General features: G+C 70.5%; 173 protein-coding genes, 3 tRNA genes and 1 other RNA gene (1 of these 177 only partly in view). 85 read left to right on the forward strand and 92 right to left on the reverse strand.

Features of this window, described 5'->3' with window-relative positions:
- The 13 genes from JOL79_RS11935 to JOL79_RS11995 all read right to left on the reverse strand — a co-directional run.
- Positions 1 to 855: the 5' portion of a V-type ATP synthase subunit B gene (locus JOL79_RS11935; protein WP_210155822.1), read on the reverse strand. 513 nt of this gene lie to the left of the window's left edge; 855 of the gene's 1,368 nt are visible here — the first part of the coding sequence; the start codon lies at positions 853 to 855; its stop codon lies off the left edge, out of view.
- The gene (locus tag JOL79_RS11940) at positions 852 to 2,537 is read right to left on the reverse strand and encodes a V-type ATP synthase subunit A (protein ID WP_210155823.1); all 1,686 of its coding nucleotides are present in this window, start codon (positions 2,535 to 2,537) and stop codon (positions 852 to 854) included. The genes JOL79_RS11935 and JOL79_RS11940 overlap by 4 nt, the downstream gene beginning before the upstream one ends.
- The gene (locus JOL79_RS11945) at positions 2,525 to 3,037 is read right to left on the reverse strand and encodes a V-type ATP synthase subunit E family protein (protein ID WP_210155824.1); all 513 of its coding nucleotides are present in this window, start codon (positions 3,035 to 3,037) and stop codon (positions 2,525 to 2,527) included. Before JOL79_RS11945 ends, JOL79_RS11940 begins: the two co-directional genes overlap by 13 nt.
- A complete protein-coding gene (locus JOL79_RS11950) occupies positions 3,034 to 3,270 on the reverse strand; it encodes a hypothetical protein (protein ID WP_210155825.1) in 237 nt (78 codons plus the stop codon). Before JOL79_RS11950 ends, JOL79_RS11945 begins: the two co-directional genes overlap by 4 nt.
- Positions 3,267 to 3,629, reverse strand: coding sequence for an ATP synthase subunit C (locus JOL79_RS11955; RefSeq protein ID WP_210155826.1), 363 nt, complete (start codon positions 3,627 to 3,629; stop codon positions 3,267 to 3,269). Before JOL79_RS11955 ends, JOL79_RS11950 begins: the two co-directional genes overlap by 4 nt.
- Positions 3,593 to 4,933, reverse strand: a complete 1,341-nt coding sequence (locus JOL79_RS11960; protein WP_210155827.1) for a V-type ATPase 116kDa subunit family protein — start codon at positions 4,931 to 4,933, stop codon at positions 3,593 to 3,595. The genes JOL79_RS11955 and JOL79_RS11960 overlap by 37 nt, the downstream gene beginning before the upstream one ends.
- Positions 4,920 to 5,834 (reverse strand): hypothetical protein, encoded by a 915-nt coding sequence (locus JOL79_RS11965; RefSeq protein ID WP_210155828.1) that lies wholly within the window; start codon positions 5,832 to 5,834, stop codon positions 4,920 to 4,922. The genes JOL79_RS11960 and JOL79_RS11965 overlap by 14 nt, the downstream gene beginning before the upstream one ends.
- Positions 5,831 to 6,262 carry a hypothetical protein gene (locus JOL79_RS11970; RefSeq protein ID WP_210155829.1) on the reverse strand — a complete coding sequence of 144 codons (432 nt, stop codon included), beginning with the start codon at positions 6,260 to 6,262 and terminating at the stop codon, positions 5,831 to 5,833. The genes JOL79_RS11965 and JOL79_RS11970 overlap by 4 nt, the downstream gene beginning before the upstream one ends.
- 109 nt (positions 6,263 to 6,371) lie before the next feature.
- Positions 6,372 to 10,526, reverse strand: coding sequence for an FxSxx-COOH system tetratricopeptide repeat protein (gene fxsT / locus JOL79_RS11975; protein WP_269143788.1), 4,155 nt, complete (start codon positions 10,524 to 10,526; stop codon positions 6,372 to 6,374).
- A complete protein-coding gene (locus JOL79_RS11980) occupies positions 10,516 to 11,487 on the reverse strand; it encodes an AAA family ATPase (protein WP_210155830.1) in 972 nt (323 codons plus the stop codon). The genes fxsT and JOL79_RS11980 overlap by 11 nt, the downstream gene beginning before the upstream one ends.
- Before the next feature lies 1 nt (position 11,488).
- Positions 11,489 to 13,171 (reverse strand): VMAP-C domain-containing protein, encoded by a 1,683-nt coding sequence (locus JOL79_RS11985; protein ID WP_210155831.1) that lies wholly within the window; start codon positions 13,169 to 13,171, stop codon positions 11,489 to 11,491.
- 4 nt (positions 13,172 to 13,175) lie between these two features.
- The gene (locus JOL79_RS11990) at positions 13,176 to 13,532 is read right to left on the reverse strand and encodes a CU044_2847 family protein (RefSeq protein ID WP_230984639.1); all 357 of its coding nucleotides are present in this window, start codon (positions 13,530 to 13,532) and stop codon (positions 13,176 to 13,178) included.
- Positions 13,533 to 13,713: 181 nt separating this feature from the next.
- Positions 13,714 to 15,189: an arabinofuranosidase catalytic domain-containing protein gene (locus JOL79_RS11995; protein WP_210155832.1), complete on the reverse strand. Its 1,476-nt coding sequence runs from the start codon at positions 15,187 to 15,189 to the stop codon at positions 13,714 to 13,716.
- A gap of 394 nt (positions 15,190 to 15,583) precedes the next feature.
- On the opposite strand from JOL79_RS11995, the gene JOL79_RS12000 reads away from it, so the two are divergent.
- Positions 15,584 to 16,270, forward strand: a complete 687-nt coding sequence (locus JOL79_RS12000) for an SAM-dependent methyltransferase (RefSeq protein ID WP_210155833.1) — start codon at positions 15,584 to 15,586, stop codon at positions 16,268 to 16,270.
- Positions 16,271 to 16,297: 27 nt separating this feature from the next.
- Here the strand turns inward: JOL79_RS12000 and JOL79_RS12005 are convergent, their stop codons facing one another.
- On the reverse strand, positions 16,298 to 17,011 hold the full coding sequence (locus JOL79_RS12005) for a ferritin-like domain-containing protein (protein ID WP_230984640.1): 714 nt from the start codon (positions 17,009 to 17,011) through the stop codon (positions 16,298 to 16,300).
- A 128-nt stretch (positions 17,012 to 17,139) separates the two neighbouring features.
- Between JOL79_RS12005 and JOL79_RS12010 the strand changes: the two genes are divergently transcribed.
- Positions 17,140 to 17,865, forward strand: a complete 726-nt coding sequence (locus JOL79_RS12010) for a class I SAM-dependent methyltransferase (RefSeq protein ID WP_307848493.1) — start codon at positions 17,140 to 17,142, stop codon at positions 17,863 to 17,865.
- 44 nt (positions 17,866 to 17,909) lie between these two features.
- Here the strand turns inward: JOL79_RS12010 and JOL79_RS12015 are convergent, their stop codons facing one another.
- A complete protein-coding gene (locus JOL79_RS12015; RefSeq protein WP_210155834.1) occupies positions 17,910 to 18,404 on the reverse strand; it encodes a hypothetical protein in 495 nt (164 codons plus the stop codon).
- A gap of 384 nt (positions 18,405 to 18,788) precedes the next feature.
- On the opposite strand from JOL79_RS12015, the gene JOL79_RS12020 reads away from it, so the two are divergent.
- Positions 18,789 to 19,262 carry an ester cyclase gene (locus JOL79_RS12020; protein ID WP_210155835.1) on the forward strand — a complete coding sequence of 158 codons (474 nt, stop codon included), beginning with the start codon at positions 18,789 to 18,791 and terminating at the stop codon, positions 19,260 to 19,262.
- 203 nt (positions 19,263 to 19,465) lie between these two features.
- Positions 19,466 to 19,843: an STAS domain-containing protein gene (locus JOL79_RS12025; protein ID WP_210155836.1), complete on the forward strand. Its 378-nt coding sequence runs from the start codon at positions 19,466 to 19,468 to the stop codon at positions 19,841 to 19,843.
- 162 nt (positions 19,844 to 20,005) lie between these two features.
- Here the strand turns inward: JOL79_RS12025 and JOL79_RS12030 are convergent, their stop codons facing one another.
- Positions 20,006 to 21,199: a carboxylate-amine ligase gene (locus tag JOL79_RS12030; protein WP_210155837.1), complete on the reverse strand. Its 1,194-nt coding sequence runs from the start codon at positions 21,197 to 21,199 to the stop codon at positions 20,006 to 20,008.
- Between the two features lie 223 nt (positions 21,200 to 21,422).
- Between JOL79_RS12030 and JOL79_RS12035 the strand changes: the two genes are divergently transcribed.
- Complete coding sequence (locus JOL79_RS12035) at positions 21,423 to 21,869, forward strand: STAS domain-containing protein (RefSeq protein WP_230984641.1); 447 nt, start codon at positions 21,423 to 21,425, stop codon at positions 21,867 to 21,869.
- A 31-nt stretch (positions 21,870 to 21,900) separates the two neighbouring features.
- On the forward strand, positions 21,901 to 22,326 hold the full coding sequence (locus JOL79_RS12040) for an ATP-binding protein (RefSeq protein WP_210155839.1): 426 nt from the start codon (positions 21,901 to 21,903) through the stop codon (positions 22,324 to 22,326).
- A 151-nt stretch (positions 22,327 to 22,477) separates the two neighbouring features.
- Here JOL79_RS12040 and JOL79_RS12045 read toward each other — a convergent pair whose 3' ends face one another.
- Entirely contained in the window at positions 22,478 to 22,669 is a 192-nt protein-coding gene (locus JOL79_RS12045) for a hypothetical protein (RefSeq protein ID WP_210155840.1), read from the reverse strand.
- A gap of 607 nt (positions 22,670 to 23,276) precedes the next feature.
- Here JOL79_RS12045 and JOL79_RS12050 point away from each other — a divergent pair.
- On the forward strand, positions 23,277 to 25,007 hold the full coding sequence (locus JOL79_RS12050; protein WP_210155841.1) for a PHP domain-containing protein: 1,731 nt from the start codon (positions 23,277 to 23,279) through the stop codon (positions 25,005 to 25,007).
- Positions 25,004 to 25,585 (forward strand): hypothetical protein, encoded by a 582-nt coding sequence (locus tag JOL79_RS12055; RefSeq protein ID WP_210155842.1) that lies wholly within the window; start codon positions 25,004 to 25,006, stop codon positions 25,583 to 25,585. Before JOL79_RS12050 ends, JOL79_RS12055 begins: the two co-directional genes overlap by 4 nt.
- Positions 25,586 to 25,613: 28 nt before the next feature.
- Here JOL79_RS12055 and JOL79_RS12060 read toward each other — a convergent pair whose 3' ends face one another.
- Entirely contained in the window at positions 25,614 to 26,651 is a 1,038-nt protein-coding gene (locus JOL79_RS12060) for an NAD-dependent epimerase/dehydratase family protein (protein ID WP_307848494.1), read from the reverse strand.
- Positions 26,652 to 26,964: 313 nt separating this feature from the next.
- Here JOL79_RS12060 and mads6 point away from each other — a divergent pair, with 313 nt between their 5' ends.
- A complete protein-coding gene (gene mads6, locus JOL79_RS12065) occupies positions 26,965 to 28,386 on the forward strand; it encodes a methylation-associated defense system protein kinase MAD6 (RefSeq protein WP_210155844.1) in 1,422 nt (473 codons plus the stop codon).
- A gap of 95 nt (positions 28,387 to 28,481) precedes the next feature.
- Here the strand turns inward: mads6 and JOL79_RS12070 are convergent, their stop codons facing one another.
- Positions 28,482 to 30,797, reverse strand: a complete 2,316-nt coding sequence (locus JOL79_RS12070) for a phosphoketolase family protein (protein WP_210155845.1) — start codon at positions 30,795 to 30,797, stop codon at positions 28,482 to 28,484.
- Between the two features lie 86 nt (positions 30,798 to 30,883).
- On the opposite strand from JOL79_RS12070, the gene JOL79_RS12075 reads away from it, so the two are divergent.
- The 3 genes from JOL79_RS12075 to JOL79_RS12085 are packed head-to-tail and all read left to right on the forward strand — an operon-like array spanning position 30,884 to position 32,627.
- Entirely contained in the window at positions 30,884 to 31,525 is a 642-nt protein-coding gene (locus JOL79_RS12075; protein WP_210155846.1) for a response regulator, read from the forward strand.
- A gap of 51 nt (positions 31,526 to 31,576) precedes the next feature.
- Positions 31,577 to 31,984 carry a pyridoxamine 5'-phosphate oxidase family protein gene (locus JOL79_RS12080; protein WP_210155847.1) on the forward strand — a complete coding sequence of 136 codons (408 nt, stop codon included), beginning with the start codon at positions 31,577 to 31,579 and terminating at the stop codon, positions 31,982 to 31,984.
- 13 nt (positions 31,985 to 31,997) lie between these two features.
- Entirely contained in the window at positions 31,998 to 32,627 is a 630-nt protein-coding gene (locus JOL79_RS12085) for a nucleoside/nucleotide kinase family protein (protein ID WP_210155848.1), read from the forward strand.
- 158 nt (positions 32,628 to 32,785) lie between these two features.
- On the opposite strand, the gene JOL79_RS12090 is transcribed toward JOL79_RS12085, so the two are convergent.
- The 5 genes from JOL79_RS12090 to JOL79_RS12110 all read right to left on the reverse strand — a co-directional run bounded on the left by JOL79_RS12090 (position 32,786) and on the right by JOL79_RS12110 (position 39,130).
- The gene (locus tag JOL79_RS12090; protein WP_210155849.1) at positions 32,786 to 34,195 is read right to left on the reverse strand and encodes a dihydrolipoyl dehydrogenase family protein; all 1,410 of its coding nucleotides are present in this window, start codon (positions 34,193 to 34,195) and stop codon (positions 32,786 to 32,788) included.
- A gap of 271 nt (positions 34,196 to 34,466) precedes the next feature.
- Positions 34,467 to 35,552 carry a hypothetical protein gene (locus JOL79_RS12095; RefSeq protein ID WP_210155850.1) on the reverse strand — a complete coding sequence of 362 codons (1,086 nt, stop codon included), beginning with the start codon at positions 35,550 to 35,552 and terminating at the stop codon, positions 34,467 to 34,469.
- Positions 35,553 to 35,871: 319 nt separating this feature from the next.
- A complete protein-coding gene (locus JOL79_RS12100) occupies positions 35,872 to 37,113 on the reverse strand; it encodes an ABC transporter permease (protein WP_307848495.1) in 1,242 nt (413 codons plus the stop codon).
- On the reverse strand, positions 37,110 to 37,919 hold the full coding sequence (locus JOL79_RS12105; RefSeq protein ID WP_210155851.1) for an ABC transporter ATP-binding protein: 810 nt from the start codon (positions 37,917 to 37,919) through the stop codon (positions 37,110 to 37,112). Before JOL79_RS12105 ends, JOL79_RS12100 begins: the two co-directional genes overlap by 4 nt.
- A complete protein-coding gene (locus JOL79_RS12110) occupies positions 37,916 to 39,130 on the reverse strand; it encodes an efflux RND transporter periplasmic adaptor subunit (RefSeq protein WP_210155852.1) in 1,215 nt (404 codons plus the stop codon). The genes JOL79_RS12105 and JOL79_RS12110 overlap by 4 nt, the downstream gene beginning before the upstream one ends.
- Positions 39,131 to 39,326: 196 nt before the next feature.
- On the opposite strand from JOL79_RS12110, the gene JOL79_RS12115 reads away from it, so the two are divergent.
- From JOL79_RS12115 to JOL79_RS12130, 4 genes are all read left to right on the forward strand, one after another.
- Positions 39,327 to 40,055, forward strand: a complete 729-nt coding sequence (locus JOL79_RS12115; protein WP_210155853.1) for a response regulator transcription factor — start codon at positions 39,327 to 39,329, stop codon at positions 40,053 to 40,055.
- A complete protein-coding gene (locus JOL79_RS12120) occupies positions 40,045 to 41,826 on the forward strand; it encodes a sensor histidine kinase (RefSeq protein WP_210155854.1) in 1,782 nt (593 codons plus the stop codon). Before JOL79_RS12115 ends, JOL79_RS12120 begins: the two co-directional genes overlap by 11 nt.
- A 160-nt stretch (positions 41,827 to 41,986) precedes the next feature.
- Positions 41,987 to 42,706: a hypothetical protein gene (locus JOL79_RS12125; protein ID WP_210155855.1), complete on the forward strand. Its 720-nt coding sequence runs from the start codon at positions 41,987 to 41,989 to the stop codon at positions 42,704 to 42,706.
- 259 nt (positions 42,707 to 42,965) lie between these two features.
- Positions 42,966 to 43,682, forward strand: a complete 717-nt coding sequence (locus JOL79_RS12130; RefSeq protein WP_210155856.1) for a maleylpyruvate isomerase family mycothiol-dependent enzyme — start codon at positions 42,966 to 42,968, stop codon at positions 43,680 to 43,682.
- 779 nt (positions 43,683 to 44,461) lie between these two features.
- Here JOL79_RS12130 and JOL79_RS12135 read toward each other — a convergent pair.
- The 6 genes from JOL79_RS12135 to JOL79_RS12155 all read right to left on the reverse strand — a co-directional run bounded on the left by JOL79_RS12135 (position 44,462) and on the right by JOL79_RS12155 (position 52,221).
- On the reverse strand, positions 44,462 to 45,163 hold the full coding sequence (locus JOL79_RS12135; protein WP_307848496.1) for a CPBP family intramembrane glutamic endopeptidase: 702 nt from the start codon (positions 45,161 to 45,163) through the stop codon (positions 44,462 to 44,464).
- Between the two features lie 41 nt (positions 45,164 to 45,204).
- Positions 45,205 to 45,342, reverse strand: coding sequence for a hypothetical protein (locus tag JOL79_RS33950; RefSeq protein ID WP_230984719.1), 138 nt, complete (start codon positions 45,340 to 45,342; stop codon positions 45,205 to 45,207).
- 137 nt (positions 45,343 to 45,479) lie between these two features.
- A complete protein-coding gene (locus JOL79_RS12140; protein ID WP_210155857.1) occupies positions 45,480 to 46,532 on the reverse strand; it encodes a polysaccharide deacetylase family protein in 1,053 nt (350 codons plus the stop codon).
- A gap of 163 nt (positions 46,533 to 46,695) precedes the next feature.
- Positions 46,696 to 47,790 carry a mannose-6-phosphate isomerase, class I gene (manA, locus tag JOL79_RS12145; protein WP_210155858.1) on the reverse strand — a complete coding sequence of 365 codons (1,095 nt, stop codon included), beginning with the start codon at positions 47,788 to 47,790 and terminating at the stop codon, positions 46,696 to 46,698.
- 193 nt (positions 47,791 to 47,983) lie between these two features.
- Entirely contained in the window at positions 47,984 to 50,404 is a 2,421-nt protein-coding gene (locus JOL79_RS12150) for a glycoside hydrolase family 2 protein (protein WP_210155859.1), read from the reverse strand.
- 65 nt (positions 50,405 to 50,469) lie between these two features.
- A complete protein-coding gene (locus JOL79_RS12155) occupies positions 50,470 to 52,221 on the reverse strand; it encodes an ABC transporter substrate-binding protein (RefSeq protein ID WP_210155860.1) in 1,752 nt (583 codons plus the stop codon).
- A gap of 297 nt (positions 52,222 to 52,518) precedes the next feature.
- On the opposite strand from JOL79_RS12155, the gene JOL79_RS12160 reads away from it, so the two are divergent.
- Positions 52,519 to 53,532: a LacI family DNA-binding transcriptional regulator gene (locus JOL79_RS12160; protein WP_210155861.1), complete on the forward strand. Its 1,014-nt coding sequence runs from the start codon at positions 52,519 to 52,521 to the stop codon at positions 53,530 to 53,532.
- 26 nt (positions 53,533 to 53,558) lie between these two features.
- Here the strand turns inward: JOL79_RS12160 and JOL79_RS12165 are convergent, their stop codons facing one another.
- Both JOL79_RS12165 and JOL79_RS12170 read right to left on the reverse strand, forming a co-directional pair.
- On the reverse strand, positions 53,559 to 54,161 hold the full coding sequence (locus tag JOL79_RS12165) for a hypothetical protein (protein WP_210155862.1): 603 nt from the start codon (positions 54,159 to 54,161) through the stop codon (positions 53,559 to 53,561).
- 230 nt (positions 54,162 to 54,391) lie between these two features.
- Positions 54,392 to 54,892, reverse strand: a complete 501-nt coding sequence (locus tag JOL79_RS12170; RefSeq protein ID WP_210155863.1) for a hypothetical protein — start codon at positions 54,890 to 54,892, stop codon at positions 54,392 to 54,394.
- A gap of 190 nt (positions 54,893 to 55,082) precedes the next feature.
- On the opposite strand from JOL79_RS12170, the gene JOL79_RS12175 reads away from it, so the two are divergent.
- Complete coding sequence (locus JOL79_RS12175; protein ID WP_210155864.1) at positions 55,083 to 56,489, forward strand: LCP family protein; 1,407 nt, start codon at positions 55,083 to 55,085, stop codon at positions 56,487 to 56,489.
- A 57-nt stretch (positions 56,490 to 56,546) separates the two neighbouring features.
- Here the strand turns inward: JOL79_RS12175 and JOL79_RS12180 are convergent, their stop codons facing one another.
- On the reverse strand, positions 56,547 to 58,559 hold the full coding sequence (locus tag JOL79_RS12180) for an HNH endonuclease signature motif containing protein (protein ID WP_210155865.1): 2,013 nt from the start codon (positions 58,557 to 58,559) through the stop codon (positions 56,547 to 56,549).
- Positions 58,560 to 59,020: 461 nt separating this feature from the next.
- On the reverse strand, positions 59,021 to 60,241 hold the full coding sequence (locus JOL79_RS12185) for a hypothetical protein (protein ID WP_210155866.1): 1,221 nt from the start codon (positions 60,239 to 60,241) through the stop codon (positions 59,021 to 59,023).
- A 222-nt stretch (positions 60,242 to 60,463) separates the two neighbouring features.
- On the opposite strand from JOL79_RS12185, the gene JOL79_RS12190 reads away from it, so the two are divergent.
- The 8 genes from JOL79_RS12190 (at position 60,464) to JOL79_RS12225 (ending at position 67,649) form a co-directional block, all read left to right on the forward strand.
- Positions 60,464 to 61,471: a sulfate ABC transporter substrate-binding protein gene (locus tag JOL79_RS12190; RefSeq protein WP_210155867.1), complete on the forward strand. Its 1,008-nt coding sequence runs from the start codon at positions 60,464 to 60,466 to the stop codon at positions 61,469 to 61,471.
- A 10-nt stretch (positions 61,472 to 61,481) separates the two neighbouring features.
- Positions 61,482 to 62,336 (forward strand): sulfate ABC transporter permease subunit CysT, encoded by an 855-nt coding sequence (gene cysT / locus JOL79_RS12195; protein ID WP_210155868.1) that lies wholly within the window; start codon positions 61,482 to 61,484, stop codon positions 62,334 to 62,336.
- 4 nt (positions 62,337 to 62,340) lie between these two features.
- The gene (locus JOL79_RS12200; RefSeq protein WP_210155869.1) at positions 62,341 to 63,123 is read left to right on the forward strand and encodes a sulfate ABC transporter permease subunit; all 783 of its coding nucleotides are present in this window, start codon (positions 62,341 to 62,343) and stop codon (positions 63,121 to 63,123) included.
- Positions 63,124 to 63,128: 5 nt separating this feature from the next.
- On the forward strand, positions 63,129 to 64,103 hold the full coding sequence (locus tag JOL79_RS12205) for a sulfate/molybdate ABC transporter ATP-binding protein (RefSeq protein WP_210155870.1): 975 nt from the start codon (positions 63,129 to 63,131) through the stop codon (positions 64,101 to 64,103).
- Between the two features lie 3 nt (positions 64,104 to 64,106).
- Positions 64,107 to 64,499, forward strand: a complete 393-nt coding sequence (locus tag JOL79_RS12210; protein ID WP_210155871.1) for an RrF2 family transcriptional regulator — start codon at positions 64,107 to 64,109, stop codon at positions 64,497 to 64,499.
- A 53-nt stretch (positions 64,500 to 64,552) separates the two neighbouring features.
- Positions 64,553 to 66,103: a serine/threonine-protein kinase gene (locus tag JOL79_RS12215; protein ID WP_210155872.1), complete on the forward strand. Its 1,551-nt coding sequence runs from the start codon at positions 64,553 to 64,555 to the stop codon at positions 66,101 to 66,103.
- Positions 66,104 to 66,206: 103 nt separating this feature from the next.
- Positions 66,207 to 67,142, forward strand: coding sequence for an ATP-binding protein (locus tag JOL79_RS12220; protein ID WP_210155873.1), 936 nt, complete (start codon positions 66,207 to 66,209; stop codon positions 67,140 to 67,142).
- A 120-nt stretch (positions 67,143 to 67,262) separates the two neighbouring features.
- On the forward strand, positions 67,263 to 67,649 hold the full coding sequence (locus tag JOL79_RS12225) for an SCO5389 family protein (RefSeq protein WP_210155874.1): 387 nt from the start codon (positions 67,263 to 67,265) through the stop codon (positions 67,647 to 67,649).
- 133 nt (positions 67,650 to 67,782) lie between these two features.
- Here the strand turns inward: JOL79_RS12225 and JOL79_RS12230 are convergent, their stop codons facing one another.
- Both JOL79_RS12230 and JOL79_RS12235 read right to left on the reverse strand, forming a co-directional pair.
- On the reverse strand, positions 67,783 to 68,823 hold the full coding sequence (locus JOL79_RS12230) for an LLM class flavin-dependent oxidoreductase (protein ID WP_372446755.1): 1,041 nt from the start codon (positions 68,821 to 68,823) through the stop codon (positions 67,783 to 67,785).
- 49 nt (positions 68,824 to 68,872) lie between these two features.
- Positions 68,873 to 69,553 (reverse strand): TetR/AcrR family transcriptional regulator, encoded by a 681-nt coding sequence (locus JOL79_RS12235; RefSeq protein WP_210155875.1) that lies wholly within the window; start codon positions 69,551 to 69,553, stop codon positions 68,873 to 68,875.
- Positions 69,554 to 69,626: 73 nt separating this feature from the next.
- On the opposite strand from JOL79_RS12235, the gene JOL79_RS12240 reads away from it, so the two are divergent.
- Positions 69,627 to 71,177, forward strand: coding sequence for an FAD-dependent monooxygenase (locus JOL79_RS12240; RefSeq protein WP_210155876.1), 1,551 nt, complete (start codon positions 69,627 to 69,629; stop codon positions 71,175 to 71,177).
- A gap of 33 nt (positions 71,178 to 71,210) precedes the next feature.
- On the opposite strand, the gene JOL79_RS12245 is transcribed toward JOL79_RS12240, so the two are convergent.
- Positions 71,211 to 73,991 carry a helix-turn-helix transcriptional regulator gene (locus tag JOL79_RS12245; protein ID WP_210155877.1) on the reverse strand — a complete coding sequence of 927 codons (2,781 nt, stop codon included), beginning with the start codon at positions 73,989 to 73,991 and terminating at the stop codon, positions 71,211 to 71,213.
- A 406-nt stretch (positions 73,992 to 74,397) separates the two neighbouring features.
- Between JOL79_RS12245 and JOL79_RS12250 the strand changes: the two genes are divergently transcribed.
- From JOL79_RS12250 to JOL79_RS12260, 3 genes are all read left to right on the forward strand, one after another.
- Positions 74,398 to 75,585, forward strand: a complete 1,188-nt coding sequence (locus JOL79_RS12250) for a sensor histidine kinase (RefSeq protein ID WP_210155878.1) — start codon at positions 74,398 to 74,400, stop codon at positions 75,583 to 75,585.
- Positions 75,586 to 75,587: 2 nt separating this feature from the next.
- Positions 75,588 to 76,961 carry a sensor histidine kinase gene (locus JOL79_RS12255; RefSeq protein ID WP_210155879.1) on the forward strand — a complete coding sequence of 458 codons (1,374 nt, stop codon included), beginning with the start codon at positions 75,588 to 75,590 and terminating at the stop codon, positions 76,959 to 76,961.
- Between the two features lie 213 nt (positions 76,962 to 77,174).
- Positions 77,175 to 77,819 (forward strand): GNAT family N-acetyltransferase, encoded by a 645-nt coding sequence (locus JOL79_RS12260; protein WP_210155880.1) that lies wholly within the window; start codon positions 77,175 to 77,177, stop codon positions 77,817 to 77,819.
- A 162-nt stretch (positions 77,820 to 77,981) separates the two neighbouring features.
- Here JOL79_RS12260 and JOL79_RS12265 read toward each other — a convergent pair whose 3' ends face one another.
- Positions 77,982 to 78,578 carry a hypothetical protein gene (locus tag JOL79_RS12265; protein WP_210155881.1) on the reverse strand — a complete coding sequence of 199 codons (597 nt, stop codon included), beginning with the start codon at positions 78,576 to 78,578 and terminating at the stop codon, positions 77,982 to 77,984.
- A gap of 264 nt (positions 78,579 to 78,842) precedes the next feature.
- On the opposite strand from JOL79_RS12265, the gene JOL79_RS12270 reads away from it, so the two are divergent.
- Positions 78,843 to 81,854: an AfsR/SARP family transcriptional regulator gene (locus JOL79_RS12270; protein ID WP_210155882.1), complete on the forward strand. Its 3,012-nt coding sequence runs from the start codon at positions 78,843 to 78,845 to the stop codon at positions 81,852 to 81,854.
- Positions 81,855 to 82,136: 282 nt separating this feature from the next.
- Here JOL79_RS12270 and JOL79_RS12275 read toward each other — a convergent pair whose 3' ends face one another.
- Both JOL79_RS12275 and JOL79_RS12280 read right to left on the reverse strand, forming a co-directional pair.
- Positions 82,137 to 83,618, reverse strand: a complete 1,482-nt coding sequence (locus JOL79_RS12275; protein ID WP_210155883.1) for a DUF7059 domain-containing protein — start codon at positions 83,616 to 83,618, stop codon at positions 82,137 to 82,139.
- Positions 83,619 to 83,658: 40 nt separating this feature from the next.
- Positions 83,659 to 84,261, reverse strand: coding sequence for a TetR/AcrR family transcriptional regulator (locus tag JOL79_RS12280; RefSeq protein ID WP_210155884.1), 603 nt, complete (start codon positions 84,259 to 84,261; stop codon positions 83,659 to 83,661).
- A gap of 100 nt (positions 84,262 to 84,361) precedes the next feature.
- Between JOL79_RS12280 and JOL79_RS12285 the strand changes: the two genes are divergently transcribed.
- On the forward strand, positions 84,362 to 85,186 hold the full coding sequence (locus JOL79_RS12285) for an SURF1 family cytochrome oxidase biogenesis protein (protein WP_210155885.1): 825 nt from the start codon (positions 84,362 to 84,364) through the stop codon (positions 85,184 to 85,186).
- A gap of 126 nt (positions 85,187 to 85,312) precedes the next feature.
- The gene (locus JOL79_RS12290; protein ID WP_210155886.1) at positions 85,313 to 86,509 is read left to right on the forward strand and encodes an amidohydrolase family protein; all 1,197 of its coding nucleotides are present in this window, start codon (positions 85,313 to 85,315) and stop codon (positions 86,507 to 86,509) included.
- Positions 86,510 to 86,545: 36 nt separating this feature from the next.
- On the opposite strand, the gene JOL79_RS12295 is transcribed toward JOL79_RS12290, so the two are convergent.
- From JOL79_RS12295 to JOL79_RS12305, 3 genes are all read right to left on the reverse strand, one after another.
- A complete protein-coding gene (locus JOL79_RS12295; RefSeq protein WP_210155887.1) occupies positions 86,546 to 87,271 on the reverse strand; it encodes a DUF1684 domain-containing protein in 726 nt (241 codons plus the stop codon).
- A gap of 52 nt (positions 87,272 to 87,323) precedes the next feature.
- Complete coding sequence (locus JOL79_RS12300; RefSeq protein ID WP_210155888.1) at positions 87,324 to 87,704, reverse strand: YkvA family protein; 381 nt, start codon at positions 87,702 to 87,704, stop codon at positions 87,324 to 87,326.
- A gap of 118 nt (positions 87,705 to 87,822) precedes the next feature.
- A complete protein-coding gene (locus tag JOL79_RS12305; protein WP_210155889.1) occupies positions 87,823 to 88,506 on the reverse strand; it encodes a TetR/AcrR family transcriptional regulator in 684 nt (227 codons plus the stop codon).
- A gap of 177 nt (positions 88,507 to 88,683) precedes the next feature.
- On the opposite strand from JOL79_RS12305, the gene JOL79_RS12310 reads away from it, so the two are divergent.
- Positions 88,684 to 89,565 (forward strand): hypothetical protein, encoded by an 882-nt coding sequence (locus JOL79_RS12310; protein ID WP_210155890.1) that lies wholly within the window; start codon positions 88,684 to 88,686, stop codon positions 89,563 to 89,565.
- A gap of 60 nt (positions 89,566 to 89,625) precedes the next feature.
- Here JOL79_RS12310 and JOL79_RS12315 read toward each other — a convergent pair whose 3' ends face one another.
- The 5 genes from JOL79_RS12315 to JOL79_RS12335 form a co-directional block, all read right to left on the reverse strand.
- On the reverse strand, positions 89,626 to 90,693 hold the full coding sequence (locus JOL79_RS12315; RefSeq protein ID WP_210155891.1) for an aspartate-semialdehyde dehydrogenase: 1,068 nt from the start codon (positions 90,691 to 90,693) through the stop codon (positions 89,626 to 89,628).
- On the reverse strand, positions 90,690 to 91,964 hold the full coding sequence (locus JOL79_RS12320) for an aspartate kinase (RefSeq protein ID WP_210155892.1): 1,275 nt from the start codon (positions 91,962 to 91,964) through the stop codon (positions 90,690 to 90,692). Before JOL79_RS12320 ends, JOL79_RS12315 begins: the two co-directional genes overlap by 4 nt.
- An 87-nt stretch (positions 91,965 to 92,051) precedes the next feature.
- Positions 92,052 to 92,582 (reverse strand): DUF5063 domain-containing protein, encoded by a 531-nt coding sequence (locus JOL79_RS12325; protein ID WP_210155893.1) that lies wholly within the window; start codon positions 92,580 to 92,582, stop codon positions 92,052 to 92,054.
- Positions 92,575 to 93,174: a recombination mediator RecR gene (recR, locus tag JOL79_RS12330; protein ID WP_210155894.1), complete on the reverse strand. Its 600-nt coding sequence runs from the start codon at positions 93,172 to 93,174 to the stop codon at positions 92,575 to 92,577. The genes JOL79_RS12325 and recR overlap by 8 nt, the downstream gene beginning before the upstream one ends.
- A gap of 5 nt (positions 93,175 to 93,179) precedes the next feature.
- Entirely contained in the window at positions 93,180 to 93,527 is a 348-nt protein-coding gene (locus JOL79_RS12335) for a YbaB/EbfC family nucleoid-associated protein (protein ID WP_210155895.1), read from the reverse strand.
- A gap of 450 nt (positions 93,528 to 93,977) precedes the next feature.
- Between JOL79_RS12335 and JOL79_RS12340 the strand changes: the two genes are divergently transcribed.
- The gene (locus JOL79_RS12340; RefSeq protein WP_210155896.1) at positions 93,978 to 95,351 is read left to right on the forward strand and encodes a helix-turn-helix domain-containing protein; all 1,374 of its coding nucleotides are present in this window, start codon (positions 93,978 to 93,980) and stop codon (positions 95,349 to 95,351) included.
- Between the two features lie 26 nt (positions 95,352 to 95,377).
- Here JOL79_RS12340 and JOL79_RS12345 read toward each other — a convergent pair whose 3' ends face one another.
- Positions 95,378 to 97,750, reverse strand: coding sequence for a DNA polymerase III subunit gamma and tau (locus JOL79_RS12345; protein WP_210155897.1), 2,373 nt, complete (start codon positions 97,748 to 97,750; stop codon positions 95,378 to 95,380).
- Positions 97,751 to 97,792: 42 nt separating this feature from the next.
- Positions 97,793 to 97,888: signal recognition particle sRNA small type (gene ffs, locus JOL79_RS12350), an RNA gene on the reverse strand.
- 86 nt (positions 97,889 to 97,974) lie between these two features.
- Between ffs and JOL79_RS12355 the strand changes: the two genes are divergently transcribed.
- A tRNA-Ser gene (locus JOL79_RS12355) sits at positions 97,975 to 98,060 on the forward strand.
- A 118-nt stretch (positions 98,061 to 98,178) separates the two neighbouring features.
- Here JOL79_RS12355 and JOL79_RS12360 read toward each other — a convergent pair.
- Entirely contained in the window at positions 98,179 to 99,108 is a 930-nt protein-coding gene (locus JOL79_RS12360) for an oxidoreductase (RefSeq protein ID WP_210155898.1), read from the reverse strand.
- Between the two features lie 173 nt (positions 99,109 to 99,281).
- On the opposite strand from JOL79_RS12360, the gene JOL79_RS12365 reads away from it, so the two are divergent.
- Positions 99,282 to 100,760 (forward strand): aldehyde dehydrogenase family protein, encoded by a 1,479-nt coding sequence (locus JOL79_RS12365; protein ID WP_210155899.1) that lies wholly within the window; start codon positions 99,282 to 99,284, stop codon positions 100,758 to 100,760.
- Between the two features lie 71 nt (positions 100,761 to 100,831).
- On the opposite strand, the gene JOL79_RS12370 is transcribed toward JOL79_RS12365, so the two are convergent.
- Entirely contained in the window at positions 100,832 to 101,518 is a 687-nt protein-coding gene (locus JOL79_RS12370; RefSeq protein ID WP_210155900.1) for a hemerythrin domain-containing protein, read from the reverse strand.
- 292 nt (positions 101,519 to 101,810) lie between these two features.
- Here JOL79_RS12370 and ypfJ point away from each other — a divergent pair, with 292 nt between their 5' ends.
- The 3 genes from ypfJ to JOL79_RS12385 all read left to right on the forward strand — a co-directional run bounded on the left by ypfJ (position 101,811) and on the right by JOL79_RS12385 (position 103,822).
- The gene (gene ypfJ / locus JOL79_RS12375; RefSeq protein WP_210155901.1) at positions 101,811 to 102,677 is read left to right on the forward strand and encodes a KPN_02809 family neutral zinc metallopeptidase; all 867 of its coding nucleotides are present in this window, start codon (positions 101,811 to 101,813) and stop codon (positions 102,675 to 102,677) included.
- Between the two features lie 60 nt (positions 102,678 to 102,737).
- A complete protein-coding gene (locus JOL79_RS12380) occupies positions 102,738 to 103,034 on the forward strand; it encodes a type II toxin-antitoxin system VapB family antitoxin (RefSeq protein ID WP_210155902.1) in 297 nt (98 codons plus the stop codon).
- A 176-nt stretch (positions 103,035 to 103,210) separates the two neighbouring features.
- Positions 103,211 to 103,822 (forward strand): YHS domain protein, encoded by a 612-nt coding sequence (locus tag JOL79_RS12385; RefSeq protein WP_210155903.1) that lies wholly within the window; start codon positions 103,211 to 103,213, stop codon positions 103,820 to 103,822.
- Between the two features lie 26 nt (positions 103,823 to 103,848).
- Here JOL79_RS12385 and JOL79_RS12390 read toward each other — a convergent pair whose 3' ends face one another.
- Both JOL79_RS12390 and JOL79_RS12395 read right to left on the reverse strand, forming a co-directional pair.
- Positions 103,849 to 104,097, reverse strand: a complete 249-nt coding sequence (locus JOL79_RS12390; protein ID WP_210155904.1) for a hypothetical protein — start codon at positions 104,095 to 104,097, stop codon at positions 103,849 to 103,851.
- Positions 104,097 to 104,504 (reverse strand): hypothetical protein, encoded by a 408-nt coding sequence (locus JOL79_RS12395; protein WP_210155905.1) that lies wholly within the window; start codon positions 104,502 to 104,504, stop codon positions 104,097 to 104,099. The genes JOL79_RS12390 and JOL79_RS12395 overlap by 1 nt, the downstream gene beginning before the upstream one ends.
- A gap of 247 nt (positions 104,505 to 104,751) precedes the next feature.
- On the opposite strand from JOL79_RS12395, the gene JOL79_RS12400 reads away from it, so the two are divergent.
- Positions 104,752 to 105,540, forward strand: coding sequence for a GntR family transcriptional regulator (locus JOL79_RS12400; RefSeq protein WP_230984647.1), 789 nt, complete (start codon positions 104,752 to 104,754; stop codon positions 105,538 to 105,540).
- Positions 105,541 to 105,617: 77 nt separating this feature from the next.
- Here JOL79_RS12400 and JOL79_RS12405 read toward each other — a convergent pair.
- The 4 genes from JOL79_RS12405 to JOL79_RS12420 form a co-directional block, all read right to left on the reverse strand.
- A tRNA-Ser gene (locus JOL79_RS12405) sits at positions 105,618 to 105,705 on the reverse strand.
- A gap of 56 nt (positions 105,706 to 105,761) precedes the next feature.
- Positions 105,762 to 106,235: a tRNA adenosine(34) deaminase TadA gene (gene tadA, locus JOL79_RS12410; RefSeq protein WP_210156003.1), complete on the reverse strand. Its 474-nt coding sequence runs from the start codon at positions 106,233 to 106,235 to the stop codon at positions 105,762 to 105,764.
- Positions 106,236 to 106,267: 32 nt separating this feature from the next.
- Positions 106,268 to 106,750, reverse strand: a complete 483-nt coding sequence (locus JOL79_RS12415) for a tRNA adenosine deaminase-associated protein (protein WP_210155906.1) — start codon at positions 106,748 to 106,750, stop codon at positions 106,268 to 106,270.
- A 23-nt stretch (positions 106,751 to 106,773) separates the two neighbouring features.
- Complete coding sequence (locus tag JOL79_RS12420) at positions 106,774 to 107,262, reverse strand: tRNA adenosine deaminase-associated protein (protein WP_210155907.1); 489 nt, start codon at positions 107,260 to 107,262, stop codon at positions 106,774 to 106,776.
- A 141-nt stretch (positions 107,263 to 107,403) separates the two neighbouring features.
- Here JOL79_RS12420 and upp point away from each other — a divergent pair, with 141 nt between their 5' ends.
- The 6 genes from upp (at position 107,404) to JOL79_RS12450 (ending at position 111,427) form a co-directional block, all read left to right on the forward strand.
- Positions 107,404 to 108,042, forward strand: coding sequence for a uracil phosphoribosyltransferase (gene upp / locus JOL79_RS12425; protein ID WP_210155908.1), 639 nt, complete (start codon positions 107,404 to 107,406; stop codon positions 108,040 to 108,042).
- Positions 108,043 to 108,153: 111 nt separating this feature from the next.
- Entirely contained in the window at positions 108,154 to 108,372 is a 219-nt protein-coding gene (locus JOL79_RS12430; protein ID WP_210155909.1) for a hypothetical protein, read from the forward strand.
- A 76-nt stretch (positions 108,373 to 108,448) separates the two neighbouring features.
- The gene (locus tag JOL79_RS12435; protein WP_210155910.1) at positions 108,449 to 108,625 is read left to right on the forward strand and encodes a hypothetical protein; all 177 of its coding nucleotides are present in this window, start codon (positions 108,449 to 108,451) and stop codon (positions 108,623 to 108,625) included.
- Positions 108,622 to 109,152 carry a PH domain-containing protein gene (locus tag JOL79_RS12440; RefSeq protein WP_210155911.1) on the forward strand — a complete coding sequence of 177 codons (531 nt, stop codon included), beginning with the start codon at positions 108,622 to 108,624 and terminating at the stop codon, positions 109,150 to 109,152. Before JOL79_RS12435 ends, JOL79_RS12440 begins: the two co-directional genes overlap by 4 nt.
- Positions 109,153 to 109,354: 202 nt before the next feature.
- Positions 109,355 to 110,638: a helix-turn-helix domain-containing protein gene (locus JOL79_RS12445; protein WP_230984648.1), complete on the forward strand. Its 1,284-nt coding sequence runs from the start codon at positions 109,355 to 109,357 to the stop codon at positions 110,636 to 110,638.
- Positions 110,639 to 110,737: 99 nt separating this feature from the next.
- Positions 110,738 to 111,427, forward strand: coding sequence for a FadR/GntR family transcriptional regulator (locus JOL79_RS12450; protein WP_210155913.1), 690 nt, complete (start codon positions 110,738 to 110,740; stop codon positions 111,425 to 111,427).
- A 153-nt stretch (positions 111,428 to 111,580) separates the two neighbouring features.
- Here the strand turns inward: JOL79_RS12450 and dnaN (JOL79_RS12455) are convergent, their stop codons facing one another.
- The 3 genes from dnaN (JOL79_RS12455) to JOL79_RS12465 form a co-directional block, all read right to left on the reverse strand.
- Entirely contained in the window at positions 111,581 to 112,672 is a 1,092-nt protein-coding gene (gene dnaN / locus JOL79_RS12455) for a DNA polymerase III subunit beta (RefSeq protein WP_210155914.1), read from the reverse strand.
- Between the two features lie 113 nt (positions 112,673 to 112,785).
- Positions 112,786 to 113,433 carry a response regulator gene (locus tag JOL79_RS12460; protein WP_210155915.1) on the reverse strand — a complete coding sequence of 216 codons (648 nt, stop codon included), beginning with the start codon at positions 113,431 to 113,433 and terminating at the stop codon, positions 112,786 to 112,788.
- A complete protein-coding gene (locus JOL79_RS12465; protein ID WP_210155916.1) occupies positions 113,430 to 114,923 on the reverse strand; it encodes a sensor histidine kinase in 1,494 nt (497 codons plus the stop codon). The genes JOL79_RS12460 and JOL79_RS12465 overlap by 4 nt, the downstream gene beginning before the upstream one ends.
- Positions 114,924 to 115,056: 133 nt before the next feature.
- On the opposite strand from JOL79_RS12465, the gene JOL79_RS12470 reads away from it, so the two are divergent.
- The 4 genes from JOL79_RS12470 (at position 115,057) to JOL79_RS12485 (ending at position 117,873) form a co-directional block, all read left to right on the forward strand.
- Positions 115,057 to 115,761 (forward strand): ABC transporter ATP-binding protein, encoded by a 705-nt coding sequence (locus JOL79_RS12470; RefSeq protein WP_210155917.1) that lies wholly within the window; start codon positions 115,057 to 115,059, stop codon positions 115,759 to 115,761.
- A gap of 10 nt (positions 115,762 to 115,771) precedes the next feature.
- The gene (locus JOL79_RS12475; RefSeq protein ID WP_210155918.1) at positions 115,772 to 116,536 is read left to right on the forward strand and encodes an ABC transporter permease; all 765 of its coding nucleotides are present in this window, start codon (positions 115,772 to 115,774) and stop codon (positions 116,534 to 116,536) included.
- A 91-nt stretch (positions 116,537 to 116,627) separates the two neighbouring features.
- On the forward strand, positions 116,628 to 117,074 hold the full coding sequence (locus JOL79_RS12480) for an SRPBCC family protein (protein WP_210155919.1): 447 nt from the start codon (positions 116,628 to 116,630) through the stop codon (positions 117,072 to 117,074).
- Positions 117,075 to 117,138: 64 nt separating this feature from the next.
- Entirely contained in the window at positions 117,139 to 117,873 is a 735-nt protein-coding gene (locus JOL79_RS12485; protein WP_210155920.1) for a metallophosphoesterase, read from the forward strand.
- A gap of 25 nt (positions 117,874 to 117,898) precedes the next feature.
- On the opposite strand, the gene JOL79_RS12490 is transcribed toward JOL79_RS12485, so the two are convergent.
- Positions 117,899 to 119,014: a hypothetical protein gene (locus tag JOL79_RS12490; RefSeq protein ID WP_210155921.1), complete on the reverse strand. Its 1,116-nt coding sequence runs from the start codon at positions 119,012 to 119,014 to the stop codon at positions 117,899 to 117,901.
- 88 nt (positions 119,015 to 119,102) lie between these two features.
- Complete coding sequence (locus JOL79_RS12495; protein WP_210155922.1) at positions 119,103 to 119,666, reverse strand: GNAT family N-acetyltransferase; 564 nt, start codon at positions 119,664 to 119,666, stop codon at positions 119,103 to 119,105.
- 177 nt (positions 119,667 to 119,843) lie between these two features.
- Here JOL79_RS12495 and JOL79_RS12500 point away from each other — a divergent pair, with 177 nt between their 5' ends.
- Complete coding sequence (locus JOL79_RS12500) at positions 119,844 to 121,253, forward strand: WGR domain-containing protein (RefSeq protein WP_210155923.1); 1,410 nt, start codon at positions 119,844 to 119,846, stop codon at positions 121,251 to 121,253.
- Between the two features lie 31 nt (positions 121,254 to 121,284).
- Here JOL79_RS12500 and JOL79_RS12505 read toward each other — a convergent pair whose 3' ends face one another.
- Both JOL79_RS12505 and JOL79_RS12510 read right to left on the reverse strand, forming a co-directional pair.
- Positions 121,285 to 121,803, reverse strand: a complete 519-nt coding sequence (locus tag JOL79_RS12505) for a hypothetical protein (protein WP_210155924.1) — start codon at positions 121,801 to 121,803, stop codon at positions 121,285 to 121,287.
- Between the two features lie 34 nt (positions 121,804 to 121,837).
- Positions 121,838 to 124,483 (reverse strand): replicative DNA helicase, encoded by a 2,646-nt coding sequence (locus tag JOL79_RS12510; protein ID WP_210155925.1) that lies wholly within the window; start codon positions 124,481 to 124,483, stop codon positions 121,838 to 121,840.
- Between the two features lie 290 nt (positions 124,484 to 124,773).
- Between JOL79_RS12510 and JOL79_RS12515 the strand changes: the two genes are divergently transcribed.
- Complete coding sequence (locus JOL79_RS12515; RefSeq protein ID WP_307848497.1) at positions 124,774 to 126,099, forward strand: MATE family efflux transporter; 1,326 nt, start codon at positions 124,774 to 124,776, stop codon at positions 126,097 to 126,099.
- 21 nt (positions 126,100 to 126,120) lie between these two features.
- Here the strand turns inward: JOL79_RS12515 and JOL79_RS12520 are convergent, their stop codons facing one another.
- From JOL79_RS12520 to rpsF, 7 genes are all read right to left on the reverse strand, one after another.
- Positions 126,121 to 126,867: an amino acid ABC transporter ATP-binding protein gene (locus JOL79_RS12520; protein WP_307848498.1), complete on the reverse strand. Its 747-nt coding sequence runs from the start codon at positions 126,865 to 126,867 to the stop codon at positions 126,121 to 126,123.
- Positions 126,864 to 127,832: an amino acid ABC transporter permease gene (locus tag JOL79_RS12525; protein ID WP_210155926.1), complete on the reverse strand. Its 969-nt coding sequence runs from the start codon at positions 127,830 to 127,832 to the stop codon at positions 126,864 to 126,866. The genes JOL79_RS12520 and JOL79_RS12525 overlap by 4 nt, the downstream gene beginning before the upstream one ends.
- Before the next feature lie 24 nt (positions 127,833 to 127,856).
- Entirely contained in the window at positions 127,857 to 128,732 is an 876-nt protein-coding gene (locus JOL79_RS12530) for an ABC transporter substrate-binding protein (protein ID WP_210155927.1), read from the reverse strand.
- Positions 128,733 to 128,895: 163 nt separating this feature from the next.
- Positions 128,896 to 129,342: a 50S ribosomal protein L9 gene (rplI, locus tag JOL79_RS12535; RefSeq protein ID WP_210155928.1), complete on the reverse strand. Its 447-nt coding sequence runs from the start codon at positions 129,340 to 129,342 to the stop codon at positions 128,896 to 128,898.
- Positions 129,343 to 129,359: 17 nt separating this feature from the next.
- Complete coding sequence (rpsR, locus tag JOL79_RS12540) at positions 129,360 to 129,596, reverse strand: 30S ribosomal protein S18 (protein WP_210155929.1); 237 nt, start codon at positions 129,594 to 129,596, stop codon at positions 129,360 to 129,362.
- 81 nt (positions 129,597 to 129,677) lie between these two features.
- The gene (locus JOL79_RS12545; protein ID WP_210155930.1) at positions 129,678 to 130,217 is read right to left on the reverse strand and encodes a single-stranded DNA-binding protein; all 540 of its coding nucleotides are present in this window, start codon (positions 130,215 to 130,217) and stop codon (positions 129,678 to 129,680) included.
- Positions 130,218 to 130,311: 94 nt separating this feature from the next.
- A complete protein-coding gene (rpsF, locus tag JOL79_RS12550) occupies positions 130,312 to 130,602 on the reverse strand; it encodes a 30S ribosomal protein S6 (RefSeq protein WP_210155931.1) in 291 nt (96 codons plus the stop codon).
- Positions 130,603 to 130,786: 184 nt separating this feature from the next.
- On the opposite strand from rpsF, the gene JOL79_RS12555 reads away from it, so the two are divergent.
- Entirely contained in the window at positions 130,787 to 131,101 is a 315-nt protein-coding gene (locus tag JOL79_RS12555; protein WP_230984649.1) for a hypothetical protein, read from the forward strand.
- A gap of 124 nt (positions 131,102 to 131,225) precedes the next feature.
- Here JOL79_RS12555 and JOL79_RS12560 read toward each other — a convergent pair whose 3' ends face one another.
- Positions 131,226 to 131,402 carry a hypothetical protein gene (locus tag JOL79_RS12560; RefSeq protein ID WP_210155932.1) on the reverse strand — a complete coding sequence of 59 codons (177 nt, stop codon included), beginning with the start codon at positions 131,400 to 131,402 and terminating at the stop codon, positions 131,226 to 131,228.
- A gap of 173 nt (positions 131,403 to 131,575) precedes the next feature.
- On the opposite strand from JOL79_RS12560, the gene JOL79_RS12565 reads away from it, so the two are divergent.
- Positions 131,576 to 132,370, forward strand: coding sequence for a deoxyribonuclease IV (locus JOL79_RS12565; protein ID WP_210155933.1), 795 nt, complete (start codon positions 131,576 to 131,578; stop codon positions 132,368 to 132,370).
- A 109-nt stretch (positions 132,371 to 132,479) separates the two neighbouring features.
- Here the strand turns inward: JOL79_RS12565 and JOL79_RS12570 are convergent, their stop codons facing one another.
- The 4 genes from JOL79_RS12570 to JOL79_RS12585 all read right to left on the reverse strand — a co-directional run bounded on the left by JOL79_RS12570 (position 132,480) and on the right by JOL79_RS12585 (position 138,990).
- Complete coding sequence (locus JOL79_RS12570) at positions 132,480 to 133,721, reverse strand: glycosyltransferase family 87 protein (protein WP_210155934.1); 1,242 nt, start codon at positions 133,719 to 133,721, stop codon at positions 132,480 to 132,482.
- Positions 133,722 to 133,880: 159 nt separating this feature from the next.
- A complete protein-coding gene (locus JOL79_RS12575; RefSeq protein ID WP_210155935.1) occupies positions 133,881 to 135,233 on the reverse strand; it encodes a glycosyltransferase family 87 protein in 1,353 nt (450 codons plus the stop codon).
- A gap of 172 nt (positions 135,234 to 135,405) precedes the next feature.
- Positions 135,406 to 137,955: a transglycosylase domain-containing protein gene (locus JOL79_RS12580; protein ID WP_210155936.1), complete on the reverse strand. Its 2,550-nt coding sequence runs from the start codon at positions 137,953 to 137,955 to the stop codon at positions 135,406 to 135,408.
- Between the two features lie 651 nt (positions 137,956 to 138,606).
- On the reverse strand, positions 138,607 to 138,990 hold the full coding sequence (locus JOL79_RS12585; RefSeq protein WP_210155937.1) for a DUF5318 family protein: 384 nt from the start codon (positions 138,988 to 138,990) through the stop codon (positions 138,607 to 138,609).
- Positions 138,991 to 139,115: 125 nt separating this feature from the next.
- Here JOL79_RS12585 and JOL79_RS12590 point away from each other — a divergent pair, with 125 nt between their 5' ends.
- Together JOL79_RS12590 and JOL79_RS12595 are read left to right on the forward strand one after the other, a co-directional pair.
- Positions 139,116 to 139,778: a PadR family transcriptional regulator gene (locus JOL79_RS12590; RefSeq protein ID WP_307848499.1), complete on the forward strand. Its 663-nt coding sequence runs from the start codon at positions 139,116 to 139,118 to the stop codon at positions 139,776 to 139,778.
- A 10-nt stretch (positions 139,779 to 139,788) separates the two neighbouring features.
- A complete protein-coding gene (locus JOL79_RS12595) occupies positions 139,789 to 140,868 on the forward strand; it encodes an inositol-3-phosphate synthase (RefSeq protein ID WP_210155938.1) in 1,080 nt (359 codons plus the stop codon).
- A gap of 67 nt (positions 140,869 to 140,935) precedes the next feature.
- Here JOL79_RS12595 and idi read toward each other — a convergent pair whose 3' ends face one another.
- Positions 140,936 to 141,538, reverse strand: a complete 603-nt coding sequence (gene idi / locus JOL79_RS12600) for an isopentenyl-diphosphate Delta-isomerase (RefSeq protein WP_210155939.1) — start codon at positions 141,536 to 141,538, stop codon at positions 140,936 to 140,938.
- A gap of 107 nt (positions 141,539 to 141,645) precedes the next feature.
- Here idi and JOL79_RS12605 point away from each other — a divergent pair, with 107 nt between their 5' ends.
- From JOL79_RS12605 to JOL79_RS12615, 3 genes are all read left to right on the forward strand, one after another.
- A complete protein-coding gene (locus tag JOL79_RS12605; RefSeq protein ID WP_210155940.1) occupies positions 141,646 to 142,944 on the forward strand; it encodes an MFS transporter in 1,299 nt (432 codons plus the stop codon).
- A 130-nt stretch (positions 142,945 to 143,074) separates the two neighbouring features.
- Positions 143,075 to 145,141: a vWA domain-containing protein gene (locus tag JOL79_RS12610; protein WP_210155941.1), complete on the forward strand. Its 2,067-nt coding sequence runs from the start codon at positions 143,075 to 143,077 to the stop codon at positions 145,139 to 145,141.
- Positions 145,141 to 146,619 carry an extracellular solute-binding protein gene (locus JOL79_RS12615; RefSeq protein WP_210155942.1) on the forward strand — a complete coding sequence of 493 codons (1,479 nt, stop codon included), beginning with the start codon at positions 145,141 to 145,143 and terminating at the stop codon, positions 146,617 to 146,619. The genes JOL79_RS12610 and JOL79_RS12615 overlap by 1 nt, the downstream gene beginning before the upstream one ends.
- 35 nt (positions 146,620 to 146,654) lie before the next feature.
- Here JOL79_RS12615 and JOL79_RS12620 read toward each other — a convergent pair whose 3' ends face one another.
- Positions 146,655 to 148,091: a CCA tRNA nucleotidyltransferase gene (locus tag JOL79_RS12620; RefSeq protein ID WP_210155943.1), complete on the reverse strand. Its 1,437-nt coding sequence runs from the start codon at positions 148,089 to 148,091 to the stop codon at positions 146,655 to 146,657.
- A 133-nt stretch (positions 148,092 to 148,224) separates the two neighbouring features.
- Between JOL79_RS12620 and JOL79_RS12625 the strand changes: the two genes are divergently transcribed.
- From JOL79_RS12625 to trxA, 8 genes are all read left to right on the forward strand, one after another.
- Positions 148,225 to 148,761, forward strand: a complete 537-nt coding sequence (locus tag JOL79_RS12625; RefSeq protein ID WP_210155944.1) for an aminoacyl-tRNA deacylase — start codon at positions 148,225 to 148,227, stop codon at positions 148,759 to 148,761.
- Positions 148,762 to 148,807: 46 nt separating this feature from the next.
- The gene (locus JOL79_RS12630) at positions 148,808 to 151,084 is read left to right on the forward strand and encodes a hypothetical protein (RefSeq protein WP_210155945.1); all 2,277 of its coding nucleotides are present in this window, start codon (positions 148,808 to 148,810) and stop codon (positions 151,082 to 151,084) included.
- Positions 151,085 to 151,153: 69 nt separating this feature from the next.
- Positions 151,154 to 152,752: a murein biosynthesis integral membrane protein MurJ gene (murJ, locus tag JOL79_RS12635; protein WP_210155946.1), complete on the forward strand. Its 1,599-nt coding sequence runs from the start codon at positions 151,154 to 151,156 to the stop codon at positions 152,750 to 152,752.
- A 379-nt stretch (positions 152,753 to 153,131) separates the two neighbouring features.
- Entirely contained in the window at positions 153,132 to 154,625 is a 1,494-nt protein-coding gene (locus JOL79_RS12640; RefSeq protein ID WP_210155947.1) for a protein kinase family protein, read from the forward strand.
- 11 nt (positions 154,626 to 154,636) lie between these two features.
- Entirely contained in the window at positions 154,637 to 155,281 is a 645-nt protein-coding gene (gene sigM / locus JOL79_RS12645) for an RNA polymerase sigma factor SigM (protein ID WP_210155948.1), read from the forward strand.
- Positions 155,271 to 156,248 carry an anti-sigma factor family protein gene (locus JOL79_RS12650; protein ID WP_210155949.1) on the forward strand — a complete coding sequence of 326 codons (978 nt, stop codon included), beginning with the start codon at positions 155,271 to 155,273 and terminating at the stop codon, positions 156,246 to 156,248. Before sigM ends, JOL79_RS12650 begins: the two co-directional genes overlap by 11 nt.
- Positions 156,249 to 156,406: 158 nt before the next feature.
- The gene (gene trxB / locus JOL79_RS12655; protein WP_210155950.1) at positions 156,407 to 157,336 is read left to right on the forward strand and encodes a thioredoxin-disulfide reductase; all 930 of its coding nucleotides are present in this window, start codon (positions 156,407 to 156,409) and stop codon (positions 157,334 to 157,336) included.
- A gap of 65 nt (positions 157,337 to 157,401) precedes the next feature.
- A complete protein-coding gene (gene trxA, locus JOL79_RS12660) occupies positions 157,402 to 157,725 on the forward strand; it encodes a thioredoxin (RefSeq protein WP_210155951.1) in 324 nt (107 codons plus the stop codon).
- A gap of 254 nt (positions 157,726 to 157,979) precedes the next feature.
- Here the strand turns inward: trxA and JOL79_RS12665 are convergent, their stop codons facing one another.
- Positions 157,980 to 158,597, reverse strand: a complete 618-nt coding sequence (locus tag JOL79_RS12665) for a GNAT family N-acetyltransferase (protein WP_210155952.1) — start codon at positions 158,595 to 158,597, stop codon at positions 157,980 to 157,982.
- 368 nt (positions 158,598 to 158,965) lie between these two features.
- Between JOL79_RS12665 and JOL79_RS12670 the strand changes: the two genes are divergently transcribed.
- Positions 158,966 to 160,198, forward strand: coding sequence for an aminotransferase-like domain-containing protein (locus JOL79_RS12670; protein WP_210156008.1), 1,233 nt, complete (start codon positions 158,966 to 158,968; stop codon positions 160,196 to 160,198).
- A gap of 247 nt (positions 160,199 to 160,445) precedes the next feature.
- A complete protein-coding gene (locus tag JOL79_RS12675; protein ID WP_210155953.1) occupies positions 160,446 to 161,396 on the forward strand; it encodes a D-alanine--D-alanine ligase family protein in 951 nt (316 codons plus the stop codon).
- A gap of 329 nt (positions 161,397 to 161,725) precedes the next feature.
- Here JOL79_RS12675 and JOL79_RS12680 read toward each other — a convergent pair whose 3' ends face one another.
- The 9 genes from JOL79_RS12680 to rpmH form a co-directional block, all read right to left on the reverse strand.
- Complete coding sequence (locus JOL79_RS12680; RefSeq protein ID WP_210155954.1) at positions 161,726 to 162,685, reverse strand: ParB/RepB/Spo0J family partition protein; 960 nt, start codon at positions 162,683 to 162,685, stop codon at positions 161,726 to 161,728.
- A gap of 207 nt (positions 162,686 to 162,892) precedes the next feature.
- Positions 162,893 to 163,318, reverse strand: coding sequence for a putative type II toxin-antitoxin system PemK/MazF family toxin (locus tag JOL79_RS12685; RefSeq protein ID WP_210155955.1), 426 nt, complete (start codon positions 163,316 to 163,318; stop codon positions 162,893 to 162,895).
- A 187-nt stretch (positions 163,319 to 163,505) separates the two neighbouring features.
- Positions 163,506 to 164,279, reverse strand: coding sequence for a ParA family protein (locus JOL79_RS12690; protein ID WP_210155956.1), 774 nt, complete (start codon positions 164,277 to 164,279; stop codon positions 163,506 to 163,508).
- Positions 164,280 to 164,584: 305 nt separating this feature from the next.
- A complete protein-coding gene (rsmG, locus tag JOL79_RS12695) occupies positions 164,585 to 165,265 on the reverse strand; it encodes a 16S rRNA (guanine(527)-N(7))-methyltransferase RsmG (RefSeq protein ID WP_210155957.1) in 681 nt (226 codons plus the stop codon).
- A gap of 209 nt (positions 165,266 to 165,474) precedes the next feature.
- Positions 165,475 to 165,969 (reverse strand): Jag family protein, encoded by a 495-nt coding sequence (locus JOL79_RS12700; protein WP_210155958.1) that lies wholly within the window; start codon positions 165,967 to 165,969, stop codon positions 165,475 to 165,477.
- Positions 165,970 to 165,987: 18 nt separating this feature from the next.
- Entirely contained in the window at positions 165,988 to 166,941 is a 954-nt protein-coding gene (gene yidC / locus JOL79_RS12705; RefSeq protein ID WP_210155959.1) for a membrane protein insertase YidC, read from the reverse strand.
- Between the two features lie 4 nt (positions 166,942 to 166,945).
- Positions 166,946 to 167,263, reverse strand: coding sequence for a membrane protein insertion efficiency factor YidD (gene yidD, locus JOL79_RS12710; protein ID WP_210155960.1), 318 nt, complete (start codon positions 167,261 to 167,263; stop codon positions 166,946 to 166,948).
- Positions 167,260 to 167,640, reverse strand: coding sequence for a ribonuclease P protein component (gene rnpA, locus JOL79_RS12715; RefSeq protein ID WP_210155961.1), 381 nt, complete (start codon positions 167,638 to 167,640; stop codon positions 167,260 to 167,262). The genes yidD and rnpA overlap by 4 nt, the downstream gene beginning before the upstream one ends.
- A gap of 68 nt (positions 167,641 to 167,708) precedes the next feature.
- The gene (gene rpmH, locus JOL79_RS12720) at positions 167,709 to 167,846 is read right to left on the reverse strand and encodes a 50S ribosomal protein L34 (RefSeq protein ID WP_155353559.1); all 138 of its coding nucleotides are present in this window, start codon (positions 167,844 to 167,846) and stop codon (positions 167,709 to 167,711) included.
- Positions 167,847 to 168,321: 475 nt separating this feature from the next.
- On the opposite strand from rpmH, the gene dnaA reads away from it, so the two are divergent.
- From dnaA to JOL79_RS12765, 9 genes are all read left to right on the forward strand, one after another.
- Positions 168,322 to 169,842 (forward strand): chromosomal replication initiator protein DnaA, encoded by a 1,521-nt coding sequence (dnaA, locus tag JOL79_RS12725; protein WP_230984712.1) that lies wholly within the window; start codon positions 168,322 to 168,324, stop codon positions 169,840 to 169,842.
- Between the two features lie 524 nt (positions 169,843 to 170,366).
- Entirely contained in the window at positions 170,367 to 171,506 is a 1,140-nt protein-coding gene (gene dnaN, locus JOL79_RS12730) for a DNA polymerase III subunit beta (RefSeq protein ID WP_210155963.1), read from the forward strand.
- A gap of 104 nt (positions 171,507 to 171,610) precedes the next feature.
- On the forward strand, positions 171,611 to 172,555 hold the full coding sequence (gnd, locus tag JOL79_RS12735) for a phosphogluconate dehydrogenase (NAD(+)-dependent, decarboxylating) (RefSeq protein WP_210155964.1): 945 nt from the start codon (positions 171,611 to 171,613) through the stop codon (positions 172,553 to 172,555).
- 194 nt (positions 172,556 to 172,749) lie between these two features.
- A complete protein-coding gene (gene recF / locus JOL79_RS12740) occupies positions 172,750 to 173,946 on the forward strand; it encodes a DNA replication/repair protein RecF (RefSeq protein WP_210155965.1) in 1,197 nt (398 codons plus the stop codon).
- The gene (locus JOL79_RS12745; RefSeq protein ID WP_210155966.1) at positions 173,936 to 174,466 is read left to right on the forward strand and encodes a DciA family protein; all 531 of its coding nucleotides are present in this window, start codon (positions 173,936 to 173,938) and stop codon (positions 174,464 to 174,466) included. The genes recF and JOL79_RS12745 overlap by 11 nt, the downstream gene beginning before the upstream one ends.
- 405 nt (positions 174,467 to 174,871) lie before the next feature.
- Positions 174,872 to 176,815: a DNA topoisomerase (ATP-hydrolyzing) subunit B gene (gyrB, locus tag JOL79_RS12750; protein ID WP_443674003.1), complete on the forward strand. Its 1,944-nt coding sequence runs from the start codon at positions 174,872 to 174,874 to the stop codon at positions 176,813 to 176,815.
- Positions 176,816 to 176,841: 26 nt separating this feature from the next.
- On the forward strand, positions 176,842 to 179,355 hold the full coding sequence (gyrA, locus tag JOL79_RS12755) for a DNA gyrase subunit A (protein WP_210155968.1): 2,514 nt from the start codon (positions 176,842 to 176,844) through the stop codon (positions 179,353 to 179,355).
- A 125-nt stretch (positions 179,356 to 179,480) separates the two neighbouring features.
- On the forward strand, positions 179,481 to 180,389 hold the full coding sequence (locus JOL79_RS34995; protein ID WP_307848501.1) for a DUF3566 domain-containing protein: 909 nt from the start codon (positions 179,481 to 179,483) through the stop codon (positions 180,387 to 180,389).
- A 171-nt stretch (positions 180,390 to 180,560) separates the two neighbouring features.
- A tRNA-Ile gene (locus JOL79_RS12765) sits at positions 180,561 to 180,637 on the forward strand.
- Positions 180,638 to 180,822: 185 nt separating this feature from the next.
- On the opposite strand, the gene JOL79_RS12770 is transcribed toward JOL79_RS12765, so the two are convergent.
- A complete protein-coding gene (locus tag JOL79_RS12770) occupies positions 180,823 to 181,038 on the reverse strand; it encodes a hypothetical protein (RefSeq protein WP_210155969.1) in 216 nt (71 codons plus the stop codon).
- Between the two features lie 448 nt (positions 181,039 to 181,486).
- Between JOL79_RS12770 and JOL79_RS12775 the strand changes: the two genes are divergently transcribed.
- Entirely contained in the window at positions 181,487 to 183,409 is a 1,923-nt protein-coding gene (locus JOL79_RS12775) for an AAA family ATPase (protein WP_210155970.1), read from the forward strand.
- 483 nt (positions 183,410 to 183,892) lie between these two features.
- On the opposite strand, the gene JOL79_RS12780 is transcribed toward JOL79_RS12775, so the two are convergent.
- Both JOL79_RS12780 and JOL79_RS12785 read right to left on the reverse strand, forming a co-directional pair.
- Positions 183,893 to 184,099, reverse strand: a complete 207-nt coding sequence (locus JOL79_RS12780) for a helix-turn-helix domain-containing protein (protein ID WP_210155971.1) — start codon at positions 184,097 to 184,099, stop codon at positions 183,893 to 183,895.
- Positions 184,096 to 185,100, reverse strand: coding sequence for a DNA-methyltransferase (locus JOL79_RS12785; RefSeq protein ID WP_210155972.1), 1,005 nt, complete (start codon positions 185,098 to 185,100; stop codon positions 184,096 to 184,098). The genes JOL79_RS12780 and JOL79_RS12785 overlap by 4 nt, the downstream gene beginning before the upstream one ends.
- 360 nt (positions 185,101 to 185,460) lie before the next feature.
- Between JOL79_RS12785 and JOL79_RS33965 the strand changes: the two genes are divergently transcribed.
- The 5 genes from JOL79_RS33965 to JOL79_RS12810 all read left to right on the forward strand — a co-directional run bounded on the left by JOL79_RS33965 (position 185,461) and on the right by JOL79_RS12810 (position 194,678).
- Entirely contained in the window at positions 185,461 to 186,747 is a 1,287-nt protein-coding gene (locus tag JOL79_RS33965; protein ID WP_230984653.1) for a pilin, read from the forward strand.
- Between the two features lie 5 nt (positions 186,748 to 186,752).
- A complete protein-coding gene (locus tag JOL79_RS12795) occupies positions 186,753 to 188,327 on the forward strand; it encodes a TrbL/VirB6 family protein (RefSeq protein WP_372446763.1) in 1,575 nt (524 codons plus the stop codon).
- Entirely contained in the window at positions 188,324 to 189,262 is a 939-nt protein-coding gene (locus tag JOL79_RS12800; RefSeq protein ID WP_210155974.1) for a PrgI family protein, read from the forward strand. Before JOL79_RS12795 ends, JOL79_RS12800 begins: the two co-directional genes overlap by 4 nt.
- A gap of 324 nt (positions 189,263 to 189,586) precedes the next feature.
- The gene (locus JOL79_RS12805) at positions 189,587 to 193,840 is read left to right on the forward strand and encodes an RHS repeat protein (protein WP_210155975.1); all 4,254 of its coding nucleotides are present in this window, start codon (positions 189,587 to 189,589) and stop codon (positions 193,838 to 193,840) included.
- A 274-nt stretch (positions 193,841 to 194,114) separates the two neighbouring features.
- On the forward strand, positions 194,115 to 194,678 hold the full coding sequence (locus JOL79_RS12810; RefSeq protein ID WP_210155976.1) for a hypothetical protein: 564 nt from the start codon (positions 194,115 to 194,117) through the stop codon (positions 194,676 to 194,678).
- The last annotated feature ends 132 nt before the right edge of the window (positions 194,679 to 194,810 follow it).

Below are 194,810 nucleotides of genomic sequence, written 5' to 3' on the forward strand. Positions count from 1 at the left end.
GTACAGGGACGCGAGGTCGCTGTAGAGATAGCCGGGGTACGCCCGCCGGGCGGGGACCTCGCCGCGCGCCGCGGACACCTCCCGCAGCGCCTCGCAGTAACTGGTCATGTCGGCCAGGACCACCAGGACGTGGCGCCCCATGGCGAAGGCGAGGTGCTCGGCGACGGTCAGCGCGATGCGCGGGGTGAGCATCCGCTCGATCACGGGGTCGTCGGCTAGGTTCAGCAGCAGCGTCAGCTCGCCGGCGGCGGAGCGCTCCTCCAGCGTGTCCCGAACGGCCGCCGCGTCGGCGTGGGTCAGCCCGACAGCGCCGAACACGATGGCGAACGGCTCGCCGCCGGCCCCGGCCTGGGCGGCGATCTGGGCGGCCAGCTCCAGGTGGGGCAGGCCGCCGGAGGAGAACACCGCGATCTTCTGGCCGCGCACCAGCGTGGTGAGCAGGTCGATCGCGGAGACGCCGGTCAGCACGGGATCCGACGGCGGTTCGCGCAGCGTGGGATTGAGGGGAAGCCCGGCCACCGCGGCGTCGTCCGCCCCGAAGACCGGCGGCCCCCCGTCGATCGGCCGTCCGCGCCCGTCGCAGACACGCCCCTGCCACCCGGGGCCGACCGGGATGCGCATCGGCCGCCCGGCGAACGCCACCCGGGTGCCCTCGGCCCGGATCCCGGCGGTCCCCTCGAACACCTGGACCACGGCGAGGTCGCGATCGGCCTCCAGGACGAGACCGTGCCGGAGCTCGCCGGACTCCAGCTCGATCGACGCGTACTCGTCCCAGCCGACCCCCCGCACGCCGCGGACGACGACCAGCGGACCGCGGAGCTCGGCCACGTCGGTGTACTCCACCGGTACGGTCATCGCGGTCCGGCCAGCCCGTCAAGCGCGTTCAGCACCGCGTCGCGCCGCGCCGGGACCTCGTTCTCCGGCGTCTCCCCGGCCCGCAGCATCGGGGAGAAGTCCTGCTGTTCGATCCGCGCGACCGGCACCCCGCGCTCGACCAGGTCCTGGCAGCGGTCGACGACCGCGAGCAGCGCGTCGGCGATCAGGGCGGTGCGCTCCGGCCGGCAGTAGGCGTCGCCGGGGCTGAGCGCGCTCTGCCGCAGGAAGCCCTCGCGGATCAACCGCCCGGCGAGCAGCACCACCCGCTCGTGCGGGGGAAGCGTCGCCGAGCCGACCAGCTCGGCCAGGGCCGCCAGCCGGCCGGCCTCCGTGAGCAGCGCGCCCACCCGGGCACGCCGCCGCACACCGCCTGGCGCCCGCGCCGCCAGCGCGTCGGCGTCGCGGGCGAACGACCCCTCCCACGACACGGCCGGGTAGTGGCGCGCGTACGCGAGGTCGCGGTCCAGCGCCCACACGGACCGGACGAAGCGCTGGGTGTGGACGGTGACCGGTTCTGTCATGTCGCCACCGGGCGGGGACACCGCGCCGATGATCGTGACCGATCCCGTGGCGCCGCCGGCCGTGGTGACCCGTCCCGATCTCTCGTAGAAGGCCGCGAGAGCGGAGGCGAGGTCGGCGGGGTAGCCCTCCTCGGCGGGCAGCGCCCCGCTGCGGGAGCCCAGCTCGCGCAGCGCCTCGGCCCAGCGGGAGGTCGAGTCGGCGATGACCACGGCGTCGTAGCCCATGTCGCGGAAGTGCTCGGCGACCGTGACGCCGGTGTAGACGCTGGCCTCCCTGGCCATCATCGGCATGTTGGAGGTGTTGGCTATGACCACGGTCCGGTCGGCGAGCCGCCCGCCGGTGCGGGGGTCGGTCAGGCGGCCCAGATCGGCGACCACGTCGGCCATCTCGTTGCCGCGCTCACCGCATCCGACGTACACCACGACGTCGGCGTCGCACCACTTGGCGATCTGTTGCAGGAGCACGGTCTTGCCGGTGCCGAAGCCGCCGGGCACGGCCACCGTCCCGCCCAGGGACACGGGGAAAAGCAGGTCGACGACCCGCTGCCCGGTCGTCAGGGGGAGGGCGTCCTCCAGCCGCGCCGCGTACGGCAGGGCCTGCCGCACCGGCTGCTCCCGCTCCAGGGTGATCTCGACGCCGCCGACGACCGCGACGGGCGTCCCGGCGGCGCAGGGGCCCGGCGGCCGGATCCCGGACACCTCTCCGCCGGGCGACAGCAGCAGGTAGGGCGGCGAGACCCCGTTCACGACGCTCCCAACGGCCGTCCCGCGTGGCGCCGGCCGCCCCTCCGCCACGAGCGGTTCGAACCGCCAGGATCGGGCGGCGTGCGCGGGCGGCGGCGCGGCCGGGTCGAGCCACATGCCCGCGCCGCCGAGCGGGCGGAGCAGACCGTCGAACACCCCGCCGAGCAGGTGCGGGCCGAGCGACGCGGACAGCGGCCTGCCCTGTCGTACGGCGGGGTGACCGGGGGCGAGCCCGCCGGTGTACTCGTACGCCTGGACGGTCGCCCGGTCGCCGCGCAGGGCGATGACCTCGCCGGGCAGGCGGTGATGCCCGAGGGCGACCAGTTCGAACATCGCCGCCCCGGCCAGCCCCACGACCTCGACCAGCGGGCCGTTGACCCGGGTCACGGTGCCCACAGCCGCTCCACCTCCGCTCCGAGCGCCTCGACGGCCCGGGCGGCGAGCGTGCCGAGCGAGCAGTCGACCCGACGGCCCCGCCCCTCGGCCACGACCCCGCCGCCTGGGTGCTCCCGCGTCACCAGGTCGTCGCCGCCCGAGTCACGGGCCAGCTCGCTCAGCCGCTTCATCAGCCGGGGATAGCAGGGGTCGTCCCGCAGCTTCCGGACCTCCGTGACCGCCCTTTCCCGCAGGTCGTCCCAGACCTCGCGCCGGGCGGTCAGCTCAACCGTCCGGGCCCGCCGGCGGGCCCGCGCCCGTTCGGCCGCGGCGCGCGCCCGGGCCTCCGCCTCCCCCTGCTCGCGGGCCTCGGCGACCAGGTCCCGGGCCCGGCGCCGGGCCGCCGCGACCGTCTCGGCGGCCTCGCGCTCCGCCGCCGCCGTGGTCGCGCGGGCGTCGAGCCGCGCCTGCCGCAGCAGGGCCTCGGCCACCGGCGTCAGCGCCGCCCGCGTGTCGATCACTGCGGCATCACCACCGCCGGCGGCCCACCGGGAGTCTCCGGGGTCTCCTCGGCGGCGAGGGACCGCGCCGCCGCCGGGGTGAGGATCACCACCGCCACCTCGGGGCCGAGCGTCCGCCACGCCTCGCGGGCCGCCTCCGCATCCTCCGCGGGCAGCACCAGGGCGCCCGCCGTCGCGTAGACCGCCACCCGTACGGACTCCCCGATGACCGCCACGACGCCCATGGCCGTCACGCGCGCCCGATGAGGATGACGCCGACGACGAGCCCGTAGATCGCGATGCCTTCGGCCAGTCCGACGATGACGATGGCCCGTCCGAACAGCTCGGGCCGCTCGCTCATCGCGGCGAGGGCGGCCGCTCCGGTGTAGGCGACGGCGATGCCCGCCCCGATCGCCGAACCCGCCACGGCGATCGCCGCGCCGAGCAGCGCCGTCCCGTTGACGGACGCCGGGGCGCCGGGGGCCGCCTGGGTCGCTCCCGTGGCGGCGGCCGGGGCGCCGCGTGTGGTCAGGACGCTGACGAGGAGGGCGAGGGCGGCCAGCGCGACGACCGCGTTCACCGCGTGCAGGCTTCGCCTGATCCAGACGGACATGACGGGGCCTCCCTGGATGTCGGTGGCGGGCGCCAGGGCCGGAACGGGCGCCCCTCGGCCTGGAAGAGCCGGGAGAACAGCTCGTAGTACTCCAGGCGCAGCGCCTGGATGCCGACCACGAGTCCCTCGATCGCGAGCGCGACCACGTTGCCCACGACGAAGACGACCGCCGCGATGACGGGCCGGCCCGGCCACAGCGCACTGGCGCCGCCCCAGACGACCGCGCCGATCGCGGCGTGGGTAAGGCCGAACGCGGCCAGCCGCGCGAACGACACGACGTTGGCGCCGAGCCGGACGACCACGTCGAACAGCCGCATGACGGCCTGCGCCGTCCCGCTCGCGCCGCCGCCCGCCTCGGCCAGGAAACCGGCGAAGGCGAGCGTGAGGCCCACAGCGGCGATCAGGCCTCCCGCCACGGCGACCACGTCCAGCCCCGCGTACCAGCCGGCGACCGCGAGACCGGCCCCGAGGAACACCGCCGCCCCGGCGATGCCCGCCGAGGAGTAGAGCGCGACCGGCCAGCCGCCCTCGCGCCAGCGGTTCACGATGCCGAGCAGATGGGCGCAGCCGAGCAGCAGGGCGCCCACGCCGAGCGCGGCGAGGAGAAGCTGGATGGGATGGGTCAGCGGCTCCAGCCACAGCACCGGCACCACGCCCGTCGGGCCGAAGCACTCGCCGTACAGCAGGCCGAACAGCACGCTCGTCAGCCCGGCGCCCGCGGCGAACGGCCAGGCCCGCCGGAAGCGGGCCAGCCCTCGCGGGCGGCCGAGACGCAGCCCGGCCGCGGCGAGGAGCAGCAGCAGCCCGTGGCCGACGTCGCCGAACATCATGCCGAACATCACCATGTAGGCGCCGGCCGCCAGAGGCGTGGGGTCGATGTCCCGGTACGGCACGGTGCCGTACGTCGCGACGAGCGCGGACAGCGGCCCGCGAAGGCCGTCCGACCGCAGCAGGGACGGCGCCTCGACGCCTCTCGGCCGGGGGATCGGGACGACCGCGCCGCCGTGCGGCGCCAGACGGGCCGACAGTTCGGCGACCAGCGCGGCGGGCGTCCAGCCGGCGATCGCCGCGACGTCGTCGCGGACCACGGCCGACGTCGTGACGGTCTCCAGAGAGGCGTCCGCGGGTGCGGCCAGCTCGACCATGCCCGCCTCCCCCATCTCGGTGAACACGGTCGCCGTGGATCTCGCGGGAGCGACGATCGCGACCCGTTGCATGCGTACCGGCCGCAGGGCGGCACGCCAGGTCGCCTTCCCGGGCGGGGGCCGGACCGGCTCAGATGAGGACGGCTCAGATGAGGACATCTCCGCCGCCTCCCCTCGCGGCCAGTTCGAGCGCGGCGCGCACTCTGTGGGCGTCCACGGCGAGCACGGCCACCGCCCCCACCACAGGGTCGGACGAGAAGCCGGAACCCGCCAGCAGCGCGCGGCCGTCCTCGTCCACCCGCCGCCACCACCGCCGTTCGGCCGCCCACAGCTCCCCGGGATCGGACACATCCCGCAGCGCCCACCGGGCGGCGGCGGGCAGCCGCCCCGCCATCGCCGGGAGCGACGGCGCCGCGACGGCACCACGGCCCAGCAGCACCTCGCAGCGGTCGCGCGCGCCCGGGGGAAGGTCGCGCCCCTCGGCGTGCCGTTCCCGGGCCACCAGCAGCGCGGTCGCGCCCGCCACCCACGTGCGCGCGGCCGGTGGCACGGCGTCGGCGAGCCGCTCGGCCCAGGCCAGCCGCATGCCGAGCTGGATCTCGCGGCGGCCCGCCCCGCCCGGGTCGCCCCACGGGGAGGCGGCCAGCGTCGCCCGGATCTCGCCGGGCGTCCCGCACCGCCGCAACCGCGGCCACGCCGTACCGAGCGAGCCGAGCACGAACTCGGGATCGGGCGGCCCACCGGCGAGCCGGCACAGCGACTCGTCCACGTTGGCGATCTCGAACCAGCGGGCGAGGACCCGGACCAACTGCCCGCCTTCGCGCGGCAGCCATCCGGCGAGGACACGCAGGTGCCACAGGAGGGTGGCCAGGACCGCCCACTGCGCCTCCGGCACGCTCTGACCGGGCCGCACGTCGTGGCAGTAGGGAGTGGCGGCCAGCGCCGCCACCGCCTCGGCGGCGGACCCGCGGGCGGCCAGCCGCCTGGCCTCCGGCAGGCCGAGCCCCCGCCGGACCAGCCCTCTCGCCCGGGTCGAGCCGGCGACCCAGGCGGCCGTCACGGCGGATCACCGGCCAGGGACCGCACCTCCGCGACTACCCGCGCCACCTCCCGCGGTATCAGGGTCTCCGCCCTCCGGCGGACGTCGGCGGCCGCCTGGGCGGCGGCACGCATCAGGGCCTCGTTCTCCTCCTCCGACCTGCGGAGAACGGACGAGGCGGCGCTCGCCCGTTCCGCCTCCGCCGCCAGCCGGGCCGACGCGACGAGGGCGGCGGCCTCGGCGTGGCCCCGTTCGCGGATCTCCCGGGCGGCGCGCTCCGCGGTGTCGATCTCGCGGGCACACCTGTCCCGCACCTCGCCGAGGGCCGAGAAGACCGCCTCCAGCTCGGCGGCCTCGTCGGCCGCCTCGGCCGGGACCCCGGCGGGCGCCGCGGCCCCCGGCACCCCCGCCGGCCGGAATCGTTCGAGGAAGTCACGCAACCGGGCCATCGCTCACCACCCCTCAGAGGTGGTGATGCCCCGTAGGAGCCACGCCGTGCAGATCTCCGCAGGTCAAAGCGCCGTCAAGGGCCGCGAGCAGGCGTCGCGTCGAGCCGGGTCAGAGCGGCACGGGGTCGAAGTCGCAGTCGACCCGCCGGCCCTCCCTGGCCGCGACGGCGTCCGGCCGGTTCGCCGGTGCCGTACGGCGATAGGCATCGATCGTCTCCTCGTGCAGGCGCGTCCCCTCCTCCTCCAGCCCGGCGGCCCGGAGATCCTGAGCCAGATTGGCCCCGCAGGCGAGTGTGCGGACGTGATCGTCTCCTAACACCATCCGCAGCCGCTGGTAGGTGTTTTCACCCAGGTGACGGGCCCCGGAGAGGTCTCCGAGCGCGGCCAGGTCGCTCTGCAGGTTGACCGCGCACGACAGCGTGTAATCGTGGTCACGGCCCATGTCGCCGGTCAGGGCCTCCAGGGTGTGCAGATCCAGGTCCCGGGCCGTGGCGGGATCACCGCGCCGCCGGTACAGCAGGGCCAGGTTCAGCCTGCAGCCGCCGACGAACGGATGGCCGTCGCCATAGACAGCGGGACAGCGGTCGACCGCGCCTCGCGCGAGCTCGTAGGCGTCACCGAGAGCTCCGGCAGAGCGCAGCGCGTTGGAGAGCGTGACCATGGCGGCCAGGGTGTCGGGGTGGTCGTCACCCCAAACACGGATGAGCCGGTCGTACGCGTCCCTTGCCAGTTCGAGGGCGGTGTCGTGCTCTCCGCTCTGGCGCATGGCGATGGACAGCTCCACGGCCGTCCGCAAAGAGGCGGGATGGTCGTACCCCAGTTCCCGCCGCGCGTACGCCAGCGCCTCACTTCCCAGGTCGATCGCCGCCCCGTAATCGCCGCACAGCCGGACCGCGCCGGCGAGACCGGCCCACGACGCGGTCAGGTCGTGGGCCGCGCCGCCCGCCAGGCCACTCAGCTCCATGAAGCTCCGCTGGTGCGTTTCCAGGGCCGCGGCGTAGTCGCCGGTGAGCATGCGATCGATCCCGAGGTGGCGCAGCGCGCGCAGCGTGCGCCGGTCCGCGATGCCGAAGACTCTCTCGTGCGCCTCCAATGACTCGGTGTCGACTTCCCATGCTCTGGAGAACGCCCCCACGGCACGCGTCGAGGCGCCCAGGGAGTCCGTCGCGAAGAGAGTGTCCGCGTGCTCCGCGCCGAGCGTGTCTCGCATCGCGCTCACCGTGCTGGATCCCAGCTCGTACGCCTCGGCGTACCGGCCGAGGCTCCTGAGTGCGTCGGCCAGGTGCCCGCGCGCCACCAAGACGTCCGCATGGCTGGGACCGCTCATGTCCGACCACGTCTGAACGAGCGTCGTCGCCATGCTCCGCGCCGAATGGTAATCACCGATGAGGCAGAGATAGCGCACGACGTCGAGCGCGAACCGGCGAACGGACGATTCGGCGCACTCCGCGAGGCTTGAGGGACCGACGTGCGGCACCAGTTGTGCGAAGCGCGGCCATCCGCCCGTGTCCTCGGGATCCGGCGGCGCCCCGTTGGCCAGCAGGAGGTGCACCTGGTGGCGGAACTCGCCGCGCGTCTCCTCCGTCAGCGCGTCGCGGAGCAATTCCTGGATCAGACGGTGCACCTGGACGGTGCCCGCCGTCCCGTCGATCTTCACAAGCGCGAGCCGGCTCATCTCCCCGAGCGCCTTGGTGAACAGGATCGGATCCGCCAGGATGGGGCGCGACCGCGGCCCCGCGACGGCGGCGCCCCGGCGGAACACATCACGCGGGATGGGTTCGGGCCCGAAGAAGGCGCAACAGCGCAGGAGTTCCAGCGCTCCGGGCATCCGATCTTCCAGCGCGGCGACCGACAGCGCCCAGGCCTCCGTCATCGACCTCGGATATTCGGCCCGGCCGTCCTCGATCGATCCGGTGGCGCGCGAGTCGAGAGCGCCGAGGTGATCCTCGATCGACATGCCCGTCGCGCGCTGAAGCGCCGCGGCGTGCCCGAGCGCCAGCGGAAGGTCGCCCAGCGCCTCCGCCAGCCGGGCGGCGTCGGCGTCCGGAACGTCGGCGCCCAGCCGCCGCCTGACGAAACTCACGCTCTCTTCGCGGGAGAAGACGTCGACTTCGCCGACCACGCAGTGCTCGGCCCATCCCGGGTGACGGGAGGTGATCAGGACATGACCGTGACCGTACGGGACCAGGTCCGCGATGATCTCCGGGTCGTCGGCGCCGTCGAGAATCAGCAGCCAGCGTGCGTACGGCTCACCGCGTGCGAGGGTCTGGCGCACCATCTGGGCCGCCTCCCAGGTGCCCACCTCAGAGGCGGGAGGGAGCCCGAGCCGAGGCGCCATGGCGGCGAGGGCTGACGGCACCAGGTCGGGGTAATCCGCCGCGATCCACCAGACGAGGTCATAGGTTTCGCGGTAGCGCCAGGCGTACTCCAGGGCCGTCTGGGTCTTGCCGACTCCCCCGGGTCCGAGCAGGCCCTGTGCCTGCGGCGGCGCGGTCAGGAAGTTCTCCCGTAGCCTGCGGAGCAGGGACTCGCGGCCGGTGAAATACGGGTTCCTCAGCGGGACGTGCTCCCAGACCTCCGGGTCTCCCCCGCCCGTTCCCGCGTGGGAGACGCCCGGCCGCGGGTCGCCGGGCCGCCCCGGTGCCAGGGGCCGCGCGGCGCCGTCGTCCGGGCCCTTCCCCGTGTCCGGGGGTTCGGAGCCGTCGTGCGCCGTCAGGAGGGGAATCGCGAGCTGGTCCAGGATGCGCACGGCGTCCGGGCTGACCAGCGCGAAGGGCTGTCCCTCCGGCTCCGCGCCCAGGGTGCCGGAGCCGGGCCGCACGCGGAGCAGCGCCGTGAAGGTCTCCGCCGCCGTGCCCGCGCGCCGCTCGATGTCCGCGGACACCCGGCGCAGCACGGCGACGGCACGCCATGACTCCGAGCGCGGCAACGTGGCGAGCAGCGCCTCCCTCGCCCCGTCGACGAACGCGTACCGCTCGCCTCCCAGTGGCCGCAGCAGACCGCTGAGGAGGACCTCCGCCAGGTGGTCCGGCCGGGAACGGGGGAGCATCCGCTGCTGGATGAGCCGTATCACGGGCAGCGACGCGGCCGACGTGGCGGTGTAGGCGGCGAGGGCCGCGGCCTCGGGCGAGGCCACCATACGGAAGCGGCGCACCTTCTCCGTGGCGGTCAGCTCGCTCTCCCGGCCGATCCGTCGTTCGCCCGACCGGATCGCGGGGCCCACCCGGGCCACCGACATGGGCGCGCCCTCACCCGCCGACCCCGCGACCAGTCGTGCCCAGTTGCCCAGCGACGCCGGGGCGAGCCCGAGAACGGGGACCGGGATCCCGGCGGGCTCTCCGCGTCCCTCGCGCGCGACGAAACGGAGCCCGGTGTTGGCCCCACCGGGCTGGACGGACCGGGCGATGCCGGGAACCGGCGGCAGCGCCGTCCGGCGCCACATGCGTTCGGGAAGCGGCTGGACGACGGCCGTCGGCCCGGCTTTCGCCCACCGGTGCAGCATCGTGGCCGCCCGGCCGTCCCACCAGTGCCGGCCCGAGCAGTCGCTCAGGACGAGTACGACGCGCCGTCCTGAGGGATCGACCAGGATCTCGGCCGGTGCGGCCGGGCCCCCGGGCCGCTGCGCCACCCCGTCGCCCAGCAATCTGTGCATGCGTACGTCGCGGAAGGCGCCGAGCTGGACGAGCGCGTCACGGAGTTCCCGCATCAGGGGCATCCACATCGACATGGAGGGTCCGGTGTCGGCGACGAGCGCGAGGTCGAGCCACCGTTCCAGGGAGCCCGTCATGACGGGGACCCAGTGCCCGCTGTCGGCGATCCGTTCCGCCGTCGCCCGCTCGTCGAGCACGTGCGACCGGCGTGCCGGGACGCGTCGCTTGATCGGCCGCAGCGCCCGCTGGACCGTCAGCGCGTCGCCCAGCGCCGACGCCGCGGGCACCCGCACCGTCCGGCCCTCCATGCCTCCGTCGCCGTCCGCTGCGCCGCCGGCCGGGTGCAGGGATCCCCGCGCGGCGTCACGTGCGGTGTCGCCGGCCTGGCCGGGCCGCGTGGGCCGGATGCCGGCGCCGTCCGGCCCCGGCGTCGGGACCCGCGGGTCGACCGGCTCAGCGGGCGGCCCGGACTTCTGGTCCTCGGCGTCCGCGGGCGTGAGGTGGCAGGCCAGCCAGAGGATGTCCGCGAGATCGCGCGTCGTGACGGCCGGGTCGAGCGCCCGGAGCATCGCGCGCAGCTCTGCCAGGGCGCCGGCCCTCGGGTCAGCCGTCATCCGACGGGCCGCCGCTCAGGAACGGCATGATCCGTTCGGCCAGCGCCAGCCGGTCGACGACACCCTTCTTGGCCGCTTCGCTGGTCAGGTAGACGGCGTGCAGGAGCTGGTCGGTGGCGAGCTGCCCCTGGTTCTTGCGGTTGAGGAAGAACTGGATGAGGTCGTCGCTCTGTCCGGCCAGCTCCGCCATGTGCGCGTCGATGATCTCCCTGAGCTTGTCGGCGTCGGGTTCCCTCAGTTCGAGCTGGATGCAGCGGCGCAGGAAGGCGGGCGGAAACTCGCGTTCCCGGTTGCTCGTCATGATCACCAACGGGAAGGCCCGGCAGCGGACGGTGCCCGCCTCGATCGTGATCCGCTCGTTGTCGGCGCTGGTCACCGTGCTCGACGCAGTCCCTCCGCGGGACAGTTCGGTGATCTCGTACTCGCCCTTCTCGAATACGGTGAGGAGATCGTTGGGCAGATCGATGTCGCTTTTGTCGATCTCGTCGATGAGCAGGACTCGCGGGTATTCGTACGGCAGGAGCGCGGTTCCCAGCGGCCCGAGCCGGATGTACCGCCCGGCGTCGTCCGCGTCGTCCTCGTTCCTGCTCGCCGCGGCGAGGCGGGTCAGCGGGTCGTACTGGTAGAGGCCGTCCCGCAGGGTGGCCCGGCTCGTGATCGGCCAGTAGAGCACGGGGCCGAGGCCGAGCTCGCGGGCCACCGCGTAGGCCAGGGTCGACTTCCCGGTGCCCGGCCGTCCGGTCACGAGCAGGGGACGGCGCAGGTAGAGCGCGGCGTTCACCTGCTCGACCGTGGGCGGGTCAGGGCGGTAGCTCAGCGCCTGGTGATCATTCGCCTGATCGCGACGGGGGCGCTCCAGAAGGGGCCCGCCCTGGAAGTTCCGCCATTTGGGCGGATCAGGCAGCCGCTTGATCTGACTGGCCGCTCCGGGAACTCCGGTATAAATGTACCAATCCGCCATATTAAGCCTCGCCAATAGCAGAATCAGGCATATAGGTAGGAGGGTCAGGCATTCTGCTGGGATCGTCCCAGAGCAGCGTCAATCCCCGGCCGCAGTGTGGCTCCTCCGGTTTTCTCAGCTTCTGCGCGGCGGCCTGAAGCCGGAGCGTGCGCACGAGTTCAGGGAGGTCGTCGGGGTGCGTGTCGCTTATCCGGGGAACCAGATGGTCGTCGAACAGGCGGCGGGCCGTACAGGCGTCATGGTCACTCTCCCCACAGGGGTCACGGGGCCAGACCACGACCGGAAGGCCCGCCTTGAGCTCGCTCGCGACAAGGTCCTCGTGGGGCCGGGACGCGTGGACCAGTACGCACGCCTGCTTCGTCAGCAGCAGTTGCAGGTAGAGGTGCTCGGGATCCTCACCGTGGCAGCCGATCCGTTCAGGGGTCGCCCGGGGCTCTCTGCGCAGATTGTCCGATCGGGCGACCCAGTCACTCCACTCGTCCACATCGGTGAGCCTGTCGACGTACCGGGTGATCACACGTCGGCCGATCAGCGGTCTGCCCTTCGCGAAGTCCCATTCGTCGACCGGTTCCAGCATCATCGACTGCGGCAGGATGAACTCGAAGAGCGGATCGGTGCCCGCCACCTTTCTCCTGACCGACTCGAATCCGGCTTCGACCCTGGTGCGCAGGTCATCCCTGTCGATGAGGGCCGGCCCCGCACCGTGATCCGGCTCACCGTCGATCATGGCGGATACGGTGAGATGGTAGCCGTCGCTCAAGGAGTCGACCCGGACGACGACCGCCGTCTCGCGCGGCCGCACCGTCTCCGCGGCGGGCAGGTAGCGGCGGGTCCACGCGTCCAGTTCCTGCCGTTTCCGGCGATGAGTCAGCGTCCTGGCCAGCCGGGGAACGAATCGGGCCAGGCGGTCCTCGCCCGGCAGTTCCTCTCCGACATAGCGGATCGCGTCCCAGACGGAACCGAAGTCGCGGTGGCCGCCGAAGCCGGGGAACACCTGGGTTACCAGATCACGCAGGTCCATCTCGCTGGAGGCGCCGTGCACGATGGCGCGCAGCTCCCGCCGCCGCGCGGCCGGAAGCCAGGAGAGATCGAGCAGATCGTCCAGTTCCTCCCAGTAGCGGCGGATACTCCGCACCGGCAACACCCTGCCGGTCAGCCGCCGCGGGTTCGCGGAGTAATCGGTGATCATGCCGATCACGGCACCGGTCGTCTCGTCGTACACCGCGGCGCCGCTGAACCCGCCCCTCGGCTCCTCCGCGTACGGCGTGGCCGTCTCGACGTGCAGCCACTCGCCCACCAGGTCGGCGGAGGTGAGGTTGAGCCGGAGCGGTGCCCCCGCCTCGCCTTCGTCCCAGGGAAAGCCGTGGGCCAGTTGCCCGGTCGTGGTCGCCGGCGTGGTGAGCAGAAACGGCCGCTCCAGGTCGACCCGCCTCTGCAGTCGCAGCACGGCCACGTCGCCGCGATCGCCGGCACGTTCCCAGGGGCCCGTGGCGTGCACCGTCGCGGGAATGCCGATCAGGTCACGCCGTTCCGCCTGGGTGAAGCTCACCCGCAGATCACGCTTGCCCTGGACCACGTGCGCACACGTCAGGACGAACTCGGGGGCGACGAGGAATCCCGCCCCCAGCGTCGCCTCGGCGCCTTCCCATGTGCCGTCGATCCGGGCCCGCCACAGGTTCCGCATGAGGCTACTCGGCCGGCTTCCCCGACCACTTCAGTTTGACCGTCAGATGACCTTCAAGCGCAGCCCTGGCGATCACCGCCCCCGCCGCTGTTCCCAGCTTCACGCCGAACTCGATCTCCACGGAGTCCGGTCCGATCAAACCCGCCGAGTCCGGCTCCGCCGGAGCCTCCCGGAATGTCCGCAAGGCACTGATCGCGGCGTCTCGCACGCTCACGAGGGCGTCCTCGAAGCGGACCGTCGCCTCACGTATGACACCGCCCCGGAAGGGAGTGGCGGGAGCCCATCCGCCGATTTCGTCATCCGGCGTTTCGACGAAAACCGAGCCGCCGTCGATATCCCATCGCACCACTTGGTACGCCATAGATTCGTGCCCTGTCGTCCCGTGAGCCGGCTGAGGAATCCCCGAATATCACCAAAGTAGCGACTATTGGCGTTCCTCGACAGGCATTCGAAACGGGAACGGCGCCGGCCCCGGTGGTCCACTCCCACCGGGGCCGGCGACCGAGCGCTGCCGCGAGCAGCCGGTTATCGCAGCGGACCGTTTACCGGTAGCCGGCGGCGATGATGTTGGCCTGGATCGCGTTCTCCGTGGCGTCGGAGGGATAACCCGAGACCATCGCTCCTTCGTAGAAGGTGCCCTGGCTCAGGTTGGTGTTGCCGAGACAGCAGTCGCCGCCGCTGCCCAGGATGATGGCGCCCTGCTTCTTCATCGGGTTGTAGCCGCGGGGCAGCGCGCCGTCCCACAGGGTGGTGACGCCGCCGGACTGGGCGTTGGCGCCCTTGATGGCGAAGCGGGTGGTGCCGTTGTTCTTCAGCATCGCGGTGACGAACTTGCTGGTGAACGCCCGCTGGTTGGGGTTCCACGACTGGCTGCCGCCGGGGTAGAGGCCGTACTCGAGGTCGGCCTGCACCCACGGGCCGGAGCCGGAGCACCCGCCGAACCAGCAGCTCGTGCCGAAGTAGATGGCGTCCATCGCGCCCGCGCCGTCGGCCTTGCGGGTGGTCTCGCTGTTGCCGTAGTCGAAGCAGCAGCCGCTGTTGACGTGGGTACCGCTGGTGACCATGTACATGCCCTCGGGGGCACTGCCCGTGGGAATGCCGGTGGTGTGGCCGTCGCGCCAGTAGCTGTTGCCCGGACGGATGTACAGCGAGTACGCCTTGCCGCCGCCGACGGTCAGGGACTCCGAGGTCGCGTTCGCCGGGGTGTCCGAGCCGCCCGCTCCGCCCGATCCCTGGTAGGCCACGTTGTTGCCGTGCCCGGACTGGTCGTACACGATCGTGATGACGCAGGAGGTGCCGGCGCAGAAGGAGTCCTGGGTCGCGGCGTTGGCGGTGCCGCCCGTGGTCAGCACGCCGATGTTCCTGGTCGTGTTGTCCGACGAACGCCGCACCTGGTAGAGGTTCCCGCTGTAGGAGCGGAACAGCGCCCGCGTCGTGCTGTGGGCCGCGACACAGGGCGTGCCGCCGGCGGCGTAGATGTCACACGGCAGGTTCGACGGGGACGCCGACGGCGAGACGGACGGCGAGGGCGAGGGGCTGGCCGAAGGCGAAACCGACGGGGAGGACGACGGCGAAGCCGAGGGCGAGGACGACGGTGAGGTGGTGACGCCGCCGGTGCAGGTCGTGCCGTTGAGGGCGAAGCTCGCCGGGACGGGGTTGGTGCCGTTCCAGGAGCCGTTGAAGCCGAAGGACGTGTTTCCGCCGGTGCCGATGCTGGCGTTGTATCCGGCGTCGGTGACGGTGACCTGTGACCCGGACTGGGAGACGGTGCCGTTCCACAGCTGGGTGATGGTCTGTCCGGCGGTGAACGACCAGGTCAGCCGCCAGCCGTTGACGGGGTCGCCGAGGTTGGTGATGGTGACGTTGGCGCCGAAGCCGCCTGGCCAGGAGTTGTTCACCGTGTAGTCGACCCGGCATCCGGCCGCGGCCTGGGCGGCGGTCGTGGTCAGCGTGCCGGTGAGGCCGGCCACCGCGGCGACCCCGGCGGCGAGCCAGAGCCGTAGGCGAGGAATCTTCATGAGTACTCCCGGGGGTGACTCGTCGCAGGACGGCGGTGCGTTGTTATCGCTAACATTTCCGGTGCCGGGACCCCGCCGTTCCGTGTCGGGATATCGGTGCTGGTGGGCGGAGCAAATACGCCGCCGCCATGCCCCGTCAAGCGTGATCGCGGTGCCTCCGCCCGCCGCACCGGGCCCGATCTGCGCTTACCCGAGCCCGTCCGCACGGCCCGGGGATCGCCGTGGTGAAACCTTCATCACCCCACCGGCCCGTCCGAGGGACGGGCGCGGATGTGCATGCGCTCGCCCTGCGGTTACGCCCGCAGGCCGGTGAGGCTGCGGGGGACATGGCGTCAATTTGCCGTCTTCGCAAGAAGGTTTGTCAGGCGGCCCGGCGAGGCGCACCATCTCACGCATGGAGAACCAGCACACACCTCCGCATGATCACCACCATCACGCCGCCGGCGGCGGCCCGGACGCGGAGCACCTGACCGGCGAGGAGTTCTGGGACGCCCGTTATGCCCAGAGCGACCGGATCTGGAGTGGGAATCCCAACATGATCCTGGTGCGGGAGGTGTCCGGCCTGACCCCCGGACGGGCCCTCGACCTGGGCTGCGGCGAGGGGGCCGACGCCATCTGGCTGGCCGGGAGGGGCTGGCGGGTCACCGCCGTCGACATCTCGGCGGTGGCGCTTGAGCGGGCGGCGCGCGAGGCCCGTACGGCGGGCGTGGCGGACCTCGTCGACTGGCAGCGCCTCGATCTCGGCACGTCCTTCCCCGACGGGGTCTTCGACCTCGTCTCCGCCCAGTTCCTGCACTCCGAGCACGGCCTGCCCAGGGAGAAGGTCCTGCGCACCGCGGCGGCGGCCGTCGCCCCCGGCGGGGTCCTGCTGATCGTGGGCCACGCCCATCCTGCGCCGTGGAACCACGACCACGCCTCCCTGCGGCTTCCCTCGGCGGACGAGGTCCTGAGCGACCTCGATCTCGACCTCGGCGGCGAGTGGGAGGTGGTGCTCCAGGAGGAGTACGAGCGGACGCAGCAGGGCCCGGACGGCCTGCCCTTCACCCGTACCGACAACGCCGTCATGCTCCGGCGCCGCTGAGGCCGTGAAGGGGAGGGGGAAGACGGATCAGGCGGCGCCCATGACGTCCGCGACGATGCCGCGGAAGCCGGTCAGGACGTCACGGACGAAGGCGGCCCGGGAGACGCCGAGGTGACGCAGCGCCTGACCGTGGTCGAGCACGACCACGGTCACCGCGCCCGCGAGCAGCGCCCACCAGCCGGCCGCGGCCAGCATCCGCACCGGCGACGGGGACGCGCGGAAGCCCCGGCGCAACCGTTCGCAGTGGAACGGCACGTGCCGCAGCTCGTCGGCGAGGATCCTGCCGCCCACCTCGGCAGTGAGGAGATCGGCGCAGCCCTCCGACAGGGCGCGGTAGTAGCGGAGCGCGACGACCTCGGCGAGCATCAGCACCATCAGTTCGGTGCGCAGCCCGAGCGACCGCCTCACGCGTACGAACACGGCGTCGGTCCAGTGCCCCGGGATCGTCGGCGCCCCGGCGGCCTCCAGCAGGCGGGCCAGCAGCCGGGCGTGGTTGCGCTCCTCGGCCACGAAGAGGCGGATCGCCTCCGCGTAATCGGGGTCTCCCGCCCTGTCGGCCTTGCCGATCAGCGCGCGACCGTCGCCGTTCTCACCCGTCTGGAAGCGCTGGAGGCTGCGGACCAGCTCGGGGGCGAGGCGCGCACCCTCGCTCCAGTCGGGATCGCCCCACATCTCGCGCAGCAGCGACGCAGCCTGGAAGTCGCGGATCCATCTGGTGAACTCACCGGTGTCGGTCCTCATGACCGGCGAATCTACGGATTCGATATGCAGATTCGGTGGGTTGGTTTGTGAAGGTTCGTCGCCGTGCTCGCGACGGCGATCCGGGTTCTCGCTGTACGCGAGGAGGCCCGAGCCGGTAGAAACTGAGCGTGTCGGTTCAGCGTGGGAAATACGGTGTGGACGCCCCCGCGGTGCTCGCCGGAATGGCGGCCGGCGGCGTCGCCGAGATCGCCCTGGCGTTCGTGCTGTTCGCGGTCGGCTGGCCCATCCCGGCGGTCGTCCTTCTCATCGGCGGAGCGGTGCTGGCGGTCAGCGCCGTGATCTACGCTCACACCACTCTGCGCGGGAAGTTCCGGGTGTGGGACGGCGAACTGGACAGGCTCGGCCTCCGGGGCGACGAGCACGTCCTCGATCTCGGCTGTGGGCGGGGACTCGTCCTGCTCAAGGCCGCGGCGCGGCTGCCGGACGGCAGGGTCACCGGTCTCGACCTGTGGACCGGCGACCAGTCGGGCAACAGCCAGGAGGCCACCCGGGCGAACGCCCGGGCCGAGGGCGTCGCCGACCGCGTGGAGCTGGAAACCGGCGACATGCGGGCGCTGCCGTTCCCGGACGCGTCCTTCGACCTCATCGTGTCGAGCCTCGCCATCCACAACATCCCGGACGCCGCCGACCGGGCGACAGCCGTGCGTGAGGCGTACCGCGTGCTGCGGCCGGGGGGCCGGCTGCGCGTCGCCGACTTCCGCCACGCCCGCGACTACGCCGAGGTGCTCCGCGAGTGCGGGGCGGTGGACATCGAGGTGCGCGACCTCGGCTGGCGCTTCTGGTACGGCGGCCCGCACGCGAAGACGGCCATGCTCGCCGCCACCCGCCCCTGACCCGCCGCCCGGCTCAGGCGGGCCGGACGGCGTGGGCGGACAGGTCAGAAGGAGTGGCGGTAGTAGGAGCCCCAGTCGAGGTCGCGGGTGGTGCCTTCGCCGAGGTGGACGCGGAAGCCGTCGAAGCCGCCGCCCCGGCCGTAGGAGAAGCGCCACTCGCCCGTGCCGCGGGTGGTGAAGCGGTGACCCAGGTGCCAGCCCCGGTCGTCGTGGTACCAGAAGTCCACGTAGGTCGACTGGCCGTCGCGGTCACGGTCCCAGGCCGTGATGTCGAAGTAGTAGCGGCCGCCGGAGAAGTACCAGTAGCCCTTGTAGAACGACCGCTCCCCACGGGACTCGCCCCGCCCGAAGGAGGAGTAGCCGGAGAACCAGTGCTTGACGTACTGCGCGGACTGCGCGGACTGCGCGGACGACGCCGACGCCGCGCTCGCGGTGCTCGTGGCGCTCGCGGTGGCCGCCTGGGCCGGGGCCGCCGCGGCGCCGGCCGCCAGGGCGCCGGCGAGGACCGTACCGGCGAGAACGCTGCTGAGCTTGCGCATGAGGGTGAACTTCCTTCGTGTGAAACCACTCGGCCCCCACGGGCCGACCTGTCGTCCGGGGCGTTTGACGGTGCCGTCCGCTCCGGACGACGATCACACTAGGAAGACCCGCTCCGCCGTTCTGCGCACAAATCCACACAACAGCCCGAACGTGCACAACGACACAGAACAGCGATAGGCGTCCTCGGCCTCCCTCACCCCAGGTGAGCCGGTTCGGCTCGGCCTCGAGGACACGAAGAACATCTCGCCGGCGAGACCCGGCGGGCCGGGCACCTGCAAGATCATCAAGCTGCGCTATGGTCGGGAGTTGCCGGGGTGCGCCGATCGGCCCCGGATCGCGGCTACCCCCCTCGCGGTGCTCGCTTCCAGAAGGGGCCGCTCCCCATGTCCGACCTTCTCCTCGCCCTGGACAACCTCCGGAAGGCCTACAACCACCACGACCTCGACGCGCTGGCGAGATGCTTCGCCCCGGGGGCCATACTGGTGGCCCCCGACGGCATCGGGGACGGACGGGAGGAGACCGCCTCCTACTACGCCCAGTTCATCGAGGCGTTCCCCGACACCCGGGTCACCGTGCAGACGCTGGTGGAGACCGGCGACATCCTGGTCTCGGAATACACGATCAGCGGCACCCACATGGGCCCCTACCTGATCCCGGGCGGAGGGCTGCTCCAACCCAGCGGGCGCCGGATCATCGTCCGGGCGTGCTGCCTGTCCCAGGTGCAGGACGGGCTGATCAGCAGCCACCGGATCTACTACGACCAGGCCGAGCTGGCCGCGCAACTCGGCGGCTCCCTCTGCTTCGACGAGGACCTGGACGGGGACCCGGACGGGGACCCGGCCGAGAACCGGGTCTGAGGCGGCGACCGGCGCCGGATCATCGCTCATCCGGAAAGATCGGTAGATGTCGCCCATCTTTACCTATTTGCCGTTTCCGGTGGCCGCGATGGCATTGGCCGCCGGACGAGCGCGGCATTGACCGGCTGGCATTACTGGGACCTGACATTCCGCCGGGTAGCGTCGTTCAGGACAGTACGCCCGAAAAGGATGAAGGCGCGTATATGACGATGCAGCTTGAGATTGCCGTCAGTGACCACCGGCCGGTCACCATCGTGACCGTGACCGGGGAGCTCGACATCGCGACCGGAGACCTCTTCCGCGACGCGATCAGGGATCTCCTTCTTCAAGGACGTACCCGAATCGTGATCGACACGTCCGAACTGGGATTCTGCGACTCCTCGGGCCTGGAGGCCCTGCTCGACGCCAGGGACGCGACGATGTTCACCGGCGGCGCGATGCGCCTCGCCGGCGTGCACGGCGTGCTATCCGTCGTGCTCGACGCGACCCGTTTGACGGACGTCTTCGTGATCGACGCCACACCTGTGGAGTCCGAGGCGGCCCTGCTGCTCGCCAGCCCTCAGGACGTCTCGATGGTCTGAGGCCCCCGGGGAGAACCACCTCCCCGTACCAAGCCTGCGCACGCCTGCGGCCCCCGTCCCCTCCCCGATCGGGAGGAGGACGGGGGCCGTTGTCACGCGGTATCACACAGCGTCACACGGCGTCACACGGCGTCACGGCGGGCCGCCGGCGGCCGGGCCGGGTCAGGGGAACGACGGGCAGGACAGGTCCTCGGTCTGCCGGACAAGCAGGTCGGCGACGTCGGGCAGATGGACGCGCCGCAGGTAGGCGGCCCGCTGCCGGGCCGCGCCCGACCCGATACGGCGGAGCCGGCGCAGGCTCTCCGTCACCGGCCGCCAGTCGCCGCTGTCCTCCAGGGCGGCGCGCACGTGGTTGACCAGCCGCCCGACCAGGCGCCACGCGGGCATCAACCGGCCGGAGAACAGGTCGAGCCCAGCGCCCTCCACGCCGTCCCTGGCTGCCCGCCAGTAGGCCGCCCGGAGCAGGCAGTCGTCCACGGCCGGAGCCGGGATCCCCGCCCGGAGGTCCCGCAGCGCGGTCGCCACCAGGGCGCGGACCAGACCGGCGATCGTCACGGTCTCCTCCGCCGTGGCGCAGGTGTCGGCCGTACGGAACTCGACCGTCGGCACGTGATCGGAGAGCCGGACGTACCAGTAGATCATCCCGCGGTCCATCAGCGCGCCGCTCGCCAGCATCGCGTCGACGAGCCGCTCGTAGTGTCCCAGCGAACGGAAGTACGGCGGGGGCTCCGCGCTGGGCCACCGTCCGAGTACGACCGACCGCCAGCTGGCGTATCCGGTGTCGACGCCGTCGGCGAAGGGCGAGTTGCCGGCCAGCGACTGCAGCACGGAGAGCCAGGGCCGGGCGTGGTTGCTGACCTGGAGCGCCTCCTCCCGGTCGGGCACTCCCACGTGCACGTGGCAGCCGCACACGCCCTGGCCCTGGAGCAGGCCGCGGAACTCCCGCGCCATGGCCAGATAGCGGGGGCAGACCGTCAGCGGGGGTATGCCGGGGTTGCCGAGCAGGGCCGTGCCGGAGGCGGCCACCCCCACGCCGACCGCCCGGGCCGCCGCGGCCAGCGCCGTACGGGTCTCCAGCAGGTCGCCGAGCAGCGCCCGCAGGTCGGTGTGGACGGCACTGTTGGTCTCGAGTTGAAACCGGGTCAGCTCGTGGACGAGACGGGGGGCCACCCGGTCGGGCACGCGGCGGAGCACCTCCTCCGCGGCCGGGACCACGCGCCCGCTGACCGGGTCGATGAGCAGGAACTCCTCCTCGACCCCGATGGTGAGCGGCGCCGTGGAGACGCGGGACGACCGGGGCGCGACCAGGACCGCCAGCCGATCGGCCCCTCGCGCTTCCCGTGTCACGTCATGCATGAGCGGTCTTTCATCCACATCTCCTTCGGGAAATCACCAGGTCGGTCCCCCGAGGCAGTGGACAAAAACCGCGCATGCCCTTTCTTGCCGGACCCTTGGCGACGGTCAAGGAATCACCTTTCCCAGGGCGCACGCCGGGCCCAGGGATCACTCCAGGCCACGTTCGGGCCGCTCGATGGAGACGACCCCGATGCCGGTAGGATGGGGCGGTCATTTTCGGCCCTTGACGAGGGGAACCGTGACCGACGCCGTCGTACTGTCTCCGGCCGAGGTGCCCGGCGAACCGCCCGGCGACCTGGTCGCCGTCGCGTTGGCCGGTTCTCTGGACTTCACCAACGCCGACCGCTTCGGTGCCGACCTGCGTGCCGCCGCCGACCGCGGATGCCGGACGCTGATCCTCGACATGAGCGGTCTCGACTTCTGCGACTCCACGGGGCTCCGGGTGCTGCTCAAGGCACGCACACGGCTGGAGCAGCAGGGCACGGAACTGGTACTCGCCGAGCTGAACGCCCGGCTGACCAGGATCTTCACGGTCACCGGCCTCGTCCGCGCGTTCACCGTCGCGCCGACCTTCGGGGCCGCCCTCGGCGCGACGCGACCCCGGTCGTCGTCGGACGGAACGGATCGGTACGGGGGTGACCCGGGCGAACGACACGACGGGCGCGGATGATCGCGGAGGACGGACAGGTCGAGGAGGACAGGTGGTGGATCACCACCGGCAGTGGCCGATCACGGATGACCTCGCCACGCTGCGCGAGCACGTGCAGACCTACGCGCGGCGGGCCGGGCTGAGCGGCGCACGCCTGGACGATCTCGTCATCGCCGCCAACGAGGCCGCCATCAACGTGCTCGAACACGGCGGCGGCACCGGCGTGCTCGCCATCTCCCACGACGACGACGCGCTGGCCGTCGAGGTGACGGACAACGTCGGCGTCCTCCAGCCGAGCGCCCTGCCCGCCGACCGGCCCACGGCGCGCGCGGACCGCGGATACGGCCTGTGGCTGATGGGCGAGCTCTGCGACACCGTCAGCATCGAGCAGGCACGGGGCGGGTCGCTGGTCCGCCTGTCCATGCGGCTGGCCGGCTCCGGCGTGGACCCCGATCCCGATCCCGACCCGGGACCCTGAGACCCCGGCCCGGCCCTCCCCGCGCGGACCCAGGCCGTGCATTGGAGTTGGCCCTTGTTATCGTCCCGATCCCGTAAATCGGGCCGATCAGACCAGCCCCTCGGCATAACCTGGGTCCGCGACCAGGGACGTCCTCAATCGCTCTCCATCGCTACTTGAGGTACGCCCACGACGCGGCTGCCACCGCGATCAGGACGCAGAGGCGGATGGTCCGGGGGGTGCTGTCGACGACGTCCCGGACCGCTCTCGCCACCTCTCCGACCCACGAACCGAACTCCGGGTCCTGAAAGCGCTCCCCCTGACGGCGTCCCCCGCTTCCGCGGGGCCGGATGGTAGTAGTCATCGTGTCCCCCTCCCCATATGTTCCAGACAGCTGTTCCCGGGCCGGATCGCCGCGCCCCCTCCGCCGCCGGTGCGCCGCGTCCGATCGCTCTCCGATCAGCCTGCGCCGCTCCGGCCCGGTGGGAAGGTCCTCCGGACCCGTTGAATGCATGGTCACAGGTGACACACCGCGACGCAACGAATGCGAGCGGCATTCGGCTTCACCTACGAAGAGTGACGGCGGCATCACGGGTCGCTATGCACTTTGGACCGCATATGTCCACCAATAGGCGATTCTCTGTCTGATTTGTCCGGTGCCCTTTCCGGAAATTTGGCACGCCACGCGACACGCCGCGATTTTTCTGAGCCCGTCGTACACGGACTGTCATCACGGCACCGAAGTGCCGGAAGCACCCGCGAACACCGCCCGTCACCGGGGGCGGGCGAGCAGCCACCCCATATGTAGTCACTCCATATGCAGCCACTCCATATGACGAGCCGTACGGAAGACGAGCCGTACAGAGAGCCGACCTTCTCCCGGCCCCTGGAATTCATACGCGGTTCAGTCCGCCTCGCCAAGGTGCGTCCGTGCCGGAACGATCTCTCCGGCCGGATGAAGGGCTACCAGCATGACTCAGGGCCACGGACACCCGCACCCCCATCCCCACGATCATCACCAGGGCGAGTCGCTCGACCAGAGCGAGATGGCGCCGGTCGTCGACATGTCGGTCGCGGACGAGGAGCTCTCCCCGGCCCAGTTGTCGCGCCGCCAGATGTTCCGGCGGGCCGGGCTGCTCGGCGCCGGCCTCACCGCCGCGGGGGTGATGGGCGCCCCCGGAGTGGCCGCCGCCGACTCCGACGCCGCGCGCCACCACGTCGACCACGGCGGCGAACGCGAGCCGAGGGACGGCTACCTCTGGCTGGCCGGTGACCACCACATCCACACCCAGCACAGCAGCGACGGCATGTACCGCGTGATCGACCACGTGCGGCACGCCAACGCGTACGGCCTGGACTGGATGGTCATCACCGACCACGGCAGCGTGGCGCACGCGAAGATCGGCGTGGAGAAGGTCAACCCCGACATCGTCGCCGCCCGCGCCGCGATCAAGGACACCCTGGTCTTCCAGGGCCTGGAGTGGAACATCCCGGCCGCCGAGCACGGCACCGTGTTCGTCGCCCCCGGCCGCAACGAGGTCGCCACGCTCAAGGAGTTCGAGAACTCCTTCGACGGCTCGGTCAAGGGCGCGGGCGCGAGCACCCCGCAGAACGAGGCGCTCGCCATCGCCGGGCTGAACTTCCTGGCCGACGCCGTGCGCCGGCGCCGGGTGGACGACGCGCTGTTCTTCGCCAACCACCCCGCCCGCAAGGGCATCGACTCCCCGCACGAGATCCGCGGCTGGCGCGACGCGCAGCCCACGATCGCGGTCGGCATGGAGGGCGCGCCCGGCCACCAGGCGGCCGGCATCGCCAAGCCGAACGGCCCCGGCAGCGGCCGCGGCTACTACGACAACAGCCCCGGCGCCGACTCCTTCCCCGGCTACCCGCCGGAGAGCTACAAGACATTCGGCGGCTTCGACTGGATGACCTCGACCGTCGGCGGCCTGTGGGACAGCCTCCTGGCCGAGGGCAAGGCGTGGTGGATCACCGCCAACTCCGACTCGCACACGGTCTTCATGGACACCAGCGACCGCGGCCCGGGCAGCGACTTCGACGCCAACGGCCGGTACAACGACCCGGTCTACGCGGGCGTCGCCAACCTCTCCAACGGAGACTTCTGGCCCGGCTTCTACAGCCGCACCCACGTCGGATCCACCGGATTCTCCTACGGCGCCGTGATGGACGGCCTGCGGCACGGGCGGATCTGGGTCGACCACGGCGGCCTGATCAGCGGCCTGGTCGTCCGGGCCCGCGCGGCCGGCCAGCCCGGGGTGACCCTGGGCGACACGCTCCAGGTCCGCAGGGGCGCCCAGGTCGAGGTGAGCATCGAGATCACGCTGGCCAACCGGCCCAACTGGGCGCAGTTCGTGCCCACCCTGGCCCGCGTCGACGTGATCCAGGGCGACGTCACCGGCCCGGTCTCCGACAAGGACGCCTTCACGACCCCGGCGACCAAGGTCGTCCAGTCGTTCGAGGTGGGCAAGAACTCCGGCACCGTGAGCTTCACCTACAAGCTGGGCGCCGTCGACCGGCCGGTCTACGTCCGCCTGCGCGGCACGGACGGCAACCGGACCGCTCCCGGCCTGATGGGCGCGTCGGTCGACCCGCACGGCCCGCAGATCGACGTCTTCGGCGACGCCGACCCGTGGAAGGACCTGTGGTTCTACAGCAACCCGATCTGGATCCTGCCCCGCCGATGATCCTCGGCGTCGACGCCGGATCGCGTACGGTCCCCGAGGCCGAGCACCTTCTCCACGCCGTGGTGGAGGCGCTCGGCCTGCCGGACGACGTGATCGGCTGCACCCACTTCGTCCGCACCGGCACGCCCCACGTCGCGTGCTCGGTCGCCGTCCCCGGGCCGGTCGATCTCGCCGGGCTCACCATCACACTCACCACCACGCTCACCACCGCACTCCCCGCCGGGGTGTCGGCCGCGCTCGCGGACGCCCGTACCGGCCCGGACTCCGAGGGAGCCGCGCTGGCCGCGGCGGAGCACGCGGGACGGACGTCGGGCCGGATCGCGCTGTTCCCCGGCCGGAGCGCCCTCGTGGGCACCTTGACCGTCGGCGACCTGCTGGCGCGGTCGGCCGTCGAGCGGGTGCTGGTCCTGGCACAGCCGGATCCGCCTGCTCCCGGCGCGGCGGTGGACACGAGAGATCACGTCCGCCCGGTCTGGCGCGACACCGTGATGACCCTGCTCACCATGCCGGCCGCGGGCGGCCTGCTGGTGCCCGCGGAGGTGCCCGACCCCACCCCCTGCTGCGCCGACCACGCCTGAGGCCGTCCCGCGCGTTCCAGGCGGGCTCTCAGGGACGCGTGCCGATCCCGCGGACCAGGTCTCTGATGCGGCCTCCGACCCCCTCGTCGGGCGCCAGCGGTGGCGTGCCCCCGCTGGCGCCGCGGCGCATGCCCTCAAGCGCCTCGCGCAGGGCGTCGATCCCGCTGCGCCGCGGCTGCCAGCCGAGCTCCTCGCGCGCCCGGGTGACATCCATGATCGGGGTCCGCAGGAGCAGTTCCAGCAGGCCGGGAGGAGCCGGGATCAGCCGCAGGTGCCATCCGGCGGCCACGGCCGTCCGCAGGAGCGCGGGCGGCACCGACACGCGCCTGGCCTGCAGCACGTCAGACAGCACGGCCGCGTCGATGACCGGGTCCGCGGCCAGGTTGAACGCGCCGGCCACCGGCTTGATCAGCGCCAGCCGGAAGGCCTCCGCCGCGTCGGCCGCGTGCACCGCCTGGAACCGCAGGCCCGGCATGTCCGGGACCATCGGGATCGTGCCCGGCCGGATGACCCGTTTCGACAGGAGCGGGCCACCGAACAACCGCCGCTGCTCGGTGGCCGCCTCCGCCTTGAAGATGAAGCCGGGTCGCATGCGGACCGTACGGATGCCGGGGTGATCCCGCTCGAAGGTGTCGAGTACCCGTTCGACGTAGGACTTCTCCCGCGAGTAGGCGGCGTTGGGCCAGCCGTGCGTCGGCCAGCCCTCGTCGACCGGCCGGTCCTTGGGGCCTGGCGAGTAGGCGCCCACGGACGAGGCGTGGACCAGGACGGACACGCCCGCCCGAGCGGCGGCCCGGAAGACCCGGATGCTGCCGATCACATTGGTGTTCCAGGTCGCGACGGCATCGTGGGTTGGCTGGAACAACCACGCGAGATGCACGACGGCGTCGGCGCCGGAGAAGATCTCACCGAGGTCGCTGCGGCTGACGTCGGCGGTCAGCCACTCGGTCTTCCCCGGCCGCCGCTCGGGCATCCGGCGTGCCACCCCGACGATCGAGCTCACGCCCGGTTCGGACTCGAGCGCCGCCAGCACGCTCGTCCCGACGTTTCCGCTGGCACCCAGCACGACGACTCGCATAATCCACGCGATTCCCGGCAAATCGCCCAGCAAACTACATATCGGGCACCGGCGACCCGCGGAGCGGGGCCAGTCGGGCTCCGCCGCCCGGCGGACCGTCCGGGCGGCCGCGGCCCAGAAGAGCGGCGCGGGCGGGGTTTCCGCCGGGCCGATGGCCGTCCGATGGCCCCGCCGCAGCCCCCCGAGCCTGTGACCCCAGATTTCCCTTTGGCCATAGACGGGAAATTCAGTGGTGGCGCGGGAATACCGATACCTAGGAGGATAAGTAGCTCATTCTGGTCAGAGAGGCGGAACAGGGGAGATGGCTCAGATCGTCGGTGGCGGACGCCCCGTCAATGACGCCGAACGACGGGTCATCGCCCATCTCAGGGACAACGCGCCCGACGACTGGCTGCTCCTCCACAACATCGAGGTGCCGCGCGGGGCCGACCTGTTCGAGGTCGACGTCGTCGTGCTCACCGGTCACTCCCTGATCGTCATCGACGTGAAGGGGGCCCGGGGCCGGTTCGAGGTCGTGGGCACCCGCTGGTTCCCGCAGCACCGCGAGGCGTTCGGATCACCGGTGGCCAAGCTCCGCGGCACGGCCCGGGCACTGAAGGGCCTGCTCATCGATGAGCACCGCGAGCTGGAGCGTCTGTATGTCGACAACGTCGTGGTGCTCACCGCGCCCGGAGCGGTCCTCGTGGACCCCGGCGGCCGGGACGCGCGGCACGTCACCACCATCCCCGGGCTGATCGGCATGCTCAGCGACGTGTCCCGGGTGCGGCACGGGTGCAGCAGGGACGCCGGGCCGTACCGGACGGCGATTCTGGAGGCGCTCAACGGCACCGTCCGCCGCTCGACCGCCCCGCCGCGCTTCGGCAACTGGGAGGTCGAGGAGCAACTCGGCGGCGACAGCCGGGTCACCGAATATCGCGCGGTCAACGCGACGGCTCCGACGAGCGAGACCGTGCTGCTGCGCGTCTACCGGGCCGACCCCATGGCCGAGCAGCAGCGCCGGGTGGCCGAGCAGCGGCGGATCGCCAACGCCTACCAGTCGCTCGCCAAGATCCCGCCGCACCCGTGCGTCGTACGCTCGCGCGACTTCTTCGCCATCGACGACGAGAGCCGGTTCGTCCTGGTGCTCGACGACGTCCACGGGCAGGCCCTGCACCTCCACCTGACCGGACGCCCGCTGAGCACCGACGCCAAGCTCGACGTGCTGGAGGACATGCTCGCCGGGCTCGCGCACGTCCACGCCAACAACGTGATCCACCGGGCGCTCACCCCCGCCTGCGTGCTGGTCGCGGACAACGGGCACGCCATGCTGACCGGCTTCGACTACGCCAAGCCGGGGCCGCGCAAGCACACGGTGGCCAACGAGCTGCCCAACATCCTCGACGTCCATTACGTCTCCCCAGAGTGCCGGGCCAGGCCCGACCGCATGTCGCCCGCCTCTGATGTCTACTCGGCGGGCGTCATCGCGTTCCAGCTCCTGACCGGTGAGCTGCCGGTGCCCGGGGCGGACGCCGAGCCGGGGGCGGGCGGCGTCTCGCCGGAGGTCATGGACCTCGTACGGCGGATGCGCGACCCCACGCCCGCCAAGCGTCCCGACGCCGCCTCTGCCCTGGTCGAGCTGCATGAGGCGCGGCACGCCGAGCCCCGCGAGCGCGAGGGGACGCTGCGGCGGCTCCGGGACGCGCTGCGGCTGCGGAGCCCGCTCCGCCGTACGCCCCGCGACTGAACGGCGGGGCGGCCCCGGCGGAGCGGTCTGCCCGGTGGTGCGGTGGCGCGGCCCCCCGGTGGTGCGGTGGTGCGGTGGGGCGGCGGTCGCCGGGGTCAGCAGGGCCAGGTCCAGTCGCGGATCTCGGCGGGGTCCTCGCCGTACTCGCGGGTGTGGGCGCGGGCGCGCAGCCGTGCGTCGGCCATCTGCTGACGCAGGTGGGCGGCGGTGGTGGCCAGTCCGGGGACACGGTCGATCACGTCCATCACCAGGTGATAGCGGTCGATGTCGTTGAGCATGGCCATGTCGAACGGGGTGGTGGTCGTGCCCTCCTCCTTGTATCCCCGCACGTGCAGGTTGTCGTGCCCGTTGCGGCGGTAGGTGAGGCGGTGGATCAGCCACGGATAGCCGTGGAAGTTGAAGATCACCGGACGGTCGGCGGTGAAGAGCGCGTCGAACTCGGTGTCGTCCAGGCCGTGGGGATGCTCGGACCGGGGCTGCAACCGCATCAGGTCGACCACGTTGACCACCCGTACCCGCAGCTCCGGCAGGTGTTCGCGCAGCAGCGCGGTCGCGGCCAGCGTCTCCAGCGTGGGCACGTCGCCCGCGCAGGCCAGCACCACGTCAGGCTCGGCGCCCGCGTCGGTCGAGGCCCACTCCAGGATGCCCAGCCCCCGGGTGCAGTGGGCGATCGCCTCGTCCATGCCCATCAGGTCGAGCACCGGCTGCTTACCCGCCACGATCACGTTGACGTAGTCACGCGAACGCAGGCAGTGATCGGCGACCGACAGCAGCGTGTTGGTGTCCGGCGGTAGATACACCCGCACGACCTCGGCCTTCTTGTTCACCACCACGTCGAGGAACCCGGGATCCTGGTGGCTGAACCCGTTGTGGTCCTGCCGCCACACATGGGACGACAGCAGGTAGTTCAACGAGGCCACGGGCCGCCGCCAGCCGATCTGCTTGGCCGACTCCAGCCACTTGGCGTGCTGGTTGAACATCGCGTCGACGATGTGGATGAACGCCTCATAGCAGGAGAACAGCCCGTGCCGGCCGGTCAGCAGGTAGCCCTCCAGCCAGCCCTGGCACAGATGCTCGCTGAGCACCTCCATCACCCGGCCGCCGGGCGCCAGATGATCGTCGGTCGGCAGCCTGGCCGCCTCCCAGGCCCGGTCGGTCACCTCGAACACCGCCTGCAACCGGTTGGAGGCCGTCTCGTCCGGTCCCATCAACCGGAAGTCGGCCGGGTTGGCCGCGATCACATCGCGCAGGAGCCGGCCCAGCACCCGCGTCGGCTCGGTGAACGCCGACCCCGGAGACTTCACCTCCACCGCGTAATCGCGGAAGTCGGGCAGCACCAGGGGGCGCAGCAGCTCCCCGCCGTTGGCGTGCGGGTTGGCGCTCATCCGCCGGCCGCCCACCGGGACCGTACGGGTGATCTCCGGAACCGGCCGTCCGTCCTGGTGGAACAGCTCCCTGGGCCGGTAGGACCACATCCACTCCCACAGCAGCTCCAGGTGGTCCGGCCGCGACCGCACCTCTGTCAACGGCACCTGGTGCGACCGCCAGGTCCCCTCCACCGGGAGCCCGTCCACCTCCCGCGGTCCCGTCCATCCCTTGGGGGTCCGCAGCACGATCATCGGGAGGTGGGGCGCCCGCCCGGCGGTGAAGTCGGCGATCTCGTCGAAGACCACATCCAGCGTTTCGGCCATCAGCCGGTGCATCCGGGCCGGGTCCTCACCCGCGACCACGTGCGGGCGGTAGCCGTACCCCTCAAGCAGCTTGATGAGCTCGTCTTCGGGGATCCGGGCGAGCACGGTGGGGTTGGCGATCTTGTAGCCGTTGAGATGGAGGATGGGGAGCACGACCCCGTCGCGGCCGGGGTTGAGGAACTTGTTGGAGTGCCACCCCGCGGCCAGCGGGCCCGTCTCGGCCTCGCCGTCGCCGATCACGCACGCCACGACCAGGCCCGGATTGTCGAAGGCCGCCCCGTAGGCGTGCGCGAGGGAGTATCCCAGCTCGCCGCCCTCGTGGATCGAACCCGGCGTCGCCGCGGCGGCGTGGCTCGGCACGCCGCCGGGGAACGAGAACTGGCGGAACAGCCGCCGCATCCCCTCGGTGTCCCTGGTCACATGGGGGAACCGCTCGGTGTAGGTGCCCTCCAGCCACGCGTGGGCCACCACGGCGGGGCCGCCGTGCCCCGGCCCGCAGATGTAGATCATGTCCTGGTCGCGCTCCCGGATGATCCGGTTCAGGTGCGCGAAGCAGAAGTTGAGGCCGGGAGTGGTGCCCCAGTGACCGAGGAGGCGCGGCTTGACGTGCTCAGGCGTCAGCGGCTCGTCCAGCAGCGGGTTGTCGAGCAGATAGATCTGCCCGACCGACAGGTAGTTGGCGGCACGCCAGTAGGCGTCGATTCGCTCGAGTTCGTCCATGGCAAGAGCGTTCCCCGTGCGACGCGATCAGTTAAGGGACCTTCGTCACTACCCCGGCGGGCGAAAGGTCGGCTAACTTCGAAACCATGATTCGCGTGTTCCTGGTGGACGACCACGAGGTCGTACGGCGCGGAGTGGCCGCGCTGCTCGACTCCGAGGACGACATCGAGGTCGTGGGCGAAGCCGGCACCGCCGAGTCCGCCGTCGCGCGGATACCCGCGTTGAAGCCGGACGTCGCCGTGCTCGACGTGCGCCTGCCCGACGGCGACGGCGTGGACGTCTGCCGTGAGGTCCGGTCGAAGCTCCCCGGGCTCGCCTGCCTCATGCTCACGTCCTACGCGGACGACGAGGCACTGTTCAACGCCGTGATGGCGGGGGCGTCGGGCTACGTGCTCAAGCAGATCCACGGCTCCGACCTCGTCGGCGCGGTCCGCACGGTCGCCGCGGGGCAGTCGCTGCTCGACCCGCAGACCACGGCGAGCATGCTCCAGCGCCTGCGCGACCAGGCGGCCAGGAAGGACCCGCTGGCCGCGCTGACCGACCAGGAGCGGCAGATCCTCGAACTGATCGGCGAGGGTCTGACCAACCGCCAGATCGGCGAGCGCCTCTTCCTCGCCGAGAAGACCGTCAAGAACTACGTGTCCAACCTGCTCGGCAAGCTGAGCATGCAGCGCCGCACGCAGGCCGCCGCGCTGGCCGCGCGGCTCAAGGCCGATCGACGGCAATGACGGGACCTTCGCCCCTAATGTCCCCCACGCCGTCCGAGCAGGCTTGACCATATGAAGCTCGATTCCGCCGGTCTGGAGATCCTCGCCCGCAGCGCATGCCTCGACCTGCTGGCGTCCACTCCCATTGGGCGGATCGTCTTCACCGATCACGCTCTCCCCGCCGTGCAACCGGTCAACTTCAGCCTGCTGGACGGCGAGATCGTCATCCGTACGGGCATCGGCTCCAAACTGGCCGCCGCCGTCGCCAACTCGATCGTGGCGTTCGAGGCCGACGAGTTCGACCCGGTGCGGCGCACGGGCTGGTCCGTGGCCGCGGTGGGACACGCCCGGGTCGCGTCGGACCCCGGCGAGATCGACCGGCTGTCCCGGCTGCCGCTCACGCCCTGGGCTCCCGGCACCCGCGACCACTTCATCGTGATGGCCCCCGAGCAGCTCTCCGGCCGCCGGATCACCTCCTAGCCTCTGGATCCCCGTGCGCGCCCGGCCCCTCTCCCCGTCGCTGCTCGTCGAGGAACTCGCCGACCGGATCGCCGCGACTCCGGCCCCCTGGGTGCGCGTCGCCGTCGACGGCGCACCGCCGGCCGCGACTGATCGCCTCGCCGACGAACTCCTGGCCCCGCTGCGTCTGCGCGGCCGCGAGGCGCTGCGCGTGCCCGCCGCCGGGTTCCTGCGCCCCGCCTCGCTGCGCTTCGAGTTCGGCAGGACCGACCCTGACGCCTTCTACGACGACTGGCTCGACGTGGGCGGCCTCGTCCGCGAGGTGCTGGCGCCGCTGGAGCCGGGTGCCACGGGCCGCGTGCTGCCCTCGCTGTGGGACAGCGAACGCGACCGGGCGACCCGGGCCGCCCACGTCACACTGCCGCCAGGCGGGGTCGTGCTCGTGGACGGCCCGCTGCTGCTCGGCCGCGGCCTGCCGTTCGACCTGACCGTGCACCTGTCGATGTCGCCCGCCGCGCTCGCCCGCCGCACCGATGAGGACGACCGGTGGACGCTGCCCGCCTATGAACGGTACGAGCGGGAGGTCGACCCGGTGCGCACGGCCGACGTGGCCGTGCGCGTGGAGGACGTCCGGCGTCCCGCCCTGGTCACCGACGCGGGCTGAGCACAGGCGCGCGCCGGCCTCTCCGCGAGCGTGCCCGGCCCCCTTCATGATCGTTCACGGAGGGGCCGCTTTCGTTATGACCGACGACCGGTACGAGCGGTTGGAGACCGGTCGAGGCGGAGGAGTTCTGCGCGGGACGGCTTCCCCGGGCCGTCACGTCACAGGCCGTACTCCTCCAGCAGCCGCAGCCAGACCTCGCTCACGGTCGGGAAGGACGGCACCGCGTGCCACAGGTCGTCGAGGGTGACCCCGGCGGTCACCGCGATCGTCGCGGCGTGCAGCAGGTCGGCGGCCCCGGGCCCGACGAACGTCACCCCGAGCAGCACCCGCCGCCGCTCGTCGACCACCGCCTTGGCCCGGCCCCGGTAGCCGTCGCCGAGCAGATAACCGCCCGCCACCTTGCCCATGTCGTACTCGACCGTGCGGACGTCGAAGCCATCGGCACGGGCCTGCGCCTCCGTCAGGCCCACGGCGCACACCTGCGGATCGGTGAAGATCACCTGGGGGGCGCCCATGCCGTCGGCCCGGTCACGCATCGACGGCAGGTCGTCGGCCGTGCCCCTGGCCCGGGCCACGATCACGTCACCGCACAGCCGGGCCTGATACTTGCCCATGTGGGTCAGCAGGGTGATGCCGTTCACGTCGCCCACGGCGTAGAGCCAGCCGCCGTCCACACCGGTCGCCCGCATGCTGTCGTCGACCCGGACCGGACCGTCCTCCAGCCCGACGGACGACAGGCCGAGCCCGCGCGTCGCGGCGCGGCGCCCGGTGGCCACCAGGATCTCGTCGGCCGTGATCGTCCGGCCGCCGGAGAGGTGCACGGTCACCTCGCCCCCCGGCTCGGGCCGCTCGATCCGCTCGGCGCTCTCGTTCAGCAGGATCTCGATCCCCTGCTCCTTGAGCGACTCCGCGACCATCTCTCCCGCGTACGGCTCGACGCGCTCCAGCAGCCCGCCGCCGCGCACGACCATCGTGGTCTCGCGCGCGCCCAGGCCATGCAGGGCCTGGCTCATCTCGCAGGCGACCACGCCGCCGCCGATGACCACCAGGCGACGCGGTACGGCCCGGACCCCGGTGGCGTCCCTGTTGGTCCACGGGCGGGCCTCCGCCAGCCCCGGCACGGGCGGGACGACGGCCTCGCTGCCGGTGGCCAGCACGACGGCGTGCCGGGCCGTGAGTGACCGGACGCTCCCGTCTGGTCCGACGACCTCCACCTGCCGCGGCCCGGCCAGGCGCCCGCCGCCCCGGACCAGCGTGGCGCCGACCGAGTCGAGCCAGCCGACCTGTCCCTCGTCGCTGTAGCCGGAGACCATGGAGTCACGCCAGGCGAGGACGGCCTTGGGATCCACCGGGCCGGCCTCCAGGCCGGGCACCCTGCGCACCTCGCCCGCCAGGTCGAGCGGCCGCAGCAACGCCTTGCTGGGGATGCAGGCCCAGTAGGAGCACTCCCCGCCCACGAGTTCCTTCTCGACGATCGCGACGGTCAGGCCACCGGTCGTCACCCGGTCGGCGACGTTCTCCCCCGCAGGGCCCGCCCCGATGACGATCACGTCGAAAACGTCAGCCATGGAGACCTCCAACTGGTGCGGCCCGCCACGCGGCGCGGCAGGCGGTTCTCCCGTCCCAGACTGTCACGGCCGTCTCGCCGCGCGGGTGACCAGCCCCCGCCACGTTCGCCATGACGACCAGTCACGCCTGGTCACGGGCACCGAGCGCGGCGGCTGATCGGGTCCGGGGCGAGCCACGTTCCACGTGAAACATGGACGAGCCCGGGGCGACCGGCAGGCCGATCGTCCCGGGCTCGGTTCACCGTTCCTGGCGGACGGCGTCACGCCCTTGTCAGGGCGAGACCGATCCCGTGCCGGCCGGAGCCGCGAGGGCCGTCGGCGCACCCGCCGGGGTGGCACGCAGGCCCAGGCCGAGACCGACGAGCAGACCGAGGCCGCTCGGCGGGCACGGCGTCGCGGCGGTCGCCGTCGGGACCGCAGCCGTGCCGGTCGTGCCGCGGTTCAACAGGCGGGAGCCGAGACCGAGACCGACGTGCGCGTGCAGCCCGATGCCCCTGGTCCTGGGCCACATCGTCACGTTCGGCGTGGTGGCCGTGGTCGCCGTGGTGGCCGCCGCGACGGTCGGGACCGCGCTGGGCGTGACGGTCGGAACGGCCGTCGGCGCGACCGTCGGGACCGCGCTGGGCGTGATGGTCGGAACGGCCGTCGGCGTGACGGTCGGCTCAGGGGTGGGCGCCGGAGTGGCGGTGCCGTTCCCACCGAGCGAGACCCCGACCCCGAGCAGGAGGCTGAGGAGCGGAGCGCACGGCTCAGCCGCCGGGTCAGCCGCCGGGTCAGCCAGCGTGGTCGTCGCGGCCGGCGGCGCGGCGGCCGGCTGAACGATCGGCGCCGCGGCGGGCGCGACGGCGGGCGGGACGGGGGGCGTGATCGGAGCGGTGCCGCCGAACTCGACGAGATCCGACGGGGACGGCGAGGGCGACGGCGACGTGATCGTGATGACGGGCCGGTGATCGACGCTCTGCACCTGCCTGTCGCGCGCGGTCGTCTCGGTCGTGGTGCCCTGATTGTTATCGGGACGGATGCGAGAGTCCGAATTCTGCCAGTTGTACGGCAGCGCCGCGGCGCCGTTCTCGCCCTTCTGGAACGGCGTGATGACGAGCGTGAAGTCACGCAGCAGGAACTGCCGCTGCTTCTGGTGCTGGCGATCGTGCTGCCACTGCTTGTTCTTGGCCCGGCCCTTGTGGCGACCGTGTCCATAGCCGTAGGCATGACGCTGCATCGCCACACGGACGGGCCCTCCGCCGTTCACGTGCGTTACGCCACTGGTCGAGGCCACGACGGCCGGAGCCCCCAGCACCACGGCGCCACCGGCCACAACGGCACCGATCGCGAGGAGCCTGACAACATCGTTCCGCATGGGCATTTCACTTTCCCCCTTGAACGTACTTCTGGCCCGGCATATCCGGAAGGTGGCGGTAATTTCCGATTCGAGGAGACCAGCAGATCCGGCTGCCGGTGTTCTTGCTTTCCTGCCACCGGGCCAACAAACGGGGGTCACCACCTCTTTCCCTACACCTATCTCTTTATTAATGGCGTGCGGTGAATAGATATTGAATGTGCCTTATCGACACTGCACCCAGATTTCCGTCGCCAAATCGGCAGATCGTAGGATTATCTGGATATTCGAGGTAAGCCGGGAGATCGGGGCAGGCGCGCCCGGGCCGGACCAGCGCCGGTCACGAGGCGGCCAGCGCCTCGGTCGGCATGAGACGCGACGCGCGGACCGACGGGTACACCCCGGCCACCATGCCGACCAGCAGCGCCCCGCCGATGCCGCCCGCCGCGGCCGACGTGGGGATGACGGGTGGCCACCCCTGCGAGAGGGCGTAGGCGACCGTGGCGACCACCCCGATCAGCGTGCCGGCCACGCCGCCGAGGCCCGACAGGGCCACCGACTCCGTCAGGAACTGGACCCGTACGTGTCCCCGGGTCGCGCCGAGCGCACGTCTCAGGCCGATCTCACGACGCCGTTCGAGGACGGAGACCACCATCGTGTTCGCCACGCCGACGCCGCCCACCAGCAGGGCGACGCCCGCGAGGCCGAGGAACAGCGCGGAGAAGGCGCTCTCGGTGACCCGCTTGGCGGCCAGGGCGTCCGACGGCCTGCTGACCTGGACCAGGTCAGGCACCTGCGGATCGACCGTCGCGGCGAGCACGTCGCGGACGTCCTCCACCGCGTTCTCCTCGGCCTGGACGTAGACCACGGTCGGATGGCCGTCGAACCTGAGTAGCCGCCGGGCGGGATCCCAGCCCACCAGGACGGACTGGTCGAGTTCCGGCGCGAGGGGCAGCGGATCGAGGATGCCGACGACGGAGAACCACTGCCGCCCCACGTAGATCAGCGGCCAGTCCGCGCCGGGGGCAGGCCGGTCGACGCCCAGCCGTACGGCGGCCTCCCGGCCGAGGACCGCGACCGGGAACCGGTCGAGACCGGGGCTGAGGAACCGCCCCGCCGCGACCCGGCCGTGGACCACCTCCAGCAGGTTGGTCCGGGCGGCGAGCACGCTGATGCCGGCCGCGTCGCCCTCGTCGGCCCGGTCGGAGCGGGCCAGGACGGCGTGGGTGTTGGCCACCGCGCTCGCGGACAGCACCGGGCCGATGCGGGCCGCCATCCGGTCGGCCGACTCGGGCAGCAGCACGGGCGGGTCCTGGTTGGGTATCGGCTCGGCCCGCAGCATGCCGGTGCCGAGCGTGGCCAACTGGTCGATCACGGCCCGCTGGCCGGAGGCCGGAATGCCGGTGACGATGATCAGGGTGGCGATGCCGATGGAGACGCCGAGGGCCGACAGGGCCGCCCGCATCCTGCGGGTGCGGATGCCGAGCAGCCCGAGGCGCAGCACGTCGGCGGGGGTCAGCCGGACCGGGCGGCTGCCCGCGTCCCCCGCCCCCGGAAGGGACGGCCCCTCCACGCCGTTCACGTGGCGCTCCCCGGCGCCGCACTCTCCGACACAGCGCTCCCCGACACGGCGCTCGCCGATTCCGCACGCTCCGATTCCGCACGCTCCAATTCCGCACGCTCCGACGTCGCACCGGGTGTCGTGCTGCCCGAGTCGGCCACCACGCGGCCGTCGAGGATCTCCACCCGTCGCGGCGCCCGGGCCGCGAGGTCGCGGTCGTGCGTGACGATCGCGATCGTCGTGCCCTCGCCGTTCAGCCGTACGAGCAGGTCGAGCACGGCCTGGCCGTTGGCGGTGTCCAGGGCCCCCGTCGGCTCGTCGGCGAGGACCAGCGCGGGCCCGTTGACGAGGGCGCGGGCGATGGCCACGCGCTGCCGCTCGCCGCCGGAGAGCTGGTGGGGCCGATGGTCCACCCGGTGGGCCAGCCCCACCCGGTCGAGCGCCTCAAGCGCCCGCGGCCGCCGGTGCCGGTGCGCCACGCCCGCGTAGAGCAGCCCCGTCGTGACGTTCTCCAGCGCGGTCAGCCCCTCGGCGAGGTGGAACTGCTGGAAGACGAACCCGAGGCTGCGGCCGCGCAGCGCGGACAGCCGGCGGTCGCCGAGGGCGGTGACGTCCCGCCCGGCGATCTCGACGGTCCCCCGGGTGGGCCGGTCGAGGGTACCGATGAGGTTGAGCAGGGTCGACTTGCCGGAACCGGACGGCCCGACGATCGCGAGGAGCTCACCGCGTTCGATGACCAGTGAGACGTCGTCCAGGGCGGTGACCCCGCCCGGGTGGATCTTGCTCGCCCGGTGCACCCGCACGACGGGCGTGTCCGCCGGGCTCACGAGCTCGTCACCACCGTCAGGCCGGCGACGATGCCCGGCCCGCTGACCTCCACCATCCCCCTCGCGTACATGCCGGTCGTCGCGGCGATCAGCGCGCCGCTCCGCGCCTGCAGGGCATAGCCCCCCTCCCGCAGGGCGAGCAGCGCCGACACGGGCACCGCCAGGACGTTCTTGTGGACCCTGGTGGTGAAGACGACGTCGACCGGGGCGGAGTCGAGCGCCTTGACCGCCGAGCTCCTGACGGGCGTCACGGTGACGCTCACCTGAGGTTCGTTCTGGTCCGAGGAGTCGGAGGACTCCTGGACGGTCTTGCCCATCGCGGTCACCTTCGCGGCGATCTTCTTGTCGTCGGGGAGGACCATCGTCACCCGTTCTCCCTTGCGGACGATCCCGGCGTCGGAGGCGTTCAGGGAAATCGTGGCGACCTTGGCGGTGCCGGTCACGGTGAGGATGTCCCCGGCGACCGGATCTCCCTGCTGCGCCTTCACCGCGTCCACACGGGCCCGGCCGGGGAAGACGACGATCTGGCCGACGTCGAGGGTCCCTGTGGGGGGCAGGCCGCTGTCGGCCTGCCAGCGCCGCAGCGCGGACTTGAGCGAAGCGGTGAAGACGTCGCCCGGCGGCCGGTAGGCGATTCCCCCTTCCCGGCTCGCGGCGTCACCGGTGGCGGTCCGCTCCGGAGCCGTGGCGCCCGCCCACGCCCCTGCAGTCGCGCCCGGCCCCCCCTCTGTCGCGCCCACTGACGCGCCCGTCGTACGGCTGCCCACGTCGTAGCCGAGCGCGGTGAGGTTGTCCGCCACCAGCGTCACATCGCGGCCGATCATCCCCACCTGGCCGAGCTTGCGGAAGAGCGGGGTCGACCCGTAAAACGCGACGACAGGCCGGTCGTTCACCCAGTAGAGCGGCCGGCCCCGCGTGACCGGCGAGCCCGGCGCGGGCAACCGGGTGAGCGTGCCCGTCCCCGCGCCCCGGACCGGACGGGCCGCGCCGAAGCCCAGCCTGCCGGAGAGGTTGATCGAGTTCGACAGGTCGGTCCTGGTCACGGTGGTCGTCGCCACCGGGATCGCGGGGGCGCCCGGCGCGGGCTCCGTACCGTCCTGGCTGAGGGCGACCGCGCCCGCGCCGGCCGCGCCGACGGCAGCCAGCGCGATCAGGGCGACGGCGACGCGCCGCCCATGCCTTCGCTGCCTTCCTTGGGGTTCGGCCGTCACGACCGATCGACCTTCATCCGGGGCTCCTTCACGAGTTCCGACGCCCGGGGCCACTCGGCGTGCGACGGCCGTCCCCCCGGCAGAGCGACGAGCGTCGCGGGAGGATGTCAGGAAGGTGTCAGGAAGGCTTAGCCCTTCCGTGAGGGCGCTCCCAGCCGGTACGGAGCCGCGGCGTGGCCCACCTAAGCTCGGCGCTATGTGCGCATATGTCCTGATCGCAGAGGACGACGTCAAGCAGGCGGAGCTGGTCCGCCGCTACCTGGAGCACGAGGGCCACACCGTCTCCACCGTGCCCGACGGCCGGGCCGCGCTCGACGAGATACGGCGACGGACGCCGGACCTGCTCATTCTCGACGTCATGATGCCCAAAGTGGACGGCCTCGACGTATGCCGGATCGTGCGCGCCGAGTCGGGCCTGCCGGTGCTCATGCTCACCGCCCGGTCGACCGAGGACGACCTGCTGCTCGGGCTCGACCTGGGCGCCGACGACTACATGACCAAGCCGTACAGCCCCCGCGAGCTGATGGCACGGGTGCGCGCCCTGCTGCGCCGCTCCAGGGTTGCCGCGGCCGCGCCGGAGCCGGTGCTCCGGGTGGGCGGCCTGACCGTCGACCCGGTCCGGCACGAGGTCGCGGTCGACGGCGAGCGGATCGAGTGCACACCTGGGGAGTTCCAGATCCTGGAGCTGATGGCCGCGCAGCCTGGCCGCGTGTTCACCCGTGAGCAGATCCTGCTGCACCTGCACGGCTTCGACCGGTACATCACCTCGCGGGCCGTCGACGTGCACGTGATGAACCTGCGCAAGAAGATCGAACCGACCCCCCGCAGGCCCGTCCGCCTGGTCACCGTGCACGGCGTGGGCTACAAGCTCAACGACGAGGTCACCGCCGGGCCCGGCCGCCGGAGCGCGACCGATGCGGAGTGACTCGCTGCTGGTCCGGCTGCTCGCGGTCTCGGCGCTCGTCTCCGTGTGCTCCATCGGGGCGACCGCCTGGCTGACCGTGCGCAGCACCACCGTGGCGATCAAACAGGAGGAGGGTCAGGCGCTCGCCGACGACGCCCAGGCGTATCGGACCCTGCTCGGCTGGGCCGCGACGCACACCTCGTGGAACGGCGCGCAGGACACGGTGACCAGGCTCGCCCGCCAGATCGGCCACCGGATCACTCTGACGACCGAGGACCGGCGCGTCGTCCTCGACTCCGACCGGGGCTCGGTGACGCTGCCCGCGAAGCCCACCGCGGTCATCGAGCCGCTGGCCGTGGACACCGCCCTGGCCGGTGGCTCGTCCGCCGACCGGATCGATCCCCGGGCGGTCGGCCCGTTCCGCCTGCCCCGCTCCGAGCGCACCCGGCTGCGGGCCGTCGCCGAACAGCACGCCGACTGCCTGCGGACCAGCTTCGGCGCCGCCGCCCGCGTCGTGGACGGCCCGAGCGGCCGCCCGTACGTCGACGCCCCCACGGTCGACACCACGTTGATGGCGCGGTGCGGCGGCACGGCGCTCGACACACCGACCCCCACAGAGGCGAAGGCGCTCCGGCAGCTCAACGACCTAGTCAACACCTGTATGGCGCACCGGGGTGCACCGGAGGTGCAGGTCGGGCTGGACTTCACCTGGGCCCCGCTGCCTTCGGCCGCCGACCCCCGGGGGACCGCCGACCTCGTCTCCAGCGCGCCCGCCTGTCTGTCCAGCGGCCGGCACGAGCAACTCGCCCCCTATGTCGCACCGTCGGCGCTGTTGTTCGTGAGCAGCCGCGGCGGCGGAGCCTCGACCATCTTCGACCTGTCCCCCGGCAACCAGATCCGCATCGCCGGGGTCGCCGCCCTGGTACTGCTCATCACCGTCACGGCCACCGTCGCGGCGGGGGTCCGGCTGGTCCGGCCGCTGCGCGCGCTGACCTCCGCCGTACGGCGCATGGAGGCGGGAGACGGCACGGCCAGGGTCGACGTGCGCGGCCGCGACGAGATCGGCCGGCTCGCCGCCGCCTTCAACGCGATGTCGAGCCGCCGCGCGCAACTGGAGGACCTGCGCAAGAGCATGGTCAGCGACGTCGCGCACGAGCTGCGCACTCCGCTCAGCAACATCAGGGGCTGGCTGGAGGCCACACAGGACGGCATCGTCGCGCCCGACCCCGCGCTGGTCGCCTCGCTCCTCGAGGAGGCGGCGCTGCTCCAGCACATCATCGACGACCTGCAGGATCTCGCCGTCGCCGACGCGGGCGAGCTGGCGCTGCACAAGGAGCCCGTCCACGTTCCCGACGTGCTCGACCAGGTGACCACCGCACAGCGGAGCAACGCCGACGCCGCGGGCGTACGCCTCACCGCCGGTTTCGATGGGGAGCCGGAGGCGTACGCGGACCCGATGCGGCTGCGCCAGGCGATCGGCAACATCGTGTCCAACGCGGTGCGCCACACCCCGCCGGGCGGCGAGGTGAGCCTGCGGGCCCGGATGACGGACGGCGAGCTGGTGATCGAGGTCGCCGACACCGGTGTCGGCATCGCCCCCGAGCATCTGCCATTGGTCTTCGAACGGTTCTGGCGCGTGGACAAGTCCAGGACCCGCAGAACGGGCGGCAGCGGGCTCGGGCTGCCCATCGTGCGCAAGCTGGTCGAGGCGCACGGCGGCTCGGTGTCCGCCACGAGCACGCCCGGCCAAGGCTCGGTCTTCACCCTGCGGATTCCCACGACCGGGCCGTGAAACCGGGCCGTAAAACCAGGCCGTGAAACCAGGCCGGCATGTCCGGCCTGAGCGGGCGCCTGACACCCTCGGCACGGGCGTCCTCCACCGGGGCCGAGGACTACCGGACCCTCACCCGCGCCTGACGGTTTCCTGACATCCGCGCCCCATTCTCGTCCGCATGACCCGCATGACTCTCATGACTTGCCCGACTCGTACCAATCGCGCGACTTCGTTGGCCGCGCTGGGCGCCGCCGCCCTCAGCCTCATCGCTCTCACCGCCTGTGGCGGCGGCTCCGGCACCGCCTCGGCATCCGGGCGGACCGGCCAGGTCGCGTCGCTGGTCACCGCTTCACCCGCAGGCTCGACGTCCGGCAACACATCCGGCACCACGTCGGCCACCACAGCCACCGGCACCTCCAGCACCACCGCGGCCGCCTCGGGCGGAGACACGGCCTCCCAGGGGCAGTCGTCGGACGAGGAGAAGCGGCCCCAGCTGCGCCTGGACAGCACCCCCGAGGAGATCACGAAGCTGCGGATGGCCTACGCCACCTGCCTGAAGGACCACGGAGCGCCCGACCACGTGGCCAGGACCGACGCGGACGAGAAGGCCGAGACGGCTGCCCGCAAGGCGTGCGAGAACAAGATGCCCCTGCTACCGCCCGAGATGGATCCCCAGCGGAACCCGCACTACGCCGACGCGGTGCGCAAGCAGGTGAAGTGCATGAAGGACCGCGGGCTCAAGGTCAGCCTGGTGCCCTCCACCACCTCCGACCCGAACAACATCTCCTGGAGGCTCGACTCCATGCCCGGCGAAGATGTGCCCCTGCAGGACATCCAGGACGACTGCCGGATCGCGGGGTTCGGCGGCGGCCGGGCCCTCGCCCCCGGCCCCGCCTGACCCGGAATGCCTGATCTGTACGGCCAGAACAGGCAGCCTGATCCGGGCTGTCTGAACCGGGCTGCCTGAACCGGGCTGCCTGAACCGGGCTGCCTGAACCGGGCTGCCTGAACCGGGCTGCCTGAACCGGGCTGCCTGAACCGGGCTGCCTGAACCGGGCTGCCTGAACCGGGCTGCCTGATCCGAGACCGCCTTGCCCCGGAGCCGGTCCGGGGCCCGGGGAGGTGACGGAGGCCCCTCCCCGGGTACCGGACCAGGCATGACGTCTCGACCGGACCAGCTCGCGAGCCTCGACCCGTTCGACATCCTCGACGCCGAGGCGGCGCGCCTCGACCGCCACTTCTCATCGCTGGACGGCGACGCCTGGAACCGGCAGTCCCGCTGCGCCGGGTGGACGGTGCGCGACGTGCTCGCCCACCTCGCGGGCGAGGAGCTCTACAACCACGCCTGCCTCGACCGGGACGTCGACGGCTTCTACGAGATGCTGGAACACGAGGGCGTACGCGGCGGATACGAGGAGTTCAACGAGTGGTGTGTGCGCAGGCGGCGCCGCCTGCCGGTGGAACAGGTGCTCGACGAGTGGCGCGGCAAGAACGCCCAGACCCGGTCGCGGATGCGCGAGCTCGGCCGGGACGGCTCCCTCGCCACCGCCGTCGGGCCCTACCCGGCCGGACTGCAGGCGTTCCACTACAGCTCGGAGTTCGCCACGCACGCCGACGACGTCGGGGTGCCGGTCACGGACGATGAGGCGTCCGGCCGGCTCGGCTGGCGGACGCGGGTCGGCCTGTTCGCGCTGGACGAGCGGGGATCCCAGGCCACCGTGGAGCCGGCGGACAACGGCGGCCTGCGAGTGTGGGTGGACGGCCGCAGCACCGTCCTCTCCCCACAGGACTTCGTGGACGCGACGGTCGGCAGACTGCCCGCCGGGCACCCGATCGATCCCCGGGTCAGCGGCGCGCTGCGCTGCCTCGCCTGAGCGCCCAGCCTGAGCGCCCAGCAGCCGCCCGGCCCGGCCCGGGGCCGGCCCGGGGCCGGCCGGGCCACGGTAATAACCCGCGGGCCGCGACGGGAGCGGGCTCGGCGCCACGCGCGGGTCCGCGCACGAGGGGTGCCCCGCCTGCGGCGGTCTCCGGCCTCGGCGAAAGCCCCCGTGGCCGTACGGCTGACGACTGGGTGACCGGAACCTGTGCGATAGCAGTTTGTTGGGCCGGAGATTGTGCGCCCTGAGCTTCTGCGCCCGGGGACTGTGCGGCCGGGGCTGTCGCGGTGCCTGTCGCGGTGCCTGTCGCGGTACGGCCCGGTCGCGGGCTGATCCGGAGCCACGGCCCGGCGGGACGCCGGAGCGGACGGACGCCGGGACGCGCCCCGGCTCGCGGAGCGGCCGGCCTCCTGCGCCGGTCGTCTCCGTCCGCGCCTCTGCGCGCCCGGAATATCACGCGCGTCGACGCGCGCGGCGATAACGGTCTCATGAACGGTGTCATGCGAAGTCCCCACGTGAAGACGGCCTGATAAGGCCGTTATGCCGGGGGGATCCAGACGTGTCGCTCATCTCGTCGTGCAGGCGATTGGCGACGGCACGTCAACCATGCACCGGGATGGACCACAATCGCAATCAGCCGCGCCGAAGAGAAACGGTTTGCCCACCTCGATCCGCCATACCGGGAGATGGGCGGCGCACCCGGACGGCGTGGCCGTCGGGGGGCACGGGCGGGCGCCGGGGGGGCGCCGGGGGCACGAGCCCGCGTGGACACGGGGTCAGGGCAGCCAGGAGACCCGTCCGCGCAGCACGCCGTACCCGACGAAGGCCACGACGTCGATGAGCGTGTGGGCGACGATGAGAGGCATCGCCCGGCCCCAGCGCCGGTAGAGCCAGCCGAAGACGACGCCCATCACCACGTTGCCGACGAACCCGCCGAAGCCCTGGTAGAGGTGGTAGGAGCCGCGCAGCACCGACGAAAGCCCCACCGAACGCCACGGCGTCCACCCCAGTTGGCCGAGCCGGTGGAGCAGATATCCGCTGACCAGCACCTCCTCGAGCACGCCGTTCTGGGCGGCGTCGAGCACCAGCACAGGGATCCGCCACCACACGTCCGGCAGGTTGTCCGGCACCACGTTCAGGTTGCCGCCCGCGGCGTAGACGACCAGATAGAAGGCCAGGCCGGAGCCGCCGATCCCGGCTGCGAGCAGGACTCCGCGCAGCAGGTCACGGCCCCGCTCCCGGGTGTCCACCCCGATGGTCCGCAGCGACTCGCCGGATCGGGCGAGCAGGTAGGCGACGAGCCCCACGGGCGCGACGTTCACCGCCATCTGCGCGAGGTGAAGTGACAGGTCAAGCCAGGGACGCCCGGGCGCGTACGAACCGTTGAGCACGGCGTGCTGACCGCTCAGCGCCTTCGGCGCGGTGAGCGCGCCGATCAGCTGGATCAGCGAGATGAGCCCACTCGCGCCGAGCGACACCGCGAAGACGGCTGTGATTTCCGGCCCGATGAGCCGCGGCGTCAGGCCGCGGAGATCGCCCGGCTGAGCTTCTCCCGGCTGAGCATCTCCCGGCTGACCTGCTGCCTGCTGAACTCCTGCCGGCTCGTCTGCTCCCTGGCGATCGTCACCTGACCGACCATCACCTGGCCGACCGTCACCTGGCCGACCGTCACCCGTCATGCCGGCCGCTGCGGCGGACGGCCGCCGCAGTGCCGTTTCGTCGTCCATGCCCGCAGGTTAGCGCCCCATCCTGGTCCGGAAGGGACCAGCGGGAATCAGCGCGGATCAGTACGGATCAGTACGGCAGGGTGCGGGAGACGAAGGGCTTCGCGACGAAGGCCGCCTTGAACTTCGGGAACGCCACCGTGGCCGCGTTGCCGTCCGAGGTGTACCGCTCGGCGGGGTTGCTCTTGAGCCAGTCGAGCCACGCCATCGAGCAGAACTTCTTGCAGTCGCCGACCTTCTCCTTCGACCGGATGCGCGGGATGCCGATCGGGTCGAAGTCCTTCGTGAACGGCGACGGGGCCGGCGTGTATCCGGCCAGGAACACACCGCGGTAGTTGTAGCTGACGCCCTTGGCCGACCCGTGCAGCGCCCACTCCTTCTTGCTCGGCTGGTTGCCGTACGGCAGGGCGAGCGTCACCGGCGGGGTCTTGATCAGCGACGTGATCAGGTTCTGACCGGCGACGATCTGCCCCTCCACCTCCTCCTTGGACTTGCCGAGGAGGTTGATGTGGTCATGGGTGTGGTTGCCCAGGTCGAAGCCGTTGTCCTTCAGCCACTGCAGGACCTGGAGCTGCTCCTCCTGCCGCGCCTTGCCGAACATGTCCTTGATGACATAGAAGGTCGCGACCGGACGGAAGCCCGGGTGCTTGCTCGCCACGTCCATCAGAATGCCGACGGCCGAGTCGGGCATCGGCTTGCCCGTGCCGTCGAGCGCGACCTGCGACGGCGACGAGTCGTCGAACGTCAGCACGACGGGGTGCTTACCGGCCGGGATGTCCATCTTCCCGGTCACGTATTCGGCCGCGGTGACCGGAACGTAGTCTTCGGCCGCGAGCCGCTCCAGCTCCGCGCGGAAATCCTGCGGCGAACGGTCGTCGCCGGGCGGCGGGTTCTTCACGATCCGGTGATACATGATCACCGGCACCTGGCCCAGCTCATTGGCCTGGACCCGGGCGGCCTCCCGCATCTCCGCTTTTCTGGCCGACGCCTCCGCGGCCATCTTGTTCTGCTTCGTACCGTGCGAATCCGCCTGCTTGGCCGATCCGCCCTGCGATCCGCACGCGGACAGCGCGACGGCACTCAACGACGCCACTGCCAGGCCGGCAACCCGGAAGCGTCCCATGGATCCCCCTCAGCGGGCCGCGGTTGACGATGAGCGACTCCTACCCCGCCCATCAGATGTTCTCACGGAGAGTAGAACAAACAGCACGCTGCGTGTATCTCCGAAAGAATTACCGCGCCCCACGTGTCCCGCGCCGGGAGCCGCCGGGAGCCGCCGTGTCCCGTCAGACCTGCGGCTCCGCGCAGAAGGCGACGCCCTCGCCGGCCAGTTCGACCGGCCCGTCCGCGGCCGGCACGAAGACCGACTCCCCGGCCCGCAACTCCGTGCCGCCGACGCGTACGGAACCCTCCGTACACAGGACGATCCTGGGCAGCGCGCCGTCGAGGACCTGTCCGGCCCCGGGCGTGATCCGGCGCAGCAGGAAGTCGGGCACCGGGGGCGCGTAGGCCCCGTCGACGGCCGGGACGGGCAGCGGCTGCGCGTCCGGCTCGGTGATGCGCAGCAACTCGTCCACGTCGATCCGCTTGCCGGTGAGCCCGGCCCGCAGCACGTTGTCGGACGAGGACATGATCTCCACGGCGAAGCCCTCGAGATAGCAGTGCAGCACCCCCGCGCCCAGGTAGAGCGCCTCTCCGGGGGCGAGCTCGTGGCGGCGCATCAGCAGCGGCGCGAGGACGGCCGGGTCGTCGGGATAGCGCCGGGCCAGCCGCCCGACCAGGGCGTAGTCGGGCTGGTGGACGCAGGAGGCCGCCCACACGACCTGGTCGACCAGCTTGCGCCGCGTGTCCGGCCATTCCAGCAGCGTCCGCAGCGCGCCGAGCATGTCGCCCTGCTCCAGCGACTCGACGACCGGCGTCAGCGCCTCCACCTGGAGCCGGTCGACGAGCATCGCGGCCTGCTCGGTGGACCGGAAGCCGGCCAGCCCCCGGAACGGCGTGAGCGCGCAGACCATCTCCGGCTTGTGCCAGGAGTCCGCGTAGTTCTCATCACCCCGGGCGTGTCCCGCCGCGGCCTGGGCGGCGTCCGGATGCACCTGGAGCGACAGCGGCCGGCCGACCGCGATCAACTTCATCAGGTACGGCAGGCGCCCGCCGAACCGGTCGGCCACCGCCCGGCCGAGTGTGCCCTCCGGGTCGCCGGCGATGGCGTCGGCCAGCGTCACCGCCCCGCCGTCCCGGACGAACCGGGACGGGCTCGACGGGTGCGCTCCCAGCCACATCTCCGCCTCGGGCCCGGACGCGGGCCGGCCGAGCAGCTCGGCGATGGCCGTACGGGAGCCCCAGGCGTAGTCCTTGATCGGGTTGGTGAGCAGTTCCACGTCGTCCTCGCGTTCGATGGCCGGACCGGGGACGGGCCGCGGTCCGGCGTGACCGTGCCGGAGATTACCGGCCTTGAGACTAACAAGCGGGACGGATTACCCCCGAGCGACCGACCGCCGTGGCCCTGCCCCCGACCCTCATCTACTCCTCACCCGCTCCTCGCCCGCTCCTCATCCGGCCCGGACCCGCAGGTCAGGGCCGTGCCTCGTTGACGCATCTCAGCACGGGCCGGCGGACGAGCGCCTCGCGGTCGAGGTCGCCGCCCGTGACGTGGAAGACGGCGGTCTCGCCGGGGAGCAGCGTGACGAGCTGGTCGTCCACGGTCGCGCGGGGATCGAGCCGGTCCGGGAAGAGGGCCAGGTCGCGGACCACGGTCCGGGCGGTGACGGTGACCCGCAGGCCGTCCCCGTCCTCCTCGACCGTCGTGTCGAGCTCGGCCGGCGGATAGGCCATCGCCGGGTCCTCCGCGCCGAAGCGCAGCGCGCGCACTCCGCCCAGGGTCGCCACGAGCACCTCACCGGCCGGGTCGCCCGGCCGGAGCAGCACGGGAGGCAGCTCGACCGGGACCGCCGACCGGGACGGGACGTCCACGGCGAAGCCCTCCTTGACGAGCGGCTCGCCCGCGAGGGTCCGGCGCTCGACGGCGAGTTCGCCCGCCCACGGCTCGTCCGTGTCGTTCACCACCACCAGGTCGTCGCCCTGGAAGGTCAGCAGCCGGTCGGCGAAGGCCCGCCGCATGGCGTACCAGAGCGGTTTGCGCCGCCCGCCGCCGTCGACCGCCGCCCAGGAGGTGACCGGCCAGCAGTCGTTGAGCTGCCACACGATCGTGCCCATGCAGTACGGCATGAGCGAGCGGAACCGCTCGACGCCGAACGTCATCGCCCTGGCCTGGTTGAGCTGCGTGTAGTAGTGCCAGTCGGCGAACCCGTCCGGCGCGGGCAGGTGGTCGCCGAGGCCGCGCAGCAGCTTGAGATCGCCGTCGATCGCCTTCTGGTGGTGGGCGACGCCGGGCGACTCGGGGGTCAGCGGCTCGTCGGTCACCGACGCGCGCAACGTCGCGTACGTCGGCGGGCCCTGGAAGCCGAACTCCGCCACGAAGCGCGGCGTGTAGGCGGCGTAGTGCGTGTAGTCGTGGGTGTTCCAGACCGACCAGATGTGGGTCGTGCCCTTGGTGGGGTCGTTGGGCCTCAGTTCGGGAGAACCCGAGTAGGGCGTGCCCGGCCAGTACGGGCGGGTCGGGTCGAGCTCGGCGACGATCCGCGGCAGCAGGTCGAAGTAGTAGCCGCCGCCCCAGGTGCGGCCCGCCAGGCTGTCCCGCCAGCCCCAGTCTGCGTGGCCCTCGATGTTCTCGTTGTTGCCGCACCACAGGGCGAGGCTCGGGTGGCACGCGAGCCGGGCGACGTTCTCCCGGGCCTCCGCCTCCACCTCGCCGCGGAACGGCTCCTCCTCGGGGTATGCGGCGCAGGCGAACGGGAAGTCCTGCCACACCAGCAGGCCCGTCTCGTCGGCCAGGTCGTAGAAGTCCTCGCTCTCGTAGAGCCCGCCGCCCCACACCCGCAGGAGGTTGGCGCCCGCGCCGGTCGCCTGGGCGAACCGCTCGGCCAGCCGCTCGCGCGTGAGCCGCGAGGGAAAGGTGTCGTCGGGGATCCAGTTGAACCCCTTCACGAACACCGGACGGCCGTTCACGACGAGGGTGAAGGCGTCGCCGGCACGGTCGAGCCGCACCGAGCGGAACCCGATCCTGCCGGTCCACTCGTCGTGGTCGCCCAGCCGGACCGTCAGGTCGTACAGCGGCTGCCCTCCGTACTCGCGCGGCCACCACAGGGCGGGCGCGGGCACGGTGAGCGCCACCACGGCCCGCCGCGCGCCCGCCGGCAGCACCGCGGTCGCGGTGACGCCGGCGACGGATGCGGTCAGTTCGAGCGGCTCCTCGGACGCGCGGTCGACCGTCACGTGCACCTCGACCTCGCCGTCCGGGCCCTCCTGACCCCGGCCGGTCTCGGCCAGGGTCACGAGGGGACGCACCTCGGCCAGCCGGGCGACGCTCCAGGTCTCGACGCCGATGGGCCGCCAGATGCCCGCCGTCACCAGCGTGGGCCCCCAGTCCCAGCCGAAGTTGCAGGCCATCTTCCGGATGAACTGGTACGGCTCGGCGTAGGCGCCCGGCCGGTCGCCGAGCGCCGCCCGCCGCCCCTCCGCGTAGCCGTACGGCGGGGCGAACTGCACCTTCAGCGTGTTCTCGCCATCCCGCAGCAGGTGGCGCACCGGGAAGCGGTACGACCTGTGCATGTTCGCCGTCGTGCCAAGCTCGACGCCGTTCAGCACGATGGCGGCCGCCGTGTCGAGGCCCTCGCAGACGAGGTCGGCGCGCTCGCCGGCGGTGCCGTCCCACTCGAACACGGTCTCGTACGCCCAGGCCGTGCGCCCGATCCAGGTGAGCCGCGTCTCGTTGTCGTCGAGGTACGGATCCTCGATCAGCCCGGCGGCCAGCAGATCGGTGTGGACGCAACCGGGCACCGAGGCCGGAAGCCCGGCGACCACCGGGCGCAGGTGCCCGGTGGACGACACGGCCGTGACGGTCCACCCGTCGTGCAGGGGACGGTACGAGCTCACGCTTTCTCCTTCATGGGGATTCGGGAGGAGGGGCCCTCCGGGGAGCGAGCGGCCGAGGCACGGGATCAGGCGCCTGAGGCCGGCTGAAGCTCGGTCAGCATCAGAGTGCTACCCATCTCCGGCCAGCCACGCCAGAACGTCGGCGGGTATTTGGGCGTGCCCTTGGCGTCCGTCGGCCAGTTCTTCCAGACGGCGTTCGTGGTCTGCGACCACAGGCCGGTGTACCAGAGCGGGATGACCGGCATCTCGTCCAGCTGGATCTTCTGGAGCTGTGCGGTGATCCGCTTCATGCCCTCCAGGTCTTCCGGCTTGACCTGGTCGAGCCGCTGCGTGAGCTGCCACGCCTGCTCGTTGGCGTACCGGCCGAAGTTGGTCGTGGTCTGCAGCTTCTGCACGGGTAGCCGGAAGAGGTAGTCGTAGTACAGCCAGGGGGTGTTCGCCAGCTGCTTGTCGTTGTTGAGCACCATGTCGTACTTGCCGGAGTTCCGGCGGTCGACGAGGTCGTTGTAGTCCGGGAAGCCCGGCTGAATGTCGATGCCGGCCTCCTTGGCGCTCGCGCTGATGACCCTGGCCGCCTCCACCCAGTCGGTCCAGCCCGCCGGGACGATGAGCTTCAGCGAGATCTTGGCGCCGCTGGGCGACTCCACCAGCCCGTCGCCGTTCTTGTCCTTGTATCCCGCGTCGGCGAGGAGTTGCTTGGCCTTGCTGACGTCGTGGGTGAACCCGTACTGGTTCACCACGTTCCGGTCGATGTACTTGTCCCACTGCGGCAGCAGGCCGGTCGGGTTCGCGCCCTTCACCAGGTTGCTGTAGACACCCTGGACGATCTTCTTGAGGTCGATCGAGTAGGCGACGGCCTTGCGGAAGCTGACGTCGTCCATCGGCTTCTTCGTGGTGTTCAGCAGGAGCCACGTCGTGTTGGCCGGCAGCATGAACGGCGGTCCGTCGTAGTAGGTCTTGATGCCGAAGTCGCCCGTGACCAGGTTGCCGATCCCCGGCAGGAAGTTCGTGCTGAGGTCGAGGCCCTTCTGCAGCAGGAGGTTCATCGCGACCTCGTTGCTGGAGTTGACGTAGTCGACGATGTACTTCGGCTTCACGTCCTTCCCGAGGGCCTTGGTCGCCCACCAGTTGTCGCGCTTCACCCAGACCATCCGGTCCTGGTCATGCGACTTGTACGCGTACGGGCCGGTGCCGACGGGATTCTCGTTGGCGCCGTTCATCACCTCGTCCTCGGACCGGTTCGCCCAGATGTGCTTGGGGAGGATGGCCCTGCTGTAGAGGTGGTTCGCCCACTCCTGGTAGTTGGCGGTGGAGAAGGTGAACTTCACGGTGTGCGCGTCGACGGCCTCGGCCGTCTTCAGCCAGCTCCACAGCGGGTGATAGGGGACCGTCTCCATCTTGCCGAGCTCGAACGTGAACACGACGTCGTCCGCCGTGAGGGGCTTGCCGTCCGACCAGGTGATGCCGGGCCGCAGCTTGAGCGTGTATTCCTTGGGGCCGGTCCACTCACCGCTCTGGGCGAGCCAGGGGGTGAACGTGTCGGCGTCCGGGTCGTATATGAAGAGCGTCTCGTAGACGAAACCCTTGGTGCCGGTGGCGGAGTCCCACTCCCGCAACGGGTTCCAGTTCGACGGCGGCCCCCACTGGGTGCCGCTGGTGTAGAGGGTCTGGTTGCGGGGCAGCGACCCGCCCGCGCCCTGGTCCGCCGCCCCTCCCTCCTGACTCGGGGCGGGCGCCGGATCGGCTCCGACACCTGAACATGCCGTCAGCAGGCCGACTGCCAGCAGCGGGATGAGAAACCGTGGTCGGTTCCGCATGGTGACTCTCCTTCCCCCACGCGGCTGCGTGGGGTGCGTGCTTTTCCCAGGCCCCGATGTTGGCGGCGAAGCCATGCGAGGCTTCGCGTGAAACAGGTTCGCATTCTCGCCTGCGACAGCACATCGCGCGACCGGTCGGGCGCACTTCACCTCGTCTCCTTCACGCCCATCCCGCTGAACCGGATAAGCACCGAGACCGTAAAATCCGGGTGTCTGTGGTGTCAATAGGTCCGGATCGCGGCAAAGTAGCGGTAGTAGCCTGAGCTCACTGGACCGGTTCAGCTCCAGAGGGGATCCGTGAGAAGACCGACGATCGCTGACATCGCCCACCGTGCGGGGGTCTCCAAGGGCGCGGTCTCCTACGCTCTCAACGGGCAGCCGGGAGTGTCCGAGGCCACCCGGGCCCGCATCCTGGCGATCGCCCAGGAGATCGGCTGGCGGCCCAACATCGCCGCACGCGCGCTCAACGGCGCCCGCGCGCACGCGATCGGCCTCGCCCTGTGCCGCCCGGCCCGCATCCTCGGGGTCGAGCCGTTCTTCATGGAACTCATCAGCGGGATCGAGGCCGAGCTCGCGGCCCGGTCGTACGCGCTGCTGTTGCAGGTCGTCGCCGACCACGAGGCCGAGACGAACATCTACCGCCGCTGGTGGGGGGAGGGCCGGGTGGACGGCGCGATCCTGGTCGACCTGCACCGCGACGATCCGCGGGTGCCGGAGATGGAGTCCCTCGGCATGCCGGTCGTCGTCCTCGGTCATCCCTCGGCCGCGGGCTCACTGCTGCCCGTCTGGGCGGACGACGGCGTCGCCGTCCGGGAGACCGTGGAGTATCTCGTCGCACTCGGCCACCGGCGCATCGCCCGCGTGGCCGGCCTGCCCCGGCTGATGCACACCGCGATCCGAGACGCCGCCTTCGAGGAGGTCTGCGCCTCTCTGGCGGTCGAACGGCACCAGATCCTCCACACCGACTACACCGGCGAGGAGGGCGCCCGGGCCACCCGCCGCCTGCTCAGCTCACCCGACCGGCCCACCGCCATCGTCTACGACAACGACATCATGGCCGTGGCGGGCCTGTCGGTGGCCCAGGAGATGCGGCTGGCGGTGCCGGACGACCTGTCCATCGTCGCCTGGGACGACTCGCCGCTGTGCCAGGTCGTCCGGCCCCCGCTGACCGGCCTGACCCGCGACATCCCCGCGTACGGGGCCCACGCGGCGCAGCGGCTGCTCACCCTGATCGACGGCGGGGAGACCACGCCCCTGGAGGACGAGGCCCCCCGCCTCACCGCGCGGGGCAGCACCGCGCCACCCCACTGATCCCGATTCCCTCGGCGCTCGCCGTCTTACGAGGCGCCGGCCGGCGCCTCCGGCGGAACGTCGGCCTCGAAGAGCTCGAAGCGCAGTGCCATGACGGCGAACATGGCGTCGTCCTCGTCCGGGATGGTCGTCCAGCAGCCGAGGCAGAAGCCGACGCCGTCCCTGGTGGTCATGTAGTGCCGCACGGCCATCACCCGTCCGGCGTCGTGCTTGGCGCAGGTGAGCAGGACGCCGCGGCGCCCCGCCACCTCCGCGTCGCCGATCCGGAGATCGGTGAAGCCGATCCCCTCCAGCGAGCCCTGGACGTTGCGCGCCATTTCGGCCGCGTCGCGCCCCGGGCGCATCGGCTGCCGGAAGACGATGAGGCCGTGCCGCCGGTCGTTCCGGTCGCCGTACCTGGCGGTCTCCCACGGGCTGTTCTTCAGGTTCGGCGGCCGCTCGTCCCATTCGCCCGGGACCTGTACGGCGTAACCGAAGTCGGGTCGTTCGATGCGCTGCCATCGCGTGTCGTGCATGTGGCGCTCCTCGGCGTCGACGCGTCGAAGGTGCCTGAGGGCAGCGGTGTACGACTCGCCGGTGCGGCGAGACCGTTCGCGGACACGCCGCTTGAAGTGCTTGTTCTCCGTCATCTCGCTGTCATCAGGCCCTCGACACCACGGAACTCGTCCCCGGCGAAGAGCCCGTGGCGGGCGGATGACCAGCGATCCGAGGAAGCAGATCCCCTTTGCCTCCGCCGAGCGGCCCCGCCGGGAGGGCCGAAGGAGGTTGGGCGTTGGATCGACGCCGACCGTCAGAATCGCCGACACCCCCCGACATGTCAAGGTGATTCCCGTGCCCGGCGGAACGCTTCCGTGGCCGCTCAGGCGCTCTGAGCGGGCATGGCCGACCAGTCGATGGCCAGCCGCGTGGGGTCGGCCGCGTCCGTCCACACCTGGACGGTACGGCCCGGCAGGATCGCACCCATGAGGAGCCGGGGCAGGATCTGCCGGTGACTCACCGGATAGGGCGCGCCGTCGTGGGGCCGCACCTGCAGGTCGAAGGCGACGACCACCTGGTCGTTGACGCTGGTGCCGGTGTCCCGCATGCCGGTGATCAGGGCCGGGGCCGGGACACCGGTTCCGATCAGGTCACGGTTGCCGGTGCCCAGGAAGTTCTTCATCCGCCCGGCGAACCCGGTCGACCGTCCGGAGCCTCCCATCAGGCCCGTGCCCACGAAGATCGTGCTGATCACGAACGTGAGCAGGCCGGCCACGAAGACCGGAACCCCCCAGGTCATGGTGTAGATGGAGCTGATGCCGTAGATTCCGGCGATCAGCAGGGACAGCCCGGATCCGGCGGCGACGAGGGCGATGCGCGACATGATTCATACAACCTTTCCGATATTTCGTACGTCACAGAGGTAGGGGGAGCCGCTTGATCCGGACTTGCGGGGGGCTTTACCAGCCGCTTGAAAGCTGACATTCAGGCGGGATCGCTACACTTTCCCCGATTTGCCGCTACTGGCTCATGACCTGGGGGTGAACCCCGGTCCGATCCTCAGGAGCAAGACAGTGGGTCACGTCGACGTCCGGCCCGCACCGCCGGCGGAGGACCTCCCCGCACCGCCACGCGCCGTGCCCAAGTGGCGGGCCTGGCTGTGGGTCGTCGTCTCCGCCGCTCTGGGCGTGCTGGTCGGGGGCGCGACCTTCGCCGTCAGCGGATACGTCAAGCTCAGCGGCAACGTACGGCACGAGCAGGTGACCAAGCAGGAACTCGGCGCCCGCCCAGCCAAGATCAGCAAGGCGCTCAACGTCCTGATCGTCGGCTCCGACCAGCGCAACGGCGCGAACGCCAAGTATGGCAAGGCTCCCGGCGAGCGGACCGACACCATCATCCTGGCCCACATCTCCCCCAAGCGGGACGGCGCCGTACTGATCAGCTTCCCCCGGGACTCACTGGTCCAGCTGCCCTCCTGCCCGGCCAAGAAGGGTCTGCCGGGTCAGCGGGCCCACGTCGGCATGATCAACGAGTCGTTCAACTTCGGCGGCATCGCCTGCACCTGGAGAACGATCGAGGGCCTCACCGGCATCCACATCGATCACTTCGTCAAGGTCGACTTCACCGGCTTCAAAGCCATGGTGAACGCCCTCGGCGGCGTCCAGGTCTGCCTTCCCGAAGCCGTCAACGACAAGAAGGCCCTGCTCCATCTGCCCGCCGGCAAGCAGGTGCTCGCCGGTGAGCAGGCGTTGGGATACGTCCGGGCCCGCTACAGCCTCGGCGACGGCTCTGACATCGGCCGTATCCAGCGGCAGCAGATGTTCCTGGCTTCCATGGCCAAGAAGGCCATGAGCGGCCAGACCCTGACCAACCCCTCCGCCCTGTTCGGCTTCCTCGACGCCGTCACCAAGTCGATCACCACGGATCCCGACCTGACGCTCGGCGTCATGAAGGACCTCGCCATGAGCGCCAAGGGGCTCACCGCGGGCCAGATCCGGTTCGTCACCACCCCCTGGCGCTACTCGGTCACCAACCCCGGCCGGGTCGAGTGGGTGCAGCCGCAGGCCAACCGCCTCTTCAAGATGGTCGCCGCCGACGAGATCAGCAAGAACGTCAAGAGCGGCGAGCAGAAGATCCCCAAGTCGCAGATCCACATCGTGGTCCAGAACGGCACCGCCACCCAGGGCCTCGCCACGCAGGTGGCGGCGGAACTGGAGCAGCGCGGCTACCACATCGCCAAGGTCGAGCCGGCTCCCAAGCACTACTCGAAGACGGTCATCAAGTACGCCCCCGTCGGCGAGAGCCGCGCCGCCCGCCTGTTCCGCGAGCTGAAGAAGTCGGCCACCTTCGAGGTCAAGAACGCCCAGACGCAAGCGATCGTGCTGGTCATCGGTGCCGACTGGGTTGGCACCAAGCCACCCAAGTCGCTGGACGACGTGGAAGGGTTCGACGCCACCCAGGACAGCTGCACGGCCTCCTGACCGGCCGCCGAGCGCTTCGTCGCGTGTTTCTCGCCGCCGTCATCGCACGGAGTGGCGTCATAGGCGGCGTCCCTTGGGGTGGTGGAGGAGGGTCCAGGTGCCGTTTGGGTTGCGGCGAGCGGTGTAGCGGTCGGGGTGGGCGAATTTGTCGCGGTTGTGGAAGGTGCAGGCGGGGGCCAGCACGTCGAGGTTGGTGACGCCGTCGTCGATCCAGCCGTAGACGTGGTCGACTTCGGCCATGTCGGCGGGGATCGGGCAGCCCTGGCAGTAGCAGGTGGCGTACTGCGCCAGCAGGGCTTTGCGCTGGGCCGGGGTCGCCAGGCGGACGGAGCGGCCCATGTCCAGCACCTGGCCCTTGGCGTCCATCACCAGCCGGGTCAGGCGTGAGGTGCGGGCCAGCCGGTGGACGTCGCTGACGGGCAGCAGGTGCCCGGTCGCGACCAGCAAAGCGGGAGCCAACCGGTCGGGGGCATGCCCGCACGTGCGGCACGCGTCAGCGCGCGCCGCATCACCGCCGGACCCGGCGGTGTGGCCAGAGCCAGCGCCATCAGGTTTGGCATCGTCAGGTTTGGCATCGTCAGGTTTGGCATCGTCAGGTTTGGCATCGTCAGGTTTGGCATCGTCAGGTTTGGCATCGTCAGGTTTGGCATCGTCGGGATGGGCGGCATCGTTTGGGCCGTCTCGCCCTGTACCGGCCCTGAACGCGCCGACCCTGACCGCGCCGACCGTGGGCGCGCCGACCGTGGGCGGTGCCTCGGCATCACCGGGCACGCGCGCCGCACGGGCGCTCCTGCTTCCACCGACCCCGCCTTCCCCGCCGTCCGTGCCGTCCCCGCCGTCCCCGCCGCCCGTGCCGCCCGTGCCGCCCGTGCCGCCCGTGCTGCCCGTGCCGCCCGTGCCGCCCGTGCTGCCCGTGCTGCCCGTGCTGCCCGCGCGTGCGGTGCTGTGCGCACCGGCCATCCGGCTCGCGCCGGGTGGCGTGTTCGGAGCCTCCGTGTTCGAAGTCGCGGGATCTGTTGTACTGATCGACGAGTCGGGGTCCGAGTCCTGGGCCGAGCCGGTCGGCGGAGAGTCCTGTGTGCTGGTCGGCGCGGCGTCCTGCGTGCCGGTGGGGGCGAGGATGTCGTCGGGGAGGGATTCGGGGCGGACCATGACGAGGAGTTCGGTGGAGACCTTCTCGCTTAGCAGGGCGGCGAAGGCGTCGGCCTGGCGGACGCGGAGCGGCCGGTCGTCGTCCTTGGCCTTCGGCCGGGCGTAGGCGGTCATGAACTCCCGCAACCGTGCCGCGGTCTCCCTGGGCAGGCGAAACTCACCCTCTACACCACCGGTGTTCGATGGGCGGAGCAGCAGGAACCGGGACGCGTAGTCGTCCTCACACTCTTCGACGAGGGTGCCGGGGTCCAGGATCTCCCGGATGTACCGGCCGGCTTTGGCCACCTCGGCGCAGGTCGCGCTGTCGGCCAGTTGCACCAGGATCTGCTCGGCTTCGGCCGTCTGCCCATCGGTCAGCTTCGCCGTCACCGTGGTGATGGCGTCCACAGCGCCGCCGGACAGGGACCCGGCCCGGTAGCGGGCCTTCACCAGGGGAAGGCGGGCCACCTCACCGGAGATCCGCAACCACCGCGACGCCTGCGCCCCCGTCATCCCCGGACCATGCCGCACCACCACCGGCACACCCGGTACGCCCTGCACGCCCAGAACGTTCGGCTCGCCCGGTGTCCCAGGCACGCCCGGCACGTCAGCGCCGGTCTTCGCCGGGTCCGGCGTGGTTGCCCCCGGAGCGGGCGTGCTCAAATCAGGGGTGCTCGGTCTATCTGAGCGGAGCCATGAAGCGGTGGAGGCATGTCCATACTCCTTCGCCTCACCGGTGACATCCACCCGGTGCAGCAGCGCCACCATCGCCGAATTCAGCAGATCCACCGCCTGGATCAACGTCTCGGCCCGCTGAAGACAGACCGCCGAACTGTCCGGCACCTCCGCGGCCGCCCACCTGGCCGCCATCTCCAGCAGCTCCGCCTCCGACAGCCCCAGCCCCGCGCTCGTGGCATCGCCGACCACGGCACCTGCCACAGGGCCACCCTCCCCCGGCCCTCCCGTCCGACAGTCACCCTGCGGGTCCAGGCACGTGCCCACAATCACCGGCGGCACCGACCATGCCGACCGCGCCGACCGCGCCGAGACGCCTTCGGTGGAAGCCGGAGGAACGACGTCAGAATCGGCGCCTTCCGGCCGTATGGGATCAGAGCCATCCCGAACAGGATCGTTGAACGCCGGCACCGAGACACCCCCTCCCCACCATCAGCTCGTTCACGTAACCGCCACGCTACAGAACGTCACGGACAGAATCGGGAGGCCTTCGCCGGGTGTGGATATCTCGCAGGGAGCCGGTGCAATCCGCGCACAAAACGTGACAAGCCGTCACACAGGCCTGGACACGCATCGCGGAAAGACATGCGGACGCGCGCGTCCCGGAAGATCCCGCAGACGCGCGCGTCCCAGAAAGACGTCAGGCCCGATCCTTGCGGAGGACGTCAGAAGAGCCAGCCGAACAGGCCGCCACCCTTGTTCTCCTTGGGCTGCTCCTGCGTCGGGACCGGATCGGCCGTCTGCTGGACGGGCGGCTGGGAGGCCGGCGGCGCGGTGGTGGGCACCTGCGTGGGCCGCGAGCCGGAGGGGTCCTCCGCCGTCACGACCGGCCGCGTGGTGACGTGCGGCTTGCCGGTCGGCCGGTGGCCGGCCGGGGCCTTCGTGGAGTCGTGTCCACGGGGGGCCGCGGAGGCGGACGCCTTCGGGGCCGCACCCTGGTTCGGCGCCGTCCCTGAAGCCGGATCGCCCGCTCCGGGCTCGCCTGCGGCAGAGCCGTCGGATGCGGGGTCGTCCATGGCCGGATCGTCCAGACCGGAATCGTCCAGGGCGGGGTCCCCGGCGGCGGGCAGCGACCCCCCAGACTTCGCGGCAGGCGATTTCGGCGCCTGAGCCGTGCACCCGCTGCCGCCGGAACACGGAGATCCCGACGGGGATCCCACCCACGCCGTCAGGGCCCAGATGACGCCGACGACGGCCACCGCCGCGACGCCTACCCGGAGCAGGATGCTCTTGCGCCGCGGCGCTTCGAACTCCTCCGGGTCGTCCGAGTTGCGCCATCCGGCGCCCAGGAACCCCTTCGGGTCGGTCCCCGTCTCGGGCTCGCGCCAGGACTGCTGCGACTCGTGCCAGTCCGTCGCCGGGCCGCCGTCGTCGACGTACGCATCCCGGGCGCCCGTGGCCTCGTCATACTCGCCGTCCCTGTGGTCGGCGTCCCTGTGGTCGGCGTCCCTGTGGTCGGCGTCCCTGTGGTCGGCGTCCCTGTGGTCGGCGGCATGGTGGTCCCCGTCGGCGTAGTCGCCTTCGCCGTAACTCTCGCCGTAATCCGCGTCAGCCTCGTAACCGGCCTCGTAACCGGCCTCGTAACCAGGCTCGTAGCCGGCCTCGTAGTCGGAACGGGGGTCGGCGTCGAGGACGTCCTCCCCGTCGCCGACGACCCGATCGAGCGGACCGGAATCCGCCGGGCCCTGTCCCGGCCGCCAGTCCTCGGCCAGGAGGTCACCTCCGCGGGCGTCCCTACCTGCGGATTCCCTGTTCACAACCACGTCGTCCAGCTCCTCAGACCAAAACCTGTCGCTCTCCACGCCGTAGCGCCCCCCTGCATGGATGTAGGGCCGCACGAGCGGGCCGGTCTGCTCGCGGGCGTGCTCGGGACTGGGGTCGAGCATGGAGATCCTTCCTTCTGCTACTTGCTAGCGAACGTTCCTACCACTCATCCACACAGCAAGTCTGGAAATTTCACAACAAACTCAACAGCCCCAATTGTGCACAGACACACACTCAGCGGCCGGAACGGTCCATCGCGCTAAACCAACCAAACTTGACGGGAAACCAGGGATCCTCTTTAATGTCGACGAAACCGACTGATTTAGTAGGATTAGGAGGCGGGCATGAGAGAGCGCAGGCTCTGGGGTATCGCGGCCGCTGCCGTGGCGACCACGGCCCTGGTCACAGCCTGCGGGGGAGGGGGCGGCTCTGCCGGGGGGGACGGCAAGGTCCAGCTGGCGCTCGTCGCCTACTCGACCCCACAGGCCGCGTTCAAGGACATCATCGCGGCCTTCCAGAAGACGCCGGAGGGCAAGAACATCACGTTCACCCAGTCGTTCGGCGCCTCCGGAGACCAGAGCCGCGCGGTGGCGTCCGGCCTCAAGGCCGACATCGTCGAGTTCTCCCTGGAGACCGACATCACCCGCCTCGTCAAGGCCGGCATCGTCGCGAACGACTGGAACTCGGGCCCCACGCAGGGGATCCTGACCAGGTCGATCGTCGTCATCGGCACCCGCAAGGGCGACCCGAAGAACATCAAGACCTGGGACGACCTGATCAAGCCCGGCGTCGAGGTCATCACGCCCAACCCGTTCACGTCCGGCGGCGCCCGGTGGAACCTGCTCGCCGGCTACGGCGCCAAGTCGAACAAGGGCTCCGACGAGGCCGCAGGGATCGCCTATCTCGGCGCGCTCCTGAAGAACGTCCCCGTCCAGGACGACAGCGGCCGCAAGTCCCTGCAGACCTTCACCGGAGGCAAGGGCGACGCGATCCTCACGTACGAGAACGAGGCGATCTTCGCGCAGCAGAACAACCAGGAGATCGACTACACGGTGCCGGACTCCACGATCCTCATCGAGAACCCGGTGGCGGTGACGAAGACGTCGGCCCACCCCAAGGAGGCCGCCGCCTTCCTGAAGTACCTCTACTCCACCGAAGCTCAGACGATCTTCGCGAAGAACGGTTACCGCCCGGTGGCGGACGGGGTGACCGGGTTCGACTTCCCCAACCCGCCGCAGTTGTTCACCATCCGCGACCTCGGCGGCTGGGACGCGGTGACCAAGAACCTGTTCGACACGGCCGGCAAGGTCGCCGACATCGAGCGCAAGCTCGGAGTGGCGACGGAGAAGTGACCTCCGGCGCATGACCACCGACACCGCACGACGGCCCCTCTCCCCGCCCCGCACACCGGGCGGGGAGGGGCGGCCGCGTCCGCGCTTCTCGACGGGCACCGCGACCGGCCTGGGCGTCGCGGTGCTCTACCTGAGCCTGATCGTGCTCATTCCGCTGGCGGTCGTCGTCTGGCGCTCGCTGGACCAGGGCCCCGGCTTCTTCTGGCGAGCGGTCACCACGCCGGACGCCTGGGCCGCCCTCACGCTGACCGTGGTCGCCTCCGCGATCGTGGCGCTGATCAACCTGGTGATGGGCACGATCATCGCCTGGGTGCTGGTCCGCGACCGCTTCCCCGGCAAGGCGGTCGTCGACACGATCATCGACCTGCCGTTCGCACTGCCCACCATCGTGGCCGGCCTCGTGCTGCTCGCCCTGTACGGCCCGGAGAGCCCGCTGGGCGTGAACCTCGCGTACACGAGGGCGGGCGTCGTGCTCGCGCTGCTCTTCGTCACGCTGCCGTTCGTGATCAGGACGGTCCAGCCGGTGCTCCTCGAACTCGACGCGGACGTGGAACAGGCGGCGGCCTCCCTCGGCGCGAGCCCGTTCCAGATCTTCCGCCGGATCATCCTGCCGAACCTGGTGCCCGCGATGCTGTCCGGTACGGCGCTGGCCTTCACCCGCGCCATCGCCGAGTTCGGCTCGACCGTGCTCATCTCGGGCAACCTGCCGTTCAAGACCCAGGTCGCCGCCGTCAACCTGTTCAGCCAGATCGAGAGCGACAACACCACGGGAGCGGCCGCGATCTCGACGGTCCTCCTCGCCGTGGCGCTGGCCGCGCTGCTCCTGCTCGATCTCCTGCAACGCTGGGGGAACCGCCGTGGCTAGGTACATGGCTAGGTACGGACTGCGCACGCTCGCCGTCGTCTATCTGCTGTTCCTGCTGGTGCTTCCGGTGATTCTGATCATCTGGCGCACGTTCGCGGGAGGTCTGGCGCCGTTCGCGGAGGCGCTGACATCCCCGTCGGCCCTGCACGCGTTCCAGGTGACGGTCGTCGTGGCCGGCTGGGCCGTGGTGGCCAACACCGTCTTCGGGATCGGGGTGTCGTTGCTGCTCACGCGCCACTCGTTCCCGGGCAAGCGGCTGCTCAACGCGTTCATCGACCTGCCGATGGCCGTCTCGCCGGTGGTCGTCGGGCTCGCGCTCATCCTGGTGTACGGCCGGTTCGCGCCGGTCGGCGGGCTGCTGGAGAGCTGGGGATTCCAGGTGATCTTCTCCACCCCCGGCATGGTGATCGCGACCGTATTCGTCTCGATGCCTCTCGTCGTACGCGCGCTGGTGCCGGTGCTTGAGGAGCTGGGCGACGAGCAGGAGCAGGCGGCGCACACCCTGGGCGCCAGCCGCCTCCAGTCGTTCCTGCGCATCACGCTTCCGGGCATCCGCTGGGCTCTCGGCTACGGCGTGGTGCTCTGCCTGGCCCGGTCCCTCGGCGAGTACGGCGCGGTGGCCGTGGTCTCCGGCCGCCTCGTTGACCAGACTCAGACCCTGACCCTGTTCGTCGAGGAGCGCTTCCAGAACTTCGATCAGCCGGCGGCGTTCGCGGCGGCGACCGCCCTCGCGCTGGTCGCGGTGCTCACGTTGCTGCTCACCAAGCTCCTGCGCCCGAAGGATTAGACGCCATGGCCATCGAAGTACGCGACGTGACCAAGTCGTTCGGGACGACGCCCGTCCTGCGGGACGTGTCCGTCGACGTCGAGTCCGGCTCGCTCACGGCCCTGCTCGGCCCGAGCGGCGGCGGGAAGTCCACGCTGCTGCGGGTCATCGCCGGTCTGGAGCGGCCCGACATCGGCACCGTCCACATCTCGGGGGTGGACGCCACCCGGCTGTCCCCGCAGCGGCGCGACGTCGGCTTCGTCTTCCAGCACTACGCGGCCTTCAAGCACCTGACGGTCTTCCGCAACGTGGCCTTCGGGCTGGAGATCCGCAAACGCCCGAAGGACGAGATCCGCGAACGGGTGATGGAGCTGCTTGAGCTCGTGCATCTGGAGAAGCTGGCCGACCGTTACCCATCGCAGCTGTCCGGAGGCCAGCGGCAGCGCATGGCCCTGGCGCGGGCGCTCGCCGTCGAGCCCAAGGTGCTGCTGCTCGACGAGCCGTTCGGCGCGCTCGACGCGCAGGTCCGCAAGGAGCTGCGTACCTGGCTGCGTCGCCTGCACGACGAGGTGCACGTCACGACCGTCTTCGTGACCCACGACCAGGAGGAGGCCATCGAGGTGGCCGACACGATCGTGGTGCTGGCGGACGGCGAGGTCAAGCAGGTCGGCAGCCCCGCCGAGGTGTACGACCACCCCGTGGACCCGTTCGTGATGCGCTTCCTCGGCCCGGTGACCGAGATCGGGGGCGACCTCGTCCGCCCGCACGACATCGAGATCAGCGCCTCGCCTCTCGACGGCGGAACCCCCGCTACGATCGCCCGGGTCGTCCGGCTCGGCTTCGAGGTCAGAGTGGAGGTCGAGGTCGACGGGCAGGACGGGCGGGAGGCATGGGTCCAGGTGACCAGGGAGCTCGCCGACCGGCTGGGGCTCGCGCCGGGCGACACGGTCACGCTGCGACCCACGCCTGGTGCCCGCCGTCTGGCGCTGAGCGCCGTGTGACGGATGCGGCTCTCCGCCAGAACGCAGTACGCCCTCCGGGCCGCCGCGGAACTGGCGGCGGCCCCTCCCGGCCCCGTGTCGGCCGAGAGGATCGCCGCGGCTCAGGACATCCCGCGCAGATTCCTCGACAACATCCTGCTCCAGCTCCGCCGGGCCGGGCTGATCCACAGCCAGCGCGGGCCCGACGGCGGCTACTGGCTGGCCCGGCCGCCCACCGAGATCACGCTGGCCGACGTGGTCCTCGTGGTGGAGGGCGTCGCCCAGGAGAACGAACGTTTCCCGGGGGTGGCGCGACCGCTCGCGAGCGTCTGGGGCGCGCTGCGTGAGCACGAGCAGGCGACGCTCAACGAGATCACCCTGGCACATATCGCGAGTGGTTCACTTCCGCCCCTTTAGTTATGGAAGACTCCGCATTCAGTGCAATGTGCCAGGCGTAGAGGCAGGGCGGGATGGGGACTGCGGAGCAGCTCATCGTCAGGCGATACCGGCTGGTGCGTGCCCTCGGCCACGGCAGCATGGGGGTCGTCTGGGAGGGCCGGGACACCCTGCTCGACCGTCCGGTCGCGGTCAGAGAGGTGCTGCTGCCCCCCGCCCTGACCGAGACGCGGCGGCTGCCGCTGGCCCAGCGCGTCACGCGGGCCGCGCGCCACGCCGAGCGACTGCGGCATCCCAACGTCACCGCCGTCTACGACGTGGCCGAAGAGGACGGCACGCCGTACGTGGTGATGGAGCTGGTCCCGTCCCGATCGCTCGACGGGATCGTCGCGAGCGACGGCCCCCTCACGCCCGAACGGGCCGCCGCGATCGCGCGCAAGGTCCTCGCCGCGCTGGTCCACGCCCACACCGCGGGTGTACGGCACGGCGACGTGCGCCCGTCGAACGTGCTTCTCGCGCACGACGGACGGGTGCTGCTCACCGACTTCGGGCTCGGCGCGCTCGCCGCCGACCCCGCGTTCGCCAAGCCAGCCGCGCAGCGGGCGCCCGCGCACGGCGAGCCCGTCCAGGCGAGCCGCGGCGTGGCGGCCTTCCTCGCGCCCGAACGGTCGGACGGTGGCAACGTGACCGTCGCGTCGGACCTCTGGTCGTTCGGCGCCACCCTGTTCTTCGCCGTCACCGGGCGCCCTCCGGGGGGACGGCCGGCCGACGACGTGCCCGAACCCCTGCGTCCGCTGGTCACCGGCCTCCTGGCACGCGACCCGCGCAAGCGGCTCGACGCCGACGCCGCGGACCGGGCGCTCGCGGCGATAGAACCGCCGCCGGCGCCGCCCGCGCCCGCACGGGGCGGCGGCACGCGTACGCGACTGGTCGCCGGGATCGCCGCGGCGGCGCTGGTCGTCGGCGCGGTGGGGGGCTGGGCCGCGCTACGGCCGAAGGCCGGCACCGCCGCCGCCACGCCTCCCGGCCCGTCGTCCGCCGGCACTGGAACGGGCACCGGAGCGGGCAGTGGAGGGGGCACAGGAGGGGGCAGTGGAGGGGCCACCGCCTCGTCCGCGGCCACGCCGCAGGGCCCGTCGCCCTCCCCCAGCCCGGCCCGCCGGCTGAAGCTGACCTGGCACCGGGCGGAGACCGGCTGGCGCGCCGCCGTCCCCAAGGGCTGGACGATGGAGACCACGGACTACACGACCCGGTGGCTCGACCCCAAGGGCGCGGCGCGGCTGACCGTGGAGGTCACCGCGCAGAGCGGCACCGATCCGCTGGGAGCGCTCCAGGAGGCCGAGGCGATGACCCGCCCGACCGTCGACGCGTACCGGAAGATGCGGCTGCGCGCCGTGACGACCCCGGCTGGGGCGGCCGCCGACTGGGAGTTCACCTGGACCCAGCGGAAGGCGTCGGCCGAGAGCCATCTGGCCAAGGGCGCCGCGTATCACCAGTACCGCCGTGTGATCGCCACGGGTACGACCACGAGCGTCCTCACCTGGACGACGGACGCCGCGGAGTGGGACCGGCTGCGGCCCACCCTGGTGCGGGCCTTCGCCCTCTTCACGCCTCCGGCCTCCTGAGTCCTTCACACCTTCGGCTGGAAATCCACCGCACGCCCGTCGCACTGTGCGATGATGCCCACTGGAAGTGATAACGGTTTTCACAGTCACTCGGGGGGTATCGATGAGGGTGGCCTTCGTCGGCAAGGGCGGGAGCGGCAAGACGACGCTGTCGTCGCTGTTCGCCCGGCACGCGGCGCGACAGGGACCGGTGGTCGCGATTGACGCCGACATCAACCAGCACCTCGGCCTCGCCCTCGGGGCGGCCGAGACGCCGCCGCCGCTGGGCGGGATGCTGATCGATATCAAGGACTACCTCCGCGGGGACAATCCGCTCATCCGCGACGCCGCGTCGATGGTCAAGACGACCCCGCCGGGCCGCGGCTCCCGGCTCGTCCGGCTCGACGACCCGTTCTTCCCGTCCTGCCGGGTCGCGGGGGTCTCGCTCATGGTCACCGGGCCGTTCGGCGCGGACGACCTCGGCGTCGCCTGCTATCACTCCAAGGTCGGCGCCGTGGAGCTGTATCTCAATCACCTGGTCGACGGGCCGGGCGAGTACGTCGTGGTGGACATGACGGCGGGGGCCGACTCGTTCGCCTCCGGCCTGTTCACCCGGTTCGACCTGACCTACCTGGTGGCCGAACCCACCCGGCAGGGCGTGAGCGTCTACCGGCAGTACCGTGACTACGCGGCCGACTTCGACGTCCGCATCGCCGTCGTGGGCAACAAGGTGCAGTCGCCGGACGACGAGGCCTTCCTGCGCGACGAGGTCGGCGACGACCTGATCGCCTGCTTCGCCCACTCTCCGGCCGTACGGGCGATGGAGCAGGGCCGGCCGTTCGGGCTCGCCGACCTGGAGCCGGCGAACCTGCGGTCCCTCGACACGCTGCTCGACCGTCTCGACCGGCAGCGTAAGGACTGGGAGAAGTTCGGCAGGCAGGCGGCCGAGTTCCATCGCAGGAACGCCCGCGCCTGGGCCAACCGGGCCACCGGCCAGGACCTCGCCGCGCAGATCGACCCGGATTTCGTGTACGGCCCCGCCACCGTCACCACCGGGTAGGTCGTCGGCCGAGATATCGGCTCACCTATCAGCCCAGATACACGTGTCGCCTTCGCGCCAGATGGAGGCGGCCCCCCTCCGAACTACCGTCGAGTCCATCCCTCGGAGAGGAGAACATCCATGTCGCTGACCGTTCCGAACGATCTGCTCGACCAGGCCCGCGGCGGTGAGATCGACGACGAGGCGTTCGTCGCCTGCGTCCGCGACTCGCTGCCGTACGCCTGGGCGACGATCAGCGAGCTCGTGGACCGGCGTGACCGGTCGGGCGCCGAGTTCGCCGACAACCAGGTGCCCCCGCCGGACGAGGCCGCCCGCGGCCAGCTCCTGCGGTGCCTGGCCAGCGACGCGATGCGCGGCGCCCTCGAACGGCACTTCGGCGTGCGCCTCGCGTTCCAGAACTGCCACCGGGTGGCGGTCTTCCACCCGGCCGCGACCGGTGCGTACGAGGCGTTCGTATCGCCCCGGGCGCAGATCCTGAACCAGAAGCCCGAGCTGGTGGACTGCTAGCCGGACCGCTAACTGGACCGCTAGCCGGACCGCTGGCCAGGCGGTCGCCGGGGGGCGTCGTTCCCGGTTCGCGACGCCCCCCGGTCCCTCGCCCTCAGGCCCGGCGAGGCCGGGTGAAGCCGGGTGAGGCGGCTCAGCGCGCGCGCAGCGCGGGCAGGACCTCGGCGCCGAGGCGGGCGATGGTCTCCCTCGTCCGCTCGGGCACTCCGGTGCCCTCGACCATCAGGATGAGATGCCGCAGACCGGTCCGCCCGGCCGTGGCGAGGATCTTGTCCACGCAGTGTTCCGGAGAACCCACCGGATGGATCCGGCACAGCATGTCGACATATTTCGCTATATCGCGCTGCGGGGGCGGGCGGCCGTCCACCGGCACGTAACCGGCCAGCCCGGGTTCGAGCCACCGCGGGAGGGCATCCGTCAGCTCCCGGACCGCCCGGCTCGTCGAGTCGGCGACGTGGCAGACGGCCGCGGCGATGTGACGCGGCGGCGGGCCTCCCTCGCGTCGTACGGCGTGGGCCTCGTAGTGCTCGATCATGGCGGCCTTCTCGGCGTCGCCGACGTGCATGCCGAGCAGCATGGGCAGCCCGCGCCCGGCCGCCAGCCGCGCCGTCGGTTCGGACGTGCACGCCACCACGGGCGTCATCCGGGCGGGCGGCATGACCGGCACCTCGCGGAAGCGGAAGAACTCGCCGTCGGCGCCGACGCGGCCGCCGGACAGCGCGGCGCACAGCAGGTCGAGCGACTCGGGGAAGCCCCGTTCGAACCGCGCCGTTCCGGTGCCGAAGACCTCCAGCTCCAGCCAGGGACCGCCGCGCCCCACCCCCAGACGGAACCTGCCCCGCGACACGTGGTGGAGCAGCGCCGCCTCCTCGGCCAGTGCGACCGGATGCCGGGCCGAGAGCACGCTGACCGCCGTACCGACCGTGATGCGCGAGGTGCGGCCCAGCGCGACGGCCGCGAGCGTGACAGCCGACGGACAGACGCCGTACGTCATGAAGTGGTGCTCGGCGATCCACGCGTCGTCGAACCCGGCCCGCTCGGCCGCCTCGATCGCCGCCACGGTGTCCCGCAGTACCGCGCCGGGGTCGGCGCCGGGGAAACCGGCCCCGATCAGGAAGACACCGATCCTCAGGTCGCGGATATCACAGACGTCGCGGCCCGTCCCGGTCGTCACAGGGTCTGATCTCCCCCGGCCCCGATCACGGAAAACGTCAGCGGAAACGTCAGCCGGCGCGGGAATCGGCGTAGAAGGCGTCCACGGCGACCTCCACCGCCGTCAGGGATGTCCGTATCAGGGCGATGTGGTCGCGGCGGACTTCCTCGGGAGGGTCTCCGGCCAGTGTCCTGGCGACGGCGGTGAGATAGGCGGCCCGGTAGGCCCCGGCCACCAGTGCGGCGGCGATCCGGTGGCGCGGGTCGCCGGGCCCGGCCCCGGCCGCGCGCGGGTCGCCGGGCCCGGCCCCGGCCGCCTCCTCCAGCAGGGCGGCGAGTGCCTCCTCCAGCGCCTCCACCTGTTCCCGGGCCCTGGCCCGCAGCGCGGGAGATTCGCGGACGACCCGCCAGAAGGGCTCGTAGCGGGGGTCGACGCCGCCGAGCGGGTGCCCCTCCTCCAGCAGCCGGACGAACAGCTCCCGCAAGGCCGCGATCGGCCCCTCTCCCGGGGGCCGGTCCCGTACGGCCCCCTCGATCAGTTCGGCGGCCTCGGGGAAGCGGTCGAGGAACAGGTCCTCCTTGCGCGGAAAGTAGTTGAAGACCGTCTTCGCCGACACGCCCGCGGCCTCCGCGATCTCGGCAACCGTGACCGCGTCGAACCCCCGCTGGAGGAAGAGCCCGGACGCGATGTCCGAGATCAGCTGCCGGGTCAGCTTCTTCTTCCGCTCCCGCAGTCCCAGTTCCTCTCGCACGGCATCACTTTAGCCGGTATATGTTTATAGCGACAGTAACTTTCTATCCGATGTAACAACCTGGAGGGTCGCGATGTACGACACGGACGTGGTGATCACGGGCGGTGGCCCGGTCGGGCTGATGCTCGCGTGCGAGCTCCGGCTCGGCGGGGCCTCCGTGGTGGTGCTGGAACGGCTGACCGAGGTGGACCCGACGATCAAGGCGGGGGCGCTGAACGCGCCCAGCGTGACGGCGCTCTACCGGCGGGGACTGCTCCCCGCGCTGAAGGAGGCCCACGAAGAGACGATCGCGCGGATGACGCAGTTCATGCGCGAGCGGCAACCCGCCGGGGCGGGACAGGGCCCGATCAGGACGCCTCCCCGGTTCGCCGGCCACTTCGCCGGGATCATGCTCTCGGCCGGCCTGCTCGACGAGTCCGACCCCGAGCTGGGCGGCAGGGGCCCGGCCGAGGGCGTCGGCCTCGTCGCCCAGCAGCAGCTGGAGCTCATCCTGGCCGCCCGCGCCGCCGAGCTGGGGGTCGAGGTCCGGCGCGGGGCCGAGCTGACCGGATTCGAGGCGGACGACGACGGGGTGACCGTGACGGCGGACGAACAGCGCGTCCGCACGCGCTGGCTCGTGGGCTGCGACGGGGGCCGCAGCACGGTCAGGAAGCTGGCCGGCTTCGACTTTCCCGGCACCGAGCCGGAGATCACGGCGTATCAGGCCCTCGCGGAGATGGAGGGCACCGGAGCGCTGGGCCTTGGCTGGAACACCACGCCCACCGGCGTCTACGCGCACGGGCCGGTGCCCGGCCGCATCCTGACCGTCGAGTTCGCCGGCCGCCCGGCCGACCGGACCAGCCCGGTGACGGCCGAGGAACTGCAGGGCTCGATCCGCCGCGTCACCGGCGTCGACGTCGTGGTGAAGGCGATCTCCACCGCGACCCGTTTCACGGACAACGCGCGCCAGGCCACGACGTACCGGATGGGCCGGGTGCTGCTCGCGGGCGACGCCGCCCACGTCCACTCGCCGTTCGGGGGCCAGGGGCTCAACCTCGGTCTGGGCGACGCGATGAACCTCGGCTGGAAGCTGGCCGCCGTCGTCCGCGGGCACGCCCCGGAGAGCCTGCTCGACACGTACACGGCGGAGCGGCACCCGATCGGCGCGTGGGTGCTCGACTGGACCCGCGCGCAGATCGCGCTGATGCGTCCCGACCCGCACGCCCGGGCCCTGCGGGCCGTCGTGAACGACCTCATCGGGACGGTGACCGGCACCACCTACTTCGTGAAGCGCATCTCGGGTGTCTGGCAGGGGTACGACCTGCCGGGCGATCACCCCCTGATCGGCCGCGACGTCCCCGACTACGCGCTCGCCGACGGTTCCCGGCTCGCCGGCCACCTGCACGACGGGCGGGCGCTGCTGCTCGGCCCCGCCGTGGAGCCGCTCCCCGACGAGTACGCCGGCCGCGTGCGGTCGATCGCCACGGCGATCCTGGACGAGGGCGCTCCGGCGGCCCTGCTCGTCCGGCCGGACGGCTGCGTGGCCTGGGCCGCGGACGCCGACCGGCCCGACCCCGACGGGCTGGAGGAGGCGCTGCGCACCTGGTTCGGCGTCCCCTCCCCGACTCTCGCGAGCGGGGCCTGAGCGGCGTCTCCCGGCGGTACGACGAGCGCTCGGCTACGGGTCCGTGAACAGGTCAGGGCTCCGCTGGGTGAGGATCCGGGTGAGCTCGGCCCGCGAACCGATGTCGAGCTTGGCGAAGATCCGGCGTAGATGGGTGGAGACCGTGTGCGGTGACAGGAACATCCGCGCGGCGGCCTGACGATTGGTCATCCCCCGGGCGATCAGCTCGGCCACCGCGCGTTCGGTGTCGGTGAGGCTGTCCCAGCCGAAGGCCGGCCGCTGCGGCTGGTCCCAGTGCCGGCGCCGCACGCCCAGCTCGCGCAGTCGCGCCCGCACTCGTGCCGCGTCCCGCAGCGCGCCGATGCGCTGGTAGCCGTCATGTGCCTGATCGAAGCTGCGGACGGCCCGCTCATGGCCGATAGGACAGGACTTGTCGGCCAGCAGGCTCCCGAGGTCCTCCGCGGCGGAGGCGCGCTCCCAGCGTTGGGGGTGATTGGCCGCGACGAAGGCGAGGGCCTCGGGGTCCGCGTGGAGAAGCCCCCGAGCGTGGGCGCCCGCGACGGCGAAGATGGGATAGTCCGGATTGTTCTTGGCCAGTTGTTCGGCGGTGTCGACGACGGTCTGCGCATACGGGCGCTTCCCCGCGGCCAGCGCCAGCCGGGTCATCCAGGCGGCCGCGAGGGGCGCCGTGATGAGCGTCCATCGCTGTCTCTCCATGTCGGTGTAGGTGGAGCCGAGGATGTCCATCGCCCGGTCGCGATCGCCCTGGGCCTCGGCGACCACCGCCTCCACCCATCGTCCCAATACCGATCCGAACAGCATCCCGGCCTCGCCCGGCTCGGCGGCGTGCCTCTCGATGTGCCGGACCGCGGCGTCCATGTCACCGCGCCGCACCTCTATGTAGGCGAGTATCGACAGCCCGGCGCGGACGAACCCCTGGGTGCCCAGCTCGTCGGCGATCGTCATCCCGGCCTGGGCTTCGGCCGCGGCGTCGTCGAGCCGGCCGGCCGCCAGTTTCACCCGGGCGCGGAACAGCGCGGGTTGCGCGGCCAGCACGGTCACTCCGAGGGTCTCGATGTCCTCCTGGGCGGCCTGAACGGCCAGGTCGGCCGCTTCGAACTGGCACAGGCACCGGTGCAGGTGTCCCAGCATCAGCCGCGCGTACGGACGCTGGACGGGCTCCACGGTGCCGCTGTTCGCGATCCGCAGGGCTTCGTGCACGTGGTCGAACGACTCGGCGATCCGCCCGTCGACCATGGCGCATCGGGAGAGCATCAGCAGCGCCCCGACGGCGGCGGCATCCGAATGCCGCTCGCGCTCGGCGAGAACAGCGGTCGCCCGCCGCTCTCCCTTTCTCAGGTCGCTCAGCGAGATGAGTCCCCAGAAGACCGTCCATTCGGCGAGGCCACGGAGGTCGTCTGAGATGTCCGGCCGGCCGAGCACGCCTTCGGCCTCCGACACCGCGTCCGCCGGGCGGCCGCTCAGGAGCAGGATGTACGCCAGCCCGCATCGCAGGCGATGCGCCAGTCCGGAGGGCGCCCTGCTGAGCGCGGGGCCGACGAGATCCGCCGCCTCGGACAACCGCCCGATGGCCGTCAGGGCGTCGACCGCGGTGGCCACGCGGCCCACCCAGCCGGGATCGGCGGGGTCGGTCAGTTCGAGCGCCCGGGTGGCGAGATCGGCGGCGGTCTGCGGCGACGACCGCAGCACCTCCCGCGCCGCCCGGTCCAGGGTGAGCAACGCCGACACGTCCCCGCGGCCGGCGCTGTGGATGAGATGCGCGGCGGCGGGCACGGCCGACCCGCCTCGCCTGAGCAGCATCTCCCCCGCCTCGCCGTGCAGGGCACGCCGGACGGCGGGCGACAGGGTCTCCGTCACCGCCTGCCACAGCAGGTCGTGGCGGAAGGCCAGGGCGTGCCCGGCGGACTCGACGATGCCCGCCGATATGGCCTCCTCCAGCATGGGCAGCAGATCGCCCGTCGACTCGCCGAGCATCTCGGCCAGATCTTTCACGGAGAAGGACCGGCCCAGCACTCCGGCGACCTGGAGCAGATGTCTGGTCCGTGTGGACAACTCCTCCAGACGCTGCCGGGTGACCGCGTGAGCCGGCGGCAGCCGTGTCGGGATCACCCGCGCGTGACCGTCGGAGATCTGGAACACGCCCTCGCGCTTGAGCTTGTCGAGGAGATCGACGAGCATGAACGGATTGGCGTCGGCCACGCCGGTCAGGGCCAGCACGTCGGGTCCGGGCGCCGCCCCGAGGACGTCGGTGACCACTTCGGCCACCGCTTCGTCGTCCAGCGCCGTCAGAACGATCCGTGTCGCGCCGTCACGTTCCAGCGTATTGAACAGGCAGTCGAGGCGGAGATCATGGCCGCCGCCGGTCGTACGCGCCAGTATCCAGAGGAGCGGCGAGGATGCGAGGTCTCTCGTCAGTGACCGCAGGGCCAGCAGCGTCAGCGGGTCGGCCCACTGCAGGTCGTCCAGAGTGAGAAGCACGGGCCCGTGCGCCGTCAGCGTTTCCAGCGGCTCCTGCAGTTGCTCCAGCATGAGCAGTCGCCGGTCCGCCGGACCCGCGATACCGGCGTTCTCGCCGACGCGAATACGGCAACCGGATCTCTCGAGTGCCGACGTCAACGGGGCCAGCGGGATCAGCTGGGTGAGCTCGTCCGCGGAGCCCCGGACCACCCGGACTCCCTGACCTTCCGCCGCCGTCGCGGCCACATCCAGCAGGTGGCTCTTCCCCACCCCTGACGGGCCCTCGACCAGCACGGCCCCGCCCCTGCCGACCAGAGCCGCCCGCAGCAGACCGACGAGAAGCTTCCACTCCCCCACACGGCCACGCCACCCGGGCCATGACGCCCCCCGGCATTCGGACTCACCAGCAGTCTTTATGACAGGACTGGACAAATCCTCCATATGCCCATGAGACACCCGGCGCGCAGGGGGCGCAACACACCATCGGAGGAATTGATCTTCGGACCGGCCTCGGAGCCCAACATCCCCCAAACATGCGATACGGCGGCTTTCGCCGCACGTCAGGATCAGACCAACTCACTCCCCATTTCGGTATCTCCGTATCTCTGTATCTCTGTATCTCTGCATCTCGGTGAGGTGACACGGAAGGGATGCCCCCCCGGCGAGGGCACACCGGAAGTACGTCAGCGACAGGACCGCCTGCGGCGACTCCCGGGCCTTCAGCAGCCCGACATCCCTCGAATCCGCGTTCGAAAGGATGACAGTGGACCTGCCTGGCGAATGGCTGATACTGCTGTGGCCGTTGCCGGCCCTGCTGACCTGGATCGTCGTGGTCAAGGGCCTTCTTCTCCTGCTGGCCGGCCGATACCGGCCACGCTCCCTGCGGGGACAGATCACCGTGCTGGTCACCGTCGTGGCCGTCGTCACCCTCCTGACCGCGGATGCGTGGGTGTACGCCGTGCCGCAGGCGATCGCCGGCCGATGGCCGGTCGTGGCGTCGGTCGCCCTGATGACCCGGTATCGAGTCGCGGACTCCTGGGAGTGGATCGTGCTCGTCGGGATCGGTGAGCTGATCGCCCTGGCCGGGTTGGCCACGTGGAAGGTGACGGGCCGGCTGCTGCGCCCGGTGGAGAAGGTCCGCACCGAGCTCGCCGTGATCGAGTACGGCGATCTGCCTGTTCATGTGGCCGGACGGCAGCCCGCGCGGGAGTTCGACCGCCTGTTCCGCACGCTCGACAGGGCGCTGGACCGGGTGCACGCCACGAAGCTGGAACAGACGGCGGTCGCGCGCCGCCAGTGGAAGTTCGCCTCCGACGTCTCCCATGAGCTGCGCACTCCGATCGCGGGACTGCGGGCGCAGCTCGAAGACGCGCAAGAGGATCCCCGCGCCCGGCTGACCGAGTTGCTCAGGACGACGCTGCGTCAGGTGGCACGACTGGAGACGATCACCGACGACGTCCTGCGCCTGGCTCTCGCGGAGGACCGCCCGCCCCAGGCACCGCGGCGTGTCGATCTCGCGGCGCTGGTCCGGACCGAGGTCGCGCAACGCAGCGACCGGATCCCCGTTCAGCTCCGCCTGGCCCACGACGCCGTCGTCGACGTCGTACCGACCCAGATCGGCCGGCTGCTCGCCAACCTGCTGAACAACGCCCAGAGGCACGCCGCGGGTCTCGTACTCGTCGAGGTGCGCTCCACCCACGCCGCCGTCGAGCTCGCGGTCGGCGACGACGGGGCCGGGGTAGCCGAGGCCGACCGCGAGCGGGTGTTCCAGCGCTTCACCCGCTTGGCAGAGGCCCGCCGGCGCGACCCCGACGGCACCGGTCTCGGCCTGGCCATCGCCCGGGACATCGCTCATGCCCATCACGGCACCCTCACCGTCGAAGAGAGCGATCTGGGCGGGGCGCGCTTCGTCTTCCGGCTTCCCAGATCGCGACGACGAGGAACGGGGTAACGATGAGACTGACGAACTGCACGCTCAGGGGCCGCGTAGCCCTTTTCACCGGCGCCGCGGTGGGGGTCCTCTGCGTCGCCTTCTCCATCGTCCTGATGTTCGCGCTCAACCGGATGGCGACGCAGAACCTCACCAAGGAAGTGACCGCGGTGGGTGAGCTCACCGCCTACTACGTCGACCGAGGCGAACTGGTCAATCCGCTTCCTCCCATTCCGCGCAACCTGGTCCGCCCGGTTCAGGTGGTCGATCCGCAGGGGAAGGTGGTCGCCGCCACCCAGGACCTGCAGCGCAAGCCCGTCATGGCGCATTTCGCGCCCAGGAACCCGCAGCGAGTGGCGACAGCCGTCGTGTGCGATGCCGTCTTCGCCTCCAAAGGCTGCCACATCATCGTCGCGCAGCAGGTGTTCCGCAACGGCGACTGGACTATCTACAGCGCCGCGCCCACGCTCCCGTTCTACGTCTACCCGGGCGTGACGGCCATCCTGCTCGCGGGCACGGTCCTCTTCACGATCGCGGTCGCCTACGGAGCGCGGCACACCGTCACCAGGTCGCTCCGACCCGTGGACGCCATCCGCGCCCAGCTCGACCACATCCGGAGCACCAACCTGGGCAGCCGGGTCCCGGTGCCCACGGCCAGAGACGAGATCTTCCGGCTGGCCCGCAGTGTCAACCAGACGCTGGACCGGCTGGAGGACATGTTCGAACAGCAGCGGCAGTTCTGCGCCGACGCGTCCCACGAACTGCGGACCCCTCTCACCGCCATCCGCGCTCAGGTGGAGGACGCCCTCCTGGCCCCCGACGACGTCGACCTGGAGGGATTGTGCAAGGCCGTGCTGCCGAGCGTGGAGCGTCTCCAAGCGATCACGGCGGATCTGCTGACACTCACCCGGCTGGACTCCGGCGCACCGTCCGAGGGGCAGCCGGTCGACCTGACGCGACTCGTCGCCCTGGAGCTGAACGGTCACGAGTTCGAGAGGGAGGTGGTCCGTGATCTGGCACCTGGGGTGGTCGTCAGAGGCGACCCGGCGCGGTTGCGCCAGTTGATCTGCAATCTGCTCCAGAACGCCCATCGGCACGCGTCCACCACCGTCACGGTCACGATCAGGCCGGGATGCGGGAAGGGCGACCCGAGATTTCCGAGGGGCGTCGCGGAACTGGAGATCCTCGACGACGGCGCCGGAATCGCCGCCGACCAGCGGGAGACGGTGTTCCGGCGGTTCGCCCGGCTGGACACGGCCCGCAGCAGGGACGCCGGCGGAATCGGCCTCGGCCTGCCCATCGCCCGGCAGATCGCCGAGAATCACGGCGGCACACTGACCATCCAGGACAGCGATCGAGGGGCGCGATTCGTCGTCCGGCTCCCCCTGGTTTCCTAGCCGCGGGGAGACGCCGGCACCCGCCCTGTGAGCGGCTCGGGGGCCAATGTTGATCATTGATCGAATCTTTACCCAAGGCGAGTCGGCAAGGCATCCACGATCAGCGCTCTGACCTGCGCTTTCTCTACCCCGGAAGCCCCTTAACCTGAGCCCCACCAAGATGTCTTGCGGCATTTGGCATCAAGCGCGTGCAGCAGCCCCCATCATGTGCTCATGCCCGCTTTTGTCACCCTGTCCGGGCGCTCCGTGCGCCTGGAACCGCTCAGCCTCGCGGTGGTCGACGAGCTCGTCACCGCGGCGAATGAAGACCGTTCCACTTACGCCTTCACTCGCGTTCCCGCAGGCCGGGAAGAGATGGTCTCCTATGTGGAGGCCGCCTTGGCTGAGCAGGCGGAGGGCCGCACGATGCCCTTCGCCATCCGGTGGCTGCACACCGACCGCGTGGTCGGTGCCACCCGCTTGATGAACCTGGAGTACTGGCAGGGCCCGATGCCCTGGCCTCCCGGGGCGAGAGGCGCGGTGGGCGAGGTCCCGTCCGTCGCGGACATCGGGTACACCTGGCTCGCCGCGTCGGCCCAGGGGACCGGTGTGAACCGGGAGAGCAAGTTCATGATGCTCTCCCACGCCTTCGAGACCTGGCAGGTTCACCGGATCACCCTCAAGGCAGACGTACGCAACACGAGATCACGGGCCGCCATCGAGGCCCTCGGCGCGCACCTTGACGGTGTGCGACGGGCGGAAAGCCGAGGCGCCGACGACACGGTCCGAGATACCGCGTACTACTCCATCCTGAGTCCCGAATGGCCCGCGGTGAGGGAACGCCTCAGCGCGCGGCTCGGCCTGATGGAGGCGGCCTGACATCCCCGCGGGCCGATCGCGGCCACCCCTGACCTTTCGGAACCACCAGATCAGAACGAGCACAGAAAACCGGGCGCGGCCCGCCCCCGATGAGGGGACGGGCCGCGGCCGGTGGAGCGGGGAAGGGAGGACTGCCGGTAGTCACCGGGGACTTCGGTCCTCTCAGTGGCCGTGACCGTGGCCGTCGTGGCCGTCGTGGCCGTCGTGGCCGTCGTGGCCGTCGTGGCCGTCGTGGCCGTGACCGTCGTGGCCGTGGCCGTAGGAGTCGGCCTCGTACACCTCACGCCACGAGCCGCAGCGGATGGGGAAGTTGCTGCGGAGACCGATCTGGCAGACACGGGCGTCGACCTGCTCGACGTCGTACTTCCAGAAGGTGAAGGACTTGTAGCCGCCGGCGCCGCAGTACTTGTACGACTTCGTGGACCAGTCGCCGTCGAACGACTGCACGCGGAACTGGATGAAGGCGCACTGGCCGCCCTGGCGGTACGTCCGGCGGTCGAGGTCGTAGAGCCGGCCGCTGATCCGGGTCCTGTTGCTCTCGTCGTCGCCGAAACGGTAGTCGACGTTGATGGAGCCGTTGGCCCGGGCGAGGCCGTTGCTGGACCAGTAGCTGCCCCAGTAACCGGCGTAGTCGGACGACTTGGCGTGGCTGGCGGTGGCGGTGGAGGCGCTGGCCGAGGTCGTGAAGGCCGGGACGGTCACCGCGACGGCGGCGGTGACGGCGGCGAGACCCAGCAGGTTTCGGACGGAGCGACGCATTTTACTTCTCCTGATTTGAGGACGATCCCCCGTCGCGGGGTGCTTCCGGGGTTGCACCTCAGTGATAGGCCCGGCCGCCTGCAAGACGCTTTCAGCGGGCTGACATCGGTTTGCGAACCGCTTTCAGTCCCTTGAACCCACCATGAACTGCCCTGGGGCTCCCTTTGGGAGAGACGCCCGTGGACTTATCATTTGGTCGGAAAACTTGCCAATGACAGCGAATCCCCAGGTCGACCTGGGGTCAATTTGCGGAGAAAAGAGCATATGTCCGATCAGGCCAGCGAGGACGGTCTGCGCTTCGCCGTGCTCGGACCGGTGCTCGCCTGGCGAGCGGGCGTCGAGCTCGACCTCGGCACCCCCTTGCAACGATCCATTCTCGCGATGCTCCTCCTCCGGGAGGGCCGGGCGGTCACGCCGACCGAGATGATCGACGGCGTCTGGGGCGAGGACGCACCCCCTCGGGCGCTCGGCGCGCTGCGCACCTACGTCTCCCGGCTGCGGACCGTGCTCGAACCCGACAGGTCTCCGCGCACCCGTCCTGAGCTGCTCACGTCGATCGGCCGCGGATACGCGCTGCGGCTGCCGCCCGAGCGGTTCGACCTCGCCGTCTTCGAACGCGAGTGCGCCGCCGCCGAGACCGCCCGCAAGGCGGGCGACATCGGCCAGGCCGCCGAACGCCTCCGTACCGCTCTCGGGATGTGGTCGGGGGAGCCGCTGGCGGGGGCGGTCGGACCTTACGCCGATCACCAGCGCGGCCGGCTGGCCGAACGGCGGGTGGGCGCGGTCGAGACGCTGATGGAGCTCGACCTGCAGCTCGGCCGCCACGCCGAGGTCGTCTCCGAGCTGATCGCGCTCGTCGCCGAGCACCCCCTGCGGGAACGGCTCCGCGCCCAGCTCATGCTCGCCTACTACCGGTGCGGACGGCAGGCGGAGGCCCTGTCGGCCTTCACCGACACGCGGCTGGCGCTGATCGAGGAGCTCGGCATCGAGCCCGGCGCGGAGCTGGCCGGACTCCACCGCCGCATCCTCGCGGCCGATCCGTCGCTGATCCCGCCACCGGCGGCCGTGTCCGTACGGCCGGCCGCGCAGCCGGAGCAGGAGCCCGAGGAGCCGGTGGTCGAGATGCCCCGGCCGGCCCAGCTGCCCGCCGCCGTCAGCGACTTCACCGGACGCTCGGCGATCGTGCGCCGCCTGCTCGCGCTGCTGCGGGCCGAGGGAGCCGGAGGCGGCGTGCCGGTCGCCGCCGTGTCGGGCATCGGCGGGGTCGGCAAGACGACGCTCGCCGTCCACGTGGCCCACCTGGCCGAGGACGTCTTTCCCGATGGGCAGCTCTACGCCGACCTGCGCGGCTACGGCGCCGAGCCGACCCCGCCGGAGACCGCCCTGGTCGCCTTCCTGCGCGCGCTGGGCACCCCGCCCGACGTCATCCCCGAGGGCCTGGCGGAGCGGTCGGCCCTGTTCCGCTCGCTGGTGGCGGACCGGCGCATGCTGGTCCTGCTCGACAACGCCCGCGACGCCGATCAGGTCGAGCACCTGCTGCCCGGCTCGTCGGGCTGCGCGGTCCTCATCACGAGCCGGGGCAAGCTGGCCGACCTGCCCGCGGCCCGGCTGGTCGACCTCGACGTGATGGAGCCCGACGAGGCGCTGAGCCTGCTGGCCGCGGTCGCCGGACAGGACCGCGTCGCCGCCGAGCGGGCCGCGGCCATGGACACCGTCGCCGCCTGCGGGTTCCTGCCGCTCGCGGTCCGGATCGTCGCGGCCAGGCTCGCCGCCCGTCCCTCGTGGACCGTCGCGTCGCTCCTCCCCCGGCTGGCCGACGAGCGCCGCAGGCTCGACGAGATGAAGATCGGCAACCTCGCCGTCTCGGCCACGTTCGCCCTCGGGTACGGCCAGCTCGACCCGCGCCAGGCACGCGCCTTCCGGCTGCTCTCCCTGCCCACCGGGTCGGACATCTCCGTCCTCGCCGCCGCGGCCGTGCTCGATCTCACGGCGGCCGACGCGGAGGATCTGCTGGAGTCACTGGTGGACGCGAGCCTGCTTGAGGCTCCGGCGCCCGGCCGGTACCGCTTCCACGACCTGCTCAGGCTCTTCGCCCGGCGGCAGGCCGAGGACACCGATGACGCCGCGTCCCGTGCCCGCGCCCTGCGGCGGCTGCTCGGCTTCTACCTCGCCTCGGGCCGCTCGGCCCATCGGCTGGCGTACGAGGGCAGCGCGATCGCCGACGCCCTCGCCGACCTCGGTGTGCACGGACGCGTGTTCGCCTCGGCGGACGAGGCGGTGGCCTGGCTGTCGGTCGAGGCCGAGGACATGTTCGCGGCGATCGCCCAGGCCGCCGAGCACGCCGCGCACCCCGGACGCACAGAACATCCCGCCGGGGATGTGCTGCCGGCGGCAGACCTGCTGCTCGCGATGGAACCGCTGCTGGAATCGGGCAACAACCAGCGCGAGTTCGAGCGGCGCACGTCGGCGCTGCTGGCCGCCTCGGAGCGGAGCGGAGACCGGCGGGCGGAGATGCGCTGCCGCTACGTCCTCGGCCGGGTGCTGTTCGGGGCGAACCGCCTGTCCGACGCCGAGCGGGAGTTCCTGGCCGCGCGGGCGCTCGGCGAGGAAACGGGCGACCACATCGTGCTCGGCGAGACCTGCAACGCGCTCGCCGTCGTCGCGGGACGGCGGCGCCGCCACACCGAGGCGCTCGAATGGTTCTCCCGGGCCACCGCGATCTACCGCGAGGTCGGCAACCCGGCCGGCGAGGCGCTGGCGCTCAGCTACTCGGCCCGCGACCATCTCGGGCTGGGCGACGCCGAGGCCGCGATCGCCGCCTCCGAGCGCGGCCTGGCGATGTTCCACGAGATCGGCAGCGGCGCCGGCGTCGCCCGGGCCCGGTATCACCTCGGCATCGTGCTGTCGGTGGTCGGCCGGTTCAACGAGGCGGTCGTGCACCACGCGGAGTGCCTCGCCTTCTTCCGGGCCAGCGAGCAGCGGGTGTGGGAGCAGCGCGTCTGCTATCGGCTCGCCGCCACCTTCATCGCCGCCGGCCGGTACGCCGAGGCCGCCCGCCACGCCGAGCAGGCCCTCACGGTCAGCAGGGAGATCACCCACCCGTACGGCGAGGCCCAGTCGCTGGCCGCGCTCGGCAAGGCGCTCGGCGGGCTAGGGGAGCACCGGCGGAGCCGGGACGCCCTCGTCCGCGCCCTCGACCTGTTCACCCGGCTCGGCTCCCCCGAGGCCGACGACATCCGGTCCCTGCTGGTGGAGCGGGATCAGGTCGAAACGTAGGTCCTCATCCAGGCGCGACATGCGCACGTGATTGATCATCCCCGTCCTTCCCACCGTGCCCGGCCGGTGTGCCGGGGAATGAAGCCGTCCGGCCGGCCGCCGTGCCGTCACCTGGCGCGCAGGGGGCCCGGTCTCTTCCGGAGGCGCCTGTGACGGCTCGCCGCCTCGCTCGACGGCCGGCCGGACGTGTGGCGTCCCTTGCGGGGCGCTCTCGGGCGGAAGTCCGCGAACCCTTCGGATCTCCGCCCGCCACCAGAGTCGGCGCTCATGGTCAACGTCGGATCAACGCCGGTTTGCAACCCGCAGGAACCCCTCGGCCACGAGCCGCCGGATCAGCTCAGGGGCCTGCCGCAGCAGCACGGCCTCGTCCTCCCCGGTGAGCTCGGCGATGGCCGACAGCAGCGGCCGGGCGGGCAGGGTGCCGTCGCAGACCCCGGCGAGCGCGGCCTCCACGGTCCCCACGGTGACCGTACGGCGCAGCGCGCGGGTCTGCCTGAGCACGATGCGCGAGGGGTCGTCGGCGCCCGGCGCCCCGATCCGTTCCTCGGCCAGCTCGTCGGCGACCTCCAGCGGCAGATCGAGCAGTTCGTCGTCGGAGAGCCGGTGCGCCTCCGCGGCGGCCCGCATGACCTCCGGGACGTGCGCCCCCGACGGGACCTCGACCTGCTGCGGCAGCTCCTCCACGCGGACCACCGGCGACAGCGTGCCGGAGTCGTGCAGCGCGACCCAGCCGAAGCCCACCCCTGTCACGTCCATCGACTCGAACCAGGCCAGCCACTCGTCGTACCGCTCCCGGTAGGACGAGGTGCCCTGCTCGGCCGAGTCGCGCAGCCACAACTCGACGTACTCGGCCGGATCCTGCACGTCGCGCTGCACCGCCCACCCGTCGAGGCCCGTCTCCGCCAGCCAGCCGCCGACCCGGTCCTGCCAGTCCTCGCCCTTGACGTGCAGCCAGTTGGCCAGATATCTGGCGTGTCCGCCCGCGGCCAAGTGGCGCGGGGTGAGCCGGATCAGCTCGCGGCAGAACTCGTCGCCCCGGAAGCCCGACTCGCGGTAGCTGTACCGGGGGGCCGGCGAGATCACGAACGGCGGGTTGGACACCACGAGGTCGAACCGCTCGCCGCCCACCGGGTCGAACATCGACCCCTCCCTGGCGTCGACCCCCTCGACGCCCGACAGCTCCCAGGTGAGGCGGGCCAGCCGGAGCGCCCGCCGGTTCACGTCCGTGGCGACGACCTCGTCCGCGCGCCCGGCCAGATGGAGCACCTGCACGCCGCACCCGGTGCCGAGGTCGAGCGCCCGGCCCACGGGGGCGGCCCAGCCTAACTGGGCGAGATTGGCCGACGCGCCCCCCGCCCCCACGACGTGGTCGGCCCGGGGAGCCGGGTCGCCCGGCCGCACTTTCCGGTCGGCCACCACCCATCCCGGGTGCCCGGTGCCGGTGTCCCACGGCGTCAGGTGGACGACGGCCTGCACCGAGTCGCCCAGGCGTACCAGCAGGCCGGCCGCGATCAGTTCCTGCAGGGGCAGATCAGCGGCGGCCATGCTCACGGGGGCGCCGAGCCACCAGAGGCGGATGAGGGTGCCGAGGGGATCGGCGTCCCTGGTCGCGCGCATCGCCGGAACGATCTCCTCGCGCGCCAGCGCGGAGGCGGCCATGTCACCCAGGCGCTCGCGCACGCCGTCGACGGTGTATTCGGTCTCCACGAACCTCTCACGAAGCCGTCGAACCAGGTCAGAAGGGGCGTCCACGGAAATGAACATATCGCGGGACGCGGCGGAAGGCGCGCGTTCGGCGAACCGGTCAGCCGGGGACACCGGGCATCTTGAGACTGTTCCACGCGGCCTCACCGAGCTCGTGGATCTCCGCCTCGGTCGGCTGGTGGGCCCCGGCGAACCACAGCCGGCACATCTCCTGCGCCGGTCCGAGCCACAGGACGTAGCACATCGTGGGCGAAACCGGCCGGAGCAGCCCGTCCTTCATGTGCGGCCGCCACCAGTCGGACACGCTGCGCAGGAACGCGCGGCGGGACTCGGCGACCTCGGGGCCACCGGGCTCGGTGCGGCGCGGCGGACGCTCGGTGATGAACAGCCTGGCCCGCTCCGGGTGCTCGCCGCACCAGGCCATGTGCAGCGCGACGATGGCCTCGACGCCGTCCCGCGCGTCGCGGTGGCGGGTGAGCTCGGCCAGGAACGCCGCCTGGTACGCGTCCAGGATCTCGGCGTAGAGCACGCCGAACACGTGTTCCTTGCTGGTGAAGTGGTGATAGAAACTGCCGACGCTGACGCCGCTCTCCTCGCGGAGGCTGGCGAGCGTGGTGGCCGAGACCCCGCTCTGGCTGAACCGGCGCAGCGCGCCCTCGATGATTCTGGTCCGCCCGTCCCGTCCGTTTCGTCCGCTCTTCACGTAGTCAATGTTGACCCAGCAGAACCTTGTTCTCCAAATCTCGGGCGCCCGACCCACGCCTGCGCGCGGGACCGCGCGGTGGCCTGCCTAGGCTGGTCCCGTGTACCGGTTCCTCCTCACGCCGCGCTGGCTCGGGTTTCACCTGCTCGTGCTCGCGCTGATCCCCGCCTTCCTCTTCCTCGGGAGGTGGCAGTGGGGGCGGTACGAGGAGCGGTCCGCGGCCAGCACGCTGATCACCGCCAACCTCGCCGAGCGGCCCATCCCCCTCGACCGGATCGACGCCGCCGGGGCCGCCGTACCTGAGGCGCACAGATACCGGCCCGTCACCGCCACCGGCCGGTACGACGAGACCCACCAGCTCCTGGTCCGCAGGCGCACGCAGAACAGCCAGGTGGGCTACTACGTGGTCACGCCGCTGGTCACCTCCGGAGGCGCCGTGCTGGTCAACCGGGGATGGATCCCGGTGGGCACGAACCCCGACGCCCCCGAGCATGTGCCCGCGCCGCCCACCGGCGAGGTGAGCGTCACCGGGCGGCTCCGCCCCGCCGAGACGGAGGACTCCACCGGCCTCAGGAACCGGCCCGACCTGCCCGCCGGCCAGGTGCTGCTCGTGAATACCGCGGACATCGGGCGCGGCCTGCCGTACCGGCTGTACGGAGGGTTCGTCGAGCTCACCGCGCAGACGCCGCAGGGCGGCCCGGCTCCCGAGCCCGTTCCGGCGCCGGACGTCGGCGAGGGCGGCGGCCTCAACCTGGCGTACGCCATCCAGTGGTGGCTGTTCATCGGCGTCGCCGTCGGCGGCTGGGTGACGCTCATCCGGCGGGAGGCTCGCGACCTCCAGGACGAGGGCTCCGATCCCGTTGAGCCCGACGGAACGGTCCAGCCCGTACGGCCTGGATCACCCGAGGCGAACCGCACGACATAACAGCACGTCGGGCCCATAACGGTCACCCCCCGTACAGTCTCCGGCATCATATGGTGAGCGAACGGATACCAACCGGAGACCTTGCAGCTTGTTCGGTGTTATCGGTTGGCCGTACGGTTTACTACCGTGACGACGCCGCTGCATCCCGACCCAGAGCCGAGGCGGCGGGACTACGTGATCATCTCGGTCGACGATCACCTGATCGAGCCGGCCGACCTCTTCGAGGACCGGCTGCCGCAGAAGTACAAGGACCTCGCGCCCAAGGTCGTGGAGACCGACGCCGGGCACCAGGTGTGGCGGTACGGCGGGGCCACCTACCCCTGCGCCGGGCTCGACGTGGGCGCGGGCCTGCCCAAGGAGCAGTGGACGCTCGACCCGGTGCGCTTCGAGGACATGCGGCCGGGCTGCTACGACATCGAGGCGCGGATCGGCGACATGGACGCGGCCGGCGTCTGGGCCGCGCTGTGCTTCCCCGGCATGCTCGCCACGCAGGCGGGCGTGCTCTTCGCCCGCACGCGCGACCAGGAGCTCGGCCTGGCCCTGGTGCAGGCGTGGAACGACTGGCACGTCGACGTGTGGGCCGGCACCTACCCCGAGCGCATCATCGCGCTGCAGCTCCCCTGGCTGCCGGACCCGGAGACCGCGGCCAAGGAGATCAGGGCGAACGCCGCCCGCGGCTTCAAGGCCGTGGTCTTCCCCGAGTTCCCCACGCGGCTGCGGCTGCCGTCCATCCACAGCGGCCACTGGGACCCGTTCTTCGCCGCCTGCGAGGAGACCGGCACCGTCGTGTGCCTCCACACCGGAGCGTCGTCGTGGGCGCCGGTGCCCTCGCCGGACACCCCGATCGAGGCGATCACCACGTTGATCCCCGCCAGCGCCATGTTCGCCTGCGCCGACTGGCTCTGGTCGGGTGTGCCACTGCGCTTCCCCGCGCTGCGCATCCTGATCGTCGAGGGCGGCGTGGGCTGGCTGCCGATGCTCGCCGAGCGCGCCGACTACGCGCTCGATCACCCGGTCGCGGGCGAGCCGAGCTGGGACGGCGGGCTCAAGCCGAGCGAGGTGCTGCGCCGCAACTTCTTCTTCGGCACCTCCGACGACAGCGCGCCGGGCGCCGTACGGCTCGCTGTGGGCATGGAGCGCGTCCTGCTGGAGAGCGGCTACCCGCGGGCCGAGTCGACCTGGCCCGACACGCAGCGGGCCGTCGCGCGCAACCTCGGCAGCATGCCGCCGACCGACCTCGCGAGAGTCGCGTACGGCAACGCGGCCCGGCTGTTCGGCCACCCGCTCCCGTCACGCGCCTGGCTGCGCATGGAGGAGCTGTAGCCGCCCGCGTCCCAGGGCCCGTGCGGACAGGGGGGGTCAGCGCGGCTGGTAGCCGTCGAGGAAGAGCGGCCGCTTCTCGCCCGCCTCGATCGTCATCTCGAACCTGTTCTGCGCGGGCGGCAGCGGACAGTTGAAGTGCGGAGAGAAGCCGCAGGGCGGCACGAACGCACGGTTGAAGTCGAGCATCACCCGATCACCACCCGGCAGCGGCTCCACCTCCAGGAACCGCCCCGTCGGGTACGTCGAGGAGCCGTTGGTCCGGTCGCCGAACACCAGGAGCAGCCTGCCGCCGTCGTCGAACGCGGTGACGCTGCGCGGGACGCCGTTCAGGGCGAACGTGATGTCTCCGGGCACGGGGTGCCGGCGGGTCCCGCCGTTGTCGTGGAGATGCTCGAACGGCATGAGCCGCGCCTCCGGCGCCGGGGCGAAGGCCGCCTCGATCACCCATTCCGGCGCGAAGGGGAACACGTCGATCGTCTGGAAGTGGCGGATGGCGGGGGCGTCGGCGTCCCACAGCCGGACGCCCCGCTCGATGTCGCCGCTGAGGAGGTTCGTCCGCTGGATCGGGGTGACCGACACCGTCTGGGGCAGCCGGGCCAGTTCCCCTACCGGGTAGGTTCCCTCGCCCGGCGCCGCCCAGCGTGTCTCTATCAGCGCCAGATCACCCCTGGGCGAGGTGACATCGGTCAGCCGCGACATCCGCCAGGCGTCCCAGGCCGCTCGCGCGGCCTCGATCGCGTACGGGGAGGCGAGAAAGGACATCCGAACCGCCGCTTCGCACTCAACAAAGCTCAGTTCTGGGATCTTACCCGAATTATGGAATTTGTCCCGGGTGGCGGGAATGCCGTTCGCGGCCCGATGTCCGGACCGCCGCGGGGGCGTCCCTCTCCCACTCCACGTACCGGCCGCTCTCTCCCAGCAGCGCCGTCATCAGCCAGAGGAACACACCGAAGTCGTCGACGACCCCGATCCCGAGCAGGAAGTCGGGGATGACGTCGACCGGCGACACGATGTAGGCGACGGCCAGACCGAGCATCGCCAGCTTTCTCTTGGTCATGCCGGGATAGCCGCCCCGCATTCCGGCCCTGAGCATCCGCGGCAACGCCCTGAGCCGGGTCCCGAGACCGGGCGCTCCCGGCCGGGAGACCTCCCGGTAGGCGCGATAGGCCGCCGCCGCGCGTCCCGCTTTCACCATGCCGGTCACCTCCGCACTTCGACTGCCCCTGTCGTCGACCCGGTAACGTCCACAGCCTGTGGACAGGTTCCTGGGTGAGAGTGACCTGCCGTCCCGGCGACAGCCGTCAGCGTCGTGATCAAGCGCGCAGCTCGTGGACGACGTCGATGACCTCCCTCGCGATCCCCCGGATGCCGGGCAGGTGCGACAGCCCCACCAGCCGGTCGACCAACGGGACCACCCGGTCGATCAGCCGGTACGTCCGGGCGCACCCGGGCGAGGTGTCGTGCACCCAGAACAGCACGATCCCCATCCACAGCAGCCAGAGCAGCTCGGGCAGCTCGGCCCGCAACTCGTCGTCGATGCGGTCGGCGGAGCCGTTCACGACCTGCCGATAGAGCGCGATGGCCGACTCACGCGCGGGGGCGGTGTCGGCGCTGAACGGGCTGAGCGGATTTCCCGGCTCGGCCGCGTGCTTGAAGAACTTCGCGGCGAACCCGTGGTAGGGCTCGGAGATCCGCACCCAGGCGCGCAGCACACCCCCGAGCCGTCCGGCGAACGACCGCTCGGCGGCGAGCACCTCACGGCAGGCCGCCTCATGGGCGGCGTTCGCCCGGTCGTAGTAGGCCTGAAGCAGTTGCTCCTTGCTGCCGAAGTAGTAATAGGCGTTGCCCACGGACACTCCGGCCTCCGCGGCGATCGCCCGCATCGTGGTCGCCTCGTACCCGCGCTCCATGAACAGCCGGAGGGCCGTCTCGACGATGATCTCCCGTGTCTTCTCGGCCACGCCGTCACTGTACGTGGAGTCCAGCCGGATGGTCATGGACCGTCCACCGTGCCGACAGCCCTTCGCAAAACCCCGCGTGGGGGGTGTGCCCGTGTCCGCCCGTCGTGAGTGGATCTGTCTGGCGCGCTCCCCCGCCGTAACCCCTCGGCCCCAGTAGTCGAGCAATCGGGATACACAGTGCACGTCCGCCCTTCACGGCGGGGAGTGGCCGGGGTGAGCGCGGCCGTCCTGATCTCCCTGCCCACGCAGATCGACCGGCCCGGCGCGCAGGCGCGGGACGTCCCGGCCCCCCGGACCTCGCCGGTCGCCGCCCAGATCGTCGTACAGGCCGCCGGACACGCGGCCGGACAGATCACCGGGCCGATCACCGGACAGGCCGGGACCGCAGGGCAGACGGCCGCCCAGGCACCCACCCAGGCAGGCGCTCAGGCGGATACGCGGACGGAGGTCCGGTCGGGCGCGGTCCCGGCGGTGGTGAACGCGCCCGTGGTGAACGCGCCCGGGGCGGACGCCGCCGTGACGGACGCTGCCGTGACGGGGGCGTCAGCGGCAGGTGCGGCGGCGGGTGTGGCGGCGGCGGGTGTGGCGGCGGCGGGTGTGGCCGGGGTGCCGCGGGCCCTGGAGGGCGCGGTGGCGGCCACGCTCGCCGCGAAGGCCGGCAAATGGGATGTCGCCGCGTCGTCGCGCCGCGTGCGCCAGACGGACGCCCTGCGGCTGTTCCTCGGCGCGGGGCTGCGCGTCAAGTCGAGCGGCCACTGCTCCGACCGGCGGCGGCCCCGCTGCACGTCGCTCGACACCGTCAGGTACGGCACGCTGCTGCGCATGATCGCGCTGAAACGGGCCTGCCGCTGCCCCGTCACGGTGACCGGGGGGACCGAGGTGGGCCATTCCAAGGGCGCGCGGAGTCACGGCAACGGGTTCAAGATCGACGTTGCCCACAACAAGTGCCTCGACGCATACGTCAAACGCACGTTCCCCAAGTGGAAGACCCGCGGCGACGGGGCGGCGCTCTACCGGGACACACGGGTGCCCGCGGGCGCGGGCCCGACGGTCTACGCCGACGAGCCCACCCACTGGGACATCCTGTTCGGCTGATCCCCTCCCCGGCGCGCGGGGAGGGGACCAGCCGGACGAGGGCTCAGGCGAACGGCGGGATCAGGCGAACTCGGTGGCGACCAGCGCGGCGATCTCCGCCGTGTTGAGGGCCGCCCCCTTGCGCAGGTTGTCCCCGCAGACGAACAGGTCAAGCGTGTTCGGGAAGTCGAGCGCCTGGCGGATCCGGCCCACGTAGGTGGGGTCGGTGCCCACGACGTCGGCCGGCGTGGGGAACACCCCGGCGGCCGGGTCGTCGAGCACCACCACGGTCGGCGCGGCGTCCAGGACGGCGCGGGCTCCCGCGACGTCCACGTCGCGGCCGAACGTCGCGTGCACGGCGAGGGAGTGCGTGGTCACGACCGGGACGCGCACGCAGGTCGCCGACACCTTCAGATCCGGGATGCCGAGGATCTTGCGCGACTCGTTGCGGACCTTGAGCTCCTCCGACGACCAGCCGTCGTCCTTGAGCGAGCCCGCCCAGGGCACCACGTTCAGCGCCAGCGGGGCGGGGAACGGCGAGCCGGCCAGGTCGGGCACCGCCTTGCGGACGTCACCGGCCACCGTGCCGATGGTCCGGTCGCCCGCGACGGCCGCGATCTCGTCGTACAGCCGCTCCGGGCCGATGACACCGGCCCCGGAGACCGCCTGGTACGACGCGACGACCAGCTCGCGCAGGCCGTACTCGCGGTGCAGCGCGCCCATGGCGGCCATCATCGACAGCGTGGTGCAGTTGGGGTTCGCGATGATCCCCTTCGGCCGGTTGCGCGCCTGCTCGGGGTTGCACTCGGGCACCACCAGCGGCACGTCCGGGTCCATCCGGAAGGCGCCGGAGTTGTCCACCGCCACCGCGCCGCGTGACGCCGCGACGGGCGCCCACTCGGCCGAGACCTCGTCGGGCACGTCGAACATGGCGATGTCGACGCCGTCGAACGCCTCGGGCGACAGGGCCCGGACGGTCACGTCCTCACCCCGTACGGAGAGCACCTTCCCCGCGGAGCGCGGCGAGGCCACCAGCCGGATCTCTCCGTACGCCTCGGACAGATCCGGACGGTTGGTGAGGATGTCGAGCATGACGGTGCCGACGGCGCCGGTGGCGCCGACGACGGCCAGGGTGGGCTTGCGGCTCATCGTCCGGTACCTCCGTAGACCACGGCCTCAACCTGCTCGGAGTCGAGATCGAAGGCGCGGTGCGCGGCGGCCACCGCGGCGTCCACCTCGTCCTGCCCGACGACCACGGAGATGCGGATCTCCGAGGTCGAGATCATCTCGATGTTGACGCCCGCGTCGGCCAGCGCGCCGAAGAACGTCGCGGTCACGCCGGGGTGGGAACGCATCCCGGCCCCGATCAGGGAGACCTTGCCGATCTGGTCGTCGTAGAGCAACGTCTCGAACGCGACCTGGCTCTGGATCTTCTTCAGCGCGGTCATGGCCGTCTGGCTGTCGCTCGTCGGCAGCGTGAAGGAGATGTCGGTCCGTCCGGTGGTGGCTCCGGAGACGTTCTGGACGATCATGTCGATGTTGACGTCGACGTCGGCCAGCGTCCGGAAGATGGTGGCGGCCTCACCGACCTTGTCGGGCACCCCGACAACGGTGATCTTGGCTTCGCTCCGGTCGTGCGCGACCCCCGAGATGATGGGCTGCTCCACTTGCCTTCCTTCGCTGTCGGGGTCGGAGGAGACCCACGTGCCTTCCCTGGTGCTGAACGAGCTTCTGACGTGGATCGGCAGGTTGAACCTGCGGGCGTACTCCACGCAGCGCAGGTGGAGGATCTTGGCCCCGCAGGCCGCCATCTCCAGTGTCTCCTCGTAGGAGATCCGCGGGATCTGCCGGGCGCTCGGGACGATGCGCGGGTCGGCGGTGAAGATGCCGTCCACGTCGGTGTAGATCTCGCAGACGTCGGCGCCGAGAGCGGCGGCGAGCGCGACGGCGGTGGTGTCGGAGCCGCCCCGGCCGAGCGTGGTGATGTCCTTGGTGTCCTGCGACACACCCTGGAAACCGGCCACGATCGCGATCTGACCGTCGTCGAGCGCCTCGCGGATGCGGCCGGGCGTGACGTCGATGATGCGGGCGCGGCCGTGGCTGGAGTCGGTGATGACGCCGGCCTGCGAGCCGGTGAAGCTGCGCGCCTGATGTCCCAGGTTGGCGATGGCCATCGCGAGCAGCGCCATCGAGATCCGCTCGCCGGACGTCAGCAGCATGTCCAGCTCCCGGCCCGGCGGCAGCGGCGAGACCTGCTGCGCCAGGTCGAGCAACTCGTCGGTGGTGTCACCCATCGCGGACACGACCACCACGACGTCGTTGCCGGCTTTCTTCGTCGTCACGATCCGCTGCGCCACCCGTTTGATGCAGGCAGCGTCGGCGACGGACGAACCACCATACTTTTGGACAACGAGCGCCACTGGAATCTCCAACGAATCAGGACGTGGAGCTCACAGTGTACTTGGGCGTCCCAAAGCCGGATCTGAGCCGACCACCATGTGGACGCCTCACACGACGGTGCCCTCCTCGACCACGTCGAGCCGCGTGTGCGCGACCAGCCCGTGCAGGGCCCGCAGCGCCGCCCCCGCGTGGTTGCCCCAGGTGTTGAAGTAGGAGTACTGCCACCACCACAGCGCCTCCAGGGGCCGCCCCGCGTGGTAGTGCCGCAGACCGTGGATCAGGTCGGCCGCCACCGCCGTCAGATCGTCCGACAGCCGGTACGGCGTGACCACCGTGTCCTTGTACGGGTCGAAGACCTCGGCGTAGTCGTCCACGGGGCCGAGCCGGGTGGCGAGAGCCGTACGGAGGGGATCCACGTCGGGATCCTCGCTCAGCGCGGGCTCGAAGTTGCCCTGCAGGATCACGTCCTGCGCCGCCCCGAGTTGGGCCCCGGCGAGACTGACCTGCGCCACCTCCACCAGCAGCAGCGGCAGGATCGCGTCGCCGCCCTCGCCACCGGCCAGGCGGGTCAGGCCGTCGAGGTAGTTCTGCGCGTGCTGCGCGACGCGTGCGGCAAGGTCGTTCCACTCGTCAGACATCCAGCAGCCTCCGTCCTTCGAAAGCGCGGCCCAAGGTGACCTCGTCGGCGTACTCGAGATCACCGCCAACCGGCAGACCGCTGGCCAGTCGTGTCACTTTCAGCCCCAGGGGCTTGACGAGCCTGGCCAGATAGGTGGCGGTCGCCTCGCCCTCGAGGTTCGGGTCGGTCGCGAGAATCAGCTCGGTGATCTGGCCGTCGGCCAGCCTGGCCATCAGCTCCCGGATCTTCAGGTCGTCCGGGCCGACACCGTCGATCGGGCTGATCGCCCCGCCGAGCACGTGGTAGCGGCCACGGAACTCACGGGTCTTCTCGATCGCCACGACGTCCTTCGACTCCTCGACGACGCAGATGACGTGCGGGTCGCGCCGCGGGTCCCGGCAGATCCGGCACTCCTCCTCGGCCGCGACGTTTCCGCAGACCCGGCAGAACCGGACCTTCTCCTTGACCTCGAGCAGGGCGTGCGCCAGCCGCTTGACGTCGGCCGGGTCGGCGGCGAGCAGGTGGAAGGCGATCCGCTGCGCGCTCTTCGGTCCGACGCCGGGCAGCGACCCCAGCTCGTCGATCAGATTCTGGACGACCCCTTCGTACATGACGTTCAGAACCCCGGCAGCTGGCCGAGGCCGCCCCCAAGTCCCTGCGCCAGCGGGCCGAGCTTCTCCTGCTGCAGCTCACCGGCCGCGCGCACGGCGTCCCGCACGGCGGCGAGCACGAGGTCGGCGATCGTCTCCGCGGTCTCCTCCGGGTCGCTCGCGTCGATCGCCAGCGGGCTGATCTGGAGCTCCAGCAACTCGCCGCTTCCGTTCACGGTCGCGACGACCAGGCCTCCCCCGGCGCTCCCCTCGATCTCGGCATCGCTGAGCTCCTGCTGCGCGGAGACGAGCTGCTGCTGCATGAGCTGAGCCTGCTCCAGCAACTGCTGGAGGTTGACATCTCCTGGATTCACGATCGTGCGCTCCTCAGCGTCCAGCGACATGTTCGTCGCGACGAGCCTACGGTGTCCACCGCTGTTGCGACACCGGCGCACGTGCGTGTTCTCCCGGGTCCGTGAGCACGGCCCGAAGGCCGAGCGGGCCGGGATCGTCCGCCGAAACCGCATGGACGGAGATCGCGTTACCCACGCGTGCCCCGTCCATGCGGATCCGAAGGACCGGCCGGGCCCCGTCCCCCCTCCACGCGTCCGGGACCCGGCCTCTCCACCACACCGGTCGTCGCCCGGCCGGTATGACGCGCCAAACGTAACCGGCCCAAGGTTGCATACGGGTTGCGATCAATCGGTTACTCATGGACATTGGCAAATATCGCCCCAAGGATTCTCACCGATCCCATGGGGAGGAGCGCCAGCCACGGAGAGTCACCGATGTCCGAGTTGCCGATTCACCGTATCCAGCCGACGGTGACGGAGCGTGCTTCCGGGGAAGGGACGCGGGAGGTCATCTCCGCGTCCTGGCGCCGGTGCCTCGCCGCCGGGATCGACCCCGACACGTCGTACGCGCCGCTGGTCTACGAGCAGGAGGACATCGGCGACGCGCGTTCCGCGCACCCGCTGGCCGCCCTGCTGCCCCTGCTCAGGACAACTCTCCTGCCGGCCCTGGACGAGGCCGCCAACATCATGGTCATCACCGACGCGGCCGGGCACGTGCTGTGGCGGGAGGGCCACCGCCGGGTCATGCGGCAGGCGGACGGGATCGGCCTGTCCGACGGTTTCGGCTGGTCGGAGGGGGCGGTCGGCACCAATGGAATCGGCACCGCCCTCGCAGACGGGCGAGCGGTCCGCGTCTACGCGGCCGAGCACCTCGCCCGGATCCTGCATCAGTGGTCGTGCACCGGCGCGCCCGTGCGCGACCCCGACTCCGGCCGCGTGATCGGGTGTCTCGACGTCAGCGGCATGACCCCCCGCCTCCACCCCGCGACGGACGCCCTGGTCCGCACCGCCGCCCGGCTCGCGGAGAGCGACCTGGCGCTGCGGATGCGGGAGCGCGACGAACGGCTCCGCTCACGGCACCATCGCCACGTCGACGGCGCAAGCGCCCTGGTCACGCTGACGGGCCGGGTCATCGCCGGCCCCTGGGCCGGGCCGGCCGTCCGCGTCCCCGAGTGCGGCGACCGGATCGTGCTCCCCGACGGGCGCCTGGGGATCCTCGAACCGCTCGGCGACGCCTACCGGCTCATCCCGGTCCCGGCCGGCGACGACGCCGTGCCCCGGCTCACGCTCACGATGCTCGGGTCGGATCATCCGTACGCGTTCCTCGACGGGGCACGGATCGACCTGTCACTGCGGCACGCGGAGATCGTCACGCTGCTCGCCCTGCACCCGCGCGGGCTCACGGCCGAGCGCCTCTCCTACCTTCTCTACGGAGACGAGGGCAACCCCGTCACCATCAGGGCCGAGATCCACCGGCTGCGCGCCCAGCTCAACACCGCCATCGCGGCCAAGCCGTACCGGCTGACCTGTGCCGTGCTTGCGGACTTCCTGGAGGTACGGCAGGCCCTCGCCGCCGGCGGGCTGTCATCGGTCGCCAGGCTCTATCAGGGGCCGCTGCTCCCCCGGTCCGAGGCCCCCGCGATCCGGAGCGCGCGGGAGGAACTGGAGGCCCGGGTGCGCGCGCAACTGCTGGCCCGGGGGTCAACCGACGACCTGTGGGCGTACGCCCAGACCCCGTCGGGCGCCGAGGACGCCGAGGTGCTCCAGCGCATCGTGTCGACCGTTCCGGTGGGCGACCAGCGGCACGCCGCCGCCCGCACCCGGCTGGCCCGGGTCGACGACTGACGCTCGGCCGCCGGGGAGACCGCGGCTCAGGAGTGATCGATCTCCTCGATGATCCGGCCGCCCAGCTCGCGCTGGATCAGCGCCATGCCGGTGAGCCCGCTCGCGCCGGCGTCGTTCAGAGGGTCCACCTCGTCGAAGTCGCCCCCGGATCCGCGGCGGCTCGGCACCGTCTCCGGCCAGGCGGCCCGGGAGCCCCCCGTCTGGGCGGCCCTGGCCGCGGACCGCGCGGCGGCCTGTCCGGGGCCGGGCCCACGGCTCACAGCGGGACCGAAACCTGAACCACCGAAACCTGAGCCACCGGGACCTGGGCTTGGGCTGTCGAAGTCGTCGGACGGCGCGTCCGGCCAGCTCTCGTCCGTCGGCTCCCCGGACGTCCGGGCGGCGGACGCCGAGCCGCCCTCGGCCTGCTGAGGAGCCGTCACCACGACGGCGGCGTGGGCCGTCGCCGTGGTGGACGGCGCGGGATCCATCCCCGCGCCGGAGTCGTGGGTGCCGTTCGCCGCCGGGCCGCCGGCCGGAGTCTCCGCCCCGCCCGTTCCCGACGGTCCGGCGGACGGCCCGGGAGCGGGCACGCCGGGAGCCGGGCCGCCCTGGGGTGCGCCGGCCGGGCCGCGCGGAGGGGCGGAGGGCGCGGGCCCCGCCGGGCCACGGGCCGACGGGCCCGCCGGTCCCGGGCCGGAGCCCCCGACGACCACGTCCACCCGCCAGGTGCCGCCGAGAACGTCCCCGAGGGCGGCCGCGACGACTTCGTCCCGCTTGCCCTTGAGGAACCCCTGCACGTCGCCGGGCTTCTCGAAGCCCACCGTCACGACGTTGCCCTCGACCCCCAGCAGCCGGCCCTGCGCGTTGAGGATCATCCAGGCCACCCGCTGGCGGCCCTTGATCGCCTCCAGCACCTGCGGCCACGCCTGCTGCACCGGTCCCGTTCCCGCCGTGGGGGCGGCCGGCGCCGCCGGAGCGGCCGATGTCGCGGGAGCGGCCGCCGGACGCGACGCCGGGGCGCCTGGCTTGACCGTCTCGGGCCAGTCGTCCGCGGCAGCGGACGCGGGCCCGGCCGACGGCGCGGGTGACATCGCGGGTCCTCCCGCGGCGCCCAGGGACGGCGACGGCCCGGTGCTCGGGGGCGTGGTCGGCGGCGCGGTCGGCGGCGTGGTCGGCGGCGCGGCCTGAGCGGGGACGGGAGCCGCGATCGGGGAGACCGCCGGGACGGCGGCCGCGATCACGGGCGCCTGCCCTCCGGCCGGGATGCCACGCTCCACACGCTCCAACCGGGCCAGCAGCGCGGCCTCCCCCTTCTCGGCGGCGGGCAGCAGGACGCGGGCACACATCAGTTCGAGCAGCAGGCGCGGGCTGGTCGCGCCCCGCATCTCGGTCAGCCCGGCGTTGAACACCTCGGCGGCCCGCGTCAGCTCGGCCGGCCCCATGGAGGCCGCCTGAGCCACGAGCCGTTCGAGTTCGTCGGCCGGACGATCGAGCAGGCCGCTGCCCGCCGCCTCCGGCACGTTCGCGAGAATCACCAGGTCGCGGAAGCGTTCGAGCAGGTCGGTGGCGAACCTCCGGGGATCGTGACCGCCCTCGATCACCCGGTTGACCGCGTGGAAGACGGCCGCGCCGTCCCTGGCGGCGAACGCGCCGACGACCTCGTCGAGGAGGTCTCCGTCGGTGTATCCGAGCAGCGACACGGCCCGCTGGTAGGTGATCCCGGCGTCGTCGGCGCCCGCGAGGAGCTGGTCGAGGATCGACAGCGTGTCGCGGGCCGACCCGGCACCCGCCCGTACGACGAGCGGCAGCGCGGCCGATTCGTACGGCACCGACTCGGACTGGAGGATCTCCTCCATGAGCTGCCGCAGCGTGGCGGGCGGCATCAGCCGGAAGGGGTAGTGGTGGGTGCGCGACTTGATCGTCCCGATGACCTTCTCGGGCTCGGTCGTCGCGAAGACGAACTTCAGGTGCGGCGGAGGCTCCTCCACCAGCTTGAGCAGCGCGTTGAAGCCCTCACGGGTGACCATGTGGGCCTCGTCGATGATGTAAATCTTGAAGCGGGCCGAGACGGGGGCGAAGAAGGCCCGCTCGCGCAGGTCACGGGCGTCGTCCACGCCACCGTGCGACGCGGCGTCGATCTCGATCACATCGAGGTGGCCCGGCCCGGTGGGGGCCAGGGCGACGCACGAGTCGCATTCGCCGCAGGGATCGGGCGTCGGGCCCTTCTCACAGTTGAGCGAACGAGCGAGGATGCGGGCGCTGGACGTCTTGCCGCAGCCGCGCGGGCCGCTGAAGAGGTAGGCGTGGTTGATGCGCCCACTGCGCAACGCCTGTCGCAGCGGCTCGGTGACGTGTTCCTGCCCCTTGACTTCGGCGAACGTCCCGGGCCTGTACTTGCGGTACAGCGCAAGACTCATGCCGCCTCCTCGGGGGGTCGACCCGGCCGGCGAATCCGCTAACTGAGAGACCCCTCGCGCACCCGCCAGAGCCCGCTTATCCTTGCTGCCTTCCGGCCCTGGGGAGGTTCACAGGATGACGCCGCGCGAGGGGTCCGCTGCACAGTCTAACCACTCGGCGACCGTGCGCAGGCCGATCGGAACAGTGGTCACCTGAGCCTGGAAAGTCCGCTAAGCTGTTCGGCGGAGGATTCGCCTAGTTGGCCTAGGGCGCACGCTTGGAAAGCGTGTTGGGGGCAACCCCTCAGGAGTTCGAATCTCCTATCCTCCGCGCTTGGTTGAGCAGCAAAAACGCGAAAGGCCCGGTCCATCCAACCGGGCCTTTCGCGCGTCGGGCTCAAGGCGGCGGCCGGCCCGCCAGGGGTCGAGCCGCCGGACGGCTAGTCGCTTCAGCCGTCGGTGGGGCCGGCGAAGGCGTAGCGGACGCCGGTGAGCTCTTCCGAGACGTCCCAGAGACGGCGGGCGACCTCGTCGTCCCGTGCGGCCGGGGACATGCCGACGAGCACCGGGTATCCCCGCTGTTCCATGAAGCCGTCCGGCCCCGCGTAACTCCCGGAGTCGATGCCCGGGGCGGTGGCGGCGTAGAGCAGGGGCAGGCTGCCCATCTCGGCGCTCTGGGCCATCAGCGTGTTCCCGAGCCGGACGGCCAGGCCCGCGAGCCGGTTGCCGTCCATCTCGGGCCCGACCGCCTGCAGGCCCGTGGCCGCGTAGCCGGGATGGGCCGCGACGCTGATCAGACCCGTCCCCCTCGCGCGGCGGGCGAGTTCGCGCATGAAGAGGAGGTTGGCGAGCTTCGACTGGGAGTACGCCCGCCACTTCCGATAGCGGCGTTCGCCATGGAGATCGGTGAAGTCGATCCGGCCGGACCTGTGCATGGCGCTGCTCACGGTGACCACCCGTGGCGCCGGACGGCTCAGCAGGGCCGGCAGCAGCAGCCCGGTCAGCGCGAAGTGGCCCAGATGGTTGGTGCCGAACTGGGTCTCGAACCCGTCGGGCGTGGTCATCCGGGGGATGGCCATCACCCCGGCGTTGTTGAGCAGGATGTCGACGCCGTACGGGGACACGGCACCGGCGAACTCCCGTACCGACGACAGATCCGCGAGATCCAGCCGCGTCACCTCGACGTCCGCGCCGGGCGACGCGGCACGCATCCGGGCCGCCGCGCGCTCGCCCTTGGCGGTGTCACGACAGGCGAGGACGACGCGAGCGCCACGCCTGGCCAGCTCTCCCGCGGCGATCATGCCGAGGCCTCCGCCGGCGCCGGTCACAATTGCGATCTTGCCCGACTGATCGGGGATGTCGGCGGGAGTCCATACCATGGGTGCCTCCTGCGGCGGGGACCCCAACCCTAATCGGATCACCCCCGGCTTGTGCTCGTCGCGGAGAGAGAGTTGTGATGGAGGAGTCGGGCTCACCCGGGCGGCCTGCCGACGTCTGGCCGGTCACGTCACCCGGGTTCGAGCGACCTTCGAGCGGAAGGGAGCCGATACCGATGACAGTGACTCTGGAAAAGAGCGTCAGAGACTTCGTCTCGGCCCCGCACCAGCTCTTCATCGACGGCGACCGGGTGGACTCCGTCTTGGGCAGGACCTTCGCGACACCCGACCCGGCCACGGGAGAGACCCTCGCGTGGGTGGCGGAGGCCGGCACCGAAGACGTCGACCTGGCGGTACGCGCGGCCCGCCGGGCCTTCACCGGACCGTGGTCGCGGATGACCCCCGCGCAGCGAGGGCACGTGATCTGGCGGATCGGCGATCTGATCCTGGAACACGCCGAGCGGCTGGCCCAGCTGGAGACCCTCGACAACGGCAAGGCTCTTGCGGTGGCCCGCGCCGCCGACATTCCGGCGGCCGCTGCGCTGTTCCACTACATGGCGGGCTGGGCCACCAAGATCGAGGGAAGCACGATTCCACTCTCCGTGCCGGGCGCCGGATTCCACGCGTACACCCTGCGGGAGCCCGTGGGCGTGGTCGGGCAGATCATCCCGTGGAACTTCCCGCTGCTCATGGCCGCCTGGAAGGTCGCGCCCGCCCTGGCGACCGGGAACGTCGTGGTCCTCAAGCCCGCGGAGCAGACCCCGCTGTCGGCGCTGTACCTGGCGGAGCTGATCGCCGAGGCGGGGGCGCCCGACGGCGTGGTCAACGTCATTCCCGGGTACGGCGAGATCGCCGGCGCCGCCCTCGCCGCACACGAGGACGTGGACAAGGTCGCGTTCACCGGCTCCACCGAGGTCGGCAAGATGATCGTCCAGGCCGCCGCGGGCAACCTGAAGAAGCTCACGCTTGAGCTCGGCGGCAAGAGCCCGAACGTGGTCTTCGACGACGCCGATCTCACCGTCGCCATCCCGGCCGCCGCGAGCGCGATCTTCTTCAACCACGGCCAGTGCTGCTCGGCCGGCTCCCGCCTGTATGTCCAGGAGAGCCGGTTCGACGAGGTGGTCGACGGGGTCGCCGACATCGCCCGCCATATCAGGGTCGGTCCAGGTATGGAGCCCGGCACGGAGATGGGCCCGCTCATCTCGGACGAGCAGCTGCGCCGCGTGACCGGCTACCTCGAGTCCGGCCGCGCGGAGGGCGCGGAGACCAGAGCGGGGGGCCGGCGGTGCGGCGACCGCGGTTACTTCCTGGAGCCCACCGTGCTCACCGGGACCCGTCGGGACATGAAGGTCGTCCGTGAGGAGATCTTCGGCCCGGTGCTCGTGGCGTCACCGTTCTCGGAGCTGGACGAGATCGCCGCCGAGGCCAACGACACGCCGTACGGGCTCGCCGCCGGCGTCTGGACCCGTGACCTGGCCAAGGCGCAGGCCCTCGCGGGGAAGATCCGCGCGGGCACGGTGTGGATCAACTGCTACAACGTCTTCGATCCGGCCCTGCCGTTCGGCGGCTACAAGCAGTCCGGCTGGGGCCGGGAGATGGGCCACGCGGTGCTGGATGCGTACACCGAGGTGAAGTCGGTCTGCGTCCAGCTGTAGTGATCCACTCCCGGCGGCAGCCGGGGCCGGGCGGGGGGGCCTGATCCCCGCGCCCGGTCGCGTGGCGGTCGTCAGAGCTCGGTGCTCCGCGGCGGCGTGGCCGTGCCGTGCAGAAGCGTGGAGTACGTCGCGAAGGCCTGCGGGGCGGCCTCCCGGATGATGGCGGCGACCTCCGGCGGCATGTTGCCGAAGACGCCTTCGATGACATCGGGGTCGGCTTCGTACATCGCGAGGCCGAGCGCGAGCGACAGCATCTCCGGGTCGAGATCGGCGGACATCTGCTGGATGGCCTGGTTCCACTCCGCCGCGGTGATATGCCTCTCCATCAGCGGCACGATCTTCTCCTCCTCCGCCGCCAGATGCTCGTGCAGCAGCGGAAGCAGCCGTTCGAGAGCATCCGCCACGGTGTTGCCCGCGTCCGCCGCGAAACCCCCGTTCCACGCCTCCAGCGCGCCGTCGACCTCGCTGATCGCCTTGTCGATCTGTTCGTGATGGCTCTCCATCAGATGGACGGTCGGCGCGATCTCCGCCGGCGCCCGCTCCAACAGCACCGGCCAGACGTACTTGTCCTCGGTCCCGTGGTGCTCGTGGAGGATGGCCGCCATCGTCCTTGCGTGGCCGTAGACGACGTCCCCCCGCTCGGTGGCCCCGTCCGCGACGCCCCGCACCAGCCCGGGCAGCAGCCCGAACTCGCGCCGCAGCATGCGGTGCACCATGTCCATCTCGCGGCCGTCGAAGTACGACTCCGTGGTTGCCACTTCTGTCCCCCATGTCACGAAAAGTACAAAGCACCCAGAAGGTAACAGGCATTCATTAATGGCAAGTAAACCGACACAGTCCTCTCTCATGCCTGATCGGCGATGCGCGCGGACCCTCGTCGGGTGACCTCGGCCTGGCACCTCGCCACCGGTCCGCCTCTATCAGGCAAATTTGGACGAATGTCGGAGACATCCAGCTATCGGACAGGAATGATCGTCCGCCTCCTGGGCAGGGGAGCGGGGCGATAGCATCGGCCGCGCAATGAGCGCCCCACGCACCGGGAGCGTCGCAATGGATTTCGATGATCGAGCTGATCTCGACGCCTCTCAGGTGGAGGACGTCGGCGGGGGCGGTGGCGGCTTCCGCGGCGGCGGTCTCGCGATCGGCGGCGGAGCCGTCGGCATCATCGCTCTCGTCCTGGCACTCATCTTCGGCGTCAACCCCGGCGACATCCTGGGGAGCGGCGGCGACCAGCCGACGAGCGTCCAGCCCGGCTCCAACCTGAGCAAGGAGTGCAGGACCGGCGCCGACGCCGACAAGTCGGAGAAGTGCCGGGTCGTCGGCATCGTCAACAGCGTCCAGAAGTTCTGGGACGGCCAGATCCAGGGCTACACCCCCGCCAAGACCACCCTGTTCTCGGGCGCCGTCCAGACCGGCTGCGGCGCCGCGGACACCTCGGTCGGGCCGTTCTACTGTCCCGCCGACAAGCACGTCTACCTCGACCTGACCTTCTTCGACGAGCTCCGGTCCAGGTTCGGGGCCGAGGGCGGGCCATTCGCCGAGGCGTACGTCATCGCGCACGAGTACGGCCACCACGCGCAGGACCTGCTGGGCACGATGGACCGGGTCGGGCAGCAGCAGGGCGCCCAGAGCGGTTCGGTGCGGCTGGAACTGCAGGCCGACTGCTACGCGGGGCTGTGGGCCAGGCACGGGTTGGAGACCGGCTACTTCACCAAGCCGTTCTCCGAGGCCGACATCAGGCAGGCGCTCGACGCCGCCGCGGCCGTCGGCGACGATCACATCCAGGAGCAGGCGCAGGGGCGGGCCAACCCGGACACCTACACCCACGGCACCTCCGCGCAGCGGGTGAAGTGGTTCGGCGCGGGTTACAAGTCGGGCGACATCTCCTCCTGCGACACCTTCTCGGGGAGAGTGTGACGGGCGGACTTCCCGCCACTCTGGACACCAAACGATGGCATTGCACCTAAACTACGTACCGTGATCTTTAAAACGATCGGCGATGGACGTCCCTATCCCGAGCACAGCCTCTCTCACCGTGATTGGGCGGCGATCCCGCCCCGGCAGGTGCGGCTGGACACGCTGATCACCACGAAGGCCGTTCTGGACCTGCACTCGCTGCTCGCCAAGGACTCCACGTTCTACGGCGACCTGTTTCCCCACGTCGTGCAGTGGAACGGCGAGCTCTACCTGGAGGACGGCCTGCACCGGGCGCTGCGGGCCGCGCTCCATCAGCGCTCCGTGCTGCACGCCCGGGTCCTGGAACTGCAGGACTGACGGCGCGGACGGACCCCCTCTCTGATCGCGAGCGCTCGAACTACTCCGTACGTCTTATGACGCCTGGTCGGTACGACCGGTGCGGTAGCGGAAATGCCCGCCCTCGGCCGACGACGTGGGGCAGCGGCGCCGGGAGCATCGTTGGGCAACTGCTCCCTCCGCGAAGGCGGTCGCCCATGCTGTTCATAGAACTGTCTGTGCCGAAAGGCGTCTTCGGCGAGGCCGAGCGCCGCGACCTGGCGGGCCGGCTGACGGGGCGACGGCTGCTGTCGAGCGCCCACGGTGCGCCCGACGCCGTCGATCCCGGGGTGATGGACCTGCTCGACTCGCTCAGCCACGTGGTGGTGCGAGAAGAGGAGATCTGGGTCACGGGAGGGGAGACGCCGGACGCCGCGCGGAACCCCTGGTACGTGGTCAACGTGACCGTCGGCATGTGGGGCAAGGAGATGAGTGACCACCTCATCACCCGCGTCAGCGCCGAACTGGCGGACTGGCAGGGCGATCCCGAGCCTCGCGTCCTGGTGAACGTCATCCCGGTCCCCGAGGGGGGCTACGGCGTGTATGGGCGGCCTCATCGCTCCCCCGACATGCTCCGGTTGATCGAGGAGGCCAAGACCGGTTCCGCGGCGCCGGCATCGGACGGCATGATCGTCGACCCCCTCTGCGGCGCCACGATTCCGCTCTCCGACGCCGTCATCCTGGAACGGGACGGGCAGACGTACGGATTCTGCTGCTCCCACTGCCGTGGCCACTTCGCGAAGCGGCTGAAGGACGCGAGCGTGTCCTGACGGTGTCCGGCATCCGGGCACGGTCGTCACCGGCCGACCCGGGAGGCCAGTTCGGTCTGTTCCGCGAGCAACTGCGCGAGCCGCTCCGGAGAGGCGGCGTCCACCGTCGCCCACAGCCCGGCCCTGACCTCCGCGGGGGTGATCCGCCGACGGCGCGATGCGTACCATCCGCCCGGCTCGCCGGACGGGCCCACCGCCCGCCACACACCCCAGCCGGGGAAGTCGCGCTCAAGCCGGCGGCGCTGCTCCAGGTCGTCGTAGCTCTCGATCCTCATCAGGCGGCCTCTCTCACGGACTGCGCGCTGTACGGCTCACGCCGCCCGGGCGGCGGCGCGGGTGGCCGTCCGGCGGCCCGGACGGCGCGGACGGCGCGGGCGGCCGCGGCCTCGATCGGCAGCATGGGCGACATGGGCGGGCGGACGCACCGCGCGGGCTCCGGAACGGGGAACCTGCCGGTGAGACCGAGACGCCGCCGCACCTCGCCGCGCCGGCGCATCTGCACGGTGGTCGGCGGCTCGTACACGTGCCGCGGCCGCGAGGGCACACTGTCGGCCTCGTGCGCGTACGGCGGGTGGCCGCACCAGCGGCAGCCGAGCGGCAGGGGAGGCCGCGCGGTGTGGTGGCGGACGTAGGTGCGCCGAATGGTGCCGTCGGCCCATCGGACGTGGCTATGGTGGGTCATCGGGTCAGGAGCTCCATCCTGATCAAGGGTCCGGCCGGGCGCTGCTATCGCCTGCCGGACCCGACTCATGTGTGCGGGGGTGCCCCGTCGGGGCGCTTCGGGGATGGCCGTTGCGGGCACGGCCGGCATGACCATGGGGTTCTCCACCTCACTACCCTCCTCGGAGTGCGTAGACTACTGGTACGAGAGAAGTCAACTAGACGTCTCTCGCCCAGGTAGCTTGTCTCACAGAGAGTCATCGGTCAAGTTGTCTACTCAGATCGGTCCCGAGTCGGAGACCACACCGGACCACAAATACCTACAGATCGCCGACGACCTCCGTCGGCGCATCTCCGGCGGAGAGCTGCGGCCCGGCGGCCGGATCCCCTCGCGCGCCGAGCTCACCCGGCGCCACGGCGTCGCCTCTGCCATCGTGTCCCGCGCCGTGTCCATCCTCGTGACCGAGGGCCTCGTCGAGTGCCGGCAGGGATCCGGCGCGTACGTGCTGCCGCCGAAGACACGGCTGCAGCTGTCCCGGGCGTGGTATCGGGAGGTGCGCGGCGGCAGCCCGTTCGCCGGCGACATGGAGGCCCAGGGCAAGGCGCCCGCGTGGCGGACGCATTCCCGCATGGTCCACGCGACCGCGGATGTCGCCCGGCGCCTCGCCATCGCCGAGGGCGACCCGGTCATGCGGACGGTGTACGTCTACACCGCCGACGAGGCGCCGGTGCAGCGCGCCGTCTCCTATGAGCCGTACGCGCTGACCCAGGGCACACCGATCGCCCTCCCGGAGGACGGCCCGCACGCCGGGCGAGGCGTCCGGGACCGCATGGCCGTGATCGGCGTGACCGTGACACACCGATCGGAGGCGGTGTCGGCACGCGGAGCGACGATCGAGGAGGCCCGCGACCTGCGGATCTCCCTCGGCGTGATCGTCACCGTCCTACGCAGGACCTACTTCGCCGACGACCTGCCCGTGGAGACGGCCGACATTCTCGCGCCCGGCGACGCCGCCGAGTTCGTGTACGTCCTGCCGATGGACCAGGCGGGCCCGTGAACATCCGGAACCGAGGCCCGGACGCGAAGAAGCCCGTCCCCTGTGGGAACGGGCTCCGGCGTCGCTGCTGATCAGCGTGGCGGTGGAGGTGGGATTTGAACCCACGGTAGGTTGCCCTACACACGCTTTCGAGGCGTGCGCCCTCGGCCACTAGGCGACTCCACCGCGCAGCAGCTTACCGGACGCCGGAGGGTGCCCGCGCATCCGTTTCCCAACCGGGATCATCCCCCGCGGGCATCACGGCGGGCGTCACGGCGGGCGTCACGGCGGCGGCCCTCGAAGAACTCGGTCAGCACGGCGGCGCACTCCCCCGCGAGGATTCCCATGACGACCTCGGGCCGATGGTTGAGCCGTCGGTCCCTGACCACGTCCCACAGCGAGCCCACGGCCCCGGCCTTCTCGTCCACGGCGCCGTACACGAGCCGGTCGACCCGGGCGAGGACCGCGGCGCCCGCGCACATCGTGCAGGGCTCCAACGTGACCACGAGGGTGCATCCGGACAGGCGGCGGTCGCCCAGGACGCGCGCGGCGGCGCGCAGTGCGAGGACCTCGGCGTGCGCGGTCGGGTCGCCCGTCGTCTCCCGCTCGTTGCCCGCGGCGGCCACGACGGCGCCGTCGGGGCCCAGCACGACCGCGCCGATCGGCACCTCTCCCCGCTCGGCCGCGCGGCCGGCCTCCGCCAGCGCGAGCCGCATCGCGTCGTCGTAGCAGCCGGGCGCGGGACCGGTCACCGCACCCGGTCGAGCTCGTCGGCGAAGCCGAGCCGCTCGGCGATCAGGGACAGCATGTCGGCGGGCAGCACGCCCTCCTCCATGCTGAGCTCAAGCAACTCGGCGGCGCCCACGGAGAAGTCGGCGAGCAGGTCGAGATCGCCCACGGGACGGATGCCGAGATCGGGTGTCTCCGTGTCCGTGGCCACCCCGGCGAGCTCGGCGAGGATCTCCCCGAGCGGGTCGCCCCGCACGGCGTGGGCGTCGGAGATGAACACCCGCGGATCGAGGTCGTCCTGGTAGCGGATGATGGCGAACCACTCGTCCTCGACCTCGACGCACAGCAGGGCGAGCTCGTCGCCGTTCAGGCCGAGCGCCTCCTGGACGGCGTCACCCAGATCGTCGGCGATCTCGGCCTCACCGAGATCGACCTCGGCGCCGGCCCACCCCGCGCCGGTCCTGGCGAATGCGGCAGAGAAGAGGTTGGATCTGGAGGGCATTGCCGTCTCCCCGGGGAGATGATTCAGCCGAGGACGGCGTCCACGGCGCGCTCGAAGGGCTGGGAGAAGCCCAGCCGCGCGGCGATGCTGGACAGCACCTCGTCGGGCAGCAGGTCGAGGTCGCCCGACAGGGCGCCCAGCTCCATCTCGTCGAGCCCGAGATCGGCGAAGATGGACAGATCACCCGCGGGGAGCACGCTGTCGAGCTCCTCCTCCTCGGGCACCGGGACGTCGAGATATTCGAGGACATCCTGCGCGAGCGGCCAGTCCCACGCAGCGGTGATGTCGGACAGGAACACGCTCACGCGCTCGCCGAAGACCCGTAACGCCACGAAGAAGTCATCCCCCACGGCCACCATGCCAATCGTGGTGCCCATGCTCGGCGTCTGCCGCAGTGCGTGGATCAGCCCGCGCAGGTCTGACGTGAGCGCCACGGGGAGCATCTCCGCCTCCCAGCGGTCCTCCTCGCGGTAGACCACGATGGCGAAGTCAAGCGCGTCTAGGTCGGTCATCGTCTTCCCCACCGGAATGGCTCTCACGTCAGGCAATCGTCCCAGACTCGAGTTACGGCCGTACGGCCGTCTCCCCAAATTGTGATCAAAACCGTCAGGCGACGTCGAGGGTTGTCCCAGGACCAGGTAACTTTTGGTGCCATGGAGACCCTCGTCGTCGACCACCCGCTCGTCGCCCACAAGCTCACCACCCTGCGCGACGTGCGGACCGACTCGCCGACCTTCCGCAGGCTCGCCGACGAACTGGTCACCCTGCTCGCGTACGAGGCGACCCGCGACGTCCGCGTCACCGACGTGACGGTCGACACCCCGCTCGCCCCAGCCCACGGAGTGCGGCTCGCCCGCCCGGCCCCGATCGTGGTGCCCATCCTGCGGGCCGGCCTCGGGATGCTCGACGGGATGACCCGGCTGCTGCCCACGGCCGAGGTCGGCTTCCTCGGGATGATCCGCGACGAGTCGACGCTCAAGGCGCAGACCTACGCGACGCGCCTGCCCGACGACCTGTCGGGGCGGCAGTGCTACGTGCTCGACCCGATGCTGGCCACCGGCGGCACCCTCGCCGCGGCCGTCCAGTTCCTCTTCGACCGCGGCGCCGAGGACGTCACCGCGATCTGCCTGCTTGCCGCGCCGGAGGGCCTCACGCGCATGGACGAGGCCTTCCAGGGGACGGGCAAGCCCGTCCGCGTCGTCACCGCCGCCCTCGACGAGCGGCTCAACGAGAACGGCTACATCGTGCCGGGTCTCGGAGACGCTGGAGATCGCCTGTACGGCGTGGTCTGACCCCTTCCGCCATCGTTTCCCGTCATAGTTACATCGCGTGCCCACGAGGGTACGTAGAGTGACGTCGACGTCTCTTCGCGTTACGCGAGCGGCGCGCCACCAGGGAGAGGGATGAGCCAGCTTCCGGGCGACGAGCGCTACGAGCAGCTCGAGGCCCTGCTCAGGGAGGAGTTCGCGGGGGTGCACCCCGCCGCGACCGTCACCCGTTGTGTCGAGGCCGCGCACCATGGGGCGGTGGAGGTGACCGGCTCCGCTCCCCCGGCGCTGGTCGAGCGCATCGCCCGCAAACATCTCCGGGTCCTGGCGACCGCCGCCGCGGAGCGGAAGTGACGCCGGCTGTCGGAGTGGCGGGCCTGTGGGTGTTTCACACCTTTACCGAACGGCCGCCCTGGGTAATCTATAAGTCATGGGAGTGGTGACGGCAGTGCAGGGCAAGAAGATCGTCAAGTGGGGTGCGATCGTCATGGTCGGTTACTACCTGCTCGCGCGGCCAACTGACGCCGCACACACAGTGCACGGCGCCTTCGACGGGATGGTGAGTGCGGCGAACTCGATGGCCCAGTTCTTCGCCACCCTGACATGAGACTTGTGACCCACGGGGACTCCGCCCCGTCGTCGGTCAACCGTTACCTTCTCCCCCACGAACATCAGGTCATCATGGTGCGGCGTCACCCCGCCGTGCTCCTCCGGCCGATCGCCGAGATCTTCGGCGGGCTCATCCTGGCCGGTCTGCTCAGCAAATGGCTGAGCGACAGCGGCGCCGGCCAGATCCTCGTCCTCGTCTGGTGGGCCTGGTTGCTGCTCCTCGTCCGCTTCGTGTGGAAAGTGGCGGAGTGGTCGGTCGACTACTTCGTCGTGACGTCCCAGCGAATGCTCCTCACCACCGGACTCATCACGCGCAAGGTCGCGATGATGCCCCTGAGCAAGGTCACCGACATGAGCTTCCAGCGCTCGCTCCTCGGCCGCATGCTCGGCTATGGCGAGTTCGTCATGGAGTCGGCCGGCCAGGATCAGGCGCTGCGGACCGTGCCGCACATCCCCTATCCGGAGACCTTGTATCTGGAGGTCTGTCAGATGATCTTCCCCAGCAAGGACGGAGACGACGACTAGCGCGTCGCCGCGTTACCGTCCGCTCACCGTTCGCTCATCGTTCGGATCTCGTGATCGAACCTTCACCGTCGTGATTCTTGACGGAGGGTTACACGATTCGGTCGCTTCATGCCATTATGGCGACACCATTGACCATTCCCCCGCCCTGAGAGATCAGATGCCGAGTCAGGGAACCATCGGTGACCGCGTCCGTGGATTGCGGTTGAGCAGGCGTATGTCCCAGGCCCAGCTGGCCGGACCCGACCTGTCGGACAGCTATGTATCCCTCATCGAGTCCGGAAAGCGGACGCCTACACCAGTTGTGGCGCGCCTGCTCGCCGAGCGGCTCGGGTGCACCACCGAGTTCCTGCTGCACGGCATAGAACCTCGGCAGCGCATCGACACCGAGCTCGGCTTGCGGCATGCCGAGCTCGAGCTTTATCACGGCGACCCCGCCGTGGCCGCCGAGCGCTTCGGGGAGATCGTCAAGGCGGCCGGCGAGGACAACGCCATGCTGGCCGCCCACGCCCGGATGGGGGTGGCCCGATCGCTGGAGAGGCAGGGCCACACCGGTCAGGCGGTCGAGGCCTTCGAGGGGCTCCGCCGTGAGGCGGCGGCCCACCCCGAGCGCCTCGCCGACCTTCCCCTGACGATCGCCCTGTGCCGGTGCTACGAGCTGGCGGGCGACCGCCTGCGCGCCCGCGACCTCGGTGCCCAGGCGTTGCTCCAGGTCGACAAGCTCGGGTTCGCCGAGGGTGAGCTCGCGATCGACCTCGCGCTCGCCCTGGTCGAGGCCGGTTCCGGCCTGCCGTACGTCACGCGGGTGCTGGACGCCGTCGGCCTTCCCGAGACGGAGGACCGCGGCGCCGAGGTGACGGCGCTCTGGCAGGCGAGCGTCACCGCCGCCGAAGGGGAGGACTCCGCGCTGGCCGTCCAGCTCGCCGAGGACGCCCTGGCGGCGGGCCGCCCGGCCAGGATCGCCGTGAGCGCCGCGCGCATCGCGACGCGGTGGGCCCGGCTGGTCGCGGCCGAGCCGGAGAACGGCGATTTGGACCGAGCCAACGAGCTCGCCGGAGCGGCGACCCACGTTTTCGCCGGGTTCCCCTCGGAGCGGATGGAGCACGCGCGCAGCCTCGTCGTCCTGGGCACCGTGCGGCTGCGTTGCGGCGACCCCCAGTCCGCCGCGGAGATGGCCGACCGCGCACTCGACCTGCTGGTCGGCGTGCGGGAGCCGATCGCCGCCACCGCCCACATGGTGCTCGCCGAAGCGGCTTTGGCACGATCCGAAGACGCGACTCGCGCACTGCGGCGGGCCCGGGAGCTGCTCGTCGGCACCCCGGTCTCGACGGCCCGCGAGGCGGCGCGAGCCTGGCGGATGCTCGGCGACCTCTGGGGGCAGGCCGGTGACCTCGAGCAGCAGGCGGAGGCATATCGTAGAGCCCTGGAAGCCGTGGGCATCCGCGTGAACATGCCGGGCTCCACGACCTCGGCGGTGCTCGCCAGATAGGCCTCCCTGGAGCCCCGGATTTGTCTTGGGGGCTCTGGAATAATTAGGGTCGACCTTTCATTCCGTCATAGGATGATTGGCTACCCAAAGGAGGCTGACGTGAGCCTGCGGACGGCGCAGCGGGCGTCTCTCGTGGACCAGGTGATCGACCAGCTCAAGGAGCAGATCACCTCTGGTTCCTGGCAGATGCATGCCAAGATCCCCACTGAGACCGTGCTCGCCGAGCAGCTGGGAGTCGGCCGCAACACGGTGCGGGAGGCCGTACGCGCGCTGACGCACGCGGGTCTCCTGGAGTGCCGGCAGGGCGACGGGACCTACGTGCGCGCCACGAGCGAGCTGTCGGGGGCGATGGCCCGGCGGCTCAGAGCGGCGGAGCAGCTCGAGATCCTGGAGGTCCGGCGCGCCCTGGAGGTCGAGGCGGCCCGGCTCGCCGCGACCCGGCGGACCGCCGAGGACATCACGGCGATCGAGGCTGCTCTGGCCGAGCGGGAGAAGGCCTGGGCGGGCGGCGACCCCGACGCGTTCGTCGAGACCGACCTGGCCTTCCACGTGGCCGTGGTCAAGGCCACCCACAACCGGGTGCTGATGGACCTCTACGTGGACTTCTCCGCCGCACTCCGGGCCAGCATCGCGGCGGCGGGCGGCTCACTGGAGCAGAACTACATCCCTCACGACGCGATCGTGCGGGCCATCGCGGCGGGCGACGCCGCGGCGGCCGAGCGGGCCGGCCACGCCTGCATGGAGCACATCCTGATCGCGCTCACCGACTCCGCGAACCTCGCATCCTGATCCCCACTTCTCATCACCCCTTCGGATCGTCCCCCTCTGATCGCCCCTACAGACTGCCCCTTCTGATCACGGCCTGAGTCGCGTCTCCCGCCGGCTCGGCCCCCGCCGAACTACCGCACCGCCGTCCCGGACGTCCGGGACGGCGGCACGCGGTCAGCCGAGCCGCAGCGACATCACGAGATAGCGGAAGACGGGGTCGTCTCCCTCGTCGGCGATCAGGGCCGGGCGGGTCGGCGAGTCCATGGTGATCCGGACGCGCTCGGTCTCCACCCCGGCCAGGCCGTCGAGCAGGAAGTGCGGCTGGAAGGCGATCTGGATGTCGGGGCCGTCGAGGTCGGCCTCCATCACCTCTGCGCCCCGGCCGATGTCGCCGCCGCCGGCCTGGATCAGCACCTGTCCGGGCGAGAACGACAGTCGCACGGCGGTGTTGCGCTCGGCGACGAGCGACACCCTCTTGATCGCCTCCACCAGCGGCGCGACGACCAGCTCGGCGCGGATCGGCCACTCCTGCGTCAGCCGGGCGCGGTAGTCGATGAACTGCTCGTCGAGCAGCCGCACCGTGGTCACCCGGCCCTGGCTCTCGAACCCGGCCACGCCGTCCCCCAGGCCGATCGCGACCTCCCCGGCGCGGAGCGAGCGGGCCACCTCGACCAGCACCCGGGCGGGGACCACAACTCCGTGCCGGTCGTCCGCCCGCTCGGGATGCCAGAGGAACTCCCTGGCCGCGATGCGATACCGGTCGGTGGCCGCCATGGCGACCTGGACGCCGTCGATGTCGAGCCGGATGCCGGTCAGCATGGGGATGGTGTCGTCGCGGCTCGCCGCCGCGGCCACCTGGCCGACCGCCGTGGCGAACAGCCCGCCGCCCACAGCACCGATCCTGGGCGGCATGACCGGCATCGCCGGGAAGTCGTCCTCCGGCATGGTGATCAGGCCGAACTCGGCGCTGCCGCAGGTCAGAACCGCCTCGGGCCCGCTCATGACCAGCTCGACCGGCTGGGCGGGCAGACTGCGGGTGATCTCCGCGAGCACCCGGCCGGGAATGACCACCCGGCCCGGCTCCGCGACGTCGGCCTCCACCTCGGCCCTGGCGGACACCTCGTAGTCGAACGCGGAGATCCGCAGACCGTCGTCCGCCTCCAGCAGCAGGCCGGAGAGCACGGGGACGGCCGGCCGCGCCGGGAGCACCCGGGCCGCCCAGGCCACCGCCTCGGCCAGAACGTCATGGTTGACCTGGAACTTCATCCCGACCTCCGCACACCGTGCCCCGTTCAGGGCGACCGTTCGATGGCAACGGTAGCCGCCGCCACCGACATTCGGCCGGGTTCCGAGACGGCCGGCGGCCGACTGGGAGAGCACTATCGGCTGTTGAGGAACGCCAGGACCGCCAGCACCCGGCGGTTGTCGTCGTCGGAGGGCGCGAGGCCGAGCTTGGCGAAGATGCCGGCCGTGTGCTTGCCGACGGCGCTGTCGCTCAGATGGAGCCGCTGGGCGATCGCGGCGTTCGACCTGCCCTCGGCCATCAACTCCAGCACGTCGCGCTCCCGCGGCGTGAGGCGCCCGACGGGCTCGTTGCCCGCGTTGCGGGCCAGCAGCCTGGCGATGACCTCGGGATCCATCGCCGTGCCACCCGCGGCGACCCGCCTGACCGCGTCCACGAACTGCGCCCCGTTGAAGACGCGGTCCTTGAGCAGGTAGCCCACCGCGCCGGTGCCGTCGGCGAGCAGTTCCCTGGCGTAGAGCTGCTCGACGTGCTGCGACAGCACCAGGACGGGCAGGCCCGGAAACCGCCGGCGGGCGGCGAGCGACGCCTGCAGTCCCTCGTCGGTGAACGTGGGCGGGAGCCGCACGTCGACGACGGCGACATCGGGACGCTCCCTGACCAGGGCGTCGGCGAGCTCCGGGCCGGACTCAACGGCCGCGACCACGGTCAGCCCGTGCGCCTCCAGCAGGTGCGCCAGCCCCTCTCTGAGCAGGTGCAGGTCTTCGGCGATGACCACCCTCACGCGTCGTCCCCGGTGTTCTGTCCGTGCCCCGCCGACAGGGTGATCCCCGTCACGAGCATGGCCGATCCCAAAACGATCATGCCCAGGATCGTCGGCCACTGGAACGACCCGGGCAGATACAGGGCGAGGAACCAGGACCTCTCTGACATGCCTACTATTTTGAACGCTCCCGCGACGAGCCCCTGCGGGAAGATGGGCAGCCAGCACAGTCCCCAGCAGACGGCCGCCACGATCGTCCGCCAGGTCGCCGCGGGCGGCCGTGCCGACGGCACCGCGCGGGGCAGCTCGACGACGGCGGTGGTGGGGCCGCCCACGGGGCTGCTCACCGCCAGGACCCCGTCGAAGGCCGCCAGCCTCCGTTCGACGCCGGTGAGGCCCGTGCCGCGCGAGGCGTCCGCCCCGCCCCGGCCGTCGTCGGTCACCGTGATCCGCAGGCTGGTGCCGTGCGCGCTGACGTCGATCGACGCCTCGCTCGCTCCGCCGTGCCGTACGGCGTTGGCGAGCAGCTCACTCACCGCGAAGTAGGCGGCCGACTCCAGCGGCGTGTCGAGCCTGCCGGGCAGCTCGACGGTCACGTGCGCGCGGAGCGGCGTGTCGAGCGCGAGGGCCCGCACGGCGTCGCCCAGGCCACGCTCGGCGAGGACCGGGGGATGGATGCCGCGCACGAGCCGCCGCAGCTCCCGCAGGGCCGTCGCGGAGGCGTCCCTGGCCTTGACCAGCAGCGCCTTGGCCGCGGCGGGATCGGAGTCGATCAGCTCCTCGGCCGCGCCGATCGTCATGCCGATCGCGACCAGGCGGGCCTGGGCGCCGTCGTGCAGGTCGCGCTCGATCCGGCGCAGCTCCGCGGCCTGCGAGTCGACGACGTCCGTACGGGTCCGGGTGAGATCGGCGACCTGCCGGGCGAGCCTGGCCCGCTCGGTCGGGCCGAGCAGGGCGCACGCGAACAGTCCGTACGCCCGGACGGCCCAGGGGGCGTACCAGCGAGCCGTCACGAGGGCGAGCAGCGGCCAGGCGAGGCCCACCATGTCACCGTGCGCGAGCTGGACCGCGCCGAGGGCCACGAGGATCACCGGAGCGCCGGCGAGCAGGCCGCCCGACCAGACGTCCACGGCGAGGAATCCGAGATCGCGCCAGGTCGCCGGATCTCTGACCAGCCAGGCCCAGCGCTGCTTGCCGGCCGGGACACGGGGAGTGCGGTAAAGGGTGCGACCGTCGCGATACCAGCCGCCCGGCAGCGGCCGCGGCGGGGCGGGCGGGGGCAGGTAGGGCTCGTCGACGGCCGCCCCGGCCCAGTCGCGCGCCAGCCGCCGGCTGAGCCGGGTCATGGCCCGCACCAGCCGCACGGTCGGGAAGAAGACGAACACCAGCCCGATCAGGAAGCTGAGCAGCACCCCGACCAGCGCGACCGCGGCGACCACCTGCCCGAGCACCGCCACCCCGAGGAGCGCGGCCCCTCGCAGGACGGTCCGCACGGTTCCGATCTGGTCCATGCCCGTCAGTGTGCTGCAGAGCCGCGACCGTGCACAGTGGCGTCAGACGCCCGGCCGGGGTGGGGGAAAGTGCACCCCCGCCGGGTTTCCAGCCGCATTCCGGCCGCGCCGCCGCGTTCCTAGCCTCGGCGGCATGGCAATCATCACCGTGGAACACCTGCGCAAGACGTACGGAGCGCACACCGCGGTCGACGACGTCTCGTTCTCGGTCGAGGAGGGCGAGATCTTCGGCATCGTCGGCCGCAACGGCGCGGGCAAGTCGACGACCGTCGAATGCGTCGCCGGCCTGCGCGTCCCCACGTCGGGGCGCGTCGAGGTCGGCGCCGACCTGAAGGAGGAGGTGGGCGTCCAGCTCCAGGACTGCCGCCTGCCCGACAAGATCCGCGTCGGGGAGGCGCTCGACCTCTACGCGTCGTTCTACTCCCGGCCCGCCGACTGGCGGGCGCTGCTCGACGAGGTCGGCCTCGATCCGCGCCGGACGTTCGCCACGTTGTCGGGCGGGCAGCGCCAGCGGCTGTCGCTCGCGCTCGCCCTGGTGGGCTCTCCCAGGATCGCCATCCTCGACGAGCTCACCACCGGTCTCGACCCCCTTGCGCGCCGGGACACCTGGGAGCTGATCACCAGGGTGCGGGAGCGGGGCGTCACGGTCGTGCTGGTCACCCACTTCATGGAGGAGGCCGAGCGGCTCTGCGACCGGGTCGCCGTCATCGCCGGCGGCCGGGTGCTCGCGCTCGACACGCCGTCCGGCCTGGTCGAGCGGGCCGGCGTCACCCCTCAGGTGACGCGCGCCACGCTCGACGACGCCTTCCTCGCCCTCACCGATCACCCGTCCGACTAGGAGACGAACCATGGCATTCGCCCCCACCGCGGGCCGCCTGGCCAAGCTGGCCGCCGTCGAGACCCGTCTCTTCCTCCGCGAGCCCATCACGCTGTTCTTCGCGATTCTGCTGCCCGTGTCGCTGCTGCTGGCTCTCGGCGGCTCGATCCCCGCCTTCCGGGTGCCGGACCCCGAGTTCGGCGGGCAGCGGGTGGTGGACGTCCAGTTGCCGGGGACGATGGTCATGCTGTCGGTTGTCACGCTCGCGCTCAGCACGCTCCCGGTGGTCCTCGCGGTTTACCGGGAGCGCGGCGTTCTGCGCCGCATGTCGACCACGCCGGTACGGCCGGCCGCGCTGCTGGCCGCCCAGCTCGCCGTCAACGTCGTCGTCGCCGTGCTGGCGGCGGCGCTGACCCTCGGCCTCGGCCATCTCGTGCTCGGGGTGCCCGCCCCCGGCGCCCCGGTGGCGTTCGCCGCCGTCTTCGCCCTGGGGTGCCTCGCGTTGTTCGCGCTCGGCCTGGTGCTCGCGGCCGTCGCGCCGGGCTCCCGCGCCGCGCAGGGGCTGGGGGCGGCCGTCGTGTTCCCGCTGCTGTTCCTCGGGGGCGTGTGGCTGCCCCGCGCGCTCATGCCGGAGGTCCTGCGCCGGATCAGCGACTTCACGCCGACGGGCGCCTTCGGCCAGGGGCTGATCGACGGCCTGGGCGGGCACCCTCCCCGGCCGCTCCACCTCGCCGTACTCGCCGGATGGGCGCTGGCCGCGGCGATCGCGGCGAACCGGCTGTTCCGCTGGGGGTGACACCGTGTCGTGATGTTCCGGCCCTTTCGCCGTATGTTTCGGTCTTGCCAGAATTCGGGTCGTTGACCATGCTCAGCCGCGGGAGGCACGGGTGCCGACGAAGGTGCTCACCAACGTGTTCCACGTCGACGCCGCTCCGGAGGCGGTGCTCGACCATCTGACCACGCCGGAGAACTACGTCGGCCTGTCGCCCCTCGTGGTCGAGGTGAGGGACGTCGACCGCTCACAGCCGGGGGTGGTCGCGTACACCTCGATCGAACGCTTCCGGTTCTTCGGCGTCATCAGGTATGACAACGCCATCAGGGTCACGCTCCACCACGACGACGGCTCCGTCTACGGAGAGGTGCGCAGTCCCGGCCGGATCCGGATGGCGTACCGGTTCTCGTTCACGCCGGACGGGTCCGGGTCGCGGATCGACGACCGGCTGGAGCTCACCGCCCCCTGGTTTCTCCTCGGATACGCCGCGGGGGAGGCGCGAAAGGTGCAGCTCGCCCGCGCCCGGATCCTCGCCGGGCGCCTGGCGGCCGTGCCCCGGTAGTCATCCCGGGGCCTTCCGTGGCCCCGTGAGAAGCTGGAGCCCCTCAACCCCACGGAGGTTGTCCATGCCGATGCTGGCGCACGTGAGCGACATCCACATCGACGGAGGCGAGCGCAGCAGGGACCGGGCCGCACGCGCCATCGGGTACGCCCGGAGCCTGCGCCCCGACGCGATCGTCCTCACGGGAGACATCGCCGACAACGGCGCGGTCGAGGAGTACGAGATCGTCCGCGACCTGCTCGACGATGGCGACGTCCCGCTGGTGCTGTGCCCCGGCAATCACGACGACCGGGGCAACCTGCGCAAGGTGCTGCTTGGCCTGGACGGCGACTTCCCCGTCAACCAGGCGCTCAACCTGGAGACGGTCACCATCGCGCTGTGCGACTCCAGCGTCCCCGGACGGCCCGAGGGGCGCCTCGACGAGGACACCCTCTCCTGGCTGGACGGCGTGCTGACCGCCACGCCCGGCGTCCCGGCCCTCGTCGGCATGCATCACCCCGCCGTCGACCTGGGCATCCCGTACGTCGACGAGATCAAGCTCGTGGACGCGGAAGGGCTGCGCGAGGTCGTCTCCCGGCACTCCCATGTGGCCGCCGTGCTGGCCGGGCACGCCCACACGGCCGCCGCCACGACCTTCGCCGGGCTGCCGCTGCTGATCGCCCCCGGCGTCGTCAGCACGGTGCTGCTGCCCGCCGAGACCACGAGGCCGAAGCCCGTCGATCTCGACATGCCGCCGGCGATCGCCGTCCACCTGCTCGACGAGGGCCGGATCACCACGCACTATCGCCCGGTGCTCTGACAACACCCGCCGTACGGGTCGCGGGTCAGCGCAGGGTCGACGAGACGACGGACGGCCGGCCCGCGCCCCGGTAGAAGATCCCCGGGTAGCCGCGGGTCTCGAATCCGGCGCTCGGGTTGTGGCGCAGGGTCGAGTGCTCGATCCGGAGCGTGCCGGTCAGGTCGTTGCTGACGAAGAAGACGGCCCCGCCGCCCTCCCTGGCCGAGTTGTCCCTGATGATCGAGCCGGCGATCCGGATGGTGAACCGGTTGCCGTCCGCGTAGACGGCCCCGCCGCTGCCACCGCCCGGCGTGCCCCCGCGGGCCGGATTCGCGCCCCGGCCGACTGCCCTGTTGCCGGTCATGACGCTGTTCAGGATGACCCAGGAGACGCCGATGCCGCTGAGGGCGCCGCCGTTGGAGCACACGCCGCCCTGTCCCGCCGCCCCGCCGAACGTGCTCCCCACGACGTAGACGGGCAGGTCGTGCGACTGGTCCAGCGCCCGGATCGCCGCGCCGCCGAGGTCGGGGCCGGTGGTGTCGCAGCGGTTGCGGACGAACCGCGCGTTGACCACCTTGAGCCGGCCGCCACGGGCGAAGATCGCCCCGCCCCCTCCGCCCTCGGTGCGCTGCCCGGTGGAGTTGCCGTCCGCGAAGGTGATGTTCTGGACGGTGAGCCGCGGCTGCGCCTGATCGTCACAGTGCGACGTGGTCCAGCCCTGCGCCCTGTCGCAGGTGTTCATGTAGAGGATCCGCCGGACGCCGCCGCCGCTCAGCGTCACCTTGCCACCGCCGTCGAGCACCACCTGGCTGCTGGCGTTGCGCACCTTGGCGGTGGCCGCCATCCTGATCGTGACCGGGCGGGGGCCGCAGGAGAACGTGATGATCCCGCCCTTGGCCACGGCCGCCACCACGGCGCGCGAGGTGCAACTCCCCGGCGTGCCGTTGCCGATGACGCGCGTCGGCCGCGACGTGTTCACCGCCCGGCCCTCAGCCGGCACCGGCACCCGGCCGGCCGGGTTGCCGCGAGCGGACGCGCTCACCCCGGCCGGCGTCATGGCTGTGGTGACCGCGTACGCGGGGGCCCAGGTCGTGGCGGCCGGCATCGTGGCGGCGACCGAAAGCAGCGACATGGTCAGGACGGCGGTGCGGCGGAAACGCATGCGGGCGATGCTACTGCGATAATCTTCAGATTTTGGGCGATATCGGTATGTCTCTGACGCAACAGGCGCATCGATCCGCCCGTGAAGGTCAGTCGTTCATCGGCCATTCGGCCTTCGTAATCGCGTACTCGACCTCGCCGTGCTCGGACCCGGGGATCGGCTCGTCCCAGTCCTCATGGAATGTGCGCACGTAGACCAGACCGGACTTCTCCATCACGCGCCGGGAGCCGAGGTTGACCGCCATCGTCGTGCCGTACACGCGCTCCACGCCGAGCTCGGCGAAGCCCTTCCGGATGAGCGCGCGGGAGCCCTCGGTGGCGTACCCCTTGCCCCACGCCGACCGCAGCAGCCGGTACCCCAGCTCGACCTCGCCCTCCCGGGGCGTCGGGATCCGGGGACGGAAGTGGAACCAACCGGCGAACCGGCCGTCCGGCTTCTCCACGGCCGCCCAGTAGCCGAAGTGCTCAAACCGCTCGTAGTAGGCCAAAATCCGGGGCAGCACCCGGCCGCGCACGTCCTCGGGCGTGGTCGTGCGCCCTCCGGTGAGGAAGCGCATGACCTCGGGGTCGCCGTCGAGCCGGGCGAGGTCGTCGGCGTCGGCCTCGGTGAACCGGCGCAGGATCAGCCGGTCGGTCTCCAGAAAGATCTTCACACGCCATTTTCCCCGGCCCGGCCCGTGCCCGGCCACGCATTTTCCCCCGGTACAGGGCTCGGGCGGGCGACGACAACGGCGGAGCCTCGCCTGCCCGCTTCTTCCGGCTCGCGAGATTTGTCACCGCGCCGCTCTACTCTCCGAGCAATTGATCAAGCCGAGTGGCGGGAGCGGGACGTGACCTATCTGGAACTGTCCGAGGACGGCGGCGGTTCGCACAAGTTCTACGAGGTGAACGTGTTCGGCACCGAGGTGACGATCACCTATGGGCGCATCGGCGAGGCCGGCCAGACCAAGGTCACCGCGTTCCTGACCGAGCAGAAGGCGAAGGCCGCGGCGGACAAGAAGATCGGGGAGAAGCTCCGCAAGGGCTACCAGCCGGCCGTACGCGGAATGCGGCAGCGCAGGCCGGTCACCCGCAGAGCGATCGTCAGCACCCGGTCCACCGCCCGGCAGGCGCCCGTCCTGTGGCGGTTCGCCAGCGGCGCCGCCGCGTTCGGCGTCTTCGTCGACGAGGAGCGGTGCTGGGTCGGCAACCAGAACGGCGACGTCTTCACCGTCACCCACTCCGGCACGGTGACCGGCCGGTTCCGCCTGCCCGACGGCGTGAAGTGCATCGTCGCCGACGACTTCTGGATCTACGCGGGGTGCGACGACGGCAAGGTCTACGACCTGTCCGGCAAGGTGCCGAGGGTGGCGTACGAGATCTCCGCCGACGTGGACATCTACTGGCTGGACATCCACGACGGCGTCCTCGGCGTGTCCGACCGGGCCGGGCGGATCACCACGATCGACTACGAGGACGAGTTGCAGTGGTCGCGCGGCGGCCGGGGCGAGTCCGCCTGGATGGTCAGATGTGACTCCGACGGGGTCTACCACGGCCACTCGCACGGTGTGGACCGGTACGCCGCCGACGGCACCCCCATCTGGCAGACGACGGTGGCCAACAACGTGCTCTTCGGCTGGCAGGAGGAGCGGTCGGTCTACGCGGGCACGGGACGCCGCACCGTGCACCGCCTCGCCAAGGCGGACGGCCGCGTCGAGGCCGTCTACCAGTGCGACGCGGCCGTCTACTCCTGCGCCAGCTCCCCCGGGGGCCGGTACGTCTTCGCCGGTGACTCCCATTCCTCGGTGTACTGCTTCGCCGAGTCGGGAGAACGGTTGTGGAAGCTCGCCACCGGCTGCGGTTCCGCGTTCTCCATGCAGTTTCTCGACGACCGCCTCTACATCGTCACCACCGACGGCTCCCTCGCCTGCATCGACGCCGGCGAGGCGGCGATCGCGGCGGCCTGCGCCGGCACTGTGCCGACCCCCGTGGACGTCAAGGTGGCGGCGTCGCTGGCGGCGGTCGAGCCGTCCGCCGTGCTGGAGACCGTCGCCCATCCCGGGGACGGCATCGTCCTCGAGTGCGTACGCGAGGGCGACCGGCTGCGCGTCCGGGTCTCCAGTGCCGGATACGAGGGGTGGAACGTCCAGTTCCCCCGGGACATCCGCGAGGAGGGCGCCCGCTATCTCGTCGAGGGCCTGCGTCCGTCCGGCCGAGGCGGCTTCTACCGGGTGTCCGGGGAGATCAGACGGCTCCGCTGAGCGGCCCGCGTGTTCCTCGTCGTCTACGGGATCAGTCCCAGGTCATGTTGATCACGCGTTCGAAATTGACGTATCCGGCGCGTTGGAAGGCGTTCGCCATGGGAGTGTTGCCGAGATCCGTCGCCGCCCGGATGCGCGGGACGTCCTCAGCGCTGAGGATACGGGTGCCTTCGGCGAGGATCTCGTCGATGTAGCCGTTGCCCCGGTGCGCGGGCATCCGGGCCAGGTCGTCCCTGCTGTGCGCGTCGAGCGTCCCGTCCAGGACCAGGGTCAGGCCGATGTCGACGCGCTCGCGATCCGTGCTGCTGTCGTCGATGTCGAAAACGTCCAGGAGGACCGGTGTGTCGTCGCCGCTCTGGCCCCACCAGGCGGCCCTGGCCAGCAGGCGGTCGCCGCGAAGGGCGACCCACATCCATCGCGGTCGGCGGCGGCCGGCGGCGAGGTCGTCCGCCAGTTCCTCGTTGAGGACGTAGGGCAGTCGAGAGAAGAGGTCGAGTTCTTCCCGCCCGGTGATCGGGCGGATGGTCAGGTCGTTCTGTTCCACGGTCAAGGCACGCTCCGGTGAAGGCGCTGGGACGCCGGGCTCAGTGCGTGGCCATGTCGACGAAACGGCTGTAGTGCCCCTGGAAGGCGACCGTCACCGTGGCGGTGGGTCCGTTTCGATGCTTGGCCACGATCAGGTCGGCCTCGCCCGCCCGGGGCGACTCCCGCTCGTACGCGTCCTCCCGGTGAAGCAGGATCACCATGTCGGCGTCCTGCTCGATGGAGTTGTGGACGCTGATCCCGTTGGCCACGAAGTTGTGGGTGCCGAGGACGGTGGCGTCGTACACGGGCTGTTCGCCGAGGCTTTCGACGGAGGCGACCTCGTCCCAGAACACGTCGTTCGTGGCCAGCATCTCCATCTGGGCGCTGTCCAGGATGGCCGCCACCCGGCCCAGTCGCCCCCGGCTGGGCGCATGCTTCCACAGCGTGCTCCCGCAGAACTGGGTGCCCAGCTCGACGGAGAACGCCCGGTGGGTCATGCCCTTCTCCGTCAGCGCGCTACGGACGTCGTCCCAGACTTCACGTGGGATCGTGTCGAGATTCGTGTTGCCCTTGGTCGCCCGCAAGGTTGGCATGCAGCGTGCGGCCTGCTTCGCCCGTTCACCATGCACGCCCACCTCCTCCAGGAACCGGAGCTGATTCTCCGAGCCGTAGACGTAGAGGTGGTACGCCGGGCGGTAGCCACTCTTCTGCGCCGTCTTGATGCGAGTCATCACGTTGAACCGAAGCAGCAGCCGTGCGACGTCGTCGATCAATCGGCGGCTCGTGGAGGCGTAGTAGATCTGCGACTGCTTGCTCTTCTCGTCCCACCACACGCTTCCGTCAGTCGCCCACAGGTGCCGGAGGAACAGGGCCGCCTGCTTCTTCGGCAGGGAGAACACCCGGTCCGGGATGAACTTCTCGTGACTCCGGAGGCCGAACAGCCCCAGGCCGTCAAGCCAGGCCGCGATCGGGTTGCGCTTGCCGTGCGTAAGCCGGTACGGGGCGGGAAGCCGCAGCGTGGTCACCCGCGCGGCGGCGTAGTCGTCCCGAACCGCGCTGACCCCGAAGTGTCCGGCGGCTCCGGTCACAGCCTCCAGGCACGCCTCGTCCTTGCTGGCGTATCGGATCGGCTGCCTCCTGACGAACGACCCATCTCCGATCATGTGCGCCAGCAGGATCACCTCCGCCTCGGACCACTCCTGAAGGTTCTGCGGGGCGGGGACGTGTCGGGGAACAGCGAGGCGAGCACCCTTGCCGAGTTCCCCCAGAGAGCGCCAGCCGTCGTAGGTCATGAAGGGATGGTTAGCCGTAGCCTCGATCTCCCTACCGGAGCGGAGCCGCAGCCGGAAGACCTCCTTCGTGCCGCTGGGGAACACGTGCGTCATGGTGCGCGGGACGAGCCGCAGTTTCTCGTCCAGGGACCACACCGGGATGTCGCGCGCCCCGGACTCCAGCAGCTCGCCCAGCGACACCTCCGCGCCCGTGTCCGCGCGCAGGACGCGGGTGTCGGCGGTGAGGCAGCCGCTTTCACGCAAGTCGGACACCTGTGGACGTTTGTCCGTACGCTGCTCGGGACCTCGGTTGAGCTGCGAGATCGCGATGACCGGCACCTCAAGCTCCTTGGCGAGCAGCTTCAGCGCCCTGGAGAGCTCGGAGACCTCCTGCTGGCGGCTCTCGGTCTTCTTGGGGGAGCTCATCAGCTGGAGGTAGTCGACGATCACGAAGCGCAGGTCGTGGCGCTGCTTCAGCCGGCGGCACTTGGCCCGGATCTCCATCATCGACATGTTCGGGGAGTCGTCGATGAACAGGGGCGCCTCGGCGACCTCGCCCATCCGCCGGGCCATCCGGGTCCAGTCGTCGTCGCTCATCATGCCGGATCGCATGGTGTGGAGGGCGACCCGCGCCTCCGCCGACAGCAGACGCATGGTGATCTCGTTGCGGGACATCTCCAGCGAGAAGATGACCGTGGTCATGCCGTGCCTGATCGCGGCGGACCTGGCGAAATCGAGCCCGAGCGTGCTCTTGCCGATGGCGGGGCGGGCCGCCACGACGATCATCTGCCCGGGGTGGAGGCCGTTCGTCAGCGCGTCGAGGTCCTGGAAGCCCGTGGGGACGCCGACCATCTGCCCGCCCCGGCTGCCGATCGCCTCGATCTCGTCGAGGGCCGACGGCATGATGTCGGACAGCGGCAGATAGTCCTCCGAGGTGCGCCGCTCGGTGACCTTGTAGATCTCCGCCTGGGCCCGGTCGACGAGGTCGTCGACCTCCTCACCCTGGCCGCCGTAACCGTAGGAGACGATGCGCGTGCCGGCCTCGATGAGGCGCCGCAACACCGCCTGCTCCCGGACGATCTTGGCGTAGTAGCCCGCGTTGGCCGCCGTCGGGACGGCGACCGTGAGCGTGTGGAGGTACGCGCCGCCGCCCACCCGGGCGACCTCGCCGCGCTTCTGCAGCTCGTCGAAGACCGTGACCGAGTCGGCGGGCTCCCCCCGGCCGTACAGGTCGGTGACGGCGTCGAAGATGATCTGATGAGCGGGACGGTAGAAGTCGTCGGAACGCAGCACCTCGATCACGTCGGCGATGGCGTCCTTCGACAGCAGCATGCCGCCGAGCACCGACTGCTCGGCCTCGATGTTGCTCGGCGGTGTCCGCTCGAACGTCGAGTCCGATCCCCCCGGTCCTGCCGGGAAGTCGAGCACGCTCACCTCACACCCCCTTGCCCATCGACCACAGGCTCCCCAACCTGGTCCGCCAGTCTCCTCGCGTATCGGGTGTGGGGGCAACCGGACCTGTCGACAACCTTGTGGATAAGGTGTGCAGAGCTGCGGACAGGCATGGGAAAACCCTGGGGACAGACCTGTGGACAAGACCGCCGGACATCCACGAATCCCCGTCGGACCTGCACATTCGCTGTCCACCACCTGTGGAGGAAAGAAAGTCGGCCCGACACGCCGATACCGATGGAGCATGAGTGAGTAAGTGGCACAATAGGCGAGTGCCACTTACCGCAGTGAGCGGGAGCGGGCTGAGACCGGGCCGGGCCCACGACCGGGAGATCCTCAGGCTCGCGATTCCGGCGTTCGGCGCACTGGTGGCCGAGCCGCTCTTCCTGCTCACCGACTCGGTCATCGTCGGCCACCTCCCCGATCCCGCGCTCGGCGCTCTGGGTGTGGCCGGCTCGGCGCTCTCCGCTCTCGTCGGCCTGTGCGTGTTCCTGGCGTACGGCACCACCGCCGCGGTGGCGCGGCGGATGGGAGCCGGGAACCTCGGAAAGGCGATGCGTCAGGGGATCGACGGCCTCTGGCTGGCGGCCGGGATCGGCCTGGCGGTCGCCGCCGCATGCTGGCCTCTCGCTCCATTTATCGTACACGTGTTCGGAGCGAGTGGCCAGCTCGCCGCGCTGGCCGTCGGCTATCTGCGGGTCAGCCTGCTGGGGACGCCGTCGCTCCTCCTGGTGCTGGCGGGCACGGGCGTGCTGCGCGGTCTCCAGGACACCCGGACGCCGCTGGCCGTCTCCGTCGGCTCGTTCACCCTCAACGGCCTGCTCAACGTCTGGTTCGTGCTCGGCCTCGGCTGGGGCGTCGCGGGATCGGCCTGGGGCACGGTCGTCGCCCAGACCCTGGCCGCCGCCGTCTACGTCGTCCTGGTGGTGCGGGCGGCCCGGCGGCACGGGGTGTCTCTGCTGCCCGACCCGCGTGGGGTGCGCGCCGCCGGCACGGCCGGTGTCGCTCTGGCCGTCCGCACGGCGTGCCTGCAGATCGTTCTGCTCGTGGCCACGTCGCTGGCCACCCGCATGGGCGAGACCCAGATCGAGGCGTACACGATCACCGCGAGGATCTGGACGTTCCTCGCGTTCGCCCTCGACGCCATCGCGATCGCCGGTCAGGCGATCACCGGGCGGTCGCTCGGGTCCGGGGACGTCGCCGCCACCCGTGCGGCGACCCGCCGGATGGTGCTGTGGGGCGTGGTGTGCGGCGCGCTGTTCGGCGTGGCCGTACTGCTGGCGCGGCCCCTGGTCCCCGGCCTGTTCGGGGCCGACACGGCGGTGGCCGCCGAACTGCCGGCCGCCCTGTGGCCCGTGGCGTTGCTCCAGCCGGTGGCCGGAGTCGTGTTCGTGCTCGACGGCGTGCTGATCGGGGCCGGCGACCAGCGTTATCTCGCCTGGGCCGGGGTGTGGACGACGCTCGCCTACCTGCCCGTGGCGGCCCTGTCGGGCGGGCTGGTCGCCCTGTGGATAGCGCTCGGCGTGTGGATGGCCGCCCGCCTGGTCACCCTCGTCGTCCGCGCCAGGGGCACGGCCTGGATGGTCACCGGCGGCTGACCCGCCGGGCCGCGGCCTCGCTCAGCCCATGCGGCGGGAGTCGAGCACCCGGTGGAGGAACTCCCGGGTGCGGGGGTGCTCCGGCGCCGAGAAGATCTGCTCGGGCGTCCCGCGCTCCACCAGTACGCCGCCGTCGAGGAAGCAGACGCTGTCGGCGATGTCCCTGGCGAACCCCATCTCGTGGGTGGCCAGGATCATCGTCATCCCGGTCTCCTTCAGCTCGCGGATGACGCTCAGAACCTCGGTGACCAGCGCCGGGTCCAGCGCCGAGGTGATCTCGTCGAGCAGCAGGAGGCGCGGCTGGGTGGCCATCGCGCGGACGACCGCGACCCGCTGCTGCTGACCGCCCGACAGCCGGTCGGGATACTCCCCCGCCTTGTCCGACAGCCCGAACCGGTCGAGCAGCTCCCGCGCCTGCTCGTCGGCCTCCCGAGTCGCGACCCGGTGCACCTTCCGGGGAGCGAGCGTGATGTTCTCCAGCACGGTCATGTGCGGGAAGAGGTTGTAGGACTGGAACACCATGCCGATCCGCCGGCGCACCTCGTCGGGATCGGCCCCGACCTCGGTGATGTCCACCCCGTCCAGGTAGATGGCGCCGTCGTCGACCGTCTCCAGCAGGTTGACGCAGCGCAGCAGCGTCGACTTGCCGGAGCCCGAGGCGCCGATGAGGCAGACCACCTCGTGGGGCGCCACATCGAGATCGATGCCACGCAGCACGCTGTGCTGGTGGTAGTTCTTCCAGACGTCCTCGATCTTCAGCAGGGTCACGCGATCCCGCCTCCCGTCCGCCGTCTCGCCGTACGTGCCGCCAGGTGGTCGGTGAAGCGCGCCATCGGCACGGTGAGGGCGATGAACAGCAGCGCCGCCGCCAGGTAGGGGGTGTAGTTGAACGACGAGGCGGCGTGGATCTGCGCCTGCCGCAGCGCCTCCAGCGGTCCGAGGACGGCCACGAGGGCGCTGTCCTTCTGCAGCGAGGCGAAGTCGTTGAGCAGCGGCGGCACCACCGTGCGGACGGCCTGTGGCAGCACCACGTAGCGCATGGTCTGGCCGTGGGTCAGCGCCAGCGAGCGGGCCGCCGCCCGCTGGCTGGGGTGGACCGACTCGATGCCCGACCGGAACACCTCGGCGACGTACGCGCCGTAGGACAGCACGAGCGCGACCGTGCCGAGCGTGACCGGGTCGCTGGGCGCGCCCTGGAGCTGGAGCGCCGGCACGCCGAAGCCGACCAGGTAGACCAGCAGGATCACCGGGATGCCGCGGAAGATGTCCGTGTACAGCACGGCCACGGCGCGCAACGGGAAGAAGACCGGCGAGCGCAGCCCGCGCACCAGGGCCACCAGCATCCCGAGCAGCAGAACCAGTGCCTCGGCGATGAGGAAGATCTTGATGTTGAGCACGAAGCCGCGCAGGACGTCGGGGAACGCCTCGGCGAAGGCGTCCGCGCTCAGGAACGTCTCGCGGACTCTCGGCCAGCCGGGCGACGCCGTCACCCCGACCACGAGGACGATCACGGCCGCCAGGGTGGAGGCCGTGGCGATCGAGGCCGACCGCCGGCCACGACGGCGCAGCTCGGCCTCGCGGCGGAGCTGCCGCTCGCTCTTCACCCGGGGCACGGACGTGTCTTCACCCGCGGCGACGTCCCCGGCCTGCCCGGCCGCGACGTCCCCAGGCGCGATGTCCCCAGCCGTGATGTCCCCCGTGGAGCGCCCGGCCGCGGCTTCCCCCTCGGTCATTTGAATACCGTCACTTCAGTTCCGTCACTTCAGTTCGGGCGCGCCCGCGCTGGCGGTCAGCCACTGGCTCTCGATCGTGGCCAGCTCACCCGACGACTTCAGCTCGCCGATGGCCTTGTCCACGCAGCTCACCAGGCCACTGCCCTTCTGGAACAGCAGGCCGAACTCCTCGGGCGTGCCCGAGCTCGCGGCGAACTGGCCGACGATCTTCGAGCCCTCCACCTGCGCCGCGGTGACGTAGAAGGCCGTGGGCAGGTCGACCACGATGGCGTCGATCTGGTGGTTCTTCAGCGCGTTCACCGCGTCGACCTGCTGGTTGAACACGCTGGGGTCCGCGCTCGGCTTGATCAGGTCTCGTACGGCCTGGAACGCCGTGGTGGCGGCCTGCACGCCGATCTTGGCGTCCTTGAGCTCCGCGAGCGTGGTGGCCGAGGCGAACTTCGACTTCTCCAGCGCGACCACGCCCTGCTTGACCTCGTAATAGCCCTGGCTGAAGTCGACGGCCTTCTTCCGCTCCGGGGTGATCGAGATCTGGTTGACGTCGAAGTCGAACTGCTTGGGACCCGGCGCGAACGACGAGTCGAAGGGGACGACCGTCCAGGCGACCTGGTCCTTGGTGAAGCCCAGCTTGCCGGCGACGGCGTACGCGACCGCGCTCTCGAAGCCCTGCCCGTTGGACGGGTCGTCGTTCTTGAACCAGGGCTCGTACGCCGGCTTGTCGGTGCCGATCGTCAACGTGCCCGATGTGGTCAGGGGCAGGGTGTCCGGCGTGCAGGCCGGGGAGGCGGCGCCGGAGCCAGCCGGCGCGGACGCGGCGGAGGTGGATTCGGGTGCCGGGGCGCAGGCGGCTGCCGCCAGTACGAGGGCGCCGACAGCCAGCGGCAGGGGGGAACGGCGCATCTCGGCCTCCATCGGGGGTCTTCGCTTCGGATTCGCGCGTTTGGGCTAGGAGGATAGTAGCGTTTCGGATAAACCCCCCTGCATTAGGGGACAATCCTCTCGCCCGCCGGATAGACGAAAGGCCCTGTCCCCAGAGGGGAAGGGCCCTTCGAAGACGCGAACGTCAGCCGGCGACGACCTCGATGTCGACGGTCGCCGAGACCTCCGGGTGCAGCCGCACGCTGACCTTGTGGACGCCGACGCTCTTGATCGGGTTGACGATCTCGATGCGGCGCCGGTCGAGCTGCGGGCCACCCGCGGCCTTGACGGCCTGGGCGACGTCCGCCGTGGTGACGGAGCCGAACAGGCGGCCGGAGTCACCCGCGCGGGTCGCGAGCTTGACCTTGAGGGCGCCGAGCTGCCCGGCGACCTCCTTGGCGGAACCGACGTCGCGGATCTCGCGGGCGTCGCGCGCCTTCTTGATCGAGGCGATCTGCGACTCCGCCCCGCGGGTCCACCGGATGGCGAACCCACGCGGGATGAGGTAGTTACGGCCGTAGCCGTCCTTGACCTCCACGACGTCGCCCGGGGCGCCGAGGCCGGAGACCTCATTCGTGAGGATGAGCTTCATGTCCTGAGTCTCCCTTCTCAGCGAGCCGTGCTCGTGTAGGGCAGCAGAGCCACCTCACGGGCGTTCTTGATAGCGGTCGCCACGTCGCGCTGGTGCTGGGTGCAGTTGCCCGTCACCCGGCGGGCACGGATCTTGCCGCGGTCGGAGATGAACTTCCGCAGCAGCGCCGTGTCCTTGTAGTCGACGTAGGAGATCTTGTCATGGCAGAAGAGGCAAACCTTCTTCTTGGGCTTGCGCACTGCCGGCTTCGCCATCGTGGTGCTCCTTTCAGAGCCCCGCGTGATGCGGGAATGGTCGATTCGGATTATTGATGGTGGAGGACGGGACGCGGAGGGCTAGAAGGGCGGCTCGTCGCTGAAGTCGCCGCCGAAGCCGCCGCCCTGAGAACCGCCGAAGCCACCGCCACCACCGCCACCGCCCTGGTTGTAGCCCTGGGGGGCGGGAGCCGCGCTGGCCCACGGGTCGTTGGCGGGTCCGCCGAAGCCTCCACCGCCACCGCCGCCCTGGCGCGTGGTCTTGTTGACCTTCGCCGTGGCGTTGCGGAGCGAGGGACCGACCTCGTCGACCTCGACCTCGTAGACGGTGCGCTTCTCGCCTTCCTTGGTCTCGTACGACCGCTGGCGCAACCGGCCCTGCACGATCACCCGCATGCCGCGCTGGAGACTCTCGGCGACGTTCTCCGCCGCCTGCCGCCAGACGTTGCAGGTGAGGAACAGGCCCTCGCCGTCCTTCCACTCGTTGGTCTGCCTGTCGAGGAACCTCGGAGTGGACGCGATGCGGAACCGGGCCACGGCCTGCCCCGTCGGGGTGAAGCGCAGCTCCGGGTCGTCGACAAGGTTGCCGACGATGGTGATCTGGGTGTCGCCTGCTGCCATCGGTCGCTTTCGCCTTCCTATCCCGTCAGCTGAGCCGTCGCAGGGCTCAGAGTACGGCCCCGGCCCGACAAAAAGCCGGGCTTCGCGCTACCACTCAGTGGAGCTCGGGGCGGATGACCTTGGTGCGGAGAATGCCCTCGTTCAGGTTGAGCTGACGGTCCAGCTCCTTGACGGTGGCGGGCTCCGCGGTCAGGTCGATGACGGCGTAGATGCCCTCGGACTTCTTGGCGATGTCGTAGGACAGCCGGCGACGACCCCACACATCGACCTTCTCCACCGTTCCGCCGTCGTTGCGCACGACGGCGAGGAACTGGTCGATCGAGGGCTGCACGGTGCGCTCGTCGAGGGACGGGTCGAGGATGACCATCATCTCGTAGCGACGCATGTGTGATCCAACCTCCTCTGGACTCTTGCGGTCACGACGCCTTGCCGTGACAGGAGGACACTGCGGTGAAACCAGGGGCTGACGCGCCCCGGAATCCATATCTGACGCAGTCGAACAAGGCTATCAGCCACTTGGCCGTGTGCCGCCCGGAGAGCGAAACTGGAGGCCAAAGGGGGTGAGGGCGATGCCTCACGGCGTGCGGATGCGGCGCCTGCCCGTTCACCTGACGCTGAACACCGACGGCAGGCCGCATCCAGTGGAGAACATCATGACGGTCGCGACGCTGCTGGTCGGGCTCGTGGCCTTCTGCCTGGGGTTCGTGGTGCGGGCTCACGTCGTCGCGTCGTGGCTGGGGGCCATCGGGTTCTTCGGCGGCATGTACGCCCAGTTCATGTCCTCGACCACGGCCCAGCGATCGCTGATCATCGTGGGCGTCGTGACCTCGTTCGTGGGCGCGGCGCTCGGGATCGCGCACGGCGGCTTCCTCCCGAAGCCCTGACGCCGAGACCCTGGACGCCGAGGCCCTGCCGGCAAGGTCCTGACGCCGGAGCCGCGATCCCGAAGGCGCGATCCCGAGAGCCGGGCCCGTAGGCCCGGCGCACGTACGGTGACGGGCCACGACGTCATCCGCCGATGTGCAGATCCACGCCGAGGAGGATGAGGAACCACAGGAAGATCGCCAGCAGCGCCTGGGCGATCTGCCGGAGCAGGGTCGGGGTGAGGTAATGGTGGACCCACGCCACGTAGAGCCCCACCAGGATGTAGATGAGTAACAGGAAGCTGCCGAGGCGATATCGCATGGTCCGTCTCCTTCACGTCAAGCGGCGCGCGGGCTGCGCCGGGCGCGTGCGACGAGGCGACTGCCCCGGCGGGTCCTCTTGAAACGCTCTTGGGGAGGGCTTATGGTTCGCCCTTCGCGTTCGGAAGGCTTCCTGCCGTGACGTTTGAGACAGCCGCACGATGGAGGAACGGGATGGACCGACAGCACGCCGAGCGTCCGGTACGGATCGGGGCCCATGTCGACCAGGACGACCCGCTCGCGCACGCCGCCGCCCGCGACGCGGAGGTGGTGCAGTTCTTCCTCGGCGATCCGCAGGGCTGGAAGGCCCCGGTGCTGCCCGAGTCTGCCGGCGCGCTGCGTGAGTCGGCCGTCGACGTCTACGTTCACGCGCCGTACGTGATCAACGTGGCCACGTCGAACAACCGGATCCGCATCCCCAGCCGCAAGCTGCTCGACGGCCATCTCAAGGCCGCCGCGTCCATCGGGGCGAAGGGGCTGATCGTGCACGGTGGTCACGTGAACGCGGGCGACGACCCCCGGACCGGTTTCGACAACTGGCGCAAGGTCTTCGAACGCACCGAGTGCCCCATCCCCGTGCTCATCGAGAACACCGCCGGCGGCGGCAACGCGATGGCCCGCAGGCTCGACCGCATCGCGCGGCTGTGGGACGCGGTCACCGCCGGTGCGCCGGACCCCTCCGTCGTCGGCTTCTGCCTCGACACCTGCCACTTCCACGCGGGAGGCGAGGAGCTCCTCGACATCGTCGACCGGGTCATGGCGATCACCGGCCGGATCGACCTGGTGCACTGCAACGACTCCCGCGACGCCTTCGACTCGGGCGCCGACCGCCACGCCAACATCGGCGTCGGCCAGATCGACCCCGAGCTCATCGTCGCGGTCTGCCGGGCGGCCGGCGCGCCGATCGTGGTGGAGACCCCGTCCGAGGGTCAGGCCGACGACATCGCCTTCCTGCGCAAGCATCTGTGACGCGACCGTCCACAGCCTGTGGATAAGTTTCTGGATTGGCCGGCCCATCCCCTGGGTAAGGGGTCACACCAGTCACCCCCGTCTCCCTACCGCGGGGCACGCGGCGGCCTCACGCGGAGGTCACGGAGGCCGGCCGCTCCGCGCCGTCCACAGCCGGCCCGGTCCTGCGGGTGGCGCGCCAGAGCTGGACGTACGACACGATGCCGGCCGCGAGCAGGGCGAGATTGCGGGCGACCAGCAGGAGCGTGCCGGGCAGGCGGCCCGACCAGCTGTAGTCCTCCTCCACCCAGGGGTAGGCCAGCCCAGTCAGCGCGGCGGCCACCAGGACGAGCATGACGGCCGCCCGCCGGCTCCGGCCGGGCCGCTCCCGCCGTACCGACAACACGACGGCGGCGATCGCCACCACCCAGACCAGATACTGCGGCGACAGCACCCGGCTGGTCAGCACCAGGAAGAGCACGGCGGTGAGCGCGGCGTCGTAGTACGAGCGGGCGTCCGGCGCGGCGCGCAGCCACCACAGCGCCAGCAGCGCGAGCGCCACGGGGGTCGCCGCCAGACTGACCACCTCGGCCGCGGCGATGCCGGGCCCCACCGCCTCCATCGCCCCGTGCCGGTAGGTCGTGTAGCCGCCCCACCACCCGAGCGCGCGGGCGAGCGCGAACGGCGTCGCGGTGAGCGACTCGATCTGCAACCCGCGGTCGCGCTGGGCGACGACGAAATCCAGGGCGCCCGGCACCGCCGCCGCGACGACCCCGCACGTCACCGCCGCGGCGACGAACGCGGACGCGCTCCCCTCCAGCAACTCACGCCACCGGCGCAGACCGGTGAGCAACGCCACCGGCCACACCTTCACGGCCAGGCCGAGGCCGATCAGGGATCCCCGTACGACCGGGTGCGGCGACAGGGTCAGCGCCATGACCGCGAGAAGCGTGACCATGAGGTCGTAGCGCGTGATCAGCACCGGACCCAGCAGCGCGGCGCCGACGGTCCAGGCCCACAGCCCGGTCCTGCCGCGGTCGCCGTCGGCGGACCGGGCGGCGAAGCGCCACAGGAGGAGCAGGACGGCCAGGTCACAGGCGACGGCGAGCAGGAGGAAGGCGTCCCGGTAGGTGAACGGGAGGAGACGCGGGGCCAGCATCGGCACCGCCGCCAGGGGCGGGTACTGCCACTTCTCGTCCGCGGCCGGGAACGCGCCCGCCAGCAGGGTGTTGGACCAGAACCGGTAGAGCGACACGTCGTTGTCGAACGCGATCCGGTGGCCGACCGGGATCACCTGCGTCGCCGCGAGGATCAGCAGGGTCCGCGTGACCACCCAGGTCACCAGAACCGGCCACACCGGCCTGCGTCGCATCCGTCTCTCCCCCGCGTCGCGCCCGGACGGCCGGGGCGCACCCCATACGCCCCAGCCGTTTCAGGCTACGGGTTCCGGACGTCCTCAGGTCGGCCTCCGGGCCGCGAAATCCGATGAAAGATTCAGCGTTCCGGGGGCGGTCGTAGCGGCCGCGGGGCGTCAGGACACCTCGGCGGCAGGGGTCGCGATCCGGCGCCGCAGGACCAGCCGGTCGTCCGCCCCGTCGAACGCGCCGCCCGACGGGTCGTCGACGTCGCCCTCGCGGATGACGTCGTCCTCGGGCCGGAGGATGTCCCTGACCACGAAGCCCATCAGGACGATCAGGGTGATCGCCCTCGCCCACACGGACATGAAGTAGGCCGGGTCGCCGATCCCCGCGTAGCCCGAGTCGGGCACCTGACCGGCCAGGTAGAGCCAGATCGAGAAGAAGTACCAGCACTCGGCCACCATCCAGGCGGCCAGCGCGCCCCACCGCGGCCGCGCGAGGACCGCGAACGGGACCAGCCACAGTACGTACTGCGGCGACCACACCTTGTTTGTGATCATGAAGGCGGCCAGCGCGAGGAAGCAGAGCTGCATGAGCCGCGGCCGGCGGGGCGCCGCCAGCGCCAGGACCGCCACCCCGAGCAGCAGCACGGCGAGTGCGGCCATGGCCATGGTGTTCAGCGACTCGCCGTCGCCCAGGAACGCCAGCCACTCCGGCCTGGGCACGGTGAACCACTCCGACTTGGAGAAGAAGAACCAGATGGCGCCCCAGTCGGCGCCGCGTTCACTGCTGAACGCGTAGAACCTCTTCCAGCCGTCGAAGTTGGCCATCATGATCGGCACGTTCACCGCGAGCCATGTGACGACGGCCGCCGCCACGGTCTTGAGGAAGGGCACCCACCTGGCCGTACGCACGGTGAGCAGGAAGAGCGCGCCGAAGAACATCAGCGGATAGAACTTGGTGGCCACCGCGAGGGCCAGCAGCGCTCCCGCCAGATAGGGCCGCCGCTTCGACCAGGCGAGCAGGCCGCCGAGCGCGAGCGCACCGGCCGCGAGGTCCCAGTTGATGTACGCGCAGAGGATGACGGCCGGACTGACGGCATACCAGAGGGCGTCCCAGCGGCGCCCCTGACCGGCCAGGGCAGCCACGAGCATCGCACCGGCGATGAGGGAGACGCCCATCAGGAACACGGTGACGTCGTAGAACCTGAGGCCGTCCCCGCCCGCGAGGCGCCGGGCGAACTCCATGAGGCCGCCGATGCCGACGGGATATTCCACCGGATAGTCGATGTAGGGGATCTTGCCGTCGACAAGCTTCTCGACCCAGAACAGCGGATAGATGTCCGTGTAGCAGAAGTGGGTGTACTGCCCGATCCCGCCGTTCCAGACGCCCCCGAACCGGCAGGGGTACTTCCACAGATAGGCCAGGACGGCCCCGAGCGCCGCGAACAGCCCGATGGGCAGATACAACGGCATCCAATACACGACTGTGGGCGGCGGGCTGGAGCGTGTCGTCCGGGTCGTCATGGGGGGTATTGCATCATCACCCTCGGCCGGTTGGCGACCTCCGGCCGTCCCACGCCCGCCGCGCGGGCACTTTCGGGCGTGGCGAGAACGGGTGCGCGGGGCTGTCCGCAAAGCCGAGCGCCGTGCGTTTCCCCCGGGGGAGACGCACGGCGCTCGCGGGCTGTCCGGGGCCCTACGGCTTGCTCTCGGGAGGCGTCACCGCGACGGAGTTGGGTGCGAAGTCGCCCATCGGCGGCTGACCGCCGTTCGGGTCGGCCGCCCCGTCGCCGAGCTGCAGGCCGCCGCTGCTGTCACAGGACAGATCGCCGGGGACGCAGCCCCCCGGCCCCGGGCCGCCCTGGCCCGGGTCACCTGCCCCGGGGCCACCGGGGAAGTCGGGCGGGAAGCCGGGCGGGAACTCGTCCGTGGGCGTCGGCGACGGCGTCGGCGACGGGCTCGGCACGATGTCCTGCGGACTGCCCAGGCCCGACTTCGGCGGGAACTCCTTGACGGGCTTGCCCTGCAGCGCGGCCATCATGAACGTCCGCCAGATGGTCGTCGGCGCGTCGGCACCCTGGATGTTGCCCAGCGACACCTCTTTGGAGTGGCTGTACGGGTTGTTGGGGCCGTACTTGGTGCTCTCCGGGTTGGGCTTCTCCGGGCAGTTGGCGTACTTGGGCTGCACGAGCTTGCCGCTCTTGGTGAGGCACTGTTCCCGGTACATGCCGACGGCCGTGGAGAGCTGCGGGGTGAACCCGACGAACCAGGCCTCCTTGTTGTCGTTGTTAGTACCGGTCTTGCCGGCCGCGGGGCGGCCGATGCCCCGGCCCGCCGCCGTACCGACCTTGAGGACCTGTTCCAGCGCCGTCACCGCGTCAGCGGCGGCCTCCGGGGAGATGACCTGCTTGACCTCCCGCTGCTCCGGATAGACCACGGTCTTGCCCTGCCGCACCTCCTGGATCACGTGATAATCCACGTGCCTGCCCTGGTTGGCGAAGATCGAGTAGCCGGCGGCCTGCTCCACGGGCGTCACGCCGATGCTGCCGATCGCGAGCTGGTAGCCGTGGCCGTGCTCGCCGTTGACGCCGTCCTTGTCCTCCGCGATGGCCTTCTCGCTGATGCCCGCCTTCGCGGCCAGGGCTCGCACGTCGTCGATCTTGCCGGGCAGGGCGAACGCCATGGAGGCGAAGGCCGTGTTGATCGAGTGAGCCGTGGCGTAGGTGACGTCGATGGCCGTGGGGACGTGCTCGTCGTTGGTGATCTTCGTCGTGCCGGGCAGTTCCTTGGGCACCGTCTCGTTGCCCGGCACCCAGCTGTTCAGGCTGTAGCCCGCGTCGAGCCACGCCGCCAGCACGTAGGGCTTGAACGCCGACGCGGCCTGCTTGCGGGAGTCGAACGGCTCGTTCCACGGGTCGTGGAGGTAGTTGTCGCCGCCGTAGAACGCGAGGACACGACCGTTGGTCGGATCGACAGACGCCAGCCCGGCGTGGAACTCCTTGGACATGGAGTTGGTGGTGGCCTTCACCGCCGCCTGGGCGGCCAGCATGAGCTTCTTGTCGAAGGTCGTGACGATCTTGTAGCCGCCGGACTCCACATCCGCACGGCTGAGGTTGTGCTGCTTGGCCAGCTCGCCGAGCGCGACGGTGAGCATGTAGCCCTTCAGCCCGCCGAACTCCTCCGCCTCCTTCTTCGGCTTCGGCTTGGGGAACTTCGCCGTGGCCTTGATGTCCGGATACTTCGGCTTGCCGTTGGCGTCGACCATGGTCGACATACCGTTGATGACGTAGTTGAACCGCTCTTCTGTGGGCTTGAAGTCCTTGTTGTCTTCGGCCTTGTCGAAGTTGCCCGGCTGCTGGATGCGGCCCGCGAGATAGGCGCCCTCCGAGACCGTCAGCTTGCTGGCGGGCTTGTTGAAGAACTCGCGCGCAGCGGCCTCGATGCCGTAGGTGTTGCGGCCGAAGGGCACGGTGTTCAGGTAGAACTCGAGGACCTTCTCCTTGGACCAGTCCTTGTCGAGCTTGACCGAGATGAAGATCTCCTTGACCTTCCGCTTGATGGTCTGCTCGGTGCTGAGGCCCTTGAAGTAGTTGCGGACCATCTGCTGGGTGATGGTGGAGCCGCCCTGCGTCTGCTGTCCGGTCGCCGTCATCCACACCGACCGGCCGAGACCGGAGATGTCGATGCCGGAGTCCTCCCAGAACGTACGGTTCTCCGCCGCGATCACCGCGTCCTGCACGTATTTGGGTACCTGGTCGATCTTGATGGCCACGCGCTTGGTGCCGAGCCTGGCGATGACCTGACCGTCGCGGTAGTAGAACGTGCTCCCCTGCGCGATCGCGGTCTCCTGCGCCTCCTGCTCGGTGGGCAGCGGCGTGTTGTTGTACGCCACCATGATCATGCCGAAGACGCCGGCCACCAGCACGACGCCGCTGGCCACGAAGATCTTCCAGTTGGGGATGAAGCGCGTCCAGCTCCGCCGCGGCTCGTCGTCGTCGTCGAAGTCACGCGGACCCCCCGGACCTCCCGGACCGCCGGGCCCGTCCGGACCTCCCGGGCCGCCGGGACCACCGGGGCCGCGGCCGCGACGGCCCCGGCCCGGCTCGGCCCTGCGGCGGCGCCCGCCGGCCGGCGCCATCTCGGTGTCCTGGTCGCCGGGGTCGCGCCTGCGTCCCCCGGGCGGCATGCCCGCCGGCATGCCCATCGCCTGCGTGCGCTCGTCTCCCGGCCGACCGCCGGCCCCCATGGGAGCCCCGCTCGGCACACCGGGACCACCGTGTCCGCCCGCGCCGCGCGGTCCCTGGGAACCACCCGGACCACTCGGACCACCCGGACCACCAGGTCCGCCCGAGCCGCGATAGCCGCTGGGCGCGGGGAAGCGGGGATCGCGCGGGTCGCGCCCATCGCGTGGCTCACGGGGATCACGGGGATCACGGCCGCCCTGGGGCGGTCGCGGGGGCGGGCCGGACGGCCGGCGCTCCGGAGCGGGCGGGCCGGGCGGCACGGCGTTCATCGCCGCCGTGTCCTCGAAGGCGGCCGCCTCGCGGCGGCGCGGGTCGGCGGGACCGCCGCCCTGACGCCCGGGGGGAGGGCCGCCCTGCGGTGGAGGTTGCGGGGGCCCGGACGGCCGCCCCGGCCCCTGGTTCCGCTCGGCCCGGTCACCGCCGTACTCGCCGTATTCGCCGTACTCGTCGGATTCCCGGGGCGTGCGACGGCGCCGCCCAGGGCGGGCTGATCCACCGAAGCCCGAGGAGTCCTCGGGACGGCCGGTCGGCTCCGGTCCGTAGCTGCTGTTTGTCACGCGTCCTCGTCCAATGTGTCCAGGGAATTCGTCGATCCGGCGGGGCGGGCCGGCGGCATTCCTCCTACGGGTCGTCGTCGCCCTCCGGAGCCCTCTCTAGAGGGAAGGGCCCGGGGGATCGGCTGTGCCGAGGACGAACGAGACCGCCAGGTGGTTCCAGGAACAACCTTGGCAGACCTCCACGACGTAGACGCGGAATTCGCCGTATTCCCGAGCCATCTCCGGTAGATCAGAAGTGGCCTTCACCTGTCCGGCGACACGTCCGAGTTCGTCCCCATATACGTATGTGACGTTGGTCACGTTCCGGTGCTCACAGATGGGGCAGACGCGATCGGTGGACTCCCCGTGATAGCGGGCGGCCCTCAGGAGGTACGGATTCGCGTCGCAGACATCCCGCGCTCCGGTGCGGCCGGCGCGGAACGACTGGACCGTCGCCCGCTTCGCGAGGCCGTAGTCCACGACCGACCGCTGTGACCACATGTGCGCCAGATTACGACCATTTGCCATCTCTTGCCCAACCGTTGACCCGTTGCTCTGTATGACGCCGCGACGTATCCTGCAGATGTATCGGCTCGATACATCGACATGCGCGGGGGGTGGTTCCAGTGACGAGTGCGCGCGGAGGGGTGCTTGAGCTCGCGGTCCTGGGATCGCTGCACGAGACCCCGCTGCACGGTTACGAGCTGCGCAAACGACTCAACACGCTGCTGGGCATGTTCCGCGCGTTCTCGTACGGCTCTCTCTACCCCTGCCTGCGAGGTCTTCTCACCGAGGGGCTGATCGTCGAGGAGGAGCCGCCGGAGGACACCGTCCTCGGCCGGCGATCCAAGATCGTCTACAAGCTGACCGCGGAGGGCAAGGAGCGCCTTGAGGAGCTCCTCAACCAGGCCGGCCCGTCCGCGTGGGAGGACGAGAGCTTCGGCGTCCGGTTCGCCTTCTTCCGTCACACGGAGGCGGAGGTGCGCCTGCGCATCCTCGAAGGCCGCCGCAGCCGGCTGGAGGAGCGCCTCGAGCGCGTCCGTACGGCTCTCGCGCGCACCAGGGAGCGGCTGGACAGCTACACCCTCGAACTCCAGCGCCACGGACTCGAGTCGGTCGAGCGTGAGGTCCGCTGGCTCAACGAGCTGATCGACTCGGAACGGCGGGGCGGCACGGCTCCCGCCGGGGCGGTGGACGCCGCCGATCCCATGCAGGCGGAGAGGGACACATCCGGGCCTGCCGTACAGGAAACCAGTCACAGGGCGCGAAAGCCCGAGGCGGATAAGTAAAGGAGCGACTATGGGTTCGGTGCGCGTGGCCATCGTCGGTGTGGGCAACTGCGCCGCGTCGCTGGTGCAGGGCGTCCATTTCTACCGGGACGCGGATCCGGGCAGTCGGGTGCCGGGCCTGATGCACGTGCGGTTCGGCGATTACCACGTGGGTGACGTGGAGTTCGTCGCGGCCTTCGACGTGGACGCCAAGAAGGTCGGCCGCGACCTGTCGGAGGCCATCGTGGCCTCCGAGAACAACACCATCAGCATCTGCGACGTGCCCCCGCTGGGCGTCACCGTCCAGCGCGGCCCCACCTTCGACGGCCTCGGCGCCTACTACCGAGAGATCATCGAAGAGTCCGACGAACACCCCGTCGACGTCGTCCAGGCCCTCAAGGACGCCCAGGTCGACGTCCTGGTCTCCTACCTGCCCGTCGGCTCCGAAGAAGCCGACCGCTACTACGCCCAGTGCGCCATCGACGCCAAGGTCGCCTTCGTCAACGCCCTGCCCGTCTTCATCGCCTCCGACCCCGAATGGGCCGCCAAGTTCACCGCCGCCGGCGTCCCGATCGTCGGCGACGACATCAAATCCCAGGTCGGCGCCACCATCACCCACCGCGTCCTGGCCAAGCTGTTCGAAGACCGCGGCGTCGAACTGCTGCGCACCTACCAGCTCAACTTCGGCGGCAACATGGACTTCATGAACATGCTGGAGCGCACCCGCCTCCAGTCCAAGAAGATCTCCAAGACCCAGTCGGTCACCTCCCAGATCCCGCACGAGATGGCCAAGGCCGACGTCCACATCGGCCCCTCCGACCACGTGCCCTGGCTCGACGACCGCAAATGGGCCTACGTCCGCCTCGAAGGCCGCTCCTTCGGCGACACCCCCCTCAACCTCGAATACAAACTCGAGGTCTGGGACTCCCCCAACTCCGCCGGCATCATCATCGACGCCGTCCGCGCCGCCAAGATCGCCCTCGACCGCGGCATCGGCGGCCCGCTGCTGTCGCCGTCGTCCTACTTCATGAAGTCACCGCCGGAGCAGTACTCCGACGACACCGCCCGCGACGCCGTCGAGAAGTTCATCCGCGGCGAGCTCGAGCGCTGACGCCGCCCTCCGCCCGGGCTCCACGCCCCGGCTCCCGCTCGGGAGCCGGGGCGTCGTCATGTACGTTTCAGGCTGGTTCGCCGGTCTCCGGCTCGGCCGCCGCGGGCAGCTCCGCGGGATCCGCCACCGGCCAGGTCAGCGGGTCGGGGCCGAGCGCGACGAGTTGCGGCACCTGTTCCCTCGCCCAGGGCGAGATGTCGAGCTCGCCGCTCAACACCTGGTCGGCGAAGGTCTTCCACGGCATCCAGCGCACCGTGTCGACCTCCTCCGCGTTGGGCGCCGCCTCGTCCCGCACGACCGCCCGGAAGACCGGGCAGAGCTCGTTTTCCACCGTCCCGTTGTCCATGACGGCCCGGTAGGAGAAGCGGGGCAGGATCAGATCGACCGACTCGACCCGCAGACCCAGCTCGAAGGCGAGCCTGCGTGTCACGGCCACGGACAGCCGTTCGCCGGGCAGCGGATGCCCGCAACAGCTGTTGGTCCACGCACCCGGCCAGGTGAGTTTGCCGACCGCGCGTCGCGACAGCAGCACCTGCCCGCCCTCATCGAAAACATAACTGGAGAACGCGAGATGAAGGGGGGTGTGGGCGGTGTGGACCGATGTTTTCGGAGCGGTGCCGATCGGGTTGCCCTGGCCGTCGACCAGCACGACATGTTCCTGGTAGGTCACTCTCCGAGAGTACGGGATCACGTCCCCGCGTCCGGTGTCCGGGACACCCGGGATTCCTCGGGGATGACCCCGATACCGCCCGCTGATCTCCCGCGTAGGCTGTCGCCGTGTCTTTCGTGTCCGACCTGCGCGTGGTTCTCCGAGGCCGTGACTTCCGGCGGTTGTTCGCCACCCGCCTGGTTTCGCAGTCGTCCGACGGGATCTTCCAGTTCGCCGTGGGCGGATACGCCTTCTTCAGCCCGGAGCGGCAGACGACCGCGACCGATATCGCGGCCGGGCTCGCCGTGCTGCTGCTGCCGTACAGCCTGCTGGGGCCGTTCGTGGGGGTGTTCATCGACCGCTGGTCGCGGCGGCAGATCCTCGTCATCGCACCGGTGGTGCGAGGAGCGCTGCTGGTGCTGGCCGCCTGCCTCGTCGCGGCGGGCACCTCCGACGCCGTCTTCTACGCGACCGCGCTCGGCGTCCTCGCGGTCAACCGTTTCTTCCTCTCGGCCCTCAGCGCGGCGCTGCCGCACGTCGTGCCGTCCGAGCACCTGATGATGGCCAACGCGGTGACGCCCACCTCGGGCACGGTGGTGACGTTCGTCGGTGCGGGCGCCGCTGTCGCGCTCCGCGCGGTCGCCGGATCCGACGACAGGGGCGTGGCGGTGCTGCTGGTCTGCTCCGGTCTCGTCTTCGGGGTGTCCGCGCTGATCGCGCGGACCATGGAGCGCTCCCTCCTCGGCCCGGCGTACGATCCGGACCGCCCGCAGGCCCGTGAGGCCGTACGGCATGTGCTGACCGGCCTGGTGGACGGCGCGCGGCACGTCGCGCACCGGCGTTCGGCGGCGGCGGCCCTCGGCGGCATCGCGACCCACCGCCTGATGTTCGGCATCTCGACGGCGGCGGTGATGATGCTCTACCGCTACAGCTTCGCGTCGAACGCCGACGACGCGCTGAAGGGCATCGCGCTCGTGCTGGGCGCCGTCGGCGCGGGGAGCTTCGCCGCGGTGGTGATCACGCCGTGGGCCACCGAGCGGTTCCGGATCGAGACCTGGGTCCCGGCGATGCTGGTGACCTGCGGAGTCCTGGAGTTCGCCCTGTGCGCGACGTTCCACGAGTGGGCGTTCGTGGCCGCCGGGCTCGTGATCGGCATCGCCGGGCAGAGCGTGAAGATCTGCGCCGACACCGTCGTGCAGCGCGACGTCGAGGACGCCTACCTCGGGCGCGCCTTCTCCGTCTACGACATGCTCTTCAACGGGATGACGGTCCTCGGCGCCGCCCTGGCCGCGGAGTTGCTGCCGCGGAACGGGAAGTCCTATCTGGCGTTCGGCGTCATCGCGGCGGGTTACGTGCTGGGCGCGCTGGTCTACCGGCTGATGCTGCCGGCCGCCGTTCGCAGGCCGCCGGTCCCGGCCGTCGACTGACCGTTTCCGCAGGAAGACAGGGATGGGATGATCGTCGGATCCGGACTTGACTAAAACGCGCCCCTGGTTTTACCGGCCGCTGAAGAGTTAGTATCCCGGTCCCCGGTCCTTCATCGAACAGGTCGTTGTGATGCCCTCCCCGCCACCCTCGACGGCAGGAGACGCCTCCGGCACGCAGGGAAAGGTGACACCGGCGGGACGGTCCACGGAGGCGGCGGCGCGGCAGACGGTGGTGACCACCCTCGTCGCGGCCGCCGCGAACGGTTTCTGGGCGGACTTTCACTCCTTCCTCGAACGCCTGCCGGTTCCGACATTCGTCGGGGTGCTGGCGACCGGCGTGCTCGGCGGGCTTCTCCTACGGGGCCGGGGGCCGGCCGGCGTGCTCGCCCGGCTGGCCGGACGGCTCGGCCCACCCACGTCGAAGATGCGGGACTGGTTCCTGGCCCCTCTCTCGCAACGTCCGCGGATGGCGAAGGCGCTGGCGGCGCTTCGCCGCGTCCTTCCCACGGTCGTGATCGCCTATCTGTCCGTGGCGTCCGGTGTGGTCGTCATCCTGGGCGTCTGGGGCGCCTCCCAGGGAGTATCGGCGCTGGTGCGGTGGGTGTCGTCCCCTTCCTGCGCCGATCCGCGGGAGTTGTCGGTGATCACGGCGCCGGAGAACGTCGACGCGCTCCGTGACGCCGCCGCGGCCTACACCGATGAGGCGGACGGCTGCACGCCGTACCGGATCTCGGTCGGCGCCGCGCCGTCGGCGGCCGAGATGTCCGACGGCTTCACTCTCGGCTGGTGCCGCGACGACGAGTCGTTCCCACGGCTCTTCGGGAGACGTCCCGACGCCTGGATCGCGACCAGCACCGCCGAGGTGGCGCACGTACGGCGGATGCAGAGCCCTCTCGTCTCCTCGGGCCAGCCATGCGACGGGATGGCCGGTGGGAGGGCGACGCTGTCCCCGGGCCCGAGCGTGGCCGGCGAGCAGTTGATCGTCGCCATGCTCGCCGAGCGCGCCGACGATCTGAAGAATCTGCCCCCGGAGCAGAAGGGGGACAAGACCCTGGCGGACGTCGTGGGGGCGATCCGCACCCGGCTGGGCATGCGCCTGGTCTACCCACAGCCCGGCCTCTCCTCGGCCGGGCTCATCGCGGCCGCGCGCCTGGTCGGCCTCGAACGCCCCGAGGACACCGTGCGGAGCGTGGCCTCCGACGACAGCGCCGACGCACTCCTGTGCCGCTTCAAACGGATGACGAAGGCCGAGAAGCAGGGGTACGCCCTGCTCGTCCCGGCCCACAGCGTTCAGGAGTACAACTCGGGGGAGATCACGAACGAGGGCTGCGGGGGTATGGATCCGAAGGAGCCCAGGCTCGACGAGGTGCAGCCGCCCGGGATGCCCGTCCTCGACTACCCGTTCGTCGACATCACGTGGCCGGACGAGAACGCCCCGGCTTCCCGGGACGAGTCCGCGGAACGCCGTCTCGCCTTGGGCCGCTTCGCCGGCTGGCTCGCGCACAAACACCCTCTCTTCGGCGGCCCTGTGCAACCTCCCGCCCTACGGAGCGGCGCCGACGAGCTGGGCGACGCGAAGGATGAGATCGCCCGCCGGCTGCACCGCGTCGACCTGCAGTTCCTGCTCGACGTCTCCGGGTCGATGTCCCGATTGCTGCTGCCCACTAGTGAGGCGCTCCCGGAGATCAGGCAGACGCTCATCGAGGCCGACCGCCTCTCACTCAGCACGTTCTGGCAGGACAAGGACGAGGGCATCAGGATCAGCGATCCCACGGACAAGGAGGGGGCGAGCCAGCTCGGCAGGTTCGTCGGCCGATTCCGGCAGGAGCGGAGCCGGGGACGGGACGCACCACTGTCGAACGCGATCGACGAGCTGGGGAGGAAGTTCGGTCTCCCCGGTCGTTCGGTGGTCGTCGTCACGGACGGGGGACCCTTCGGGGCCGAGGGCATTCCCGGGCGGGCGGAGCAGGACATCGTGAGAGCGCTGAAGCGCAGCTCTTCGATCACGAACCTCTACATCCTCGTCTTCGGGCACGGCGGGTGCGGTGGCAGGTTCCCGCAGCCGGAACGGCCGCCGGGATCGTCTCAGCACGTGGTCTGCGCCGAGATCGAGGGAGGGCAATCGCCCAGGACGGGCACCCAGGCCGTGGCGAGCGCGCTGAACAGAGCGATCTTCACACTGCGGGGGTGGTCCTGATGGCCGGGTGGCCGGCGCTCGGGTGGTCGCGGCTGCCGACCTTCCGGAGGCGGCTCGCCGCCGCGGGATTCGCGGTGGGCGTCCTCCTCGGCGGCCTCCAGCTCGTCCACGGCCGGCGGGACACGGCGTGCCACACCGACGGGCGAATCACGATCGCGGCGAACAGCGACGTCAGCGCCGGGGGCTTCCGCAGGGACCTCATCCGGCAGTGGAACGAGAAGACGAAGCGCGACGACAAGCTCGTCGAGATCTCCGACTCCACCGACGAGGCCAGGGCCGAGATGGCCGCCGCGGCCCAGTCGCACCGCTGCACCTACGACGTCTTCCTCCTGGACGTCGTCTACATCCCCGAGTTCGCGAGGAACGGTTACCTGACCGAGCTCACCCCCGAGGATTTCGGCGAGGACTGGCCGCGCTTCACCGAGGAGGTGCTGCGGGCGGCACGGGTCGACGGCGAGCAGTACGCCGAGCCGTTGGCCACCGACGCGCCGCTGCTGTTCCGCAAGGCCGGCCTCCCGCTCCCCGCCAGCTGGCCGGATCTCGTCGCGGACGCCGGTCGGTACGGCTACGTGGGGCAGTTCGACGACTACGAGGGAGGGACCGTCAACCTCATGGAGGCGGTGCTCTCCGCCGGAGCCGAGATCACCGATGGCGACGAGGTCGTGGTCGACCAGTACGCCGAGAAGACGAAACGGGCGCTCGGCGACCTGCGGCAGCTCCTCGCCGGGCTGGCGGGCGACGGTGGCCGGCCTCCTGGCTCCGGCGGGCCCGGCCCCTCGCCGCCCGATGGCGGCGGCGTCCGATGCCAGGACCGCCTGGGCCGCGGATGCCTGTTCCGATATCGGGAGGAGAGTAGTCTCCTGGCGTTCCGTGACGGCGATGTGGGCTACATGCGGAACTGGCCGTTCGCCTTTCCCCGCCTGGCGCTCGACCCGTCGATGCGGGCCAGGGACGGTTCTCCGCTGTTCAGGGTGACCCCCCTGCCCGGTGCGAGGATCACGGGCGGCTACGCCCTCGCGATCAGCGCGACCATGCCCGAGGAGGAGCGTCAGGACGCGGTGCGGCTCATCCGCTTCCTCACGTCATCGGACGCCCAGAAGAAGCTGTTCGCGTGCGGCGGATACCCGCCCGTGCTCAAGGACGTCTACACCTTCTACACGTCCTACACGTCGGAATCGCCCGGCTCCCGGACGTGCGGCGAACTCCAGCGCGAGTCGAATCCGTCCCCGGAACCCGGATCGGAGATGACGGCCCCCGAGCTCAAAACCTTCGCGCAGGCGATCCACGAGGCACTGGACGGAGCCGGGTCCCGCCCGGTCTGGCCCCACTACACCGCCTTCAGCGACACGTTCAGGTCCTGCGCGAGGAGAGCGGTGACCGGCGAGATCGAGCCGCAGGACATCGACATCGCCCGCTTCGCCGAGGCCCTGCGGGCGGCCAGGGACGGCAGGCGGCCGGAGGCGCCCTGCCCCGTCTGACCCGCGGTCACGCCTACCGGGCCAATCTACCGGGATCAGCTGATCAGGCCGTTGTCCCGCGCCCAGGCCAGCAGGGCCTCCGTGGCGGCCTCCTTGCCGATCAGGCCTTCGTCCATCCGCAGTTCGAGCATGTGCTTGTACGCCCGGCCGATGACGGGCCCCGGAGACAGGCCGAGGATCTCCTGGATCTCGTTGCCGTCCAGCTCGGGCCGGATCTTGGCCAGCTCCTCCTCCTCGGCCAGCCGGGAGATGCGCTCCTCCAGCTGGTCGTACGTCCGGGAGAGGGCGGCGGCCTTGCGCCGGTTGCGGGTGGTGCAGTCGGCCCTGGTCAGCTTGTGCAGCCGGTCGAGCAGGTGCCCGCCGTCCCGGACGTACCTGCGGACCGCGCTGTCGGTCCACTCGCCGGTGCCGTACCCGTGGAAGCGCAGATGCAGCTCCACCAGACGCGAGACGTCCGACACGACGTCCTTGGGGAACTTGAGCTCGGCCAGCCGCTTCTTGGCCATCTGGGCGCCCACCACCTCGTGGTGATGGAACGACACCCGGCCGCCGGGCTCGTTGCGACGGGTCTTCGGCTTGCCGATGTCGTGGAGCAGCGCAGCCCACCGCAGCACCCGGTCGGGGCCGGTCGTCTCCAGCCCGATCGCCTGCTCAAGCACGATCAGCGTGTGTTCGTAGACGTCCTTGTGCCGGTGGTGCTCGTCGATCTCCAGGCGGAGCTTCGGCAGCTCGGGCAGGACGTGGGCGGCCAGGCCGGTGTCGACCAGCAGCGTCAGCCCCGCCCGGGGGTGGCTGCCGCAGATCAGCTTGTCCAGCTCGTCGCGGATGCGCTCGGCCGAGACGATCTCGATGCGCCCGGCCATCGCCGACATCGCCGCGACGGCCGCCGGGGCGACGGAGAACCCGAGTTGCGCGGCGAAACGGGCCGCCCGCAGCATCCGCAGCGGATCGTCGTCGAACGACTGCTCGGGGCTCGCCGGGGTGCGCAGCACCTTGGCGGCCAGGTCGGGGAGGCCGCCGTACGGGTCGACGAACTCGTGCTCGGGCAGCCGCACCGCCATCGCGTTGATCGCGAAGTCGCGGCGGGTCAGGTCGCCCTCAAGCGAATCGCCGTACGCCACCTCGGGCTTGCGGGAGGACGGGTCGTACGCCTCGCTGCGGTACGTGGTGATCTCCAGCTGCCACCCGGCCTTGCGGACGCCGACGGTGCCGAAATCGATCCCGACCGTCCAGACCGCGTCCGCCCAGTCCTTGACGATCTCCAGGACCCGCTCGGGCCTGGCGTCCGTGGTCAGGTCGAGATCGTTGCCGGCGCGTCCCAGGAAGACGTCGCGCACCGTGCCGCCCACCAGGGCGAGTTGGTGTCCGCGCGCGGCGAACAGGCGGCCGAGCTCGTCGGCCACCGGCGCGATCCTGCGGAACAGCTCGGTCACGGCCCGCTGCTGGGTGTCGCTCAGATTTGAAACGGACAAGGCTGGGTAGGTCCTTCGGTCACGGAACGAGTTCTCCCCCGGACGACCATGGTGTCATCAGGGGAGACGACACCTAGCGATCACCATGCCACGGATGGTTCGGGGGCGCTGGACGACGCAAGGAGCACACGAGATGAAAGACGCTCTCGCGATTCACCGCCGGCTCCTCGCCCACCAGATCCACCATGAGATCGTACGTCTTCCGCGGCCGTTGACATGCTCCGACGAGCTTCCGGACGTGCTCGGGGTGGAGCCGGAGTCCTGTGTGTCGGTGTCGCTCTTCGAGGTGTCGGCGCGCCGGGGCGGCGAGCCGGTGGCCGTGATCAGCACGGTGGCCGCCCCACCCAGAGCTGCCGTGATCGGGCCGCTGCTGCGGGTCCAGCGGGTGCGGCCCGCGTCGTCCGACGTGGTCAACGCGGTCACCGACTACGCCGACGGACTGGTCTGCCCCCTCCTCCTCCCCGAGGACCTGACCGTGTTGATCGACGAGCGCATGGTGACCGGGCTCGGCCCCGACGACGTCGTCCACACCGCGACAGGCGAACGCCGCACGGCGCTGCGGGTGCGTGCGATCCACCTGTTCGCGCTGGTATCGGCCAAGCCCGTGGACCTGACGACACCCCCGACAAGAGGCCTGGCGACCCTGGCGAGTCCAATGCGGACGGCTTAGGCCATAGCATTCTGGGCGTGCGCCGTACCTCACCGCTGGGCCGCACATGATCCGTAAGGCCGCCCTGCTGACATTGCTGACCGCCCTGCTCGCTCCTCCGGGCATGGCCGGTGCGGCCGTCACTGCGCGTACGGAACACGCGGCCGCCGCCGACCCGCTCGTCGTCGAGCAGATCACGCCGGGCATCGTGCGCGACCCCGCCGCCCCCATCACGATCAGCGGCACCGTCACCGGAACGCCGCTCAGCTCGGTCCGCGTCCAGGTCGACTATCTGGGCCAGCCGTTCCGCCAGCGCTCCGACATGGAGACCTTCCTGCGCTCCGACTTCTTCGCGGGCAGCAGGTTCTTCACCAAGGTCCAGTCCACGCCGCTCGACCAGTCGGGCAAACTGCCGTTCCGGTTCACCATGACGCCGCAGGAGCTACGGATGACGCAGCCCGGCGTCTATCCGATCGCGATCGAGGCCGTCGACGTCGCGACCGGCCAGCGGCTGGCCGTGAAGCGGACCTTCCTGCCGTATGTGCCGGCCGGGCAGCCGGTGCCGAAGGTCAAGCTCGCACTCGCGCTGCCGATCACCGACCGGCCGCACCGGGCCGACGACGCGACTTTCATGGACGACGACCTGCGGGCCTCGGTCTCCTCCGGCCGGCTGGCCGCGCTGCTCAAGGTCGCGCAGACGGCGCCCGCCGACGTGACGTGGTTCGTCGACCCCGCGGTGCTCCAGGACGCCGGTCAGGCGTCCGCCGGCGCCTACGTCGTCAGGAAGGGCACTCAGTCGCAGCGGCAGAACGCCGACCCCCAGGCCGGTCAGTGGCTCACCGCCCTGCGCACCGCGCTGACCGGCAAGAACGTGGTCGCCATGCCGTACGCCGACCCGGACGTGACGTCGATGGTGCACAACGGGCTGGAGGAGCCCGCCGTGGCCGCGATCCAGCGCGGCGCGGCGCTCGCCGGCGACCTGCTCGGCCGGGAGGTGTCCGCCGGCACCGTCTGGCCCGCCGACGGCCTGATCGACCGCGACGCCGCCGACGAACTGGCCATGTCGGGGGTGAAGTCGCTGCTGCTCTCCGGCGACGCGCTGCCCGTGCCCCTGCCCGTCCCCCCGGGCGTCACGCAGGACGCCGAGGCCCAGGCCGGCCGGTCGACGGCACCGGACACGACGGCCGGGCAGGGCGCGACCACGCTCGCGACGGTCGCGGACACCCCGATGACGGCCTTCCTCTCCGACCCCGCCCTCGGCGAGATCCTCGCCTCCGACGTCTCCGCCCCCGGGGCCGCCCTGCTCGCCCGCCAGCGGTTCGTCTCCGAGACCGCGATGCTCGCCTTCGAGCAGGCCACCGCCGGCGGTCCTTCCTCCGCGACCGCCGCGTCCCGGCAGAAGAGCGCCACCGTCGTCGTCGCGCCGCCGTCCCATTTGTGGAACCCCGACCCCGCGTTCGTCGCCTCGCTGCTGCAGGCCGCGGGCAAGGCGCCCTGGCTGCGGACCACCCCGCTGACGTCGGTGAAACCCGCCCGCGGCGCCGCCCCCAAGTCCGACCTCGCGTACGGGGAGCGGGAACGGCAGGCGGAGCTGAGCCGCGCCTACATGAACGGCGTCCGCAGGCTCGACCAGAAGTCGGAGGCGGCCTCGACCGTCACCGACCCGCACAGCGAGCTCTTCCACGAGGCGATCCTGCGGCTGATGTCGTCCGCGTGGCGGGACGACGCCAAGCGGGCCGCCCTGTTCAGCAAGCAGGTGCAGGGTGCGATCGACCACCGCCTCGGCCTGGTGTCGGTGATCAACACACCCCGTGCCATCGCCGGCGCGAACGGCCAGGTGCCGGTGAGCGTGGCCAACAACCTCGACAAGGACGTCCGTCTCCGGGTGAGGGTGACCTCGGAGAACACGTCGCGTCTGGAGATCGACGCGCCCGACGGCGTGTTCGAGACCGAGCCGACCCGCGTCTACGCGGGGCGCAGCCAGCTCGTCAACGTGCCGGTGATCGTCCCGGTCGGAGGCGGCGAGGCGACCATCCGCATCCAGGTCCTCACCGCCGACCGGTTCGATTACGGCGACCCGGTGCGCGTGGTCGTCCGCGCGACGGGCTACACGGGCATCGCCCTGGTCATCGTGGGCGCGGCTCTCGGCATCATGCTCGCGGCCGTGGTGATGCGCGTCCTGCGCCGCCGCTCGCGCAAGTCGTTCCCGTTCGGCCCCTCCGGCGGTGCGGGCGGCACCGGCGGTCCGAACGGCTCGGACGGCTCCGGCGACGACGGAGCCGGGGCCGGGGCCGAAGCCGAGCGGACCGTACCGGCCGAGCGGACGAAGACGCCTCCGGCGTAGGTTGGACCACCCGAGGAGGCGTCCGGCGGTTCCCACCCGAGTCCGGCCGCCGCGAGCTGAAGGGACATCATGAGCAGGATGCTCCGGGCCAGCGCGATCATGGCGGCCGGAACGATGGTCTCCCGGCTCACCGGCTTCTTCCGGACCGCCGTGATCGCCGCGGCGATCGGTGTGGCCGCGCTAGGCGACGCCTACAACGCCGCCTACCAGATCCCGTACATCCTCTTCGACCTGCTGCTCCAGGGTGTGCTCAGCAGCGTGGTGGTCCCGCTGATCGTCAAGGCGCAGAAGAACGACCCCGACGGCGGCCAGGCGTTCGAGCAGCGGCTGATGACGCTGGCGGTGCTGGGCCTGACCGTCATAGCCGTGATCGGCATGGCGCTTTCTCGGCCGATCATGGAGCTCTACACCGCGTCGAACTGGAGCGCCCACAAGGTGGACGTCGCGGCCACCCTCGCGATGTGCCTGCTACCGCAGATCGCGTTCTTCGGCGTCGGCGCCATGGCGGGGGCCATCCTCAACACCCGCGACCGGTTCGGCGCGCCGATGTGGGCCCCGGTGCTCAACAACATCGTCGTGATCGGAATCGGCGTCGTCTTCTACAAGGTCGGCACGTCCAACATCGACACGGTGACCCGGGGCGACCTGCTGCTCCTCGGAGTCGGCACCACCGCCGGCATCGTGGCCCAGGCCATCGTGCTGATCATCGCGCTGCACCGGGCCGGGTTCCGGTTCCGCCCGCGGTTCGGGCTGCGCGACAGCGGACTCGGCGAGGCGGCGCGGAGCGCGCTGTGGACGTTCGCGTTCGTCGGCATCAACCAGCTCGGCTTCCTCGTCACCACCAAGCTCTCCACCGGCGCGGGCGACCGGGCCCCCGGCTCCGGCAACAGCGCCTATTCGTACGCCTTCCAGCTCTTCCAGCTGCCCTACGGCATCATCGCGGTGTCGGTGATCACGGCGATGCTGCCGCGGATGAGCCGGCTGGTCGCCGACGGCGAGCTGGGCGCCGCGCGCTCGGAGTTCTCGTCCGGCGTCCGCCTGGTCTCGTCGTTGATCGTCCCGGCCGGCCTGCTGCTGCTGGTTCTCGGCCCGGCTGTCACCACGTTGATCTTCTCGTGGGGGCACATGACCCCGGAGGACGCCCGCTACATCGGCAACGTGCTGCAGGTCTTCGGTCTCGCACTGGTGCCGTTCTCGATCTTCCAGCTCCTGCTGCGGGTGTTCTACAGCTTCGGCGACACGAAGACACCGGCGATCATCGCGGCGGTCAACGCCACGATCAACTCTGCCCTCAGCCTGGTGGCCTACTTCACGCTGCCCGCCCGATACATCGTGATCGGCATGGCGTTCTCCTACCTGGTCACGTACGTGGTGGGCGGCGGCGTCGCGTGGGCGCTGGCCAGCCGGCGGATCGGCGGCCTGGAGGGACGGGCGGTCCTGGGCGGCCTCTACCGGATGTACGTCGCGGCGATCCCGGCGGCGCTGGCGGCGCTGGCGATCCTCTGGCTCACCCGCGAGGTCACCGAGATCACGGCGGTGAGCGCGGCCGTCGTGCTCGCGGTCGGCGGCGGGGCCGGGCTGCTGCTCTACATGATCACCGCGCAGCGGATGCGGGTGCCCGAGGTCACCTCCATCATTGGACTCGTCACAAGCCGGGTAGGACGGTAAGAGTCCTCACGAGGGACCGGGCGGATCGAAGGTAAACCCGAAAGTCCGATTCGAGTCGTATACGAACGGAAGGCGGGCACGACCGGCACGGCACTAGCATGGTGCGCCTAGGGATGTTCCAGATCTTGCCGCACCAGGGCGAGGCCAGATGGGCGAAGCCTCGCTAGACGAAATATCGCCCGTGATCTCCCGGAATGGGAGAGTTTTTCACGGGTAGGGGCGAGACCGCGGTCGCGGAGTCGCCCAGTCCGGCGTGGTGGGCGGAAGATTTACGGAACACGACCTGGAGAACGGACCGGCGAGCGGAAGCGGGAAGCGTGGGCGGAACCACCCGGCATCGGCTGAGGCCTGCCGACGAGCCGCGGACAGGGGCGGCCGTATGAGCATGTCCACGGTCGAGCCCGGCACCCGGCTGGCTGACCGGTTCCTGCTTGAGGACCGGGTCAACGAATCCGGTGGCGCGACCCTCTGGAAGGCGATCGACGAGATTCTCGCCCGGCCGGTCGCCGTGCACACGTTCTCACCCGAGTTTCCCCGGGTCACCGAGGTCGTGACGGCGGCCAGGCTCGCGAGCCGCCTCACCGATCCCCGGCTCACCCAGGTCTTCGACGCCGCCGACGAGGACGGCACGGCATACGTCGTGAGCGAGTGGGTCAGCGGCGACTCGCTGCTCGACCTGCTCGAAAGCGGGCCGGTCGAGCCCGAGCGGGGCGCCGCCCTGGTGGCCGAGGCCGCCGAGGCCCTGGCCCACGCGTACGAGGCCGGGCTGACCCACCTCAACCTGGTCCCCAACCGGTTGGTGTGGACGACGGGCGGCACGGTCAAGCTCCTCGGTCTCGCCATCGACGCCGCGGTCCTCGACCTGGAGAGCGACGAGCCCGCCCGCGCCGACGCGGAGGGGCTCGGCCGGCTGCTCTACACCGCCCTGACCGGCCACTGGCCCGGCGACGCCGACTGCGGTCTGCCTCCGGCGCCGTTGGACGACGGGAAGGTGTGCACGCCCCGGCAGGTGACGGCGGGCGTGCCCGGCTATCTCGACGCGATCACCTGCCGGGCCCTGCTGGGTGAGTCGCGCCGCGGCCAGCCGCCCCTGACCACCCCCGCAGACGTCGCGGAGGCGCTCTCCGCCGTTCCCCGTCCCACGCCCGTGCCCGCGGCCAACAGCACCCCTCCGGCGCTGAACCTGAGGTCCGAGGCGCCGGACACGATGGCGCCGCACACCGTTCCCCCGCCGATGACACGCGTCCCCCCGCCGCCCCGGCCGCAGACCGGCGCCGCGGGGAAGGTGCTGCTCACCGTCATCGTCCTGCTCGTGATGGCCGCCGTCGGCGTCGGCGCCTGGACCGTGGGCAAGAGCCTGGGCAACACCCCCGCCGTCCGGGCCAGCGCCGCGCCGCCCGAGCCGTCCCCGACCCACAAGCCGGTGACCGTCAAGGCGGTCAGCGCCACCGGCTTCGACCCGCTGGGCGACGACCGCGCGGAGAATCCGGAGTACGCCCCGCTCGCGATCGACGGCAAGCCCTCCACCGAGTGGCACACCGACAGCTACACCAGCGCCGACCTCGGCAGGCTCAAGGACGGCGTCGGGCTGCTGCTCGACATGGGCAAGCCGACCCAGATCGCCAACGTGGTGGTGACGCTGCCGGGCACCTCGGGGTCCGACGTGCAACTCAGGGTCGGCGACTCGGCCGAGCTGTCGTCGCTGAAGAACGTCGCGAGCGCGCAGAGCGCCTCCGGCTCCGTCACCCTCACGCCGGCGAAGTCCGCGACGGGCCAGTACGTTTTGATCTGGTTCACCCGCCTCCCGCCCTACAAGGGGCAGTATCGTGGCACCATCTACGACGTAACGGTGCATTCCCCCGGATCGGCATAGCAGGGACCCTCGTGACCTCCCCACCAGACCATCCCCCGACGGCGGGATCCGCAGCACGTCCCGCGGTGTCCGATGCCGATCTCCTGAACCGCCACATCGCGGGCGACCCGCACGCGTTCGGCGAGATCGTCAAACGACACCGCGACCGTATGTGGGCGGTGGCACTGCGCACGCTGGGAGATCCGGACGAGGCCGCCGACGTCGTCCAGGACGCCTTCGTCTCCGCCTACCGCAAGGCCGAGAGCTTCCGCGGCGAGGCCGCCGTCACGACGTGGCTGCACCGCATCGTGGTGAACGCCTGCCTCGACCGCATGCGCCGCAAGTCCGTACGGCCGGTGGCCGACGACGAGCTCATCGAGGCGGCCGAGCGGGACGCTCCCCACACCGACCAGACCGGCGAGCGGGAGATCTCACTGGAGGTCACGGCGGCCCTCAAGCTGCTCCCCGCCGACCAGCGGGCCGCACTGGTGCTCGTCGACATGATGGGCTACGGCGTCGACGACGCGGCCTCCGTGCTCGGCGTGCCTCCCGGCACCGTGAAGAGCCGCTGCGCGCGAGGACGGGCGAAACTTGCCCCGATTCTTTCGCATCTACGGAACCGATCCGACCTCACTCGCGTCTCATCCGCGAAGGGAGCAGAACTTCGTGACGCGTGACACGCACTACGACGTGGAGATTCTCGCCGAACTGGCCGAGGGTCTCCTCGACGACACCACGGCCAGACGGGTTCGCGAGCACCTCGCCGTCTGTGATCCATGCGGGGAGAGTCTCGCCGATCTGGCCGCGGTCCGTGAGGTCCTGGCGGCGGTGCCGACGCCCGCGATGCCTCTGGGCGTCGCGATGCGCATCGACCGTGCGCTGGCGGCGGAGGCTCCGGACTGGGATCGGATGATGCGAGACGCCCCCTGGGCGAACTCCCCGTGGACGGACGAGCCCGGGCTCGCGGACGCGCCGGCGCCCGACGACGCCAGGGAGATCGCGCCCGTGCCGGCGTCTGTTCCAGCGCCTGTCCCGGGCGAGCTGCGCGAGATCGCCGCCGAGCCCGCTCCCGCGCCGTTCGGCGTGGTGGCGGACGACGGGACGATCGTGCCGGCCCGGCGCGGGGGCGGGAGGAGCGGGGCAGGACGACGCGGCCGCGCGTCCCGCCGGCGCCTCTGGGCCCTGCCCGCCGCGGCTGCCGCGGCCGCGGCGGTGATCGTCGGTGGCACCGGGCTCGCGACCAACCTGTTGTCGGACGGCGGCGCCGCTCAGTCGTCCCTCCTGGGTTCGGGCGCGGCCGGTTCGGCCACCCCCACGAAGACCCATCAGAAGGCGGTCAACTACTCCATCTCGGCCAGCGGGCACAACTACACCAGCCGGGAGCTGCGCGGTCCGCTGCTCGGTTATTTCGGGGTCGCCCCCGGCTCGGGCACCAACGACGACCAGGACCTCGACACCTGCGTCAAGCGGCTGTCCGCGCAGCTCGACCGTACGCCCATCGGCGTCGACAAGGCCCTCTACAACGGCCAGGAGGCGACGGTCATGGCGTTCTGGGAGGACAAGAAGATCAACGCGGTGCGCGTGGTCGTCGTCGACGACGAGTGCCAGCCGCTGCGCCAGGACGATCTGGCCACCTGGAGATGACCAGACGGCCCGAACGGCCGTACCATCAGAGCTGACGAAGCCCCCCGCGACCTCCGGGGGGCTTCGCCGTGTCCCGCGATCCTCGAAGGGGGGAATCCCCCGGGTCTGGGATCTGTTGACGCGACTGGACATTCACAGGAATCGGAGAGGCGAGTCCGTTGAGCGACGTCCGTAACGTGATCATTATCGGGTCGGGGCCCGCAGGCTACACGGCGGCGGTCTACTCCGCGCGCGCCGATCTCAAGCCACTCGTGTTCGAGGGCTCGGTCACGGCGGGCGGAGCGCTGATGAACACCACCGATGTGGAGAACTTCCCCGGCTTCCCTGACGGGATCATGGGTCCCGACCTCATGGACAACTTCCGCAAGCAGGCGGAACGGTTCGGCGCCGAGCTCGTGGCCGACGACGTGGTCGAGGTCGATCTGGCGGCCAATCCCAAGGTCGTGAAGACGCACACCGACACCTACTACGCCAAGGCGGTCATCCTGGCCACCGGTTCCGGCTACCGCGAGCTGGGACTGAAGCACGAGAAGCGCCTGTCCGGGCGCGGAGTCTCGTGGTGTGCCACCTGTGACGGCTTCTTCTTCCGCGAGCAGGACATCGTCGTCGTCGGCGGTGGCGACACGGCGATGGAGGAGGCGGTCTTCCTGACCCGCTTCGCCAAGACCGTCACCATCGTCCACCGCCGTGACACGCTGCGCGCCAGCAAGATCATGCAGGACCGGGCGTTCGCCAACGACAAGATCCGGTTCGCCTGGGACAGCGAGGTGATCGACATCCTCGGCGAGGAGCGCGTCGCCGGCGTCCGCCTGCGGAACGTGAAGACCGGTGAGGAGAGCGAGCTGCCCGTGGGCGCCGTGTTCGTCGCGATCGGCCACGACCCGCGCACCGAGCTGTTCAAGGGCCAGATCGACCTGGACGACGAGGGTTACATCCAGGTCCAGTCGCCCACGACGCGGACCAACATCGACGGAGTCTTCGCCGCGGGCGACGTGGTCGACCACACCTACCGCCAGGCGATCACCGCCGCGGGCACCGGCTGCGCCGCCTCGCTCGACGCGGAGCGCTGGCTCACCGACAACGCCTGACCCGGGAATGCGGGGACGGGCCCCGCGGTTACAAGCCACCACCACACATCAAGGGGAGAGTTACCTTGGGCGCCATCAAGAGCGTGACGGACGGCACCTTCGAGGCCGAGGTCCTCAAGAGCGACAAGCCGGTCCTGGTCGACTTCTGGGCAGAGTGGTGCGGCCCGTGCCGCCAGGTCTCGCCCATCCTGGAGGAGATCGCCAAGGAGCACGCGGACAAGCTGACCATCGTCAAGATGAACATCGACGAGAACCCGGCGACTCCGCGGGACTACGCGGTACTCCAGATCCCGACCCTCAACGTCTACAAGGGTGGAGAGGTCGTGAAGCAGATCATCGGCGCCAAGCCGAAGGCCATGCTGCTTCGCGAGCTCGAGGGCATCATCTAGTGCCGCGACCGGCATGATTCGCCTGGGGCGAGGATTGGCGGGAGGGGCACACGTGCCCCCTGCGGCGTAAGCCGTACCACCGCCTTTCCGGCGGCACCCACCCAAATGGAAGGCCCCCCGCGCGACGGCGCGGGGGGCCTTCCTCGTCGTGGGTCCGGCGTGGTGAACGTGTGCCGTCCTCCGTAGCGAGACCGGCCGTGGGATGCGTCCCGTGTGTGCGGCGACTCCCACGCCGTGGCGAGCCTGTGATCGCCTCAGACGGGCCGCAGCGCCCTCTCCGGGCTCATGGAGCCCAGGAGCCGCTCCAGGGCGACCTCGACGTCCTCACGCCACGACACGGCGGTCTTGAGCTCCAGCCGGAGGCGGGGGAAGCGCAGGTGCGGGCGCACGGTCTTGAAGCCGACCGACAGCAGATAGTCGGCCGGCAGGACACACCCCGGCTGCTCCCACTTGAGGTCGCCGAACGCCTCGATCGCGCGTACACCGCGGCGGGTGAGGTCCTTGGCCACTCCCTGCACGAGCATCCGGCCGAGGCCTCCGCCGGAGAACTCCGGCACGATGTGCGCGGTCATCAGCAGGACGGCGTCCGAGCTCACCGGCGACGTGGGGAAGGCGACCGAGCGGGGCACGTAGAGCGGCGGGGCGTAGAGCACGAATCCGGCGGCGACGCCGTCCACATAGGAGATCTTCCCGCAGCTCCCCCACTCCAGCAGGGTCGCCGAAATCCAGGCCTCCTTCTCCAGACCGGGATCTCCCGACTCCACGGCGCGCTCGCCGTTCACCGGGTCGAGCTCCCAGAAGACGCAGCGTCTGCACCGGCGTGGCAGGTCGTCGAGGTTGTCGAGGGTGACGTTGACCAGCCGACGCGACACGAGATGCTCCATTCCCCGTCAGGAGTCATGCCAGAAAGCGCGCGAATGCGGCGTCTCCAGCTCGCATCGTAACTCAGAGATCCATGCGGGACAGGGCGCCACAGCGGCCCCGGCCGCGTTTTCAGTGATGTGAATGTTCTTGGTGAGACCAGTGATGCGCCCATTCGAGCAGCGGGAATGCGAGAACGGGAGCTTTTGATGGTCAATACCCTGTTGTGATCGGCGTGCCGCGCTACCGTACTCTGGTTTTCTCGGCTAGTGATCGGAGGTGGACCGTGACCAAGGAGCTCGATCACGGTCGGACGAACGCGGCCCAAGGGTCGCGCATTGACGCCTACGTCGACCGTTATGCCGCCCGGGCCGCCGGCATGGTCGCCTCCGAGATTCGAGCTCTCTTCGCCGTCGCGTCGAGGCCCGAGGTGGTCTCGCTCGCCGGCGGCATGCCGTACGTGACGGCTCTGCCTCTCGACCTCGTCGGGGAGCTGGTCGCCGATCTGGTCGCCACGCGGGGCTCGGTCGCCCTGCAGTACGGCTCCGGCCAGGGCGACCTCGCGCTGCGCGAGCAGATCTGCGAGGTCATGCGCATGGAGGGCATCGAAGCCGGGCCGGACGACGTCGTGGTCACGGTCGGCTCGCAGCAGGCCCTCGACCTCATCACCCGGATCTTCATCGACCCCGGTGACGTGGTGCTCGCCGAAGGGCCGTCGTACGTCGGCGCGCTCGGCACGTTCAGCGCGTACCAGGCGAAGGTCGTGCACATCGCCATGGACGACCACGGACTCATCCCCGAGTCGCTGGAGGAGACGATCTCCGCGGTCCAGGCCGCGGGTGAGCGGATCAAATTCCTCTACACGATCCCCACCTTCCAGAATCCGGCGGGCGTCACGCTCAACGAGGTACGCCGTCGCCAGGTGCTGGAGATCTGCCGTCGGGCCGGCGTGCTCGTGGTCGAGGACAACCCCTACGGACTGCTCGGCTTCGATCGTGAGCCGCTGCGGGCCATGCGCGCGGACGACCCCGAGGGCGTCGTCTACCTGGGGTCGTTCTCCAAGACCCTCGCCCCCGGCTTCCGGGTGGGCTGGGCGCTCGCCCCCCACGCCGTACGGCAGAAGCTCGTGCTGGCGATGGAGTCGGCCGTGCTCTCGCACTCGTCGTTCACCCAGCTCGCCGTCGGCCAGTACCTGGCGACGCAGCCCTGGCGCGAGCAGATCAAGTCGTTCCGGGAGCTCTACCGGGAGCGGCGGGACGCCATGCTGGCCGCGCTCGACGTGCTCATGCCGCCCGGCTGCACGTGGACCCGCCCCGGCGGTGGATTCTTCGTCTGGGCGACGCTGCCGGAGGGTCTCGACTCCAAGGCGATGCTGCCCCGCGCGGTGGCCGAGCGCGTCGCGTTCGTTCCCGGCACCGGCTTCTACACCGACGGCGACGGTAAGCGGCACATGCGGCTGTCGTACTGCTATCCCGAGCCGGACCGGATCCGCGAAGGTGTCCGCCGGCTGGCCGGCGTCGTCGAGCAGGAGCTTCAGCTGCGCGACACCTTCGGCACCGGTTCGATGCCGGGACACGTCGGCGTGGACACTCCAGGCCCCGACCTCGCCTGAGGAGCGGTACGGCTAGCCTGTTCAGACTGGCCGTACCCACCCCTCCGCGCGAGAAAGGCCTCGTCGTGAGCGAGCGAACGATGATCTACGGATCGCCCCCAGCGTCCCCCTGCGGGACATGTCCTCCAGGAGCGACCGTTCATCGGGCGGGGCCGGGCGGGTTCGATCGCGTACACGCGTCCAGGAGCCGTCCGGTCGCGGCACGTGGCGGCGGCCGTCCGGGCGCGGGGCGAGGCGAGGCCCGATCATGAGCGACATCGGACACGTACTCGTCCTCGCCGGCGGGCTCTCCTATGAGCGTGAGGTATCGATCCGCTCCGGCCGGCGGGTCGCCGAGGCGCTGCGCTCCGCCGGGGTCGATGTGGAGATCCGCGACACCGACGCGACGCTGGTGCCCGCCGTCCTGTCGGACCCGCCGGACGTGGCGTTCGTGACGCTCCACGGCGGCGCCGGCGAGGACGGTGCCATCCGTTCGGTGCTGGAGCTGCTGGGGGTGCCGTACGTCGGGGCCACCCCGGACGCCTGCCGCGTCGCCTACGACAAGCCGACCGCGAAGGCCGTCGTGCGCTCGTGGGGGCTCAACACCCCAGACTCGGTGGCGCTGCCGAAGGAGACCTTCCACGACCTGGGGGCCGCGGCGGTGCTCGGACGCATCGTCGACCGCCTCGGGCTGCCCCTCTTCGTCAAGCCCTCCCGTGGCGGCTCGGCGCTCGGCGCTTCCATCGTCCGCACGGCGGAGGAGCTTCCCGCCGCGATGGTCGGCTGCTTCGCGTACGGCGACACCACGCTGATCGAGAAGTACGTCGAGGGCGTCGAGGTTTCGGTGTCCGTCGTCGACCTCGGGGACGGGCCGGTCGCCCTTCCTCCAGTGGAGATCGTGGCCGACGGCGGTGTCTACGACTACGCCGCTCGCTACACGGCCGGGCGGACGGAGTTCTTCGCACCCGCACGGCTGACACAGGAGGCGACGGAGGCATGCGCCGCGATGGCGGTCGCCGCCCATGCCGCACTCGGCCTGCGCGACCTCTCTCGGACGGACATCATCGTGGATGAGACCGGCCGCCCCTACTTCCTTGAGGTGAACGTCGCCCCCGGGATGACGGAGACCTCCCTTCTCCCGATGGCGGTCGAAGCCGGCGGACGCGATCTGGGCGCCCTCTGCACGTCACTCCTCGAGGTCGCCGTCCGCCGGGGCTGAGTCGGCTCCCCTATCCCGGCAGGCCGACCCGGCTCGCCCATCTCGATGGGCCGCTCCGCGTTTCACGTGAAACAGCGGAGCCCTGGGCTGTGAGAGCCGACCGTGGCCTACCGAGAGAACGCGGGTGGCGTCAGTGCGTCCCGCCCCAGCCTCTCCCCCGGCCGCGAACCTCGTGAGCGCTTTCCGCCGTTGTGACTCGGCGGCGCCGAGGACCGTGTCGCTGGCAGGCGTGGGACATCTCCACAGACAAAGAGCCTCCCCCGAGCTCGGCGCTCCGGGGAGGCTCTCATGTTTCACGTGAAACAGCGCGCCGCGAACGGGGCGGTTCATTATTCGGCGTCGAGACCGCGCATCGCGTTGGCCGCCTCGGGAGCCATCGTACCGATGATGCGCTCAAGGTCATCGATCGTGGAGAACTCGACCACGATCCGGCCCTTCCGGCTGCCCAGATCGACCTTCACCCTGGTTTCAAAGTGATCGGAGAGCCGATCCGCCAGAGTCCGCAGAGCGGGAGCGGTGGGTTTCTTCGCGCGGGGCTTGCGGGGCGCGGGGCCGGCGGTCGCCTCTCCCAGCGCCACGATCTCCTCCACCGTCCGCACGGACAGGCCCTCCGCGACGATCCGGTTGGCCAGCCGCTCCTGGGCGGTCGTGTCGTCGAGGGTGAGCAGCGCGCGCGCGTGACCCGCGCTGATGAGGCCGGCGGCCACGCGCAGCTGAACGTTGGGAGGGAGATTCAGCAGGCGCAGTGTGTTGGTGATATGAGAGCGGGAGCGCCCGACCTTCTGGGCCAGGACCTCATGTGTCGCGCCGAAGTCGTCGAGCAGCTGCCGATAGGCGGCGGCCTCCTCCAGCGAGTTGAGCTGCTCCCGCTGCAGGTTTTCGATGAGGGCTTCCCGGAGCATCTCGTCGTCCTGCGTGCTGCGCACGATCGCCGGCACGCGCTCCAGACCGGCAAGGGTCGACGCGCGCCAGCGCCGCTCGCCCATGATGAGCTCGTAGCGCCCCCCATCCACCGCCCGCACCACGACAGGCTGCAGGAGACCGACCTCCTTGATGGAGGCGGCCAGCTCCTCCAGGCGCTCCTCGTCGAACACCTCCCGAGGCTGGCGCGGGTTGGGAGAGATCGCCGTGACCTCGATCTCCTGGAAGTAGGCCCCCTCCACGGGACGCAGAGCCGATCCCGTCGGCCCTTCGGTGGGAGCGCTCGTGACGACCGCTGGATCGACACTCGGCCCGGTCGGGATCAGAGCTCCAAGACCCTTGCCCAGTCCGCGACGCTGCTGACTCACCACTGCTCCTTCGCACCCGCCCTCAGAGCCGTACCCGGATGGCACAAACCACCGGGGGGCCTACAACACACCAGGAGAGGCTACCGCCGCGCGGAGTCGTCGATGAGCATTCGACGGCACATGTGGACGGCTGCGGGTTCAACGGATGGCTCTCCCGCCACAGCCTGGACGGCAGACGCGGCCGCCCCCTCGTTCGCTCACTCGCGTTCAGTCATCCACGCCATCCGCCCTCCGACGGGCGGCGAGGCGGAGGGCGTCCCTGATCTCTCCCATCCTCACGGCCGCATCCGGCGCCCCCTCCGACCCCCGGCGTCCGGCGTCGCGGGCCGCGTCGATCTGCTGGAGCTTCGCGTCGGACAGGACGGCGACCTGATCTGTCACATCCTCAGGCGACAGCGTCAGCTCCCACGTGCAGAAGGTGAATCCCGGCTGTGGGAAGGCCCACCGCAGCACTCCGTCGGAGGGAAGCCCGTCCTCGGTGCCCACCGTGACCTCCACCCCGAGTCCGTCGATGTCGATCCCGGCCGGCGCGACGACCTGCATCGCTTCGAATCTCCCGTCCGCCTCGTCCGACAACACCACCACGAGGCGCCGCTCACCGAAGTCGGCCCACCAGACCTCGCCTTTCCGCACTCCACTCCCCCATCTCTGGTGTGTATCGCCGATCAGGCGACCCGGCCTACCGGCGAACATGAAAAGGGCCGACGCGTTCGGATCGCCCCGAACACGCCGGCCGACGCTGTTCCCTCATCTGGGACGGCGAGGCGCGCCTCGTCGAGCCTGGGACGTGGAAACGCCCAGCGGCCCGAGTGAGCCGGCTCTACGCCTCCGCGAGTGAGGCCGCCCGGTAAGCGATCTCGCGGGCCGCCTGCATGTACGCCATCGCCCCGCTCGAACCGGGGTCGTACGTCATGACGGACTGGCCGTAGCTGGGAGCCTCGGACACCCGGACGCTTCTCGGGATGACCGCGTCGAGCACGGTGTCGCCGAAGTGCGACCGGACCTCCTCGGCCACCTGGGAGGCGAGCCGGGTGCGGCCGTCGTACATCGTGAGAAGGATCGTGGACACAGCCAGGCTCTGGTTGAGGTGCGCCCGGACGAGTTCCACGTTCTGCAGCAGCTGGGTGAGCCCCTCCAGCGCGTAGTACTCACACTGGATCGGGATGAGCACTTCCTGGGCCGCCGCCATGGCGTTCACCGTGAGCAGTCCCAGCGAAGGGGGACAGTCGATCAGGATGTAGTCGAACCGCATCGCGTCGAACGCCGCAAGAGCCCTCTTGAGCCGGGTCTCTCGTCCCACCATCGGGACCAGCTCGATCTCCGCGCCGGCGAGATCAAGAGTGGCCGGAGCACAGAAGAGGTTCGGCATCTCTGGCACGGCCTTGATGATGGACGAGAGCGGTAAGTCGTCCACGAGCACCTGATATACCGACGGCATCCCCGACCGGTGCTCCGTCGCCAGGGCCGTTGAGGCGTTGCCCTGAGGGTCCAGGTCGACGACCAGCACCTGCTGCCCGTGCATGGACAGAGCGGCGGCAAGGTTGACGGCGGTCGTGGTCTTTCCCACACCGCCCTTCTGGTTGGCAACAGTCATCACACGACAGTGGGGCGGCTTCGGCCACTCCCCCTCATCGCGCGTCGAGTACCCGACGGAAGGCGCAGCCGCCTGAGGGGATGCGGCTGTTTCACGTGAAACCACAGAACTCAGTGCCTCTCGTACCAACGGCGAATCGCCAGCGTTAAGGGGGGTCTGGGACACGGTCGTCGTTCTTTCGATCGGCGAAGCAGGGGAACGTGGCCAGCCAACCCCCGCGGGCCGGCCTGCTGTCGCGATCTCCCAGACTAGGGCGGAGGGACTCTCCGGCCAACCCAGGCCTGCTGCCGTCCTCGGCACGACGCTCACCTCTTCCGCCGCCTCCGCGTACCCGATTCGGGCGGACGTCCGGCGACGACCCGGACGAGAGTGGCGGGCGGATCGACCTTACCGCGCCCTACGGCGACAAGCTCGACCTCCCGCACTCCTGCGGCCTTGATTTGGTCACGCGCCGCCTCGATCTCCTCCGCCGCGCGCTCGCCCTTCATCGCAAGCAGCTCGCCGCCCTCTCTCAGTAGCGGCAGCGACCATGCGAGCAACCGGTCAAGCGGGGCAACCGCACGCGCCGTGGCCACGTCAAAGGTCTTCGTACGGGCGAGCTCCTCGGCCCTCCCCCGCAGGACCTCCGCATTGGGGAGCGCGAGTTCCTCGACGCACTCGGCGAGGAAGACCGTACGCCGCAGCAGGGGTTCGAGCAGCGTCACTCTGATATCCGGCCGGACGATCGCCAGGACGATGCCGGGCAGTCCAGCACCCGATCCGATGTCCACGACACTCGCCTTGGGTGCGATCGCCTCCGCCACCACGGCGCAGTTCAACAGATGGCGGTCCCAGATCCGGGGGACCTCGCGAGGGCCAAGCAGTCCTCGTACCACTCCGGGACCGGCGAGCAGCTCGGCGAACGCCGTCGCCCGCTCCAGCGCCTCACCGGGAAAAACCTCCCGCGCCACCGCGGGCGCCTCGGGTAGCTCGTTGCTCTCCGACATCACTCACTCATCCTGGAACACTCTGGGCCAAGGGTAGTCGTCCGGCATGCCCGGGGAGGGCCAGGCGGGGCCGAACGCCGCCAACCACTGCTCCGCCACCAGAACGACAAAGCCGCCGGCCCCATCGAGGGGCCGACGGCTTCAGCACACGGAGGACTGTGGGGACCGAATCTCGGGCGGTGGGCCCGCCGGCCCGGGGACAGGAGACCTCAGGCGGGCAGGACGACAACGAACCGGTGCGGCTCCTCGCCCTCCGACTCGCTGCGCAGCCCGGCCGCCGCCACGGCGTCGTGCACGATCTTCCGCTCGAACGGGGTCATCGGCTGGAGCGCCTTGCGCTCCCCGCTGCGCTTGACGTCGTTCGCAGCCGCGGCGCCGACCTTGGTCAGCTCGGTCCTGCGCCGCTCCCGGTAGCCGCCGACGTCGAGCATGAGACGCGACCGCTCGCCCGTCTGCCGGTGCACCGCGAGACGGGTCAGCTCCTGGAGCGCCTCGAGAACCTCGCCCTCGGTACCGACGAGCTCGTCGCCCTTGATTCCCACGATCGACACGATCGCCCGATCACCCTCGACGTCCATGTCGATGTCGCCGTCGAGATCGGCGATGTCGAGCAGGCCCTCCAGGTAGTCGGCCGCGATCTCGCCCTCCTGTTCGAGGGCGGCGAGGTCGGGAGCGGGCTTGAGGCTCTCCTCGGCTTCGGTCACGTCCGGGGTCTCCTTCTCCTACGACTTCTTGGTGCCGGTGCGCTTGCTGCGCGGTTGCCGAGCCGGCTGCTGACGGACGATCTTGGGGGCGGGTTCGGTCGGCTCCTCCGGCGTCGCCACCTTGGGCTTGCCCACCAGCTTGGTGAAGATACCGTTCGTCGGCTCGGGCGTTGTGACATTGCCCTTTTCGTCGATCACCGGCATCGGGTGACGGCTGTAGAACCAGTGCTGCTGCCCGAGAGTCCACAGGTTCGTGGTCACCCAGTAAAGGATCAGGCCGAGCTGGAAGTTCAGGCTGAAGACGGCGAACAGCGGCGAGATGTACATCAGGATCTTCTGCTGCTGCGCCATCGGGTTGTCCGGCATCTGCATCATCGAGCGCTTCACGCTCTGCCGGACCGTGAGGAACGTCGTGCAGGAGCTGATCGCCACGAAGCAGCCCAGCACGATCTTCGTCACCGTGGGGTCGGCACCGAAGCCCGCGATGACGTCGGCGCTGTCGAAGAACTTGGCCGGGAGGGGCGCGCCGATGATGTGCGCCGCGCGGGCGCTGTCCACCAGCGCCTTCGTCATACCGAAGTCGACGCGGTCTTCGGCGATGGCCCGCAGCACGGTGAACATGGAGATGAAGATCGGGAACTGCGCGACGATCGGGAGACAGCCGCCCAGGGGGTTGGCGCCGGCCTCCTGGTAGAGACGCATGGTCTCCTGGCTGAGGCGCTGCTTGTCGTTCTTGTACCGCTTTCGCAGCTCCTGAACCTTCGGCGCGAGCTCCTGCATCTTTCTGGAGGAGCGCATCTGCTTCATGAACAGGGGGAAGATCAGCAGACGCATGAGGACAGTCAGCGTGATGATCGTCAACGCCCAGTTGAGACCGCTGCTGGCGGGGATGAACGTGCTGTAACCCGCGTGGATCTGGGTGATCACCCAGGCCACCGCCGTGTACAACCAGTTCAGGAATGGCAGCTCCACCGAGCTAGCTCCCTTGCGATTCGTCGTGAGACCGGACTCGGCGTGGGGGCACCGGGTCGAAACCTCCAGGGTGGAACGGATGACACCGCCCGATCCGCCTAGCGGTCAGCCATACCCCCCGAAGGGCGCCGTGAACGGCGATGGCCTCCATTCCGTAGGCGCTGCACGAGGGCTCGAACCGGCAGCGCGGCCCGAGCAGAGGACTTATGAAAGTCCGATAAAACGTGATCAGGCCGAGCAGCACACGCGCGGCGGGACCCGTCGCGGACGCGGTGTCCCGCGGCGCGGCCCCTCGTGCCGGGACAGGGTGCTCAGCTGTCATGACCGTCCGTCCGTAGGGGTCCGTGGCCCGGACCCTCGCCGCCGGAGTAAACGATCCAGCGCGACGTCGAGTTCGGCGGCCAGGTGCTCGCTTCGCGCGGACGCGGCCGGTGGATTGGCGCGTACCACAAGCAGGCTACCTCTCGGCAGCGACTCGACACGGCTCCGCATCAGGTGTCGCAGCCTGCGCTTGACCCGGTTGCGAACAACCGCGCCGCCGACCGCCTTGCTCACGACGAAGCCGACCAGCGGTGGTCCACCGGCCTCTTCATGCGCGTTGAAGTGAACGACCAGGGTGGGACGTCCCGCGCGCCGCCCTCGGCGGATCGCGTCGGCGAAGTCCTCACCCCGTCGCATGCGCGATGCGGACGGCAGCACCGGGTCGGCCTTTCTCGACGTACGGCAGCCGCCCGCCGGGCTTCGCGGCAGGCGGGCGGCGTCCGACGTCAGACCGTCAGCTCCGCGCGGCCCTTACGGCGGCGGGCGGCCAGGATCGCGCGGCCGGCCCGGGTGCGCATGCGCAGCCGGAAGCCGTGGGTCTTCGCGCGGCGACGGTTGTTCGGCTGGAAAGTACGCTTGCTCACGGGTGGGCTCCAGGCTTCGGACGCGCCCGTGGAGATCCACAGGCGCGATTCTTTGCAGGGTCGCGGCTCGTCAGTGCGTGGGCATGCGAAAGAGCCGTCACGTGATTAGCCGACCGGGACACGTTACGAGGGTATCGGCGATAGGTCAAACCGGCGCCCTTGCCCCCAAGCGCGTACGGCACGCGACCATGGGCCACTAGGCTGTGGACAACGCCTTGAACGCACGTCGCGGACACCGCTACTGTCGACCCTCCGGCCCTTCCTCCATCAGCGTGGTTGTGCCCGGGGACACGTGTGCGGCCTGTGCACATCATGTGGATCCCTTGTGGATCACTGATCATGGGCATGGCCTGGACACGCCGGGCGCGTTGACGAAAAGACCGATCGCGGCGAGGGAGCGGGGCCGCGCGAAAGGAGGGGCCGAGCCGTGGAAGGCGTCGATCTCAACGCTGTATGGGCTCGGGCTCTCGGGACCCTGCTCGACGAGGGAGTCTCCGGACAGCAGCGGGCGTTTCTGCAGATGACGCAGCCCTCCGGGTTAATCAACGACACCATCCTGCTGGCCGCGCCGAACGACTTCGCCAAGGAGGTCCTGGAAGTACGGCTGCGCCCCCTGATCGTCCACGCGCTCTCCCAGGAGCTCGGACGCCCGGTGCGCATCGCGGTGATGGTCGACCCCACGGCCACCGCCGGCCCGGCCCAGGAGCAGCGCCACCCCGGCCCGCCGCCTTCGTCCACCGGTTATCCACAGCATGGTCCCCAGGCCCACGGCTTCCCCACCGGCGACAACGCCCCACCCCAGCGGGATTCCGGTCACGTCGATCATCCGCAGTATCCACAGCATGTGCAGGAACCGCCGCGCGCCGGGGGATACTCGCCCGAGCCTCCCCCGCCCCCCAAGCCGGAGCCCGCGCAGCACCGGTGGGACGTGCGCGGCGGACGGACGACCCCGGGAGAGCCCGCCAGGCTCAACGCCAAGTACACCTTCGAGACGTTCGTCATCGGCGCGAGCAACCGGTTCGCCCACGCGGCGGCGGTCGCGGTGGCCGAGGCACCCGCCAAGGCGTACAACCCGCTGTTCATCTACGGCGACTCCGGGCTGGGCAAGACCCACCTGCTGCACGCGATCGGCCACTACGCGCAGAGCCTGTACGACGGGGCTCGGGTCAGATACGTGAGCTCGGAGGAGTTCACCAACGACTTCATCAACTCCATCCGCGACCACAAGGCGGACGGCTTCCGCTCGCGGTACCGGGCTGTGGACATCCTGCTCGTGGACGACATCCAGTTCCTGGAGGGCAAGGAGCAGACGCAGGAAGAGTTCTTCCACACGTTCAACACGCTCCACAACGCCAGCAAGCAGATCGTCATCTCCAGCGACCGTGCGCCCAAGCAGCTGGTCACCCTGGAAGACCGGCTCCGCAACCGCTTCGAGTGGGGCCTGATCACGGACGTCCAGCCGCCCGAGCTGGAGACCCGCATCGCGATCCTCAGGAAGAAGGCCATTCAGGAGGGCCTCGCCGCACCGCCGGACGTCCTGGAGTACATCGCCAGCCGGATCGCCACCAACATCCGGGAGCTTGAGGGCGCGCTCATCCGGGTGACGGCCTTCGCCAGCCTCAACCGGCAGTCTGTGGACATCGGCCTGGCCGAGATCGTCCTCAAGGACCTGATCAGCGAGGACGCCAGTCCCGAGATCACCATCTCGCTCATCATGTCGACCACGGCCGAATACTTCGGCGTCTCGCTCGACGACCTGTGCGGCAGCTCGCGCTCGCGGGCCCTGGTGACGGCCCGCCAGATCGCGATGTACCTGGCCCGGGAGCTGACCGACCTGTCGCTGCCGAAGATCGGCCAGCAGTTCGGCGGCCGAGACCACACGACGGTCATGCACGCCGAGCGCAAGATCCGCTCTCTCATGGCCGAGCGGCGGTCGATGTACAACCAGGTCAACGAGCTGACGACGCGAATCAAACAGCGCGCACGCAACAGTTGATACACAGGCTGTGGATATCTCTGTGGATCAAATCGCTGGTCCTCATCCCGGCCATCCGCCGGTCACCACTCCACCATTCACCGGCAAGACTCCGCTCCGGCCTGGGGACGAACATGGGGAAAGCTTGGGGATGGCTTGGGGACTACCCGTGGACGACCTGGGGACGCCCTGTGCGCAGCCGCAACAGCAGCCCCAGAACGCCCTTCTTCCCCGTGGACAACCGGTGGAAACATCGTGGATTACTCGTGGATGAAGGGCCGCTCTCCTGGGGAAGCGATGTGGGGACAGGTCGTCCGCCCACAGTCCACAGGGGGCGCGTCCACGGTTCCCCCACACGCCCGGTGGATGAAGCGACTCGCGTGAGCTGCGAAAATGCTCGACATCCACATATCCACGCTCCCTAATGAGATGACTTACTTATCTCTCTCTCAGGAACTCAAGAACCATAGAAGGGGTTCTCTGGGCGCACAGGCGCGGGAGAGGGAACACTTGACGAAGCAGCGACACCCAGGAGGCTGATCCCCGTGATGTTCCGGATCGATCGCGACGTGCTCGCCGAAGCCGTGGCGTGGACGGCGCGCAGCCTTCCGGCCCGTCCTTCGGTGCCGGTCCTCGCCGGCATGCGACTCGAGGTCACCGGCGAGCAGCAGCTGAAGCTGTCCGGCTTCGACTACGAGGTGTCCGCCGAGGTGACCCTCGAGCCGCAGACGGGGGAGCCGGGCGTGGTCCTCGTATCGGGCCGGCTCCTCGCCGAGATCACCCGCGCCCTGCCCGCCCAGCCGGTGGAGCTCGTGGTCGACGGGGCCAAGGCGGTGGTGACCTGTGGCAGCGCCAGGTTCACCCTGTTGACGATGCCTGTGGAGGACTATCCGTCGCTCCCGGCCATGCCGCCTGCCGCGGGCCGCGTCGGCAGCGACGTCTTCGCCTCCGCCGTCGGGCAGGTCGCCGTCGCCGCCGGCAAGGACGACACGCTCCCCATGCTCACGGGCGTCCGCATGGAGATCGCCGGAGACACCGTCACCCTCGCCGCGACCGACCGCTACCGCCTCGCCGTACGCGAGCTGAAGTGGCAGCCGGAGCAGCCCGACTTCGAGGCGGTGGCGATGATCCCCGGCCGGACGCTCGCCGACACCGCGAAGGCGCTCGGCGGCACGGGCGCCGAGGTGGAGATCGCGCTCAGCTCGGCCGGCGGGACGGGAGAGGGCATGATCGGCTTCTCGAGCGCGGGCCGGCGGACGACCACCCGGCTGCTCGACCCGGAGTTCCCCAAGTACCGCTCGCTGCTGCCCACCGAGTTCTCCGCGTCCGCGGAGCTGCCCACAGCGTCGTTCGTCGAGGCGGTCAAGCGTGTTGCGCTCGTCGCCGAGCGCAACACCCCGGTGCGGCTGTCCTTCCGCGGCGGCGAGGTCGTCCTGGAGGCGGGCAGCGGCGACGAGGCGCAGGCGGTTGAGGCGCTCCCCGTCGAGTTCGACGGCGACGAGATCAACATCGCGTTCAACCACCAGTTCCTGCTGGAGGGGCTCGGAGCGATCGACTCCGACGTGGCCCGCCTGCAGTTCACCACACCCACCAAGCCCGCCATCCTCACCGGCGGAAAGCCTGTGGACAACGGCGCGGGTGAGGACTACCGCTACCTGATCATGCCGATTCGCCTGTCCGGCTGACCGGGCCCCTGACCCCCGGGCGTAGCATCTGCCCGGGGTATGGACCCCTTATGTCTGGGTACGGCGTGCGTCGTGAGCGCATTGGGTTCTGAGGGGTGGCAGACATGCAGATCGGGCTGATCGGGCTCGGCAAGATGGGCGGCAACATGGCGGAACGGCTCCGCCGGGCCGGCCACGACGTCGTCGGTTATGACCGCGATCCGGCCAAGAGCGACGTCGGCACCCTGAAGGAGCTGGTCGAGAGGCTTGAGGCGCCTCGGGCGGTATGGGTCATGGTGCCCGCGGGCGGGCCCACCCAGGCCACGATCGAGCAGCTCGGCGCCCTGCTGTCCGCCGGTGACACCGTCATCGACGGCGGCAACTCCAACTACAAGGACGATCAGCGGCACGCCGCCGAGCTGGGCACCGACGGCATCGGCTTCGTCGACGTCGGCGTGAGCGGCGGCGTGTGGGGCATCGAGTACGGCTACGCGCTCATGGTCGGCGGCGAGGACGAGTACGTCCACCGGCTCATGCCGATCTTCGAGGCGCTGAAGCCGGAGGGCGAGGACGGCTTCGTCCACGCAGGCGGGGTCGGCGCCGGTCACTTCGCGAAGATGGTCCACAACGGCATCGAGTACGGCATGATGCAGTCCTTCGCCGAGGGCTGGGAGCTCCTGGAGGCCAGCGACGCCGTCACCGACGTGCCGGGGACGTTCAAGAGCTGGCGGCACGGCACGGTCATCCGGTCGTGGCTCCTCGACCTGCTCGTGCGTGCCCTGGAGGAAGACCCCGACCTCGCCGAGCTCAAGGGCTACGCGGAGGACTCCGGCGAGGGGCGGTGGACCGTCCAGGCCGCCGTCGACCACGCCGTGCCCCTGCCGGCCATCACCGCCTCCCTGTACGCCCGGTTCGCGTCCCGGCAGGACGACTCGCCGGCGATGAAGATGGTCGCCGCCCTGCGCAACCAGTTCGGCGGGCACGCGATCACCTCCGTCGAGGGCCAGCACGCGAAGGGGGCCGACTCCCCCGGCGCCGACGTCTCGCCGCCCGCGGAGACCGAGCGCTGATCCCGCCCTGATCCAGGCGCCGATTAGGCGCGGCCGCCCACAGGCTGTGGACAGAGTTCGGGGCCGGTCCGGCCATCCGGAGATTTCCCACAGCCTGTGGACAAACCTGGGCGTTCTCGGCAAGTCACCGGCACACCTCTGTCCACATCGTCACCACGGCCCGGCACCGGCGCGCGGGGTACTAGCCTTGCGACGTGCACGTGGCCGCCCTGTCCCTCACCGACTTCCGCTCGTACGCGGGGGTCGAGATCGAGCTGGAGCCCGGCGCGACCGCCTTCATCGGCCCCAACGGGCAGGGGAAGACCAACCTGGTCGAGGCCCTCGGCTATGTGGCCACGCACGCGAGTCACCGGGTCGCGACCGATGCCCCCCTCGTCCGGCACGGGGCGCAGCGGGCGGTCATACGGACGGTCGTGATCCGGGACGACCGGCGGGCCCTGATCGAGCTGGAGATCAACCCGGGGCGGGCCAACCGTGCCCGGGTCAACCGCTCGCCGGTCCCCCGTCCGCGTGACGCCCTGGGCCTGCTGCGGACGGTGCTGTTCGCCCCGGAGGATCTCGCCCTGGTCAAGGGCGACCCCTCGGAGCGGCGGCGGTTCCTCGACGAACTGCTGGTCGCGCGCACGCCGCGGTTCGCCGCCGTACGGGCCGACTACGACCGCGCGCTCAAGCAGCGCAACGCCCTCCTGCGTACGGCTGCCGCGACCCGCGCGGGACGGCGCCGCGGATCGCGCCGGCAGGACGACGAGGCGGCGTTCGCGTCGGCCGGCGCGGGTGACGTGCTCACGACCCTGGAGATCTGGGATTCCCACCTGGTGCGGCACGGGTCGGAACTGACCGCCGCCCGCGTCGAGCTGGTCGAGACCCTCCGCCCGCTGGTCGCCAAGGCGTACGCGACCCTGGCGCCGAGCTCGGGAGCGGCCGACCTGGAGTACCGCGCCTCCGATGAGGAGGTGTTGTCCACAGATGTCCCCAGCCTGGGGACAGACCGGGACGCATGCGCCGAACGGCTCAGATCCGCCCTCGCGCACGTCCGCCAGACCGAGCTGGAGCGCGGGATGACCCTGGTCGGGCCACACCGCGACGACCTGCTGCTGCGCCTCGGCGAGCTGCCCGCCCGGGGCTACGCGAGCCACGGGGAGTCGTGGTCGTTCGCGCTGGCGCTCCGGCTCGCCGCCTATGAGCTGCTCCGATCGGACGGGGGCGATCCCGTGCTCATCCTCGACGACGTGTTCGCCGAGCTGGACGGGCAGCGCCGGCGACGTCTTGCCGAGATCGTGGCGCCGGCGGAACAGGTGCTCATCACCGCGGCCGTGCCGGATGACGTGCCCGGTGAGTTCGCGGGCACCCGGTTCACCGTCTCGGAGGGGAGCGTGACCCGTGTCCGATGAGTCGTCCACAGGCGGTGGACAGTCGCCCGGCGGGTCGGCCGCGCGCGGTGCCGCGCTCGCCCGGGAGAAGCTGGCCCAGGCCAAGTCCGACGCCGCGCGGCGCGGCCAGCTTCCCCGTACGGAGCCTCGCCGGCGCGGGAAGGACGGCCCGCGACGCGACGCGAGCGATCCCCTGCCGTTCGGACGGGCGATCCGCGATCTCCTGGCCGAACGGGGTTGGGAGCAGCCCGCGGCGGTGGGCGGCGTGTTCGGCCGCTGGCGCGAGATCGTCGGCCCTGAGCTGGCCGCACACACGGTTCCGGAGACCTTCGAGGACGGCGAGGTGGTGGTGTCCGCGGACTCCACGGCCTGGGCCACGCAGGTGCGACTCCTGGCGTCCACGCTGGTCAGGCGGTTGAACGAGGAGCTGGGCGACGGCACGGTGACGCGTGTGAAGGTGCGCGCCCCGTCGGCCGGCCCCCGGCCCGGCGGCGGTCTTCGGGTGCGTGGCGGCTCCGGACCGGGTGACACGTACGGCTGAGCCGGCGCGGGTGACTCGGCACAACCGGCCGCGATCGGCAGGGGAAGCCTGGGAAGGCGTCCGGACAAGCCCATGTACGGGCAGCGGGAACGCGTGAGTCAGGGAGGCCGAACCGGGCCAAAATCGCGCCAGACGCGATTACCCCCTTTCCGCGTGGGGGGTGCTCGGAAACATGATCATCAAGCGACAGGGCATCACAGCGCCCGTGAATGCCCCCTGCGGTCGTCCGGACCGGTAGAATGTAGACGGACTCAAGGACACGTCCGGTTTGCGCCACCCCCGGCCCCGCTGGGGCCGATTCCCCCTGGGCGGGCGCATCGGGGCACTCACGACGGTGACGGGCACGGCAGGGGCAGCCAGCGCATGGGGTCCCCGCCGCGTGTCCGCGGCAGGAGGATTTCACACTTGTCCTACGACGCTAGCTCTATCACCGTTCTCGAGGGCCTGGAGGCGGTCCGCAAGCGCCCCGGCATGTACATCGGTTCCACGGGCGAGCGCGGTCTCCACCACCTGGTGTACGAGATCGTCGACAACGCCGTCGACGAGGCCCTGGCCGGATACAACGACCACATCGAGGTCACGCTGCTGGCCGACGGCGGCGTGCGGGTGGCGGACCACGGCCGCGGCATCCCCGTCGGCATCGTCGCCGCCGAGGGCCGTCCGGCCGTCGAGGTCGTGTTCACCGTGCTGCACGCGGGCGGCAAGTTCGACAGCAAGTCGTACGCCGTCTCCGGCGGTCTGCACGGCGTGGGCGCCTCGGTGGTCAACGCGCTGTCCACGCGCCTGGAGGTCGAGGTCCGCACCGACGGGCACGTGTGGCGGCAGAAGTACGTGACGGCCAAGCCGACTGCGCCGCTGCAGAAGGGCGAGCCGACCGACGACCACGGCACCACCATCGCCTTCTGGCCCGACCAGGGCATCTTCGAGACGACCACCTGGAACTTCGAGACGCTCTCGCGCCGGTTCCAGGAGATGGCCTTCCTCAACAAGGGCCTCACGATCACGCTGACCGACGAGCGGCCCGACCACATCAACGGCGAGCCCAAGGTCGCGAGGTACTACTACGAGGGCGGCCTGGCCGACTTCGTCACGCACCTGAACTCCAAGAAGGACGCGATCCACACCTCTGTGATCGACTTCGAGGAGCACGGCGACGGCATCTCGGTCGAGATCGCCATGCAGTGGAACGCCTCCTACAGCGAGTCGGTCTACACGTTCGCCAACACGATCAACACCGCCGAGGGCGGCACCCACGAGGAAGGCTTCCGCGCGGCGCTGACCACCATCGTCAACCGCTACGCGCGCGAGCAGAAGTTCCTCAAGGAGGGCAAGGACGACAACCTGAGCGGCGACGACGTCCGTGAGGGGCTGGCCGCGATCATCTCGGTTAAGCTGGCCGACCCGCAGTTCGAGGGCCAGACCAAGACCAAGCTGGGCAACACCGAGGCCAAGTCGTTCGTCCAGAAGGCCTGCAACGATCACCTGCGCGACTGGTTCGAGCGCAACCCGGGCGAGGCCAAGGAGATCATCAACAAGTCGCTTCAGGCGTCCCGCGCCCGGATCGCCGCCCGGCAGGCCCGCGACCTGACCCGGCGCAAGTCACTGCTGGAGAGCGGCAGCGGCCTGCCCGGCAAGCTGGCCGACTGCCAGTGGTCGGAGCCCGACAAGTGTGAGCTGTTCATCGTCGAGGGCGACTCGGCCGGCGGCTCCGCGAAGGGCGGCCGCGACCCGAAGTTCCAGGCGATCCTGCCCATCCGCGGCAAGATCCTGAACGTCGAGAAGGCGCGGATCGACAAGGTCCTCAAGAACACCGAGGTCCAGGCCTTGATCACCGCGCTCGGCACCGGTGTGCACGACGAGTTCGACATCGAGAAGCTGCGCTATCACAAGCTGATCCTCATGGCCGACGCCGACGTCGACGGCCAGCACATCACCACCCTGCTGCTGACGCTGCTGTTCCGGTTCATGCGCCCGCTGATCGAGGCCGGCCACGTCTACCTCTCGCAGCCGCCCCTCTACAAGATCAAGTGGGACCGCAAGGGTGAGGACGCCTCGTACGCGTACTCCGACCGCGAGCGCGACGCGATCATCGAGGACGGCATCGCGCGGGGCCGGCGCGACCCGCGGACGCACGACGGTGTGCAGCGCTTCAAGGGTCTGGGCGAGATGAACGCCGCCCAGCTGTGGGAGACCACGATGAACCCCGAGACCCGGGTGCTCCGCCAGGTCACCCTCGACGACGCAGCCCAGGCCGACGACCTGTTCAGCGTGCTCATGGGTGAGGACGTCGAGGCACGCCGGAATTTCATCATCACCAACGCCCGTGACGTCCGCTTCCTCGACGTCTGACCAGGGATTAATCAAAAGGACTTTTCGTGACGGAAGTAAACACGCCGCCGCCCGGGACCCCTGGAGAGCGCGTCGAGCTGGTCGACATCCAGTCCGAGATGCAGCGCAGCTACATGGACTACGCGATGTCGGTCATCGTGTCCCGTGCGCTGCCGGACGTCCGTGACGGCCTCAAGCCGGTGCACCGCCGCGTGCTGTACGCGATGTTCGACGGCGGCTACCGTCCCGATCGCGGCTACTTCAAGTGCTCGCGCATCGTCGGTGACGTCATGGGCTCCTATCACCCCCACGGTGACGCCTCGATCTACGACACCGTCGTACGGCTCGCGCAGCCGTGGTCGCTGCGCTATCCCCTGGTCGACGGTCAGGGCAACTTCGGCTCGCCGGGCAACGACCCCGCCGCGGCGATGCGGTACACCGAGAGCCGCCTGGCGCAGATCGCCATGGAGATGCTCCGGGACATCGACAAGGACACCGTCGACTTCCAGCCCAACTACGACGGGCGTTCCCAGGAGCCGGTGGTCCTGCCGTCGCGGTTCCCGAACCTCCTGGTCAACGGCTCGGCCGGCATCGCGGTCGGCATGGCGACCAACATTCCTCCGCACAACCTGCGGGAGGTCGGCGAGGGCGTCAAGTGGGCCCTCGACAACCCTGAGGCGACGGATGAGGAACTCCTCGACGCGCTGATGGCCCGGATCAAGGGCCCCGACTTCCCGACCGGCGCGCTCATCGTGGGCCGCCGCGGCATCGAGGACGCCTACCGAACCGGACGCGGCTCGGTCATCATGCGGGCCGTCGTCGAGGTCGAGGAAGACCCCAAGGGACGGCAGTGCCTGGTCGTGACGGCCCTGCCGTACCAGGTCAACCCCGACAACCTGGCGCTGACCATCGCCGAGCTGGTGCGTGAGGGCAAGGTCACCGGGATCGCGGACGTCCGCGACGAGACCTCCTCGCGCACCGGGCAGCGGCTGGTGATCGTGCTGAAGCGCGACGCCGTCGCGAAGGTCGTGCTGAACAACCTGTACAAGCACACCCAGCTCCAGACCACCTTCGGCGCCAACATGATCGCCCTGGTGGACGGCGTTCCCCGGACGCTCCGGCTCGACCAGTTCGTCCGCCACTACGTGGCGCACCAGATCGAGGTCGTCGTCCGGCGGACCCGGTTCCTGCTCCGCAAGGCCGAGGAGCGGGCCCACATCCTGCGCGGTCTGCTCAAGGCGCTCGACCGGATGGACGAGGTCATCGCCCTGATCCGGCGGTCGCCCTCGGCGGCGGAGGCCCAGGGCGGCCTGATGTCCCTGCTGGAGATCGACCAGCTTCAGGCGCAGGCCATCCTCGACATGCAGCTGCGCAAGCTGGCGGCCCTGGAACGGCAGCAGATCCAGGACGAGTACGACGGACTGATGACGCAGATCGCCGACTACCAGGACATCCTCGCCTCGCCGAGCCGGCAGCGGCGGCTCGTCTCCGACGAGCTCAGCGAGATCATCGCCAAGTTCGGCGACGACCGGAAGACCGAGCTCACGGCCTACGAGGGCGACATGTCCATCGAGGACCTGATCGCCGAGGAGGACGTCGTCGTCACGATCACCCGTGGCGGCTACGCGAAGCGTACGAGCACCGATCTCTACCGGGCGCAGAAGCGCGGCGGCAAGGGCGTCCGCGGCGCCCAGCTCCGCCAGGACGACATCGTCGAGCACTTCTTCGTCACCACGACCCACCACTGGCTGCTGGCCTTCACGAACAAGGGCCGGGTCTACCGGTTCAAGGCGTACGAGCTGCCCGACGCGGGACGGGACGCGCGGGGCCAGCACCTGGCGAACCTGCTCGCCATGCAGCCCGACGAGCACGTCATGGAGATCCTCGACCTGAGGGACTACGACGTCGCGCCGTACCTTGTCCTCGCCACCCGCAGCGGCCTGGTCAAGAAGACGCGGCTGGCGGAGTACGACTCGCCGCGGACCGGCGGCCTCATCGCCATCAATCTGCGCGAGGACGACGAGGTGATCGCCGCCCGACTGGTCTCCGAGGGCGACGACCTGCTGCTCGTGTCGAAGAACGCGCAGTCGATCCGCTTCACCGCGTCCGACGAGGCGCTGCGGCCGATGGGCCGGGCCACGAGCGGTGTGATCGGCATGCGGTTCGTCGACGGCGACGAGCTCCTCTCGATGAACGTCATCCAGGACGGGGAGGACGTGCTTATCGCCACCGAAGGCGGGTATGCGAAGCGCACTCCCGCCGAGCAGTACCCGGTGCAGGGCCGGGGCGGCAAGGGAGTGCTGACCGCGAAGATCGTCAGCGCGCGGGGCCAGCTCGTCGGAGCCGTCATGGTGCGCCCCGAAGACGAGGTCTTCGCGATCACGTCGGCCGGAGGGGTGATCCGGACCAGCGCGGGCCAGATCAAGCAGTCCGGCCGGCAGACCATGGGCGTACGGTTGATGAACCTGGCCGAAGGTGACAGCGTGGTTGCCCTCGCTCGCAACGCCGAGGCGTTGGCCGGCGAGGAGATCGAGGAGAACGGGGCAGGAGACGAGGCATGAGCGACACCGGCAGCTCGCGGACGCCCGCGACTCCCAACAAGAAGCCGGCGGGGGCCCGCCCGGCCTCGTCCAACATGAAAGACGGCGTTACCGCGCGGGTACAGGATGGCGATAACGTCCGGGGCGTGGCCCCGGAGAAAGAGAACGTGACGTCCACCGACAAGTCGACGTCGAACGACACCGTACGCATCAGGACGTCCGCCGCCGACCAGCCGTGGAACCGGACGGCCAAGGACGAAGAGCCGAAGGGGGGCGGCAAGCCCGTCACCGGTTCCGAGTCGACGGCCCCCTTCAAGAAGCCCGCCGTGGCCGGCTCCTCGTCCTCTTCCTCATCGACTTCCTCGCCGTCTTCCTCATCGACGTCGTCGTCCGGCTCGGCGTCGGCCTCCGCGTCGGCTTCCGCCCGTACGGGCGGGACGACGGGGACGGGCAGCCGGCCTGCCGGGCGGCCCGGATCCGGCTCGGGCGCCTCGAACGGGTCGCCGTCCCGGCCCTACGGTGCAGCGGGGACGGCGGCCGGGAAGGCCGAGACCGCCTCAGCCTCCGCTTCCGCGGACAGCGCCCTCGCCGACACGGCCGTACGCGGCCTGAGTTTCGGCGCGTCCGACGCGAAGCCCGAGACGGGCAAGGGCAAGAAGACCGGCCTGCGGCCCCCGCGCAAGGCCCACCTCGTGCTCCGCCGGATCGAGCCGTGGTCGGCGATGAAGTTCAGCTTCGTCGTGTCGCTCGTCTGCTTCGTCGTGCTGTTCGTGGCCGTGGCCGTCCTGTACGGCGTGCTCTCGGCGCTGGGCGTCTTCTCGTCCATCACCGACGCGGTGAACCAGCTGACGCAGGGCGCCAACGGCGACGCCGGCGGCGTCACCATCAACATCAGCGGCTGGTTCGACCCCATGCGGATCCTCGGCTACACGGCTCTGCTGGGCGCGCTGAACGTCGTTCTCATCACTGCCCTGTCCACGCTCGGCGCGGTGATCTACAACGTCTCCTCCGACCTCGTGGGCGGCGTGGAGGTCACCTTCAGCGAGGCGGAGTAGGCCACGACCCCCACGGCCGCCGCCACGACGGGGCGGTGGCCGGACGGGGTGGGGGCCTGGCGGTGGCTGGGGGCTGACGTCTCCACCACTCGCGGTGACACGGTAAGCTTTACCTCGTTCGGCGGTTCGCCTCCGGAATCCGGATGGGGTAACCTTCGATGCGCGTCACGCGGGGCTATAGCTCAGTCGGTTAGAGCGCTTCCCTGATAAGGAAGAGGTCCCAGGTTCAAGTCCTGGTAGCCCCACCACGAAGTACCAGCTCAAAGGCCAGTTCCCAAGATCCGGGATCTGGCCTTTTGATCGTTTGTTAGCCACTCGTTAGTGGGCCAGCCCCGACCAGGTGACAGAGATCAGTCTGCATCGACAGCACCAGGTTCGACCTGGACGATCATTTCTGGTTGCTTGAACACGGAAGATCTACGCCACTGGCGCTTCAGGTCCAGTTGGGCACCAACCCGCTCTTGAGCAGTGGCCCGGCGAGCGGGTGAGTCAGGTCGAACCGATGGGCTAGGTCTTGGGCAATCAGATCGGCGCGTCGGGTGGTGGCATTGGCGTGCGCGACGGCGCTGTCAGTATCGGCGTCGAGGTCAGCCGCATCCGCGCGCATCAGGTGGGCCGGCAGGTGACGTCCCGCCGCGCGCGGCCCCATCGCACACGGAGGCAATTCGATGGCCGTGACAGGTCAGCGATGTCCAGGAGTCGGCGCGAAGTTCGGCCACCGCAGTAAGCGGCGTGCTAGCGAGACCGCGTACGTGGAGGACCTGACGGCCGTCGAGCACGAGCGCCTCCATCTCGTTCCCGCTGGTCCCGACCCACCATGACATGCGGCGATAGCAGGAGACCGCAAATCAGGATGCCACAAAGCAAGCTTTGTTCGAATAGCGCGGTTTTGTCGGGCACCGGGAGTAGGCTTCGATCAACGCAACGCAAAGAACCCCAGTGCGCGTCGCACGTGGGTGACGAACGCCCGGGGTCCTTCCCAATTCGCACCTGGACGGTACCCAGTCTCCGATGGAGCACACGGTCGCCCCCTAGTGGACCGTTCCTCGTTCCGATCTGACGCGTACCTGCCGATCACGTAGCTCAAGGAGGAGTACGTGCAATTGACCGGTGCCCATGTCACCTACTACAGGTCCGTGGAAGACTCCGGAGAGTTCGCCATTGAGCCGGACGTCACCTGTCTGGTGGGCAAGAACGAGTCCGGTAAGACAGCTGTCCTGCAAGCCATCTTCCGCTCCAATCCTGTCGAGGCCGACAAGAAATTTGACGAGATCGTCGACTTCCCCTCGCGGCACACTCGGTTGCGCAAGGGATGGAACGCCGATCAGATGATCCCGGTCGTCAAACTGTCCTTCCGCATGGGCGACGACGAGATCGAGAAGATCGAGGAGGATCTCGGCGAAGGAGCCGTGACTGACCCGAACGTGGTCTACACGCGCGGCTACCGTGACGCGAGGGGTCGCATGAGTGTTCAGGTCGACGAAAAGGCGGTGCTGGACCACCTGCGCAAGGATCTGGACCTATCCTCTGCCGCAGCCACGGCCATCGGCGCGGCGACGACTATCGAAGAGCTGTTCGCTGCAATCACCTCCCTGGATGAGGTCCCGTCCGCGCTCCAGCAGGTGGCGGAACGTATCGGAGGATGGCGCAATCACAGTGCTCGGTTGCATGTCGTCGATAAGCACGTGTTCCCGGCCATGCCGAAGTTCGTCTACTTCGCGGACTACGACACGATGCCCGGAAAGGTGTCCATCCCCGACCTGATGAGGCGACGCGCCCAGGACGAACTGAAGCGGGGCGAGCACGCACTCCTCAGCCTGTTGTCCATGGCCGGTGCCAAACTCGAAGACTTCCTCGCCACCGACAACCATGAAAGGTTGACCCGTGAACTAGAGAACGCTAGCAACCTGATCTCAGACGAAGTCTTCGAGTACTGGTCACAGAACAACGAACTCGAAGTGCAGCTCAAGATCTTGCCTCCCGAGCAGAACGCCCAACCGCCGCTCCACGAGGGGCCAATTCTCGAGGTGCGCGTCCACAATCATCGGCACCGTGCCTCCGTGCCCTTCGATGAGCGGTCTCGCGGTTTCGTCTGGTTCTTCTCGTTCCTGGCCTACTTCAACCAGATCGAGGAGGACGCGGAGCAGGACCTGATCCTGCTCCTCGACGAGCCCGGACTGTCTCTTCATGGCCGCGCTCAGGAGGATCTGCTCCGCCTGATCGATGATCGGCTCGCCCCAAAGCATCAGGTGCTGTACACGACTCACTCCCCGTTCCTCGTCTCGCCCGATCACTTGGACAGGGTCCGCACCGTCGTTGACCAGGACAAGGTAGGTACGAAGGTATCGGCGGAGATCTTCAAGGCCGACGAGGACACCATCTTCCCCTTGCTCACCGCCATGGGTATCGATATGACCCAGACCTTGTTCATCGGCGAGCACAACCTCCTCCTTGAAGGTCCGAGCGACCTGATCTATCTCGACGTTCTCACCGATGTCGTGGAGAAGGGCGGACAGCGTGGCCTCGATCCTCGCTGGGTCAAGATTCCGATCGGTGGGGCAGGTAAGCTCTCCACTTTCGTCAGCCTGCTCGGAGCCAACAAGCTCAATGTCGCGGTCCTAGTCGACTCAAGCACCAAGGATGTCAGCGCGGTCAAGCGCCTACGCGAGAACGGACAGCTCGGCGCCAACGGCCTGGTCCAGATCAGCGAGGTCACCGGCACCGCTGACGCCGACATCGAAGACCTCTTCGAGACGGACTTCTACCTCGATCTGGTCAACCTGGCCTACGCCAAGGAACTGACCACGCCTCTCACCGCGGCCGACCTCAACGCCCACGATCCCCGAGTAGTGCGACAGATTGAGAGCTACTTCCAACAGAACAGCCTGGGTAAGTTCAATCATTACCGGCCGGCCGCAGTGCTCGTTCGCGAGCAAGCTACCCTTCTGCCGAAGATCAGCTCCGTCACCGTCTCCCGGGCAGTGCAGCTGTTTGCCCGCCTGAACGGCCTCCTCCCCTAGAACGTCGAGGCAGCCCGACCTCGATCGGGCCGCCTCTGGCAGTCACCGGCGAGTCACAGCATGAGCCGCTTGCGCTTTCGTCTTGATTTCGTTGTCCGTGCCCTCAGCAGCGCAGCGAGCGATCTCCCCCGTTCATGGTCTTGCCAGCGGCGCGGGCGACGGCGGTGCAGCCGATTCACTCGGACTCGAGCCGAAACATGGGGTTGAGCTGCTCAGCCCGTAGGCACCGCCGAGATCGGCGAGTGATGCTGGACGTCAGCCGCCAACGCCTCACCCGGCTGACGAACAGCGTCGACTGCCCCGCGCCCGGTGGTGACTCCTTCAAGACGGGCACGGTGTGGCGCAGTGACGAGGCCTGCGCGTGGGAAGGTCGGCGGACGTGGCGTTGAAGGCGGCGGACACTTCGGTGAACGCGACCGTGAACGAGCTGGAGAGCCCGGTGGGCGCGACTCCGGCCAGAGCGGAAGGCGGCCCTCGGTATCTTCACCGGATGTCACCGTCAAGAAGCCTCAGCAGGTCTGGCGTAGAAATTCGGTAGAGGTCCCCGATGCGGATGGTCCGGACGGGGAACTCGTCCTTCTTGGCCAGCTCGTAGGCCTTGGTGCGGCCGATGCCTAGGATCCTCGCGGCGGTCATGAGGTCCAGCGTCGGCGGGAGGTCCTGGAGGTCTCGGAGGGTGATGTCCTTCATTCGATGCCTCCTGCCGTTGCCGATGCCTCGCGGATCCGCGCTACCGCGAGCTTGCAGTAGTCCGAGTTGAGTTCGATGCCGATGAACTGCCGGCCAAGTTGCCGGGCGGCAAGAGCGGTCGTTGCCGCTCCGGAAAACGGGTCCAGGACGGTGCCGCCGGGGCGGCAGCCGGCCGCAATGGCACGGAGCGGGATGTCGATCGGGAACGGGGCGAAGTGGGCGCCCCGGTAGGGCCTGGTCGAGATGCTCCAGACGTCGCCGGGGTTGCGGCCGTTCGGGTTGGCCGCATCATGGGCTCGGCCGGTGGGGCGGATAGCGGTGCCGTGCTGTGCGCCGGCTGACTCCGCCAGGTTGTACTTGCCGACCGGCGGCCAGGGCGTCTGGATGGCGTTGCGCTTCATCCCGCCTCGCCGGGAGCGGCGAGACAGCGAGCGGTCGCCGGTGTATTGCTCGCGGATGGCGTCGAGGTCGAACCAGTAGAAGCGCTGTTTGACGAGCAGGAAGATCAGCTCGTAGCGGGTGGAGAGCCGGTCCAGGACCGACTGTGGCATGGCGTTGGGCTTGGACCAGACGATCGCGTTGCGCAGGATCCAGCCGTCCTGCTGGAGGGCGAAGGCGACCCGCCATGGCATGCCGAGCAGGTTCTTGGGCGGCACGATGCGACGGGAACGGGGCCGTACGACCGGCTGCCGTTGGTTGTAGCTGTCACCGCGGGCGTACCCGTCGGAGTTGGCGGCGTAGACGTCGCCGAGGTTGAGCCAGCAGGTGCCGTCGTTGGCCAGTACCCGCCGGGCCTCCGCGAACGTGGCGCGGAGGTTTTCCACGTAGTCGTCCGGCGTGGGCTCCTGGCCGTACTGACCGGGGCCGTAGTCCCGAAGCCCGTAGTAGGGCGGGCTGGTCACCAGGCAGTCCACGGAGCGGTCGGGCATCTCGGAGAGCACTTCGCGTGCGTCGCCGAGGTGCAGGGTGGCGTGGTCGTCTCGCCAGTACGGGACCCTCATCACGCCTCCCCCGGCGCGGAGAGAGCCCGCACGAGAGGGAGCCGCCCGGCCGAGGCCGGCTGGCGGGGGACCTGAAGCCAGGTCGTGCTCGTTACTTCCATTTCTGTTCCGGGGCGGAACTCAGATACGCGCTTTGAGTGCAGCAGTGGCCTCCGGCACCGCTCCGGCGTGAACCGTCAGCCCTGGTGAGAGTGCCTTTGTACCTCTGGCGTCGCTCTGGCGGCCGCCTCTCGAAATGCCGCACCACCAAATGCCAGAGGCGCGCCAGAAGCAGTGGGGGATTGGCGCCGGAGCCGTGCCAGAGGCCCCTCCTACAACCGGGTTCGACGAAGCGAAATCCCTCTCGCCGTGGAGAACCCGATGAGCACGAGCCCATCCGACACCGCCGGCCTGGACCGGTCACCCCTGGACATCGCCGAGCGCGCCTTCCGGATGCTCGCCTGCGCGCCCAGCAGCCTCGCCGTCGACGGCAGACAGGTCGGGCACGGCCTTCCCCGCCGGCGAATGTCGCTGATCGAGCTGCGGGATGTGCTGATCCACCCCTCCTGCTCGAACGCCGCCCGCGACGCGGTCTGGCGGTTGCTCGTGACGCGGGCCCGGCAAGACGGCCCGCAGTGGATGGTGAGTGCCGTCGGCGTTGCCGTACCGGCACTGCGCGGCATCAGCGGCAGGATCTGCCGCGGCTACGTTGCCGGAGATCCGGAAGACATCGACACCGAGGTCCTGACCGCGTTCATCGAGGCGATCCGTACGGCCGACCTCGACAGCCCGAGGGTCTTCCCCCGAATGTGCGTCGCGGCCAAGCGGGCCGGCGAGCGCGCCCGGGAGAACGCGGAGGCCGGAGGGGCCCGGCGCTTTCCGCTCCAGGAATCGGCACCCCCTGCCGTCCCTTGGGGACATCCGGACCTCGTCCTCCTGGACGCCGTCGCCAAGGGCGTCATCAGCGAGGTCGACGCCGAACTGATCGGCATGACCCGACTGGAGAAGCGCACTCTGGCCGACGCCGCCCGACAGCTCGGCCTGACCACCGAAGCGGCCAAGAAGCGCCGCCAGCGCTGCGAACCGATCCTCGTCGAAGCCGTCCTGAGCGGCGAAGTCGAGGCAGCTACGTCCCTAACGATCTCCTCCACCCCTTCTAGAGAGGTGGAGGAGGACGTCCCCATGACTTCCGCGCGGAGCCGGAGCTCGGATACGCAACCCGACACCACCACGAGGAAAGGAGGCCGGGGCAGCCTCACCGGCTCCGCGCGGATCCCCCACCTGCCGGCACTGCGGAAACCGCGGCGGCACGTCGTCCGCGTCCTGCTCGTCGTCGGCATAGCGGCGGCAATCATTGCCGTCCTCGTTGCCGCGGCCCTGGCCGACGGCGGCAACGCGACTGCCGTGATTCACGCCGCTGCTCCGCCGACCCGGCCGGACCAGCTCGACCAGGTCTTCACCAACCTGAGGAACTGGATCGTCGGGCTGCTCGCCACGCTGGCGACGCTCATGTTCACCATCGGTGGCCTGCGCTACCTGGTCGCCGGTGGGGATCCCGGCGAGGTCCAGAAAGCCAAGGTCGCTTTCAAGGCCGCCGCCCTCGGTTACGCCCTGGCCGTGCTGGCACCGCTGTTCGTCAATGTGCTCAAGCACATCGTCGGCGGGTGACGGCGATGGTCATCGAGATTCTTATCCACACCCTGTGGACTAATCCCTCGCCCAGTCCGTCGCCGACGCTCGAACTGCCACCGCTCCCGAGCGGCAACACCGGGATCAGCTTCGGCATCGGCGACTGGATCACCAACCAGATCAACGCCTGGTTCACCGAGCTCGTCGGATCCGCGATCAAGCCGTTGCTGGACGCCCTGGCCGCCACGCTGCTGGCCACGCCGAGCATCGACGGTCAGGCACGGATCGAGGACCTGTGGCACGTGACCCTGGTCATCGCGAACGGATCCTTCGTCCTGTTCGCCACCGTCGGCGGGATTCTGGCCATGAGCTACGAGACCGTCCAGACCAGGTACGCGATCAAAGAGATCCTGCCCCGGCTCGTCGTGGCCTTCCTGGTCGCCAACGCCAGCTTCCTGCTGACCAGCAAGGCCATCGATCTCGGCAACGCGATCGCCCAGGCGCTGCTCGGCCAGGGCTTCGACGCGCGCAGGGCGGCCAACGCGATCCGCCTCCTCGTCCTGCTGCCCGACGCATCGCCGATCTTCTACATCCTGCTCGCCCTCGTGGCCGTGGTGCTGCTCGTGGTCCTGCTCATCACCTTCGTGCTCCGAGTGGCCCTGACCACCCTGCTGGTGGTCGCGGCCCCGCTGGCCCTCGCTTGCCATGCCCTGCCTCAGACGGACGGTCTGGCACGGTTGTGGTGGCGGGTCTTCACCGGGCTGTTGCTCATCCAGATCTGTCAGTCGCTCACGCTCGTCACGGCCGTACGGGTCTTCTTCAACCAGGACGGCCGCGAGGTCATGGGGCTGACCGGCCGGGGCCCGTTCTACAACCTGCTTCTCGCCCTCGTCCTGCTGATCGTCCTGGTGCGTATCCCCACCTGGGTCTCACGGGTGATGTTCCTGCCCGGCGGCCGCGGTCTCGGTGTGGTGCGCATTGTCAAGTACGCCCTGGCGTACAAGGTCACCAGTCCGCTTCTCAGTGCCCTGCACCTGAAGAAGGGCTCCAGGGTCGGTGCGGCCAGGCGTGCCGTGAACACGGCAACGGTCAGGCACGCCCTGCCCGCCCTGGCGGCAGGCCCTGCCGGTACGGCTGCCGCGTCCGCTGCCACTGCGGTAACTGCCGCTGCCGCCGCGCGCGGAGGTGCCGGACCGGCAAAGCACGCTCCCGTCGCCGCTCGCCGTCCGGTCAATGCGGCGAACTGGCAGCCGGCGGTCGCCAAGCACGCTCCCAGTGCCCCGCCGGTCCAGGGCAAGTACCGCCCGACGCCCGTACCCTCGCGCCCGGTTCCGCCGTCCACTCCCGTCTTCGGCTACCCGCGCGAGAACTACTACGCCGCCGGGCCCGCCGGGCTCAGCCAGATGTACTGGCTACGGAGCGCGGGGACCAGTTCGCCGCCTCCCCCACGCCAGACGGTCGTCCCTCCGGCGGCACCCAAACGACCGGTGCAGCCGATCGTGCCTCCGAACGCTCCCATCCCGGGGTCCGTGGACTGGCCCGAGAACCCTGGACGACGTAAGCCGCCACCTCCGCCTCGCCGCCGTAGGCGCGGGCAGCGAGGGAGTGATGGACGATGAGCTGGAGCGAAGTCGTCCGCATCCCCGCCGATGTGGAACAGCCCGACCGGATCGTCTGGGGATTCACCGCTCGGCAGGTGGCCATCCTCGCCGTCACTGGTGCGACTCTCTACCTCGTCTATACGACGCTCGGTGAGCGACTTCCCCTCGCCGTATTCGCGGCGATCACCTTGCTCGTGGCGGTGCTGGGAATCCTGCTGGGCGTAGCCACGCATGACGGTGTCAGCCTCGACCAGTTCCTCCTCGCCGCCCTTCGATACCACTGGTCCGCGAAGCGCCTGGTCTCCGTGCCCGACGTGGTCGCACCCCCGCCCGCATGGATCGCGGCCAGTCGAGCCCCTGTCCCGGCACTGCTCAAGCTGCCGGCGCGCAGAGTGGCGGAGGACGGCCTGATCGACCTCGGGCCGGACGGAATCGTCGCGATCGCCGAGGTTTCCACCGTCAGCTTCGCCCTGCGGACCCCGGACGAGCAGGACGGGCTGGTCGCCGCCTTCGGACGCTGGCTGAACTCGCTGTCCGAGCGAGTGCAGATCCTGGTCCGCGCCGAGCGCGTCGACCTCGCCACGACGATTGGCGCTCTCGAGGAGTGCATCCCCCTGCTCCCCCACCCGGCACTGGCTCATGCGGCCCGCGAGCACGCCATGTTCCTGACGGATCTGGCCACCCGTCACGAGCTGCTGCGGCGTCAGGTCCTGCTGGTGATCCGTGAACCCGCCATCGGCGCCAACGGCGCGACCGCGGCCATGGCTCGCGCCTACCGCCGCCTGGACGAGGCGGCTCGGCTCCTGGGCGCGTGTGGGCTCACCGTACGCCCGCTGGACGCCGCAGCCGTCAGCGCACTGCTGGCCTCCTGCTTCGATCCGATGGCCCCGCCCCTGCCTGCGGCCTTGCTCTCCCACCCCGACGAAGTGATCAGCAGGGGAGACCACCGATGAAGTTCTGTCTCCGCCGTACGCCTGCTCCGCCCTCGGGCATCGGCCCGGACTCGATCCAGGTTCGGCCCCGCTGCCTGCATCTGGCCGACGGCTTCTGCGCCACGCTCGTCGTCACCGGCTTCCCCCGCGAGGTCGCCCCCGGATGGCTGGAGCCGTTGCTGGCATACCCCGGCCGGCTCGACGTCTCGGTGCACATCGATCCGCTGCCCTCCCTGGTCGCCGCCGACCGGCTCCGAAAGCAGCTCGCCCGCCTGGAATCAGGGCTCCGCTCCGATCAGGAGCACGGGCGGCTCCTGGATCCCGGCACGGAGGCCGCAGCCGAGGATGCCCAGGAGCTGGCGTCGAGGCGGCGGCGACGCCAAGACCATCACGATCGACCCCGCCCAGGGCTGGCACACGCTGTCGGTCAAGGCTCGCGACATGGCGCTGCGCACCTCCACGGTGACCACCTACAGCTTCGGCGTGGGCGCGGGCGAGGTCACCGCTCCGCTGGCCGGCGACCGCACGCAGGCTGCGGTCACCCTCGGCTCCCGGGCCGCCCCCGGCGCCACCGGGGTCCGGTACGAGTACAAGGCCGACGTCAGCAGCTCCGGGACGTGGGCGGCGATCCCCCCGGCGAACGTTACCGTTCCCGGCTCGGCCACCCCGATCCCCGGCTGGCCGTACACCACCGTAACCAACGGAACCAGCGCCGTCTTCGGCTCCCTGTACTGGGACGTCGCCGCCACAATGGCGGCGGCGGGACGCGGCGACGGCCCCGTCCAGGTGCGCGCCTGCTTCGTCAACGCCTCCGGCGAGGCCTGCTCCGACGCACGCGAATTCACCCTGGAACGAACCGCCTTCGGCTCCTCCTACGCCACCCAGCAACTCGGCCCCGGCGAAGTGTCGCTGCTGACCGGCGACTACTCGGTCTCCACCACGGACGTGACGGCCTTCGATCTGTCGGTCTCACGCGGCCACACCACCCTGGCCCCGGCCACCGCGACAGGCGCGGCGGGGGTCTTCGGCCCCGGCTGGACCGCGTCTTTCCCCGGCGGGGCCTCCAGCGTCTCCGGCATGCGGTTCGAGGACCACTCCGGCGCCGGCTACGTGCTGTTCACCGGCACCGACGGCTCGACCCAGACCTACACCGTGCAGGCCGACGGCACCTTCAAGGGCATCTCCGACGCCTCCGACGGCTCCACAGTGACCAAGGACTCGGCCACCCAGTTCACCCACACCGACACCATTGGCACCAAGACCGTCTTCACGGCCAACGGCGGTGCCTGGGCCGCCACGTCGATCGACGAGGCGGGCAGCGAGAACACCACCACCTACACCTACGACGCCTCCGGGCGGGTGAGCCGGATGCTCGCCCCCGTCCCCACCGGGGTCACCTGCACCACCCTGGTCGCCGGCTGCAAGACACTCGACATCACCTACGCCTCGAGCACCACGGCGACCGGCGTGTCCAGCGGCTGGGGCGACTACACCGGCCTGGCCAAGGCCATCTCCTATACCGCCTACGACCCCGCCACGTCGGCGATGAAGACCACCACCGTCGCCATGTACGCCTACGACTCCACCGGCCACCTGCGCACGGTGACCGACCCCCGCACCAACCTGACCGTCACCTACTACTACGACGGCGCGGGCCGGGTCTCGCAGATCACCCCACCTGGGCTCAACCCCTGGCGGATGAACTACGACACCTCTGGCCGTCTGGCGGACGTCCAGCGCGAGGCGGGCGCCACCGACATCGTGCAGGCTGTGTCGTACGGGGTGCCGATCAACTCGCCCGTCGACGTCACCGGCACCACGGCCGCGACCTGGTCGCAGACCACCGACCTGCCCCGCACCGGCGCTGCGGTCTTCCCCGCCTGGCATGTGCCCCCGCAGGCCGGCGACGGCTCCTACACTCCGGCGGCGGCCGACTACCCGTACGCGGTGCTGACGTACATGGACGTCAACGGCCGCGCCGTGAACACCGCGACGTACGGCGCGGGCACCTGGCAGGTCTCGGCGACCCGCTACGACGACAACGGCAACACCGTGTGGGACCTGAGCCCGGGCAACCGCGCCGAGGCGCTCGCGCCCACCTCCTCCACGGACGCCTATGTAGCCGGGCGTGCCAGTTCGACCGAGCGGGCCGACCTGCTGGCGGACCTCACGAGCTATAACGACGACGGGGACGTCCTGACTAGTGACGGCCCTGCCCACCAGGTGATGCTCGCCGATGGCACGCTCGTATCCGCTCGCCAGCACACCGGCTACACCTACGACGAGGGCAAGCCCGACCCGGACACCGACTACCACCTCGTGACCACCACCACCGTGAAGCCCTTGATCGTCAACGGCGGCGGCACGGTCACAGCAGCTGACATCCACACCGACAAGACGGGCTACGACCCGATCGTCTCCGGCGACCCCTCCGGCTGGGACCTCTTCCAGCCGACCAATCAGAAGACCATCGTCACGGGCGGGACCGACATCGTCCGCAAGGTCCGGTACGACGACGCCGGGCGTCAGATCGAGCGACGGATGCCGTCCTCGTCTGGGACCGACGCGGGCACGACCACGATGACCTATTACACCGCCGCCGCGAACTCCTCTGTCCCGACTTGTGGTGGCAAGCCGCAGTGGGCCGGACTCGTCTGCCGCACCGCCGCAGCGGCCAACCCCTCCAGCGGAGGGACTCTGCCCGTCACCACCGTCTCGTACGGCTACTGGGGGCAGACCGCCCAGACCGTCGAGACGTCCGGCGCGGCGACCCGCACGTCGACGGTGACGGTCGACGCGGCGGGCCGTACGGCCACGACGAGCATGACCGAGACCGGTGTGAGCAGCACTCCGCTGCCGGACAAGACCTACACCTACGACAACGCCACCGGCCTGCAGACCGGCGTCACCGCCGGCGGGGTCTCGGTCACGACCGCCTACGACGCGCTCGGCCGGGCGTACTCGACCACGGACGCCGACGGCAACACCGCCGTCACGACGTACGACGCGACCGGCCGGGTCGCGACGGTGAACGACGGCAAGGGCACCTACACCTACGCCTACGACGGCACTGACGCCGCCGGTAAGGCAGAGCGGCGCGGCCTGCCTACGGGGATCGCGGTCTCCACGATCGGGTCGTTCACAGCGGCTTACGACGCCGCAGGCAACCTCGTCAAGCAGGTGTACCCGAACGGGTTGACCGCCACCAGTACGTGGGATGACACCGGCAAGCAGAGAGGGCTCACTTACACGAAGTCGGGCGTGAACTGGCTGGCGTTCACCGCGATCCCCGACGCCGACGGCCGGACGGTGGAGACGACAGGCCCGAACGGCAGCCTGCAGCACTACACCTACGACACCGCCGGACGCCTCACCAAGGTCGCCGACACCTACAACCTGTCGTGCGAGACCCGCACCTACGGGTTCGACGTGAACACGAACCGCACGTCCCAAGCGGCCTATTCAGCCGCCGACGGCTCCTGCTCCACCTCGAACACACCGACCACGGCGACCCACACCTACGACTCCACTGACCGCATCACCGACTCCGGGTACTCTTATGACGCCTTCGGCCGTACCACGGCTGTCCCGGCGGCGTCCACGACCAATGGCGCTGCGGTCACGGTCGGCTACTACGCGGGCGACATGGTCAGGACGCTCACCCAGGCGTCCACGACCAAGACCTTCACCCTCGACCCGCTCGGCCGCATCCGGCAGACCACGTCCTCGGCCGGCACCCAGACCAACCACTACACCGGCGGCGGGGACTCACCCGGCTGGATCGCCGAGGCCAACGGTAGCTGGACCCGGAACGTCACCGCGTTCGCGGGTCTGGAGGCCACGCAAACCAGCGGCGGCACACTCACGTTGCAGCTCACGAACCTGCATGGCGACGTGGTCGCCACCTGTGTCGATAGCAGTAGCGCCACGGGCGTCGACAACTACACAGAACAGACCGAATACGGCCTGGACCGTGCTGTCAACACCAGTGACCGTTACGAATGGCTAGGAGGTGCTCAACGAGCCAGCGACACGGTCGCCGATATCATCCTTATGGGTGCCCGCCTCTACAACCCCGCCACCGGCCGATTTCTCCAAATCGACCCCGTCGAGGGAGGAAACAGCAATTCCTATGAGTACTGCGGAGGTGATCCCGAAAACTGTGAGGACCTCAACGGGCAGACGAACATCTGGCAGCTGATGAAAGAAGGGTCTGCCTGCCTGCATATCGGGGTGACCAAGTGTCGGCTGGTCAACAAAATAGGAACCAAAGTCGAAGCTCGCGTTAAGAAAATAAAGAACGGTTTCGAAAAAAATGCGGTCCGGCACTTTATGTGGATGGGTGCGATGACCGTGGTCCTGGGGGCCAAGACCGCGAAATATGTGGGTGACGCGCACGAGTTCGCAGCCGACGATCCGGCGGATTCGCGGCGCGACCAGTACAACAATGCCGTCGCCCGTGACTATGCGCGCTCGCATTCCAGCCTCAGTCACGAGTATGCGATCAATGGATTAGATACACTCCTGCGCAGGCTGTACGATATCGGCAGGAGCTTATACAAGCGCAGAAGCCTGGCTCCTCCCCAGTGCTTCTGTTAGGCCTCTCGTCTCAAAGCTGACACCTAGTACGTGAGGGTGGACTTGGTCGGGACCGTGTCCACCCTCACGATATGTTCTAATCGCGCTCGCCTCGCTTATGGATAGCATCGTTTCGATGCTTGACAGGTTGCGAGGTGGGGCGGCTGCAGCGATGCCAATGTCTCGGCGCTGGAGTGGCAGCCGGCGCAACCTCTGCTCGACTTGGGGATGAGAATTCCGTCTCGGCGTTTCGAATCGGGTATCTGGTGAGACGGCCAGGGTGTATATTTCGACAGTGGATTCGGTGCGAACGATCACGTGGACTGCCCGGTCAGTGTGGGCCGTGTTAGCGGTCGCGACCGCTCTGTTGTCGCTGGTGACTATGGCTGCGGCGGTCACCCCCGGAATTCGATGGGCGGTTCACCAGCCGGTCCCTCTCGGCTGGCTCTTGCTCCTTTGCGCCTGGTCTGCAGCGATACTGCTGAACAAGCGCCATCGGCCGGCCTTCAAGGTCGCGCTGACACCACTCATCGCGTCGGTCACACTGGTGGCGGCCTTCAGTGGGGCATGTACATGGGCTGGTTTCAAGCTGTCCGAGGCGGCCCTGGACGATTATGCGCACGCGGTGGCGGCCGGAACCGTCGGCGAAGGACAGGAAAAGGTCGGCCTCTTTACGGTCACCTCTCCCCAGCGGCTTTCGGACGGCGGTGTCAGCTTCGCCATCGTTGGCTCGGGGTCTTTCCTGTCGCTGGAGCAGTACGGCATGGCCTACCTGCCCGCTGGTCCTGGCGATGGGCGGGAACTCGACGACCTGGTCCGTCACCTCGGCGGCGACTGGTACCTGTGGGTGGCAGACTGACTGCCCGGTACCTGTCAAGGATTTTGAGACAGTGTCCTGCTATTTGGACGCTATGAGTGCTTGGGGGGTCGGTGGGTTGATCCACGCGACTGTCGGGAGCGGTGGCGGGCTCGGCGGGCTGCCGAACCGCGT

The sequence above is a fragment of the Microbispora oryzae genome, assembly GCF_017896165.1.
GTDB classification, from domain to species: domain Bacteria; phylum Actinomycetota; class Actinomycetes; order Streptosporangiales; family Streptosporangiaceae; genus Microbispora; species Microbispora oryzae.

Coding starts and splice junctions, on each gene's coding strand:
- JOL79_RS12395 (WP_210155905.1), bottom strand. CDS start 104,504: ATGACCCACCATAGCCACGTCCGATGGGCCGACGGCACCATTCGGCGC.
- JOL79_RS12125 (WP_210155855.1), top strand. CDS start 41,987: ATGACCCGCATGACTCTCATGACTTGCCCGACTCGTACCAATCGCGCG.
- JOL79_RS12315 (WP_210155891.1), bottom strand. CDS start 90,693: ATGAGCCGCAAGCCCACCCTGGCCGTCGTCGGCGCCACCGGCGCCGTC.
- JOL79_RS12130 (WP_210155856.1), top strand. CDS start 42,966: ATGACGTCTCGACCGGACCAGCTCGCGAGCCTCGACCCGTTCGACATC.
- JOL79_RS12025 (WP_210155836.1), top strand. CDS start 19,466: ATGACGATGCAGCTTGAGATTGCCGTCAGTGACCACCGGCCGGTCACC.
- ypfJ (WP_210155901.1), top strand. CDS start 101,811: ATGGATTTCGATGATCGAGCTGATCTCGACGCCTCTCAGGTGGAGGAC.
- JOL79_RS12055 (WP_210155842.1), top strand. CDS start 25,004: ATGATCCTCGGCGTCGACGCCGGATCGCGTACGGTCCCCGAGGCCGAG.
- JOL79_RS12640 (WP_210155947.1), top strand. CDS start 153,132: ATGAGCATGTCCACGGTCGAGCCCGGCACCCGGCTGGCTGACCGGTTC.
- JOL79_RS12185 (WP_210155866.1), bottom strand. CDS start 60,241: ATGCTCGACCCCAGTCCCGAGCACGCCCGCGAGCAGACCGGCCCGCTC.
- JOL79_RS12595 (WP_210155938.1), top strand. CDS start 139,789: ATGGGTTCGGTGCGCGTGGCCATCGTCGGTGTGGGCAACTGCGCCGCG.
- JOL79_RS12140 (WP_210155857.1), bottom strand. CDS start 46,532: ATGGGACGCTTCCGGGTTGCCGGCCTGGCAGTGGCGTCGTTGAGTGCC.
- JOL79_RS12385 (WP_210155903.1), top strand. CDS start 103,211: ATGCTGTTCATAGAACTGTCTGTGCCGAAAGGCGTCTTCGGCGAGGCC.
- JOL79_RS12005 (WP_230984640.1), bottom strand. CDS start 17,011: ATGAGGACCGACACCGGTGAGTTCACCAGATGGATCCGCGACTTCCAG.
- JOL79_RS11990 (WP_230984639.1), bottom strand. CDS start 13,532: ATGGCGTACCAAGTGGTGCGATGGGATATCGACGGCGGCTCGGTTTTC.
- JOL79_RS12365 (WP_210155899.1), top strand. CDS start 99,282: ATGACAGTGACTCTGGAAAAGAGCGTCAGAGACTTCGTCTCGGCCCCG.
- JOL79_RS12070 (WP_210155845.1), bottom strand. CDS start 30,797: ATGGACGAACTCGAGCGAATCGACGCCTACTGGCGTGCCGCCAACTAC.
- JOL79_RS12470 (WP_210155917.1), top strand. CDS start 115,057: ATGGCAATCATCACCGTGGAACACCTGCGCAAGACGTACGGAGCGCAC.
- JOL79_RS12165 (WP_210155862.1), bottom strand. CDS start 54,161: ATGACGGAGAACAAGCACTTCAAGCGGCGTGTCCGCGAACGGTCTCGC.
- JOL79_RS12170 (WP_210155863.1), bottom strand. CDS start 54,892: ATGTCGCGCATCGCCCTCGTCGCCGCCGGATCCGGGCTGTCCCTGCTG.
- JOL79_RS12275 (WP_210155883.1), bottom strand. CDS start 83,618: ATGTTCATTTCCGTGGACGCCCCTTCTGACCTGGTTCGACGGCTTCGT.
- JOL79_RS12345 (WP_210155897.1), bottom strand. CDS start 97,750: ATGAGTCTTGCGCTGTACCGCAAGTACAGGCCCGGGACGTTCGCCGAA.
- JOL79_RS12420 (WP_210155907.1), bottom strand. CDS start 107,262: ATGACCGACCTAGACGCGCTTGACTTCGCCATCGTGGTCTACCGCGAG.
- JOL79_RS12080 (WP_210155847.1), top strand. CDS start 31,577: ATGAAGCTCGATTCCGCCGGTCTGGAGATCCTCGCCCGCAGCGCATGC.
- JOL79_RS12295 (WP_210155887.1), bottom strand. CDS start 87,271: ATGTCCTTTCTCGCCTCCCCGTACGCGATCGAGGCCGCGCGAGCGGCC.
- rplI (WP_210155928.1), bottom strand. CDS start 129,342: ATGAAGCTCATCCTCACGAATGAGGTCTCCGGCCTCGGCGCCCCGGGC.
- JOL79_RS12115 (WP_210155853.1), top strand. CDS start 39,327: ATGTGCGCATATGTCCTGATCGCAGAGGACGACGTCAAGCAGGCGGAG.
- JOL79_RS12785 (WP_210155972.1), bottom strand. CDS start 185,100: ATGAGGGTCCCGTACTGGCGAGACGACCACGCCACCCTGCACCTCGGC.
- JOL79_RS12000 (WP_210155833.1), top strand. CDS start 15,584: ATGGAGAACCAGCACACACCTCCGCATGATCACCACCATCACGCCGCC.
- JOL79_RS12225 (WP_210155874.1), top strand. CDS start 67,263: ATGTCGCTGACCGTTCCGAACGATCTGCTCGACCAGGCCCGCGGCGGT.
- JOL79_RS12015 (WP_210155834.1), bottom strand. CDS start 18,404: ATGCGCAAGCTCAGCAGCGTTCTCGCCGGTACGGTCCTCGCCGGCGCC.
- fxsT (WP_269143788.1), bottom strand. CDS start 10,526: ATGACGGCTGACCCGAGGGCCGGCGCCCTGGCAGAGCTGCGCGCGATG.
- JOL79_RS12490 (WP_210155921.1), bottom strand. CDS start 119,014: ATGCGTTTCCGCCGCACCGCCGTCCTGACCATGTCGCTGCTTTCGGTC.
- JOL79_RS12075 (WP_210155846.1), top strand. CDS start 30,884: ATGATTCGCGTGTTCCTGGTGGACGACCACGAGGTCGTACGGCGCGGA.
- JOL79_RS12675 (WP_210155953.1), top strand. CDS start 160,446: ATGAGCGACATCGGACACGTACTCGTCCTCGCCGGCGGGCTCTCCTAT.
- JOL79_RS11960 (WP_210155827.1), bottom strand. CDS start 4,933: ATGTCCTCATCTGAGCCGTCCTCATCTGAGCCGGTCCGGCCCCCGCCC.
- JOL79_RS12190 (WP_210155867.1), top strand. CDS start 60,464: ATGAGAGAGCGCAGGCTCTGGGGTATCGCGGCCGCTGCCGTGGCGACC.
- yidD (WP_210155960.1), bottom strand. CDS start 167,263: ATGACAGCTGAGCACCCTGTCCCGGCACGAGGGGCCGCGCCGCGGGAC.
- JOL79_RS12265 (WP_210155881.1), bottom strand. CDS start 78,578: ATGCGTCGCTCCGTCCGAAACCTGCTGGGTCTCGCCGCCGTCACCGCC.
- JOL79_RS12565 (WP_210155933.1), top strand. CDS start 131,576: ATGGACCGACAGCACGCCGAGCGTCCGGTACGGATCGGGGCCCATGTC.
- JOL79_RS12090 (WP_210155849.1), bottom strand. CDS start 34,195: ATGGCTGACGTTTTCGACGTGATCGTCATCGGGGCGGGCCCTGCGGGG.
- JOL79_RS12270 (WP_210155882.1), top strand. CDS start 78,843: ATGTCCGATCAGGCCAGCGAGGACGGTCTGCGCTTCGCCGTGCTCGGA.
- dnaN (WP_210155914.1), bottom strand. CDS start 112,672: ATGAAGTTCCAGGTCAACCATGACGTTCTGGCCGAGGCGGTGGCCTGG.
- JOL79_RS12545 (WP_210155930.1), bottom strand. CDS start 130,217: ATGGCAGCAGGCGACACCCAGATCACCATCGTCGGCAACCTTGTCGAC.
- JOL79_RS12435 (WP_210155910.1), top strand. CDS start 108,449: ATGGGAGTGGTGACGGCAGTGCAGGGCAAGAAGATCGTCAAGTGGGGT.
- rsmG (WP_210155957.1), bottom strand. CDS start 165,265: ATGTCGGAGAGCAACGAGCTACCCGAGGCGCCCGCGGTGGCGCGGGAG.
- JOL79_RS12780 (WP_210155971.1), bottom strand. CDS start 184,099: ATGAAGGACATCACCCTCCGAGACCTCCAGGACCTCCCGCCGACGCTG.
- JOL79_RS11970 (WP_210155829.1), bottom strand. CDS start 6,262: ATGGCCCGGTTGCGTGACTTCCTCGAACGATTCCGGCCGGCGGGGGTG.
- JOL79_RS11955 (WP_210155826.1), bottom strand. CDS start 3,629: ATGTCCGTCTGGATCAGGCGAAGCCTGCACGCGGTGAACGCGGTCGTC.
- JOL79_RS12525 (WP_210155926.1), bottom strand. CDS start 127,832: ATGACCGAGGGGGAAGCCGCGGCCGGGCGCTCCACGGGGGACATCACG.
- JOL79_RS11995 (WP_210155832.1), bottom strand. CDS start 15,189: ATGAAGATTCCTCGCCTACGGCTCTGGCTCGCCGCCGGGGTCGCCGCG.
- JOL79_RS12475 (WP_210155918.1), top strand. CDS start 115,772: ATGGCATTCGCCCCCACCGCGGGCCGCCTGGCCAAGCTGGCCGCCGTC.
- tadA (WP_210156003.1), bottom strand. CDS start 106,235: ATGCGGCTCGCGCTGGCGGAGGCCGGCCGCGCGGCCGAGCGGGGAGAG.
- JOL79_RS12215 (WP_210155872.1), top strand. CDS start 64,553: ATGGGGACTGCGGAGCAGCTCATCGTCAGGCGATACCGGCTGGTGCGT.
- JOL79_RS12670 (WP_210156008.1), top strand. CDS start 158,966: ATGGTCGCCTCCGAGATTCGAGCTCTCTTCGCCGTCGCGTCGAGGCCC.
- JOL79_RS12575 (WP_210155935.1), bottom strand. CDS start 135,233: ATGACGACCCGGACGACACGCTCCAGCCCGCCGCCCACAGTCGTGTAT.
- JOL79_RS12530 (WP_210155927.1), bottom strand. CDS start 128,732: ATGCGCCGTTCCCCCCTGCCGCTGGCTGTCGGCGCCCTCGTACTGGCG.
- JOL79_RS12580 (WP_210155936.1), bottom strand. CDS start 137,955: ATGGGGGCCGGCGGTCGGCCGGGAGACGAGCGCACGCAGGCGATGGGC.
- JOL79_RS12430 (WP_210155909.1), top strand. CDS start 108,154: ATGAGCCAGCTTCCGGGCGACGAGCGCTACGAGCAGCTCGAGGCCCTG.
- JOL79_RS12465 (WP_210155916.1), bottom strand. CDS start 114,923: ATGGACCAGATCGGAACCGTGCGGACCGTCCTGCGAGGGGCCGCGCTC.
- JOL79_RS12200 (WP_210155869.1), top strand. CDS start 62,341: ATGGCTAGGTACGGACTGCGCACGCTCGCCGTCGTCTATCTGCTGTTC.
- JOL79_RS12585 (WP_210155937.1), bottom strand. CDS start 138,990: ATGTGGTCACAGCGGTCGGTCGTGGACTACGGCCTCGCGAAGCGGGCG.
- JOL79_RS12260 (WP_210155880.1), top strand. CDS start 77,175: ATGCCCGCTTTTGTCACCCTGTCCGGGCGCTCCGTGCGCCTGGAACCG.
- JOL79_RS12440 (WP_210155911.1), top strand. CDS start 108,622: ATGAGACTTGTGACCCACGGGGACTCCGCCCCGTCGTCGGTCAACCGT.
- JOL79_RS12800 (WP_210155974.1), top strand. CDS start 188,324: ATGAGCTGGAGCGAAGTCGTCCGCATCCCCGCCGATGTGGAACAGCCC.
- JOL79_RS12300 (WP_210155888.1), bottom strand. CDS start 87,704: ATGGTGAAAGCGGGACGCGCGGCGGCGGCCTATCGCGCCTACCGGGAG.
- JOL79_RS12210 (WP_210155871.1), top strand. CDS start 64,107: ATGCGGCTCTCCGCCAGAACGCAGTACGCCCTCCGGGCCGCCGCGGAA.
- JOL79_RS12805 (WP_210155975.1), top strand. CDS start 189,587: ATGCCCAGGAGCTGGCGTCGAGGCGGCGGCGACGCCAAGACCATCACG.
- JOL79_RS12560 (WP_210155932.1), bottom strand. CDS start 131,402: ATGCGATATCGCCTCGGCAGCTTCCTGTTACTCATCTACATCCTGGTG.
- JOL79_RS12305 (WP_210155889.1), bottom strand. CDS start 88,506: ATGACCATCCGGCTGGACTCCACGTACAGTGACGGCGTGGCCGAGAAG.
- mads6 (WP_210155844.1), top strand. CDS start 26,965: ATGGCTCAGATCGTCGGTGGCGGACGCCCCGTCAATGACGCCGAACGA.
- rpsF (WP_210155931.1), bottom strand. CDS start 130,602: ATGCGTCGCTACGAGATGATGGTCATCCTCGACCCGTCCCTCGACGAG.
- JOL79_RS12120 (WP_210155854.1), top strand. CDS start 40,045: ATGCGGAGTGACTCGCTGCTGGTCCGGCTGCTCGCGGTCTCGGCGCTC.
- JOL79_RS12415 (WP_210155906.1), bottom strand. CDS start 106,750: ATGCCCTCCAGATCCAACCTCTTCTCTGCCGCATTCGCCAGGACCGGC.
- JOL79_RS12360 (WP_210155898.1), bottom strand. CDS start 99,108: ATGGTATGGACTCCCGCCGACATCCCCGATCAGTCGGGCAAGATCGCA.
- rpsR (WP_210155929.1), bottom strand. CDS start 129,596: ATGGCGAAGCCGGCAGTGCGCAAGCCCAAGAAGAAGGTTTGCCTCTTC.
- JOL79_RS12220 (WP_210155873.1), top strand. CDS start 66,207: ATGAGGGTGGCCTTCGTCGGCAAGGGCGGGAGCGGCAAGACGACGCTG.
- JOL79_RS12625 (WP_210155944.1), top strand. CDS start 148,225: ATGAAAGACGCTCTCGCGATTCACCGCCGGCTCCTCGCCCACCAGATC.
- JOL79_RS12030 (WP_210155837.1), bottom strand. CDS start 21,199: ATGCATGACGTGACACGGGAAGCGCGAGGGGCCGATCGGCTGGCGGTC.
- JOL79_RS12795 (WP_372446763.1), top strand. CDS start 186,753: ATGGTCATCGAGATTCTTATCCACACCCTGTGGACTAATCCCTCGCCC.
- cysT (WP_210155868.1), top strand. CDS start 61,482: ATGACCACCGACACCGCACGACGGCCCCTCTCCCCGCCCCGCACACCG.
- JOL79_RS11985 (WP_210155831.1), bottom strand. CDS start 13,171: ATGCGGAACCTGTGGCGGGCCCGGATCGACGGCACATGGGAAGGCGCC.
- JOL79_RS12205 (WP_210155870.1), top strand. CDS start 63,129: ATGGCCATCGAAGTACGCGACGTGACCAAGTCGTTCGGGACGACGCCC.
- gnd (WP_210155964.1), top strand. CDS start 171,611: ATGCAGATCGGGCTGATCGGGCTCGGCAAGATGGGCGGCAACATGGCG.
- JOL79_RS12770 (WP_210155969.1), bottom strand. CDS start 181,038: ATGGGGCCGCGCGCGGCGGGACGTCACCTGCCGGCCCACCTGATGCGC.
- JOL79_RS12325 (WP_210155893.1), bottom strand. CDS start 92,582: ATGTCTGACGAGTGGAACGACCTTGCCGCACGCGTCGCGCAGCACGCG.
- JOL79_RS33965 (WP_230984653.1), top strand. CDS start 185,461: ATGAGCACGAGCCCATCCGACACCGCCGGCCTGGACCGGTCACCCCTG.
- JOL79_RS12020 (WP_210155835.1), top strand. CDS start 18,789: ATGTCCGACCTTCTCCTCGCCCTGGACAACCTCCGGAAGGCCTACAAC.
- JOL79_RS12045 (WP_210155840.1), bottom strand. CDS start 22,669: ATGACTACTACCATCCGGCCCCGCGGAAGCGGGGGACGCCGTCAGGGG.
- upp (WP_210155908.1), top strand. CDS start 107,404: ATGGAGACCCTCGTCGTCGACCACCCGCTCGTCGCCCACAAGCTCACC.
- JOL79_RS12390 (WP_210155904.1), bottom strand. CDS start 104,097: ATGAGGATCGAGAGCTACGACGACCTGGAGCAGCGCCGCCGGCTTGAG.
- murJ (WP_210155946.1), top strand. CDS start 151,154: ATGAGCAGGATGCTCCGGGCCAGCGCGATCATGGCGGCCGGAACGATG.
- JOL79_RS12095 (WP_210155850.1), bottom strand. CDS start 35,552: ATGCGGAACGATGTTGTCAGGCTCCTCGCGATCGGTGCCGTTGTGGCC.
- JOL79_RS11980 (WP_210155830.1), bottom strand. CDS start 11,487: ATGGCGGATTGGTACATTTATACCGGAGTTCCCGGAGCGGCCAGTCAG.
- JOL79_RS12485 (WP_210155920.1), top strand. CDS start 117,139: ATGCCGATGCTGGCGCACGTGAGCGACATCCACATCGACGGAGGCGAG.
- JOL79_RS12690 (WP_210155956.1), bottom strand. CDS start 164,279: ATGACTGTTGCCAACCAGAAGGGCGGTGTGGGAAAGACCACGACCGCC.
- JOL79_RS12570 (WP_210155934.1), bottom strand. CDS start 133,721: ATGCGACGCAGGCCGGTGTGGCCGGTTCTGGTGACCTGGGTGGTCACG.
- JOL79_RS12050 (WP_210155841.1), top strand. CDS start 23,277: ATGACTCAGGGCCACGGACACCCGCACCCCCATCCCCACGATCATCAC.
- JOL79_RS12240 (WP_210155876.1), top strand. CDS start 69,627: ATGTACGACACGGACGTGGTGATCACGGGCGGTGGCCCGGTCGGGCTG.
- JOL79_RS12155 (WP_210155860.1), bottom strand. CDS start 52,221: ATGCGGAACCGACCACGGTTTCTCATCCCGCTGCTGGCAGTCGGCCTG.
- recR (WP_210155894.1), bottom strand. CDS start 93,174: ATGTACGAAGGGGTCGTCCAGAATCTGATCGACGAGCTGGGGTCGCTG.
- JOL79_RS12255 (WP_210155879.1), top strand. CDS start 75,588: ATGAGACTGACGAACTGCACGCTCAGGGGCCGCGTAGCCCTTTTCACC.
- JOL79_RS12555 (WP_230984649.1), top strand. CDS start 130,787: ATGCCTCACGGCGTGCGGATGCGGCGCCTGCCCGTTCACCTGACGCTG.
- JOL79_RS12630 (WP_210155945.1), top strand. CDS start 148,808: ATGATCCGTAAGGCCGCCCTGCTGACATTGCTGACCGCCCTGCTCGCT.
- JOL79_RS12615 (WP_210155942.1), top strand. CDS start 145,141: ATGGCCGGGTGGCCGGCGCTCGGGTGGTCGCGGCTGCCGACCTTCCGG.
- JOL79_RS12610 (WP_210155941.1), top strand. CDS start 143,075: ATGCCCTCCCCGCCACCCTCGACGGCAGGAGACGCCTCCGGCACGCAG.